General features: G+C 63.2%; 220 protein-coding genes, 6 tRNA genes, 1 other RNA gene and 3 pseudogenes (2 of these 230 only partly in view). 125 read left to right on the top strand and 105 right to left on the bottom strand.

The features are described from left to right. On the top strand, window positions 1-2,516 hold the 3' portion of the coding sequence (locus U8326_RS10830) for a Mur ligase family protein (protein WP_324740274.1). It extends 778 nt beyond the left edge of the window; 2,516 of the gene's 3,294 nt are visible here — the last part of the coding sequence; its start codon lies beyond the left edge, outside the window; the stop codon is at window positions 2,514-2,516. 14 nt (window positions 2,517-2,530) lie between these two features. Beyond that, window positions 2,531-3,025, top strand: coding sequence for a hypothetical protein (locus tag U8326_RS10825; RefSeq protein ID WP_324740273.1), 495 nt, complete (start codon window positions 2,531-2,533; stop codon window positions 3,023-3,025). Window positions 3,026-3,134: 109 nt separating this feature from the next. Here U8326_RS10825 and U8326_RS10820 read toward each other — a convergent pair. Continuing rightward, window positions 3,135-3,500: pseudogene (locus U8326_RS10820) on the bottom strand (transposase); the annotation flags it as partial. 50 nt (window positions 3,501-3,550) lie between these two features. On the opposite strand from U8326_RS10820, the gene U8326_RS10815 reads away from it, so the two are divergent. Beyond that, on the top strand, window positions 3,551-4,396 hold the full coding sequence (locus U8326_RS10815) for a recombinase family protein (RefSeq protein WP_324740271.1): 846 nt from the start codon (window positions 3,551-3,553) through the stop codon (window positions 4,394-4,396). A gap of 200 nt (window positions 4,397-4,596) precedes the next feature. On the opposite strand, the gene U8326_RS10810 is transcribed toward U8326_RS10815, so the two are convergent. Both U8326_RS10810 and U8326_RS10805 read right to left on the bottom strand, forming a co-directional pair. Beyond that, window positions 4,597-4,683, bottom strand: a tRNA-Leu gene (locus tag U8326_RS10810). Between the two features lie 138 nt (window positions 4,684-4,821). Then, a complete protein-coding gene (locus U8326_RS10805; RefSeq protein WP_324740269.1) occupies window positions 4,822-5,706 on the bottom strand; it encodes an MJ0042-type zinc finger domain-containing protein in 885 nt (294 codons plus the stop codon). Window positions 5,707-5,929: 223 nt separating this feature from the next. On the opposite strand from U8326_RS10805, the gene ftsE reads away from it, so the two are divergent. From ftsE to U8326_RS10785, 4 genes are read left to right on the top strand one after another with little or no spacing between them, the layout of a single operon-like run. Beyond that, window positions 5,930-6,655: a cell division ATP-binding protein FtsE gene (gene ftsE, locus U8326_RS10800; RefSeq protein WP_324740268.1), complete on the top strand. Its 726-nt coding sequence runs from the start codon at window positions 5,930-5,932 to the stop codon at window positions 6,653-6,655. A 26-nt stretch (window positions 6,656-6,681) separates the two neighbouring features. Beyond that, window positions 6,682-7,596, top strand: coding sequence for a cell division protein (locus U8326_RS10795; RefSeq protein ID WP_324740267.1), 915 nt, complete (start codon window positions 6,682-6,684; stop codon window positions 7,594-7,596). After that, window positions 7,593-8,123, top strand: coding sequence for a YdcF family protein (locus U8326_RS10790; protein WP_324740265.1), 531 nt, complete (start codon window positions 7,593-7,595; stop codon window positions 8,121-8,123). The genes U8326_RS10795 and U8326_RS10790 overlap by 4 nt, the downstream gene beginning before the upstream one ends. Before the next feature lie 9 nt (window positions 8,124-8,132). Further along, window positions 8,133-8,843, top strand: coding sequence for a lysophospholipid acyltransferase family protein (locus tag U8326_RS10785; protein ID WP_324740264.1), 711 nt, complete (start codon window positions 8,133-8,135; stop codon window positions 8,841-8,843). On the opposite strand, the gene U8326_RS10780 is transcribed toward U8326_RS10785, so the two are convergent. After that, on the bottom strand, window positions 8,834-9,742 hold the full coding sequence (locus U8326_RS10780; protein WP_324740263.1) for a prephenate/arogenate dehydrogenase family protein: 909 nt from the start codon (window positions 9,740-9,742) through the stop codon (window positions 8,834-8,836). The genes U8326_RS10785 and U8326_RS10780 overlap by 10 nt on opposite strands. After that, entirely contained in the window at window positions 9,739-10,857 is a 1,119-nt protein-coding gene (hisC, locus tag U8326_RS10775) for a histidinol-phosphate transaminase (protein WP_324740262.1), read from the bottom strand. The genes U8326_RS10780 and hisC overlap by 4 nt, the downstream gene beginning before the upstream one ends. A gap of 86 nt (window positions 10,858-10,943) precedes the next feature. Here hisC and metX point away from each other — a divergent pair, with 86 nt between their 5' ends. Genes metX through metW form a run of 3 tightly spaced genes read left to right on the top strand, consistent with a single transcriptional unit; the run spans window position 10,944 to window position 13,065 of the window. Beyond that, entirely contained in the window at window positions 10,944-12,050 is a 1,107-nt protein-coding gene (gene metX, locus U8326_RS10770; RefSeq protein WP_324740260.1) for a homoserine O-acetyltransferase MetX, read from the top strand. Next, complete coding sequence (locus tag U8326_RS10765) at window positions 12,047-12,478, top strand: GNAT family N-acetyltransferase (RefSeq protein WP_324740259.1); 432 nt, start codon at window positions 12,047-12,049, stop codon at window positions 12,476-12,478. The genes metX and U8326_RS10765 overlap by 4 nt, the downstream gene beginning before the upstream one ends. Next, window positions 12,475-13,065 carry a methionine biosynthesis protein MetW gene (metW, locus tag U8326_RS10760; protein WP_324740258.1) on the top strand — a complete coding sequence of 197 codons (591 nt, stop codon included), beginning with the start codon at window positions 12,475-12,477 and terminating at the stop codon, window positions 13,063-13,065. Before U8326_RS10765 ends, metW begins: the two co-directional genes overlap by 4 nt. On the opposite strand, the gene mobA is transcribed toward metW, so the two are convergent. Continuing rightward, on the bottom strand, window positions 13,062-13,589 hold the full coding sequence (mobA, locus tag U8326_RS10755; protein WP_324740257.1) for a molybdenum cofactor guanylyltransferase: 528 nt from the start codon (window positions 13,587-13,589) through the stop codon (window positions 13,062-13,064). The genes metW and mobA overlap by 4 nt on opposite strands. A 65-nt stretch (window positions 13,590-13,654) precedes the next feature. Here mobA and U8326_RS10750 point away from each other — a divergent pair, with 65 nt between their 5' ends. From U8326_RS10750 to U8326_RS10735, 4 genes are all read left to right on the top strand, one after another. Then, on the top strand, window positions 13,655-14,041 hold the full coding sequence (locus U8326_RS10750; RefSeq protein WP_324740256.1) for a hypothetical protein: 387 nt from the start codon (window positions 13,655-13,657) through the stop codon (window positions 14,039-14,041). A 151-nt stretch (window positions 14,042-14,192) separates the two neighbouring features. Next, entirely contained in the window at window positions 14,193-14,864 is a 672-nt protein-coding gene (locus U8326_RS10745; RefSeq protein ID WP_324743586.1) for a glutathione S-transferase family protein, read from the top strand. 90 nt (window positions 14,865-14,954) lie between these two features. After that, window positions 14,955-15,353, top strand: a complete 399-nt coding sequence (gene msrB, locus U8326_RS10740) for a peptide-methionine (R)-S-oxide reductase MsrB (RefSeq protein WP_324740254.1) — start codon at window positions 14,955-14,957, stop codon at window positions 15,351-15,353. A 106-nt stretch (window positions 15,354-15,459) separates the two neighbouring features. Then, window positions 15,460-17,589 (top strand): transglycosylase domain-containing protein, encoded by a 2,130-nt coding sequence (locus U8326_RS10735; RefSeq protein ID WP_416385475.1) that lies wholly within the window; start codon window positions 15,460-15,462, stop codon window positions 17,587-17,589. 171 nt (window positions 17,590-17,760) lie between these two features. Here the strand turns inward: U8326_RS10735 and U8326_RS10730 are convergent, their stop codons facing one another. The 3 genes from U8326_RS10730 to hflK form a co-directional block, all read right to left on the bottom strand. Then, window positions 17,761-19,263, bottom strand: a complete 1,503-nt coding sequence (locus tag U8326_RS10730; RefSeq protein ID WP_324743584.1) for a Do family serine endopeptidase — start codon at window positions 19,261-19,263, stop codon at window positions 17,761-17,763. Window positions 19,264-19,360: 97 nt separating this feature from the next. Beyond that, the gene (locus U8326_RS10725; RefSeq protein ID WP_324740253.1) at window positions 19,361-20,206 is read right to left on the bottom strand and encodes a protease modulator HflC; all 846 of its coding nucleotides are present in this window, start codon (window positions 20,204-20,206) and stop codon (window positions 19,361-19,363) included. A gap of 4 nt (window positions 20,207-20,210) precedes the next feature. Beyond that, window positions 20,211-21,386 (bottom strand): protease modulator HflK, encoded by a 1,176-nt coding sequence (hflK, locus tag U8326_RS10720; protein WP_324740252.1) that lies wholly within the window; start codon window positions 21,384-21,386, stop codon window positions 20,211-20,213. A 72-nt stretch (window positions 21,387-21,458) separates the two neighbouring features. Here hflK and U8326_RS10715 point away from each other — a divergent pair, with 72 nt between their 5' ends. From U8326_RS10715 to hemH, 3 genes are read left to right on the top strand one after another with little or no spacing between them, the layout of a single operon-like run. Beyond that, a complete protein-coding gene (locus U8326_RS10715; RefSeq protein ID WP_324740250.1) occupies window positions 21,459-22,415 on the top strand; it encodes an Mrp/NBP35 family ATP-binding protein in 957 nt (318 codons plus the stop codon). A gap of 10 nt (window positions 22,416-22,425) precedes the next feature. Next, window positions 22,426-24,717: a molybdopterin cofactor-binding domain-containing protein gene (locus tag U8326_RS10710; protein WP_324740249.1), complete on the top strand. Its 2,292-nt coding sequence runs from the start codon at window positions 22,426-22,428 to the stop codon at window positions 24,715-24,717. Further along, window positions 24,714-25,724, top strand: a complete 1,011-nt coding sequence (gene hemH / locus U8326_RS10705; RefSeq protein ID WP_324740248.1) for a ferrochelatase — start codon at window positions 24,714-24,716, stop codon at window positions 25,722-25,724. Before U8326_RS10710 ends, hemH begins: the two co-directional genes overlap by 4 nt. A 120-nt stretch (window positions 25,725-25,844) precedes the next feature. Here the strand turns inward: hemH and U8326_RS10700 are convergent, their stop codons facing one another. Beyond that, window positions 25,845-26,012, bottom strand: coding sequence for a DUF1674 domain-containing protein (locus tag U8326_RS10700; RefSeq protein ID WP_324740247.1), 168 nt, complete (start codon window positions 26,010-26,012; stop codon window positions 25,845-25,847). A 126-nt stretch (window positions 26,013-26,138) separates the two neighbouring features. Here U8326_RS10700 and U8326_RS10695 point away from each other — a divergent pair, with 126 nt between their 5' ends. Further along, window positions 26,139-27,374, top strand: a complete 1,236-nt coding sequence (locus U8326_RS10695; RefSeq protein ID WP_324740246.1) for an RsmB/NOP family class I SAM-dependent RNA methyltransferase — start codon at window positions 26,139-26,141, stop codon at window positions 27,372-27,374. A 15-nt stretch (window positions 27,375-27,389) separates the two neighbouring features. Here the strand turns inward: U8326_RS10695 and msrA are convergent, their stop codons facing one another. Further along, on the bottom strand, window positions 27,390-27,941 hold the full coding sequence (gene msrA / locus U8326_RS10690; RefSeq protein ID WP_324740245.1) for a peptide-methionine (S)-S-oxide reductase MsrA: 552 nt from the start codon (window positions 27,939-27,941) through the stop codon (window positions 27,390-27,392). A gap of 112 nt (window positions 27,942-28,053) precedes the next feature. Between msrA and U8326_RS10685 the strand changes: the two genes are divergently transcribed. From U8326_RS10685 to U8326_RS10670, 4 genes are all read left to right on the top strand, one after another. Beyond that, the gene (locus U8326_RS10685; RefSeq protein WP_324740243.1) at window positions 28,054-28,905 is read left to right on the top strand and encodes a methyltransferase; all 852 of its coding nucleotides are present in this window, start codon (window positions 28,054-28,056) and stop codon (window positions 28,903-28,905) included. A gap of 13 nt (window positions 28,906-28,918) precedes the next feature. Further along, window positions 28,919-29,770, top strand: coding sequence for an N-carbamoylputrescine amidase (aguB, locus tag U8326_RS10680; RefSeq protein ID WP_324740241.1), 852 nt, complete (start codon window positions 28,919-28,921; stop codon window positions 29,768-29,770). Beyond that, window positions 29,767-30,282 carry a 2-amino-4-hydroxy-6-hydroxymethyldihydropteridine diphosphokinase gene (folK, locus tag U8326_RS10675; RefSeq protein ID WP_324743583.1) on the top strand — a complete coding sequence of 172 codons (516 nt, stop codon included), beginning with the start codon at window positions 29,767-29,769 and terminating at the stop codon, window positions 30,280-30,282. Before aguB ends, folK begins: the two co-directional genes overlap by 4 nt. Further along, window positions 30,273-30,348, top strand: a tRNA-Lys gene (locus U8326_RS10670). The genes folK and U8326_RS10670 overlap by 10 nt, the downstream gene beginning before the upstream one ends. A 108-nt stretch (window positions 30,349-30,456) precedes the next feature. Here U8326_RS10670 and U8326_RS10665 read toward each other — a convergent pair. Then, window positions 30,457-31,848: a three-Cys-motif partner protein TcmP gene (locus tag U8326_RS10665; RefSeq protein ID WP_324740240.1), complete on the bottom strand. Its 1,392-nt coding sequence runs from the start codon at window positions 31,846-31,848 to the stop codon at window positions 30,457-30,459. A 176-nt stretch (window positions 31,849-32,024) separates the two neighbouring features. Between U8326_RS10665 and U8326_RS10660 the strand changes: the two genes are divergently transcribed. Then, the gene (locus U8326_RS10660) at window positions 32,025-32,759 is read left to right on the top strand and encodes a phage Gp37/Gp68 family protein (RefSeq protein WP_324740239.1); all 735 of its coding nucleotides are present in this window, start codon (window positions 32,025-32,027) and stop codon (window positions 32,757-32,759) included. A 12-nt stretch (window positions 32,760-32,771) separates the two neighbouring features. Here U8326_RS10660 and U8326_RS10655 read toward each other — a convergent pair whose 3' ends face one another. The 5 genes from U8326_RS10655 to U8326_RS16435 all read right to left on the bottom strand — a co-directional run bounded on the left by U8326_RS10655 (window position 32,772) and on the right by U8326_RS16435 (window position 42,229). Continuing rightward, window positions 32,772-35,486, bottom strand: a complete 2,715-nt coding sequence (locus U8326_RS10655) for a DEAD/DEAH box helicase (RefSeq protein ID WP_324740238.1) — start codon at window positions 35,484-35,486, stop codon at window positions 32,772-32,774. Continuing rightward, entirely contained in the window at window positions 35,483-37,126 is a 1,644-nt protein-coding gene (locus U8326_RS10650) for a site-specific DNA-methyltransferase (RefSeq protein ID WP_324740237.1), read from the bottom strand. The genes U8326_RS10655 and U8326_RS10650 overlap by 4 nt, the downstream gene beginning before the upstream one ends. Further along, window positions 37,119-38,951: an AIPR family protein gene (locus U8326_RS10645; protein WP_324740236.1), complete on the bottom strand. Its 1,833-nt coding sequence runs from the start codon at window positions 38,949-38,951 to the stop codon at window positions 37,119-37,121. Before U8326_RS10645 ends, U8326_RS10650 begins: the two co-directional genes overlap by 8 nt. Next, on the bottom strand, window positions 38,951-41,815 hold the full coding sequence (locus U8326_RS10640) for an SNF2-related protein (protein WP_324740235.1): 2,865 nt from the start codon (window positions 41,813-41,815) through the stop codon (window positions 38,951-38,953). Before U8326_RS10640 ends, U8326_RS10645 begins: the two co-directional genes overlap by 1 nt. 150 nt (window positions 41,816-41,965) lie before the next feature. Continuing rightward, on the bottom strand, window positions 41,966-42,229 hold the full coding sequence (locus tag U8326_RS16435) for a DUF5818 domain-containing protein (RefSeq protein ID WP_416385474.1): 264 nt from the start codon (window positions 42,227-42,229) through the stop codon (window positions 41,966-41,968). Window positions 42,230-42,313: 84 nt separating this feature from the next. On the opposite strand from U8326_RS16435, the gene U8326_RS10635 reads away from it, so the two are divergent. From U8326_RS10635 to U8326_RS10620, 4 genes are all read left to right on the top strand, one after another. Further along, window positions 42,314-42,571, top strand: coding sequence for a helix-turn-helix transcriptional regulator (locus U8326_RS10635; RefSeq protein WP_324740234.1), 258 nt, complete (start codon window positions 42,314-42,316; stop codon window positions 42,569-42,571). 142 nt (window positions 42,572-42,713) lie between these two features. Continuing rightward, window positions 42,714-43,337, top strand: a complete 624-nt coding sequence (locus U8326_RS10630; RefSeq protein WP_324740233.1) for a hypothetical protein — start codon at window positions 42,714-42,716, stop codon at window positions 43,335-43,337. A gap of 198 nt (window positions 43,338-43,535) precedes the next feature. Then, window positions 43,536-43,763, top strand: coding sequence for a hypothetical protein (locus tag U8326_RS10625; protein WP_324740232.1), 228 nt, complete (start codon window positions 43,536-43,538; stop codon window positions 43,761-43,763). A gap of 62 nt (window positions 43,764-43,825) precedes the next feature. After that, window positions 43,826-44,095 (top strand): hypothetical protein, encoded by a 270-nt coding sequence (locus U8326_RS10620; protein ID WP_324740231.1) that lies wholly within the window; start codon window positions 43,826-43,828, stop codon window positions 44,093-44,095. A gap of 23 nt (window positions 44,096-44,118) precedes the next feature. Here U8326_RS10620 and U8326_RS10615 read toward each other — a convergent pair whose 3' ends face one another. The 8 genes from U8326_RS10615 to U8326_RS10580 all read right to left on the bottom strand — a co-directional run bounded on the left by U8326_RS10615 (window position 44,119) and on the right by U8326_RS10580 (window position 49,894). Next, a complete protein-coding gene (locus tag U8326_RS10615; RefSeq protein WP_324740230.1) occupies window positions 44,119-45,846 on the bottom strand; it encodes an AAA family ATPase in 1,728 nt (575 codons plus the stop codon). Further along, window positions 45,833-45,988 carry a hypothetical protein gene (locus tag U8326_RS10610; RefSeq protein WP_324740229.1) on the bottom strand — a complete coding sequence of 52 codons (156 nt, stop codon included), beginning with the start codon at window positions 45,986-45,988 and terminating at the stop codon, window positions 45,833-45,835. The genes U8326_RS10615 and U8326_RS10610 overlap by 14 nt, the downstream gene beginning before the upstream one ends. Further along, entirely contained in the window at window positions 45,985-46,266 is a 282-nt protein-coding gene (locus U8326_RS10605; protein WP_324740228.1) for a hypothetical protein, read from the bottom strand. The genes U8326_RS10610 and U8326_RS10605 overlap by 4 nt, the downstream gene beginning before the upstream one ends. Then, complete coding sequence (locus U8326_RS10600; protein ID WP_324740227.1) at window positions 46,263-46,472, bottom strand: helix-turn-helix transcriptional regulator; 210 nt, start codon at window positions 46,470-46,472, stop codon at window positions 46,263-46,265. Before U8326_RS10600 ends, U8326_RS10605 begins: the two co-directional genes overlap by 4 nt. A gap of 117 nt (window positions 46,473-46,589) precedes the next feature. Next, window positions 46,590-47,231: a hypothetical protein gene (locus tag U8326_RS10595; protein WP_324740226.1), complete on the bottom strand. Its 642-nt coding sequence runs from the start codon at window positions 47,229-47,231 to the stop codon at window positions 46,590-46,592. Beyond that, window positions 47,194-48,360 carry a tyrosine-type recombinase/integrase gene (locus U8326_RS10590; RefSeq protein WP_324740225.1) on the bottom strand — a complete coding sequence of 389 codons (1,167 nt, stop codon included), beginning with the start codon at window positions 48,358-48,360 and terminating at the stop codon, window positions 47,194-47,196. Before U8326_RS10590 ends, U8326_RS10595 begins: the two co-directional genes overlap by 38 nt. A gap of 107 nt (window positions 48,361-48,467) precedes the next feature. After that, on the bottom strand, window positions 48,468-48,671 hold the full coding sequence (locus U8326_RS10585) for a helix-turn-helix transcriptional regulator (RefSeq protein WP_324740224.1): 204 nt from the start codon (window positions 48,669-48,671) through the stop codon (window positions 48,468-48,470). Between the two features lie 119 nt (window positions 48,672-48,790). After that, a complete protein-coding gene (locus U8326_RS10580) occupies window positions 48,791-49,894 on the bottom strand; it encodes a Fic family protein (RefSeq protein WP_324740222.1) in 1,104 nt (367 codons plus the stop codon). Window positions 49,895-50,826: 932 nt separating this feature from the next. Here U8326_RS10580 and U8326_RS10575 point away from each other — a divergent pair. Continuing rightward, complete coding sequence (locus U8326_RS10575) at window positions 50,827-51,141, top strand: AraC family transcriptional regulator (RefSeq protein WP_324740220.1); 315 nt, start codon at window positions 50,827-50,829, stop codon at window positions 51,139-51,141. A gap of 30 nt (window positions 51,142-51,171) precedes the next feature. Here the strand turns inward: U8326_RS10575 and U8326_RS10570 are convergent, their stop codons facing one another. Continuing rightward, window positions 51,172-51,858 (bottom strand): DUF1826 domain-containing protein, encoded by a 687-nt coding sequence (locus tag U8326_RS10570; RefSeq protein WP_324740219.1) that lies wholly within the window; start codon window positions 51,856-51,858, stop codon window positions 51,172-51,174. 104 nt (window positions 51,859-51,962) lie between these two features. Then, on the bottom strand, window positions 51,963-52,367 hold the full coding sequence (locus tag U8326_RS10565; RefSeq protein ID WP_324740217.1) for a MerC domain-containing protein: 405 nt from the start codon (window positions 52,365-52,367) through the stop codon (window positions 51,963-51,965). Between the two features lie 80 nt (window positions 52,368-52,447). On the opposite strand from U8326_RS10565, the gene U8326_RS10560 reads away from it, so the two are divergent. Beyond that, a complete protein-coding gene (locus tag U8326_RS10560; protein ID WP_324740216.1) occupies window positions 52,448-54,496 on the top strand; it encodes a TonB-dependent receptor domain-containing protein in 2,049 nt (682 codons plus the stop codon). Window positions 54,497-54,769: 273 nt separating this feature from the next. After that, complete coding sequence (locus U8326_RS10555) at window positions 54,770-56,164, top strand: hypothetical protein (RefSeq protein WP_324740215.1); 1,395 nt, start codon at window positions 54,770-54,772, stop codon at window positions 56,162-56,164. Between the two features lie 24 nt (window positions 56,165-56,188). On the opposite strand, the gene U8326_RS10550 is transcribed toward U8326_RS10555, so the two are convergent. The 3 genes from U8326_RS10550 to U8326_RS10540 are packed head-to-tail and all read right to left on the bottom strand — an operon-like array spanning window position 56,189 to window position 60,440. Further along, on the bottom strand, window positions 56,189-57,340 hold the full coding sequence (locus U8326_RS10550; RefSeq protein WP_324743582.1) for an efflux RND transporter periplasmic adaptor subunit: 1,152 nt from the start codon (window positions 57,338-57,340) through the stop codon (window positions 56,189-56,191). Beyond that, a complete protein-coding gene (locus U8326_RS10545; protein ID WP_324740214.1) occupies window positions 57,340-59,703 on the bottom strand; it encodes an ABC transporter permease in 2,364 nt (787 codons plus the stop codon). Before U8326_RS10545 ends, U8326_RS10550 begins: the two co-directional genes overlap by 1 nt. Further along, window positions 59,700-60,440, bottom strand: coding sequence for an ABC transporter ATP-binding protein (locus U8326_RS10540; protein WP_324740213.1), 741 nt, complete (start codon window positions 60,438-60,440; stop codon window positions 59,700-59,702). Before U8326_RS10540 ends, U8326_RS10545 begins: the two co-directional genes overlap by 4 nt. A 312-nt stretch (window positions 60,441-60,752) precedes the next feature. Here U8326_RS10540 and U8326_RS10535 point away from each other — a divergent pair, with 312 nt between their 5' ends. Continuing rightward, on the top strand, window positions 60,753-61,787 hold the full coding sequence (locus tag U8326_RS10535; protein WP_416385473.1) for a S66 peptidase family protein: 1,035 nt from the start codon (window positions 60,753-60,755) through the stop codon (window positions 61,785-61,787). 83 nt (window positions 61,788-61,870) lie between these two features. Next, window positions 61,871-62,062, top strand: a complete 192-nt coding sequence (locus tag U8326_RS10530; RefSeq protein WP_324740212.1) for a hypothetical protein — start codon at window positions 61,871-61,873, stop codon at window positions 62,060-62,062. Between the two features lie 10 nt (window positions 62,063-62,072). On the opposite strand, the gene U8326_RS10525 is transcribed toward U8326_RS10530, so the two are convergent. Further along, window positions 62,073-62,789 (bottom strand): arylesterase, encoded by a 717-nt coding sequence (locus tag U8326_RS10525; protein WP_324740211.1) that lies wholly within the window; start codon window positions 62,787-62,789, stop codon window positions 62,073-62,075. On the opposite strand from U8326_RS10525, the gene U8326_RS10520 reads away from it, so the two are divergent. After that, window positions 62,788-63,489 (top strand): ABC transporter ATP-binding protein, encoded by a 702-nt coding sequence (locus U8326_RS10520; protein ID WP_324740210.1) that lies wholly within the window; start codon window positions 62,788-62,790, stop codon window positions 63,487-63,489. The genes U8326_RS10525 and U8326_RS10520 overlap by 2 nt on opposite strands. Next, window positions 63,486-66,011, top strand: coding sequence for an ABC transporter permease (locus tag U8326_RS10515; RefSeq protein ID WP_324740209.1), 2,526 nt, complete (start codon window positions 63,486-63,488; stop codon window positions 66,009-66,011). Before U8326_RS10520 ends, U8326_RS10515 begins: the two co-directional genes overlap by 4 nt. 9 nt (window positions 66,012-66,020) lie before the next feature. On the opposite strand, the gene U8326_RS10510 is transcribed toward U8326_RS10515, so the two are convergent. Next, window positions 66,021-67,025 (bottom strand): zinc-dependent alcohol dehydrogenase family protein, encoded by a 1,005-nt coding sequence (locus tag U8326_RS10510; RefSeq protein ID WP_416385472.1) that lies wholly within the window; start codon window positions 67,023-67,025, stop codon window positions 66,021-66,023. 151 nt (window positions 67,026-67,176) lie between these two features. On the opposite strand from U8326_RS10510, the gene U8326_RS10505 reads away from it, so the two are divergent. The 10 genes from U8326_RS10505 (at window position 67,177) to U8326_RS10460 (ending at window position 84,347) form a co-directional block, all read left to right on the top strand. Beyond that, entirely contained in the window at window positions 67,177-68,328 is a 1,152-nt protein-coding gene (locus U8326_RS10505) for an acyl-CoA dehydrogenase family protein (protein WP_324740207.1), read from the top strand. 61 nt (window positions 68,329-68,389) lie between these two features. After that, complete coding sequence (locus tag U8326_RS10500; protein ID WP_416385471.1) at window positions 68,390-70,783, top strand: heavy metal translocating P-type ATPase; 2,394 nt, start codon at window positions 68,390-68,392, stop codon at window positions 70,781-70,783. Window positions 70,784-70,887: 104 nt separating this feature from the next. Next, window positions 70,888-71,154: a hypothetical protein gene (locus U8326_RS10495; protein WP_324740206.1), complete on the top strand. Its 267-nt coding sequence runs from the start codon at window positions 70,888-70,890 to the stop codon at window positions 71,152-71,154. Between the two features lie 54 nt (window positions 71,155-71,208). Then, window positions 71,209-73,248 carry a hydantoinase/oxoprolinase family protein gene (locus U8326_RS10490; RefSeq protein ID WP_324740205.1) on the top strand — a complete coding sequence of 680 codons (2,040 nt, stop codon included), beginning with the start codon at window positions 71,209-71,211 and terminating at the stop codon, window positions 73,246-73,248. Further along, the gene (locus tag U8326_RS10485; RefSeq protein WP_324740204.1) at window positions 73,245-75,308 is read left to right on the top strand and encodes a hydantoinase B/oxoprolinase family protein; all 2,064 of its coding nucleotides are present in this window, start codon (window positions 73,245-73,247) and stop codon (window positions 75,306-75,308) included. The genes U8326_RS10490 and U8326_RS10485 overlap by 4 nt, the downstream gene beginning before the upstream one ends. A gap of 10 nt (window positions 75,309-75,318) precedes the next feature. Then, on the top strand, window positions 75,319-76,338 hold the full coding sequence (locus U8326_RS10480) for a LysR family transcriptional regulator (protein ID WP_324740203.1): 1,020 nt from the start codon (window positions 75,319-75,321) through the stop codon (window positions 76,336-76,338). Between the two features lie 179 nt (window positions 76,339-76,517). After that, the gene (locus tag U8326_RS10475) at window positions 76,518-77,591 is read left to right on the top strand and encodes an LLM class flavin-dependent oxidoreductase (RefSeq protein ID WP_324740202.1); all 1,074 of its coding nucleotides are present in this window, start codon (window positions 76,518-76,520) and stop codon (window positions 77,589-77,591) included. 35 nt (window positions 77,592-77,626) lie between these two features. After that, window positions 77,627-79,723, top strand: a complete 2,097-nt coding sequence (locus U8326_RS10470; protein WP_324740201.1) for a hydantoinase/oxoprolinase family protein — start codon at window positions 77,627-77,629, stop codon at window positions 79,721-79,723. Window positions 79,724-79,739: 16 nt separating this feature from the next. After that, window positions 79,740-81,947 carry a hydantoinase B/oxoprolinase family protein gene (locus U8326_RS10465; RefSeq protein ID WP_324740200.1) on the top strand — a complete coding sequence of 736 codons (2,208 nt, stop codon included), beginning with the start codon at window positions 79,740-79,742 and terminating at the stop codon, window positions 81,945-81,947. Between the two features lie 72 nt (window positions 81,948-82,019). Further along, on the top strand, window positions 82,020-84,347 hold the full coding sequence (locus tag U8326_RS10460) for a TonB-dependent receptor (protein ID WP_324740199.1): 2,328 nt from the start codon (window positions 82,020-82,022) through the stop codon (window positions 84,345-84,347). 81 nt (window positions 84,348-84,428) lie between these two features. Here U8326_RS10460 and dmeF read toward each other — a convergent pair whose 3' ends face one another. The 3 genes from dmeF to U8326_RS10445 form a co-directional block, all read right to left on the bottom strand. After that, window positions 84,429-85,358, bottom strand: coding sequence for a CDF family Co(II)/Ni(II) efflux transporter DmeF (gene dmeF / locus U8326_RS10455; RefSeq protein WP_324740198.1), 930 nt, complete (start codon window positions 85,356-85,358; stop codon window positions 84,429-84,431). Between the two features lie 8 nt (window positions 85,359-85,366). Further along, window positions 85,367-85,642 carry a metal/formaldehyde-sensitive transcriptional repressor gene (locus tag U8326_RS10450; protein ID WP_324740197.1) on the bottom strand — a complete coding sequence of 92 codons (276 nt, stop codon included), beginning with the start codon at window positions 85,640-85,642 and terminating at the stop codon, window positions 85,367-85,369. Window positions 85,643-85,734: 92 nt separating this feature from the next. Then, on the bottom strand, window positions 85,735-86,391 hold the full coding sequence (locus tag U8326_RS10445; protein WP_324740196.1) for a cation transporter: 657 nt from the start codon (window positions 86,389-86,391) through the stop codon (window positions 85,735-85,737). A 65-nt stretch (window positions 86,392-86,456) separates the two neighbouring features. On the opposite strand from U8326_RS10445, the gene U8326_RS10440 reads away from it, so the two are divergent. The 3 genes from U8326_RS10440 to U8326_RS10430 all read left to right on the top strand — a co-directional run bounded on the left by U8326_RS10440 (window position 86,457) and on the right by U8326_RS10430 (window position 88,591). Beyond that, window positions 86,457-86,885 carry a helix-turn-helix domain-containing protein gene (locus U8326_RS10440; protein WP_324740195.1) on the top strand — a complete coding sequence of 143 codons (429 nt, stop codon included), beginning with the start codon at window positions 86,457-86,459 and terminating at the stop codon, window positions 86,883-86,885. A gap of 157 nt (window positions 86,886-87,042) precedes the next feature. Beyond that, complete coding sequence (locus U8326_RS10435) at window positions 87,043-87,450, top strand: PRC-barrel domain containing protein (RefSeq protein WP_324740194.1); 408 nt, start codon at window positions 87,043-87,045, stop codon at window positions 87,448-87,450. Window positions 87,451-88,015: 565 nt separating this feature from the next. After that, a complete protein-coding gene (locus tag U8326_RS10430; protein WP_324740193.1) occupies window positions 88,016-88,591 on the top strand; it encodes a hypothetical protein in 576 nt (191 codons plus the stop codon). On the opposite strand, the gene U8326_RS10425 is transcribed toward U8326_RS10430, so the two are convergent. Genes U8326_RS10425 through U8326_RS10415 form a run of 3 tightly spaced genes read right to left on the bottom strand, consistent with a single transcriptional unit; the run spans window position 88,581 to window position 92,765 of the window. After that, complete coding sequence (locus tag U8326_RS10425) at window positions 88,581-89,693, bottom strand: alpha-hydroxy acid oxidase (RefSeq protein ID WP_324740191.1); 1,113 nt, start codon at window positions 89,691-89,693, stop codon at window positions 88,581-88,583. The two genes, U8326_RS10430 and U8326_RS10425, sit on opposite strands and share 11 nt — an antisense overlap. Continuing rightward, window positions 89,690-90,370: a Fe2+-dependent dioxygenase gene (locus tag U8326_RS10420; protein WP_324740190.1), complete on the bottom strand. Its 681-nt coding sequence runs from the start codon at window positions 90,368-90,370 to the stop codon at window positions 89,690-89,692. The genes U8326_RS10425 and U8326_RS10420 overlap by 4 nt, the downstream gene beginning before the upstream one ends. 58 nt (window positions 90,371-90,428) lie before the next feature. Then, window positions 90,429-92,765 carry a TonB-dependent receptor gene (locus U8326_RS10415; protein WP_324743578.1) on the bottom strand — a complete coding sequence of 779 codons (2,337 nt, stop codon included), beginning with the start codon at window positions 92,763-92,765 and terminating at the stop codon, window positions 90,429-90,431. Between the two features lie 119 nt (window positions 92,766-92,884). Between U8326_RS10415 and U8326_RS10410 the strand changes: the two genes are divergently transcribed. The 4 genes from U8326_RS10410 to U8326_RS10395 all read left to right on the top strand — a co-directional run bounded on the left by U8326_RS10410 (window position 92,885) and on the right by U8326_RS10395 (window position 97,345). Then, window positions 92,885-93,661: a response regulator transcription factor gene (locus U8326_RS10410; protein ID WP_324740189.1), complete on the top strand. Its 777-nt coding sequence runs from the start codon at window positions 92,885-92,887 to the stop codon at window positions 93,659-93,661. Beyond that, window positions 93,658-94,992, top strand: a complete 1,335-nt coding sequence (locus U8326_RS10405; RefSeq protein ID WP_324740188.1) for an ATP-binding protein — start codon at window positions 93,658-93,660, stop codon at window positions 94,990-94,992. Before U8326_RS10410 ends, U8326_RS10405 begins: the two co-directional genes overlap by 4 nt. A 161-nt stretch (window positions 94,993-95,153) precedes the next feature. After that, window positions 95,154-96,200 carry a rod shape-determining protein gene (locus tag U8326_RS10400; RefSeq protein ID WP_324740187.1) on the top strand — a complete coding sequence of 349 codons (1,047 nt, stop codon included), beginning with the start codon at window positions 95,154-95,156 and terminating at the stop codon, window positions 96,198-96,200. A gap of 110 nt (window positions 96,201-96,310) precedes the next feature. After that, window positions 96,311-97,345, top strand: coding sequence for a D-alanine--D-alanine ligase family protein (locus U8326_RS10395; RefSeq protein WP_324740186.1), 1,035 nt, complete (start codon window positions 96,311-96,313; stop codon window positions 97,343-97,345). On the opposite strand, the gene U8326_RS10390 is transcribed toward U8326_RS10395, so the two are convergent. Further along, window positions 97,328-98,368, bottom strand: a complete 1,041-nt coding sequence (locus U8326_RS10390; protein WP_324740185.1) for a hypothetical protein — start codon at window positions 98,366-98,368, stop codon at window positions 97,328-97,330. The two genes, U8326_RS10395 and U8326_RS10390, sit on opposite strands and share 18 nt — an antisense overlap. Before the next feature lie 5 nt (window positions 98,369-98,373). Further along, window positions 98,374-100,167, bottom strand: coding sequence for a hypothetical protein (locus U8326_RS10385; protein WP_324740184.1), 1,794 nt, complete (start codon window positions 100,165-100,167; stop codon window positions 98,374-98,376). A gap of 410 nt (window positions 100,168-100,577) precedes the next feature. Between U8326_RS10385 and U8326_RS10380 the strand changes: the two genes are divergently transcribed. Beyond that, on the top strand, window positions 100,578-100,733 hold the full coding sequence (locus tag U8326_RS10380) for a hypothetical protein (protein WP_324740183.1): 156 nt from the start codon (window positions 100,578-100,580) through the stop codon (window positions 100,731-100,733). Between the two features lie 178 nt (window positions 100,734-100,911). Here U8326_RS10380 and U8326_RS10375 read toward each other — a convergent pair whose 3' ends face one another. The 5 genes from U8326_RS10375 to U8326_RS10355 all read right to left on the bottom strand — a co-directional run bounded on the left by U8326_RS10375 (window position 100,912) and on the right by U8326_RS10355 (window position 108,354). Then, complete coding sequence (locus U8326_RS10375) at window positions 100,912-101,757, bottom strand: oxidoreductase (protein ID WP_324740182.1); 846 nt, start codon at window positions 101,755-101,757, stop codon at window positions 100,912-100,914. 218 nt (window positions 101,758-101,975) lie between these two features. Continuing rightward, complete coding sequence (locus U8326_RS10370) at window positions 101,976-102,917, bottom strand: hypothetical protein (RefSeq protein ID WP_324740181.1); 942 nt, start codon at window positions 102,915-102,917, stop codon at window positions 101,976-101,978. Beyond that, complete coding sequence (locus U8326_RS10365) at window positions 102,914-104,281, bottom strand: glycosyltransferase (protein ID WP_324740180.1); 1,368 nt, start codon at window positions 104,279-104,281, stop codon at window positions 102,914-102,916. Before U8326_RS10365 ends, U8326_RS10370 begins: the two co-directional genes overlap by 4 nt. Before the next feature lie 396 nt (window positions 104,282-104,677). Then, a complete protein-coding gene (locus tag U8326_RS10360; RefSeq protein ID WP_324740179.1) occupies window positions 104,678-107,137 on the bottom strand; it encodes a TonB-dependent receptor in 2,460 nt (819 codons plus the stop codon). A gap of 164 nt (window positions 107,138-107,301) precedes the next feature. Next, window positions 107,302-108,354, bottom strand: a complete 1,053-nt coding sequence (locus U8326_RS10355; RefSeq protein WP_324740178.1) for a LysR family transcriptional regulator — start codon at window positions 108,352-108,354, stop codon at window positions 107,302-107,304. 375 nt (window positions 108,355-108,729) lie between these two features. Here U8326_RS10355 and U8326_RS10350 point away from each other — a divergent pair, with 375 nt between their 5' ends. Then, complete coding sequence (locus U8326_RS10350) at window positions 108,730-109,527, top strand: class II aldolase/adducin family protein (RefSeq protein WP_324740176.1); 798 nt, start codon at window positions 108,730-108,732, stop codon at window positions 109,525-109,527. A gap of 4 nt (window positions 109,528-109,531) precedes the next feature. Next, entirely contained in the window at window positions 109,532-110,569 is a 1,038-nt protein-coding gene (locus U8326_RS10345) for a TauD/TfdA family dioxygenase (RefSeq protein WP_324740174.1), read from the top strand. Between the two features lie 29 nt (window positions 110,570-110,598). On the opposite strand, the gene U8326_RS10340 is transcribed toward U8326_RS10345, so the two are convergent. Further along, window positions 110,599-111,063, bottom strand: a complete 465-nt coding sequence (locus U8326_RS10340) for a VOC family protein (RefSeq protein ID WP_324740172.1) — start codon at window positions 111,061-111,063, stop codon at window positions 110,599-110,601. Between the two features lie 248 nt (window positions 111,064-111,311). On the opposite strand from U8326_RS10340, the gene U8326_RS10335 reads away from it, so the two are divergent. From U8326_RS10335 to U8326_RS10325, 3 genes are all read left to right on the top strand, one after another. Continuing rightward, complete coding sequence (locus U8326_RS10335) at window positions 111,312-113,288, top strand: hypothetical protein (RefSeq protein ID WP_324740171.1); 1,977 nt, start codon at window positions 111,312-111,314, stop codon at window positions 113,286-113,288. After that, complete coding sequence (locus U8326_RS10330; protein WP_324740169.1) at window positions 113,285-114,508, top strand: chorismate-binding protein; 1,224 nt, start codon at window positions 113,285-113,287, stop codon at window positions 114,506-114,508. The genes U8326_RS10335 and U8326_RS10330 overlap by 4 nt, the downstream gene beginning before the upstream one ends. A 76-nt stretch (window positions 114,509-114,584) precedes the next feature. Then, the gene (locus U8326_RS10325; RefSeq protein WP_324740168.1) at window positions 114,585-114,836 is read left to right on the top strand and encodes a hypothetical protein; all 252 of its coding nucleotides are present in this window, start codon (window positions 114,585-114,587) and stop codon (window positions 114,834-114,836) included. Window positions 114,837-115,027: 191 nt separating this feature from the next. Here U8326_RS10325 and U8326_RS10320 read toward each other — a convergent pair whose 3' ends face one another. Continuing rightward, complete coding sequence (locus U8326_RS10320) at window positions 115,028-116,341, bottom strand: radical SAM protein (RefSeq protein WP_324740166.1); 1,314 nt, start codon at window positions 116,339-116,341, stop codon at window positions 115,028-115,030. Between the two features lie 91 nt (window positions 116,342-116,432). After that, the gene (locus U8326_RS10315; protein ID WP_324740165.1) at window positions 116,433-117,131 is read right to left on the bottom strand and encodes a Crp/Fnr family transcriptional regulator; all 699 of its coding nucleotides are present in this window, start codon (window positions 117,129-117,131) and stop codon (window positions 116,433-116,435) included. 71 nt (window positions 117,132-117,202) lie between these two features. On the opposite strand from U8326_RS10315, the gene U8326_RS10310 reads away from it, so the two are divergent. The 4 genes from U8326_RS10310 (at window position 117,203) to U8326_RS10295 (ending at window position 119,523) form a co-directional block, all read left to right on the top strand. Beyond that, entirely contained in the window at window positions 117,203-117,697 is a 495-nt protein-coding gene (locus U8326_RS10310) for a low molecular weight protein-tyrosine-phosphatase (protein ID WP_416385470.1), read from the top strand. A 38-nt stretch (window positions 117,698-117,735) separates the two neighbouring features. Further along, window positions 117,736-118,290, top strand: coding sequence for a (2Fe-2S)-binding protein (locus tag U8326_RS10305; protein WP_324740163.1), 555 nt, complete (start codon window positions 117,736-117,738; stop codon window positions 118,288-118,290). Between the two features lie 83 nt (window positions 118,291-118,373). Then, on the top strand, window positions 118,374-118,718 hold the full coding sequence (locus U8326_RS10300; RefSeq protein ID WP_324740162.1) for an arsenate reductase family protein: 345 nt from the start codon (window positions 118,374-118,376) through the stop codon (window positions 118,716-118,718). A 154-nt stretch (window positions 118,719-118,872) separates the two neighbouring features. Further along, a complete protein-coding gene (locus tag U8326_RS10295) occupies window positions 118,873-119,523 on the top strand; it encodes a class I SAM-dependent methyltransferase (protein WP_324740161.1) in 651 nt (216 codons plus the stop codon). Between the two features lie 32 nt (window positions 119,524-119,555). Here the strand turns inward: U8326_RS10295 and U8326_RS10290 are convergent, their stop codons facing one another. Next, window positions 119,556-120,374 carry a hypothetical protein gene (locus U8326_RS10290; RefSeq protein ID WP_324740160.1) on the bottom strand — a complete coding sequence of 273 codons (819 nt, stop codon included), beginning with the start codon at window positions 120,372-120,374 and terminating at the stop codon, window positions 119,556-119,558. 71 nt (window positions 120,375-120,445) lie between these two features. On the opposite strand from U8326_RS10290, the gene lipB reads away from it, so the two are divergent. Both lipB and U8326_RS10280 read left to right on the top strand, forming a co-directional pair. Continuing rightward, a complete protein-coding gene (gene lipB, locus U8326_RS10285) occupies window positions 120,446-121,123 on the top strand; it encodes a lipoyl(octanoyl) transferase LipB (RefSeq protein ID WP_324740159.1) in 678 nt (225 codons plus the stop codon). A gap of 8 nt (window positions 121,124-121,131) precedes the next feature. Continuing rightward, window positions 121,132-121,476, top strand: coding sequence for a hypothetical protein (locus U8326_RS10280; protein WP_324740158.1), 345 nt, complete (start codon window positions 121,132-121,134; stop codon window positions 121,474-121,476). Between the two features lie 51 nt (window positions 121,477-121,527). On the opposite strand, the gene nadA is transcribed toward U8326_RS10280, so the two are convergent. Genes nadA through U8326_RS10265 form a run of 3 tightly spaced genes read right to left on the bottom strand, consistent with a single transcriptional unit; the run spans window position 121,528 to window position 124,054 of the window. Continuing rightward, window positions 121,528-122,517 (bottom strand): quinolinate synthase NadA, encoded by a 990-nt coding sequence (gene nadA, locus U8326_RS10275; RefSeq protein ID WP_324740157.1) that lies wholly within the window; start codon window positions 122,515-122,517, stop codon window positions 121,528-121,530. Next, a complete protein-coding gene (locus tag U8326_RS10270; protein WP_324740155.1) occupies window positions 122,514-123,191 on the bottom strand; it encodes a DUF4230 domain-containing protein in 678 nt (225 codons plus the stop codon). Before U8326_RS10270 ends, nadA begins: the two co-directional genes overlap by 4 nt. Then, window positions 123,173-124,054 carry an MBL fold metallo-hydrolase gene (locus U8326_RS10265; RefSeq protein WP_416385469.1) on the bottom strand — a complete coding sequence of 294 codons (882 nt, stop codon included), beginning with the start codon at window positions 124,052-124,054 and terminating at the stop codon, window positions 123,173-123,175. Before U8326_RS10265 ends, U8326_RS10270 begins: the two co-directional genes overlap by 19 nt. A 75-nt stretch (window positions 124,055-124,129) precedes the next feature. On the opposite strand from U8326_RS10265, the gene glpK reads away from it, so the two are divergent. Then, window positions 124,130-125,602, top strand: coding sequence for a glycerol kinase GlpK (glpK, locus tag U8326_RS10260; RefSeq protein ID WP_324740153.1), 1,473 nt, complete (start codon window positions 124,130-124,132; stop codon window positions 125,600-125,602). 39 nt (window positions 125,603-125,641) lie between these two features. Here the strand turns inward: glpK and U8326_RS10255 are convergent, their stop codons facing one another. Together U8326_RS10255 and U8326_RS10250 are read right to left on the bottom strand one after the other, a co-directional pair. After that, window positions 125,642-126,109, bottom strand: a complete 468-nt coding sequence (locus tag U8326_RS10255; protein WP_324740152.1) for a DUF1465 family protein — start codon at window positions 126,107-126,109, stop codon at window positions 125,642-125,644. A gap of 175 nt (window positions 126,110-126,284) precedes the next feature. Beyond that, entirely contained in the window at window positions 126,285-126,482 is a 198-nt protein-coding gene (locus U8326_RS10250) for a YdcH family protein (protein WP_324740151.1), read from the bottom strand. A 185-nt stretch (window positions 126,483-126,667) separates the two neighbouring features. On the opposite strand from U8326_RS10250, the gene U8326_RS10245 reads away from it, so the two are divergent. From U8326_RS10245 to tilS, 5 genes are all read left to right on the top strand, one after another. Next, window positions 126,668-126,823 carry a YdcH family protein gene (locus U8326_RS10245; protein WP_324740150.1) on the top strand — a complete coding sequence of 52 codons (156 nt, stop codon included), beginning with the start codon at window positions 126,668-126,670 and terminating at the stop codon, window positions 126,821-126,823. 110 nt (window positions 126,824-126,933) lie between these two features. Further along, window positions 126,934-129,207: a phosphoenolpyruvate--protein phosphotransferase gene (gene ptsP, locus U8326_RS10240; RefSeq protein WP_324740149.1), complete on the top strand. Its 2,274-nt coding sequence runs from the start codon at window positions 126,934-126,936 to the stop codon at window positions 129,205-129,207. 147 nt (window positions 129,208-129,354) lie between these two features. Beyond that, window positions 129,355-130,176, top strand: a complete 822-nt coding sequence (locus tag U8326_RS10235) for a helix-turn-helix domain-containing protein (protein WP_324740148.1) — start codon at window positions 129,355-129,357, stop codon at window positions 130,174-130,176. A 119-nt stretch (window positions 130,177-130,295) separates the two neighbouring features. Beyond that, window positions 130,296-131,297 carry a tetratricopeptide repeat protein gene (locus U8326_RS10230; protein WP_324740147.1) on the top strand — a complete coding sequence of 334 codons (1,002 nt, stop codon included), beginning with the start codon at window positions 130,296-130,298 and terminating at the stop codon, window positions 131,295-131,297. Next, window positions 131,263-132,240, top strand: a complete 978-nt coding sequence (gene tilS, locus U8326_RS10225; RefSeq protein ID WP_324740145.1) for a tRNA lysidine(34) synthetase TilS — start codon at window positions 131,263-131,265, stop codon at window positions 132,238-132,240. Before U8326_RS10230 ends, tilS begins: the two co-directional genes overlap by 35 nt. A gap of 8 nt (window positions 132,241-132,248) precedes the next feature. Here tilS and U8326_RS10220 read toward each other — a convergent pair whose 3' ends face one another. The 9 genes from U8326_RS10220 to rimO all read right to left on the bottom strand — a co-directional run bounded on the left by U8326_RS10220 (window position 132,249) and on the right by rimO (window position 143,503). Then, a complete protein-coding gene (locus U8326_RS10220) occupies window positions 132,249-132,992 on the bottom strand; it encodes a L,D-transpeptidase family protein (protein ID WP_324740144.1) in 744 nt (247 codons plus the stop codon). Window positions 132,993-133,094: 102 nt separating this feature from the next. Next, window positions 133,095-135,869: a phosphoenolpyruvate carboxylase gene (locus tag U8326_RS10215; RefSeq protein ID WP_324740143.1), complete on the bottom strand. Its 2,775-nt coding sequence runs from the start codon at window positions 135,867-135,869 to the stop codon at window positions 133,095-133,097. Next, complete coding sequence (eda, locus tag U8326_RS10210; RefSeq protein ID WP_324740142.1) at window positions 135,866-136,483, bottom strand: bifunctional 4-hydroxy-2-oxoglutarate aldolase/2-dehydro-3-deoxy-phosphogluconate aldolase; 618 nt, start codon at window positions 136,481-136,483, stop codon at window positions 135,866-135,868. Before eda ends, U8326_RS10215 begins: the two co-directional genes overlap by 4 nt. Further along, window positions 136,480-137,463: a glucokinase gene (gene glk, locus U8326_RS10205; RefSeq protein WP_324740141.1), complete on the bottom strand. Its 984-nt coding sequence runs from the start codon at window positions 137,461-137,463 to the stop codon at window positions 136,480-136,482. The genes eda and glk overlap by 4 nt, the downstream gene beginning before the upstream one ends. Beyond that, window positions 137,460-139,289, bottom strand: a complete 1,830-nt coding sequence (edd, locus tag U8326_RS10200) for a phosphogluconate dehydratase (RefSeq protein ID WP_324740140.1) — start codon at window positions 139,287-139,289, stop codon at window positions 137,460-137,462. The genes glk and edd overlap by 4 nt, the downstream gene beginning before the upstream one ends. Before the next feature lie 35 nt (window positions 139,290-139,324). Next, window positions 139,325-140,764, bottom strand: coding sequence for a glucose-6-phosphate dehydrogenase (zwf, locus tag U8326_RS10195; RefSeq protein ID WP_324740139.1), 1,440 nt, complete (start codon window positions 140,762-140,764; stop codon window positions 139,325-139,327). A 111-nt stretch (window positions 140,765-140,875) separates the two neighbouring features. Next, window positions 140,876-141,673: a transglutaminase family protein gene (locus U8326_RS10190; RefSeq protein ID WP_324740138.1), complete on the bottom strand. Its 798-nt coding sequence runs from the start codon at window positions 141,671-141,673 to the stop codon at window positions 140,876-140,878. 34 nt (window positions 141,674-141,707) lie between these two features. After that, window positions 141,708-142,124 (bottom strand): secondary thiamine-phosphate synthase enzyme YjbQ, encoded by a 417-nt coding sequence (locus tag U8326_RS10185; protein ID WP_324740137.1) that lies wholly within the window; start codon window positions 142,122-142,124, stop codon window positions 141,708-141,710. Next, window positions 142,124-143,503, bottom strand: coding sequence for a 30S ribosomal protein S12 methylthiotransferase RimO (rimO, locus tag U8326_RS10180; RefSeq protein ID WP_324740136.1), 1,380 nt, complete (start codon window positions 143,501-143,503; stop codon window positions 142,124-142,126). The genes U8326_RS10185 and rimO overlap by 1 nt, the downstream gene beginning before the upstream one ends. 64 nt (window positions 143,504-143,567) lie before the next feature. On the opposite strand from rimO, the gene U8326_RS10175 reads away from it, so the two are divergent. Continuing rightward, complete coding sequence (locus tag U8326_RS10175) at window positions 143,568-143,978, top strand: DUF1761 domain-containing protein (RefSeq protein ID WP_324740135.1); 411 nt, start codon at window positions 143,568-143,570, stop codon at window positions 143,976-143,978. Between the two features lie 65 nt (window positions 143,979-144,043). Here the strand turns inward: U8326_RS10175 and U8326_RS10170 are convergent, their stop codons facing one another. The 5 genes from U8326_RS10170 to U8326_RS10150 all read right to left on the bottom strand — a co-directional run bounded on the left by U8326_RS10170 (window position 144,044) and on the right by U8326_RS10150 (window position 148,741). Beyond that, window positions 144,044-145,030, bottom strand: coding sequence for a potassium channel family protein (locus U8326_RS10170; RefSeq protein ID WP_324743577.1), 987 nt, complete (start codon window positions 145,028-145,030; stop codon window positions 144,044-144,046). 59 nt (window positions 145,031-145,089) lie between these two features. Continuing rightward, a complete protein-coding gene (locus U8326_RS10165) occupies window positions 145,090-146,403 on the bottom strand; it encodes a LysM peptidoglycan-binding domain-containing protein (RefSeq protein WP_324740134.1) in 1,314 nt (437 codons plus the stop codon). Further along, window positions 146,400-147,161 (bottom strand): 5'/3'-nucleotidase SurE, encoded by a 762-nt coding sequence (surE, locus tag U8326_RS10160; RefSeq protein ID WP_324740133.1) that lies wholly within the window; start codon window positions 147,159-147,161, stop codon window positions 146,400-146,402. The genes U8326_RS10165 and surE overlap by 4 nt, the downstream gene beginning before the upstream one ends. A gap of 26 nt (window positions 147,162-147,187) precedes the next feature. Then, a complete protein-coding gene (serS, locus tag U8326_RS10155) occupies window positions 147,188-148,459 on the bottom strand; it encodes a serine--tRNA ligase (RefSeq protein ID WP_324740132.1) in 1,272 nt (423 codons plus the stop codon). 90 nt (window positions 148,460-148,549) lie between these two features. After that, on the bottom strand, window positions 148,550-148,741 hold the full coding sequence (locus U8326_RS10150) for a DUF2892 domain-containing protein (RefSeq protein WP_324740131.1): 192 nt from the start codon (window positions 148,739-148,741) through the stop codon (window positions 148,550-148,552). 267 nt (window positions 148,742-149,008) lie between these two features. Between U8326_RS10150 and U8326_RS10145 the strand changes: the two genes are divergently transcribed. The 10 genes from U8326_RS10145 (at window position 149,009) to U8326_RS10100 (ending at window position 155,661) form a co-directional block, all read left to right on the top strand. After that, window positions 149,009-150,187, top strand: coding sequence for an integrase (locus tag U8326_RS10145; protein WP_324740130.1), 1,179 nt, complete (start codon window positions 149,009-149,011; stop codon window positions 150,185-150,187). 143 nt (window positions 150,188-150,330) lie between these two features. Beyond that, window positions 150,331-151,008: a hypothetical protein gene (locus U8326_RS10140; protein WP_324740129.1), complete on the top strand. Its 678-nt coding sequence runs from the start codon at window positions 150,331-150,333 to the stop codon at window positions 151,006-151,008. 196 nt (window positions 151,009-151,204) lie between these two features. After that, the gene (locus U8326_RS10135) at window positions 151,205-151,387 is read left to right on the top strand and encodes a helix-turn-helix domain-containing protein (RefSeq protein WP_324740128.1); all 183 of its coding nucleotides are present in this window, start codon (window positions 151,205-151,207) and stop codon (window positions 151,385-151,387) included. Window positions 151,388-151,390: 3 nt separating this feature from the next. Beyond that, window positions 151,391-151,654: a hypothetical protein gene (locus U8326_RS10130; protein ID WP_324740127.1), complete on the top strand. Its 264-nt coding sequence runs from the start codon at window positions 151,391-151,393 to the stop codon at window positions 151,652-151,654. Next, entirely contained in the window at window positions 151,651-152,052 is a 402-nt protein-coding gene (locus U8326_RS10125) for a hypothetical protein (protein ID WP_324740126.1), read from the top strand. The genes U8326_RS10130 and U8326_RS10125 overlap by 4 nt, the downstream gene beginning before the upstream one ends. Beyond that, window positions 152,042-152,893, top strand: a complete 852-nt coding sequence (locus U8326_RS10120) for a toprim domain-containing protein (protein ID WP_324740125.1) — start codon at window positions 152,042-152,044, stop codon at window positions 152,891-152,893. The genes U8326_RS10125 and U8326_RS10120 overlap by 11 nt, the downstream gene beginning before the upstream one ends. Further along, window positions 152,893-154,671 (top strand): DUF927 domain-containing protein, encoded by a 1,779-nt coding sequence (locus tag U8326_RS10115; protein WP_324740124.1) that lies wholly within the window; start codon window positions 152,893-152,895, stop codon window positions 154,669-154,671. The genes U8326_RS10120 and U8326_RS10115 overlap by 1 nt, the downstream gene beginning before the upstream one ends. After that, entirely contained in the window at window positions 154,664-155,254 is a 591-nt protein-coding gene (locus U8326_RS10110) for a hypothetical protein (protein ID WP_324740123.1), read from the top strand. Before U8326_RS10115 ends, U8326_RS10110 begins: the two co-directional genes overlap by 8 nt. 113 nt (window positions 155,255-155,367) lie before the next feature. Continuing rightward, window positions 155,368-155,550: a helix-turn-helix domain-containing protein gene (locus U8326_RS10105; protein WP_324740122.1), complete on the top strand. Its 183-nt coding sequence runs from the start codon at window positions 155,368-155,370 to the stop codon at window positions 155,548-155,550. Window positions 155,551-155,587: 37 nt separating this feature from the next. Continuing rightward, window positions 155,588-155,661 (top strand) — tRNA-Gly (locus U8326_RS10100). 697 nt (window positions 155,662-156,358) lie between these two features. Here U8326_RS10100 and U8326_RS10095 read toward each other — a convergent pair. From U8326_RS10095 to U8326_RS10075, 5 genes are all read right to left on the bottom strand, one after another. Continuing rightward, entirely contained in the window at window positions 156,359-156,709 is a 351-nt protein-coding gene (locus tag U8326_RS10095; protein ID WP_324740121.1) for a DUF3060 domain-containing protein, read from the bottom strand. 188 nt (window positions 156,710-156,897) lie between these two features. Then, window positions 156,898-157,320, bottom strand: coding sequence for a hypothetical protein (locus tag U8326_RS10090; protein ID WP_324740119.1), 423 nt, complete (start codon window positions 157,318-157,320; stop codon window positions 156,898-156,900). Window position 157,321: 1 nt separating this feature from the next. Then, window positions 157,322-157,690: a hypothetical protein gene (locus U8326_RS10085; protein WP_324740117.1), complete on the bottom strand. Its 369-nt coding sequence runs from the start codon at window positions 157,688-157,690 to the stop codon at window positions 157,322-157,324. After that, entirely contained in the window at window positions 157,687-158,070 is a 384-nt protein-coding gene (locus tag U8326_RS10080; protein ID WP_324740115.1) for a hypothetical protein, read from the bottom strand. The genes U8326_RS10085 and U8326_RS10080 overlap by 4 nt, the downstream gene beginning before the upstream one ends. Continuing rightward, window positions 158,067-158,444 carry a hypothetical protein gene (locus U8326_RS10075; protein ID WP_324740113.1) on the bottom strand — a complete coding sequence of 126 codons (378 nt, stop codon included), beginning with the start codon at window positions 158,442-158,444 and terminating at the stop codon, window positions 158,067-158,069. Before U8326_RS10075 ends, U8326_RS10080 begins: the two co-directional genes overlap by 4 nt. 150 nt (window positions 158,445-158,594) lie before the next feature. On the opposite strand from U8326_RS10075, the gene U8326_RS16430 reads away from it, so the two are divergent. The 12 genes from U8326_RS16430 to U8326_RS16425 all read left to right on the top strand — a co-directional run bounded on the left by U8326_RS16430 (window position 158,595) and on the right by U8326_RS16425 (window position 166,407). Next, the gene (locus U8326_RS16430; protein WP_416385468.1) at window positions 158,595-158,813 is read left to right on the top strand and encodes a helix-turn-helix domain-containing protein; all 219 of its coding nucleotides are present in this window, start codon (window positions 158,595-158,597) and stop codon (window positions 158,811-158,813) included. Window positions 158,814-158,860: 47 nt separating this feature from the next. Next, on the top strand, window positions 158,861-159,226 hold the full coding sequence (locus tag U8326_RS10070) for a hypothetical protein (RefSeq protein ID WP_324740111.1): 366 nt from the start codon (window positions 158,861-158,863) through the stop codon (window positions 159,224-159,226). A 37-nt stretch (window positions 159,227-159,263) separates the two neighbouring features. Beyond that, window positions 159,264-159,701, top strand: a complete 438-nt coding sequence (locus U8326_RS10065; protein ID WP_324740109.1) for a hypothetical protein — start codon at window positions 159,264-159,266, stop codon at window positions 159,699-159,701. Between the two features lie 492 nt (window positions 159,702-160,193). Next, window positions 160,194-160,412 (top strand): hypothetical protein, encoded by a 219-nt coding sequence (locus U8326_RS10060; protein WP_324740108.1) that lies wholly within the window; start codon window positions 160,194-160,196, stop codon window positions 160,410-160,412. After that, window positions 160,409-161,461, top strand: a complete 1,053-nt coding sequence (gene rhuM / locus U8326_RS10055) for a RhuM family protein (RefSeq protein ID WP_324740107.1) — start codon at window positions 160,409-160,411, stop codon at window positions 161,459-161,461. The genes U8326_RS10060 and rhuM overlap by 4 nt, the downstream gene beginning before the upstream one ends. Window positions 161,462-161,904: 443 nt before the next feature. Further along, on the top strand, window positions 161,905-162,276 hold the full coding sequence (locus U8326_RS10050) for a hypothetical protein (RefSeq protein ID WP_324740106.1): 372 nt from the start codon (window positions 161,905-161,907) through the stop codon (window positions 162,274-162,276). Window positions 162,277-162,582: 306 nt separating this feature from the next. Further along, complete coding sequence (locus U8326_RS10045; RefSeq protein ID WP_324740105.1) at window positions 162,583-162,852, top strand: hypothetical protein; 270 nt, start codon at window positions 162,583-162,585, stop codon at window positions 162,850-162,852. Window positions 162,853-162,861: 9 nt separating this feature from the next. Further along, window positions 162,862-163,302 carry a hypothetical protein gene (locus U8326_RS10040; RefSeq protein ID WP_324740104.1) on the top strand — a complete coding sequence of 147 codons (441 nt, stop codon included), beginning with the start codon at window positions 162,862-162,864 and terminating at the stop codon, window positions 163,300-163,302. Continuing rightward, window positions 163,292-164,194 (top strand): hypothetical protein, encoded by a 903-nt coding sequence (locus U8326_RS10035; RefSeq protein WP_324740102.1) that lies wholly within the window; start codon window positions 163,292-163,294, stop codon window positions 164,192-164,194. Before U8326_RS10040 ends, U8326_RS10035 begins: the two co-directional genes overlap by 11 nt. Continuing rightward, a complete protein-coding gene (locus U8326_RS10030) occupies window positions 164,191-165,384 on the top strand; it encodes a hypothetical protein (protein WP_324740100.1) in 1,194 nt (397 codons plus the stop codon). The genes U8326_RS10035 and U8326_RS10030 overlap by 4 nt, the downstream gene beginning before the upstream one ends. A 308-nt stretch (window positions 165,385-165,692) precedes the next feature. Beyond that, window positions 165,693-166,193, top strand: coding sequence for a hypothetical protein (locus U8326_RS10025; RefSeq protein ID WP_324740098.1), 501 nt, complete (start codon window positions 165,693-165,695; stop codon window positions 166,191-166,193). Then, window positions 166,096-166,407, top strand: coding sequence for an HGGxSTG domain-containing protein (locus tag U8326_RS16425; protein WP_416385531.1), 312 nt, complete (start codon window positions 166,096-166,098; stop codon window positions 166,405-166,407). Before U8326_RS10025 ends, U8326_RS16425 begins: the two co-directional genes overlap by 98 nt. Here U8326_RS16425 and U8326_RS10020 read toward each other — a convergent pair. The 6 genes from U8326_RS10020 to sppA form a co-directional block, all read right to left on the bottom strand. Beyond that, a complete protein-coding gene (locus tag U8326_RS10020) occupies window positions 166,395-167,153 on the bottom strand; it encodes a hypothetical protein (protein ID WP_324740096.1) in 759 nt (252 codons plus the stop codon). The genes U8326_RS16425 and U8326_RS10020 overlap by 13 nt on opposite strands. Further along, window positions 167,153-167,653, bottom strand: coding sequence for a hypothetical protein (locus tag U8326_RS10015; RefSeq protein WP_324740094.1), 501 nt, complete (start codon window positions 167,651-167,653; stop codon window positions 167,153-167,155). Before U8326_RS10015 ends, U8326_RS10020 begins: the two co-directional genes overlap by 1 nt. Then, window positions 167,650-167,907 carry an ECs_2282 family putative zinc-binding protein gene (locus U8326_RS10010; RefSeq protein WP_324740092.1) on the bottom strand — a complete coding sequence of 86 codons (258 nt, stop codon included), beginning with the start codon at window positions 167,905-167,907 and terminating at the stop codon, window positions 167,650-167,652. Before U8326_RS10010 ends, U8326_RS10015 begins: the two co-directional genes overlap by 4 nt. Window positions 167,908-167,922: 15 nt before the next feature. Beyond that, window positions 167,923-168,726 carry a DUF4145 domain-containing protein gene (locus tag U8326_RS10005; RefSeq protein WP_324740090.1) on the bottom strand — a complete coding sequence of 268 codons (804 nt, stop codon included), beginning with the start codon at window positions 168,724-168,726 and terminating at the stop codon, window positions 167,923-167,925. A 132-nt stretch (window positions 168,727-168,858) separates the two neighbouring features. Next, a tRNA-Val gene (locus U8326_RS10000) sits at window positions 168,859-168,933 on the bottom strand. A gap of 79 nt (window positions 168,934-169,012) precedes the next feature. Next, the gene (sppA, locus tag U8326_RS09995; protein WP_324740088.1) at window positions 169,013-170,911 is read right to left on the bottom strand and encodes a signal peptide peptidase SppA; all 1,899 of its coding nucleotides are present in this window, start codon (window positions 170,909-170,911) and stop codon (window positions 169,013-169,015) included. A 135-nt stretch (window positions 170,912-171,046) separates the two neighbouring features. On the opposite strand from sppA, the gene U8326_RS09990 reads away from it, so the two are divergent. Both U8326_RS09990 and U8326_RS09985 read left to right on the top strand, forming a co-directional pair. Next, window positions 171,047-172,075, top strand: a complete 1,029-nt coding sequence (locus U8326_RS09990) for an aspartate carbamoyltransferase catalytic subunit (RefSeq protein WP_324740086.1) — start codon at window positions 171,047-171,049, stop codon at window positions 172,073-172,075. Next, window positions 172,072-173,304 carry a dihydroorotase gene (locus tag U8326_RS09985; protein ID WP_324740084.1) on the top strand — a complete coding sequence of 411 codons (1,233 nt, stop codon included), beginning with the start codon at window positions 172,072-172,074 and terminating at the stop codon, window positions 173,302-173,304. Before U8326_RS09990 ends, U8326_RS09985 begins: the two co-directional genes overlap by 4 nt. 64 nt (window positions 173,305-173,368) lie before the next feature. On the opposite strand, the gene U8326_RS09980 is transcribed toward U8326_RS09985, so the two are convergent. From U8326_RS09980 to U8326_RS09970, 3 genes are read right to left on the bottom strand one after another with little or no spacing between them, the layout of a single operon-like run. Further along, window positions 173,369-174,697, bottom strand: a complete 1,329-nt coding sequence (locus U8326_RS09980) for an SPOR domain-containing protein (protein WP_324740082.1) — start codon at window positions 174,695-174,697, stop codon at window positions 173,369-173,371. A gap of 30 nt (window positions 174,698-174,727) precedes the next feature. Then, window positions 174,728-175,378: a hypothetical protein gene (locus U8326_RS09975; RefSeq protein WP_324740080.1), complete on the bottom strand. Its 651-nt coding sequence runs from the start codon at window positions 175,376-175,378 to the stop codon at window positions 174,728-174,730. Between the two features lie 17 nt (window positions 175,379-175,395). Next, a complete protein-coding gene (locus U8326_RS09970) occupies window positions 175,396-176,115 on the bottom strand; it encodes a ParA family protein (RefSeq protein WP_324740078.1) in 720 nt (239 codons plus the stop codon). A gap of 211 nt (window positions 176,116-176,326) precedes the next feature. Here U8326_RS09970 and U8326_RS09965 point away from each other — a divergent pair, with 211 nt between their 5' ends. From U8326_RS09965 to U8326_RS09935, 7 genes are all read left to right on the top strand, one after another. Then, window positions 176,327-177,586, top strand: coding sequence for an SPOR domain-containing protein (locus U8326_RS09965; RefSeq protein ID WP_324740076.1), 1,260 nt, complete (start codon window positions 176,327-176,329; stop codon window positions 177,584-177,586). Between the two features lie 23 nt (window positions 177,587-177,609). Then, window positions 177,610-178,857 (top strand): DUF418 domain-containing protein, encoded by a 1,248-nt coding sequence (locus tag U8326_RS09960; RefSeq protein ID WP_324740074.1) that lies wholly within the window; start codon window positions 177,610-177,612, stop codon window positions 178,855-178,857. A gap of 57 nt (window positions 178,858-178,914) precedes the next feature. Beyond that, complete coding sequence (locus tag U8326_RS09955; protein WP_324740073.1) at window positions 178,915-179,091, top strand: ferredoxin; 177 nt, start codon at window positions 178,915-178,917, stop codon at window positions 179,089-179,091. A gap of 141 nt (window positions 179,092-179,232) precedes the next feature. Continuing rightward, window positions 179,233-179,715 (top strand): bacterioferritin, encoded by a 483-nt coding sequence (gene bfr, locus U8326_RS09950; RefSeq protein ID WP_324740072.1) that lies wholly within the window; start codon window positions 179,233-179,235, stop codon window positions 179,713-179,715. A 185-nt stretch (window positions 179,716-179,900) separates the two neighbouring features. Beyond that, window positions 179,901-180,146: a hypothetical protein gene (locus tag U8326_RS09945; protein ID WP_324740071.1), complete on the top strand. Its 246-nt coding sequence runs from the start codon at window positions 179,901-179,903 to the stop codon at window positions 180,144-180,146. A 5-nt stretch (window positions 180,147-180,151) separates the two neighbouring features. After that, window positions 180,152-181,483 (top strand): L,D-transpeptidase family protein, encoded by a 1,332-nt coding sequence (locus U8326_RS09940; protein ID WP_324740069.1) that lies wholly within the window; start codon window positions 180,152-180,154, stop codon window positions 181,481-181,483. Further along, window positions 181,480-182,298, top strand: a complete 819-nt coding sequence (locus U8326_RS09935; protein WP_324740067.1) for a hypothetical protein — start codon at window positions 181,480-181,482, stop codon at window positions 182,296-182,298. Before U8326_RS09940 ends, U8326_RS09935 begins: the two co-directional genes overlap by 4 nt. Window positions 182,299-182,430: 132 nt before the next feature. Here U8326_RS09935 and der read toward each other — a convergent pair whose 3' ends face one another. Next, a complete protein-coding gene (gene der / locus U8326_RS09930; RefSeq protein WP_324740065.1) occupies window positions 182,431-183,837 on the bottom strand; it encodes a ribosome biogenesis GTPase Der in 1,407 nt (468 codons plus the stop codon). 116 nt (window positions 183,838-183,953) lie between these two features. On the opposite strand from der, the gene U8326_RS09925 reads away from it, so the two are divergent. Then, window positions 183,954-184,574: a CHAP domain-containing protein gene (locus tag U8326_RS09925; protein ID WP_324740063.1), complete on the top strand. Its 621-nt coding sequence runs from the start codon at window positions 183,954-183,956 to the stop codon at window positions 184,572-184,574. Window positions 184,575-184,595: 21 nt separating this feature from the next. On the opposite strand, the gene U8326_RS09920 is transcribed toward U8326_RS09925, so the two are convergent. Together U8326_RS09920 and U8326_RS09915 are read right to left on the bottom strand one after the other, a co-directional pair. Beyond that, window positions 184,596-184,892 (bottom strand): DUF3297 family protein, encoded by a 297-nt coding sequence (locus U8326_RS09920; protein WP_324740061.1) that lies wholly within the window; start codon window positions 184,890-184,892, stop codon window positions 184,596-184,598. 44 nt (window positions 184,893-184,936) lie between these two features. Continuing rightward, window positions 184,937-185,185 carry a hypothetical protein gene (locus U8326_RS09915; protein ID WP_324740060.1) on the bottom strand — a complete coding sequence of 83 codons (249 nt, stop codon included), beginning with the start codon at window positions 185,183-185,185 and terminating at the stop codon, window positions 184,937-184,939. Window positions 185,186-185,322: 137 nt separating this feature from the next. Here U8326_RS09915 and U8326_RS09910 point away from each other — a divergent pair. The 7 genes from U8326_RS09910 (at window position 185,323) to clpX (ending at window position 191,952) form a co-directional block, all read left to right on the top strand. Continuing rightward, window positions 185,323-185,407 (top strand) — tRNA-Leu (locus U8326_RS09910). 53 nt (window positions 185,408-185,460) lie between these two features. After that, window positions 185,461-187,158, top strand: a complete 1,698-nt coding sequence (tig, locus tag U8326_RS09905; RefSeq protein ID WP_324740059.1) for a trigger factor — start codon at window positions 185,461-185,463, stop codon at window positions 187,156-187,158. A 150-nt stretch (window positions 187,159-187,308) separates the two neighbouring features. Then, window positions 187,309-187,668 (top strand): hypothetical protein, encoded by a 360-nt coding sequence (locus U8326_RS09900; protein WP_324740057.1) that lies wholly within the window; start codon window positions 187,309-187,311, stop codon window positions 187,666-187,668. 54 nt (window positions 187,669-187,722) lie between these two features. After that, window positions 187,723-188,031 (top strand): hypothetical protein, encoded by a 309-nt coding sequence (locus tag U8326_RS09895; RefSeq protein WP_324740056.1) that lies wholly within the window; start codon window positions 187,723-187,725, stop codon window positions 188,029-188,031. A 29-nt stretch (window positions 188,032-188,060) separates the two neighbouring features. Next, on the top strand, window positions 188,061-189,725 hold the full coding sequence (gene ybaL, locus U8326_RS09890) for a YbaL family putative K(+) efflux transporter (protein ID WP_324740054.1): 1,665 nt from the start codon (window positions 188,061-188,063) through the stop codon (window positions 189,723-189,725). 109 nt (window positions 189,726-189,834) lie between these two features. Continuing rightward, the gene (locus U8326_RS09885; protein WP_324740053.1) at window positions 189,835-190,545 is read left to right on the top strand and encodes an ATP-dependent Clp protease proteolytic subunit; all 711 of its coding nucleotides are present in this window, start codon (window positions 189,835-189,837) and stop codon (window positions 190,543-190,545) included. A 141-nt stretch (window positions 190,546-190,686) separates the two neighbouring features. After that, window positions 190,687-191,952, top strand: a complete 1,266-nt coding sequence (gene clpX / locus U8326_RS09880; RefSeq protein ID WP_324740052.1) for an ATP-dependent Clp protease ATP-binding subunit ClpX — start codon at window positions 190,687-190,689, stop codon at window positions 191,950-191,952. A gap of 105 nt (window positions 191,953-192,057) precedes the next feature. Here clpX and U8326_RS09875 read toward each other — a convergent pair whose 3' ends face one another. Beyond that, window positions 192,058-192,687 (bottom strand): hypothetical protein, encoded by a 630-nt coding sequence (locus U8326_RS09875; RefSeq protein WP_324740050.1) that lies wholly within the window; start codon window positions 192,685-192,687, stop codon window positions 192,058-192,060. 216 nt (window positions 192,688-192,903) lie between these two features. Between U8326_RS09875 and U8326_RS09870 the strand changes: the two genes are divergently transcribed. Next, window positions 192,904-192,972, top strand: a tRNA-Gly gene (locus U8326_RS09870). Between the two features lie 141 nt (window positions 192,973-193,113). Next, a complete protein-coding gene (locus U8326_RS09865; protein ID WP_324740048.1) occupies window positions 193,114-193,350 on the top strand; it encodes an Arm DNA-binding domain-containing protein in 237 nt (78 codons plus the stop codon). Here U8326_RS09865 and U8326_RS09860 read toward each other — a convergent pair. Further along, window positions 193,347-194,168, bottom strand: a complete 822-nt coding sequence (locus U8326_RS09860) for an SDR family oxidoreductase (RefSeq protein ID WP_324740046.1) — start codon at window positions 194,166-194,168, stop codon at window positions 193,347-193,349. The genes U8326_RS09865 and U8326_RS09860 overlap by 4 nt on opposite strands. A gap of 214 nt (window positions 194,169-194,382) precedes the next feature. Next, complete coding sequence (locus U8326_RS09855; RefSeq protein ID WP_324740044.1) at window positions 194,383-195,447, bottom strand: alpha/beta hydrolase; 1,065 nt, start codon at window positions 195,445-195,447, stop codon at window positions 194,383-194,385. A gap of 363 nt (window positions 195,448-195,810) precedes the next feature. Between U8326_RS09855 and U8326_RS09850 the strand changes: the two genes are divergently transcribed. Next, window positions 195,811-196,506, top strand: a complete 696-nt coding sequence (locus U8326_RS09850) for a hypothetical protein (protein ID WP_324740042.1) — start codon at window positions 195,811-195,813, stop codon at window positions 196,504-196,506. 747 nt (window positions 196,507-197,253) lie between these two features. On the opposite strand, the gene U8326_RS09845 is transcribed toward U8326_RS09850, so the two are convergent. From U8326_RS09845 to U8326_RS09835, 3 genes and pseudogenes are all read right to left on the bottom strand, one after another. Further along, window positions 197,254-197,358 (bottom strand): aldehyde dehydrogenase family protein, encoded by a 105-nt coding sequence (locus U8326_RS09845; protein ID WP_324740040.1) that lies wholly within the window; start codon window positions 197,356-197,358, stop codon window positions 197,254-197,256. Between the two features lie 83 nt (window positions 197,359-197,441). Beyond that, window positions 197,442-198,602, bottom strand: a pseudogene (locus tag U8326_RS09840) (aldehyde dehydrogenase family protein); the annotation flags it as partial. A gap of 213 nt (window positions 198,603-198,815) precedes the next feature. Beyond that, window positions 198,816-200,312, bottom strand: a complete 1,497-nt coding sequence (locus U8326_RS09835) for a PLP-dependent aminotransferase family protein (RefSeq protein WP_324740038.1) — start codon at window positions 200,310-200,312, stop codon at window positions 198,816-198,818. A gap of 172 nt (window positions 200,313-200,484) precedes the next feature. On the opposite strand from U8326_RS09835, the gene U8326_RS09830 reads away from it, so the two are divergent. From U8326_RS09830 to U8326_RS09810, 5 genes are all read left to right on the top strand, one after another. Beyond that, on the top strand, window positions 200,485-201,000 hold the full coding sequence (locus U8326_RS09830; RefSeq protein WP_324740036.1) for an antibiotic biosynthesis monooxygenase family protein: 516 nt from the start codon (window positions 200,485-200,487) through the stop codon (window positions 200,998-201,000). Between the two features lie 257 nt (window positions 201,001-201,257). Next, a complete protein-coding gene (locus U8326_RS09825; protein ID WP_324740034.1) occupies window positions 201,258-202,106 on the top strand; it encodes a cupin domain-containing protein in 849 nt (282 codons plus the stop codon). A gap of 135 nt (window positions 202,107-202,241) precedes the next feature. After that, window positions 202,242-203,903: an acyl-CoA synthetase gene (locus tag U8326_RS09820; protein ID WP_324740032.1), complete on the top strand. Its 1,662-nt coding sequence runs from the start codon at window positions 202,242-202,244 to the stop codon at window positions 203,901-203,903. Between the two features lie 203 nt (window positions 203,904-204,106). Then, on the top strand, window positions 204,107-206,689 hold the full coding sequence (locus U8326_RS09815) for a TonB-dependent receptor (protein ID WP_324740030.1): 2,583 nt from the start codon (window positions 204,107-204,109) through the stop codon (window positions 206,687-206,689). Between the two features lie 97 nt (window positions 206,690-206,786). Next, window positions 206,787-207,899: an S-(hydroxymethyl)glutathione dehydrogenase/class III alcohol dehydrogenase gene (locus U8326_RS09810; protein ID WP_324740028.1), complete on the top strand. Its 1,113-nt coding sequence runs from the start codon at window positions 206,787-206,789 to the stop codon at window positions 207,897-207,899. 404 nt (window positions 207,900-208,303) lie between these two features. On the opposite strand, the gene U8326_RS09805 is transcribed toward U8326_RS09810, so the two are convergent. The 4 genes from U8326_RS09805 to U8326_RS09790 form a co-directional block, all read right to left on the bottom strand. After that, window positions 208,304-209,290, bottom strand: a complete 987-nt coding sequence (locus tag U8326_RS09805; RefSeq protein ID WP_324740026.1) for a cation diffusion facilitator family transporter — start codon at window positions 209,288-209,290, stop codon at window positions 208,304-208,306. A 3-nt stretch (window positions 209,291-209,293) separates the two neighbouring features. Then, on the bottom strand, window positions 209,294-209,965 hold the full coding sequence (gene mtgA / locus U8326_RS09800) for a monofunctional biosynthetic peptidoglycan transglycosylase (protein WP_324740024.1): 672 nt from the start codon (window positions 209,963-209,965) through the stop codon (window positions 209,294-209,296). Window positions 209,966-210,136: 171 nt separating this feature from the next. After that, window positions 210,137-211,027 carry an RNA polymerase sigma factor RpoH gene (gene rpoH, locus U8326_RS09795; protein WP_416385530.1) on the bottom strand — a complete coding sequence of 297 codons (891 nt, stop codon included), beginning with the start codon at window positions 211,025-211,027 and terminating at the stop codon, window positions 210,137-210,139. Between the two features lie 115 nt (window positions 211,028-211,142). After that, the gene (locus U8326_RS09790) at window positions 211,143-212,105 is read right to left on the bottom strand and encodes an RluA family pseudouridine synthase (protein ID WP_324740021.1); all 963 of its coding nucleotides are present in this window, start codon (window positions 212,103-212,105) and stop codon (window positions 211,143-211,145) included. A gap of 94 nt (window positions 212,106-212,199) precedes the next feature. Between U8326_RS09790 and U8326_RS09785 the strand changes: the two are divergent. From U8326_RS09785 to rnpB, 5 genes and pseudogenes are all read left to right on the top strand, one after another. After that, a pseudogene (locus U8326_RS09785) lies at window positions 212,200-212,409 on the top strand (GIY-YIG nuclease family protein); the annotation flags it as partial. A gap of 18 nt (window positions 212,410-212,427) precedes the next feature. Further along, window positions 212,428-212,910 (top strand): Mov34/MPN/PAD-1 family protein, encoded by a 483-nt coding sequence (locus tag U8326_RS09780; protein WP_416385529.1) that lies wholly within the window; start codon window positions 212,428-212,430, stop codon window positions 212,908-212,910. Between the two features lie 131 nt (window positions 212,911-213,041). Then, window positions 213,042-213,683, top strand: coding sequence for a histidine phosphotransferase family protein (locus U8326_RS09775; RefSeq protein WP_324740019.1), 642 nt, complete (start codon window positions 213,042-213,044; stop codon window positions 213,681-213,683). Between the two features lie 12 nt (window positions 213,684-213,695). Then, entirely contained in the window at window positions 213,696-214,397 is a 702-nt protein-coding gene (locus tag U8326_RS09770; RefSeq protein WP_324740017.1) for an N-acetylmuramoyl-L-alanine amidase, read from the top strand. Between the two features lie 6 nt (window positions 214,398-214,403). Next, window positions 214,404-214,851: RNase P RNA component class A (gene rnpB / locus U8326_RS09765), an RNA gene on the top strand. A gap of 82 nt (window positions 214,852-214,933) precedes the next feature. On the opposite strand, the gene U8326_RS09760 is transcribed toward rnpB, so the two are convergent. Further along, window positions 214,934-215,446, bottom strand: a complete 513-nt coding sequence (locus tag U8326_RS09760) for a DUF177 domain-containing protein (RefSeq protein ID WP_324740015.1) — start codon at window positions 215,444-215,446, stop codon at window positions 214,934-214,936. Next, window positions 215,443-215,958: a ubiquinol-cytochrome C chaperone family protein gene (locus U8326_RS09755; protein ID WP_324740013.1), complete on the bottom strand. Its 516-nt coding sequence runs from the start codon at window positions 215,956-215,958 to the stop codon at window positions 215,443-215,445. Before U8326_RS09755 ends, U8326_RS09760 begins: the two co-directional genes overlap by 4 nt. Before the next feature lie 158 nt (window positions 215,959-216,116). Here U8326_RS09755 and U8326_RS09750 point away from each other — a divergent pair, with 158 nt between their 5' ends. From U8326_RS09750 to hslU, 3 genes are all read left to right on the top strand, one after another. Continuing rightward, window positions 216,117-216,575: an outer membrane protein assembly factor BamE gene (locus U8326_RS09750; RefSeq protein ID WP_324740011.1), complete on the top strand. Its 459-nt coding sequence runs from the start codon at window positions 216,117-216,119 to the stop codon at window positions 216,573-216,575. 72 nt (window positions 216,576-216,647) lie between these two features. Continuing rightward, on the top strand, window positions 216,648-217,205 hold the full coding sequence (hslV, locus tag U8326_RS09745; protein ID WP_324740009.1) for an ATP-dependent protease subunit HslV: 558 nt from the start codon (window positions 216,648-216,650) through the stop codon (window positions 217,203-217,205). Window positions 217,206-217,210: 5 nt separating this feature from the next. Further along, window positions 217,211-218,512 (top strand): ATP-dependent protease ATPase subunit HslU, encoded by a 1,302-nt coding sequence (gene hslU / locus U8326_RS09740; RefSeq protein ID WP_324740007.1) that lies wholly within the window; start codon window positions 217,211-217,213, stop codon window positions 218,510-218,512. A 12-nt stretch (window positions 218,513-218,524) separates the two neighbouring features. Here hslU and U8326_RS09735 read toward each other — a convergent pair whose 3' ends face one another. The 8 genes from U8326_RS09735 to U8326_RS09700 all read right to left on the bottom strand — a co-directional run. Then, complete coding sequence (locus tag U8326_RS09735) at window positions 218,525-219,262, bottom strand: enoyl-CoA hydratase/isomerase family protein (protein WP_324740006.1); 738 nt, start codon at window positions 219,260-219,262, stop codon at window positions 218,525-218,527. A gap of 5 nt (window positions 219,263-219,267) precedes the next feature. After that, entirely contained in the window at window positions 219,268-220,107 is an 840-nt protein-coding gene (fghA, locus tag U8326_RS09730) for an S-formylglutathione hydrolase (protein ID WP_324740005.1), read from the bottom strand. A gap of 9 nt (window positions 220,108-220,116) precedes the next feature. After that, complete coding sequence (locus U8326_RS09725) at window positions 220,117-220,497, bottom strand: VOC family protein (protein ID WP_324740004.1); 381 nt, start codon at window positions 220,495-220,497, stop codon at window positions 220,117-220,119. Window positions 220,498-220,520: 23 nt separating this feature from the next. After that, window positions 220,521-221,633 (bottom strand): S-(hydroxymethyl)glutathione dehydrogenase/class III alcohol dehydrogenase, encoded by a 1,113-nt coding sequence (locus U8326_RS09720; protein ID WP_324740003.1) that lies wholly within the window; start codon window positions 221,631-221,633, stop codon window positions 220,521-220,523. Window positions 221,634-221,707: 74 nt separating this feature from the next. Beyond that, entirely contained in the window at window positions 221,708-223,537 is a 1,830-nt protein-coding gene (locus U8326_RS09715; RefSeq protein WP_324743574.1) for an ABC transporter ATP-binding protein/permease, read from the bottom strand. A gap of 70 nt (window positions 223,538-223,607) precedes the next feature. Continuing rightward, a complete protein-coding gene (locus U8326_RS09710; protein ID WP_324740002.1) occupies window positions 223,608-224,759 on the bottom strand; it encodes a hypothetical protein in 1,152 nt (383 codons plus the stop codon). A gap of 16 nt (window positions 224,760-224,775) precedes the next feature. Beyond that, window positions 224,776-226,302 (bottom strand): oligosaccharide flippase family protein, encoded by a 1,527-nt coding sequence (locus tag U8326_RS09705; RefSeq protein ID WP_324740001.1) that lies wholly within the window; start codon window positions 226,300-226,302, stop codon window positions 224,776-224,778. A 7-nt stretch (window positions 226,303-226,309) separates the two neighbouring features. Next, a protein-coding gene (locus U8326_RS09700) for a glycosyltransferase family 2 protein (protein ID WP_324740000.1) crosses the window boundary here: on the bottom strand, window positions 226,310-226,667 show its final stretch. 635 nt of this gene lie beyond the right edge of the window; 358 of the gene's 993 nt are visible here — the last part of the coding sequence; its start codon lies beyond the right edge, outside the window; it ends in the stop codon at window positions 226,310-226,312.

Raw genomic sequence — 226,667 nt, 5'->3', positions numbered from 1 at the left:
AACGTTACTATCAGTTCGGTATCGATAATTTCCGCGACTATCTGGATTTCGTTCTCAAGCGGATCACCACATTCCCCACGCTGTTGGAACTGATGATGGCGGCGCGGAAGATGCTGGAGCGGTTGCACGCGGAGCCGGATCTGTCGCATCTGGTGGGCGGCGTGGACCTTCCCCGCTTCTACAAGGCGCTGCACCATCGGGCGCATTATCTGCTCAATGGTCATTTCTGGCCTGAGCTGGCGATGTTCTTTGCCGCGCCATCCAAGATCGAGGGCAGTTTCTTCATCCGTCATCACAGCTTCCGGGTGCGGATCGATGACGTCGAACATTACCTGTCCGGCCTCATCGCCTACCGTGAGCATCTGCTTGCGCAGGGTTCCGATGGACGCGCTCCCGAGCTGGGTTCTGCCGAGGACACGGCAATCCACTGGACCGCGACCCATGTGGCACGGGCAACGGGAGGGCGGTGGACTTCCCGCCTCGCCAAGGATTGGCGGGCAAGCGGCCTGTGCATCTTCCCCCCCACGATGACGCCGGGTGACATGGTGGCTGTGCGGCTGAGCGCGGACGAAAAAGGGGTGGCGCCGGAAAGCCTTTCCCGCCTGCCAAGCCAGCCGCGCGCGCTAATAACAAGTAATCCCGGCGGCCTTTCTCTGGACGGGATTCCGGTCCTGGCGGTGGACAATGTGGGCGAGGCGATCCTCGCGCTCGGGAAATATGCCAGACAGCGAATGAGCGGCAGGCTGCTGGGTGTTACCGGCAGCGCGGGCAAAACCACCACCGTCGCTATGCTTGCCCATGCGCTTCAACCGTTCGGCCCTGTCGGGCAGACTCGGCACAACGCCAATCTGCCTTTTGGCATCGCATGGAACTTGGCGTCGATTCCATGGGACACGCCTCATATCGTACTGGAACTGGCAATAGGGCGCATGGGTTTCAACGCGCGTATGGCGCGCCCGGATGTGGCGATTTTCACGAATATTCTGCCTGCGCATCTCGAATACCATCGCAATGTGCAGACCATAGCTGAGCGCAAGAGCGCCATCTTTCGGGGAATGGAGCCAGGGGGCATCGCTGTATTGAATCGTGAAATGGCCGAGTGGGAAACCGTCCGGATGGCGGCCAGGGCCTGCGATCTGACCGTGCTCAATTATGGCCGATCGGCAGATTGCGAATACCGCCTGCTTGATTACGATCCCGCCTCTCGCACGATCTCTGCCAGGATCGGATCGCATGATCGGAGCTATCGGATCGGCGCTGAGGGCGAGCACATGGCTCTTAACAGCCTCGCTGTTTTGGCGGCCACATCTGCGCTGGGACTCGATCCGGAGCCGGTAATGGAAAAATTGGCCGGTTTTCGATCCCTTCCGGGGCGCGGTGAAGAATTGCCAGTCGACGTAAGCGGGCGGCGCATAACGCTCATCGACGATGCATATAATGCCAATCCAGGTTCCATGGCCGCCGCGCTCGCGCGTCTGGGGGATAAGGTGGGCAAGGGCCGACGCGTCGCCGTTCTCGGCGAAATGCTGGAACTGGGCGATGGGGCAGCCGCCTACCATACCGATCTGGCACCTCTGATAGAACGGCACCGCATCGATCGAGTTCATGCCGTGGGCGCTCTTTACAAGCATTTCTGGGGATCGTTGCCTGCATCTAGCCGGGGGGCGAGAGTCGATTCATCCCATATGTTGCAGCCCGTGTTACGGGATGAGTTGCGCGAAGGAGACACGCTGCTCGTAAAAGGGTCGCACGGGGCGCGGCTATACGAACTGGTCGACTGGCTGAAGGATGGGGCGCCAGCGCTTGGCAGGCATCTCGGTGCCATGCTGTATGACGTTGATACCGGGCGAACCCTGAAACTTCATGGCGAGGGGAAGGTGTACCCTCCCGCCTCGCTGACCAAGCTGCTCACCTTGGGATTGATCGATGAGCGTTTGCGCGAGAGCGGAGAAAGCGCGGAGAACGAAATCCGGATTTCGCCGCGTGCCGCGGACGTAAACAGTCACTGGGGCTTCAAGGCCGGTGATCGGGTCCGGATCGAAACTCTGATGCGCGCGGCCATGACGGTAAGCGCGAATGAGGCGGCCAATGCCTTGGCGGAATGGCACAGTGGTTCTCTGGAAGCGTTCACCGATTGTCTGAATCGGCGCGGGGCCGAATTGGGCATGACCGACACCTGCTTCTCGTCGCCGAGCGGCCTGGGCCGCGGGCAGAAGATCACTGTAAGGGATGCTTTGACTCTTGCTCGCCATATTCAGGATGAGCATCCGAATATTGCCCGTTTGGCGACCGCACGACGCTTTGAATGGAACGGCAAGGGGCAGAACAACACCAACACGCTCCTGAGTGAAATCCCCGGAGCCGATGGTCTCAAAACCGGCAGATTGGGGCCGTGTTTCAACCTCATATTTTCAGTGGCGTGGCCTGAGGGGCGGCGTCTCGCAATAGTGCTCGGCGCGCGATCACGGATCGAACGCGACGCCGCGATTAAGGCTTTACTCGGACGGGAATCATAACAGGCGCATAGTTAATGTCAGAATTGACTCACAATATCAGTAACGCCAAGCCAACTTCATTGCCTGCCGTGCGGCGTAGGGTGGAAAGCTTCGTTCGATCCGCTCAGGAAAGTTCGATCGAGGAGCAGCAATTGGTGGAAGGGGCGAGGCAGCTGCTTCGCGCGCGACTTAAAACGGTGAAGCGTCTCCCGAAGTGCCTCCCCCGCGAATCCGCGTGGGACATGATGCTGATCCTGTTGATCAATGGCGCGGAAGGCGGGATCCTTTATATCAAGCAGTTGATACTCGCTTCAGGTGAAGCTCCTGCAACCGCCATGAGAAAGATCGACCGGCTCGAAGAAGGCAATATGCTGGAAAGGGTGCCTGATGAACTGGATCATCGCCGCGTGATAGTTAAATTGACAGAGCGGGGGCGTGAGGCCATGATTCTGATGTTGAAGGATATTTTTTCCTCCAATGTCGAGCCCGATATTAGACCCGTTCCCTATAGTCCGATAAGTAACGGATGATAACCTAATGCGATAAGGAGTTCTGATTGTCCGTCGTCAGAACATTTGGCGCAGATCGCGGCGTAAATTAGGGAAGTTTATGCCTCGTCAGGGGGGTGGATATTAGGTGCAGGACGCGGTTCTTGAGGGTCTGATGCCAGCGTTCGATTTGGGGATGCATCGGGGTGCCGCGGACATGGCTCATGCCTTTGGCGCCGATCCGCTCGACCAGTTCCTGGGCGATGTAACTCGGGCCATTATCGCTGAGGAGCCTCGGCTTGTGCACGACCATGGCCGACGAACAGCCCGAAGCTTCGAGGGCCAGTTCCAGCGTGTCGGTGATGTCCCCGGCGCGCATGGTGGTGCAAAGGTTCCACGCGACGACGTAGCGTGAGAAGTCGTCGAGCACGGTCGACCGATACACCCAGTCCCACCCGATAATCTTGAAGTAGGTGAAGTCGGTCTGCCACACATCGTTCGACCGCGTCGTTTTATCGGGACCGATTACCAATGGCATAAGGCCTGCGCTCAACTCCAACAAGCGGCTTGATCGGATCGTCCATCATCCCAGACAAGCTTCATTTAAACCATCGCCTTGCGAATGAGATATCCACGCCGCGTAAGTTCGGCAATGAGATGATCATCAGGGGCCATTTTTTACCGATGGCGAGCATACACCCGCAAGTCGACCGAGGACGGGCTGGAGCAGGAGTTAACAGCCTCGATGCCCAGCGTGAGGCATGTGAGGCCTATATCCTGAGCCAACGGCACGAAGGCTGGTCGCTGGTTCCCAGCCATTATGATGATGGCGGTTACTCGGGCGGTAACACGGAACGTCCCCGGGATCGACGAGGCGGGCCAACTGCGTACAATGTTTGCTACCGCGCATTTGCTCACGATCCAGCTTCGCGAGGTATCAAATGCAGAACCCGCACTGCGCCCCTGGTTGGATCGTTGCAGGTACAAAGAGATCACATCGTCATAAAGCTTAGGCCCGATGCTCTCGGTATCGAGACAGATGCCCCATGGAACTGGTGCATCCCCCTTCCGCCGCGCAAGCCCTTCCGCGAAGCGAAACTCAGGATCGATGCCGATACCAATGAGTTGAGTCCGGATGCAGACCTGCTCAAGCTGTTGGCAGACGCCATGGCCGCGCAGCAGCTGGTATTTGCATCACCTGAGCTCAGCCTCAATCAACTGGGCAAGCGCGAAGGACGACGGTGCCGAACCCAGCTGGCCCGGCTGTTGCGCATCGCATGGCTCAGCCCGAGAATCGTTGAAGCCATCGCTGATGGCTCCCAGCCCAGGATGCTAACCCGCAAAAGTCTGCTGACGGGCAGCATCCCAACCAGCTGGTCCGAGCAGGAACGGCAGTTCGGGTTCGCTGCATGAGCGCGGAATAATCTCGTAACCAGAGGTGAAGCCGGGTTCTTCGCAGTGGAGAATCCGGCGATTTTATTGCTTCTGAGCGGCGTCTGAAACGCGTCTTTGGCTTCACTCAGAAACTGATGCGCGCGCAAAGCCCGCAGAACTGTGCCACTTTCCCCGAGGGGTAAGTTAAGTTCCTGTAATTGAATTATTTTTTCACTGACTGGTGCGGTCGAGAAGACTCGAACTTCCACGGGCTTTCGCCCACAACGACCTCAACGTTGCGCGTCTACCAGTTCCGCCACGACCGCAAAATCGACAAGGACCGGGTCGGTCCCTGCGGGGTAGGAGCGCGCCCTTAGCAAGTAGATTTGCCCCCTGCAAGCGCCCATCGGCGGGTTTGAACGATCGGTTCGATTATGGCGCGATCCGGGCAGGGAAAGCGCTGCCTATTCGGGCTTCCAGCCGATTTCCGCGAACTTCGCCGAGCGCGGGACGTCGGTCACCGCCTCGTTGATGGAAACGCTTTCGCCCGGGGCAAGGCTGCGCCTGGGCGGAGCGACTTCCCAGCTGTAGACGATACGGTCGCGCGCATCGCGCAGCACGATCAGGATCGATGGCACGTCATGGGCGGTCTTCCCCACATTGGTCACGGTGCCGCTTGCTCCGAAAAATTCGGTGCCGTTGGGAAGGGTCCGCCGGTCCTGCCTTTCGGCGGGGAAATCGAGCACCAGATCCGGCTGGGCCTGCGCGAAGGTGGGGCGGCTGACCGGCACCCAATCCGGCAGGCCCCAATAGCTGGCCGCCCCCACCAGGCCGACCGCGACAGCGGCGAAGACCGCAGCGGCGATCGTGAGCATTTTCAGCCTGTTCCGCCGGGGACGGAACGGCGGCTCATGATCGAAATGAGAATAATCATCCTCGTAATCGGCGGGCGCGGCTGGGGGCGTATCCGCGTCCTCGCCCAGCGGCCTGGCGGCGAAGCTGGGAGGCGCGGCCACCGTGTCATCCGCTTCCGGCGCCGGATCGACGGTTTCCTCAACGGCGCCGCCGGGTTTTTCCTGCGCGGTCCCGGCGGTCTCATTATCTGGCGATGCCGCGAAATTTTCGGTGAAGGCGGGGCGGGGCGGGGCCGCTTGTTCCGCATGGCCGGGCTGCGCGCTGGCTTCGGCGAAGGCCGGCGGCTGGGGAGCCGTTGGCGGTGGCGTGATTTCAGGGCCTTCCTGGAACCAGCTGTGCCGGCATTTGGCACAGCGGACCGTGCGGCCTTCCACCCCGATGGCGCTGTCGGGAACGACATATCGCGTAGCACAGGCGGGGCAGGCGATTATCATGCGTAGTTCTTAAGCATGAGTGAGGGAACGCAACAAGGTCGCAGCGCCTTCACCCGGCCCATATAAGCCCTTTATCCACATCGCTTCCATTGCCTCATCCGCGCAATCCTTGCCTGGCTTCCTGTGCAGCGATGGTTTTCAATTGGTGCAACAGCGCTTATAGCCCGCCGGAAATGTCCCTGCGACACGTAGCCTCCCTGCCCACGAGCCCGGTCCGGCCGCGATGAGTGCCGAAGAGGGCCATATCGTGCGCTTCGACAATGTCGGCTTGCGTTACGGCACCGGCAAGGAAGTGCTCGGCGACATTTCCTTCACGCTTTATCCGGGCAGCTTCTATTTCCTGACCGGCGCGAGCGGCGCGGGCAAGACATCGCTGCTGCGATTGCTTTATCTCGCGCAACGTCCCTCGCGCGGCGTGATCAGCATGTTCGGGACCGATGTGATCACCCTGCCACGCGCACGGCTCCCCGGCTTCCGCCGCAGGCTGGGCGTGGTGTTTCAGGATTTCCGGCTCGTTCCGCATCTTTCCGCCTATGACAATATCGCCCTGCCGCTGCGGGTGGCCGGGGTTCCCGACGAGGATCTGCATCAGCCGGTGTCGGATATGCTGGACTGGGTCGGCCTGGTCGATCGGGCGGACGCCAGGCCCGCCACGCTTTCAGGTGGAGAGCAGCAGCGGGTGGCCATCGCGCGGGCGGTGATCGGCCGGCCCGATATGCTGATTGCCGACGAACCTACGGGCAACGTCGACCCGGAGATGGCGGTCAAGCTGTTGCGGCTGTTCGAGGCGCTCAATCGGCTGGGCACGACCGTGGTGGTCGCCACGCACGATCTGCACTTGCTCAAGAAAGTGCCGGATTCCCTGATCATGCGGCTCGACAAGGGGCGCCTGAACGATCCCACCGGCGCGCTCCGCTATCCGCCTCGCCGCCCGGTCATGCCTGCATGAGCCAGGCGCCTGCATTCCTGCGGGGGGTGACCACCCGACTTTCGGGGCTGGCTGGCAAGAGCGGCCGCCAGCTTCTGCCTCAGGCTCGCCTCGCGGGGCCGATGCTCTGGGTGATCGCGATCATGATCGCCCTGACCGTGGTCGCCGCGGCCGGCGGGCTGGCTCTCGCCAATGTGGCTGGCCAGGCTCGTGGCGAATTGTCCGGCGCGGTAACCGTGCAGATCGTGGAGGCGGGCGCCGAAGCGCGCGAAGCCCAGGCGCAGGCTGCCCTGGCGCAGCTTCAGCGCATGCCGGGCGTGGCGGAGGTCGCGCGCGTGCCGGATGAGGAAATCGGCGCCTTGCTGGCTCCCTGGCTCGGCGAGGCCAACCTTGGCGGCACGGGAGACGCTGCCATCGCAGTCCCTGCGCTGATCGATCTGCGCCTGAACGGAGCGGCGGACAAAAAGGCGATCGAGGCATTGCGCGGAGCGCTGGCCAAAGTGGCGCCTGCCGCGCGGGTCGATGCCCAGGCCGATTGGCTCAAGCCTGTCTTTTCCGCGATCCATTCGCTACAGTGGCTCGCGGCCTCTCTGATCCTCCTGCTTGCGGCAGCCACCGTCGCCGCTGTCTGGCTGGCCGCCAGGTCCGCGTTGGGCACCAATCGTGAAACGATCGAGATCGTGCATCATCTGGGCGGGACGGATGCCCAGATCGCGCGCATCTTCCAGCGTTCGGTGGCAGTTGACGCCGCCCTTGGCTCCACCGCCGGACTGGCGCTGGGATTGATCGCCGTGCTCATGATGGGCAGCCGCTTTGCCGCGCTCGGGTCCGGCATGGTCGCGGGCGGGGGCCTTCGCTGGCAGGATTGGCTGCTGATCGCCGCGATCCCGCTGGTCGGGACAGTGCTGGCGGCATTGACCGCTCGCTTCACCGTCATGGCGGCCTTGAGGCGCATGCTATGATCCGGCGCATCCTCGCAGGGGCCGTGATCTTCTGGCTGCTCGGTTTCGTCCTGTTCTCGGTGGCGTTGCCTCAACCGGTCGACGAGGGCAAAACCGATGCCGTGGTGGTTCCGACCGGATCGGGTGGGCGAATTGCAAGAGGGCTCGAAATTCTGCGCAGGACGCAGGCCCGGAAGATGCTGGTGACCGGCGTCGATCCGGAGGTGAAGCCGAAGGAGTTCGCGGCCCAGTTCGGCGTGGAGCCGCAACTGATGCAATGTTGCGTCACCTTGGGTGCGGAAGCGGCCGATACGCGTGGCAATGCCTTGGAGGCGGCGGATTGGGCCAAGCGGGAAAAATTGCGCTCTCTGCGCCTGGTGACCAGCGATTGGCATATGCGCCGTGCCGCATTGGAATTGAGGCGCGAGCTTCCGGATGACATCGAGCTGATCAAGGATGCGGTTGCCACCCAGCCGACGCTGCGCACCCTGTTTCTCGAATATAACAAGCTGCTTGCCAGCTTTCTGGCCCCCATTGCGCTGCGATAAGGCTTCGCGATGATGGCCGTGCTGCGCAGTCTCGCCTTCTACGCCGTCTTCTATGGCGCCAGCGTATTGTTCGTGCTCGTCGCAGTTTTGGTCGCTATGCTGTTTCCACATGCCGGGCGAGCAGTGCCTGAGCGATGGTCCGCCTTCCATCGCGTCTGCGCCCGTCATATTCTCGGCATCGATATCCGCATCGTGGGGGAGCGGCCTTCACAACCCGTCCTCTATGCCTTGAAGCATGAAAGCTTTTTCGAGGCCATCGATCTGCCCACCCTGATCGATCGGCCGGTGATTTTCGCCAAGGAAGAACTGTTCCGGATACTGGGCTGGGGCCGGGCCGCGCTGGCCTATGGCGTGGTGCCCGTGCGACGCGACAAGGGAGCGGCCGCCTTGCGCGACATGGTGACCGCGGCGCGATCATTCGCGCGAAGCGGGCGCCCGTTGGCGATCTTTCCGGAAGGCACGCGGGTGCCGCATGGAGCGGCTGCACCGATCCGTTCGGGCTTTGCGGGCCTGTACAAGCTGCTCGGCCTGCCGGTCGTGCCCATCGCCGTGGACAGCGGCCCGCCCTATCATCGCCGATGGAAGCGGACGGGCACCATCACCTATCGTTTCGGGGAGCCGATTCCTCCGGGCCTGCCGCGCCAGGAGATCGAGGCCCGCGTCCTTGCCGGGATCAACGCCTTGAACGATGGCCAAAGCGCGGGAGGCGCTCAGCCATGATCGCCGCGCCCGAAGTCGGGCCGCGCATCATCCTGCTTCTGTTCGATGATCGACCGGCGGATTGCGCGGGTTCGCGTAAACAGGTCGAACAGAGCGTCGCCATTGCCTGATCTGATGGCGCGCTGCATCGCGGTCAGATCCTCGGTGAAGCGGCCCAGCATTTCCAGCACCGCTTCGCGGTTGTTGAGGAATACGTCGCGCCACATCACCGGGTCGGAGGCCGCGATGCGCGTGAAGTCGCGGAAGCCGCCGGCCGAATATTTGATTACCTCGCCCCGGGTCACATCCTCCAGATCGGAGGCCGTTCCGACGATCGTGTAGGCGATCAGGTGCGGGATATGGCTGGTAACCGCGAGCACGAGATCGTGATGCTCCGCCGTCATGACCTCGACCATGGCGCCGAGCGCGGTCCAGAATTCCGAAAGCGCCGCGACCTGCTCCGGATCGGCTCCATCCGGAGGAGTCAGGATGCACCAGCGATTGTGGAACAGCGTGGCGAAGCCCGCATCCGGGCCGCTATGCTCGGTGCCGGCCACGGGATGCGCGGGGATGATCGGCTGGCCGGGCAGCGCCCTGGCCAGGGCGGCGCTCACGCTCTGCTTGGAAGAGCCGACGTCGCTGACCAGCGCCCCGGGCTCCAGCGCTCCGGATAGTTCGTTCGCAGCGTGCTCTATCGCACCCACAGGGACACAGAGGATGACCAGATCGGCACCACGCGCGGCCTCAGCGGCACTTTCGCAGATCTCCTGCGCGAGCTTGCGTTCGGCCGCGCGGAGACGGACTTGCGGATCGCTGTCATAGCCGGCGGTCTTCACTCCGGGCAGGTGCTGGCGGATGGCCAGCCCGATCGAACCGCCCAGCAAGCCCAGGCCGATGATGGCGACCTTGCCGAAGGTCATCTCGCGGTCGCTCCGGCCATGGCCTGAGTCATTTCGCGCAGCGTCGCCGTGATTTCGTCCATCTGCTCCGCCGTGCCGATAGTGATCCGCAGGCCTTGCGGCAGACCCTGGCCTGGCAGCCATCGCGTCGCATATCCTGTCCGGGCCAGCCCTTCCTGCGCGGCCTCGGCGGTGAGAGCGCCTTCGAACAGGATCAGCACGAAATTGGCCTGGCTCGGGACCGGACGCAAACCGTGATTGCCGATCTGTTCGAGGGCGGCAACGAAACGGGCCCGCTCCGCCCGGTTATGCTCGCGCGAATGGCGGACGAAATCCTGGTCTGCCAGAGCGGCCAGCGCCGCGGCCTGCCCGGTGCTGGACACATTGAACGGGCCGCGGATGCGGTTGAGCGTCGCGATCAGCCCCGGCGCGCCGGTCGCCCAGCCGATCCGTTCGCCGGCAAGACCATAGATCTTGGAAAAGGTGCGCGTGACCAGCACATTGCCGTGCGCGGCCGCCAGCGCGAGGCCGCCGTCATCGTCTTCCGGTGCCAGATATTCGGCATAGGCCTGATCCAGCACGAACAGCACGTCGGAGGGCAGGGCGGCGTGCAGGCGGGCGATCTCGCCCCTGGGCAGGAAGCTGCCGGTCGGATTGTTGGGGTTGGCGATGAACACGACCCGGGTCTTTTCGTTGACCAGCGCCAGCAGGGCATCGACATCGGTTCCGTAATCGCGGTCGGGCGCGATCACCGGGGTCGCGCCGCAGCGCCGCGCGGCGATGTCGTAGACCGAGAAGCCGTAGCGGACGTAGATCACTTCATCGCCGGGGCCGGCATAGCCCTGCGCGGCGAGGTTCAGCAGCTCGTCCGAGCCGGTGCCGCACACGATCCGGGCCGGGTCGATCCCGTGGAGGTCGCCGAGGGCCTCGCGCAATGCGCGCGAATCCGGATCGGGGTAGCGGGCGGGCGGCACCGCGCCGCGCATCGCGGCCAGCGCAGCCGGGCTGGTGCCGAGCGGATTCTCGTTGGCGGACAGCTTTATCAGTTCCCGGCCGTCATCGGCGCGCGACTTGCCGGGCACATAGGCGTGGATGGCTTCGATCCACGGCTTGGCGATGGGGAGCTTCTTATTCACGCGCGGGCGCATAGCCGAGCTTTGCCGTGATTGACAGCCCGGTCATTGACAGTGCGGCGGGCGTCCCCCAATTCGCTGAACCAGATATGGCTACAACTCTTGCCTCCACCAGCCCTAACATCCGGCTGCCGGAACCGCTTCCGCTCGACAGCGGGCAGGTGCTCGAATGCGTGGACATAGCGTTCGAGACCTATGGGGAGCTTTCCGCCGACCGGTCGAATGCGATCCTGATCTGTCACGCGCTGACCATGGATCAATATGTGGCCAACCCGCATCCGATCACCGGCAAGCCGGGCTGGTGGTCGCAATCGGTCGGGCCGGGGAAGGTGATCGATACGGATCGCTTCCATGTGATCTGCGCCAATGTGATCGGCAGCTGCATGGGCTCGTCCGGCCCGATGAGCCTTGCCCCCGATGGCGCGCCCTATGGGATGCGGTTTCCCGTCATCACCATTCGCGACATGGTGCGCGGGCTGGTGCGGCTGCTCGATACGCTCGGCATCGAACGTCTGCACACCGTGATCGGCGGCTCGATGGGCGGGATGCAGGCCCTGAGCCTTGCCGCCAATTTTCCCGAAAGGACGGAGCGCGTCCTGGCGATCGCCACGACCGCGCGCCACTCCGCGCAGAACATCGCCTTCCATGAAGTCGGGCGGCAGGCGATCATGGCCGATCCGAACTGGCAGGACGGCAATTACTACGGCACCGGCAAGCCGCCCGATGCCGGGCTGGCCGTGGCCCGCATGGCGGCGCACATCACCTATCTTTCCGAAGCGGGCCTGACCGAGAAGTTCGGGCGGCGGCTGCAGGATCGTTCGGCAAAGAGCTTCGGCTTCGACGCGGATTTCCAGGTCGAGAGCTATCTGCGCTATCAGGGCCTTTCATTCACCAACCGGTTCGATGCGAATTCCTATCTCTACATCACCCGGGCGATGGATTACTTCGATCTGGCGGAGGAACACGGCGGGCGGCTGGCGGATGCCTTCGCGGGCGGGAGCGCCCGGTTCTGCGTGGTCAGCTTCGATACGGACTGGCTCTATCCCACCGCCGAATCCCGCAATATCGTCCATGCGCTGAATGCGGCGGGCGCGCCGGTCAGCTTCGTCGAACTGTCCGCGCCCTATGGGCACGACAGCTTCCTGCTCGACGTTCCGGCCCTTGACCGGGTGATCCGGGGATTCCTCGATCAATGAGCGGCGTGGAACTCAGCGAAGACCGGGCGCGGATCGACGTGGCGCGGGTGCTTGGGTGGCTGCGGGCCAGTTATTGGGGGGCGAGCATGGATCGCGCAACGCTGGAGCGGGCGGTCGCGAACTCGCTTTGCGTCGGCGCTTATCGGGATGGCCGGCAGATCGGCTTCGCCCGCGCGGTGACGGATCGCGCCACCATGGCCTGGCTGACCGACGTCGTGGTTGACGAGACTGCCCGTGGACAGGGCATTGGAAGGACAATGGCGGGTTTTCTGCTGGAACATCCGGAATTGAGCGGACTGCGGCGGTGGGGGCTGGCCACGCGCGATGCGCATGGCGTCTATGCCCCGCTGGGCTTCGTTCCGCTGGAAAGGCCGGAGCACTACATGGAACGGCTGGACCCGGCGCACAAGGCGGCGCTGGCGGGATGAGCGCGCTTCGTCCCGATCTGGCGGTGATCGCCGACAATGTCATGCCCGGCTCGCGCGTGCTCGATGTCGGCTGCGGCGATGGCGTGCTGATGGCCGCGCTGCGCGACGAGAAGGGCGTGGATGCGCGCGGCATGGAGATCGACCCCGAAAAGGTGGAGCAATGCGTCAGCCGGGGCCTTTCCGTCATTCAGGGCGACGCGAACAGCGACCTCGCCTTCTATCCGGACGATGCCTTCGATTACGCGATCCTGAGCCACACCCTGCAAACCACGCAACGCCCGGATATCATGCTGGACGAATTGCTGCGGATCGGGCGGCAGGCCTTCGTCAGCTTTCCCAATTTCGCGCATTGGCGGGTGCGCCTGGCATTGCTGTGGAACGGGCGGATGCCGGTGACCCGCAACCTGCCGCAGAACTGGTACGATACCCCCAATATCCATCATCTGACAGTGGAGGATTTCCGGAGCCTGCTGGCCGAGAAGGGGGTCCGCGTCCAGCGCAGCTGGTTCCTCGCCAATGATGGGCTGATCGGCGCGACCGGCGCCAACTGGCGCGCGCAGAACGCGGTGTTCCAGCTTTCGCGCTAATCTTTGCGCTGCCCGATCGCGGCAAGATCGGCCGGCGTGTTCACATTGCCTGGCGGTTGGGCCAGCTCGACGCAGCGCGCGCCGATGCTCTGGGCAAAGACATGCAGCGAGTGCTTTCCGTTCCCGCTCAGAATCCGCTCCAGCACCGGCGCGGCCCCGGTTGGCCACAGGCCGATGATGGGCTGGCTGGCCACGCAGGCCGGGGCCGGATCGAGCAGGAGCGGCAGGTCTTCCGGTAGATCCACGGAATCCACGCCGCAGCTCAGGACCGCCTCAAATCCGGCATCCCGCGCGTGATGAAGGCCCGCCGCCAGTCCCGCCAGCGGGCCCATGCCGGGGCGGGGCCAGTCCGGTATGCAGGGGGCGGGGCCGGTTTCCCGCCCGGCGATGATAACCTGCTCGCACCAGCCGGAAAGGTTCTCTATCGCTCGCGAGATCAGGGTTTGCCCGTTCAGTTCCGCGAGCGCCTTGTCGCTTCCGAAGCGGCTCGATCGTCCGCCGGCCAGGACCAGTCCCAGAATCATGCGCGCCTCATCGCGGGTGGAGTATTGTATGGCCGGGGTTCATCGAAGCGGACTATAGGCAGGCCATGACGAACCGCATCCTTTTTCTCGGCCTGCTGCTCTTCGCCGGAGCCGCTCCGGCCGCCGCCGCCGAGGCGACGCCCCCTCTCGACGAGGCGCGGGCAAGGCTCACGCCGGAACATCGCATGCTGCTCCGCTGTTCCGCCGCCTTCGCGGTCAATTCGCAGCAGATCGCACAGGGCCCCGCCGATCCCGCCCTGCCGCCGTCGCTGGCGGAGAGCGGGAAGGAATATTTCGTCAGGGCCGGGGCGCAGCTGATGGACGAGGCGGGAGTGACCCGGGAAGAGATCGTCGCGCTGCTGAAGGAAGAGGCCGCCCGCCTGGCCGAGCCGGTGGCATTGGCGGCCGCGATGCCGGGCTGCGTGGCATCGCTGGAGGCGTCCGGCCTGTAGAGTGATTTGGAAGCAGGTGGAATCACTGGCCGGCTCGGAAATCCCGGAACGAGGTAGGGCGCGGGCGAGGCTTCAAGGGCCGGTTTTTCACCGATAATTTGTTGCATGACCGGTGGACGTCTCGGCGCGGTTGCGGCATGAAGCGGCCTCGATGTGGCAGCTTTACCAGTTCCCCTTGTGCCCATTCAGCCGCAAGGTCCGTCTGCTCCTTGGTGAAAAGGGGGTAGGGTACGAATTGTGGCGGGAAAATCCGTGGGAAGGGCGCGACGAGTTCTTCCAGCTGAACCCGGCCGGGCGCACGCCTGTTCTCCATGACCCGGAAAAAGGGATCACCCTGGTCGATAGCCGGGCGATCTGTGAATATTTCGAGGAAACGGTGGAGCGCAGCCCGATGATCAACGGGACCGCGGCCAATCGTGCCGAGATCCGCCGTCTCGTGGCCCTGTTCGACGAGAATTTCTTCGCCGATGTCACTGCGCCTCTGCTCGAGGAACGGATGAAGAAGCGGCTGGTCTATCGCGCCCCGCCGGATTCGCGCCTGCTGCGCGATGCGATGCGGATGGCCAATGAACATATAGATTACATGGATTATCTGATCGACACCCGCCCGTGGCTGGCGGGCGCGCAGATGAGCCTTGCCGATCTGGCCGCGGCGGCCCAGCTTTCCGTCGCGGATTATCTCGGCGGCATCGACTGGAGCGGCCATGAACAGACCCGCGGCTGGTATTCCGTGTTCAAGAGCAGGCCCAGCTTCCGCCCGCTGTTGAGCGAGCGGATGGATGTGATCCAGCCGCCAGCCCATTATTCCGATGTCAACGCCTGAACGGGCCGCTATTGACGGCTCTTGCGAGGCGGATGGGCCGTCCCATATCTGCAAACGGCGGCCAGTAAGGACCAAGAAGGACGGTGACCCATGTCTGACAAGGTGGAATTGAACGACGCCCAGTGGCGCGAGCGGCTGACGCCGGAACAGTATCGCATTCTGCGGGAGGCGGGGACGGAGCGCGCCTTCACCGGCGAGTATGAGAAGAACAAGTCGCAAGGCGAATATCGCTGCGCCGGTTGCGGCCAGCTGCTGTTCACCTCCGACACCAAATATGACAGCGGTTCGGGCTGGCCCAGCTATTACCGGCCCGTCAGCGGCGATGCGGTGGAAGAGCATTCCGACCTCTCGCATGGAATGGTGCGCACAGAAGTGCGGTGTTCGCGCTGCGAAGGCCATCTCGGCCATGTCTTTCCGGATGGCCCGCGCCCCACGGGCCTGCGCTATTGCATCAACAGCGCCGCCCTCGATTTCGAGCCAAAGGAGTAGATCGGGCCTGATGAGTGGCGGTCATCGTTAACGCTGCGTTACAACTTGATTGTGCAGGCGGGGATATTGGCCGGTGTGGCCGGCCATGTGGGATTGAACGCGCAAGATGAATAGAGTGCGGGGCGCTGGCGGCTCGGACGGGCCGAAGAAACCGGGGGTGGTGCGGCGCTGGATGCGCCGGCTGTTCCTGTGGGGCGTTGCATTCGGCGTATTGATCCTGCTGGTTGTCGGCATCGCCGTCGCCATGGCGTCGCGTTCCTTGCCGAGCTTCAATGAATTGATGGAAAGCGAGGTCGGCCAGACCATCGTGGTGCGGGCGCGGGACGGGTCCGAGATCGTGACCCTGGGGCCCAGTCCGGGTGACTGGCTTGCCTCCGGCGACATCCCCAAGGTGATGAAGGATGCGATGATTTCGGTGGAGGACCGCCGTTTCCGTTCGCATTTCGGGATCGATCCGATCGGTCTGGCCCGCGCGGTGTGGGTCGCGTTCCATGATGACCGGCGCATCGCTGCGACATCCACCATCAGCCAGCAGCTTGCCCGCAACGTGTTCCTGAACAACAGCCGGACGATCGACCGCAAGCTGCGCGAAGCGGTGCTGGCCATGGCGCTGGAGGTCAAGTTCAGCAAGGAGCAGATCCTCGAGCTTTATCTCAACAAGGTGTATTTCGGCGGCGGCGCTTACGGGATCGACGCGGCCAGCCGGAAATTCTTCAGCCATTCGGCCCGCAACCTGACCGTGGCCGAGGCGGCGATCATCGCCGGGCTGGTGAAGGCGCCGTCGCGCTATTCGCCCACAGCGGATGTCCAGGCGGCGGTGAAGCGGGCCAATGTCGTGCTGGCGATCATGCGCCAGAACGGCGTGCTGGCCGCGTCGGAAGCCGCTGCGGTGGATGTCTCCGCCGTAAGATTGAAACAGGACGAGGGCCAGAATTCGATCCGCTACTTCACCGATTGGGCGCTGCCGCAGCTCGATCTCCTGCTGCCCGAAACCTTCGAGCCGCTGGAAGTGTGGACGACGCTGGATGTCGGGATGCAGCGCGCGGCCACCGCCGCGATCAAGGCGAATACCCCGCGCGATGCGCAGGGCGCGCTGGTCAGCCTCGATCGCGATGGCGCGGTGCTGGCGATGGTGGGCGGCACGGATTACGTCTCGTCCAATTACAACCGGGCGGTCAATGCGACGCGCCAGCCCGGCTCCGCATGGAAATTGTTCGTCTATCTGGCGGCGCTGGAGGCGGGCTATATCCCGGATGACCGGGTGGTCGACGAACCTGTCACCATCAATGGCTGGAGCCCGCGCAATTCCGGAGGCGGCTATGCCGGGCCGATCGACGTGCGCACCGCATTCGCCTATTCCAAGAACACGGTCGCGGCGCAGCTGGGCAACGAAGTCGGGTTCGGGACGGTTGCGTCCATGGCGCGCCGCTTCGGCATCACCACCCCGATCAACACCCTTCCCTCGATGGTGCTGGGCACCTCGGACGTTCGCGTCATCGACATGACCCGGGCCTTCGCCGCGGTTTCGGCGCGCGGCACGGCGATCGAGCCTTTCGGCATCGTCAAGGTGACCACGGCCGATGGGGAACTGCTCTATTCCCACAAGCCGACGCGCGCGCAGCAGCTCGTTCCCGATTATGTGGCGGCGGGGATCGTCGACATGCTGCAGACCGCCGTGAATATCGGCACCGGCAAGGCCGCCCAGATCGGCCGCCCGGTGGCGGGCAAGACCGGCACCACCAGCTCGAACAAGGATGGCTGGTTCCTGGGCTTTTCCAGCGGCATCACCACCGGCGTGTGGATGGGCCGCGACGATGCCAAGGCGGTCCCCGGCCTGCAGGGCGGGGCCGCTCCGGCGCGGGCCTTCGCCGCCTATATGCGCTATGCGGTCGCCAAGCGTCCGGTCGAGAAATTCGATACCGATCTCAAGCTGCCCGAATGGCAGCTGGAGCCTGACGACGAAGCCCTGTTCGGCGAGCCGGGCGATTACTACTATGTGGACGAGCAGGGCAATCTGGTGGACCCCAACCGCCGTTCGGATGTTCCCGCGCGCCCATTCCCGCCGGAAGGCGAGCCATCGCCCTCGGGTCAGCAGAACCAGCCGCCGCCCGCGGCCAGCGGCGATTTTCTGGATCGCGCCATCGGCGCGTCTCCCGAGCCATCCGCGCGCGCCCCGGACACCGCGGGCGACGTGACGGTGCGCAGCGGATCGCGCCCGCAGGTTTCCCCGCCGTGAGGCGCTGAAGCCTCAGCCCAGCACGTTTCCTGACAGTCGATTGCGGAAAATATGGTTCGCGGCGGCGCCCGTCCACCATGGGCGCCGCCAGCGATCTTGTTTGCCGAACCTGCCTAGACTCGTTCGGTGATTTCCGAGCCGGCAAGCGATTCCACTTGCTTGGAAATCACTCTAGCGCAAGCGGATCGGCACATAGGTTGCGGGGCGCCCGCGCCGCTGGATCTGCAGCAGCACCGCCTCGCGCCCGCTCGATTTCGCAGTGCTGACCGCCGTTTCCAGATCGGTCGGCTGCGTGAGCGCCTTGTAATTGGCGCTCAGGATGATGTCGCCGCGTTGCAGCCCCTTGGTTCCGGCATCGGAGTTCGGATCGACCCCGGCGATGACCACACCCTGGGTATTGTCCGCCGCGCCGAGCTGGCGGGCGATCTGCGGGGTGAGCCTGATGACCTGAATGCCGAGCGCCTTCTCCACCACGCCGCTGCCGGGGGTGGCTTGATCGCCGTCCAGCCCGCCCTGGGCGTCAGGGTCGAACATCTGCTGCTGGGCCAGCTCTTCCTCGCTCGGGCGCTTGCCGACAGTGGCGGTCACCGTCTGGCGCTTGCCGTCGCGGATCAGGTCTATCGCAATGCGCTTGCCGGGCTGGATATTGGCCACGAGGAAGGAGAGGGTCTGGTCCGGAGTCACATCCTGGCCATCGACCCGCAGGATCACGTCCCCAGCCTTGAGGCCGGCCTTTTCGGCTGCCTGGCCCGGCTCCACCGCCTGGACGAATTCGCCGCGATTATGCGGGATTCCGAGCGAATCGGCGAGATCCTCGTTGATCGGCTGGATGCGGATGCCGAGATAGCCCCGCTCGATCGCTTCACCCTTCATCAGCTTGGTCACGATGGGCTGCGCGATTTCGGCCGGGATGGCGAAGCCGATCCCCACGCTTCCGCCCGAGGGCGAGAAGATGGCGTTGTTGATGCCGATGACATTGCCTTCCATGTCGAACATCGGGCCGCCCGAGTTGCCGCGATTGATCGAGGCATCGGTCTGGATGTAGCGATCATAGGCGCCGCCGGAGCCGGTGTTGCGGTAGACCGCCGATACGATACCCGCCGTCACGGTGCCGCCGAGGCCGAACGGATTGCCGATGGCGATCACCCAGTCGCCCACCCGGGCCTGCGAGGAATCGCCGAATTTCACGAAAGGAAAGGGCTTGGGGCGGGCAATCTTCAGCACCGCGAGATCGGATGCGGCATCGCGGCCGATCAGCTTGGCCGGATATTCCGTGCCGTCCGGCATGGTGACGGTGATGGTTTCGACCTGGCCCTGGCCCTCGGCGGTGATGACGTGATTGTTGGTGACCACATAACCATCGGCGGAAATGATGAAGCCCGAGCCCAGCGACTGCGCCTCGCGAGTCTGCGGGGCCGTGGGCATTCCGAAGAACTGGGCCAGCGGATTATTGGGCACCTGCAGGCGCTGGCGGGTGGAAATATTCACCACCGCCGGCTGCAATTGCTGGGTCAGGTCGGCGAAGCTTGACGGCGCGCCTGCTCTCGGCACGACCGATTCCATCTGCTTTTCATCGTTCTGGGCAACCTGCGCACCGGCCGGCACCCCCGTGACAAGCGAGATTGTCGCGCCGCCGATCAGCAGCGCGGCCGATATTCCATAGGCGTATCGCACGGGCTTCACGTCCTCTCGTTCCTTTCAGTTGCGGGGACATCGCCCCGGCTCAGCTGCGCCGATTCACGCCTTGCGGCCTGAACGGAAATTGAATGGTTCACCTTCCACCGCGGAACTGACGCAGATATTCATTGTCTGGTGAAAGTATGATGTTGCTGCTTCCCTGGCCGCTCCGGAATGTCGCGTCATAGCTCTGCATGGCGCGATAGAAGTCGTAGAATTCCGGGTCCTTGCCAAAGCTGTTGGCGTAGATGCGCGCGGCTTCGGCTTCCGCTTCGGCGCGAAGGATCTGCGCATCCTTCAAGCCTTGCGCGCGAATGGTCGCGGCTTCCTGGTCCCGCGCCGTCTGCATCCGGGTGAACGCCGATTCGAGTGGAGTGCCGTCGGGCAGGTCGGTCCGCTTGATCCTGACGTCGAGCACCTGCGCGCCATATTCGCGCGCCTGACGATCGAGGCCCTTGCGGATATTGGTCATGGCGGAGCCGCGTTCCGCCGTCAGAAGCGCGGCAAACCCCCGGCGCCCCAGCTCCTGACGGAGAACCGAGGCCAGGATCGGCTGCAACTGCTCGGCGACCTTTTCCTCGGTCCCTGCCGTTTCCACCATCCTGATCGGATCGATGATCCGGAATCTTGCATAGGCGTCCACCTGGAGGCGCTGCTGGTCGTTGGACAGCACCTGCTGCCGTTCCATGTTGACCGCCAGGATGCGGCGGTCCACCCGCTGCACCTGTTCCAGGAACGGAATGCGCAGCACGATGCCCGCGCCGGTCTTGCCGAATGGCTGGTCGGGGCGAAAACGGTTGACCACGCGCACGGGATCGCCGGTGCGGACTATCACCGCCTGTTGCGTTTCCGGCACCACGATAACGCTGGAGAACAACGCCACCACCAGCGCGATCAGCGCGACGATCGAAAATTTATGGTTTTCCCAGAGTTTTTCCATCGTCTCAGTTCCCCGCCTGCTGCTGCGGCTGCTGCTCGGTCGCGCGTCGCTTGATTTCGGGCAAGGGCAGGTAGGGAGTCACGCCCGGGGCTTCCACTATCGTCTTGTCGGTCTGGCTCAGAACCCGTTCCATAGTTTCGTAATACATCCGTCGGCGTGTCACCTGCGGCGCGAGACGATATTCCTCATAGACCTTGTCGAAGGCGGCGGCATCGCCCTGCGCGCGGGCAAGCAATTGCTGCGCCCATGCTTCCGCCCGGTTTCTTTCGCTTTGCGCGTCCTGCTGGGCGGCCGATACGCCCTTGAAGGCTTCGACCACGCGCTCGGGCGGGTCGGTCTTCTTGATCTCGATGCCCTGCACGGCGATGCCGGAGCCATAGGCGTTCAGTACCGCCTGCATCCTGTCGCGCACGCGCTGTTCGATGTCTCCACGGCCAGCGCCGGACAGCACGCGATCCAGAGTTTCTTCGGCGACCGAGGCGCGCATCGCCGCTTCGGCCACTTCGCGCACCGTTTCCTCGGGCTGCGCCAGCTGGAACTTGTATTGCTTGAGGTCCTTGATGTTCCAGCGGATGAGATAGCTGAGATCGACCAGGTTCTGGTCGCCGGTCAGCATCAGCTTCTCGGCCTCGCCCTCGGGAATGGTTTCGCGCCGGATGGAGGTGACGTCGGTGACGTCGACGTTCTGGATCGGCCACGGCAGGGTCAGCGAAATGCCGGGCGTGATCGTGCGGGAATATTTCCCGAAGGTGGTGACCGTCCCTTCTTCCTTGGGTTCGACCTGATGGATCATCGTCACGCCGAACCACACCAGCACGATGCCGCCCAGGATGAACGGGAACCAGCTCCCGCCGCCGGGGCGTTCGGGCAGCCGGAAATTCGGACCGCCCGGCCCGCCGGTCTGCCTGCGCGGCCCTTCCGGGCCGCGCGCGCGGAAGATGTCCTCGATGCTGGCCGAACGGCGCGGTTCGTCGCTGCTGCCGGGCGGGAGCCATGGATTGCGCGGCCCTTTGGGCGGAGGGGGAGGATTTTCTCCGGTCTGCCCCGTGCCATCCCGAGCGCCTTCGGGATCATCCCCGCCGCCGCCCTGCTTCCCATCATCGCCTTTGCCGCCCCAAGGGCTGCGCTTGCCGGCCATTGCCAGTGCTATGCGTTCGAAAAACCCGCCGATACGTTCCATGACACTCTTTATAGGGATCGAGCGGCACAAAAACAGTGCCTCGGCTGCGAATTTCGCTAGGGAGGCTTTGTGATGGACCAACAGGTACTGAAATCGAACCTTCCGGATAATATCAGTGCGCGTCTCCAGGCGCTGAGTTTCAACGATGGCGCGGCCACTCTCGTGCTGGATGCGGGGGGGCTGGATGCTGCTGCGCGGGCTGCTCTGGAGCTTGCGGTCCATGCTGCATTGGAAGGTCTGGAAGGGGTTCGCGAGGTGCGGGTCGCGCTGATGGGTGAAAAGCCCCGGCGGCGCATCGTGGCGATCGGTTCGGGCAAGGGCGGCGTGGGCAAGTCCACCCTGACCGCCAATCTCGCGGTGGCGCTGGCGCGCATGGGCTTCAGGGTCGGCGTCGTCGATGCCGACATCTACGGACCTTCCCAGCCCAAATTGCTGGCCAGCGAGGGAATCCGGGCCGGGGCGGCGGAAAAGCAGCTGCTGCCGGTCGACGGGCCGGAGGGGGTGAAGGTGCTGTCGATGGGCCATCTGGTCGATCCGGGCAAGGCCATCGCCTGGCGCGGGCCGATGGCGGCCGGGGCGCTGGGCCAGCTGATGGAGGCGGGTTGGGGCGACACGGAATTGCTGCTGGTCGACCTTCCCCCGGGCACCGGAGACGTGCAGCTTACCATGATCCAGCGGCACCGCCCCGATGGCGCGGTGATCGTTTCCACTCCGCAGGACCTTGCGCTGATCGATGCGAAACGGGCGATCCAGCTGTTCGATCAGGTCGGGGTGCCGGTGATCGGCCTGGTCGAGAACATGGCGGGATATATCTGCCCCCATTGCGGCAAGGGCAGCGATCCGTTCGGATCGGGCGGCGCGGAATCCGCCGCTGCCGAACTCGGCGTGCCGTTTCTCGGCCGCATCCCGCTGGCGATGGAAATACGGGAGGCCAGCGATGCCGGAACGCCGCCCGCCGCGTCCGCCGCGCCGGAAGGCGCATCCTTCCACGCGATAGCCGGCGGGCTGGCAGGCTGGCTGAGGGGCTGAGGCCGGCGCGATGGAACTGACCCGCCGCGGATTGCTGATCGGAGCCGCCGTGGGTGGCGGCCTGCTGGTGGCGTTCGGTCTGCGGTCCCCGCATTATGCGCCGCCGCTGGAGCCGGGGAAGGGCGAATATGCCTTCGGCGCCTGGATCAAGATCGGGACGGATGGCGTCGTCACCGTCGCCGTTCCGCAGCTCGAGATGGGGCAGGGCGTCACCACCGTTTTGCCGCAAGTGGTTGCGATGGAACTGGGGGCGGATTGGCGGCAGGTCGCCGTGGAGCCGGCGCCGGTCAGCGGCGTGTATGCCAATATTCCCCTCTCGGCGCGCTGGGCGCCGCTATGGCTGCCGGTGATTTCCGGCCTGGGCGATGAGCCGGACGATTGGCTGGCCCGCCGTTTCGCGCAGGCGCGCCGTTTCATCGCGACCGCCGATGGCATGTCGCTGGCCGCCTATGAGCAGCCCTGCCGGGAAGCGGCGGCCAATGCCCGCGCCCTGCTGGCCATGGCCGCGGCGGACCGCTGGAACGTCGCATGGGAGGAATGCCAGGCCCAGGGCGGCTTCATCCGCCACGGCGAAAAGCGCGCGAGCTTCGCGGAACTGGCGGCAAAAGCCGCGGACTATTCCCCGCCCGATCCGCCCCCGCTCCTCTCGGAAGCGCCGGCCGAGAAGCCCGGTGCCTTCGTATCCGAGGCGGCGGGGCCGATAGACGCCGAAACTCCGCTGGACTTCCCCAGGCTGGATCTGCCCGCGAAGGTGGATGGCACCTATCTTTTCGCCGGGGATGTGCGCCTGCCCGACATGGTGTTCGCGGCCATCCGCCATGGGCCTCTCGCGCAGGCTGAATTGACCGGCTTCGACAAGGCGGCCGTGGCGGGCATGCCTGGCCTTGTGGGCATCGTGCGCGGCAAGCGCTGGCTGGCGGCGGTCGCCACCAACTGGTGGGCGGCGGAGAAGGCGGCATCGGCCATGGTGCCCGAGTTTCGTGTAACCGGCGTGGTTTCCACCGCGCGGATCGAGGAGCGGCTGGATCGCGCGGTGCGTAGCGCAGATCCCCACCGGATCGTCACGCGTGGCGATGGCGGGGCGGAGATGGAAAAGCCCGACGTTGCAATCCGCTACGATATAGCGCCCGCATTCCACGGCACCCTCGAAACGGCCAGCGCCACCGCCCGCTTTCAGGATGGACGGCTGGAACTGTGGCTGGCGAGCCAGGCCCCGGAGCAGGCCCGCCGCGCCGCTGCGGCCGCGCTGGAGATCGATGAAGCCGACGTCGTGCTCTATCCCATGCCCGCGGGCGGCAGTTTCGACCGGCGGCTGGAGCACGATCATGCCATCGAGGCCGCGCTGATCGCAAGGGAAGTGGGCAAGCCGGTCCAGCTGATCTGGTCGCGCTGGCAGGAGCATCTGGCCTCCCGCCCCAGAGCGCCCGCTGCGGCAGTCCTTTCGGCGCAGACTGCCCGGGATGGCGCGATCCGGACCTTCCGCGCGCGGTTTGCCGTTCCCGCGACAGGCCGCGAATTCGGCTATCGGCTGTTCGACAACGCCACGGCCTGGTCCGCCGTGGAGAGCAGCGCCGGCAAGGCCGATCCCATGGCGGTGGAGGGGGCCGATCCGTCTTACTCTATCCCCAACGTGGCGATCGACCATGTGCCGGTGGACATCGGCCTGCCGACCGGGCGGATGCGGGCGAATGCCCACGGCTACACGGCCTTCTGCGTGGAGAGCTTCATTGATGAGGTGGCCTATCGCAACAAGCGCGAGCCCTTGTCGTTCCGGATGGAAATGCTCGGCGGCGATCTGCGCCTGGCGGCCTGCCTGCAGCGCGCGGCCCGGCTGGCGCAATGGGATGGCGGCAAGGAGCAAAGCGGGCAGGGGCTGGCCTGCCATCGCATGGGTGGCGTGGAGCAGGGCGGCTGCATCGCGGCCATCGCCACGGCGAACCGGGCCGAGGGCGGCGTGCGGGTGGAGCGGATCGTGGCGGTGGCGGATATCGGCCGGATCGTGAATCTCGACATCGCCCACCAGCAGATCGAAGGCGGGCTGGTATTCGGGCTTGGCCTCGCCCTGGGCGCCAGCCCGATCTACGAGAAGGGATTGCCCGACAAGGTCCGGCTCGGCAGCCTTGCCCTTCCTGCACTGGCGGATTGCCCGCAGATCGACGTGCAGTTCATCCCAAGCGAGGCCGATCCGTTCGACCCCGGTGAACTCGGCGTCGCGGTTGCCGCCCCTGCGATCGCCAATGCGCTGTTTTCCGCGACCGGCCTGCGCCTGCGCCGCCTGCCGCTGCTGTCGGAGGGGTTATGACCCGGCCTTCGGATCATCCCCCTCTCCCCACCGGCCGGGTGGGCGTGCTGCTTGTCAATCTCGGCACCCCTGACGCGCCGCAGCCCGGCGCGGTGCGCCGCTATCTCAAGGAATTTCTGTCCGACCCGCGCGTGGTGGAAATTCCCGCCTTGCTTTGGCAACCGATCCTGCGCGGCGTGATACTGAATGTTCGTCCGAGGAAATCCGCCCATGCCTATCGGCAGGTCTGGACCGACAAGGGTTCGCCGCTCGCCGCGATTACCGCCGAGCAGGCCGAAAGGCTGCAGGCCCGTCTGGGTAAGGATGTCACGGTCCGCTGGGCAATGCGCTATGGCAATCCGCCGATAGATGCCGGAATCAAGGGGCTTATGGCGGCGGGATGCGACCGTATCCTGTTCGCGCCGCTTTACCCGCAATACAGCGCGGCGACCACGGCAACGGCGGTGGATGCCGCCGCCGAGGCGCTGGGGGCCATGCGCTGGCAGCCGGCCATGCGGACCCTGCCGCCCTATCACGACGATCCTGCCTATATCGCCGCGCTGGCCGCCGATCTCGCCGCGCAGATCGACGCGCTGGATTTCCGGCCCGAGGTGCTGGTGCTGAGCTTCCATGGAATGCCGGAACGGACGCTGCATCTGGGCGATCCCTACCACTGCCATTGCCGCAAGACCGCGCGTCTGCTGGGCGATGCGCTGGCTCGCCCCGATCTTCGGATCGAGGTGTCGTTCCAGTCCCGCTTCGGCCGGGCGAAGTGGCTGGAACCGGCGACGGACGCGGTGCTGGTTCAGGAAGCGCAGGCGGGCACCCGGCGGCTGGCGGTGGCCGCTCCGGGCTTCTCGGCCGATTGCCTGGAAACGCTGGAAGAGCTGGCGATCCGCGGGGCGGAGCAGTTCCGCGAGGCGGGCGGGGAACGCTTCGCCGCGCTCGCCTGCCTCAACGCAAGCGAACCCGGAATCGACATGCTGGAAACGCTGGTCCGGCGCGAATTGTCCGGCTGGATCGCCTGACCGCCGTTCGGCCGATCAATGCTCCGGGCGCCCGCGCAGAGGTGGGCCAGAAAAGCACACAGAGGCACCCGGAAGCAGCAGAACGATGGTCGACCGTGACACACGGGCGGCCATGCGCGCTCAGAAATCGATCGCGATTCCGTCCTTCACCCAGTCGCCATAGCGGGTCGGGGAAAGGCCGTCCGGATCGGCCGTCTTCTTCGCCGGTTCCGGCCTGGGCGCCGGAGCGTCGCTCCAATAGGCGGGCTTCTTGAAGGAGCCGGGACGGCGGGTCGCATGCTGGGTCATGCCGCGCATGATGATGCGGCTGGAGCATAAAGGCAAGCCGCTGCGTGGAGGGCGGCTGCCTGCCGCCTCGGGAAAAGCGGCGCCTGCTGCTTCACGCCGGGGCTTCGACCCTCTAGGGGGAAGGCGATGACCGACATTCCCGGCCTTGCCGCGCGCCGCGCCGCGCTGAAGATGCTCGACGCCGTGCTGCGCCGGGGCGAGACGCTGGATCAGGCGGCAGGTGGGGCGATGCAGCATCTGCGGGAGGGGCCCGACCGGGCGCTGGCTCGCGCCATCGCGGCGGAGGTGCTGCGCTGGCTGGCGGATCTCGATGCGCTGATCGACAGCGCCACTCGTCAGCGCTTGCCCGATGACGCCAAGCCGCGCGCGGTGCTGCGCCTGATGCTGGCGCAATGGCTGCGGCTGGGAACTCCGCCCCACGCGGTGGTGGCGACCGGCCTGCCCCTGCTGGCGGGCGGCCCGCGCCGCCTGGCCCATGGCGTCTTTTCGACCCTGGTGAAGCGCAAGGCACATCTGCCGGACGCGCCGACCCTGCCTGCGGAGGTGGTGGCGCGCTGGGGCGGGCAGGCTGCCGCCATTGCCGCCGCCCTGGCCGATCCGCCGCCGCTGGACCTGACCCTGCGCGACCCCTCTGCGACCCGCGAGTGGGCCGGGCGGCTGGGCGCGATCTCGCTCGCGCCAGGGCATCTGCGCTTGCCGCGTGGAGCGGCGGTGGAAAGCCTGCCGGGCTTTGCGGAAGGGGCGTGGTGGGTGCAGGATCTGGCCGCGAGCCTGCCCGCTCGCCTGCTGGGTGCGGGCGATGGTAGGCGCGTGCTGGACCTTTGCGCCGCGCCGGGCGGGAAGACGCTGCAGCTGGCGGCGGCGGAATGGCGGGTGACGGCGCTGGATGCCAGCGCCAAGCGGCTCGAACGCCTGCGCCGGAACCTTGCCCGCACCGGGCTGTCCGCCGAGATCGTTACCGCCGATGCGCTGGCATGGGAACCGGCGGAAGGCTTCGATGCGATCCTGCTGGACGCGCCTTGCACCGCCACCGGCACCTGCCGCCGCCATCCCGATGTGCTGCACCGCATCGGCCCGCGCCAGATCGCGGAGATGACCGAGCTGCAGGCGCGCCTGATTGAACGGGCATCGGGCTGGCTGAAATCCGGCGGGCGGCTGGTCTATGCCGTCTGCTCGCTGGAGCGCGAGGAAGGTGAGGAACAGGCGGCGCGCATCGCGCTCCCGGCCGATCCGATCATGCCTGATGAGTTGCCGGCCGGTCTGGCGCCCACCCCGCAAGGCCATGTCCGCACCGCACCTTCCCAGCTGGCGGAAGCGGGCGGGCTGGACGGGTTCTTTATTGCCCGGTGGCGCGCCGGATAGGTCGGGATCAGGCTCCTACAGGTTCTGACCCTGGCTCTTCACCCTGGCGGCGAAGCTCTTGCGCAGCTTCATCAGCTTGGGCGGGATCACGGCCAGGCAATAGGGATTGCGCTGCCCTTCGCCGTCCCAGTACTCCTGATGGTAATCTTCCGCCGGATACCATTCCGCCGGGCCTTCGATAGTCGTCACCACATTGCCGCCATGTTCCTCGTTGGCGCGGGCGATCGCCGCCTCCGCTTCGGCGCGCTGCTCCTCGCCGAGCGGGAAGATGGCGGAACGGTACTGGGTGCCGATGTCGTTGCCCTGCCGGTTGAGCTGCGTCGGATCATGCGTCGCCATGAAAACGTCCAGCACCTCCGCATAGGAAATGACCGCCGGATCGAATTCGACCTTGATCGCCTCGGCATGGCCGGTCGCGCCGGAGCACACCGCGCGATAGCTGGGGTTGGGCACGCTGCCGCCGATATAGCCGCTTTCGACCGCGCTCACCCCGATCACGTCGCGGAACACCGCTTCGGTGCACCAGAAGCAGCCGCCCGCGATGATTGCCGTTTGCCTGGAGTTCATGTCACCTTCCTTATCCGCTGCCGGGCAAAATAGGACGGCAAGACCGACTTGTCATCGTTTGAACCGCTTCTACTGTTATGCCAAGCCAGCCATACCTAGTGGGAGAATCGAAATGCGCCGCCGCCTGCTCGTCATTGCCGCCACCCTGGGCTTCGTCACCTCGCCGCTGCCCGCCGAAGCGGCCCCGGAATCCAAGGATGCCGGCATCTGCGAAGCGTGCGCAACCGCGCTCGATCTCACGCTCGACAATGCGCGGCGCGCGGAGGACCGGGCGCGGGACGAATATCGCCATCCTGCCGAAACCCTGGCTTTCTTCCGGGTGGAACCGGGCATGACCGTGGTGGACTATATGCCTGTGCCGGGTTGGTATACGCGCATTCTGGCGCCCTACCTGGGCGACAAGGGCCGCTATATCGGCCTCAATCCCGATGTCAGCACGGCCACTGACGCGCAGAAGGAATATTTCGTCAATCTTGCAGGCACTTTCCCTGCCAAGGCCGCGGAATGGACCGGCCTCCCGGCGGACCGGATCGCGGCCTACAATACCGACAGCTTGCCGGAAGAGCTGAAGGGCACGGTCGACCGGGTGCTGATTTTCCGCGAAATGCACAATCTGCACCGCTTCGGCTGGCTTCACCGCGAACTCACCGCGATGCGCGGCCTGCTCAAGGATGGCGGGATGCTGGGCATTGTCCAGCATCGGGCAAAGGCCGATGCGACGGCGGCCTATACCGATGGCAACAAGGGCTATCTGCGCGAAAAGGACGTGATCGCGCTGGTCGAGGCGCATGGTTTCGAACTGGTCGGCAAGAGTGAGGTCAATGCCAATCCGCGCGATACGGCGGATTATCCGGTAGGGGTGTGGACCCTGCCGCCGGTGTTGGCCACCAAGGCGGATGAAGCTCGCTATCGTGCGATCGGCGAAAGCGACCGGATGACGCTTCTGTTCCGCAAGCGTCCCTGATATTCGGCGCGCCATGGCCCAGATCACCGTAGCAGCCCTGCAGCTTGCCTTGGCAAGCGAGGATGAGCGCGAGAATATCGCCGCCGTTTCCGCGCTTGTGGAAGAGGCGGCGGGGAAGGGCGCGCGGATCGTGCTGCCGCCGGAGCTGTTTTCCGGCCCCTATTTCTGCAAGCGGGAGGATGAGGTGCTGTTCGCGCTGGCCCGGCCCACGGCGGAGCATCCTTCCGTCATCGCGATGCGGGCGCTGGCGGCCAAGCTGCGGATCGCGATCCCGACCAGCTTCTTCGAGCGGGACGGGCACCACTACTACAACACGCTGGCGATGATCGACGAAGGCGGCGAGATCCTCGGCACCTATCGCAAGAGCCATATTCCGGACGGGCCGGGCTATGAGGAAAAGTATTATTTCCGCCCGGGCAATGATGGCTTCAAGGTGTGGGACGTGGCCGGAACGCGGATCGGCGTGGGCATCTGCTGGGACCAGTGGTATCCCGAATGCGCCCGGGTGATGGCGCTGATGGGCGCGGAGCTGCTGTTCTATCCCACCGCGATCGGCTCCGAACCCTATGACCCCGATCTGGATACCAGCCGCATGTGGCGGCGCGCGATGCTCGGCCATGCGGTGAGCAATTGCATGCCGGTGATCGCGGCCAACCGGATCGGCGTGGAAGATGGGCAGCGCTTCTATGGCCACAGCTTCATCAGCGACGAATGGGGGGATTTCCTGGCCGAGTTCGGGGCGGGGGAAAGCGGGGTGCTGCTGGCGACGCTGGATCTGGCCCGCGCGGCCACCCATCGCGCCGGCATGGGCTTCTTCCGCGATCGCCGTCCGCAACTCTATCGCCGGATCAGCGAGGACATCTGACCCACCGCTATCTCATCGCGCTCGGCTCCAATGTCCGGCACCATCGCTTCGGCCCCCCGCCACGCGTGCTGGCGGCGGCTCTGGCCCGGCTCGGGAAGAAGGATGTCGCGATCGAGGCGGTCGCGCCGGTGATGCGCAGCGCTCCGCTTGGCCCTTCGCTGCGGCGCTATGCCAATGGCGCGGCGCTGGTGCGCACGAAGCGCGCGCCGCCGGAATTGCTGGCGCTGCTCAAGCGGACGGAGCGGAAATTCGGCCGGCGCGCGGGTGGGCGGCGCTGGGGCTCGCGCGTGCTCGATCTCGACATCGTGCTGTGGGATGGCGGCGCATTCGCCGGGCCGGGATTGACCATTCCCCATCCCGCATTCCGCACGCGCGAGTTCGTGCTGCGCCCCGCCCGGGCGATCGCGCCCCGCTGGAAAGATCCGCTGACGGGCCTGACGATCCGGCAATTGCATGCGCGCTTGACCCGTCCGGTTCCGCTGCCTAGGGCAGCGGCGTGGTGGGGCCCTTAGCTCAGTCGGTAGAGCAACTGACTTTTAATCAGTAGGTCGCTGGTTCGAACCCAGCAGGGCTCACCACCTTTTCAATGACTTACGAGTGATTGAGGTGATGCACAACGTCCCAATGGGCCGTTGGGGTACCAATGGGGTATCAGCTGATGGAATGCTCAGCGATGAGCGATTTTCTCAAGCAGCCTCGTCGCGCAACAGCGAAAACATGGGTATTTGACGAGTGAACTGGATGCGGTCGTCCCAAGAATAGCGACTAGCACGCTCACGCACCGTGCTACCGATCACCTTGCCTGTGCTATCCTTCTTATCAGCAAGAATGACGATCTCTCCCGCATCACGCAGTTCAGCGAGCTGGCTATCAACAATCTTGGAAACCACCGGAGTATCGTTGGCGCGCAAGGCAAATAGGTCTCGTTTAGTCACCGCTGCGCCACCAATCGTTGCCGTATGAAGCAGCCTCGGTATTTGTTCTAGCAACAGCTTCTTCGATCGGGCCTCAGCATTGTCGTCGAACGTGTAGTCCATCATGCCTTGCCGCATATCAACACCAGGGTCGAAGCCAAGCGCATCCAAGCCAGGCCCACCGAAATGCTCCATTGTGTTCTGTATACCCCAAAACACGTTCCCCATTTCTTCACGCGCCTGATGGTGCTTCGATAAATGTAGCAGCCAGTAATCTCTGTGTGATTCGGGGGGATGGATAAAGAACGGCGTGTAGAAGGCTGCTCCAGTGTGTCCTTGGATGTGCTGATAAAGCGTGTTTTGGATGATCCGTTTCCAGCCCTTGTTGTTTTTCATAGCAATGAGTTCACGGGCATCTTCACGGTTTAGATCGATGTTAGCGAGCGCGCGGATGCTAGAGTTTTTCTCACACAGTAGGTTGGCCAGCGCATCAACCATGAAGGTCAAGACGATCTCGGGATTGGTTAACTCACCCATGATCTTTCTAACCGTGGCGAGCTTAACGTCGCTCCAACCATATTGATCGAGGAAAAATAGCGAGCGATGGGCGCGACCTTTCTTACGAATTGAGTCGATCACATTTGGGGCGGCTTCTTCAAAAGTTGATTTGACGAGCCGGATATCCTTGCCCAGCCTATCACCGAAACCACGCTTGATGAGTAGATCGCGCAAATAGGCGAGGTGCTCCGCGTTCTCATCGATGAACACAAAGTCTGCTGCGATCGTAAATCCTCGTGCGCGCGCTTCTTCAAGGGCACTTTGAGCCTGCTCTACAGCATGCAACATACGTAGAGGTGACCCATCCACTTCGGCTCCATCCAGCCGATATCTCCCCCCGCCGCAGAAGCCATCTACAATGGTCAGATTAAGGCGAGTTTGGACATGGCTCTTCGTCAAAGTGTCGATGTAAATTCTGACGTACCGCTCGAATATTTCGTGCTTCGCCACGCTGTGGACTCCGAGTACCGGCGGTTCAGCACCGATCTTCCAATGATATCCCGTCTCGCTCTGGCCGGCAGTGGTGGCAGATTTCGGCTTGGCGAGTTCATACAGCCCCGGCAAGGGAAGCAGATCTAATATATCGGTCGATTTTTTCTTCGCCATTCACAGTTCCACCGTTTTATCGCACGATAAACAAACCGCTTCACATAGTGTTCTATTCATCGCGATCGTCAAGGCCGTTACCTTGACACAGGACGGCTTGAGCCTGAGCGCGAAAGGCAAAGGTTGCCACATGATTCGCACCGTGGCAATGTTCCAGTGATGTTCTGGGGAGTGTAATGGCAGACGGCAGCGCTATCGAATGGACGGATGCAACTTGGAATCCGATAACGGGCTGCACGAAGATCACCCGTGGATGCGACAATTGCTACGCAGCCCGATTTTCCGAGCGCTTCCGAGGAGTGCCGGGCCATCCATTCGAGAACGGGTTTGACCTAACGCTTAGACCGGAACGCCTTGCGCAACCAAGGTCGTGGCGTCGCCCGCGCATGATTTTTGTCAATTCCATGAGTGACCTGTTTCACAAGGAAGTACCGCGACCGTTCATAGATCAGGTCTTCGACACGATGGAGGAAGCCGATTGGCACGTCTTTCAGGTGCTGACCAAGCGTAGCTCTCTAATGCGCAACTACCTCCGCCGCCGCTATCTTGACCGCTCACCCCCATCCCATATGTGGTTCGGCGTCTCTGTCGAGAATGCGTCGGCTCGATCGAGGATCGAGCATCTCCGCCAAGCTCCCGCTGCCGTGCGTTTTTTGTCAGTCGAACCCCTTATCGGAGCGGTGGGCGAACTACAGCTTGATGGCATTCACTGGGTAATCGCCGGTGGCGAGAGTGGCCCGGGAGCAAGACCCATGAACATCGAATGGGCTCGCCAAGTCCGCGACGAATGCGAGCGGCAAAAGGTCGCCTTCTTCTTCAAGCAATGGGGTGGATTTCGTCCAAAATCGGGAGGACGAGAGCTTGATGGCCGGGAGTGGAACGAGATGCCGCTTACGTTTAAGGCTGCATAAGCGTAGCCTGCATTAGGAAATGCTCTTCTCCACGCATTCATAGGTATCAACCAGAAACTTCAAGCTCATATTATCTGCAATTTGGTCATGCGGAATAAGCGCATAACGCCAAGGCTTTCCGCCACTCTGCCGAGCATGTTCGCTTGCCCACTTGCACCACTGAACTGCCACATCGCGCTTCGCGAGCACATCCGCATCGTTCATCTGGGTGGCCATCTTCGGCTCAAGCATCAAAATCTCGTCCGCTGTCTCAGCAACGAAATCGGGACGATATTCCAGATGGTCGCTGCCCTTGCGGTAGAACATTTGGAACTGACCTTTTGCGGGCCGCAACCACTTTTCCGCTTCGCGTTCCAAGATGACGGCGAGCTTGCGTTCTGAGTCGGAATCAAACCGCGCGACATTGGTCAGGCATTTTTTGAAGCCGCCAAAAAGATATCGAGCCATGTTGCTCTTATCGGCTGGTGGGCTGCGATAATCGAGAGGCTCCCCGCGCTCGGCGGAATGGGCACTCTGCTTGATCTCGGTGAAGCCGCTCGTCACCACGTGGTGATATTCAACCGTGTCGTCCATCCAAAAATGATCGAGCATCTGAGCATGAACGGCTCGCGCGATATTGGGCTGCTCCAACTGCAACAAGCGTAGCGTGTCCTCTGCCGAGAGGTAGGAATGGAAATGCCGCACGACTTGACCCGCCAGATCGTAAAGCAGGTCGGCATTGTCGTCATAGGACACATCGGGGAAATCGATCAGGCCGCTAACGACATAGTCCTCCGGACGCTTCTCGAGAAAATTCCCTTGCGACATACCGATGGAATGGCCCTCGTTTCGCCCCAGATACTGCGCCCAGAGCGTTTCCTCGGGCGCGGCATAAGTCATGCCGCTGAGGTCGAGCGTGAACGGCCTGAACCCCGCTTTGACTTCCCCCTTAGGCGACACCGAAATGCGCGGAATGTTGATCGTGCGGTCAACCACGAGCGCGGCCGTTTTGGCAATCACCTTGGCGAAATCTGGTGGCGGCGGCGCCACACCTTCCAGTTCCATTTGCTGCGGTCGGTACTGGCTCTGGACCTCCCGCACGAGCTGAGCCTGCACTTCAGGCCGCGAGATGTAGCTGATGTCAGGAACTGTCCCCGGTGAACGTGACAGCTTGCGTATCGCTTCATAGGCGAGTTGCGCGACCTTTTCGGCCTCAGGATTGTCGAAGGCTCGCGCCGGTGGCGGCCCCGCGTATTTCGAGCCTTCCTCGCTCTGCACCGTTGTGATGCCGAGGCTCCCCAAGATCGTCGGTGCGGCCACTACTGTGACCGTCCTGCGTTCCAAGACCTCATCGTCCAACACCAGCGCTTTCAGCCGGATCGGAGAGTTAGGATTGTTCGCCTCGTCCACGATCTCCTGAAAACGGTCGTGCGCGACGATATTGAGCCGATCGACGGCAGCCACGCCGGTGCGCTTCCCATATGGCAGACGCAGGCCGCGCCCAATGCTCTGCTCGATCAGCGTCCGGGCATTGGCGGCGCGCAAGGGAACGATGGTATAGAGGTTGGTGACGTCCCAACCCTCTTTCAGCATGTTGACGTGGATGACGATCTCGACCGGATTGTCGGCCTGTTCGACGGTCAGCAGCTTTTCGACCGTCTCCTCTTCCTTCACGCTGGAATCGACCTGAATGACCTTATCGGCATAGCGCGCCTTGAAGAACGCTTCCGATTGGATCAGCCGCATAAGCTCGGCCGCATGGGTCGTATCGCGGGCGATAACGAGGACGAAGGGCTTGACGATCTTCACGCCGTTTTCACGCGCGTAAGTTTCGAGCTCGACCTTGACACTTTCGTGTAGGCGGATGCCGTCCTCCAGCTTCATTTGCTGGATCGCTTCGGCAGACTTACCTGCCGCGATAAAGTTTTTCCGGGTAACAACGGCTGGGTCTTTGACGAATCCGTCATCCATCGCGCGGGCAAGCGGATAGTCGAACACGACGTTGCGGAATGCCACCGGCCCCTTGCTGCCCTCGACAAACGGCGTGGCCGTCAGTTCCAGCCCAAGCACCGGCTTCAACTCGTTAATCGCCCGCATTCCTGCCGTGGCGCGGTAACGGTGCGATTCATCCATCAGCATCACAAGGTCATGCTGCTTGGACAGATAATCGAAATAGCTATCCCCCAACTCCTCTTTGAACGACCGGATACGCATCTGCTTGCCGCCGCGCACCTCGGACGTGATCTTGGAAATGTTGAAAATGTTGATCTTGCAGCGGAGCACATCATCAAGCAGCGCGCCCCGGCTGTCATAGTTATCGCCAGTAATGACCTCAGGTGTCAGTACCGCAAATTCGTTGATCCCCTTGAACACATATTTAGCCGTGTTCGCGGTGAAATCCTGAATGAGTTTCTGATATATCGTAAGGTTGGGTGCGAGCACGAAAAAGTTATTGATGCCGTGGGCAATGTGTAGATAGGCAATGAAAGCACCCATCAAACGAGTTTTGCCGACGCCTGTTGCCAGCGCGAAACAGAGCGAGGGAAACTCCCGCTCGAAGTCGGTGACGCCGGGATATTCACTTCGAATAATGTCGAGCGCAGTGGCCAAATCGGTATTGCCACGCGGCGGCACTATCTCAGTAATCCGGTCGAGGATCGCCAGACTATCCCGTTGCGGCGCGCGCAGGCTGAGACGACCCGAAATCGCGTTGACATGGCGCTGATTGGAGGACGACGGCTTGCTCATATGTCGCCCTCCCCATCAAACAAGCCGCCTTGTGCGGACGTTGGCGGCACGGGGTCAGCCTCGGCCATAGGGAGGTTCGCGACATTCAGCGAATAATCGTCATGGCCCCATTCGCACTTGCTGCGAATGTGATTGGGAATCTTACGCAGCGTTAGATTGGTGAAGTGGTCCGCATTGCCGCGCCATGCCGCGCAAAGCACAAGGAGCGAACGTCCGTCGCCGACATCATCGGAAAGCGCCGCCAACTCCTCCGGCCCAAGCGTCTGAGTAGTGACATATAGGAAGTCCGTTTCCGACGAATATCCCTGCTGCCACCAGACATCCGAGCTGGGCGCATAGGTGAAGCCCTCCAGCTTGCACAAAGCCTGCGCCAGCATCGCCGCGTCGTACCGCTTCGAAATAACTTCGCGCCCCCACTTGTCTGTTTCGAGTAGCGACGGGCCTAGATCGTAGTAGCGGAAACCCCCGCCGCCCTGCCATTCGACCACCTTGCTTATGCCACCCTGATCGCTGCCCTCGATCACCTTCTGCAGGCGCGGTACGATGTGCGTGGCACAATGATCGCCCAACTCAACCATGACCCAGCGCCGACCCATTTTGTGAGCGACAGCGCCAGTGGTCCCAGAGCCAGCGAAAGAATCGAGCACAAGATCACCCGGACTAGTCGCAATATCCAGAATTCGCTTTAGTAACCTTTCGGGCTTTGGTGTCCCAAACCATTCCTCCTTCGTCCATTCTGGAAAGAGCTTCTTCTGCTCAAACTTTGCCTGCCTATTGTGACCCGTCTCGTCCAAATTGGTCCACAGCGTAGACGGCGGTAAGCCCTTTTGCTCCCACAGGTAGGTTCTCCGACGAATTGCCTTGCCATTCGGCGTAAACCGAATTTCGCCGGTTTTAATTTTCTCGGAAAGAGTCTCTTTAGACCAGCGCCATCCGTTAGCCGGAGGCTTGATTTTATGACCCTGAGGAGAAATCAAGTCGAAAATAAGGTTCTCTCGATATGCAGGCGAACCTAGCGGATTTCCATCGAACCACGGCCCACGCGGATCGTTATCGGTGTTTTTGAAATGGCCATATTGTTCATCATTCCCCCGCGTTTTATTGGTGAGCCAATCAGGTTTTTTTGAGTAAACCAGTATATGGTTGTGATCGGTGGAAAACTGCTTAGCATCGTTGTTGCTATTGTCTGATGACTGCCAAACGACGTTTGTTACGAAGTTAACCCTTCCAAAAATCTCATCGCACATAACTTTTAGGTAGTGCACCTCGTTGTCGTCGATGGTGATCCACAACGAACCGTCGTCGGACAACAAACGCCGAATTATTTCCAGCCGATCTCGCATCAGCCCAAGCCAGATCGAATGTTCCAGCCCATCTTCATAATGGGTGAAGGCACTGCCAGTGTTGTAGGGCGGATCAATAAACACGCACTTCACCTCACCGGCGTAGTCCGCTTCCAGCGCCTTGAGCGCGAGCAGATTATCGCCGTGGATCAGCACATTGTCGAAGATGTCATTTTCCGTGACGCGCGCCGCCGCATGATAGCTCTTCGCCGGGTCCTCAATCAGGATGCGCGGTTCCAGCCGAGGCCGGTTTTCCTTGCCTACCCAAGTCAGTTCAAGTTTCTGTTTCTTAGACATTATCACCCTGTGGCGCAGCCATTGCGGGCGGCGCTTGATTTAGCGGATTCCAGATTTCCGCTCTTAACGCGGCGAAGAGGGTTTGGCAGTCGCCTTGTGTCTTGAAGACCGATTGAAAATCGCGAGCCGACTGGAGAACCTGCTGCCCGCCCACATTAGTATAGACCGCGAAACCTTTCCCCACTGCGATCGCGAGCAACTTTTCGGCATAATCGGGCACGGCGGCGGCGATGGCGGCAGCTTCATTATCGGTTAGCCCCAACGCTTCGCCATCCTGTGGTTTCAGCCGGATATATATAGCTGCCAGGACAATCCATCGGGCATGCGTGTAGAACGACTTCGTGGCCCCGCTGCTGGCTCGTGCGCTTTCCGCCATGCCCAGCAACACTATACGCTGTGCCTGTACGGCCCGCCACGCGGATCGCGCCGAAAGCCCCTGCGGAAAAACGCGCTCGTGGCGGCTCGGGCATAGGAGATCATCTGGATAGACGACGTCGAGCGACAGGAGCGAGGTTCGGTTTGCTGCAACGCGAGTTACAAGGTCGCAATCGCCTGTGTTAGCCAGACAGGCGCAAGCCGTCAGGGCTTCGTCAATAGTGAAGTTCGTTGTGTCGTTGGCGGGCGTGTCTTCGTCGAGCCGATAATGATAATCGATCCCATGCGGTTGCAACGTCGCCGCAATCTGACCGTGCAGAGGGTAGGCTGCGGCAAAGTCCTTGAGCACCACGGTGTTCTGGAAATTCGCCGTCCGTGAAATCCGGTCAGCAAAAGCTCGGTCGTCCTCGCACTTCTCAAGTGAAACAATCTTGATGAAAGCAAAGCCCTGGGGAGGAGCCTCAGCGGCTGGCACAGCAACGCATTTGGCGATCGACCCCAAAGTCTGCGCCCCATTGATGATCGCGAATCCCTTTGCCGTGATCCGCTTCCTTTCAGCATTGGCACGGTCAAGGTTGTGCAGCTCCAGCCGATCACAATAGGCGGTGAGGCCGTTATTGAGATAGTGGAACACGCCCGCCTCTTCGGTGAGCGTCTTCTGGATGTCCTCGTTGACGTCGGTGCTACCCTTGAACCCTCGGATGTTGGCGCGCACCAATCGTGCGCCATATTCATCGTGGAGCACCTTCAGCCGCTCGAGCGGGATAAGGCCGTAAATGGTTTCATAAGGCGTCGTGACGTAACCGGGCCGTATGATTTCGAGCTCGACGGTTTCAATACCCGGAGCGGCGTCACCACCACTAACCCAGTCGTTCAGTGTGGTCAGGTTGACAGCTTGAAACGCGAAATAACCATCGGCTTGATCCAGCGAAAATTTGACGCGGAGTGCTTCAAAAAGGTGCTTGCGGTCTTCGGAAATAAACGAGAGCCCGGAATAACAAAGGACCGACCGAACCTGCGTCGATGGGTTTTTTAACGCTGCTTCGAGCTGCGGGAGCAGGGCAACAATCTTGGCATTCTGTGCGAAGGCGTCGAAACGTGCTTCGAGCAGGTTTTCGATACCAATCTTGAATTTTGTCACCTCTCCAAGGTCAGGCTCGCCTGATCCGGCGTGAATATATTTTGATTGCGTAAGCCAAAGCGTGTTGGTGACGGGCGAAAAATAAATGCCGTCGATACCGCCATCGCCGCCACCATCGACGATGCCGTTTGTAGCGTCTTCAATCGACGCACCGCCCAGCTTGTGAAGCGCATAAGCCGATAGCGCACGGCTCAGAAAATTCTTTTCTCGCTGGTCCGCGTCACCAACGGTGCCGGGAGGAACATGCCCGTCAAATAGCTCGTGTAGCTTCGGCGGGAGAGCCAATATCTCAACGGGGCGCATCGCCATCAGACCACGCTCCAGCGGATCGTGAACAGGTCTTCCGCTACGACATTTTGCTCAAGCCGACCTTCGATGCTGGCAATTAGCTCGGATCGTTGTTCGTCAATCTTGTCCTGCGCATCGAACAATGACCGCCGCTTGCTATTGCGCTCGGTTTCCAGCGCCTTGACGGCCTTTTGCCCCGCGAGCTTCTCTTCCAAAGTTAGGGCAGCAGTGGCCGCGCGGCGCGCCTCCTTGATCTGGCGGTCAATCTCCTTGATTTCCCGTTCCAGCCCAACTTTCAGATCGTCGGCCCAACCGTCCAGCTTGTCGGCCTCTTCCTCGAAAAAGCGGGCGTTACGTTCAGAAATAATTCGCCGGATGCGTGTTTGCTGGTCGGTGGTGGACTGCGAGAGTGTCTCGGTAACGTGCACGGGCAACGCGACCTGCGCACCGACATGGCCGCCGATCGTCATCATGCGGCTTGTTGCTTCGTCCGAAAGCACGGTTCCGTTGTCGGCAATGCCCGCAAGCAGCAGGTAATCCTCACTCTGCCCTAGCGCCTCCACCGTAAAGAGCTTCGCTTGCAGCCATCCCGACTGCCCCTTGAGAGGCTCGATTTGCGATACGCGACCTTCATGGTTGGTGAGGTCGAATTTCAGTTCCACAACGTCGAGTTCACGGCCGCGGGCGCGCGCAACGATCGCATCCCCGAGCGGATGATTGACGCGAAACAGATGCGCCTCACCCGTTCGCCGCGGCAACTCATACAAACCGGTGGGGATGGCAGCACCATTTACCCAATCGGGCAGCGCATTCAGGCGGAAACTGGAACCATCTATAAATTGCGCATGCCCATCCAATTCTTGCTGCGCGAGCTTCATCAGGTTTTGCTCGAACTGGTTCAGATACACCTTGGTGTCGGCATCGCGAATTTTGAGCTTGTCGCGCACTTCATCATCGAAGTTTTCCATCAGCTTACGCCGGGCGGACGTCATCTGCTCGTTGATTTCAAGGCTCAACTCACGTTGCAGGCTGTCAAAGGCGACCTTGATTTCATCCTTTGTTCGGCAGCGCTGATAAATTTCAGCAATGCGTTTTTCGAAGTCGACCCCGGACTCGATCGCACCCAGAACCTCATCGCTTGCCCCGAACACTCCCTCGAAAAGCTGAAATTTCTCCGAGAGTAACTCGAATACGCGCTGATCCGCTTCGTTCTTCTGGTTCAGGAAATTGACGACGACCACATCATGCTTCTGGCCATAGCGATGACAACGCCCGATGCGTTGCTCGATACGCTGCGGATTCCAAGGGAGATCGTAGTTCACGACCATCGAACAGAATTGCAGATTGATGCCTTCCGCCCCTGCTTCGGTCGCGATCATGATGCGCCCTTCGTCACGGAAATAATCCACGAGCGCGGATCGCATGTCAGCCGTTTTGGAGTTGGTTATCCGATCCGATCCGGCGTGCCGATCCAACCAAGTGCGGTAAATCTGCTGTGATTCAGGGTCCGTATTCGATCCGTTGAACAGGACGATTCCGTCCGCGTAAGGGCTATCGGCCAGCAAGCGGAGAAGGTAGGATTGTGTCTTTCGTGACTCCGTAAAGATGATCGCCTTTTCTTCCGCGCCTAACTCTTTCGCCTTCGCGAAACCGACCTCAAGTGCCTTAAGCAAAGCAACGCCCTTGGCGTTCTGGGTTATCGAGGTTGCAAGCTCAGCGAACCTTTGAAGATCCGTGATTTCTGAGGCCAGCGCGTTTTGCTCAGCTTCGGACATCGGCTCAACCTCATCGTCGGGCCATTCCTCGGCTGTCTCATCGAGTGCCTCATAATCCTCGTCCAGTTCATCCACCAGCGATGTGACCGGTTGGCTATGATCGAGCTTCTTTTGCAGGCGCGTTGACATCGAGGTAAGTGCCCCCGCAATCGCGAACGTCGAAGACGCTAGCAGCTTGCGAAGAACGAGAGTCATGAGCGAACGCTGACTAGGCGGAAGTGCTTGCAGGTTCGGCCTGTCTAGATAGCCTGTGACCAGATCATATAGGCGGTCTTCCGCCTCACTAGGGTCGAACTCCTCCAAGATCGCGTGTCGCTTTGTGTAAGGCACATATGCGGTCACCTGCCGCCGTAAGGTGCGATGACAAATCGGCTTAAGCCGCTCGCGCAGCACCTCGAAGGCTCGTTCCTGCGACAGATTAGCGAACTGCTCGCGAAAGCTCTTGAGATCGCCGAACGTGTGTTCGTCGATAAAGCTGACGAGGCCATACAGTTCGAGCAACGAATTCTGTAATGGCGTCGCGGTTAGCAATAGCTTGTGCCGGTCGGCCAGCGCAACCTTGAGCGTGTTGGCTATGATATTGGACGGCTTGTAGACGTTCCGAAGCCTATGCGCTTCGTCCATCACGACCAAGTCCCAAGGCGTGGCCTTGACATCTAGCTCCTTGTTCCGCGCGAACTGGTAGGAGCAAATCATTATTCTGTCGGAATGATCGAACGGCCTCAGGTCGCCGGATTTCACTGCGGCGTTGAAGGACTTCGACTCAATGATCGAACATGGAAGAAAAAACTTCTCGCTGAGTTCCTGATGCCATTGCTTGCGAAGGTTCGACGGTGCGACGATCAGGATTCGGCGCTTCCCTTCAGCCCAGCGCTGGGAGATGACGAGGCCTGCCTCAATCGTTTTCCCGAGCCCCACTTCATCGGCCAATAGCGCGCCACGTGAAAGTGGAGACGAGAAAGCGAAGAGCGCCGCATCCACCTGATGCGGGTTCATATCAACCTGCGCACCAGCGACCGCAATCGCTAGCTTTTCAGCGCTGTCCGCCGATCGCCGCCTGACAAGGTCAGTCGCCAGATATTTCGCATGGTATTCAGTGAGCCCCGCCATCCCAGATGGTTAGCCTCTGGCGCTACGAGGGTAAAGTAGCCCGAAAGCTAAAATGTTCGATAAACGTTCCGACTTTGGGAAGGAACCGCACCTCCCCAAGCAAGGCGAGGATTTAGCAGAGGTCCAGCGAGGAGGTCTGCCCCATCGATCCTATCGCTTCCGCCAGCGATTGAACCACCGAGTCCAACTCTGGTTAGGCGGCCAATCCTCGCCATCCCTCTTGATCCTTACGACCTCCAGCCGGTTGAAGCCGGTTCGAACACCTTCGATCGTCACGGGACAATCAAGGTATCGCGTGAGGCCGCGGCTTGGTTCGAGTTCCCATTCCCCGCCCTCGTGGACGGCAATGAAGAACCGATAGCTCGGACGGCGTTCGATGATGCCGCGCACTGTGTGAAGCGTGCCTAGCGGCATGAGGTTGTCCGTCGATGCATTGTCACCTCTCTGTAGTCGATCAGTGACATCGATAAGAAAGTGGCGGCGGTCTGGCAAAGTGAATTGTCACCGATTGTCTGTAGACTGATTGACTACATCACGGTCCATGTCGCAGCGATGGATATCCGGGAACGCCTTGCGAGGAATCTGCGCCTGCTACGGTGGGAGAAAGGTTGGTCGCAGGAAGCGTTTGCGGACGAGGCAGGCTTGCACCGCACCTATATCAGCGACCTTGAGCGCGGGGCGCGGAACCCGACGATTACCGTAGTGGACAAGCTCGCTAACGCCTTGAGCGTGACGCCGGGGCGGCTGCTCGATTAAGCGTCCAGCCTACCCCACGCCACAGTATTTCGCTGAAAACCTTCCTCTAGAGACACATAGCCGCCGTCCGGAGACCCGGAGGCTGGGCCTGAGATGTAGCGTCTTTGGATGTATGATGCCGTCCGAGATGAAGGAGGCTTTCATGGGCGGCATTGGATCAGGCGCGCGGCCTTCAACGCATATCGGAAATGTCGAGGATACACTGGCGCTCGATATTCGCGCTTTGCGGCGGCTGGGCGTCGTTCGTGCCGGTGAATGCACATGCGACACCGTGCACTGGTCGATCGGCGGTCTCAGCCTGTCCAGTGCGCGCCTTCGTATCGATCTCAGCGACATTGAACGCGGCGGCGTCATGGCGATCAGCGCCGATATGCCCGGTGGCACCATCAAACAGCACGTCGCTATCGAAATGTTGCCATCACCATTCGGCGGCCATCGCTGCTACTTCATCTGCCCGTTCACCGCTCGGCGCTGCGAAGTGATCTACTATGCTGGAGGCCGGTTCGGCTCACGCGAGGCGCAACGGCTAAGCTATGCGGTGCAAGGGATGAATGAATGTTCCCGTGCACGCCGCAAAGCCGCCAAGCTACGCAGCCGCCTGTCTGGGGCGGGGAGTGAGCCGCGCCCGCGCGGACGTAATCGGATCGATATGGTGCGACGACTCCGGCAGGCGGAGTTAGAAGCGAAGACACTATATCTCGATCGGCTGCGCAATCTTGCTAATCGGTCTGGTGCCCGACGGATGCCCAGCGACAAACACCGATAAGTCCGAGATGCGGAATTCCGCGATCCGCACCCACGCGATGGCCTCATTTCTAATCAGTGGGTCGGGCAAGTATCGCGGGAATGGTTCACTCGGAGCATTTCCGAATGTTCTTCGCAATCAATGGGTCGCGCGGGAATTTTCCTGACACGGCGCATTCCGTGATCTTAATGGGGTGATGGTCAACGAAAGGAGGCCATCATGTCCGACGACCAACCGCTCGACCGGTCGCATCTGTTATCCCATGCGCAGGCGCTATTCCCCGGTGCGGCGATCGATGTAATCCATACGCCCGACGAGATCATCCATATCGATGTGGACGGGCATCGCTACACGTTCGAGATCGGGAGCGATGATGACGAATATGTCTTCACTGACGGAAAAGCGTTCTTCTCGATCCCGCTCATGGAAATCGACTGGGATTCCTAGGATTTCTCCTGACACGGCTTCCGAACCCATCTTAATGGAAATGTCGGTCCCAACCAAAGGAGATGACCGACATGACCACGAGCCCAACCACGAAACCCGCCACCGCGAGCCCGGCAATCGAAACCACGTCCTCCACGATCACGCTCGATCAACTCGCGCGCGAATTGAAGATTTCACCCCGCGACGCCCGTATGCTGCTGCGCCTTGCGGCCAAACAGACACGGCAATATCCAAACCTCGGCAAAGATCATGTCGCCCGCCAACCGTGGCAGTGGGCGGCAGGGTCAAAGGCGCTGGATGAAGCGCGAAAGGCCCTTACCGCCGATCGTTAAGCGAAAAACTGGCCAGAACTCCCCTATGGGATAATATTGGCCAGTTTCCAGCGTTGCCCGACCTTGATGACGCCCAACGACTTGGCAGCACGCCGCACGGTGCGAGCCGAATGTGAGCGTTTTTCACCGTCGGCAATGACCTCCGCGATCCGGCGTTCGCCTTTGGTCAGCGCCGTTTCGAGGAATTCAATCGCCGCCTTGATTTCGGTATCGGGCCGTCCAACCTTCTCGCTGGATTTGAGGAAGTCCTCCGGCCCGAGTTCGCATTCGCCCTGCCATTCGACTTTCGGGATGATCCGCTTGCTCCGGTCGCCATCGACCAGCGCATAGATTTGCGACGGCCCACGTTCGGACAGGTTGTGCTTGATATGGACCATGACCCGGAGATCGTCATTCTCTGGGTGCTGGCCGATCAGCACCGCCGATCGCGCGGCCGCCGTGATGTCGACCGACCCGAGACCGCGAAAGATCGCCTTGTCCTTCTCCCCCTTGGTCAAGTGCCGCAGAGCGATCACCGTGACGTTGGTCGCTTTCGCGAGTTCAGCCAGCCGCGCCATGAAAGGGCGGGTTTCGTTCGCCTTGTTCATGTCGATGCCGCCCTGCATGTAAGCCAGCAGCGGGTCGAGGATCAGCAATTCCGCCTTTTGCGCGACGATATGCTTTTCAATCCAGCCCAACGCCTCTTCCTCCAGCCGGAAAAACTTCTTGGAGAAGGTGATGCGGGACAGGTCAGCATTCATCCGCATGAGCCGCCGCACCAACGTCGTTTCCGGGTCATCCTCCGCACTCATGAAGAGGACGTTGCCCGCTCTCGGCTTTTTCTGCCCCGGCAGTCCCCGCCCGCTGGATACGGCCGCCGCCAGCTCGCAAAACAGAAAGGTCTTGCCGACGTTCGGATCGCCTTCGAGCAGGTTGATCGCCCCGCGCACGAAATAGGGTTCCCAGAGGAAATCGACGTCACGCGGCGTCACATTCGCCATGGTCTCGAACAGTTCATCGTCGGCTGGATCGTAGCGCATGACGCTGGATGCGATTCGTTCGATATCCTTGTCTGGCAGCGGCGGATTGCAATGTGCTTCATTCACCGCATGGAGTGCGGTGGTGATTACCTCGTCATCGAACCCCTGCCGTCTGAATGACCCGGCTAAGCTGGTCAGGCGGTTATCGCGCGAACCTTTGCGGATAACGCCGCCGCTCGCCTGCGTCTTCTTCGGCTTGAGCGATCTGCTCCGCGCCAGAATGGCATTGAGCACCCGCCCCGGCAGCTTGGCGATAGGTGCTGCCGGTTCATCCGACCGATAACGCCCACCTTCGGGATGTGCGGACTCCGGGAGCAACACATAACCGGACGCAATGATGTCCAGCTTAGGCTCCAAGCCGATCTTGCTTCCCCTGATCCGCCCAGCGTGGCGGAAATAGAGATGCCGTCCATTGCGGGTGATCGTTTCGCGCGTGGGAGGCAACGGCCCGAACCGTTTCAGCGCCGCCTCTCCTTCCGGTCCATCCACGTCAATAATGAGGACCGGCGATGCCTTCGCCACAGCCCCAAGGTTGATCGACGGATCTTCGCTCAGCCATTGCCTGACTATCAAGGCTTCCTCGGTCGCGCTATCCGCCCCGCTGGCGCAAAAGCGCGTGTCAGGCACCTTGGAGCGGGGTTGCAGCGCGACGACACGCATGGATGCTTTCAGGGCGGCCTGCGCCGCCCCGAATTTACGTTTGGCCAGAGGCGTGAGCTCAATTTTGCTCATCGTCGGCCTCCTCAGCTTCGCCAGCCTTCTCGCTTGTGTCGCCAGCTTCTTCGGCTTCGACCGCGATCCGATAGGTCACATGTTGCCCGCGATTGTCCGGGTCTGGCGCGTGAAGATAGAGATATCCAAGGAATCGCGTCATGCGTCGCCTCCCTCGGAATCATCACGAACCGCTCCTACACGCTTCGCCTCCATCTGAACCAAATCCATGATGCGGGTTATGGCCCCGGTGGTCCCCAACCATTGCTGGATGTCCTCAAACGGAAGGTTGGTCTCAAACCCCATCCGTTTTTCTGCTTTCTCGATCTCGGTTCCACAGCATCGACACGTGGAGATTACTTCGAAGTCGATGTGCACCACATTGTTGATAAGCGGCTCACCGAAGCCGATCTTTTCACCTCTGTAATCGAAGATCATCATGCCGCCTCCCGCGCCGCTGCAAGCGCTTCGATATGGGCATGAATTTCGGAGGCCAGCCAAGCGACCGAATGCGCTCCGATGCGGATGCGTTTCGGAAACCTGCCCGCCGCCTCAAGCCGGAGCATGGTGGTGTTGGAGAGCTTAATACCAAGGCGCGACAAGTCGCCGCGTACCAGAAGTATCTTGTTGTTATTTAAGGCCGTCATGAGATTTTCCTTCCATTGTCGTCATCGACGGCAACGAAATATTCCCAGACGGCGAAGAGATTCTACAGAGCCGATGGCACAGAGAAACGGCGTTTCCGTTCCAATGTGCACAGGCACCTATGACGGCAGCGAAATCTCCCCGCAAATCAACCGATCGAGGTTCTCTTCGACGCCGGTGATCTTGCGAAAGATCAGCCGGAACGCGTCCACATAGACCCCGACGCGGCGGCGTAGTTCGGGGTCATAGACGCCTCTGTTGGGGTTCACGGACGGGCAATGCTCGCGCAGCAGGCGCGCGACCGATGCAAACACCTCCGCCCTCAATTCCTGACTGTGCCCGGCATCGTCTGACTGCTGCCCGCGAAGCTGATCCCTGAGCTTGGTCGCCTGTTGCAACAGGTCGGCAAGTTCGCGCGCCATAGTCGTGTTGTCACGAAATACTGGGATCGACAGCGGATAGGGCCATGTCGAGAACATCGGGCGCATATCCTCACCAATCGCTGCTTGCACGCGTTCACATGGGTTGATGACGTTCACATCCAGCCAATCCGCGCGCTTGGTCAACGATAGATTGAATGGCGCGTCCGGCAAGTCGCAGGGCAGCGTCGAGATCACTTCCCGATAATGTGCGCAAAGGTCGATCAGGCCGATCTGGAAGGCTGCTATGGCCGTATCGCCGGTTATGCCGAGGATGTCCGCCAATTCGGCCATGGTTTGAGCATCAAACAGGCTCTGCGCTTCCGCCTTGAAGTTCCTCAAGAAATTCCCCCCATCTGTTCAGAGCATCCCGCTTTTCAGGATCATAGCCGTAGCGATTATAGACCGCCACCACGCCCGAAATCGTGCCCGATACGTGGTTCAAGACCTTCTCGACGACTTGCAGCGCGATGCCCATGCGGGCCATTTCCGATGCAGCCGTGCGGCGAAGGTCATGGAGGCGCCAATTTGCGGTCTTGGACTTGGCCTGAATGCGCAGGACCATCTTGGTGATCCCACTGATCGGGGAATAGCCCGTTGTCGTGAACACAAGGTCCGAGCCTTCGAATCGGGGGATGTCCTTGAGGATAGCCAAGGCGAACGGCGACAACGGCACTTCATGCGCCTTGCCATTCTTCGATCGGGCAGCGGGCAGTTCCCAGACGTTCCGCTCCCAATCTATTTCCGACCACCGCATATTGGCAACTTCGCTACGCCGTTGGGCTGTTGCCAAAAGCAACAGGGTGTAGGGACCAAAAGGGAAAGGTTCGGTCCGGCATCCGCCGATCAGCCGCGTGATTTCATCGCGCGTCAACACCCGATCCCGTGACTGCTCACGCATGGGTGCGCGAACGCCCAAGAGCGGACTGGTTTCGATCATCCCGCGTTCGAGGAACCAGTTGAACATCTTGCGGCTGTAAGAGACGATTCGATTGGCTTGATATTGCGCGCCACGCGCAATGGCGGCATCGGCGGCTTCGAGAATGTCGGCGCGCGTCATAAGGGGCAGATCGCGTTCACCGAAGCGGGTCACGAGTTCGCGCGTCAAAACACGTTCGGTTTCCCGCCATGACCGATTGCGCGGCTTGGCATATTGCTCGATGAATGCATCCACGCCTTCGCGCAGGTTCATGTTCTTGCGACGGCGAACAGCCTGCGGATCGACCCCTTCCAGAATCTCCCGATATGCTGCCCGCGCCTTATCGCGGGCTTCGGCGAGACTGATGATTGGATAGCGGCCGATCGTCAGGCGTCGTTGCTTCCGGCCATAGCGATAGCTCGCTGTGAAGGTTTTCGTACCGTTCGCGTTCACCCGCACGGAAAGGCCGGGGCAATGTGCATCATGCACCGAGTAGCGTTTTCCGGTCGGCTTCAGTGCTTCTAAGGTCTTGTTTGTTAGAGCTTTTGTCATCTGCCATCCTTTCGAATGGCAGTTCAATAATCACCTGATTGACCAAATCTCAAAGAAAATCCTAGGTTGCGGATGACCTGAGACGGAAAAGTGCAGGCCGTATCGACCTAGCGATCTTCATTGCCGCCACTATCCTCGAACAACCGCGCTGCAAATTCGTCGATCTCCGCTCGGTTCCAGACGACAGTTCTCGGAGTCAGATAGCGCCGCTTCGGGAGTTGGCCCTTCGCCTCCAAGCGCAACATCGTTGTATTCGAGATATTGATGCCCCGTTTCTTCAAATCGGCGCGAGTAAGGAAAATGCTGTCCATATCATCTGCTCCATCGTTTGCGATGGCAGCTCAATAATCACCCGGTCAGCGAAATCTCAAAGGAAATCCTAGGTGTAGCTCAACCCAAGACGGGAATTTCGCTTGGCCTGGATTATCGTTCATCCAAGACGAGGTAGTAGCGAGTTCGATTTCCTTTCGCCTTCACGGCGAAGAGCCCGAAGCCTCACAAGTTCGGCCAAATCGCGCGTTGCCGTCGCAGTCGTGGCATCGGTAATCGTCCGATAATTCTTGGCGCTGAGGCCGCCCCTGAAGCCATCGGGGCCTTCGGCGAACATGCGGAGCAATGCCTTCTCCTGCCGTTCGTTGATGTGGCCGCTAAGCCGATCGAGCATCCGCGTCTGGGCGATGAGGAACCGAACGCGCGTCAGGGTGCGTTGCTGCGCTTCGAGCGCGATGTCAGCGAACCATGCTAGCCATTCGTCAATCTGGTTGGTTGTGCTGGCGCGATGCAGATGCTCGTAATAGTCCTTGCGGTGCCGGTGAATGGTTTCGGCCAGTGCGGTGAGGCTCGGCTGCTCGATGGTTTGCGCCAGTGCCTTTTCGGCGATCGCTCGACCAATACGCCCATTGCCGTCTTCGAACGGGTGAATCGATTCGAACCGGATGTGGGCGATACCCGAACGCGTGAGTACAGGGAGCGGATTCGCGCCTCCCGGAGCCGTACCATTGAACCATGCGATGAAGGCGGCCATTTCTTTCGGAACGCGGCTAGACGGCGGCGCTTCATAATGGACGCGGGGCGCGTGCAGCGCACCGGATATGATTTGCATCGGTTGGGGATTGGAACGGTAACATCCAACGTTCGCAAGATCGCGCCTGCCGGTCATCAACATTCCGTGCCAATCAAATAATGCCTGATCGGTCAGCGGCTCGGAGAATGTCCGCCAAACGTCAGCCATCAGCTCAGCCGCCCCGGCTTCGGCTGGGTTCGCACGCCTATGATCGGCTTTGAGGCCGAGATGCTTGGCAATGGACGATTGGACACTCGCGCGGTCGAGAATTTCCCCTTCGATTGCGGAGCTGTCCACCGTCTCTTGAGTTATAAGATCAACCGTCAGCGCCTGTTTCTGCTCGCCATTCACATGAAGCAGCGCGCCGACGATAACGCCTGACCCTCGTATGAATCGCTCCTCTGCCGCCCGCAGACGCGCAGGATCATAGGTGAAGTTCGGCCAGTCGGGTTGTTGCCAGTTCCACCGCATGATCGATAACGCGCTCCTTTATCGATCATGATAGTGGCAAATTATGATTTATAAAATGACAATTTATCGATCACGATACTGAACCCGCTTTCGCCCTGACAAGGCTCCCTCTCCCACGTTATGTTGCATCACCGGGGGGTGCTTTGGATCGACCTCCTCGCGGTCAAGTCGCACCAAGTGCCGCGCGACATTTTCCAGATTTGCAGTCTCAATCGAACGCATGTCGCGGGCATCAGGAGGGTAACAGAGGCACCTTGCTTGAATGATGGACCGTGACATGCGCTGATCCGGAATGCATTGCCCAAGAGTCGAAAATTCATTGACCAAGCGAGCGGAATGAGGCAAAATGAATTGGAGTAAACTACTGAAAAATCACACTTTTAATCAGTAGGTCGCTGGTTCGAATCCAGCAGAACTCACCATTAATTAATAGCTTGCCGCATTATTAAGGGGCCATGGCTCCTCTGTCGGCTCTGCGGTTGCATAACGCATTGCGCCTTGCCGCTCATAGCGTGGGGTCTATCCGTCAGGCCGATTGCGCGACGGAGCCGATCAGCAGCTCGTCAGGCCGCCCCTTATCGCATTCCCATCATCGGATTTGTCAGACGCCCTTGGCGGCGGGGCTTCAGCGCCGGTATGCCCGCCAATGCCGTGGTTGCGCTATCTATCGACCGGGATCAGGCGCCGTGTCGCGACTGCGCGGGGCGCTGGCGGCCCCGATTTTCCGAGCGACAACAAGAGGAAGAGTCATACTATTCGAGAATGGCCCGCGTAGCTTAATTTATCTGGTAAATATTGTAGTAACCTATAAATGATTGTAAATCCTTTGAAACTTGCTAGATTTTCTTCGGTTTTCTTTTGAAGAAGTAGAATAATTCTATGGAGCAAACACAGCCTTTGCCAAGGTTGCGGGATCGCAGCACGAACTCGCCATGCCCGACGACCCCCGTCTGCTGCGGGTCTGCGGTTCCCTTCTGGAGCGGCCATCCGATCCACGCGATATAGATGAGTGGGCCAGGATCGCCGGGATGGGGCGAAGAACCTTCACCCGCGCATTCCGGCGGGAGACGGGCATCGGCTTCGCCATGTGGCGTCAGCAGGCGCGATTGATGGAAGCCATGGCGCTGCTGTCGTCGGGGACGCCCATCGCCCAGGTCGCCTTCGAAGTAGGATATGACAGCCCGAGCAGCTTCAGCGCGATGTTCCGGCGCGCCTTCGGTGTTTCTCCCAGCCAGTATCTCCGATGAAGCCGGAGCCGGCTGCCTCAATGCCCGGCTTCACATGCATGATCTTCCCGATCCGATCCGCATTTCATCCTGGGCCGGAGCGGGGTCGATCACCAGCACCAGCCGTTGCTCTCCCGAATCTCCTATCGGCGGCGAGCGATGCAGGATCGTCGGGTTCTCCTGCCAGAGACGTCCCTTGAACATTGCGACCGAGCCTGTCGCCACCTGCTCGATCCCCGGCCCATCCGGCGCAAGCGCGCCTTCGGCCGATTCCGCTTCGATCCACTGCGTTCCCCGGCCGAGATAGGTGGTGATGGTCCTGACCTTCACATAATCGGCGTGGAACTTCCGGCAGGAGTCGGTTTCCACCACCTCCAGCCTGATCCTTGCGTGGCGGTCGTCCGTGATTGCCGCGTGCTGGCGCGCGAGCATGGCGATATCGGCCCTGAGCGCGGGCATATCGGGATAGCCCGCTTGCTCCATGGCCCCGGCCAGCGCTGCTTCCAGCGCGCCGCTCTCGCTTGCGAAAATCATGTCGTCGACATCATCCAATATGAGGCTTGCCAGTTCGCGGGCCACGTCGCCGGCAAGTCTGCGCCGCCAGATCGCCAGTGCCGTATGCCGATGGTGAATCTGGCGAAGCGCGGTAGGGCAGGAAGCAAGCACTGCCGTCGCTGCTCCGGCGAGCGAGTGCGCCTCCTTGCCCGCGGCCCGTTTCCGCAATTGGGTCAATACCATGATCCTGCCTTATTCAATCCGAATGAGATATGTTATATCATAACTTTAGAAGTGGCTCATGCAAGCTCGGGATGCGAGCCTTTCCACCTTGCGACACGGTCCGATCAGGCCGCATGGCTTCTGAGCCGCCAGTTCATTGCGTGGCCTGCGATCAGAAGCAGGCTCCCTGCGATGGTGAACCACAATTCGCCGCCTTCTCCGACCCCTGGAAGCAGGGCGATGGCAAGACATGCTGCGCCGGCAAGGCCCAGGATGGCGGGGCGGCGCATGCGATGTTTGCGGTAGCCAAGCCAGAATGCCCCCAGCGCGGCGGGAACGACCAGCGCCAGAGCGGCATAATGGAAGGCATCCGACCGGGCGAAAAGACCGAGGGCGCCGGGAAGGAGCAGCAGCAGGATCGGAAGCGCCAGGCAATGCATCAGGCAGAGCAGCGATACGGACACCGCCGCTCCCTCGATGACATTGGCCGGGCGCTGGCCGGAGCTGCGTTGTAAATCATTGTCGGGCATGTGGGTTCAGAATCCTGCTTGAGTTATGATATAACGTCACCTAACAGACCCTCTGTCTCAAGCAGAATAAGGTGCTCTCCGTGAAAATTCGTGTCCTTCTCCTCTCCGCAGCCTCGATTCCGGCAATGGCGCCGCAGGTGGCATTGGCTTCCGCCCAGGCCGGCAGCACCGCAGATCGCGACATCGTGGTGACGGCCTCGGCGCTCGAACAGAAGGCGGACGAGACCGCGACGCCGGTCATCACTCTCTCGGGCGAGGATTTGGTGCATCGGCGCCAGGCAACGCTGGGCGACACGCTTGCCGGGCAGCCCGGCATCAATTTCGACAATTTCGGCGGCGGGGCCAGCCGGCCCGTGATTCGCGGCCAGACCGCGCCGCGCGTCCAGTCGCTTTCCGATGGCTCTCATATCCAGGACGCTTCGGCGATCTCGCCCGACCATGCCGTCACCACCGAGCCGCTTCTGCTGCGCGGGATCGAAGTGGTGCGCGGGCCTGCCACTCTGCTTTACGGCGGGGGCGCCATCGGCGGCGCGATCAACCTGCTCGACGACAAGGTGCCGACCGCGATTCCCGAAGGGGGCGTCTCGGGCGCGGTGGAAGGCCGCCTCGGCACCGCGGACGACGAACGCTCGCTGGTCGGCGGATTGACCGCCGGGATCGGGCCATTCGCCTTCCGGGTCGAGGGCGTCCATCGCAGGTCGGACGATTACCGGGTGCCGAAGCGGTTCGGAGACAAGCATGTCGATGGTTCCTACAACGACACCTCCACTGTCAGCGTCGGCGGCTCCTGGGTCGGCCCGGACGGCTATTTCGGCGCGGCCTACACGCGCCAGCGCAGCGAATATGGGCTGCCTGGCCACAGCCACGAATATGAGGACTGCCACCCCCATGGCAGCAGCCTGCACTGCGGCGGACACGGGCATGACGAGGAGGATCATGACCACGATCACGACCATGAACATGAGCATGAGGAAGTGCCCTTCGTGAAGCTCAGGAGCGAGCGCTTCGACATCCGGGGCGAGTATCGCGATTTGCTGCCGGGCTTCGAGAAGATGCGCTTCCGCATGTCCTTCACCGACTATGAGCATGACGAGATCGAGGAGGACGAGGTCGCCACGACCTTCAGGAACAAGGCGCACGATCTCCGCTTCGAGCTGACCCACAAGCCGATTGGCGGCTTGCGCGGGGTGTTCGGCGTTCAGCATTCCAACAGCGAGTTCAGCGCGGTCGGCGAGAAAGCCTTCCTGCCCGAAAGCGAGACCGCCAATACGGCGCTCTTCCTGATGGAGACGCTGCAGGCGGGGCCTGTCCGGTTCGAGCTGGCCGCCCGCCACGAATGGCAGAGGATCGAGACGACGCTCGACCGGAAGATCAACCATCGTCCTTTCTCGATTTCAGGCGCGGCGGTGTGGGATATCGATGGCGACTATTCGCTGGCGTTGTCGCTCGCCCGCTCGCAGCGCGCGCCCAATGTGCAGGAACTCTATGCCCGCGGCGTCCACCTCGCGACCAACACCTACGAGCTTGGCACGGCGACGCTCGGCAAGGAAACGGCCAAGTCGATCGACCTCACCTTCCGCAAGACGGCGGGGGCCACGACCTTCACCATCGGGGCCTATCATCAGGATTTCGACGATTACATCTTCGCCGACACGCTCGACCAGTTCGAGGACTTCCGCCTGATCCGCTACACGGCGGCCGATGCCAAATTCACCGGCATCGACGGCGAGATCCGGCACCAGTTCACGCCCGATTTCGCCGTGTCGGCGTTCGGCGATTATGTCCGCGCCAGGTTCAAGAGCGGGCTGGGCAATTTGCCGCGCATTCCGGCTGCCCGGCTCGGCGTGCGCGTGGACGGCAAATGGGGGCCGCTGTCGGCCGACGTCGAATATTATCACGTCTTCGAGCAGGACAGGATCGCGGCCTTCGAGACCCGCACCTCGGGCTATGACATGCTCAACGCGACGCTGGCCTACAAGCTCGAACTTGGCCCCAGCGCCAATGTCGAGCTTTTCCTGCGCGGCACCAATCTGGCCAATGAGCTGGCCTTCAACCATGCCTCGTTCATCAAGAACGCATCGCCCCTGCGCGGCCGCAACTTCGTGTTCGGATTGCGCGCGGGCTTTTGATGGGGTGGGGCGTCCGCTGGGCGGACGCCTCAGGCGCGGAGAGGCAGGCCGGGGTCTTCTGCTCCTCCGCGCCACTTTGGATCGTGCCCGACTGCGCGCGCGATCGGGATCGCAGTTCCTTCACGCCCTGTCCGGTGGCATGGTGGACGATGTCCGCATGTCCGCCTGCGCCTGTCCCGGTCGAGCGAAGCGATGCCGATGTCCGCGACGGCAGCCATTCGTTCACCTTTCATCGGCAGTGTCGGCGGGCCATCTGGTAAGAAGGAGATGTCGATGCCGGCGGCTTATCGATCGCGATTCATCCTGGGCCTGGCAATGGCGGCGGCAGTCGGCTTCGCGGGGCCAGGCGAGGCTTCCGCTGCCGAAGAAACGCCGGACCTGTCGCCATCCGACCGCGACAATCGGTATCCCTTTTACATGCCGATGGAGGGTCTGCGCGTGCCGGCGATCACCCTGTTCATCAAATGCGAGGCATCGCGCGCCGCCGGGCAGGAAGTGTATGAAGGGCGCGATGCCGCTTCGCTCTATGGACGGGCCGAAGGCGGATATGAGTTTATCTATGAAGCCGTCGATGGCGCTGGCCGCCCCTGCGTATATCCGTTTTCCCCGTGGTTGCCCCAGATCGCGGGCTCTCTGCAGGGCACGCAATATATTCTGCGTTCTTCCATTCCCGGGCGGCGGGTTACGTTCCGCACTGGTGGCCAATGGGCGACCATAAACCTGCGCATGTTCGAAATCGGGGCGCAGAGAATCCATTTCGAAATGCGTGATATCGAGCTGGATTTCCCGGGCGCCGTCGAAGCCAAGGGCGCGCTCCATCTCGAGGTGGACGGCACGACGCGGCCCGGACTGTTTTCGGCCGTTGTCCGCCGCTCGAAAATTTTCGGCGGCAAGAACGCCGTGTTCGCGCCCGGCGGCGAAACGATGCTCTACATCGAGGACAGCGAGATCGCCGGAAATGTCGGCACAAATGTCGATCAGGAGCACGGGACTTACATCAATGGCACGCTGGTATCCCATTTCCGCAATTCCAGCTGGCGCGGCCAGCTTGCGTGGAAAAACATCGCGAGCGGGCATCAGCTCAAGGACAAGGCCTATCTTCGCGTCTACGAGAATGTGACGGTTTCGAACCTTCCGAATAGCCAGCCGCCTTCGGCAATGCCGCTGATAGATATTTCCGCCTTCGGCTTTACCTGGTCGAACAACCTCAGATTGAAGCGCTTCGCACCGGCGCAAGACCCGCGAGACACGCTTGTCGATTTGCGCACCGAGATCATCTACGGGCCGCGCGAGCATTATCCCTGGAACCTGCTGGTCAGCCCGAACTGGCGGATGCCCGCATCGCCCCTGTCCGTGCTGGATCAGGTCTATCTCTCGGTATTCCAGAACACGTCGGTCGAGAGCTTTCGGACCGAGCCTTATGTATTCGCGCTCAGGCCGCAGGGAACCGGCCTTGAGCCGGGCAGCACGGTGGTCCGGGGGAATGAGCGCACCACGCTGGCCCAGCAACGCATGGTGTCGCTGGCGTTCAACACGACCGGGCGAATTGGGCGTGCCTATTCGCAGGAAGGCTGGACCTTTACCGATCCCAGGCTTCCGGCGGATGCGAATTGGGTGCTCGACCGTGACGCTTTCATCCGCCACGCGCTAGGCCTGATAGGCCGGTAAGCGGGGCCGAGACGATAAGCCTGCTCAGCGCGCCTTTATCCGTGCGCCGCCGGTCAGCGCGTTGCCGGGATTGAGGATCACCTCGTCTCCTTCCGCAAGGCCTTTGGTCACTTCGCCGAAGGTGTCGTTCATCTGGCCGATGGCAAGGGCGCGCTCTTCCGCCCGCCCGCCTTTCACGACGAAGACGCGCCAGCCGCCGTCACCCCCGCGGAACAGCGCGCCGATCGGCACGCGCAGCGCGTCCGGCCGGCGCCACCGGATGATGGTCGCATCGACCTGGTAGCCATGGCCCAATCGGGCGGCCTCTTTCGCCGCATTCTCGTCGAAATGGACGATGACATTGACCCGCTGTTCCTCGATCCCGAGCGCGGAAATCTTGAGCTTGCCGAAAGGCTCGATCTGTTCGACCCGGCCGATCAGCGGGGCAGGGCCGCCCCATTGGGTGATCTCGACCCGGTCGCCTGGCTTAATCCGCACCGCCTCGCGCGAAAGCAGGTCGACCACGACTTCGATCTTCTGCGGATCGCCGATCGTCATGATCGGCGCGCCTTCGGCAATCACGCCTTCGCTTTCGGTGATGACCGAGAGCACGGAGCCGCTGGCCGGCGCGCGCACCGGCACGGGCGTGCCAGCCGATCCGACCGGCTGGCCGAGCATCGCGCGAATGCGCGCGGTTTCGGCCCGGCTCTGGGCGAGCGCGGCCTCGCCGGTCGCAACGCGGGTGCGTGCCGCCTCGAGCTGCGCCCTGGGAAGAAATCCCCGCCGGGCGAGTTCCTCGGCCCGGGCGCGGTCGCTTCTGGCCTGGGCGAGCGTGGCCTGCGCGCTGCTTGCGGCTGCCTGGGCGGCGGCGAGGGCGCCGCGCAGTTCCTGCGCGCTGCGCGGATCAAGCGGGGTGGAGGGACGGCCGGTGATATGCGTTATCAGCGCGCCGCGCGTCACCTCGTCGCCTGCCTCAAGCTCGATGCGCGAGAGGTAGCCGGTGACCGGCGCGGACACGATATAATAGTCCTCGGCTCGCGTCACACCGTCGTCGGTAACTCCCACCGCCATGGCGCCGCGCGTTACCCTGGCGGTGTCTACGGGCACCGAAGCGGGCCAGAAGGCGTACACAAGGCCGAGCAGCAGCATCGCTGCTCCAGCCATGGCCCATCGCCAGCGTTTCACCTTGTCCCACATCACTCGCGCGCCTTCAGTACTCTCACCATGTCCAGCCGCAATACCCTGAGCGCGACCGTGAAGGCCGTCGCCAGCGCTGCTGCGAGCACGATCAATATCGAATAGCCGTAGGTCGCGCGGGAAGGCGCGAAAGGCAGGCGGAAAAGATCGGAGCTGAACATCGCGGTCATCAGTTGCGCCATCCAGTAGCCGATGAGGCAGCCGAAGGGCACCGCCGCGGCGACGAGCAAGGCCAGCTCGCCCAGGAGGACGATGCCGACCTCGCTGCGATGATAGCCGAGCACCCGCAGCGTCGCGAGTTCGTGCGCGCGCTCGGAAAACAGGATTCGCGCGCTGTTGTAGACCACGCCGACCGTGATCGCCGAGGCGAAGGAGATGTAGAAGAACATCATCGTGAAGAGATTCTCGTCGAGCATCTCCTCGAACAGCTCCAGCGCCGCGTCCCGCTCCGTCACGCCGAGCACGACCGGCATCTGCTTGAGCCGGGCGAGGATGTCCCTGCGCGCATCGGGGTCGATTTTCAGCAAGGCCGCGCCGACCGGCGCCGCGTCGCGGGCGAGGGCTTCCAGCGTCGCCTCCGCGGCATAGGCGCGTGCGCCGATGAACTCGTCGACGATGCTGACCACGGGCTGCATCATCCGGGTGCGGCGCCCTCCGAGCATTTCGACATGGACGCTGTCCCCCGCGCGCACTCCCAGCTGGTCGGCAAGCTGGCGGCTCAGCATCAGCCCCGCCGGCGGCAGGGCGATCTCGTTTCCGTCGCTATCGATCCGGGCGGAAAGCAGGGAATCCGGGCCGGAGCTTTCGATCGCGGTGCGTTCCACCCGGTTCCCGTGGCTCATCTTCACCGCGATGGCGCGCGTCGCCTCGACACGCTGCACGCCCGGGATCTGGGCCAGCGCGAAGATCGCGTCCTCGTTGCGCGGCTCGGTGAAACTCACCGTGAGATCCTGGCGCTGGGAGCGGAAGAAATAGGAATTTAGCATCGTCCGGCTCGCGTCCAGGAACTGCATGGTGGCGAAGAGCAGCGCCATCGAGAGGGCGACGCCGAAGGAAGTGACCGCCGAGCGCCCCGGCCAGCGGGCGATATGGCGCACGATCATGTGGCCGATGGCGGAAAAGCCGGCCTTGTGCCCAAGCCGCTCCACCATTCCGGCGCGGTAGGCGGGCGGCGCGGGCGGCGACATGGCGATGGCGGGAGTGAGCCTGATCGCCGCGCGCATCCCGCCGAGCGCGCCCAGGCCCGCCGCCCCGATCGCGAGTGCGGCGGCGCCCAGGACAATGCCGGAAGAAAGGCGGTAATAGAGAAAGGGAAAACGGTAATATTCGGCATAGAGCTGGGTCATCGCCCTGCCTATCCAGATGCCGGCGAGGGAGCCGAGCATGGTTGCCAGCAGCGCGACTGCGACCGCGAACTTGAGATAATGCCAGCCGATCGCCCAGTCCGAATAGCCGAAGGCCTTGATAAGCCCGATCTGCGTGCGTTCGGTGCGGATCATCCGCCCCAGCACGATATAGACGAGGAAGGTGGAGACCAGCAGGAATACCGGCGGGATCACCTTCGTCATCGCGTCGAGCTGCATCAGCTCGTTTTCCAGGAAGGCGTGGCTGAGATGATCCTCCCGCCCGTAGGCCCCGGTGCCCCCATAGGGAGCGAGCAGGGAATCGATCCGGCGGATGACATCCCCTTCCGAAGCGCCGCGTTCCAGGGTGAGGGCGAGCGTATTGATCGCCTCGGTCCGGTCCGTCGCCGCTTCCAGCGCCTCTTCGCCCATCCAGAACACGCCGAAGCGGGAATTGTCGGGGATGAGATCGCCCGGCGCGAGCGCGTAGATATAATCCGGCGCGAGGCCGATGCCGACGATGGTCAGCCGCTGCTTCTTCCCATAGATCAGCGCATCCATGCTGGCGCCGATCGCCAGAGCGTTGGCCTCGGCGAAGGCTTCGTCCGCGACCACCTCGCTGGGCTGGCCCGGATGGGGCATGCGCCCCTGCCGCAAGGTCAGGCGGTTGAGCCGCGAATGGCCATGCTCGTTCACCGAATTGATCAGGGCGCGCATCGGTTCGACGCGATCGGGAAAATCGAGCGTGGCGAATTGCTGGATCGAGCCTTCGGCGCGCCTGACGCCGGGAATTTCAGCCACCCGCGCGACGATGCCGCGCGGGGCGCGGGTCATGCTGGCGAAGACATCGGCGAAATCGTTGCGCGCATAATAGGCGTCGCGGGTCTCGGTGAGCGAGCGATGGACGCTCGTCGAAAGGATGAAGGTCGCGGTCGCCGCCGCGAGCACCAGCGCGATGGCCAGCGCCTGGCCGCGCATGTGCCACAGATCGCGCACCAGCTTGAGATCGAGCGCCTTCACCAGGTGATCTCCGCCGGTTCGATCGGGCGGTCGTTCTCGTATTCCCGCGCGATCCGCCCGTCGAGGAAATGGAGCACCCGGTGCGCCATGGCGGCGATCCCGGCGTTGTGGGTGATGATGAGGACCGTGGTGCCGAGTTCCCGGTTGGCCTGGGCCAGCGTTTCCAGCACGCGGATTCCGGTGGAGCTGTCGAGCGCGCCGGTCGGCTCATCGCAAAGCAGCACGCCCGGCCGCTTGGCGATGGCGCGGGCCACCGCCACGCGCTGCTGCTCGCCGCCGGAGAGCTGCGCCGGGTAATGGTCGCGCCGCTCGGCAAGCCCGACCAGCGCGAGCGCTTCCCCGGCGTCCATCGGAGCTTCGGCGATGTCGGTGACGAGGCGGACATTCTCCTCGGCGGTCAGGCTGGGGATCAGGTTGTAAAACTGGAAGATGAAGCCGACATTCGCGCGCCGGAAGCGGGTCAGCCCTTCCTCGTCCAGCGCGGTCAGCTCGATATTCCGATAGAACAGGGTGCCTTCCGTCGGCCGGTCGAGCCCGCCGATGATGTTGAGCAGGGTGGACTTGCCGCTGCCGGAAGGGCCGAGCAGCACGAGGATCTCGCCGGCGGGGATCGTGAGATCGACCCCGCGCAATGCGTGGACCTCGGTCTCTCCCGTGCGATAGACCTTGCTCAGGCCGGAACCCCGGAAGGCTGCGGGCTTCGTTTCGCCTTCGGGATGGGTGGATGTTCCGCTCATCGGCGGCCCGCAGTGTATCCCGTGGGACGACCCCCGGCAATGATGCGCTTCCGTGCCGCCGCCATTCCCGCCCGATCCGCTGTGCAGCACATGTCTTGCCCCATCCGTTTCTTCGCGAGACCGGCGGCGAAATGCCCCGCGCTCCCGCAAATATGGAATGAGCACAGGCGAGAAGCTGTTTCCTTGCCCAGGATCAAGGGGCAAAGGCAAGGTTTTCCGTGCCAGCGGGCATCCGTCGGATGTTGGCGGCTATGCTCGGGCGGCGCTCTATTTTCGGTCGCGGCCCGGCATGATTGAAGATAGGTTCGGATCATGATCAGCCGACGAACCGCCATCGCAAGCCTGGGCTCCACTGCGTTGCTTCTGGCGATGGCGCCCGGTTCCGCCATCGCGTCCCGGCCCGGAATGCCGCGCCGGCTGCGGGCGGGCGACACCGTCGGCCTTGTCGCGCCCGCGGGCTTCGTCGCCGACCGGTTCGGTCTGGAACAGATCACGGAGACGATCCGGGCCATGGGGCTGGTGCCGAAGCCATCGCCGCATCTGCTCGACCGCTACGGCTATCTCGCGGGGGAGGACAAGCTGCGCGCCGCCGAGGTCACCCGCATGTTCGAGGACAAGGAGGTGCAGGCGATCTTCGCGGTGCGCGGCGGCTGGGGTTGCGCCCGCATCCTGCCCCATCTCGATTTCGACCTGATCCGCGCCAATCCGAAACTGCTGATCGGTTCCAGTGACATTACCGCGCTGCATATGGCGCTGGCCGCGCGCACAACCTGTCCGGGCATCCAGGGACCGAACGTGGCCCATTCATGGAGCGATGCGGCCTGGCGGTCGTTCCGGGGCTTGGTCTTCGACGCCGCGACGCCGACCTACCGCAATCCGGCCGCGGGGGAGGACCGGCTGGTCCAGTCGCAATTCCGCATCCGGACGTTCCGGCCCGGCACGGCGCGGGGGCCGCTGCTGGGCGGCAATCTGTCGGTTCTCTCGGCGCTGGTCGGGACGCCCTATCTGCCTGATTTCGAGGGGGCGATCCTGTTCCTGGAAGATGTCAACGAAGCCGAGTACCGTATCGACCGCATGCTTACCCAGCTTGCGCTGAGCGGCATTCTCGGGCGCGTCGCGGGCGTGGTCTTCGGGCAATGCACGAATTGCACGAACCCCGGCGCGTCTTTCAGCAATTTTACGGTCTATGAGGTGCTGGAGCAGCACCTTGCGCCGCTGGGGGTGCCCGCCTTCCAGGGCGCGATGATCGGGCATATTTCCCACCAGATCAGCATTCCGGTCGGGGTGCGGGCCGAGATCGATGCGGCGGCGGGAACGATCCGCATTCTGGAACCTGCGGTGAGTTGAAGGCTTCTCTCGGCGGCCCCTGCATCACCGGGGCTGCCGGAAACCGGGCGCGCTCCCTCTACGGATCGCCGTAGAGGGAGCGCATGAGGCTCCCCCTCATTGGCCTCAGAAGCGTGCGTTCACGCTCACCCAGTAGCTCCGGGCTTGGGCTGGCCATCGCCCGGAAGGCCGTCGCGAGTTTCGATGGCGATCTGGTCCTGGGCGATAGCGCGATGGGCGGGCTTGCCGCGGCAATCGAGATACCGGCGGCTCGGCGGGCCGCGGACGGGCAATGACTTGCCCCGTTCAATCCGCCAGATCGGCGGCCACCAGCGGCAGGACCCGCGTGACGATGGCATCCACGCCCTTGGCGTTCGGATGCATGCCGTCGGGCAGAAGCAGGTCGCGATGCCCCACCACGCCGTCGAGGAAGAACGGGTAGAGCGGCACCCCGTATTTCTTCGCGAGATCGGGATAGATCGAATTGAAGGCCGCTGCATAATCCGCGCCCATATTGGGGGCGGCGAGCATGCCGGTCAGCATCGCCGGAATCCCGCGTTTCCTGAGTTCGGCCAGAATAGCGTCGAGATTGGCGCGGGTCGCATCCGGGCTGAGTCCGCGCAGCATGTCGTTCGCGCCCAGGCCGACGATTATCAGGTCGGGCTTGCGGTCGAGGCCGTCCAGAGTGAAGGCGAGCCGCTGCAGCCCTGCCGCGCTGGTGTCGCCGGATACGCCGGCATTGAAGACCCGCGCCTTGCTTCCCTGTGCTGCCAGCCCGCGTTCCAGCGCGGGCGCGAAGCCTTGATCGGGCGCGAGATCGTAGCCCGCGAACAGGCTGTCCCCGAATACGACGACGAGCCTGGCATCGGCGGCTGGGGTTGATGCGGTGGCGGTCGCGCTGGCTCGGTTCGGCGCATCGGCCCGTTCGGGCGTAGACGGCGAGCAGCCTATAGCCAGTTGGACAATGAGCAATGACGCACCATATTGCCAAAACCTTCCCGTCAAGGAGCGTCCTTTCTTCATGCATGCGCCAATCGACCCGACCAATATCGCGATTCACGCACGCAATGTCACCCTCTCGCTTGGAACCCGCGACGCGCCGGTCGAGATATTGAAGGGTATCGATCTGGACATCGCGCGGGGCGAGAGCATCGCCATTCTCGGCGCCTCGGGTTCGGGCAAGTCCTCGCTGATGGCGGTTCTCTCGGGGCTGGAACGCGCCAGCGGTGGCACTGTCGTCATCGGCGGGATCGATTTCGGGTCGTTGAACGAGGATGCGCTGGCGCGCGCGCGCCGGGGCCGGATCGGGATCGTTCTGCAATCCTTCCATCTGCTGCCCACCATGACCGCGCTCGAGAATGTCGCGGTCCCGCTGGAACTTGCCGGCGATGCCGACGCTTTCGCGCGGGCGGCGGAGGAACTGGCGGCGGTGGGGCTGGGCCACAGGCTCGATCACTATCCCGCCCAGCTTTCCGGCGGCGAGCAGCAGCGCGTGGCGATTGCGCGCGCCGTAGCTCCTCGTCCCGGCATTCTCTTCGCCGACGAGCCGACCGGAAATCTCGACGCGGCGACCGGGGCGGCGGTGATCGACCTGCTCTTCGCGCGCCAGCGGGCGGCGGGCGCGACCTTGCTCATCATCACCCACGATCCCTCGCTTGCCGAACGCTGCGGCCGCATCGTCGAGATGCGGGACGGCCGGATCGTAGCCGGGCGCGCCTCTTGAACGGCCTCGCCTGGCGCGAGAGCTGGCGGATCGCGCGTCGCGATCTCCATGCCGGTTTTCGCGGGCTTCGGCTGCTTTTCATCTGCCTGTTCCTGGGCGTGGCGACGCTTGCCGCAATCGGCAGCCTGACCGCGTCGATCACGGATGAGCTTGCCGCGCGGGGCCAGACGCTGCTCGGCGGAGATCTGGAAATCTCCATGACGCAGCGGGAAGCCGGCGCGGACGACAAGGCGGCGTTTCGCCGGCTCGGCACCATGAGCGAAACGATCCGGATGCGGGCGATGGCCCAGCGCGCCGATGGCGGGGCGGGGAACGCTCCTCTGGCCGTCCTCACCGAATTGAAAGGCGTCGACGCAGCCTATCCGCTTTACGGCACGCTGGCGCTTCGCAATGGCCGCTATGCCGCGCCGCTGCCGCCCGATCATGTCCTGATCGGCGACGCGCTCGCCGAACGCCTGGGCGTCGCGCGGGGCGGCCAGCTGCGCTACGGCAATGCCATCTTCACTATTGCCGATGTGATCGCGGACGAGCCGGATCGCGTGGGCGAGGGCTTTACCCTCGGGCCGGTCGCGCTGGTCTCCATCGAGGGAATGCGCCGCACCGGACTGCTCCAGCCGGGAAGCCTGTTCGAGAGCAAATACCGCATCCGGACCGCGCCCGGGGCCGATATTGATGACCTTCGCGAGGGGCTCGAGAAAAGCTACGCCTCGGCGGGCTGGGAGTTCAAGGATCGCGACCGTGCCGCGCCCGGCGCGAACCGGTTCTTTGAACGCATGGGCCAGTTCCTCTCGCTGATCGGACTGGCGGCACTGGTGATCGCGGGGATCGGCGTCAGCAACGGCGTCTCCTCCTATCTCGCGCTCAAGCGCGCCAGCATCGCCACCTTCAAGGTGCTCGGGGCAAGCTCAGGGGACATCGCGCGCATTTACCTGCTGCAGGTCGGGGCGGTCGCTGCGCTGGCGATCAGTGCGGGATTGGTCGCGGGGGCGCTTCTCCCATCCGCCATCGTGACGTTCGCTGGCGACATGCTGCCGGTGCGCCCCGGTTTCCACCTCCATCCGCTGCCGCTTGCCACCAGCGCGGCCTATGGCCTGCTGATCGCGCTGATATTCACTCTGCCCCCGCTGGCCCGCGCCCGCACCCAGCCCGCCGCGGCGATTTTCCGCGCGCTCGTCGATCCTGACCGCTGGATCGACCGCGGCAGCATGATGATTGTGGGGGCGGCCGTTGCCGCATTGATCGCACTGGCCTTGCTCACTGCGCGCGAACCGCTCTTTTCGGCTGCGGTGCTGGGCGCGACCGCCGCCGTGTTGGTCGTGCTCCTGTCGATCGGCCTGGCCGTGAGCCGGCTGGCCCGGCGTGCGCCGCGCCTGCGCCACCCGCTCTGGCGCCTTGCCATCGCCAATCTTCACCGGCCCGGCGCGCAGACCTCGGCGCTGGTGATCGCGCTTGGCCTTGCGCTCACCCTGTTCGTCACCCTTGCGGGCATCCAGACCAGCCTCAACGCCGAAATCAGCCGCACGGTGCCCAAGACGGCGCCCAGCCTTTTCGTCCTCGACATTCCCGCCGCCGAGGAGGATCGCTTCCGCGCCCTGGTTGCGGGCGAGGCGCGCGATCCGCAGATCAATATCGTTCCGGCCTTGCGCGGCACGATCGTCGCCTATGCCGGGCAGCGCGTGGCCGATCTGGCGGAGATTCCTGAGGGCGCATGGTTCCTGCGCGGCGAGCGGGGCGTGACTTACAGCGCGCGCTTGCCGGAGGGGAGCGATCTCGTCGCCGGCCGGTGGTGGCCGCAGGATTACAGCGGGCCGCCGCTCATCTCGCTCGATGAAGAAGCCGCCAGAACCCTGGGCATAGGGGTGGGCGACACCCTTACCGTCAATGTGCTCGGCCGCGAGATAGAGGCCTCGATCGCCTCGCTGCGCAAGGTCAACTGGGACACCATGGGCTTCAACTATGTGCTCGTTTTTTCCCCCAACACCCTCGCCGCGGCACCCCATAGCCTGGCGGCGACCGTCACCGCTCCTGCTGGGCGCGATGGCGCCGTGACGCGCGCTCTGCTGGGTGCGTTTCCCGGCGTTTCGGTGATCGCGGTAAAGGATGTGATAGGCCAGATCAGCGGCCTGCTCGAGCAGATGTCGAGCGCGATCCTGGCCGCCGCCTCCATTGCGATCCTCGCGGGGATCGCGGTGCTGATCGGCGCGATCTCGGCCTCGCGCCAGGCGCGCAGCTACGACAGCGTGATGCTCAAGACCCTGGGCGCGACCCGGCTTCAGGTGCTCGGAGCGCAGGCGCTGGAATATGCGCTGGTTGCCGGGACGCTCGCTCTCGTATCCTTCGCGCTCGGCACCGTGGCCGCCTGGTATGTGATCGTGCATGTGTTCGATTTCGGCTGGGCGCCCGATTGGGCCGCGATGCTCGGCACGCTCGCGGGCGGTGCGCTGCTCACCCTCGGCATTGGTATCGCCGGATCGATTCCGCTGATGTCCGTCCGGCCAGCCCGCGCGCTTCGCCAACTCTAGCGGATATTCTTACGGCACGAGGACAGCGGCGCCCTGCAGCCTGCCCTCGCGGAGCGCCGCCAGAGCGTGGTTCGCCTCGGCAAGCGGAAACGGCACCGTATGGCTTTTCAGCTTGCCGACGATGTCCGGCGTCAGGAAGGTCAATCCGTCCTCGCGGGTCAGATTGGCGACCGACAGGATGTGGCGCTCGCCCCACAGATCCGCATAGGGGAAGGAGGGAATGTCGCTCATGTGGATTCCCGCGCAGACCACGCGTCCGCCCTTGCGAACCGCTTTCAGCGCGGTGGGAACGAGGGCGCCCACCGGCGCGAAGATGATGGCGGCGTCGAGCGGCTCCTCCGGTTGGGCCGTGCTCGGCCCCGCCCAGGAGCAGCCCAGCGCGCGGGCGAATTGCTGCGCGTCCGCGTCACCCTCGCGCGTGAACGCCAGCACGTCCCGGCCTTCCGCCACGGCAAGTTGCGCAAGGATATGCGCGGCGGCGCCGAAGCCGTATAGCCCGATCCGCTGGCCCGGCCCGGCCATGCGATAGGCGCGCCAGCCGATCAGCCCGGCGCAAAGCAGCGGAGCGGCCTCGAGGTCGGACAGCCCCTCGGGCAGGGCGAAGCAGAAGCGGGCATCGGCCACCGCATGGGTGGCGTAGCCGCCGTCCCGGCTGGCTCCGGTGAATTGCGGCGTCTCGCAGAGATTTTCCCGGCCTTCCTTGCAGTAGCGGCAATGTCCGCAGGTATGGCCGAGCCAGGGGATGCCCACTCTCTGGCCAGGGGCGAAGCCGATGGCGTCCCGTCCTGCTGCCAGAACCGTTCCGACGATCTCATGGCCGGGAACGATCGGGTAAGACGCCGGGATTTCGCCGTCCACCACATGCAGATCCGTGCGGCATACCCCGCAGGCCAGCACCTTGACCAATATCTCGCCGGGTCCCGGGGCAGGCAAGGGCCCCCGCTCGCCGCGAAGGAGACGGCCGGGGCCGTCGCAAACCATGGCGTAGGCGCTGTCGCTATCAGGCTCGGTCATGCTCGTTCATCTCACCAGGCGAGAGAAACGCCTCTTACGGTTCCGGCCACAGGGCGAAAAAGAGGGCGACGAATTGGGTTGGCCACCCTAGGAAGCGTCGTGGAAATTGATGCATTTTCTAAATGAACAGACCTATCTGGAAAGACGATATATGCCAATCCCAGCGGAGCGACTGTGCTACGATGAAGATCACGATCTTTTCCGTAATAGCGTCCGGCGCTTCTTTGAAAGACATTTGATCCCCAACCTGGATCGGTGGGAGGAAGAGCGTCAGGTCGATCGCGCGTTCTGGAATCTGGCGGGCGAAGCGGGCCTGCTTTGCCCGACCGTGCCGGAGGCATATGGCGGCCCTGGGCTTGATTTCCGCTACAATGCCGTAGTCACCGAAGAGCTGGCCTATACGGGTTCTTCAGCCAGCCTGCCTTTGCAGTCGGATATCATCGCGGACTATTTCGTTCGATTTGGGACGGAAGAGCAGAAAAAGGCCTATCTTCCGGGAATGGTGAGCGGCGAACTGGTCGCGGCCATAGCAATGACCGAGCCGGGCGCTGGTTCGGATCTCAAGGCGATCGGGACGACGGCGCGCCGCGATGGCGGCGATTATGTGATCAATGGATCGAAGACATACATCAGCAGTGGCCAGCATTGCGATTTCGTCATCGTCGCGGCCAAGACCGATCCGGAAGCGGGTGCCAGGGGGATCAGCCTGCTGATCGTCGATGCGGATGCGAAAGGTTTTGCCAAGGGCCGCAAGCTGGACAAGATCGGCCAGCATTCCGCCGATACGTCGGAGCTGTTTTTCGACGATGTCCGGGTCCCGGCATCGAATGTGCTGGGAGAGATCGGGGAAGGCTTCGTCCAGATCATGGAGCTTCTCCCCCAGGAGAGGCTTTCCCAGGCGATCATGGGGCAGGCCGGGGCGCAGCGGGCGTTCGATGAGACCATCGCCTTCACGACGACACGGAAGGCGTTTGGGCAGACGATATTCGATTTCCAGAATACGCGCTTCGTCATGGCGGATTACAGCGCGCAATTGCAGGTCGGCTGGTCGCATCTCGACCGCTGCATCGTCCTTCAGTCGGAAGGCGGATTGAGCACGGCCTCGGCCTCGGCCGCGAAGCTCTGGCACACCGAGATGCAATGGAAACTGGTGGATGCATGCCTGCAGTTCCACGGCGGAGCGGGTTACATGAATGAATATCCGATCGCGCGGATGTGGCGCGATGCGCGGGTCCAGCGCATTTATGGCGGAACATCCGAAATACTTCGGGAAGTGGTCGCGCGTTCACTTGGCCAGGCATGATTGCCGCGGGTCTGCGGTGAAAAGCCTTTGAGGAACGGCGTGGAACGGGCATCGTCACGAGATGCAGGATCGCGCCGATCATGAAGGACATGCCCACCGCACGGACGCCGCCGCCCACGGGCTGATGAAGGACCCGGTGTGCGGCATGGCGGTCGACCCCGCGACGGCCGCGCATCGGACCCGGCATGAAGGCGTGACCCATGTGTTCTGCTCGGCGGGATGCAAGGCGAAATTCGAGGCCGATCCCGCCCGCTATCTGGCGGCAGCGCTAGCCCATGGCGATGCCCACGGCCACTCTCACCATGGCGGCGGCTCCAGCCCGGCGGCGCCTGCGCCGGAGGGAACGATCTGGACTTGCCCGATGCATCCCGAGATCCGCCGAGACAGGCCGGGAAGCTGCCCGATCTGCGGCATGGCATTGGAGCCGCTGGTGGCGAGCGCCGATGCCGGACCCAGCCCCGAGCTTGCCGATATGACGCGGCGCTTCCGGGTCGGCCTTGCGCTGGCCCTGCCGGTGTTCCTGCTGGAAATGGGGTCGCATCTGATTCCGGCGCTGCACCATCTCGTGCCGGTGCGAATATCGATCTGGGTCCAGTTCCTGCTGGCGACGCCGGTGGTGTTGTGGGCCGGCTGGCCGTTCTTCGAGCGCGGCTGGGCCTCGCTGGTCAACCGCAGCCTCAACATGTTCACGCTGATCGCCATGGGAACGGGAGTCGCCTGGCTCTACAGCGTCGTGGCGGCTCTGGCGCCCGGCATCTTCCCCTCCGCCTTCCGCGCGGCCGACGGAACGGTCGCGGTCTATTTCGAGGCCGCCGCCGTCATCACCGTGCTGGTCCTGCTCGGCCAGCTGTTGGAATTGCGCGCCCGTGAGCAGACTTCCGGCGCTATCCGGGCGCTGCTCGATCTCGCGCCGAAGACGGCGCGACGGATCGGCGGCGATGGCGCGGAGGAAGACGTTCCGGTCGAGGCTGTGCAGATCGGCGACCGCTTGCGGGTGCGCCCCGGCGAGACGGTGCCGGTTGACGGCACGGTCGAGGATGGCCGCTCCTCGCTCGATGAATCGATGGTCACGGGCGAATCCATGCCGGTGACGCGCGCGCCGGGCGATGCCGTGGTTGGCGGCACTCTCAACCGGAGCGGCGCGTTGATTATCCGTGCCGTGAAGGTCGGCCGCGACACGATGCTGTCGCGCATCGTGCAGATGGTCGCCGATGCCCAGCGCTCGCGCGCGCCGATCCAGCGCATGGCGGACCGGGTTTCCGGCTGGTTCGTGCCTATCGTGATCCTGATCGCGCTGCTGGCCTTCCTCGCCTGGGGCTTGTGGGGGCCGGAACCTCGCTTCGCGCACGGCCTGATCGCCGCCGTCTCGGTGCTCATCATCGCCTGCCCCTGCGCGCTGGGGCTGGCCACGCCGATGTCGATCATGGTCGGTATCGGCAAGGGCGCGGGCGCGGGAGTGCTGATAAAGAATGCCGAGGCGCTGGAGCGGATGGAGAAGGTGGACACGCTGGTCGTGGACAAGACCGGGACCCTGACCGAAGGCAAGCCCGCCGTGACGCGGATCGTGGCCGCCGGGGGCTTTGCCGAAGATGAGATCCTGCGGCTCGCCGCCGGGGTGGAGAAAGCCTCCGAGCATCCGCTGGCGCTCGCGGTCGTCGCGGCGGCCGAGGCGCGGGGCATCGCCGTTCCGCCGGTCGCGGAGTTCGATTCCCCGACCGGCAAGGGCGCGCTCGGCAGGGTCGAGGGCAAGGCGGTCGTGCTGGGCAACGCAGCGTTTCTCAGGGAATGCGGCATCGACGCTGCGGCCTTGTCCGATCAAGCCGACACTCTGCGGCATGATGGCGCGACGGCGATCTATGTGGGGGTCGCGGGCCAGGCGGCCGGGATTTTCGCCATCGCCGATCCGGTCAAGGCAACGACGGGTGATGCGCTGAAGGCCCTGCATGCGGACGGCATCCGCATCGTCATGCTGACCGGCGACAACCGCACCACGGCGGAAGCCGTGGCCCGGCAACTCGGTATCGACGAGGTCGAGGCCGATGTGTTGCCGGATCAGAAAAGTGCCGTGGTCGCGCGCCTCAAGTCCGAAGGGCGAGTGGTGGCGATGGCGGGCGACGGCGTGAACGACGCGCCGGCGCTGGCCGCCGCCGATGTGGGCATCGCCATGGGCACCGGCACGGACGTCGCCATCGAAAGCGCGGGCGTGACGCTGCTGAAGGGCGATCTGACCGGCATCGTCAAGGCGCGCCGCCTGTCCGAAGCGACGATGCGGAACATCCGCCAGAATCTCGTCTTCGCCTTCATCTACAACGCGGCCGGGGTTCCGGTCGCGGCGGGCATTCTCTATCCCGTGTTCGGGCTGCTGCTCTCGCCGATCATCGCCGCCGCCGCCATGGCCCTGTCCTCGGTCAGCGTCATCGGCAATTCGCTCCGGTTGAGGGCGGTGGACCTTTGACGATACCGGCCGGGCGATTGGCGATTTGCCCTGACCCGGACCTTGTGGCATTTTCCCGGCGCAGGAAGGCACGATTTTTCATAGATCAACAGACTGAGCAAAGCATGGATGCGAACAAGGCCGACGGCGCTGGCGACATCCGACAGCAGCGCGCCGAGCTTACCGAGGCGGATCTTACAGCGGCGGGGATCGATCTCGTCCGGGATTATCCCGGGCAATCCCTGGCCGATCTCCGGCAATATCCGGTCCTGTCCGAAGGCGGATGGTTCATCGTCATAAAGAATCAGAAGACGCTACAGGAAATTTCGCGGCGCCCCTGGCGCTTGCTGGGGCCGGTCGAACTGCTTTCGAACAGCCTGGACCTCGATTGAAATGACCCGGCAATCGCTTCCCGCAGCGCGGGGTCCGGCCCTGGGGCGGCGGTCATGCTGATCGGGGTCGACGTCGGCGGGACCTTTACGGATGTGGTATCCATCGGCGAGTTCGGCATCAGGACGATCAAGATCACGACCGACAGCCGCAATACCGAGCTGGGAGTGATCGCCGGCGCCCGGGAGATAGGGGTGGAGCAGGCGCACGCCTTCAACCACGCCAGCACCCATGGCCTGAACGCGGTGATTACCCGCCGCCTGCCGAAGATCGCGTTCCTAACCTCCATGGGGCATCGGGACATACTCGACGCGGGCCGCACCTGGCGTCCGGTCGCCGACCTTACCAATCCGCACTGGCGCCGCCATTTCGGGGATGCGGCAATGCCTCTGGTGCCACGCTATCTGCGCCGGGGGGTGGTCGAGCGGATCACCACGGAAGGCGAGGTGCTGATCCCTCTGGACGAGCGGCAGGCCCGGGAGCAGATCGCCGTGCTTAGGGAATGCGGGGTCGCGGGCGTCGCGATCTGCCTGCTCAACAGCTATGTGAACCGCGTTCACGAGGAACGTCTGAGCGAGATCGTGCGCGAGGAAATGGGCGATATTCCCTGCTCCATTTCCAGTGAGGTATCCCCGCTGGCGAAGGAATATGATCGCGCCTCGACCACGGTGATCGATGTCTTCATGCATCTGATCTATAGCGACTATACGCAGCGGCTGGACGAGGGCCTGCGCGCGCTGGGGTTCCGGGGCAAGCTCAATTACGCCAATTGCGCCGCCCAGCTGCTCTCGTCAGAGGTGGCGATGGAGCGGCCCTATCAGATCGTCTTCGCCGGGCCTGCCGCCGGGGCGGTGGCCAGCACCCATTTCGGAAAGATGGTGGCCAAGGGCAATCTCCTGTGCGCGGACATCGGGGGAACCTCCTGCGACATCAGCCTGGTCAGCGACTTCCGCCCCTATGTGAACACCACCTTCGAGCTGGAACACGATCTGGTGGTGAACGCCTTGTCGGTCGAGGTTTCCAGCATCGGCGCGGGCGGCGGCAGCCTGGTGTCTATCAGCAATGCCGGGGAGCTGCAGGTCGGCCCCGGCAGCGCCGGTTCGGAACCCGGCCCCGCGTGCTACGGCAAGGGGGGGACGGACCCCACCATGACCGACACCTGCCTGCTGATGGGGATCATCGATCCTGACAATTTCGCGGGCGGGCGGGTCAGGCTCGACAAGGGCCAGTCGAAACGGGCTTTCGAAAGGCTGGACACCAGCCTGCCGTTCGAGGACCGGGTCCGCTTCGCCTTCCATGTGGGGCTCAACAATATCGCCGAAGGCCTGACCAACGTGACCATCCAGCATGGGATCGACCCGCGCGATTTCAGCATCATCGCGTTCGGCGCCGCCGGGCCGATGCTGCTGCCCTCGGTGCTGGACAAGCTGCACGCGGCCGAAGTGATCGTCCCGCCCCATCCCGGGCTTTTCTCCGCGCTGGGGCTGGTCAGTTCGGAGCAGACCTACAGCGACAGCCGCAGCGCCTATCGCACCCTGGCGCCGGAAGTCGCGCCGGAGATCGACGAGGTCTTCCGGGAAATGGAAGCGAATTTGCGGGAGCGCCTGAAGGACAGCCATCCCGACCCGATCTTCATCCGCGCCTTCGATGGCCGCCTGCTCGGCCAGAGCTGGGAAACGCCGTTCATCCCCATTCCGCCCGGAAAGATCAGCCCGGAAACGGTGCTGGAGATGATCGAGAACTTCCACAGCGGCTATGAGTTGCGGGCGGGCAATCGGTTTCCCGGCATTCCGGTGCAGAGCGTGACCTACAGGGTGGAAACGGTGATGCCCACGGCGAAGGTCGATTACCCCCGGCTGGAACGGCGTTCCGAGGGCGCTCCCGCCCCCGACCGCGTGATAACCTTGCATTATCTCGCCCCGGAACCGATCCAGGCGGGCGAATATCGCCGGACCGACCTTCGCTTCGGAGACGAGATCCTGGGGCCGGCGGTGATCCGGGAGGAAAGCGCGACCACCTTCATCCTCAGCGGCCAGATCCTGTCGGTGGGCGAGTTCGGCGAATTGTATATCCGGCGGGCGGACAATCTGTGGTGAGGCTCGGCAGCAGGGACAGCGCGCGCGCTTCTTCTCCGGCCCGGCCGCTGCCGGCGGGGGAGGCATATGGAAGGCCGGATGCCTCCGCACCCGCATCCGGCCCGACCGGGGCGGATGCCCGCCCGATCCGCGAGCTTACCGAGAGCGAATTCTTCGAACGCTACAATACGGATCGGTTCACCGCATCGATTCTGGCGAACCGGATGCAATATATCGTGAAGCACATGAGCACGGTGCTGCTCACCACGTCCTTCTCGATGATCCTGCGGGAATGGTACGATTTCGCCGCGACCATTTCCGGCCCGCCGCAGCTCAACTATCCGATGAGCACCGGATCGGACAGCCTCTCCATCTTCATGTTCACCATGGCCGACGGGGTGCGCAACATCGTGGAGGAATTCGGGCCGGAGAACATCCGGCCCGGCGATGTCCTGATAGCCAACGACCCCTATCGCATCGGGCTGCATGTGAACGACGTCTGCTTCATCCGCCCGGTCTTCTATCGCGGCGAGCTTGTCTCCTTCGTCACCATCAGGGCGCACCAGCTCGATATGGGCGGGATCGTCGCCGGCGGTTTCAGCGGCTCCAAGCACAATGTCTATGAAACCGGCCTCGTGATCCCGCCGATCCTGCTTTATCGCGACGATCAGCCGCAGCGCCCGACCTTCAACCTGATCTTCGACAACGCCCGCTTCGGCGACCTGCTGCTGCCGGACATGAAATCCCTCTACCAGAGCCTGCTGCTGGGCGAACGCCTGCTGATGGAGAGCATCGATCGTTACGAGATCGACGCGTTCCTCGGGGCGATCCGCTATTGCTGCGACGTGTCGGGCGACGCGATGCGCGCGGCCATTCGCGAGAAGATCCCCGATGGCGTGTATGAAGGCGAGGATGCGCTGGATTGCGACGGGGATAGCGAAGATCGGGAATGCCGCCTGAAAGTGAAGATCACCAAGGTCGACGACCGGATGGAATTCGACTTCAGCGGCACCTCGCGGCAGGCGGCCACCAGCATCAATTGCGGCCCGCTCGACGTGAAGGCGGCGGTCGGCGTGGCGCTCAAGATGGCGATCGAGCAGAAGACGCCGCTTTCGTCCGGTTGCTTCCGCACCATCGACATCGTGCTTCCGCCGGGAACCTTCGTCAGCGCGACCCCGCCGCTCGGCCCGATCTTCATGTATTGGGAAGCGTCGTTCGTGGTGGTCTCGGCGATCTATCGCGCGCTTGCCGATGCACTGGGCGAGGATGCGGTCGGGCCGGATTTCGGCTCGATGATGGTCCATAACGGCAGCGGCCAGTGGCCGGACGGCACGCCCTGGCTCTCGGTATCGACCTGCGGGGGCGAGCATGGCCCGTGGGGCGCGACCAGGGCCGGAGACGGCGACAGCTACACCGTCAATCACACCGGCAACAATCTCGATCCCGCGACGGAAGCGATCGAGGGGAGCATTCCGGTGGTGGTGATGCGCAAGGAATATGTCACCGACAGCGGCGGGCCGGGCAGGCATCGCGGCGGCGCGGCGGTGATGCGCGACACGCTGTGGCTGGCCGAAGGCGGCCACAATCTCACTTCCCTTCATGCCAAGACCCCCGCCGGGATCGGGGTGAACGGCGGCGGCGACGGCACCTCGCAGGCCTGCTGGCTGTTCCCCGCGCAAGCCGCGGACCTCAAGCGGAGCGCCGCCGACCTGATCGCGAACGAAGACGCGATCTATGCCCGCTCGGAACCCATCGCGGGAATGCTCGACCCGGACAGCAAGCAGCTCGACCCCCACGGCCGGTATTTCTATTTCGGCTCCCGCCCCGTCTGGCAGCTCGGCAGGGGATGCGCATTGCGCTTCCGCACCGGCGGCGGGGGCGGCTGGGGCGATCCGCTGGAACGCGATCCGGAAATGGTCAGGCGCGACGTGCGCGACGAATATGTCAGCATCGCAGGCGCCCGGCGCGACTATGGGGTGATTATCCGGGGCGATCCGGTGAGGCACCCCGAAAAGCTCGAGATCGACCTTGCCGCCACCCAGGCCTTGCGCTGGGAAATGAAAGCCGCGCGGGGCGGTTAGGGGAACGGCTTTGGAAACGCTCGAGGGCATGCGCCTGTTGCTCAAGGTGGTGGAATGCGGCAGCCTTTCGGCGGCCGGCCGCGCCTCTGGCCAGTCCCCGGCGTCGGTTTCCCGCAAGATCGCGCAGCTGGAGGACGAGATCGGGGCGAAGCTGTTCAACCGGACCAGCCGCAGCCTGTCCCTCACCCATATCGGGGAGGTCTATTACGAGCATGTCGCCCGGATCGTGGGCGAGATCGACAATCTGAACATCGCCATCTCGGAGCAGCAATCCGTCCCGCGCGGGACTTTGAACGTGCGCACGCAGGCCAGCATCGCCACCAGGTTCCTGGCGGACGCCTTGCCTTCCTTCCTCGAACGCTACCCCGATATCGTGCTGCAACTGTCCCTGGGCGAGTTCGCGCCGGATCTGGACAACAATCGCATCGACGTGGATGTCAGGGTCGGAATGCCGGACAATCCGGACCTGATGATCCGCAAGCTCTCGCCCGGGGTGGAGCGCATTCTCTACGCCAGCCCCGAATATCTGGCGAAGCATCGCAAGCTGTCCGGCCCGCAGGACCTGCTGAACCACAATTGCCTTTCCCTGCAGATCGCCTCGGCGGAGGAGCAGAGCTGCTGGTTCTATCGGACCCCAGCCGGGATCAAGGAACTGAGAGTCTCGGGCAACCTGATCGTCAACGATGCCGCGATTCTTCACGAGGCGGTGATTTCCGGCATCGGCATCGGCCTGCTGCCCGCCTGGATGGCGGCGGACGATCTCGCCACGGGGCGGGCGGTCCGCATCCTGCCCAATGTCGAGATGACCCAGACCGTGTTCGATTTCGGGCTTTACGCGGTGTTCCGGAAATCCGATCTGATCCTTCCCAAAGTCCGGGTGTTCGTGGACTTCCTGGTCGAAACCCTGCGCCGCAAGGATGCGGAGATTTCCCGCATCGCGATGAAGGCCCGCAGGCAGAGCGCGGAGACGGACCGGCGGGCGCCGGATGCCCTGCGCTGGATTCATCCCAAAGGGATCGGGTCGCGCTGATTTCGCGATATTTTCCAAGCTAATTCAATATCCTGCAATCATCTTTTCGGATTTTGAAAAGATGTTGCTCGGTCTTTGCGTCTTTTCACATAGATGCGCTGTCTCCTACTCTTCCGGACCAGAGAAGAACGACAGATTGGTCGAGGCCCGAGGGCACCCCCGGGCCGGAGAGGTGCAGGATGAAATTCGCCTACATGCCCGATACCCATTTCGGTGTGTACGATCAGGCCCCGCCGTCGCCGCGGGAAGCCGCCGATGCTTTCGAGCAGATCGTGGAAGAGGCGGTGCTGGCCGAGGAGCTGGGCTTCGACGGCGTGTTCCTGCCGGAGCGCCATGCCCGGGGCGAAACCTTCGTTCCTTCGCCCCTGCTGGCGGCCACCGCGATTGCCGCGCGCACCTCCCGCATCCGCATCGCCACCACCGTCCTGCTGCCGACCCTCTACAATCCGATGCATCTGGCCGAGCAGGTGGCGTTGGTGGACAATCTGTCGCGTGGCCGCTTCACGCTGGGCGTCGGGGTCGGCTACCATCAGGATTATCACCGCTATTTCGGCATCCCCTGGGAGCAGCGCGGCAAGCGTTTCGACGAGATCCTGGATGTGCTTCACCTGGCCTTCGCCGGGGAGCGCTTCAGCTATCAGGGCGAATTCTACCAGTTCGACGATGTCCAGCTGACCCCGCGCACCTATCAGCGGCCCGGCGTGCCCATCTGGATAGGAACCCACAGCAAGGGCAAGCCGCTGGAGCGCGCGCTCCGGCATGATGGCTGGGTGCTGTGGACCCAGCCCGATTGGGACGAGAACGAGCAGTGGATCGCGCAGACGCGCGCCCGCGCCGCGGCGGGCAAGGGCGACTGGACGGTGGTGCTCAACCAGGATGGCTGGATCGGCGACGATCCGGCGGCCACGCGGGCGCGCCATGCGCCCCGCTGGCTGCGGGAGGCCAGCTTCTACGACGAGCATGATTTCGACGGCGAGATCAGCCCCGATGGTGACACCAGCAAGGCCGACGAGGCGGAACTGGCGATCCGGGATTTCGAAAGCCGCCAGTGGCATTTCGGAACGCCCGAAAGCTGGATCGCGCGGGTTCGGGAGATGGAGCGCCGGTTCAAGCCGGACTGGCTGAATTTCCGGCTCCGCACCCCGAACATGGGCAATGGCCCGCCTTACCCGAGCGGAGAGGAAGCGAAGGAAGCGATCCGCCGGTTTGGCACCGAAGTGCTCCCCGCATTGCGCGGCGGAAAAGCCGCGTGACCGGCACGGACGATCGAGAAGGAGAGAGCGACCAGATGGCATTGGATAGTGTGGAAGGCGAATATGCGATCGGAGTGGATGTGGGCGGCACGCATACCGACCTCATCATGGCCACCCCGAAAGAGCTGGTGCGCAGCAAGGCCTTCACGACCCACGGCAATTACAGCGAGGGCATCCTTCGCGCCATAGGGCTGGCGGCCGCCCAGATCGACCGGACGACGGAAGATGTGCTGTCGCGCTGCAGCGCCTTCGTCAACGGTTCGACCATCGTCACCAATGCCATCACCGAATTGCGCGGCGCGAAGGTCGGGGTGCTGATTACGCGCGGCTTTCGCGACACCTTCCGTCTGGCGGGCGGCGCCCGGACCCAGGATTATGACGATCACCTGCAGGTTCCCCCGCCCGAAGTGGTGGAGCGCGATTGCGTCGTCGAGATCACCGAGCGGGTGGAAAGCGCCGGCCGGATCATCGTTCCGCTCGACGACGAGGAAGTGCGGGCCGGGATTCGCACCCTGAAGGCCAATGGCGCGGAAGCCATCGCCGTATGCTTCCTGTGGTCGTTCCAGAACCCGGCCAACGAATTGCGCGTGGGGCAGATCCTGCGCGAGGAATTTCCCGGCACCTTCTTCACCCTGTCGCATGCGACCCACCCGGTGATCGGCGAGTTTCCGCGCTTCATGACCGCGGTGTTCAACTGCCTCTCGCACCGCGCCACCACGCGCTACATAGACGGGCTGAAGGCGGAACTGGGCAAGGCCGGGTTCAAGGGCGCGATGACCTTCTTCCAGGGCATCGGCGGCTCGATCGGGATCGACGCGGTCGAGGAAACGCCGATCACCCTGATGCAGTCCGGCCCGGCCGGGGGCGTGATGGGCGCGCGCCAGATCGCGGAAAAGCTGGGCATCCGCAATGTGCTGGTCGGCGACATGGGCGGCACCAGCTTCGACACCGCCGTGCTCGCCAATCTCACCCCGACCGTCGCGCGGGAAGCGTCCTTCGGGGCCTATCGCACCGGGATCAATATCCTGGACATCGTGTCGGTCGGCGCGGGCGGCGGCAGCATCGCCTGGCTCGACGGGCGCGGCGTTCCCCAGGTCGGCCCGCACAGCGCCGGATCGGAACCGGGACCGGCCTGCTACGCCAGGGGCGGGACGCGCCCCACGGTGACGGACGCCAATGTCATCCTCGGCCTGATCGACCCCAACAATTACCTGAAAGGCGCGCATAGGCTGGATGTGGAGGCCGCCCGCAAGGCCGTGGAAACCCATATCGGCGCGCCGCTGGGCTGGTCGGTGGAGCGCGCCGCCGCCGCCATCTACGATCTCGCGGTGATCGAGATGGCCAATGCGCTGCGCATGGTCAGCGTGGAGCGCGGCTATCATCCGCGCGATTTCACCTTCTTCTCCTATGGCGGAGGGCTGGGCCTGTTCGCGGTGGAAATCTGCCGGCGGCTCGGTTGCCCTACCATCGTGGTGCCAGACAATTGCTCTGCGTTCTCGGCCTATGGCGTGCTGACCGCCGATTATGTCCGCCAATACAACCGCACGGTCAACTGGATGCTGGATGACCCTTCGCAGGTCGATCAGGTCAACGCCGCGCTGGAGGACATGCTGGCCCAGGCGCGCCTCGACGCGCAGAGCGAGAACATCGACATCGCCGCGCTGGAGATCGAGCGGGCGGGCGAATTCCGCTTCCTCGGGCAGGTCCACGAGGTGAGCCAGCCTCTGTCGGACCGGCCCTTCACCGAAGAGGATGCTCCGGCGCTCGCCGCCGCCTTCCCGGATGTCTATGAGCGCAGCTATGGGGAGGGCACCGCCTGGAAGGGTTCTTCCGTGGTGCTGGTCAATCTCTCGATCAAGGCCGTGTTCCGCCGCGAGAAGCCCGCCGGGCGGGAGCAGGAGCCGGTCCAGTCGGCCGCTTCGCCGGAACCCGTCTCGATCCGCCGGATCTACCAGCCCTTCCTGCGCGAGGCGGCGGATGTTCCGGTCTATGCCGAAGCGGCCCTGCCGCCGGGCACGGAGATCGCCGGCCCCTGCATCGTCGATGTCGGCGACACCACCATTTACGTGCCGAGCGGGGCCGTTTGCTCCCGCGACCGCCATTTCAACTTCAACCTCTCGCTGAGCGCCTGAGCCGAGGAGGAAGCGCATGGACATGATAACCTCGAACCAGTTCGACATCATCGATGTCGAGGTGCATCAGAAATCGATCCGGAACATCGCCAGCGAAATGGCGGTGACGCTGATGCGCACGTCCGGCTCCCCCGTGGTGACGGACGCCAAGGATTTCAGCACCTCGATCCTGGACGACAAGGTGGAGCAGCTGACCTTCGCCGGGCACGTCACTTTCCACGTTTCCACCTCGGTGGCGGGCGTGGAGGCGGTGCTGCGCAACAACCGGCTGGAGGACATCCGCCCCGGCGACGGCTTCATCTGCAACGATCCGCACAGTTCCGGCGCGATCCATCAGGGCGATGTCGGCATCGTCATGCCCTTCTTCGCGAATGGCGGGATCGTCGGCTGGGGCTACGTCAATGCGCATCTGCTGGACGTCGGCGGGTCGGCGGTGTCCGGCTTTGCCGCGGGCGCGTTCGACAATTATTCCGAGGCTCTGGCCTTTCCGGCGGTGCGGGTGATCCGCGACGGCCGGATCGACGAGCAGTGGCAGCGCTTCATCGGCAACAATGTCCGGATGGCGGGCACCGTCATCAATGACATTCGCAGCATGATCGCCGCCAACAACGTGGGAAGCCGGCGGATCGAAGCGCTGGTCGACGAGATGGGGATGGAGCGCTTCCGCCGCCTCAACGAGGAAGGCAAGAACCTCTCCGAGCGCGCGATGCGCGACATGATCGCGAAACTTCCGGACGGGACCTACGAAAGCGTCGACTGGGTCGAATATGACGGCCGGGGCTTCGAGGGGCTTTACGAGCTGCGCGTGCGCCTGATCGTGCAGGGCGACGAGATGACCCTGCAGTATCGCGGCGGCCCACAGGTCAACTGCTTCATCAACGGCGCGTGGCCGGCGGTGGTCGGCCAGTCCTGGACCACGCTGCTGGCGCAGCTTGCCTACGACATTCCGGTCAATGCCGGGATCTGGCGGCCGGTGCGGTTCGATCTCGGGCCGGCCGGCACCATCGTCAACTCGGTCGTCCCCGCGCCGGTCACGATGGCGCATATCCAGACGGGGATGCGGATCAACAAGCTGCTGGCCGATGTCATTTCGCAGGCCTGCGCGCTCAGCAGCGATCCCGGGATAGCCTCGCGCGTGGCCAGCCAGTCGGCGCAGGACCAGACCTATTTCACCGCCTTCGGCATTGATCGCCGCAACGGGCAGCCCACCGTGGCTTTCCCGATGTCGGTGGGCATGTCGACCGGCGGCCCGGCGCAGACCAACAGCGACGGCATGGAAGTCTATGCGGCGCAATGCATGTCCGGCTGCGACATGCCGGACGTCGAACTGGAGGAAACCAGCCAGCCGGGGATGATCCTGTGGCGGCGCATCGCGCGCGATACCGGCGGGCCGGGCGTGAGCCGGGGCGGGCTGGGCGTCGATACGGCGATGGCCATCACCCACTGCGAGCAGATGAACGGCGGCGCCTATACCAACACCGCGCTGATCCCGCCGCGCGGCGCGGTCGGCGGCTTTCCGGGCGCGGCCGGCGCGTGGAAGATGTGGCGCGACACCAACCTGCTGCGGCTGATGGACGAGCAGGTCTTCCCGGACGCCGGCAACATCGAAGGGGACCAGCCGCGCACCACCGCCACGGTCACCGAGTTCCAGATCAACCGGGGCGACATCTACGACGTTATCCATGGCGGCGGCGGGGGGCTGGGCGATCCGCTGCGGCGCGACCCGTCCCTGGTCGCGCGCGATGTCGCGAACGATTTCGTGTCCCCGGGTGTCGCCCGGGACATCTATGGGGTCGTTCTGGACCCGCTCGGTGCCGTTGACTACGAGGCGACGAAGACCCGCCGCGCGGAGATCCGCGCCGCCCGGATCGGCAAGCAGCCTTCGCGCGAAATCTCTGAAAACGCTCCGCTTTTCTCGCCGCTCAGGATCGAGGGCGGGGATTGGCGCTGCACCCAATGCGATGAAGCGCTCGGCTCCGCCACGCAGAACTGGCGCGATCATGCGATCGTGGCGGAAACCGAGATTTCCGAACGATTCCAGGAACTCCGCTCCCAGGTAAGGCCGCGCCAGGATGGCGACCCGGTGGTGATGCGCGAGCATTACTGCCCCGGCTGCGCGTCCTCCCTGTCGGTCGATATTGCGCTCGCCGGCAGCGGTCCGGCTCCGCAGAGCCGGCCGGGGGTGATCGACCCGTTCCCGGAGAGCCTGATTCTGAACAGCTGATAAGAAATATCATTTTAAAACAAAATATTACTTAATTCAATATCCATAGGGATCACAAGGAGGGTGAAAGAAATGAAACGGCGTCCATCGATAGCTATGGCTCTATGCGGAAGCTCCCTGATCTGTCTCGCGGCTGCCCCCGCGATGGCCCAGGATGAAAGCACCGGCATCCAGGAAATCATCGTGACGGCCCAGAAGCGGCAGGAATCGCTCAACAAGGTGGGCCTCACCGTGAATGTCCTGTCCGGCGACGCGCTGAAGGAACGGCAGATCGCGAGCATCCAGGATCTGACGGCGGCGGTTCCTTCGATGTCTTATGCCGATACGCCGACCTCCGCGCCGATCATCTCGCTGCGCGGGATCGGTTTCTACGACACCACGCTTTCCGCCACGCCCGCAGTCAGCCTGTATATGAACCAGGTGCCGCTGGCCTATCCGATCATGGCCGGGCACGGCATTTTCGATCTCCAGCGGGTCGAGGTGCTGAAGGGCCCGCAGGGCATTCTGTTCGGGCAGAATTCGACCGGCGGCGCCATCAACTACGTCCCCGCCGGCCCGACTGACACGCTTTCCGCCGGAGCGCGGGTCACCGTGGGCAACTACAATCTGGTTTCGGAAGAGGCCTATCTTTCCGGCCCGCTGTCGGACACGCTGGGTTTCCGCCTTTCACAGCGGATCGAACACGCATCGGGCTGGCAGAAAAGCCTGTCGCGCCCCGACGGGCCGGACAGCCGCAACGGGAAGAAACGGGTATATGAAGGCCGCTTCCTGCTGGACTTCGAGCCGAGCGACACGGCCAAGTTTCAGCTCAACCTGAACGGCTGGCTGGACAAGGGCGAATCGCAGGCCGCCCAGCTGATCGGCTTCAATGTCCAGATCCCCGGTTTCGGCGATCCGGGCGTTCTGGCATCGCCCCTTGCCCCCCGCAAGAACGAGGCCGCCGACTGGGTTGCGGGCCTGCCCAAGCGCGACAACAGCTTCTGGCAAATCTCCCTGCGCGGAGACATCGAGCTGTTCAGCGACGTGACGCTCACTTCGGTGACGGCCTATTCGCGGCTGAAGCAGAACGAACGGACCGACTGGGATGGCACGGCCTTTGACGAACAGCTGTACAACCCTGAAAAGGGCAGCATCAAAAGCTTTTTCCAGGAACTTCGCCTGAGCAACGGGGCCAGCAACCGGCTGCGCTGGATGGTCGGCGGAAACTATTCGGATGACAAGATCGCCCAGTCGAGTTTCTACCGCTGGAACGTCGCCTCCACTGCCAATGCGTTTGGAGTGCATGGTCAGAATATCTTCTATGTGGATCAAAAGACCAAGTCCAAGGCTGCCTTCGCGAACCTGGAATATGACGTCGTGCCACAGATCACGGTAAAGGGCGGCATCCGCTATACCGAGAGCAAGCTGTCCACCAACAACTGCGGTGCCGATATCACGCCGCCGTATAACGTTGGGGAAATATTCTACGGTGCCGGCAATTATACGCCCGGAGCTTGCTATCCGATCAATGATCTTGGGGTAACCTTTGCCGGCGTGGCGCCTGGCACGCCTGGCCGCTTCTTCGACAGCGAGAAGGAAGACAATGTCTCGTGGAAGCTGGGGCTGGACTGGAAGCCCGCCGATGGAACGCTGGTCTATGTGAACGTGGCCAAGGGCTACAAGAGCGGCGGTTTCCCGTCGATCGGCGCCTCGGTGTGGAGCCAGTTCCTCAAGCTCAAGCAGGAATCGGTGCTCGACTATGAAATCGGCACCAAGCTGTCGCTGCTCGACCGGCGCCTGCAGGTCAATGCCGCGGCGTTCTATTACGATTATCGCAACAAGCAGCTGCGCGCCCGCAACATTGATCCCGTCTGGGGCAATCTGGACGTGGTGCAGAACATCCCCAAATCCACGGTCAAGGGGGCCGAACTGGAAATCACGGCGGTTCCGGTCGAAGGGCTGACGCTGATGGCGGCCGGTTCCTACACCAAGGGCGAAATCGACAGGTTCACCGGCATCAACGCCGGTGGCATCCAGGCCGATTTCGCGGGCACGCCAATGCCCTATTCCCCGAAGTGGAACCTCTCTTTCGACGGGCAATACAAATTCCCGGTTGCCGAAACGCTGGACGGTTTCCTGGGCGGCACCGTCACCTACCGCTCGAAGACGATTTCGGTGGTGGGCGGCGAGCAAAATCCGCCCGATGCCGTGCCGAACACCTTCCCGCTGTTCGGCATCGATTCCTATACCCTGGTCAATGCCCGGGCCGGGCTGGAAGGCGAGCACTGGCGCTTCGAGGTCTGGGGCAAGAACATCTTCAACAAATATTACTGGAACACCGCTTACCCCGCGTTCGACACCATCGTGCGCTATACCGGGATGCCGGCGACTTACGGGGTGACTCTCAGCCTGACCCTGTAAGGGTGATCGGGCGGCGCGACAGGGGGCAGGGCGCACCTGCCCCCTTATCGGCCAGTCATCGGGTGGAACGGGCCTTCGCCCTCAACGCACTTCAATCGTGAGATGCTCTATTTCATGCACCGGCTTCAGGCGCTGCCTGATAGTCTCGTGATCCGCGCCGATTGCGCTCACGATCGCGGCATGGGCGCCCGGGCCTACCCGCCATACGTGCAAATCCGTGATCCTGGCATCGCCCGGTCCTTCGACCTGCTGCTTGATCTCGTCTTCCAGTGCCGGATCGGTGGCGTCCAGCAGCACGGCGGAGGTGTCGCGCATGAGCGCGAATGACCAGCTGGCGATGACAATGGCGCCGACGATACCCATTACCGGGTCGAGCCATATCCAGCCCAGATAGCGGCCGCCCAGCAAGGCGGCGATCGCCAGAACGGAGGTCAGCGTATCGGCCAGCACATGCATGTAGGCGGAGCGCAGATTGTTGTCGTGCTCGTGAGGATGCCCATGATCGGTGGGGTGATCGTGACCGTGGCCGTGATCGTGCCCATCCCCATGCCCATGTCCGCCCAGAAGCAAGACGCTGACGATGTTCACCAGCAGGCCGATAATCGCGATGGCCGTCGCTTCCGTGAACGCCACGGCACGCGGATCGAGAAGCCGGGCAAAGGACTCGACCGCGATGCCCATCGCAACGAGGCCCAGCACCAGAGCGGAGGCAAATCCGGCGAGATCGCCGATCTTGCCGGTGCCGAAGCTGTAGCGCCGCCCATGGGCGTGGCGCTTTGCGTAGGCATAGGCCGCGGCCGCTATCCCCAGGGCGCCGGCATGGGTCGCCATGTGGAACCCATCCGCCAGAAGGGCCATGGAATTGAAGGCTATGCCGGCAACGATCTCGCCCGCCATCATGGCGGCCGTCAGCAGCACGACCCACAATGTGCGGCGCGCGTTCCGGTCATGCCGCGCGCCCAGAAACACATGATCGTGGGTAAGGGTCTGAATTTCACTATCGAGCGACATTGCCGTCTCTACTTCGCATAGCGGCGGATGGTCGCGAGAAGTTCGTCCGCGCCCTGTGCCCGCTCTTCACTCGTGAGGCCGGGATTCAGCACATGCTCGCGCATATGATCTTCGACCAGCTCATCCATCAGACCCAGCACCGCGCCGCGAACCCCGGCCACCTGGTGCAATATGGCGGCGCAGCCTGCCTCTTCGGTGATCGCGCGCTCTATGGCGGCAATCTGGCCGGCGATGCGCCGGACTCTCGCGAGAAGCTGCTCCTTGTTCGATTTCGTATGTGCCATAGGATACCCCCCTATCCTATATAGGCGCGTTTCGCAATGCGGCCAAATCGGACGTTCCATCTTGCAACCCATTGCGGGCGATCAGGAGGTTATCAGGTCGGCTTGATTGTCGATGGCGCGGTCATGCTTTGTGCGACCTCTCGCAATTCGCCACGGGCCTGCCGGACAATCTGCCATCCGCCGCTGACGCCAAGACCCGCGAGGATAGCGGCCACGGCGATGTCGGGCCAGCCCGTCCCCGTTCCGAACACCCCGACCGCGGCGGCGACAACGGCGATATTGCCGATCGCGTCGTTGCGGGAGCAGATCCAGACCGAGCGGCGATTGGCGTCGCCATCGCGGTGCCGCCAGAGCATGACGGCGCAAGCCAGATTGGCGATCAGCGCTATCACGCCGATCACGCCCATCGTCTCGGCCTGGGGCAGGGTTCCCGCCAGCGCCATCCATACCGTGCTGCCCAGCACCCACAGGCCCAGCACCAGCAGCGACGCGCCCTTGAGCAGCGCCGCCCGCGCCCGCCATCGCAAGGCCAGGCCGGCAACGCCGAGGCTGATCGCGTAATTCGCGCTGTCGCCCAGGAAATCGAGCGCGTCGGCCTTCAGTGCCGCGGATTGCGCGGCGACGCCCGCGATGATCTCCACCGCGAACATGCCGGCATTGATGACGAGAGCGATCCACAGCACGCGTCTCCACGATGTGTCGGAAGTCGAAGGAGGAACTTCGCATCCCCCACAGCATCCACCCGCCATTTGCCACCTCGAATCTTGCAATCCGATCCCTATATGCACCCTGTAGCAACTACAGGGTCAAGCCCATGGCATTCACAATCGGCGAACTCGGCAAGGCGACCGGGACCAAGGTCGAAACCGTGCGCTATTACGAGCGGATCGGCCTGATCCCGAAACCGCCGCGCACCGATGGCAACTATCGCAGCTATGGCCGGCCGGAACTGGAGCGCCTTTCCTTCATCCGGCGCGCGCGGGGTCTCGGCTTCTCGCTCGATCAGGTGCGCGCCCTGCTCGACTTGTCCGATGATCGCGACCGGGATTGCGCGATGGTGGACATGGTGGCGAGGCAGCATCTGAACGAGGTCGAGCGGAAGATCGCGGACCTGACCGCGCTACAACGCGAACTGGCCGCGCTGCTGCAATCCTGCAGCGGTGGCTCGGTGGCGGATTGCAGGATCATCGAAGCCCTGGGACCGGCGCCCATATCGCCCGCGGCGGCCGGACAGGCGACATGATCGCCGGCGACGGCAAATGACTGAAAAGCTGCGTGCAAGATGTGCGGGCGGCGCTCGCGATCGGGCAGGAGGCCGCTGCCCTAGGAACGAGTTTCTGCCTCATCAATTTCAATCAAGTGGCGCTCGAATACGCCACGGCTGAATAAGGCTAGTTCCGATGACCAAATTATTCCTCGCGTTGGCTTGTTCGACTGCCCTGCTTGCAGGGTGCGATAATTCCCGGGACCGCGCGGAAGACAAGCTGGAAGCGGACGCGGAAGCCAGCGCGGTTGCCGCTGGACCGACGATTGCGGCGCTCGGTCTGACGGAAATGCAGATCCTCAATGCCGACCTCCTTGGGGCCAATGGAATTGATCTGGGAGATGTGGAAGCCGTCCTGAAGGGACCGGACGGCAAGGTGGACCGCCTGCTTGTCGAAGTCGAAGACAGCAATCCGGACAAATTCGTTGCCGTGCCGGTCGCCGGCCTGGCCGTCATCAGGCAAGGCGACGACATCGATCTGTCCTCGGAAATGACCAAGGCCGAGCTTATGGCTCTTCCGGCCGAGCCAATCCCCCGGCCGTAACGTTCCATTCCCTGGAGCTTCATTTCACGGATGTGGCGGGGCACCCGCCTGAGCCGATGCCTGATCTGTAGAAGCACCTGTGCAGAAAGGGCTTGAGCCTTTCCTACATGCCTCCTCTCTGCCACATCAGGGGGTGGCTCTTTCGCACCGTCTATCCTTGATGCACCGCCGTGTCGCGCAGTGGAGTTTTCCGCATGCGGACCGTGTATGCGGCTGCCTTTTTCGGCGCCGATCGGTCCGGTAATTTTCTTTCCCTGAACAGTGTCAACCCTGTCAACCTTGGTGCCTCTTGCGGCAGGCTCTTGAGTGATTTCGAAGCAAGTGGAATCACTTGCTGACACGGAAATCACGGAAAACGGGTAAATTCCAGACTTACTCCGATTCAACCGGAACCGGAGTAAGTCTGGGCGGCTGGCCAGCGCCTCGATCAACGAAGGCAAGCCATGCCCGCGATGGCCGGCGCCCGGAAATATCGGCGTTCGATGATCTGGATCAACGCTCGGATAGGGGATGTCGGGTAATCCCGGCGGGAACTCGACAGTTGGCCGAAAACAGATTCCCCGCAATGACCTTCACGGCATTTCTTTCCGCCGTTCTGGCGCTTCTGCTCGCGCCCGGACCTACCAATACGCTCATCGGACTTGCCGGAGCGAAGGCCGGGGCAAGCGGCGTGTTGCGCCTGCTGCCGGCAGAACTGCTCGGTTATCTGACGACGATCCTGGCATTCGCATATCTGGGCGCGGAAATGCTGGGGCGTTGGCCTCAGGCGGCCGGAGTGCTCAAACTTGCCGCGGCCCTGTGGGTCATGTTCCTTGCGATCCAGGTATGGAGACGGCGCAACGATGCCGGCGCGCGCAGCGAAGTGACTGTGCCGAAGGTCTATCTGACCACCCTGCTGAATCCCAAGGCGCTGATTGTTGGCCTCGTTCTCCTGCCCCCGCTCGAGGACCCCGGGTTTCCTGCGAAACTCGGGCTGTTCTGCGTCGCGGTGGTGGGGGTGGCGCTGCTATGGGGCACGGCTGGCGCATTGATGCGAAACAGGGGACGCGATGGCCGCCGTCTCGATATGCTTCAGCGGATCGCATCGGTCTGGCTTGGGATCGTTTCGCTGACGCTGATTACAAGCGCGCTCAGGGTGTGATGCCACGCCCCTGGGCCGCCAGCGCCGAGCGGTCTATGGATGCAATGTCGCGAAAGCCGGACAGCGCCATGGCAAGCTCAAGCTCGGCGCGCAGGATGCGGATGACATGGGCCACCCCCGGGGCGCCCGCCGCCGCCAGGCCATAGACATAGGGCCGGCCGATGAGAACGGCGCTGGCGCCGAAGGCAAGCGCACGCAGTATATCGCTGCCACGCCGGATGCCGCCGTCCAGCAGGACCGGCACTGCGGCGGCCACCGCTTCGACGATCCCGGGGAGCAGCTCGATTGTCGCGGGCAACCCGTCGAGGGAGCGCCCGCCATGGTTCGATACGATGATCCCGTCCATGCCGGCCGCGATGGCTCTGCGGGCGTCCTCCGGATCGGTGATGCCCTTGAGCAGGATCGGAAGCCGGGTCAGCCCGCGCAGCCATTCGATATCCGCCCAGGCGGGCGCGTTTTCCAGCAGCGGCGCGCCGAACAGCAGCATTTCGGGCGAGGGGGGCGGCAGCATCCGCATGCCATGCAGATTCACGGCGCTGACCCCGTCCGGCAGGGCGAAGCCGGCGCGCTGTTCCCGATTGCGAAGGCCGTTGACAGGGGCGTCCACCGTCACCACCAGCGCGCGATAGCCGGCGGCCTCCGCTCGCCGGACGAGATCGACGGTAAAGTCCCGGTCGGGCTGGATGTAGAGCTGGAACCACAGCGGCGCCCGGGCATGAGCGGCAATGTCCTCGATCGGCGTGCTGGCCTGGGTGCTGGCCACCATGGCGGTGTCCAGGGCCCCGGCCGCGATCACTGTGGCAAGTTCGCCGTCGGGATGGGCGAGCTTCTGGAAGGCCACGGGTGCCAGCAGGATCGGCGCGGTCAGATCCATGCCGAGGAGCGAGACGCGCGTGGTCGCGCCCGAAAGGTCGCGCAGCACCCGCTGGCGCAGCGGGAGCCGGGCAAAAGCGGCGATATTCTCGCGCAGGGTCCATTCATCGCCCGCGCCGCCCGAGATATAGGCCCAGGCCCCCTCGGTCATCCGCTCGCGCGCCAGAGGTTCATAATCGCCGAGCGCGGCCACAAAGGAAGGGATGGCTTCGAGCGGCGGCTTGGTCATGTGACCGCCCATTCGCGCAGCAGATTGTGATAGAGGCCGGTCAGCCGCACGATCTCGGGATTGTCCGGATCGCGCGATGCCAGGGCTTGGATGGAATGGTCCAGATCGAGCAGCATCGCGCGGCGCGTCTGCTCGCGCACCAGGCTCTGAATCCAGAAGAAGGCCGCATAGCGGCTTCCGCTCGTCACGGGCGTCACCTCGTGCAGCGTGTTGGCCGGATAGAGCAGCATGGAGCCCGCCGGAAGCTTGATGCGCTCTAGCGCCCGGCCGAAGTCCGCGACAAGCTCGCCCCCTTCATAGCTGTCGGGATCGCTCAGGAAGAGCGTCGCCGAGAGATCGCTGCGGACCCGCTCTTGCGAACCCGGAACGCTGAACACGGCGCTGTCGATATGACGGCCATAGGCGCCTTGCCCGGAATAGAGATTGAAGCGCGGCGGCAGCACCTTGAGCGGAAGCGCCGCGGCGATGAACTGCGGCGTGGCCGAGAGCCGGCCAAGAATGGCGTTGCCCAACTCGATCCCGAGCGGGTCGTTGTCGGCCAGCTGCCGATTGGCCTTGGCGCGGGAAGCGACATGACCGGCCGTGCCCGCGCCCTCGGCCCAACTGGCCTCCGACAGGCGAGCACGGATTCCGGCGGCCTCTTCCGAGGACAGCACCGCCGGTATTTCGATCATCATGTGCGCTTCCTCTCTGCGTCACCGTCAGCCAGGGCCGACGGCGACGCAGGAGATGCCGTCAGAACCGAAAGCCCGCACTCACCAGCCATGTGCGCGGCGCGCCCAGCGTCGCGCGGCTGCCGTTCCAGTTGGTCGACAAAGCATATTTCTTGTTGGCGATATTGTCGACATTCAGGCGGACGTCGATGTTTTCGGTGACATCGTAGGACAGGAGCGCGTTGAACACCGTGAAGCTGGGCAGCTTGCCGTAACGTCCATTGGGAATGATCCGCAATGCATCGTCCGGCCGTCCCAGATAGCGCGACCCGGTATGCTGAACGCCCGCGCCGACCGTCAGGCCGAACGGCAGTTCGTAGCTGGTCCACATTGTTGCCGAGAAGTTGGGCGTGAAGGCCAGCCGATCCCCGTTTGTGCTGGTGAATGCGCCATAGTCGCCGGACCCGCTGGCTCCGGCCCGGCGGGCATCGTCGAGCGCTTGGCTGATCTTGCGCTTGCTGTCCATGATCAGCATACCCCCGAAGATATTCCAGGCTGGGGTGATCTGTCCCGTGGCGCTAAGCTCGATCCCTTCCACGACCTGCTTGTGATAGCCTTGCAGGCTGTCCGCCGTCTCGCCTGCCAGGCGGCCGACGACAGGCACGTTGCGCTTCTCGGTGCGGAACAGCGCGGCCGTGGTCGACAGGGCGCCGTCGAAGAAGTCCCACTTCAAGCCGATCTCGTAATTATGCGACCGGACCTGTTTGGCGTCGGGGACAAATCCCGGGAAGGCGTTGTCGCCGGTGCGCGAGATGTCGGGATTCGAGAGATAGGAGCCGGGCGGAAGAGTCGAGGTGCCGAAAGAGGCGTAGAAGCTGCCCGCCTCGACCGGCTTGAACACCAGGCCGACCTTTCCGCTGAATGAAAATTTGTCGCGCTTGAAACTGTCGGCGGCGCCGGTGGGCAACCCGGCGGCGGTCAGGCTGTCGATTTCGACCTCGTAGTTTTCGCCCCGGATGCCGCCGGTGATCTGGAACTGTTCGCTGAACTCGATCGTGTCGTAGAGGTAGAAGGACAGCGTATCGACCTTCACCCGCGCTGTTTGGGTCGCATTGAAAGGCGCCGCGCCCACGCGAATGGGATCGGGATCGAACAGGCTGGTCGATCCGGGCGCGGGAACGGCGGCGCCGAGGCGATCGGCATTGGACTTCTCGCTGGTGAATTCGACGCCGAGCGCAAGATTGTGCGAAATACCGCCGGTGTCGAACTTCGCCGAGAGGTTGGTGATGTTGCTGATGCTCTTGTTGACGCGATCATAGAACACCGTGCCGGTGGGAACGCTGAGCGTCGCGGGAGTGAAGCCGGTCGGATTGGTGAAGCGCGAAGCCCGCTTGATCCGGGACCAGCGGGTCTGGTTGCTGATCGTCACGGCGCTCGACAGGTCATATTCGAGCCTACCCAGGATGGAGTCCGCGGTGGTGTCGTCGAAATCGCTGGCAAGGCCATAGAAGCCGTCGCGCGGTGCCCCTTCGGTCAGCGGATTGTAGGCCGCGGACGCATCGAACGACTTCTTGCGGATGGTTGCGCCGGGCACGCCCCAGTCGGGCCGGTCGTCGCGTTCCAGATGCTCCCACGAGAGGATGGCCCGCAGGCTGGTGCCCAGCCCGACCGCGACCGACGGCGCTACGCCCCAGAACTTGTTCCTGGCCAGGTCGCGCCCGGGCACGCCGCTGTCTTCGACCACGGCGTTGAGGCGGACCGCGGCCGTGCCGCCGATCGGCTGGTTGATGTCGATCGTGCCGCGCTTGCGCGACTTGCTGTCATACTGATCGAAGCCGAAGCTGATGTCGCCCGAGACGAACCCGTCGAGCGTCGGCTTCTTGGTGTTGATGTTGACATAGCCAGCCGCGCTGCCCCGGCCATTGTCGGCGGCGGCGCCTTTCACCACTTCCACGGATTCGACGTTGAAGATGTCGCGCGCATAGCTGCCGGAGTCCCGGCTGTTGTCGATGAACACGTTGCCGCTGGAATCGAAACCGCGCAGCGTGAAATTGTTGGTCGAGGTGGCGAAGCCGTTCTCGCCGGCATCGAAGCTGATGCCCGGCGTATTGCGCAGCACATCGGCCAGGGTGCGCGCGGCGCGGTCGCGGATAACCTCCTGCGGAATGACGCTGATCGTCTGCGGCGTGTTGAGCAACGGCGCCGTGCTCTTGTCGGAGGCGGTTTCCGTCCGGTTATAGCTTTCGTCGATGGCCGTGTCGGTGACGGTCACGCCCCCCAGCCGTTGTTCGGGCTCGGACCGATCCTGAGCGAGCACCGGCGAGGTGCTGGCCATAAGGCCGATGCAGCCAAGCGCCAGCATGGCGCTGGGCGAACTGGCAAGTCCCTCGGGCTTGCTTCTTCCGGTTTCCTTGATCATATCCCTCACTTTACGCTACCCCCTGGTAATGCTAATCACTCGCAATCGTGTCATCCTAGGGGGAGATCGCGCCGCCATTGTCAATTGATGGTGCGCGACAGCAACAATTCAAAATTCCGATGCAACAATCCTGCAATAAATCCCTGGATGAGGTCGGCCCGGCTGGCGAAACGAGAGGGCCGCCGCTGCCCTCGCTGCTGATCGTCGACGACGATCCCGGAATGCGAACGGCCCTGATCAAGATCCTGCGCGCGAATGGCTATCATTGTCTGACCGCCGTGGACGGCAACGCCATGTGGGAGGTCATCGGCAGAAACAGCTTCGATCTCATTCTGCTGGATGTGATGATGCCGGGCGTCAGCGGGTTCGACCTGTGCCGGCAATTGCGGTTTCAGGACGGCAATCAGGTGCCGATCATCATCATCAGCGCGCGGGGCGAGGAAGCCGACCTGGTGACGGGGCTGGAGCTTGGCGCCGACGATTACATCGCAAAGCCCTTCAGCACCCGCGAACTGCTGGCCCGCATCCGGGCTGTGCTTCGTCGCCCTCCCCTGGTGGTAGATCCCGCACCGCGCCGGTCGGAACTCCTGCGGTTTGCCGGCTGGACGCTTGACCTTCGGCAACGGCAGCTGTTCGCCGGTTCGGGGGCCCGTGTTGAGCTGTCGGGTGCGGAATATGATTTGCTGGTGGCGCTGCTCGAGCATCCGCAAGTGGTGATCGGTCGGGACAATCTGCTGGAAATGTCGCGCGCGCGCCTCGGCAATGCCTCCGACCGGACCGTGGATGTCCATATCTGCCGGCTGCGCCGCAAGCTCGGCGATGAGGCGGATCGCACCTTGATCCGGACGGTGCGGGGCGCCGGCTATATCTTCACCCAGCCGGTCGAACGGGTTTGAGCTGGCCTCTTCGCTGGATAGATGGGCTGCGTGGACGGATCGCCGCGGCGCTCCTTGCCGCGCTGTTCGTCCAGTTCGTGGGCGGCGAGATCATCTTCAAGCAGCTCGAAACCGATCGGATGCAGCGTAATCGGGCCGAACGATTGGCCGAGCGCCTCGTCATGGCCGAAGAACTGATCGCCACCAATCCCGATAATGCGACGATCGCATTGATGCACAAGCTGTGGCGAAACAGGTTGACCGTCACCAGAACGGCTGCGGCCCCCGCGCTGCTTCCTTCCGATCCGCAGGACGAACTGGAAGAAATCCACGCGCGTATCGCGGCCGCTCTGCCCGGCATTGCCACCGATTCCCTCCGGCTGGTCAGGATCGGCAATACGCTGGAAGGGGCGATGCGGGCCAGGGACGGAAGCTGGCTCCACTTCCGCTCGGAAGGGCATTTCAAGGGCAACCCGATGATGCTCCACTATACGGCCTCGGTGCTTCTGCTGCTGGGCTGCGTGGTGCTGATCGCGCTGCTGTTCGGCCGGATGATCGCCCGGCCGCTTCATCAGATCGTCGAAGCCGCGGAAACCGTCCGGCGGGACGAGCCGGTCTCGGTCACGGTAGAAGGGCCGCGCGAGGTCCGGCAAGTGGCGAGCGCCTTCGAGGCGATGCAGGCGCGCCTGCTCGCCCATGTCCGCGAACGCGTCCAGTCGCTGGCGGCCATGTCGCACGACCTGCGCACTCCGCTTGCCCGCCTTCAGCTGAACGCTTCGCTGGTGGAGGATCAGGAGACGCGGGCGGCGATCGAGCAGGATGTGGCGGAGATGGGCGCGTTCGTCACATCGATCCTCGACTATCTGCGCGGTGACGATCCCGAGCCCGAGCAGCTTGCCGACATATCGTCGATCATCCTCACCGTGATCGACGAGGCGCGCGATCTCGGAGCCAATGTCACCTTCAGCGGGCCGGAACGGATGGAGCGCGTCACCCGCCCCCTGAAGCTCAAGCGCCTGATTCGCAACATCGTTCAGAACGCGGTACGCCACGGAGGCAATGCCCGGGTGAAGCTGGAGATCGAGCATCAGAGCATCGCCATCATAGTCGAGGATGACGGGCCGGGCATCCCGGAAGACAAGTGGGATGCCGTATTCGAACCTTTCGTGCGGATCGAATCCTCAAGGAACAGGCAGACCGGCGGCGCCGGTCTCGGCCTTGCGATTGCAAGGCAGCTGGCGGGCCGTCTGGGCGGGTCGATCGGCCTGGGCAATCTCGACAGCGGCGGGCTTCGGGTCGCCATTCGACTGCCTGACGAGGATCGTTCCCCTCCCGGGCTTGTCGGCGGCTGAGCGGCTTGCCCGCGCGGAGCGCGATTCAGCAAGTTGTCGGAACATCACCACATTTCGTCGTGCAAGCCGCGCCTTGCCCGGCGAGTTCACCTGACAGTCAGGAACGGCAAGGGATCGGCGGGATCGTCACCCCAATTTCGGGGCAGGGACGGGTCACAGACATGTCATTCATGAGCTTCCTCTCGGTCGGCTCCGCCGACCTTGCCATCGATTTGGGCACGGCGAACACAGTCGTCTATCTGCGGGGGCATGGCATAGTGCTGGCGGAGCCGTCGGTGGTGACGATGGAAACGGTCGACGGCAGGCGCCGGGTTCGCGCGGTGGGGGATGACGCCAAGCTGATGATGGGCAAGACGCCGGTCAATGTGCAGACGATCCGCCCGCTGAGAAACGGCGTGATCGCCGATCTCGATGTCGCCGAACAGATGATAAAGCACTTCATCCGCAAGGCTCATGCCAATCTGGGCGGGCGGCTGCGGGGCAATCCCGAAATCGTCCTGTGCGTGCCTTCGGGTTCCACGCAGGTGGAGCGGCGCGCGATCCGCGAAGTCGCCTCCAATGCGGGCGCGCGCAAGGTCTGGCTGATCGCGGAGCCGATGGCGGCGGCGATCGGGGCGGACATGCCGGTGACGCAGCCGGTCGGCTCGATGGTGGTCGATATCGGCGGCGGCTCCACCGAGGTCGGCATCATATCGGTCGGCGGACTCAGCATGAGCATGTCGGCCAGGGTAGGGGGCGACCGGATGGACGAGGCGATAACCTCCTACGTCCGCCGGTATCACGACCTGCTGATCGGAGAGGCGACGGCGGAGAGGATCAAGAAGGAATTCGGGCGGGCGCTGCCCGAGGAAGGAAGCGCGGCGACGCCGATCCTGATCAAGGGGCGTCACATCATTCGCGGCGTCCCCACCGAAATCACCATCACCCAGGCGGAGCTTTGCGAAGCGTTGAGCGAACCCATCACGCTGATTCTGGAAGCGGTCCGCAAGGCGCTGGAGATCACCGCGCCGGAAATCGCGGCCGACATCATCGATGGCGGAATAATCATGACGGGGGGCGGGGCGCTGCTGTCCCAGATCGACGTTCTGCTCTCGCGCGAGACGGGCCTGCCGGTCAGCATCGCGGAAGATCCGCTCAACTGCGTCGCGCTCGGCGCCGGGCGGGCGCTGGAGGATGCCGGCTATCGCGGCGTCCTGCATGTGATGTAAGCTGCTTCCGCATTGCTGGAAATGAGGTTCCGTTCGGCGAGCGGAACCGCCGGTGCATGATTTTCATCGGTCGTATGGTCCTGCGCCGGGAAAAAGTGCATCAGCGGGCCATGGCAAGGCAAAACATTGCGATAGTCACCGGGGGAGACACGCTCGAGGCCGCGAGTTCGGCGGCGAGCGCGCGCAATGTTCATGAGCATCTCGATCCCGCGCGGTTCAACCGCTTCCTGATCTCGGTCGAGAACTGGAAATGGCGGCTTGTGCAGGCGGATGGGATGGATGCCGCCCAACTCGCCGATGCGAGGATCGATCTCGCCGACTTCACGCTTGCCGTGGGAGCGGATCGAATTCGGTTCGACGCGGCATTCATCGCGATCCACGGGGCGCCCGCCGAGACAGGGCATCTGCAGGCTTATTTCGAGCTGGTCGGGCTGCCCTATACCGGGTCGGGCATCCTCGCCTCCGCGCTCGCGATGGACAAGCAATCCTGCAAGCATTTCCTCGCCCATGCGTTGGGCATCCCGACCCCTGTGCATCGCTATGTCACAGATGGCGAAGAGGCATTCGATCCGGCCGCGCCGGGCATCGCCTTCCCCTGCATCGTCAAGCCGAACTCCTATGGGTCCGGCATGGGGGTCGCGCTGGTGGCGGATCGGCAGGCGCTTGAGAGAGCTGTGAAACGCATCCACGCGCTGGGTCAGGACATATTGATCGAGCAATTCATCTGCGGGCGGGAATTTACCGTCGGCGCGCTGATGCTGGACGGAAAGATCGAGATACTGCCGATTGCCGAAGTGTTTCGCCCCGATCATTCGGCCGCGCTGCACGAGGTGGGAGAGGTGGTCTTTACCGACAGGCAGTCCGCCGAACTGGGGCTGGACCCCGATCTGCCGGATGGCTGCAAGGAGCGGCTTTGCGATTTGACCGCAAGGATCGGGCGGGCCATGAATTGCCGGAGCTTCTACCGCGTGGATTATATGCTGGACCGGGATGGTGGCGTCTATTTTCTCGAATTGAACACGATCCCCGGAATGACGCCGAGAAGCGTGTTCACCCGGCAGATGGAACGCGCCGGCATCGGGCAGGCGGATATTTACAACCGGATCGTTCAGGACATGCTGGCGCGATCAGTCGCCGGCGGGTGACGGCTCCCGGAACGCGAAGGGGAGATCGCGATCTCCCAGCAGGATCTGCGGCAGTTCCGCATACTGGAATTCCGGCGGGGTGGCGGACGGGGTCAGGCTGTTCACGAAATTGAGGAGGTTCCCCGCATCATTGGACGCGGCGATCGTGTAGAAATTGCCGCTGTTCCAGATGATGACCGCCGTGGAGAAGAGTTCGCTGAGGGAGCCGGTTAATTCCTCGAGCGTGACGAGTTGCCTGTCCATATTGTGGACGATGGTCTGCTTCTTTTCCTCGATCTTCTCGCGCGAGAAAAATCTCGCCTTGAACTCGTCGTCCTTCTGCCTCTCGCGCCGTGCGAATTCTTCCGCGTCCGGAAGCCAGAATTTCTCGAGAAGGACGAATATGCCGTCGCTGCGAAGATTTTGGGCCGCGATCTGGATCGGGGCGAGCCGCGACTTTCCATACATCTGGAAAGTGGTGTCTTCGATTACGAAGTCGAACCCGTCCTTGAAGTCATGAATGCCGCGTTCCGGCAGGGATGCCGCCGATACGTCGAAAAACGGGCCGAGAAAGAAATGCGCGCTGCCCGGCGGCCGGCCATGGTGGAATGCAGCTTCATTTTCCCTGTTGGGGCTGCAGGTCAGTGTCCTGATCCTGCCTTGGGAAATATCCGTGAGCGACCGGGCGGTGACGCCCGAAGCATCCCCGAGCGTGTAGACATCGAGCGGGCGCTGCCGCGTTTCGTCGATCCACCGGCCATATCGCAGCAAGGCAGCCCCGAACCTGCATTGTTCCTCGAGCACATAGGGCAGGGATGCGATGAAATGCTGGTTGAACGTGCCGGCGTGCCGTTCGCGGATCTTCGCATATTGCAGGCTCAGGCCATCGTGGCGCAGTAGCTCAGGGTCCAGTATGATCGGAAAGTCCGGCGCGCCCTTGCGGCCGGTGGCAAGATCCGAAAACTCGCCCAGCATATGGGTAAGCCGGGGGGATTGCCGCGCCGAGGCGATATAGGCCGCGATCTCGGTTTCGGATATTGCCATGCCGGTCAGTCCCGGAGCGAAGGCTGGGGCAGGCGCAGCCCGACTATCTGTTTCAACTCTTCGGGCGCGGCGAGCGGAATGGATTCCCCGCTATGGCGGCGCAGCACATCCAGCCAGACAGGATCGACTTTCCCGTCATCGGCCATCGTCACATCGACGCGATCCATCGGCATCCCGAGGCTGGCCAGTTCCTCCGGTGTGCAAATGACGACAATGCGCGAGACGGCTGCATTGGTGAGCAATGACCGCGTGGCGTTCACGGGATTGCGCGCATTGATGAGCAATCGGACCGGACCTACGCCGGCGCTGTTTCCACAGCGCCAGCCCAGCCCGGGCTGGGCAAGAAGCTCGCTGCTATAGTGTTCGGCTTCAGGCTGCGATGCTATAATCAGCATGGAGGGTATCCTGGCCGGTTTCGGGCCGAGGATGATGTCGCCGATGCCGCCCACATCGCGATCGTCCACCAGATGCCCGCGCAGGGAAGGGTAGAGGTTTATTTCGAGGAACTTGCCGATCTCCTGATAGGAGCGGGAAATATCCGGGGTGAGATAGTCGAAACCCACCACCTTGAGGCAGAGAGTTTCCGCCAATGCCTCGACGATGAACTTGATATCGGGATGAACGAGATGCGACACATCGGTGTTCGCCGCGCCGGTTCCCTGCAGCGGGATGCTTCTCAACCTTATTTTCGTGCCTGCCTCGGGCACGGAATCCCGGCTGTAGCCCTGCTTTGCGAGAGCGGAATCGAAGTCCGCGTCGAACGGGACAGGTCCGAGGTAGCTGCCCGGCGTTGCGGTGGCCGTGCGGGAATCGTTGAAAGCCCGGCCAAGCGCGAGAATGGTGCTTCGGCCATCGCCGGTTACCTGAGCCGGATCGCGCCGCGTCGCCGCAACGAATTTGCCGCGAACGACGAGAAGGCGGTGGACGTCGCCTTCCACATGGGATTCAATCATGACCGGAGCGGAGGAAACAGCTCTGGCGCCGGCAAAGGCTTGCGTCAGTTCCTCCATATCCCGGATGTTCACCGAAACGCCCCGGGCCTGCCCGCGGTCGATCGGCTTCACGACGCAAGGCCAGCCAATTTTTTCAGCGGCCGTGCCAAGGTCATTCACGCCCATTACCAGCATATGCGTGCTGACCGGCGCGCCCATGGAATGGAGGTAGGCTTTGCTCAGGACCTTGTCGCCGGCAATCCTTTCCCCGATGGCGGAATCTTCTTCCGAACTGCTTTCGAAAAATCGAGCGGAACGGCAGCCCCACCCGAATTGCCATATCTTCAATTTCCGGAAGAAGGGGAGCCAGGGCAAATCCCTTGCCCGGGCGGCTTCCATCAGGATCTTGGCCTGGTAGTCCGGGTGAAGTACGCGGCATTTCCCCCAGAATTTCCCCATTATCCGGTCCGCCTGTTCGCGGTTCAATGGACCACGGCCCGCTGCCACGAAGAATTTCGCGGCGAGGTTGAGGCATTCCTGAGTCAGGTCCGGATCGTGAAAACCCAGCCACAGGGCAATCCCGTCATCCGTCTGCCTGGCTCCGCCGGAATGGATAAATCCGCGAACCTCGTTCAGCGCCGCGAGCGACCATTCCACCAGATAGCGGGCCACGAAGAGTTCCATGCTTTCTTCGGGCCGGCGCGGCGTTCCGCGCCACCATGCCCCAAAGCTATCGGCCATGCGGGCCGCATGGATTTCGAGATCGGGGTTGCCCGCCCGATCGATGCGGAAGTCGAAGGCGATGACCGGATCGCCGGCATGGGGATTGGGGCCGAAATACCGCCGGGCATCTGCAAAGCTAATCATCTGTTTCGTCCGAATATTCGGGTTCAGCCCGGAGTCTGCACTGTGGAGTGGAATGGATGCGCTCCCAGGCGGCAAAATCAAGTAACCTCATGAGTGTCGATCTTTTTCTCCACCACTTTGCATGTTGTCCGCGCCAATGCGTATGATGGGCGCTGCGTCTTCTGCCTTGGGCCTTCTCGCCCCCGCGCATGGCGGAAACAAAATCTTGGGCGGCGGAAAAAAACTGTTACGCGATAAAACTCAATTCGTTTGATAGAGAATAGCCGTCCGGTGAGGGTGGTTTCCTCTCCCTCCGCCTTCACCGGACCGCGGCTTTTGATAGATGACAGCTTGCTCCGCGTCACCAACGGCTAAAGCGCACGAAACCTACGCGACAACGCCGGCTTCGTGTCTTCCACAGGAGAATACGAATGAGTTGGAACATCAACCGCTCCAGCTTCAGCCCGGCGCAAGGCCGCAATATCCCGCCGCTGCCGCATCCGTCATGGATCCATGGCAGCCGGTCGAACGATGAAGGGCCGCGCGCCCTCACCGCACAACAGTTCTGGGAGCGGCTGGGTATCTGACTATCTGACGATCCAGCCGCTTGGCGGAACGCTTGCCGACCGTTCCGCCTGTCCAGTTTTTGTCGGCAACTTGCTCAATTGCCTTCTCTTCCAACCTGAAAGCCGGCCCTTCCGGGGGCCGGCTTCTTTTTTTTGCTTTTTGCTGCGGTTGCTCGGCATTGCCCGGCCTTCGCCCGGTTCAGCTTTCGCGGAAGTCCGTAGGGAGGCCAGCCTCGCGCCACTGGACGAGTTCGGCCCTTTCCTTCTCGATTTCTTCCGAGATCATGTCGTTGGACATCTGGCCGAGGACGAGCTGGCGGGGCGGGTTCGGCGCGTCCACCGCGTCGACGATCGCGCGGGCGCACAACACCGGATCGCCGCTTTGCTGGCCGTTCATGTCGCGGCTGAAACGAATCCCGACGCCCACGGTGGCGTCGTAGTCATCCGCCCAGGATTCGCCTGTCACCAATGACCGGCCCGAGAAATCCGTGCGGATCGGGCCAGGCTGAATTGAAGTCACTCCGATCCCCAGCGGCTCCACCTCGGCGCGCAGCGACATGGACAGCCCTTCCACCGCGAACTTGCTGGCGGAATAATATCCGCTGCAGGGCATGGCCACACGCCCCACCATCGAGGAGATGTTGACGATCCAGCCGCGGCGGCGGGCGCGCATTCCGGGCAACACGGCGCGCGTGGTGTTCGCGAGGCCGAAGAAGTTCACTTCGAACATGCGGCGGACCGCCTGCTCGTCGGCTTCCTCCACGCTATGGAGATAGCCGTAGCCCGCATTGTTGACGAGCACGTCGATGCTGCCGAAGTGATCTTCCGCCGCCTCGATCGCGGCGGAAATCTGTTCGGGAACGGTCACGTCCAGGGGCAGCGCGATGGCATTGCCCCCGCTCTGCGCGACGATTCCGTCGAGATCGCCCGGGTTCCTGGCGGTGGCCACCACGCGTCCGCCCTTTTCCAGGACTGCCTGCGCGATATCCCGTCCCAGGCCGGAGGATGCCCCGGTGACCAACCAAATCTGTTCGCTGCGCTTCACTGTCATTCTCCCGCCATGCCGATTGCAGTCCGCTTTCCAGAGCCAGCCGCCTACGCCGTCCGAAAGGAGATCCGGTTTCCGGGCATGAAGCGGTGCTGCGTCTGATTCTGCTTGTGATCTTATTGGCGCAGCGAGGAGCAATCAACGCAATGCCAAAAAAGATTCGGGATCGGATGATTCTATGTCATTCAGAGCCTCGGACCGCCTAGATACTGCCCCTAGAAGCCGAAGGAAATCCCGAGCCGGCCCATGACATAATCGTAATCCAGGCCGCCGGAGATCGAATTGTTGGTGTATTGGACTTCGAGGAATCCATTCACGGCGCGCGCCCTTGCCGGGCTTTCGACCTTGAGGCTGGCGAAGCGGGCCTCCTGCCACTTTGCCCCGGTGGCGTGCTGCGCGCCATACCCGCCCGCCACCTGATACATCCAGCCCGCATCGTCGAAGCGACGGAGTTGAAGCACCGGCAGCACCTGAACGTAGTCGCGCGGCGAGAAGTAGTCGAATTCGTTGGGCGCGGTGGAATGATAATAGCGCGCCCGCAATTGCGCGCTGAGGCCCCATTCCGGCTCGATCACGTGAATATAGCTGCCGCGCAGATGCAGGCGTTCGTTCTTGCCGGTGAATTTCTGCACCCCGGCCATGGCCGTCACCACGTTGCGGTCATCCAGCGGCAGGTCGAAATTGGCGCCGAGGAAGGTGTAGTAGATGCCTTTCCGCAGGCCCTGCGGAGTCTCGATGATCTCGCGCTCCACGAAATAGCTCTGCTTCCAGTCCGCGCTGCGGATATTGGCGGAACCCAGCACGGTATGCCCATCGGTGCCGATCCGCGCCTGCCACAGCCACTTGTCGGAGATCGTGTCGGCGAGGTCGAGATAGGCCCGTTCCTCGCCCTTCGTTTCCTGGCCCAACGGCTTGAACCAGGCTTTCTCGAAGGCGACACCCATGAATTTGTCGCGCCCCGAGAAGTTCAGGAGCGCCCGGCCCATCACCTTGAGCACGTCGGTATCTTCCGCATCCGCGCTGGCGAAGATTTCGACGCCCGCGCCGGGGCGCAGGCCGCCGATATGTTCCGGCGGCGCGATTTCCTGCGCGGACGCATGGCTGACGGAAAGCATGCCACATGCCAGCGCTGCCAGATGGCGAAGACGGCGGATCATTTCGTGCCCCATTTCTTGCGCTGGCCGGTCAATTCGGAAAGGTAGCCCCACAGGCAGATGGGCTGCATGACGAGCGCATAGATCACCACGTAGAACAGCAGGCCCAGCAGGTTGCGCCTGATCCTGAGGCCCTGGTTTCGGAACATCCTGCGCTGGATGAAGAAGATCACCGCGTTCCATATGACGGCCAGCGGCAGCAGCAGCAGGGTCAGCGGGCCGGCGATCCAGTAATAGCCGAGCAGGGCGGCGATAAGCCCCGGGATGAAGATGAAGGTGAAGGTCAGGTCCAGGGGGAGGAACAGCATGTTCCACCAGATGAATAGCGTGGTCAGCCGCCGCTTGAACAGCAGGCCCTTGTGCTGCTCCAGCGCTTCCACCATGCCGCGCGCCCAGCGCTTTCGCTGACGGTAGAATTGCCGGAAGGTGGCGGGGGCATCGGTGAACACGATGGCGTCTTCCGCATATCCCACGCGATAGCCGCGCTCCAGCATGGCCCAGGTCATCACGATATCCTCGCCCACCGTGTTCGGCCATCTTCCCACCATCTCGAGCGCATCCTTGCGATACAGCGAGAAGGCCCCCTGGGCGACGAGCGTGCCGTGATACATGCTCTGCATCCGCTTCACGGCGGCGATGCCGTGGAAATAGTCCCATTCCTGTGCGCGGGTTATCAGGTTCTCGCGGCTGTTGCGGACCAGCACGGCGCCGGCCACCGCCATCGTGCCGGGCGGGTCGGAAAGATAGCGCTCCACGATTTCCCGCAGGCTGTCCGAACGCAGCCGGCTGTCACCGTCGATCGTGCAGATCAGCCCGTGGCGGGAGGCGGCCAGGCCGCTGTTGAGCGCGGCCGCCTTGCCGCGGTTATGCTCGAAATCCAGCAGGCGGATCTCGATATTCGGCGCGCGGGTCAATCGCGCGATGGCTTCCCGCACGCGCGCTCCCGTCCGGTCGGTGGAGCCGTCGTTGATCACCAGCGCTTCGACCGGCCCCTGGTATTTCAACTGCGCAATGCTCTCCAGGGTGGCGGCTATGCCGGTCTCTTCATTATAGGCTGCTATCAGGAGACTGACGCCGGGATAGCTTTCGGGCAACCGCCTTGGCGGCCTGCGGTCCAGCAGCAGCGACGTTGCCAGGAAGGCGTTCATGAAGCCCGGCACGAATGCGATGAAGGTCAAGGCCCAGAGCGCGAAGATCGGATGCGTCAGCTTCCCCAGATCATGCATCCAGGCGCTCGCCACGGAGACGCTGAACAGGGTCCACAACAGCGCGGCCAGAAGCGCAAGCGCATATTTCCACCGGATGGAGAAATAGATGGGCCGCTTATGGGAGAGATTTCCCGCAGGGAGTTGGACTGGTGCGTTCATGCCATTACCCGCCTTCTCGAATGCTCAAGAGGGGCGCGCTCAAACCTGAGTGCTTGCGAGGGCACCAAATGTATGAAATTCAATTATAAAATATGATGTGTAATGCATCCGTCAAACCGGCGGAACTCGTATATGCCATACTGTATTTTTCACGGAAAAATCCGTGCCCCTCGCCCCAATTATTAAATCAGTTTAATGAGAAAATAAGGTGCTCGAAAAAAGTAATTTATAATCTGATTTACATATTGAGTCGGGTTATCTGCCTCATTTGCACTCATTGCCAGTTCGGCCTTCGCGGTGTCATGTTTTGAGACAAATGGGATGGCATCGTTTCAGAAAGAGCGAAGGGGGCAGACGCTGTCGCGCCGCCCCCTTCTTTCGCATCTTGCTTCGGCTTCAGTTGAACTTGAAGCCGAAGGTCACGCCGTAAGTGGCGGGCATGCCGGCAAAGCGCGCCTGCGAGTCATTCGACGGGATGACCGTGGTCCAGTAATATTTGTCGAAGATGTTCTTGCCCCACAGCATCACCTTCCACGCGCCATCGGCCGCTTCATAGCCGATGCGCGCATCGACCGTGGCGTAACCCTTGATGTTGAAGACATTGTCGACAATGTCGGGGCGGGTGAACGAGGTTGCCGAATAGGGGAACGGAATGCGGTTGGCGCCGATCGTGGCGTCGGAGTGCGACCGGGCGTTCACGCTCACGCCGGCGAAGGCCGCGCCGCCCGATTCCATCTGGTGACGATAATCGACATTGACCACGCCCGACCATTTCGGAGTGAAGGGCAGCGGATCGCCGGTGAAATCGTCAACCTTGGCGTAGATGTTGTTGTTCTTCGGGTCCGCCGGGCTCTCGGTCACCTTGGAATTGAGGTAGGTCACCGCGGCATTGATGGTCAGGCCATCGACCGGGCGGGCGGTGATGTCCGCTTCGGCACCGTAGATGCGCGATTTAGGCACGTTGATGAGCGCATCGAGCCCGCCGAACGTCGTATCGAGCAGCTTGCCGCGGATCTGCTTGTCCTTGTAATCGTAATAGAACGCGGCTGCGTTGAGCTGCAGCTTGCGGTCCGCAAGCGTCGCCTTGAAGCCGCCTTCATAGGCAGTCACCGATTCCTGCGTCACCGGCAGCATGCCCAGATAGCTTGCGACGGAAAGGCTGGGGAAGCTGCCCGCCTTGTAGCCGCGCGACACGTTGGCATAGAGCAGGAAGTCCGGATTGACCTTGTAGTCCACGCCGAACCGCCAGGAGACGTTGTCTTCCTTGAGCTTGCTCGTGATCGGCGGGCCATTGGTGAAGTCGGCCGCGAAGGTGAAGCAGGTGCCATTGATGCCCGCGCCGCCGAACAGGGTTTCGACCCGCCCGGTCGGGGTGGTGTAGGAGCAGATGCTGGAATCGATGGTGCTGTTGGTGTAGCGCGCCGCGCCCTTCAGCGTGAGCTGGTCGCTGACATCGAATTCCAGATTGCCGAAGACCGCATAGTTCTTGATGTCCTGGCGGTTGGTCACGCCGCTGGCGTTGATCCAATTCAGGCCGGGGGCGAAGTTCGAATTGTCGAAATAGCGCAGCACCTGGTCTTCATAGGTGGTGCTGTCTTCGTAATTGGCGCCCACCAGCCAGCGCAGGCGGGATGCGCTGTCGTTCGCCAGCCGCAGTTCCTGGTTGAAGGTTTCGATGAAGCCATTGTTCTTGTCGAGATCGAAGGTGACGAGCGCATTGCCGTCCTGATCCACATTCTGCTTCTGATCGAAATCGGTGTAGGATGTGAGCGAGGTGAGAGTGATGCCTGCGCCAAGCTCGATATCGGCGCGAAGCGCGAGCTGCCACAAGCGCCGGTCCGACCTCGGATCGAAATTGACCAGCTGGCCGGTGCCCTGAACATAGCCGCCCTGGCCATTGCCGGGCGCCCCGCCGAAGGCTTCCGGGGTGAGGATCGCGCCGGTGCCCGGATCGACGGCATAGGATGTCCAATCCGCCGCCCGCGCATTGTTCGGCGCGAACGGGGACGCAATGATGCGCGCGGTCGCTTCCGCGCCGTCGATCGGGTTCTGCGGATTCACGCCAACGAGCTGCTGCGCCTGCGGTTGCGACTTGTCGATCCAGCCATTCGCGTTGAACTGGAACTTGATGCTGTCGGACGGCTCGAATTCAAGCAGAAGACGCCCGGCCACATAGGATTTGTGGCCGTTGGTGTCGCCGGGGCGCGTGATGCTCTTCTGCCAGTCATCCGAATTGAGGCCGTTGACGGCGACGCGCATCCCCAGGCTGTCGGTGAGCGGACCGCTGATGAAGGCATTGCCTTCGATCGTGTTGAAGCGGCCGTAGCTGATGTCGCCGCCGGCCTGCCAGGTGTCGGTCGGCTTGGCGGCGATGTAGTTGATCGCGCCGCCGGTGGAGTTCTGGCCGAACAAGGTTCCCTGCGGGCCTTTCAGCACTTCCACCCGTTCCAGGTCGAAAGCGGCATGGCTGGCGAGGATCGGGAAGGGCAGGGGCGTCTGGTCGAGATAGACGCTGACGGCCGGGTAGACGCCCAGGGAGCTTTCCTGGAAGCCGATCCCGCGCAGCGTGAAGATCGGGGTGTTGGTGGTGCTGGACGAGAAGGCGAGGCCCGGAACGATCGAGGCGATGTCTTCCAGCGAAGTGATCTTGCGATCCTTGAGCGCTTCGCCGCTGATGGCCGTAATGGTCAGGCCCACATCGTTGAGGTTCTGTTCGCGCTTGTTGGCGGTGACGACGATTTCATTGCCGGATGCGCCGCCCGCTTCCTGGGCATGGGCCGCCGTGAACGCGGCGGAACCCGCGATCGCGAGCAGAGCCGCGCTGTGACGGAATCCTGCCTTTGCCGATAAAACCATTCAATCCCTCCCTGATGACGCCCGGCATCGTTGCATTTGATGCCTCATTGGTGCGACCATTTTTATGGTTGGCCAGCGAGCCGGTCAAGCGGTGTAATGGCTTTCACAACGGGTTTCCCCGCCCTGTGGCGAGGATGCCACAGGCCCATGCCCGCAATCCCTGCTCAAATCGCCTGGGTGTTTGTCGCGAAGTCGAAAAGGACGCGATTGGTTTCCTCGCAATGCGCGCGAATGATCGCTTCGGCGGCTTTCCCGTCGCCCGCTCTCATCGCCGCGACCGCATCGCGGCGGGCGATTTCGCCTTCCCTCGCGAAAGGCCAGGTCTGCATCTGGGTCAGCATTTCCTCGATGATGTCCGCCATTGCGTCGACCAGCACGGCGAGGAGCCGGTTGCCGGATGCCCGCGCGGAGATCCTGTAGAACTCCGTGGACGCCCGGACCGTGGCCACCTGCTCGCGAGTCCGCCGTATGTGTTCGAGCTGCTGGACGTTCCGGTCCAGCTGCAGGAAATCCTCTTCGCTCCCGCGTTCGGCCGCAAGCCGGACAGCCTGCCCGAATATCGATGCGCGCAGCTCGAGCAGGTCATGCAGCGGCAGGCGGCCAAGGATCAGCATGTTGCGGATGGCATAGGCGATTCCATCCGAGCCGATCTCCCGGATGAAGGCTCCGCCCCGCGCGCCTCGCTCCAGCCGCAGGACTCCGGACATTTCGAGGCTTCGGATGGCTTCCCTCACGGTCTGCCTGGCAACGCCCAGCGAGGCCGACAGATCCCGCTCGGCGGGCAGCTTGTCGCCGGACGAGAACGTCTTCTTGCGGATGTTCTGCAGGATATAGGATTGCACGATGTCCTGCCGCCGGACGAGGCTGTCCAGCGCTGCAAGAGGCGCGGCATTCTCCCCGGCAATCTCCGCGCCGGCTGCATCCGCGAGCGGTTCCGGCTGGACGGCGCGGGCGGCCCCCTGGCTTCTTGCCGCCTGCTCGGCCAGTTCCGCATTGCGGACGATCCCGGCGCAGCGGGTGTAGAACTGCTGCCCCGTCTTGGTCAGGCGGAAATGACGGGGGCCGCGTTCCAGCAGGGTGACGCCCAGCTCCGCCTCGAGCGCGGCGATCCGCCGGGACAGCGTCGACTTCTGGATGCCTATCTTGCGGGCCGCCGCCGCCAGACCTCCACAATCCGCTATCTCGGCAAAATAACGGCAGTCGTTGAGATCGAGCATGCATTCTGGCTAAGAGGGAGCGCCGCCCAATTCAACAACAAGCTGTCCCGGATGGGCTGGCCGCGCCCGAAAGGCCTTGTTCGGATTGCGGAAAAAAGAAGGCCCAGCCAGATGGCCGGGCCTGGAAGTTTTGGGAGAGGATGCCTGTAAAGGCAGTTTCGCGTTGCCCTGAGCGCACTCTTCTCACAAGCGTGAAAACCTCACGCCGCGTTGCACATTTTGCAACACGGGCGGAAAACCGCGGAAATCCGAGATTCCATCGGCTTGAAATTCCCTGCCTCTTTCATCCGAAAGTGACGATTGACAGGATCGGCGGCGCGTGCGCTAAACTGGGCATACAAGAACAACAGGCAGATCGGGCAGAGGAGCGGAGCAATGTCTCAGCCTCACAACATCCTTGCGGCGCATCGCCCGGCATCGATGCGCGAGCGTGTGAGCGAGGAAGAATGGGCGGCGCGCGTCGAACTCGCCGCGCTTTATCGCATTCTGCATCATTTCGGCATGACCGACCTGATCGCCAACCACATCACCATGCGCGTGCCGGACGGATCGGGCCATATCCTGATTAACGCTTATGGCCTCACCTATGACGAGGTGACGGCGTCCAATCTCTACAAGATCACGATCGACGGCGATGTCGTGCTCAAGCCGGATGTGGAACTCGGCCTCAACCCCACCGGCTATACCATTCATGGAGCGGTTCACCGCGCGCGGGAGGATGCGCATGTGGTGATCCACACGCACAGCGCGGCCGGAACCGGCGTGTCGGGAATGAAATGCGGGCTGCTGCCGCTGTCGCAGCATGCCGCGCTGGTCGAACGGGTAGTGGGCTACCACGATTACGAAGGCGTCGCGCTCAACTTCGAGGAGCGGGAACGGCTGGTCGCCAATCTCGGCAGCGGCAACTTGCTGATTCTGCGTAACCACGGGTTGCTGGCATGCGGGCGCACTTGCGGAGAGGCGTTCCTCTATCTCTACCGGTTGGAAATGGCCTGCAAGATACAGGTGGCGGCTCTCGCGGGCGGGCTGGACAACGGCCTGGCGATGTCGGGCGCGGCGCTGGAGAACACTCGCAACATCGCCATCGCCAATCCGGGGCTGGTGGGCGGCGACCTGCAATGGAAAGCGCTGTTGCGCCGCATGGATCGGATCGATCCGTCCTACAAGGAGTAAGCACATGACGCTGGCAGACGCAGCGATGCAATCCGTGACAGGCGATCTTCCCGACGATCGCGTGACATGCTGGACTCTCGGGGAAGGGCAGCCGCCGCTTTTCGTCGAAGCGAAGGAAGGCGCCTTCGCCACGCTGGAGGATGCGGTGGCCTGGGTGAACGGGCATCGCCACCGGCTCGACGAGCTGATCGCCCGTCACGGGGGCGTGGTGCTGCGCGGGTTTCCGGTCGTGACGTCCGAGGATTTCGGGCAGGTCGGCGCCTGTTTCCCGCCCTATACCGGCGGCTATCAGGGCGGTGCGGCCGCGCGCCGGGCGGTCGCCAATGGCGTGTATGAAGCCACGCAGCGCACCGGCGACCAGCGCATCCCGATCCATCAGGAAATGTTCTATCTGCGGGACTATCCCCGCCGGATCGCTTTCTTTGCGAAGAAGGTGGCGGAGGAAGGGGGCGAAACGATCATCGCCGATATGCGCAAGGTCACGAGCGAGATGCCGGCATCCATCCGCGGCAAGCTGGAAAAGCTGGGGATCGAGAATGTCCGCAATTTCGCCGCGAAGACGGGCAGCACGCAGGAGACGCGCCTGATGGACAAGCGCGGTTGGGATTTCGCCTTTTACACGGAGTCGGAAAAGGAAGTGGAGGAGATCTGCGCCCGCCGCCATATGCGCCCGCATTGGCACGAGGACGGCAGCCTGACCGTATTCAATCTGGAAGATGCCTTCGTGACCCATCCGGGCACAAATGAGCGAGTCTATCGCGGCGGGGTGCATATCGCGCATTTCTATCGCGGATCTTACGACAATACGGGCCAGGCCGCCGAGTTGCGGCAGCAGCAGAAATTTCCGTCCGGCGCCTATCTTGGCGATGGCGGCGAATTGCCGCCCGAAGAGGATGCGCAGTTCCAGCAACTTGTCGACAGATTTACCTATTCATGGCCGTGGCATGATGGCGACATTATGATTCTGGATAATTTGCTGACCGGCCATGGCCGCAATCCGTTCAGCGGAACACGGGCCACCGAGGTTACGCTGCTGGATTGAGCCTGGCAGGGCCGCAGCCCTGCCGCATCTCATGCGTCGGCCCTGTTCCAGGCGACGAGTTCCACGATGTTGCCGTCGGGGTCGCGCGCATAAACGAAATCGGCGCGGCCTACCCCCGGAATGGGGCCGGTATCCACGATCTGGCCCTGCAACTGGCCGCCCGCGGCCAGCATCCTGTCGAGAGTTTCCTGCACATCGTCCACCACGAAGCAGACATGCATCAGGCCAGGGCGATCGACCTTTCCGGGCACGGACGGGTCCGAACCTTCGACCTTGAATATTTCCAGGCCCGGCCCGGCCTCTCCATGGCCGGGCAGCCTGAGCATGAAGCCGGTGATATGCGCGCCGTCGAGGCCGGTGCCGCGCTCGATCCAGTCGCCCTGGAGATTGCGCGGCGGCCCGCTGAGGACGCAGCCGAATACATCGACGTAGAAGGCCGCGAGCCTTTCCGGATCGTGGGAAACGATATTCGTATGATGAAATGTTGCGCCCATCCTCGTCCCTTTCTTTTTGCCTTCGCGCGACCTGGCCCCATGCCAAGGGCTTGTCGCGCGGGCTGTCTATGTGTCTCTTACCTTCTCGCAGAAACGCGGCTTGTGCAATATCGGGCCTATGAAGATTGAGGCCGGCGCAGGCCCGCCGCCTTGCCTGTTCAAAGGGGGTGGGTTCGGGTTGACGTGCATCGGGGCAGGGTCCACTCCAACCATGTCAAAACTGCTTACGGTGTCGCACCCCGGTAATCATGATTAACGATAAGCCTGCTTTGCCGAATGCCGGAACCGTACGAATCCACTTGCGCGGAGATATTCCCGGGCCGGCTTACGGGGTCCTGCAATCCACTCTGCTGGCCGAGATAGAAGTGCCGGTCGAAGGCGTGGATTTCCAGGATGAAGACTGGGATCGCGTCGACCGGCTCATCGGCCCGTATTTGTCTCGCGCCGCCGAGCGGGACGAAGCGCCATTCCCTGACAATCTGGCCGACAGGATACTGGATCTTGCCGTTTCCTGCTTGCGCAATGCGGGCCTGCCGATTTTCTGCGAGGCGCGGCTCATCGATTGTCTGCATGGGCAAGATCGCTTCACCCTTCGGGCCGCTTTCCCTTCGCTTGCCGGAAATGGGAAGAATATTCTCAATGCCCTGGTCTGGGCTGTCTCGACGATCTGGCGGGCCTTGCAATCGGGTTCCACCGGCAATCTGGAAAACGCCGAGAGGGCTACGGCAACCAGGCATGGCGAACTGGTGGAAAAGCTGGGAAAGCTGAAGCTCGGCGGCACGAATACGCTGCGTTTTCTGGAGGCGGCCCATGCCGCCGATATTCCCGTGCCCGCCCTGTCCGACATCTATTGCCAGTTCGGATGGGGGAAGAACCAATTGCTCGCCAAGAGCAGCATATTGAGCACGACCCATACCCTGCCGGTTGCGATCGCGCGCGATAAATTCTCCACTTCGCAGATGCTGCGCCGCGGGGGGATTCCAGCTTCCGTCCACGATTTGGCGGATTCCTTGGAACATGCGCGCAAGATTGCGGCAAGGCTCGGCTATCCGGTGGTGGTCAAGCCCATGAACCTGGATGGAGGTCTGGGGGTGTTCGCCGGGCTGCGCGACGAGCGGCAATTGGCGGATGCGTGGAACGAGGCGAGCACGCATGGCCGCAAGATCCTCGTCGAGAAGCACTGCGAAGGGGAAGATTTCCGCCTGATCGTCATCGATGGCGCTTTGCGATGGGCGGTGGGCAGGCAGCCTGCCGGCGTGACCGGGGACGGCAGGCACAGCATTGCCGAACTGGTCGAAATCTCGAACCGCGATCCGCGCCGCGGCTATCATGCGACGGCATCATTGCGGCCCCTGACCCTGGGCGATGAAGCGCTGGGGCTGCTGGATGAGCAGGAATGCACGCTCGACAGCATCCTCGAGGCGGGGCGTTTCGTGAGATTGCGGCGCGCGTCCAATCTTTCGTCGGGAGGCCTGCCGGTGGTCGTGACCGACGCTGTGCATCCTGACAATCGCGCTCTGGTCGAGCGGGCGGTCGATCTGATCGGCCTCGATGTCGCCGGAGTGGACATGATTATTCCCGACATAGCGAAATCCTGGCGCGAAGTCGGCGGCACCATCATCGAGATCAATGCCCAGCCTCAATTGATCGCGGCTTCGCAAACCCATCTCTATGGCGACATCCTTCGCGCGCGGATAAACGGCAATGGCCGCATCCCGACAGCGCTTCTCCTTACCGGCAAGGACAGCGGCCTGATCGCACGGCTCCTCGAGCGCCTGGCCGGGCCAGACTTCGCGGGAGTCGGCCTGGCCGCGCGGGGGGAGGCCTATCTCGGCGGTCGTTCCATCGGCATGAGCGGCCTTTCGCCATTCCATGCCGGGCAAGCGCTGCTCATGCATCGCGATGTCGAGGCCTTGCTGGTGGCGGCGGACGACACTTCGCTGCTCAAATCGGGCCTGCCGTTCGATCGGTTCGATATGCTGGTGATCGCCGGGCCATTGCCTGACACGGACGATGGCGAGCGGGATGATCTCGAACAGCTGATCGATCTCGTGGCGGAGCATTGCGCTGGCGATATCGTGATGACAGATGACGCCCCGGTGGAAAGGCTTTCGCAGCATCGCAAGCTCCAGAAGCGGACCTCGCGGCAGATGGATACGGAAAAGCTGGTGTCCCGCCTGCTCGCGCATGCGGCCGGGGGCAAGGCAGATCGCGTGATCCGATGAGCGTTCTTCCGCACGCATTGAACCTGTTCGGGGTCGACCGGCCCACGCAGCAGGGCGGCCAGTATATCTTTCACCTGCCCCGCAGGGCAAAGGCGCATGTCGGATTGGGATGTCATCGCCGGGTCGCCTATGGCCGGGATGGCTTCGTCGTGTCAGCGAACGGCGGCTCCGCCAGCATCCCCTGCGCGGGCGATCCGCTGAACCAGATGCGGAGCCTGCTCGATCCGGGCTTCCCCAGTTTCTGGATGATCAGCCCCGACCTGGGGCGGGCGGTCCATGACCCGGATCTGCCCTTGATATTGTGCGTGCAGCCCGAATTGGAAGTTTCTATCGAAGGGTTCGGGAGCCATTGCGGGCTGGAAGGCGCGCTTGCGGCCGAACCCGCGGAGGGTTGGCAATGCCAGCCGGACGAGGAATTTCTCGAACGCCTCGCCCGGGGGATTGCGATCCTGCAGGATTATCCCGACGGGAAGATGATCCTCACCCGATCCTATCAACGCGAAACCGGATCGCGTGACCCCTTGTCGCTCTTCGCCATTTTCGCGGGTTCCGAGCCGACTTCGGCCTGCAATCATTATTTTCAGGTCGATGCCGGAGTGGCATCGCTTGGCTGCAGCCCGGAAAATGTATTCGAGGTGCATGAAGGGCGCCTGTCCTTCGATGTGGTGGCGGCAACGCGCGGCAAGTCGGACGATCCCGTCACCGATGCGCGCTGGCGCGAAGCTTTGCGCAACGATCCCAAGGAACGCCGGGAGCATCTGATGGCGTTCGATCGCTACAAGGCCCGCATCGAAAATCTCGTCGAGCCGGGAAGCCTGAACATCGAATTCCAGCTCGAGATCCTCGAACTGGGCAACGTAAGGCACTTGTATTCCCGCGCATCCGGAGCATTGCGGGAGGATTGGGACTGGATGCGCATCCTCTCCGATTCCTTTCCCGCGCTCGTTTCCTACCCCGATGCGCTGCAGCCGCTGGCGGACACGCAGCAAGATCCCCTGCGCTATTACGGCGGGATACTGGGAAGAGTCTCCGCGGATGGAAAGGATGCCGCCTTCTACCTGAACCTCAGGGCGGCGCTGGCCAAGCATGGCACGCTTTACACGCAGGGCGGCGTGGGGGTCATCGCCCAGTCGGAGCCGGACAAGGAACTGCTCGAGGTCAGGAACAAGCTGCGCGGCCTTTTCAAGGCAGTTGCCGAGTGGGAAGGCAGACCGGCCTGAGGGGCCGCCATCGCGCCGATCAAGGCCAGGAACTTCGATTTGCGGCGACTCGGAAAAGGGTAGTAAACTGCCCCGGATGGATCGCCGCAGCACTTCGCAGGCCAGCATCTGGTCCTATTCCCCAGCCAGTTCCAACGACTGGCTGGCTTCCGCCGCGTTGGCCCCGGTTTCATTCAATCTCGCGGTCTGGGATTACTGGGCGGAATTTTCCGAACTCTGGTGGAAGAACGTCTTCACCTCCAGATATCACCATGGACATCCGGATCATTGCCAGCTGGAAGTGCCCGATCCGATCGAGGAAGAAGGCGAGCACGATCTGTTCGCCTGACGTGCCGGGGCTGCCGTTTCTCCGTTAATCGCCTTCCTGGCCATATCCCCGCCACCGATCCCCGCCAGATGGATCGAGGCAGGTGCAGCGCCGGGCCGACGAGCTCCCGGCGCTGCCTGCATCGGGAGTCCATCGGACCCCGGGCAGCAGGTAAATCCAGACCCTCCGCGCTCTCGTCATCCGCGTTGGAATTACACGGCGGAACTGAAGCGGGATGGCGATCCCGCGCGATAGGGGTCGAATTGCGAGGCTATGGCGCGAGCATAGGCAAGTCCGGCGGGCGGGATGACGAGCTTGCCCTCTTCGGCCACAAGCAGGCCCTTTTCGATGAAGGGGGCGATGCCCGGATAGACTTCGGTCAGAATGGCCCGATCCACGCGGGCTTGCCCGTGGCATAGCAGGCGTTCGATGATCCGCCCGCGCAGGCGATCCCCGGCCAGGCGGAACACGCCTTTCGAAACCGGAAGCTGGTCTTGCGACAGCATCATCCGGTAACGGCCCGAATTCTTTTCGTTCTGGACGATCAGTTGCGGAAAGCTCGAAATGGCGGATGCGCCGAGGCCGATGGTCACCGGGGCGTCGTCATCGGTGAAGCCCTGGAAATTGCGGTGCAGCCGCCCGCTCAGCGAGGCTTGCGCCAGCGCATCGCCCGGCAGGGCGAAGTGGTCGAAGCCCACCGGCTGATACCCCTGATCCACGAACATCCGGTATCCGCGCTCCGCCATCCTGAACCGCTCATATTGGCCCGGCAGCGCCGACGCATCGATCCGCCGCTGTCTGGGGATCAGGTGGGGCACATGGGCGTAGCCGAACAGCGCGACGCGATCCGCGCCCATGGCGACCGTGGTTTCTATCGTGTGGACGAGATCGTCCATGATCTGGCCGGGCAGGCCATACATCAGGTCGAAATTGAGCGATGCGATGCCGACCTTGCGCAGCAGGGCCACGCTGCGCGCGATGTCCTTCATCGGCTGCTCGCGCCCGATGGCCGCCTGCAGATGCGGCGCGAAGGTCTGAACGCCGAGGCTCGCGCGGGTCGCGCCGATTCCGCCCATCACGGCGCCCCAGCTCTCGTTGAGGGTGCGGGGGTCCAGCTCGATCGAAATGACGGGATCGGTCAGGCGGAAATGCAGCGTCAGCGTATCCATGAGCCTGACGAAGTCGGTCGGGGCGATGGCGTTGGGGCTGCCCCCTCCGAATGCGACATGCCGGATCGATGCGCTGCGCGGCAGCCGCGAACCGATCATGACGATTTCGTGGTAGAGCGAGTCGAGATAGCTCGCCAGCCTTTGCCGCCTGTTGGCGGCGCCGGTGTTGCAGCCGCAATACCAGCAGATGCTTTCGCAGAAGGGGATATGCACATAGAGCGAAATCTCGCCCCGCGCCTGTTCCAGGGCGGCGAACACGTCGGAGGGGCAGACCCCGTCGGCAAATTCGGCGGCGGTCGGGAAGCTGGTATAGCGCGGGACCGGCTTTGCCAGCAGCTCGGGGAAATAAGGCCACATGACGCCGCTTAGACGGCAAGCGCCGGCGGCATTCATTGAACTGGATCAAGAATCGCCCGCGGCGAATCCTGTCGGGGCCAAGGTTCTGACCCTAGCCAGCGCGTTCCAGCAGGGTTTCCGGATCGAGAATGACGACCGCGCGGCGCGAGGGCAGGTCGATGATGCCCTCCGCCTTCAGCTTGGTCAGCTGGCGGCTGACCGTCTCGATGGTCAATCCCAGCACATCGGCGATCTGCTGGCGCGAGAAGGGCAGCTCGAATTGCTGTTGCTGCGTGGCCGGCACATGCCCGCAACCCTGCGGCATCATCCGCTCCGCGATTTCGAGCAGGAAGCTGGCGATCCGTTCGCTCGCGTTCTTGCGGCCCAGCAGCAGCATCCAGCGCCGGGTTCGATCAAGCTCCGCCAGGGTCCGTTCGAGAAGCTTGTGCTCCAGCTTCGGGTGCGAATGGGCGAAAGCGTCGAAATCGGCGCGGGAAAAGACGCAGACCTTCGCCTCGGTCAGCGCGGTCACGCTATGGGCCGTGGTGGAGCCGAACGGCCTGCCGATGAAATCCGACGGATATACGACGCCGACAATCTGTTCCCGCCCATCTTCCGTGCCGGTGGACAGCTTCAGCAGCCCTTCGATGACATTGGCGACAAGGATGGAATCCTCGCCTTCCCACAGCAGGGACTGGCCCGGCTGGAGCGTGCGGCGCCGTCCGATCGTGCTCAGAGCGCCGATCTCCGACGCGTCCAGCGCTGCGCATATGGCGCTATTGCGTACAACGCAGGTGTCGCAGAAGCTCATTCTTCCGCGCCTATCAAACAGCAGGTCCGCCAGCAATGGCAATTGCGCGCGCCCGGTATTATGATCCCCTCGTGAACGATCCGCAGCAACCCGCCGTCCTTTTCGTCTGCCTGGGCAATATATGCCGCTCTCCGCTGGCGCAGGCCGCGTTCGAGCATGCGGCCGAAAAGGCGCGATTTCCGGCTTTCGCGGATTCCGCGGGCACGGGAGACTGGCATATCGGCCGCCCGCCCGATCCGCGTGCGCAAGCGGTCGCGCGCCGCCACGGCATCGATATCGCAAGCTATCGCGCGCGCCAGATCGAAGCGGCCGACTATTATCGCTTCAGCCATATTTTCGCGCTCGATCACGCCAATCTGAAAGACATCCTGGAGCGTATGCCGGCAGACGGCACGGCGCGGGTCAGGCTGCTGCTCGATATGGTGGATGGCCGGGCCGGGCAGCCGGTGGCCGACCCCTATTTCGGCGAAGAAGCGGGCTTCGACATTACCTGGCGGGATGTGACCGATGCGGCGCAGGCCCTGATCCGGCAACTCGCCCGCCGGGAAGATGGGGCGGGGAAATAACCGCTTTGCGATCCGGCGATTTGGAATAGATAGACGCGATGTCCCGCATGACGGTCAATGGTCGCCCGGTCCGCTTCGCGCTCGACCCCGACACGCCCCTGCTCTGGGCCTTGCGCGACGCGGCCAATCTGACCGGGACCAAATATGGCTGCGGAACCGGCGACTGCGGGGCCTGCATGGTGATGGTGGACGGGGAAGCGCTGCGTTCGTGCCTGATCACCATCGCCGAGGCCGAGGGCCGCTTCGTCACCACGATCGAAGGGATTTCGAGAGATCGGTCGCACCCGGTCCAGCAGGCGCTGGTGGCCGAGCAGGCCATTCAATGCGGCTTCTGCACGCCGGGCATCGTGATGAGCGCGGCGACATTGCTGCGCTCCAATCCCGCCCCTTCGGATGAGGAAATCAAGGCGGCGATTCCCAACCTTTGCCGCTGCGGTGTCTATCCCCGGCTGGTCCGGGCGGTGCAGCGCGCGGGGCGGGTGATGCGGCGCCTGGAGACGATCAGTGCCGCTCCTGCGCCCGGCATCAGCGCGGAAGATGCGGCAAGGGCTGTTCCGGCCATGAATCCTGCTAAGGAATCCGAAACAGATTGAGTGCGATCTTGGCGCATGGCGTCTCGACCGCTAGGTCCTGACCCCAGGCGGGCAATGACCTGCGAAAAGAGAGGAATGCAGTGGTGAAGGCGACGATCTGGCACAATCCCAATTGCAGCAAATCCAGGCAGACCCTGGCCATTCTCGAGGAAACGCCCGGCCTCGAAATAGAAGTGGTCCAGTATCTCCGCGATCCGCCCTCTACCGAAAAGCTCGCCCAGTTGTATCGCGATGCCGACATGCCCGCGCGGGAGGGTTTGCGCCTTGCCGGGACGGATGCGGAGCAGCGCGGGCTGACCGAGGCCGATGACGCGGCGGTGATCGCGGCAATGGCCGAAGACCCGAAACTGATCGAGCGGCCGCTGGTGGAGACGGCGAAGGGGGTGCGCCTGTGCCGGCCCCCGGAAAAGGTGCGGGAAATCCTGTGACAGCCTCAGCCCGCCGGTGTCCGCGATTGCTGCGCGCATTTCCTTGCGCTAGATTCGCCGCGTCCGGCTTGCAATCACCCGGCTATTTTGCAAACGCCCGCGCGGCGGATCGGCCCTCTCTTTCGGGCCGTGTTGAAAAGGGACCCCCATCTGCATGACCGGAAGCGAGCTTTCCTTCGAACGGCGCAGCGCGCGGTGGAAACGCGGCCTGCAGCGCGTGCTGGGGCCTTGGGGCGTCTTTTTCGAAGGATTCCTCAAGCACCCGGTCATGGTCGGTTCGATCATCCCGTCGTCGCGCTTCACCATCGCCAAGATGCTGGCGCCGGTGGATTGGAACGAGTGCAGGCTGTTCGTGGAATACGGCCCCGGCGTGGGCACGTTCTGCAGGCCGGTGCTGGAGCGGCTGCGGCGCGACGCGACCTTGATCGTGATCGACACGAACCCGCTCTATATCGATTATCTTCGGCGCACGATCGGCGACAGCCGCTTCATTCCGGTGCTCGGTTCAGCCGCCGATGTCGAGGAAATCATTCGTGCGCATGGTTTCGACCATGCCGATTACGTGCTGTCCGGGCTGCCCTTTTCCACCCTGCCGGAAGGGGTGGGGCCGGCGATCGCCGCTGCCACCCACCGGGTCCTGAGGCCCGGCGGGGCGTTTCTGGTCTATCAGTTCAATGCGAAGGCCCGGGATTTCATGGCGCGGCACTTCACCCGGATCGATCAGGGCTATGAGCCGCTCAACATTCTCCCCTGCCGCCTGTTCTGGGGCTGGAAGGAAGCGGACGAAACCGCCGCAGAGGCCTGATCGCTTCTGTCGGCCGGGTTTATTCGCCAGATCTACTCGAAAGTCTGGCTGATGGCTTCCGGCGAAGGGCCGGACAGCTGGCGATGCGCCGAAGCGATGATCGCGACGAAATAGACCACCATCAAAGCCCCAGCGAAGCCGGACAGCACGCCATTGGCGATCTGGCTCACGATCCCGGCGCCGAGCGCGATCATCGAGATCAGGCCGACGATCATCGAAATCACGATCATGATTACGACGAAGGCCAGGAACACCAGGAAATAGAAGCCGAAAAGACGCAGGCTGTTGCCCCTGGTCAGGTTCCATGATCGGCTCAGGGCGCGGATCGGATTGCGCAACCCGTCGATCACGATGACCGGCGCGGTGAGCGATGTCTTGGTCATGACATAGACCAGGCCGACAAAGCCCAAGGGAAACAGGATGGCGGCCAGCGCGACCGAGCCGGAAGCGGTGGCGGCGCCGACGATAACGACGAAGCCCAGCGCAACCGCAACGCCGAGCAGCAATTGCGCGGCGAAATAGGGCAGAAAGCTGACGGCTCCGGCCTTGAGCGCTTCGCCCACCGTCGGGCGGCGCCGGTCGGTCAGCAACGCAAGCAGGGCGAGAACCCCTATCGCCTGGGCTATGCCGACAACGATGAGCCAGGGCGCGGCCTCGGCATAATAGGTGCCGACCATGTTCATGGCCTGCGCTTCATCCATCGTGCCCGTCGCTTCCGGCATGGGCGCGAACAGGGCCATGGCGAAGCTGGGGAGGAAAAAGAACACCCCGGCGATGATGGCCAATACTTGCGCATTGACCGAAACCATGCCGCTCGCCTCTCGCCACGCCAGGTTCATGTCGAATTTCACGGGTGTTTCCTCATGCCTCGGCTGACTTCGGGCTTGATAAGCACTCCCGATGGTTCCACGCAAGCGGCGTAATGGATGCATTGGGACACATTGCGGGATCGGACGGTATCGAATGGCGGCTGAGTGCCGCTTCGGTGCCCTACCGTGCCGCTCTGGCGGAAATGGAGGAACGCAACCGCGCCGTATCGGATGGGCAGGGGCGGGAACTGATCTGGCTGCTGGAGCATCCGCCCGTCTATACCGCCGGAACCAGCGCCGCCGCGGCGGAATTGCTCGATCCGCGGTTTGAAGTGGTGGAGACGGGGCGGGGCGGGCGCTACACCTATCACGGCCCGGGCCAACGCGTGGGATATGTGGTGCTGGACCTGTCGAAACGGGCGCGGGACGTGCGCCATTTCGTCCATTCCCTCGAAGGATGGGTAATCGATACGCTGGGCGATTTCGGCATCGAGGCATGGCGCGCGCCGGGGCGGATCGGGATCTGGACCGGAGATGCCGATGGGCGCGAAGCGAAGATCGGGGCGATCGGGGTGCGCGTGCGGCGCTGGGTGACGATGCACGGTTTCGCGGTCAACCTCGCTCCGGATCTTGGGCATTTTTCCGGCATCGTTCCTTGTGGTATCGCGGAGTATGGCGTGACCAGCCTCGAAAGATTGGGGGTTGCGGTTACGCCGGAAGATTGGGATCGGGCGTTGATCGCGCGCGCTGGCGGCTTCCTCGCCGCGCTGGAAACGCCACCTGAGGAGTGAAGTCCAAGATGAACCGTTGCCTGCCTCTGGCGCTTCTGGCCACTGTCCTGCTTTCCGCCTGCGGCGGCGGAAAGAATGGAGATGGAGACGGCGGGGCTTCCGGCCAGGTGGCGGAAGGCACGATCAGCGACGCCATGCTGCCGCTCGACACCGTGCGTTCTCAGGCGCCCCTGGCCGCGCCGGAAGCAACAGCGAGCGGAACGCCGGGCGCGAAGAGCACGGGCGCCGCCTCGGGCGGTTCGGACAATGCCGCGGCGGCCGAGGCCGACGAGGATGACGCCCCGGCCACTCCTGCTCCTGAAAGGGAAGCGCCTCCCGCCGATCCGATCGGCGCGGCTATCTCAGGCGAATAGATTCGGCCCGAGCGAGGCCTGGGGAGGCAAGACTCTCCAGGCAGGGGAGCCTTACGACCTCGCGCCCAGATCGCCCTTGCCGATCGTGCCGCTGGCCATCTCCAGCATCCGGTCGAGGCTTTTCTTCGCCGCCAGCCGCAGGTTCTCCTCGATCTCGATGCGGGGCTGCAGATCCCTCAGCGCGGTGTAGAGCTTTTCCATCGTGTTGAGCGCCATGTAGGGGCAGATGTTGCAATTGCAGTTGCCGTCCGCCCCGGGCGCGCCGATGAAGGTCTTTTCCGGAATAGCCTTTTCCATCTGGTGGATGATGTGCGGCTCCGTCGCCACGATCAGCGTGTCGCCGGGGAAAGTCTTGGCGAACTGGAGGATGCCGCTGGTCGATCCGACATAATCGGCATGGTCGATGATGGTCGGGGGGCATTCCGGGTGCGCCGCGACGGGGGCGTCGGGGTGCTCCGCCTTCAGCTTGAGCAGCTCGGTTTCGCTGAACGCCTCGTGGACGATGCACACGCCCGGCCAGAGCAGCATTTCCCGGTTGAACTTGCGCGACAGATAGCCGCCCAGATGCCGGTCTGGCCCGAAGATGATCTTCTGCTCTTCCGGAATCTGGGACAGGATCGTTTCCGCGCTGGACGAGGTCACGATGACGTCGGACAGCGCCTTAACCTCGGTCGAGCAGTTGATGTAGGTGAGCGCGATATGATCAGGATGCGCTTCCCGGAACGCCTTGAATTTCTCGGGCGGGCAGGAATCCTCAAGGCTGCACCCCGCTTCGAGGTCCGGCAGGACCACGATCTTGTCGGGCGAGAGGATCTTGGCGGTGTCGGCCATGAACTTCACCCCGCAGAAGGCGATCACCTCGGCATCGGTGTCCGCCGCCTTGCGGGACAGTTCGAGGGAGTCGCCCACGAAATCGGCCAGATCCTGAATCTCCGGCTTCTGATAGTAATGCGCCAGGATCACGGCCTTGCGCTCCTGGCGGAGCCGGTCGATTTCCGCGCGCAGCTCGGTGCCCGTCGGGACTTTGGTTTCAACGCTCATTGTGCGGTCTGTTCCTCTCCGTCGAAACGGACATTGACGGTGACATCCCCGAAGCCGGCCACTTCCAGCGGGATCGCCAGATTCTGGCGAATCGCATCCTTGGCTGCCGTTCGGGCGAGATTGACGAGTATGGGATTCGCCGCCTGCTCCATTGCCTGCGTTTCCGCAAGCCGCGTATTGCTGCGGGTCAGCTTGTCCTGCGCATCGCGGGTGATCCAGATGCCCTCGCGCAGATATTGCGCCCGGGCTTCGTCCAGATTGGGCTTGCCGATGGAAATGGACGGTAGCAGAACCGACAGGGTGCGGCTCTGGTCGTTCCAGCTTAACCGATCGCGATTCATCTGCGACAGATCGAGCGTGTAATCGACGCGCGCCGGGATGACGGCGACCTGACGGGACTGGATCGCGCCGAACAGACGGCTGTCCTCGGATGCGACCACCGGCGCGAGCTGCGCGGAGAACACCGTCAGCCGGTTCTGCTTCTCGAATGCGACAAGGCTGGTGCCGAGCGGATCGCCATTATTGCTGTCCGGCCCCAGCGCCTTCCACGCCAGCCCGATCGCCAGAGCGAAGGTGACGATGAACAGAAGCCACGGCAATGCCGAAGCGCGGGCCAGGCGGCTTCGGACCGTGCTGCTTGCCGATTCGGACGGTTTCAGCTCGCTATCTGCCATACTTCCCCCGAGCGTTCGACTTGCCCCCGCCGTTCCAGGTCGATGAGATGGGCCAGCACGGACATGCCGGCCGCCGGGAACAGGTGCGGATCGGTGCCCTTGTACATTTGCGGAACCATGTCGGGAATATTCTGCGGGCCTTTTTCAAGCTGGCGGAGCACTTGCCGCTCGCGCTGGCGGCGGTGGCCGATCATCCCCCGGACAAGCTGCTTCGGCTTGTCCACCGCAGGACCGTGCGCGGGATAATAGACCCGGTCTTCCCGCTCATGCAGCAGGTATAACGAATCCATATAGGCGGCCATGTCCCCATCGGGCGGGATGACCACGCTGGTCGACCAGCTCATCACATGGTCGCCGGTGAACAGGGCGCCGGTTTCCTCGAGCGAAAAGCAGAGGTGATTGGAGGTATGGCCCGGCGTCGCGACTGCCACCAGCGTCCAATCCGGGCCACTGAGACGTTCGCCGTCAGCCAGGATACGGTCAGGGGCATAGTCCGTATCGAAGGGTGCATCCTGGCGCGGGCCTTCGGTCGATAGCGCCAGCGGGGCGCAGCCGATGATCGGCGCGCCGGTGTGCTGCCTGAGCGGAGCCGCGGCGGGTGAGTGATCGCGATGGGTATGCGTGCAGCAGATCGCCATCACCGAGGCATCGCCGATCGCCTGGATCAGTGCATCCAGATGCGCCGGCTCATCCGGCCCGGGGTCGATCACCGCGATCCTGTCGCCTTCGCCGATGAGATAGGTCTGCGTGCCGGTATAGGTGAATGGCGAAGGATTGGGAGCAAGGACGCGGCGAACCAGCGGCTCGAGCCGTTCGGCCGTTCCGGTCGGCCAGGGTTTGGGCGGTCCTTCCATGGCTGGCATATGGGGGCTAGTTGCCGCTAAGTCGAGGGTAAGCCGGTTCGGTTTCAACGGGCCGCGCTTGAAAAGGGAGAAGGCATGCCGGGCGATCTCATTCTCGTTCTCGATGAAGGAACCACTTCCACCCGGGCCATGATCTTCACCGCCGCCGGGCTTCAGCTTGCCGTCGCGCAGCGGGAATTGATCCAGCATTATCCTGCCCCGGGGCATGTCGAACACGACCCGGCGGAAATCTGGGACAAGACGCTCGGCGTGGCGCAGGATGCGGTGCGCCAGGCAGGGGGCGCCGAACGGATCGCCGCCATAGGCATAACCAATCAGCGCGAAACGGTCGTGGCCTGGGACAAGGCTGGCGGGCAGCCGTTGTCCCGCGCGCTGGTCTGGCAGGATCGCCGCACTGCGGCCCAGTGCGGGCAATTGCGCGCGGCGGGCCATGAGGATGCGGTGCGGGAGAAGACCGGGCTGCTGCTGGACCCTTATTTTTCGGCCACCAAGATGCGCTGGCTGATCGACAATGAGCCGCAGGTGGCCGCGGCGGCGGCAAAGGGCACGCTTGCCTTCGGTACGATCGAAAGCTGGCTGCTCTACAATCTGACAGGCGGCGCCCACCTGTCGGATGCCAGCAATGCCAGCCGGACCTTGCTGCTGCCGCTCGAGGGGGCATCATGGGATGCGGGGCTGTGCGATCTGTTCGGCGTGCCGTCGCGCGCCTTGCCGGAAGTATGCGACAATGCCGGGCCGATCGCGTCCACCAGCCCCGACCTGTTCGGCCGGGCGATACCGATCTGCGGCCTGGCCGGGGATCAGCAATCCGCCACCATCGGGCAGGCCTGTCTCAACCCCGGCGATTGCAAGGCGACCTATGGCACCGGCGCCTTCGTGCTTTCGAATATGGGAAGCACGGTTCCCCGGTCGGCCAACCGCCTGCTTGGCACGGTGCTTCGCCAGCTTGGCGGGCAGCGCCATTATGCGCTGGAAGGTTCCGTCTTTGTCGCGGGCAGCCTGATCCAGTGGCTGCGCGATACTTTGGGCATCATTTCCAGCGCGGATGAAACCGCGCGGCTCGCGGCCTCGATTCCGGATTCAGGCGGCGTTACGATTGTCCCGGCCTTGTCCGGCCTAGGTGCGCCACATTGGCGCCCCGAGGCGCGGGGAGCCATCGCGGGGCTCAGCTTCAACAGCGGCAAGGCGCAGATCGCCCGCGCCGCTCTCGAGGCGATGTCCCATCAGACTCATGATCTGGCTCGCGCTTTCGAGGCCGACGATGCGGGCTGGACCAGCTTGCGGATCGATGGCGGCATGAGCGCGAACGACTGGATGGCGCAGGATCTGGCGGATATTCTGCGCCTGCCGGTCGAGCGCCCGGATTATGTGGAAACCACCGCGCTGGGCGCCGCGGTGCTGGCCGCGCTGGGCGTGGGGCTTTATCCCGATCTCGAAAGCGCCGCGCGATCGATGCGGGGGCCGGCCCGGATTTTCGAGCCGATGATGGAGGATGGCGACCGGAGGGAGCGTCTGACGCGCTGGCAGGCTGCCATCGCTTCCGTCTAGGTTCGGTTGTATAGCCGTTGTGTGCCTTGTTGCGCCGTTTCAGATGCGGCTGACGGCTTGCCCCAGCCGGTCGCGCAGGCGATGGATGGCGCCGGGATGGGCGGAAAAGCCATCGCGCCAGGCGTTGTCGAGCCGCGCTATGCGGGCATGAAAGCGCTGGGTCCGGCCGATAAGCTCGCGCAGGGCCGGGTCGAGCAGCGCATAATTCTCGGCGTCGATTGCCGCCTTGTCCCTTGGCAGCCGTCCATGCCGCCGCAGCTGAAATTCGCTTAGCTCGCCATTGAAGTAGGCGCGCTGGTTGAGCAGCCATGCGATCGTGTGCATCATCCGCGTGGTTGCGCGCAGCGCTTCACAGGAAAGCGCGATCCGGGCCAGATCTTCATCTTCCGCCAGCCTGCTGATCCTGCCCGACATATCGAAAGCGTCGCGCACATTGTCGGCAAGCACCATCGCCTCGCTGTAAAGCGTTTCGATGATATGCGGGTTTATGTTCGCTGGCCCTGTCATGCGCGAACCCATGGCTAATCCAGCAGGGGCGGCAAAGCCAGAGAGCGGAGCGAATTGTCCCAATGCAAATTCGCCTTGTCCCGCTGCGGAACTGAATTTCGCGGCGCTGCCTGCCTGCGCGGCGAGGAAGCAACGGCGCGCACCAGGCACTGCGGGCAGCCCGCCGCCGGCCGCGTCAGGCGATGATATCCGGAATGAGATAATCTTCCAGAATGGCGATCTGGTCCTTCAGCAGGAGCTTGCGCTTCTTGAGTTGAGCGATCTGAAGCTGGTCGGAGCTGCCGGAGGCGGAGAGGGCTTCGATCGCTGCGTCGAGATCGCGATGTTCGATGCGTAAGGCCTCCAGTCGCTTGCGCATCTCCTGTTCGGTCACCGGCAAAGCTCCCCGCAATTCGTGATCGGACCATTCGTCTCGCGCCCGTGGTCGCTTATCGAAAGCTCGACGGATCGGCTTCGCAAAATAGGCAGAATATGTTTCAATGACAATCACGCGACTCCGGTTTGCCGGAGCATCGCGGTCCGCGCCGACAGGCGCACGCTAGAGGAAGGAGATAGCCTATGGAATCGCCTCACGTCAGCGCATTGCAGCTCAAGCATCAAGGCCTGGAACAGAAGATCCGGGCGGAGATGAGCCGCCCTTCGCCGGATGAGGGCGCGATCCAGTTCCTCAAGAAGCAGAAGTTGCGGATCAAGGAGGAGCTGTCCCAGCTCTGATCGCATACCGCGCCCGCCCGCCTCGCGCGGGCTGGCGCTCCTGCCTCGCCGGAATCAATTAGACGCGACCATGCGTTCCCAAATGGCGCGATCTGTTATACTCGCAGAGTATGACCGCTGCCACCAATGCTGCCCGCACGATCCTCATCCGTCTGCATGACGTGATGGCTTCCCGCTTGCATGCGCAGGCGAAATTGAATCAGGTCGTTGAGATAATTGGCGAAAGCCTCAACAGCGAAGTCTGTTCGATCTACTTGCTGCGCGAAGGCATGCTGGAACTGTTCGCGACCCGGGGCCTGAACCAGAGCGCGGTTCACGTCACGCGGATGGCGGTTGGCGAGGGCCTGACCGGCACGATCGCCGAAAATGTGGAGACGCTCAATCTCGCGGAGGCGGCCGCTCACCCGGACTTCCAGTATCGGCCCGAAACCGGCGAAGAGAAGTTCCATTCCTTTGCCGGCGTGCCGATCGTCCGGCGGGAACGCGCGGTCGGCGTTCTATGCGTGCAGCATGTCGACCCCCGGCGCTACGAGGAGATCGAGATCGAGGCGCTGCAGACGGTGGCCATGGTTCTGGCGGAACTGATCTCCAATGCCGACCTGATCGACGAGGAGGATCTCGACAGCAGCAATCCGGCGCTGAGCGGGCCGCAGATCATCAGGGGCCTGTCGTTGGTGAAGGGCCTGGCGAGCGGCGTGGCGGTCTATCACCAGCCCAGGGTGACTATCGAGCAGGTGGTCGCGGAAGATGTCGAGGCGGAGCGGCAACGGGTCTATCTCGCTTTCGACAAGATGCGCGAACAGATCGACCGCATGGCGAGCCAGGCGGAGTTCGGCGTCGGTGGCGAGCATGAGGAGGTGCTCAAGACATACAAGATGTTCGCCTATGACGAAGGCTGGACGCGGCGCATCAACGAGGCGATCGATTCCGGCCTGACGGCGGAAGCGGCGATCGAGCGGGTGCAGCAGCGCACGCGCATGCGCATGCGCCAGATCGACGATCAGCTGCTTGCCGAGCGGATGCACGATCTTGAAGATCTGGCCAACCGGCTGCTGAGAATCGTTTCCGGCCAGCTCGGCACTGCGGCGACCAAGGGCCTGCGCGGCGATGCGGTCCTGATTGCGCGAAACCTCGGCCCGGCCGAACTGCTCGAATATGACAAGCGGCGCCTGAAGGGCGTGATCCTCGAGGAAGGGTCGCTCACGGCCCATGTCGTGATCGTGGCTCGCGCGATGGGCGTGCCGGTGCTGGGGCGTGTGCGGGGGTTGCGCGGCCTTGTGCGGGAAGGCGACGAGATATTGCTCGACGGGGATACCGGCACCGCGACCGCGCGCCCGACAGTGGCCATGCAGGAGGCGTTCGAAGCGCGGTTCGCCCGCAACAAGGAACGGCAGGCCGCCTATGCGAGACTGCGCGATGTCAGCCCGATCAGCCGCGACGGCAAGCGCATCAAGGTCATGATGAACGCAGGCCTGCGCGACGATATGCCGATGCTCAATCTGACCGGCGCGGATGGGATCGGGCTGTTCCGGACGGAATTCCAGTTCCTCGTCGCCGCCGCCTTGCCCGCACGGGAACGGCAGACCCGGCTCTATCGCGATGTGCTGGATGCAGCGGGCGACCGGCCTGTGGTGTTCCGCACCGTCGATGTCGGCGGCGACAAGGCGCTGCCTTACCTGCGCGAGAGCAACAATGAAGGCGACGAAAATCCGGCCATGGGCTGGCGCGCCCTGCGTCTCGCGCTGGAGCGGGAAGGATTGCTCAAGGCGCAGGCCCGCGCCTTGATGGAAGCCGCCGCCGGGCGCACGCTCCATGTTATGTTCCCGCTGGTTTCCGAGCCATGGGAGTTCGATGCCGCGCGGCAAGTGTTCGAAGGGCAGCGCACCTATCTCAAGGGCCAGAAGAAACCCCTGCCCGAAGCGATCTATTACGGGGCGATGCTGGAAGTGCCGGCGCTGGCGGAAGTCCTCGACGTGCTCATCCCCAAGCTGTCGTTCCTTTCCATCGGCACCAACGATCTGACCCAGTTCCTGTTCGCGGCGGACCGCGCCAATCCCAAGCTGGCCGAAAGATATGACTGGGTGAGCCCATCCATCCTGCGGTTCCTGCGCCGTGTCCTGGACAACACCAAGGGCAGCGGAGTCGACGTGGGCGTGTGCGGGGAAATGGGGGGGCGGCGGCTCGAGGCGCTGGCGCTGCTGGGCGTCGGGTTTCGGCGCCTGTCCATCACTCCGGCGGCCGTGGGGCCGATCAAGGAACTGATCTGCAAGGTCGATATATCGGAAATCCGGGCAGCCATGGAGAACTGGCTGCACAATCCCCCTGTCTCCCTGCGCGCCGAGTTGAAGGCATGGGCGGATGAGAGAGGCATTGAAACCGATTGAATAACAATCAGTCTTCGTCGCAACTGGCAACCGGCCGGTCGCGGGACTATGCTGGTAAATGCGGCCTCGCTTGACTTGTGATGCAAGTCAATTTTGTGTGAGTCTCGATTTGGTCCGGTGACGCCATGCTGGGGGGCGAGGGAAAGAATGGTCATACAAGAACAGGAAAATCCAGGTCCTGACGGCGGTTCGGGCGTCGACGCGGGTTTGCGTCAGGCGCGTCTGGACAAGGGCCTGAGCCTTGCGGACGTTTCCGCCGCGCTGAGAATTTCCGAGCGTCATCTGAAAATGATCGAGGATGGCCAGTTCGCGGACCTGCCCGCGCGCACCTATGCGGTGGGTTTTACTCGCAGCTATGCGCGTCTGGTGGGATTGAACGAAGCCGAGGCGGTTGCGGCAGTGCGCAATACCCTCGATTCCACGCAGGCCGACCGCTTCCGCCGAATGGGCAGCACGTTCGAGCCGGGCGATCCGGCCCGCGTTCCTTCCGCGCAGCTTGGATGGATCTCCGCATTGGCGGTATTGCTCCTGCTGGTGGGCGGCTTCATGTTCTATCGCAGCTTCTTTTCGCCCGCGGAGACACTCCCTCCCCTTCGGGAGGAAACCGAAGCTCCCGCTCCGGCGGGCGTTCCGCAGCCCGCGCCCGCGCAGCCGGCGGTATCCGGCCCGGTGGTCTTCACTGCGTTGGAAGACGAGGTCTGGGTGAAATTCTACGATGCGCAGGGCAAGCAGCTCATGCAGAAGCAAATGGCGAAGGGTGAAACCTATACGGTGCCGGCGGACGCGCAGGGGCCGCTGTTGTGGACGGGGCGGCCGGATGCCTTGTCGATAAGCGTTGGCGGGCGCCCGATCCCCCGCCTGAGCGAGAAAGAGGGCATCGTTAAGGATGTTCCCGTCACTGCGGAAGCGTTGCTGGCGCGCCCGCCCCGGCCGCAGCAGACCGCCGCCGCCGCTTCGCCCACAGCTTAAACTGCCCGCGCGCTCGACAGGCTTCGCCTGCTTCGGCAAAAGCGGGGCATTAATCTGCGGTTTGGCGTCGCGCCGCCAAGGTGCAGCTTGATCGGGTATTTTGGACAGGAGCAGATCGGATGATCGGGAAACGCGCGCGCATTTTTGCGGTTACTGCGAGTTTTGGGGCAATCCTGGCGGGAAGCGTGCCGGTTCCGGCCATCGCGCAGGTGGACGACGCACGGGTCCGCAAGATAGAGGCCGAAATACGGGCATTGCAGCGCAAGGTGTTTCCGGGCGGGGACAGCCGCTTCTTCGAGACTCCGGCGACCGGCGCATCCGCCGCCGCGGGGCAGGACAAGACCCTGCCGCCCGCGACCACGGCGGTGACGGATATTCTTGCTCGGCTCGATGCGCTGGAAGGCCAACTTGCCCGGCTCACATCCCAGGTGGAAACCAATACCAACGCGATCGCCGCGCTGAACAGGGTCGTCACGCAGCTGCATCCCGATGCGGCTGCGGCGCTTGCCCCCGCCAGCCCTGTCGCTCCGGCGGCAGGATCGCCGGTTGCCGTTCCCGTCGCGCCTTCGGTCACGGCCCCGGCGGCGCCGCTGGCCGCTGCCACGCCGTCTCCCGCGCCAGCCCCGGCCGCTGCCGCGGCGACGCCCGCTCCAGCACCGGCCCCCAAGCCCGCCGCGCCGAGCGCGCAGCGCCTGGCGGCGGTGCAGGCGATCGCCAAGCCCAGCACCAACGATCCGGGGGACGACGAATATACTTACGGGTTCCGCCTGTGGGAGGCGAAATTCTATCCGGAAGCGCAGCAGCAATTGCGCCTCTATGTCGACAAATATCCCAGTCATTCGCGGATCAGCTATGGCCGCAACCTGCTCGGCCGCGCCTATCTGGACGAGGGCAAGCCGGCCGAAGCCGCCCCCTGGTTCCTCAAGAATTACCAGGCGAACAAGCAGGGGGATCGGGCAGGGGATAGCCTGCTGTATCTCGCTGAATCCATGATCGCCCAGAAAGACACCTCAAGGGCCTGCATCGCGCTGGCCGAATTCGGAGATACCTATCCGGCGCTTGCGACCGGAAGGTTGCGGGAACAGTATGAAGCAAACCGTCGTAAGGTCACCTGCAAGTGAGAGCTTCCCCCATCCGCTGATCGCTCGCTTCGCGGGCGATCTGGCGCGGCTGTGGCCGGAGGGCGGAAAGCTGGGGCTCGCCGTATCGGGCGGCCCTGACAGCCTCGCCCTGCTGCTGCTTGCCGAAGCGGTGATGCCGGGCGAGGTCGAGATCGCCACCGTCGATCACGGGCTGCGGACGGAAAGCGGCTCCGAAGCGGCGATGGTGGCGGAACTATGCGCCGGGCACGGAATCCCGCATGAAATTCTGGCGGTGAAGGTCGCGCCCGGCAATCTGCAGGATTCGGCACGGCAGGCGCGTTATACGGCGCTCAGGGAATGGGCGGTTCGCAAGGGCGTCTCGGCGATTGCCACTGCCCATCATGCCGATGACCAGGCGGAAACCCTGCTGATGCGCCTCAATCGGGCCAGCGGCGTTGCGGGGCTTGCCGGGGTGCGCGCGCGTGGCGCCATTCCGGGATCGCAATTGCCGGTTCTGCGGCCTCTGCTGGGATGGCGTCGCGCCGAACTGGCCGAGATTGTGTCCGCTGCGGGGCTGGAAGCGGTCCGGGACCCGAGCAACGAGGACCCGCGCTTCGACCGGGCGCGCATGCGCCAGGCCCTGCAAGGGTGCGACTGGCTGGATATCGGCGCACTGGCCACCAGCGCCAGTCACATCGCCGATGCCGAGGTCGTGCTGCAGTGGGCGGCCCAGCGCGAATGGCAGGAACGGGTGCGGATCGATGAGGACGCGATCCGCTATCGCCCCACCGCACCGGGCGCCGTGATGCTGCGGGTATTGGGCCGGGCCATCGCCATGCTCGGCGGGGAAGCCCGGCTCGGCAATGTGGCCCGGCTGCTCAATCGCCTGCTGGCCGGCAAGGACGGCACGCTGGGCGGGGTGGTGGCGCGTTGCGACGGGGGCGAATGGGTGCTGCGCAAGGAGCCGCCCCGCCGGGTCTGAGCATAGGCTCAACTGGCAGCGAGATTATCTCCGACACCGATCATCTTGCCACGGCTGATCAGAATCTCGTCACCCAGCTTGGCTATGGCAAAAAGCTTGGCGGCAAAGGCGTTCGGCGTGCCGATGCAGCCATGGCTCGCATAGCCGTTCTCCACCTCGGCGCCATGGATGCTGATACCATCCCAGGTCAGCCGCATCATATAGGGCATCTCCGCGCCATAGATGTTGGAAACATGATCCTTGCGCTTCTGCAGGATCGGGAATTTGCCCAGCGGCGTGGGATAGTCGTCCGTGCCCAGCAGCACCGCCGCGGCGCCGATCTCGTGGCCATCGCGGAAGACCGAGATCACGCGGGCGTCCAGATCCACGGTGACGACGATCTTCCCGGTCGCGGGAGCGGCGCTTTCGTCCCAATGCCACTCGCCATATTTGATCGGGCCCTGGATCGGCAGGATGCTCTTGATGACAAGGGGTTCGGCAATGGCGGGCGGGGCGCCGGCATCATTCGCCACCAAGGCACTGGGGGAGGCATCGGAGGCATCGGACGGCGTCTCTCCTGCCTGAACCCCGTTCGCCCCGGCCAGATCCTGATCGGCCATGGCCAGAACCGGCTCGCTTTCCGGGCGAGGCGATTGCGCGGAGGTGCGCTCGCCGCCCTTCTGCTCGAGGATATGGCCGGTCACCGCGGCCGAACCGAAGAACAGCAGCACTGCGCCAGTCACTGCGCCGATCACTTTCCAGACGATATTCATGGCTGCACTATGCCGGTTAATGCGATTCGGTTCCAGTCGTGCCTTTGCCTGCGTCTCACCACGAGACGCGCGAGATCCAAAGGTTAACAGAACGGGCGAAGATCAGCCGTGCGCGCCGAACTCATTGGCAATGGCGGTGCCGATCCGCAGGCTCAGGCGATAGGCCCGTTCGATCGGCTCGATATAGTCGCGCTGGATCTGGCCGTAACCCTCGTCCGCGTCGTCCGGGTAATCGGTGCTCTCGTCCAGGGTGAAGTCCCCGATCTTGGGAAAGCTGGTGGGAAACGCGCGCCGCAGCTGCCCCAGTGCTTCATCGATGCGCAGGGTGAACACCATTTCGAGCACGTCGTCGCGGCTGATGTCATTGGCGCGGCTGAAAGCCGGGACGGAGACGGCCCGCAGGAACATGAACTGGAACAGGGCGAGGCGGACCGCCTGCAACACGCCGATGGCCCGGCGCACATGCTCCCGGTCGGGCAGGGGGTTCTCGTCCGGCAGATGCTCGAGCAGGCGATGCAGCTTGAGCGCATCCACCCGCAGGCGCGATGCGAGCCTGCGGTAAACGCCGTTCCGGTCGTCCTTGGTGAGATATTCGGCTAGGACCTGGCACGCGCCGGACAAGTGCAGCTCCGTGCCGCGATAGGGGCGGCTGGCCCAATAGGCGGAATTGAACAGCTCGCCATAGGCGGCCACCGTCTTGATGCTGGCCAGGGCATTGGCGGCGCGCACCAGCCGCACCAGCTGGCGTCCGCGCTCGCTTTCGCGCAGCAATGCGGCAAGCTCTTCGTAATTGCCGTCCGCTGCCGTGCCGAAACCGGCGATGATGTTCACCGGATAGCCGAGCTGCTGGAGGATCGCATTGTGTGGGATGGCGCGGATCTGCCGCAGGCTCATCTCGCGGTCGGCGGCCAGGTCGGATTGGCGGCGCGACTTGCGGCTGCCGGTCTCGTTGAGCAGGCCCAGGCCGAAGGCGGTGACCGCCCGGGCATAGGTCCGGCTTTCGAGATGCTTGCGCTGATGGTCACGGATCGCCCGATAGAAATCGAGGCTGATGTCGGTGCGGCGGTAGAAGGGGTCGGTCGGCGCGTCTGGGTCCGTCCCGGCGGGGTCCGCTTCGGCAATGCGGGTGAGGGTCGCCAGCGCGAGTTCCGGCGTATCGAAGAACATATAGCCATCGCCGCCCTGGAAGCTGACTTCCGGCTCCAGCCTGATCCCCGCGCGCACGAAGCGCCGCCGCGCCCAGGGTGAAAGCGGCCAGCCGAGGCGATCCTCGAAGGAATCGGGGTGGGCGCCGCGCCCCATGCTCTCGCCATGGGTATTGAAGACGAGTGCGGCGACATCGGTGAGTTCATTGGCGACCATCGCTTCGGCGAGTCGGCCTTGCAGCCGTTCGATGGCGAGGGCGGCCGGAATCTGGCCAACAAAGCGGCCCGCATCGGAAAAGCCGGTCTGGATTGCGATGCGCCCCCTCCGCCGCGCATAGGCGCGATAGGCTTCCTCCGCCAGCAGCGCGTCGAGAAAGCGGCCGCCATGCTCCAGCGCGCTTTCGGTTTCGAACAAGGGCGAGACGTCCACCTTGTTGTCGATCCCGAAAAGCCGGGCGAAGTAGAGCGCGGCCAGCACGGTCGTCGGCTGCTCGCATTCGGCGATCAACATGCGGATCGGCGCGTCCGCGTCGATATGGTGCAGGATTTGCGCCATGGCGAGGAACTGCCGGATCGCCGTGCTGCTTTCGATCGCCAGCGCGCCGAAATTCGCGCGCAAGGGCCTGACCGCGGCGATCAGCTGGCGCAGCTTGCCCAGCGAGGAACGGCTCGCGAGATCGAGCGTGTCGTCCGGATCGATCCGCCGGCGGATGGCATTGTGCAACTGGCTGGAATTGACCCGGAAATGAATCCAGCCCGCGCCCAGGCCGTCCGCGCGCATCGCGGCGGCGAGCGTCTTGAGCGCGATGGCGGGTTCGTCCGGTGCGTGGCGGGCTTCCTCCTCCAGCTGTCGGATCAGCGGAGCGAGCGACAGCAGCTTGTCGGGGTGGTCCTCGGTCAGCCGGTTGGCCGCGGCGGACAGCGCGGCAGGCTCGCTCAGATCCCCGGCGAAGTCAGCCGCCCGTTCCTGCGACCAGCGATGCGCGCCGCGCAGCCCGGGCAGCAGCGGATGACCGGGATCGATCCGCTCCAGCGACAGGACATAGCGGCCAAGCCGTTCCTCCTTCTCCGCCAGCCGGAAGCCGATGCTGGTGTGCCAGGCGATGTCGGTGCGGCCGTCCATGTCGTAGCCGACCCAGCTTGCGAAGCGGAACGGAAGGGGCTCGAGTTCACGCCACTTGTCGGGCCAGAGCCGCTGCGCGTTTTCCAGCAGGCGAGTGACGATCGCGTCGCGGGCCTCCGCGCCATGGCGAATGGCCCGCAAGGCCCGGTCATGTTCATACTCCAGCGTGATGGACGGGCGCTCGGGGCTGGCCACGCATACGCTGTTGTCGATCGGGCCTTCCTGCGAGGCGCTGAGGGCAATCGCCTCCGTCTGGGCCGGGGACAACAGGAAGGTCGGATGGGCGGTGAACACTGCGTGGATTTGCGGGCTTTCCCAGCGCGCGCGGTAGGTTTCGAAATCGCTCCCTGCCAGTTCGTCCAGCCTTTGCAGATTGCTGTGCGGCGAGGTCGGGGCGACCAGCCGGCGGAGCCGTTCCGCGCGGCTGTGCAATGCGTCGCATTCAATCTCCGCGACCAGCCCTTCAATGGCATCGAGATCGAGGCCGCCCGATTCCAGCTCGCGCGAGAGATCGAGCGAGAGCTGGAACACCGGGTTGAACAGCGGCGTTTCCTGCGTGAGTTGATGCAGGACCTGCAGCCGTTCGTGGAGCTGGGCGACGTTTTTCATGCGCGCAGTTCGCTCGCCTTGCGCGCGGCCCGTTCGATGGCGGCGAGGTCCGGCGGTCCGGGGGGGACGATCCAGCTTCCGCCGACGCAGAGCACGAAGTCTTCGGCAAGCCATTCGGCCGCGCTGTCCTGCCTGATTCCCCCCGTGGGGCAGAACCGGCATTGCCCGAAAGGCCCGGCGAGCGCCTTGAGCGCGGGCAGTCCGCCGGAAGGGATGGCGGGGAAGAACTTGAAATGGGCGAGGCCCAGATCGAGGCCGCGCATGATGTCGCTGGCTGTCGACACTCCGGGCAGGAAAGGCAGGCCGTGGCTGGTGACGACCCGGGTGAGATTTTCGGTGAGGCCGGGGGAGACGATGAACTCGCTGCCCGCTTTCAATGCGGCTTCGCATTCATCCGCGTTCGTCACTGTCCCGGCGCCGACGATGGCGCCGGGCACCTGCTTCATCTCCCGGATCGCCTCGAGCGCGGCAGGCGTGCGCAGGGTGACTTCGAGCACCCGCAGGCCGCCCGATACCAGCGCTTCGGCGATTGGCCGGGCATGACCGGCATCCTCGATCACCAGCACCGGGATGACCGGCGCGGCGAGCATGATGTCCTGGATCGGCGGGATCATGCGGTTTCTCCTGAAAACTGGCGCTGAAAGGCGGCCGCCGCGCCGAACAGGCCGGGCTGTGGATGGGTCAGGAGCTTTACCGGGATATTCGCCATCATTCCTTCGTATCGGCCCTTGAAGCGGAAGCGCTCCGCGAAGCCCGAGCGCGGCAGCAGATCGCGCAGCCGATAGCCAAGCCCGCCTGCGATCACCACGGCGCCGGCGCCATGGGCCAGCGCATAATCGCCCGCGACGCTGCCGAGCGAAAGACAAAAGCGGTCTATCGCGGCTTTCGCCAGCCCATTGTCCTGGCTCAGGCCCGTTTCCCACAAGGTCCGGTCGTCCTGTTCCGGGGCTGCAACGCCCGTGGCGGCGGCCAGCGCCTGATAGATCTCGACGAGGCCGGGGCCGGATACGACCCGCTCCACCGATACGCGGTCATGCCGGGTCCTCAGCCGGGCAAGGATGGCGTCGTCCAGTGCGTCGACCGGGCCGAACTCGATATGGGCGCCTTCGGTGGCCTGCACATGGTAGCTGCCTGTGCCGTCGCGCCAGAAATGGGCGATGCCCAGCCCGGTGCCGGGACCAATCACGCTGATCGTGCCGGAGGCGGGCAGCGGCCGGTCCGGCCCGCTGATGTGGAGGAAGTCGCTGTCCGGCGCCTGTGCGGCGGCATGGGCGACTGCCCCGAAATCATTGAGCATGCTGATCCTGCCCAGCCCGAGCCGATCCTTGAGCCGGGCGGTATCGACCACCCAGCTGTTGTTGGTCATCCGCACGATGCCGCCCGTGACCGGTCCGGCGATCGCTATCGCGGCGGCTTGGGGAAGCGTGCATCCGCAGCGCCGTTCGAACTCCCGCCAGGCCTGCTCCAGGCAATCGTAATCGCTGGTCCGGAGCGTTTGTGGCTCCTCCAGCGCGATCGCCCCATCCGCCCCGACCTCGGCAAGGGCGAAGCGGGCATGAGTCCCTCCAATGTCGAGAGCGACGAGCCCGGTCACAGCCCGGCCACTGCCAGCATGGCCGAGGCGCCCTGTTCGGCACCATCCGCGTCGGCGCGAAACATCGCGAAGAGCTCGCGGCCCGTGCCCCATGCGGGCGCGGGCGGAGCGCAGGGCGCGCGCGCCGCCAGATCCGCATCGGTCGCAAGCAGGCCCCGTTCCGCGCACAGCCTGATCGTGTCGCCATCGCGCAGGAGCGCCAGCGGCCCCCACTTCCCGTCCTTCGTGGCCAGGGCCTCAGGGGTTACGTGGATCGCGGCGGGCACCTTGCCGGATGCGCCCGACATGCGCCCGTCCGTCACCAATGCGACCCGATGCCCCCGGTCCTGCAGCACGCCGAGGGGCGGCGTGAGCTTGTGGAGTTCGGGCATGCCATTGGCACGGGGCCCCTGAAAGCGCACCACCACCACGACATCCTTGTCGAGTTCTCCGGTGGAGAAGGCGTGGACGACATCCTCCTGCCGGTCGAACACCCGGCAGGGCGCCTCGATGGTCCAGCGTTCCTTTTCCACCGCGCTGGTCTTGAAGGTGGCGCGGCCGAGATTGCCCTGCACCAGCCGCATTCCGCCATCGGGCAGGAAAGGGTGGGCAACGGGACGAAGCATGGTGTCGTCGCCGCTTTCGCCGGCCGGGCGCCAGGCAAGGGCGCCGCCTTCCAGCACCGGCGTTTCGGCATAGGCCGACAGGTTGCTGCCGGCCACCGTCCGAATATCGCGATGGGCAAGCCCGGCATCGAGCAGTTCGCCGATGACATAGGCCATCCCCCCGGCGGCATGGAAATGGTTCACGTCGCCCGATCCATTGGGATAGACCCGCGCGATCAGTGGCACTGCTGCGGAAAGTTCGTCCAGATCCTGCCAGTCGAGAACGATCCCGGCGGCGCGGGCGATGGCGGGCAGGTGGATCGCATGGTTGGTGGAGCCGCCTGTGGCCAGCAGGCCCACCGCCGCATTGACGATGGCTTTTTCATCGACGCAGCGGGCGAGCGGGCGATGATCGTTCCCTTCCCCGGCAATGGCGGCCAGCCTGCGGGTCGCGGCGCGGGTAAGCGCGTTGCGCAGGGGCGTGCCGGGCTGGACGAAGGCGGCCCCCGGCATATGCAGCCCCATCAGTTCCATCATCATCTGGTTGGAGTTCGCGGTGCCGTAGAAGGTGCAGGTGCCGGGCGAATGATAGCTGGCGCTTTCGCTTTCCAGCAGCTCGGCGCGGGTCGCCTTGCCTTCGGCGTAGAGCTGGCGGACCTTCTGCTTTTCCTTGTTGTCGATGCCGGACGGCATCGGGCCGGAAGGCACGAAGATCGCGGGCAAATGGCCGAAACGCAGCGCCCCGATCAGCAGGCCCGGCACGATCTTGTCGCAGATGCCGAGCAGTGCGGCGCCGTCATACATCGCATGGCTCAGGGCAACGGCGGTGGAAAGGGCGATGACGTCGCGGCTGAACAGGGACAGTTCCATGCCGTCCTGCCCCTGGGTCACACCATCGCACATAGCAGGCGTGCCGCCCGCGACCTGCGCGGTGGCACCCGCTTCCCGCGCATAGAGCTTCATCTGCGCCGGATAGGTCCCATAGGGCTGATGCGCGGAAAGCATGTCGTTATAGGCGGTGACGATAGCGAGGTTGGGGCCGCGCCCTCCGGCGATGGCGGGCTTGTCCTCCAGCGCGGCGGCGAAGCCATGGGCCAGATTGGAGCAGGCCAGGCTGTCGCGGCCGGGCTGGTGCTCCGCCGCGCGCTCCATCAGATCGAGATAGCGCCGCCGGGAATCCGCCGACCGTTCGACGATCCGCTGCGTGACCCGCGCGATCGTGGGGTGAAGATGCTCGCTCATGCGCGGTTGCTCGTGCCCGGATTATTCATGCCCGCCTACTCATGCCACGTGACCCCGTCGCGCTCGGTCAGGGCGATGGCGGCGCTCGGGCCCCAGCTTCCGGCGGTGTAGGGGCGCGGCTCCAGCGCGTCCTTGTCCCATCCGGCGCGGATCGCATCGATCCATTCCCATTGGGCCTCCACCTCGTCGCGGCGGACGAACAGGGTCTGGTCGCCTTCGATCAGGTCCAGCAGCAGCCGTTCATAGGCAATCCGCCGGTGCGTGCCGGTGAACGCATCGGGCATGGCGATGTCCAGCGGCACTTCGCGCAGGCCGATCCCGTCGCGGTCCAGCCCGGGCACCTTGGCCATCAGCGACAGGGTGACATTCTCCTCGGGCTGGATGCCGATCAGCAGGCGGTTGGGCTTGGTCCGGGCACCGTTGCCCGCGAAGATCGAATGCGGGATGCAGCGGAACTGGACGACGATCTCCGTCACCCGCCTGGGCAGGCGCTTGCCCGTCCTCAGGTAAAAGGGCACGCCCTTCCACCGCCAATTGTCGAGATGCGCCTTGAGCGCCACGAATGTCTCGGTGGCGCTGTCCCGGCCAAGCTCCTCGTCATAGCCCGGCACGGCCTTTCCGCCGATCGCCCCGGCGCGATATTGCCCCGTCACGCTTTCGCCCGCTGAAATCGGGCGCAGCGCGCGCAGCACCTTCACCTTCTCGTCGCGGATCGCGGTGGAATCGTAATGGACCGGCGGCTCCATCGCCACCAGCGCGAGAAGCTGGAGCATGTGGTTCTGCACCATGTCGCGCAATGCGCCGGCGCCATCGTAGAAATCCGCCCGGCTTTCGAGGCCGACCGTCTCCGCAACGGTGATCTGGACATGATCGATATAGGCGGCGTTCCACAGCGGCTCGAACATCAGGTTGGCGAAGCGCAGCGCCAGCAGGTTCTGGACAGTCTCCTTGCCGAGATAATGATCGATCCGGAATATGCGCTGCTCGGGGAAGGCCCCGGCCACCGCGTCATTGATCTTGCGGCTGCTGGCAAGATCGTTGCCGAGCGGCTTTTCCAGGCCGATCCGCACATGCTCGCCGGCGAGGCCGCTGGCCGCCAGCCCGGCGATGGTCGGCTCGAACAGGCTGGGGGCGGTGGACAGGAATATCGCCAGCCCGTTTTCCGGTTCGCCCACCTTCCGCGCCAGCCGGTCGAACCCGGCCGCGGTCGAGGCATCGAGCGGCTGGTAGCTCAGCCGGTTGAGAAAGGTGGCGATCCCGCTCTTGCGGCCTTCCGGCAGGTATTTTTCCAGCGCCGCGCGGGCAAAGTTGCGATACCTGGCATCGTCATATTCCGAGCGGGCCGTCCCCACGATGGTCAGCTTCGGATCGATCAACTCGTCCGCATCCAGCGCGCATAGCGAGGGCAGCAGCATGCGCTGCGCCAGATCGCCGGTCGCCCCGAACACCAGCAGACGGTCCGCCGTGAAACTCATGCGCGGATACTCCGCTGTGATCCGTTCATTGTCACCCCTTAATGTCCCCTTGTTAACGCAGTTTGTGCGCCGCAACAAAGAAATGGAGCGCACAAGGCGGAAAAGCGGGTTTCACGTTTGCAGCCGGACCGCGATCTCCTTGTCGGTGAGGAAGGATGGTCCGAAACTGGCAAGGAAGCTGACGTCCGCCGCATCCCGGCCGACGCCGATCTTCACGGTTGCGGCGGGATCGGCCATGCCGGTCGCATCGACGATGTGCCAGCTTCCGCCTTCACCGCCCGGATCGGCCAGGAACACCTCGGCCACGGCGTGGAAGTCCTGCGGTTCCACGCCCGGCGCGAAGACGCTGGCGTAGCGGGCGGGAATGCCGGAAGCGCGGGCGAGCGTCACCATCACATGCGCGAAGTCGCGGCAGATGCCCCGCAATTCCACGAAGGAATCGAGGGCCGTGGTGTTGGCATCGCTGGCGCCCGGCTCGTACCGGAATTTCCGGGCGATCCAGTCGCATATCGCCGCGATGCGACGCCCGCCCGCGACCTTGCCGAATTCCGCCTCCACGAATGACTGGAAACGCCGGGCGGGGCAGTAGCAGGAATCCAGCAGATATTTGACGGTTTCGCCTGGCAGGAGATGCGCGGGAAGGCTGTCCAGAGCGGCCAAATCGGCGATCACGCGGTCTATTTCCACGCTGGCGGAGTAATCCACCGCGAGCGGGCCTTGCCCGCGCAGCCAGATCCGTTCTCCGATCCCGTCCTCGGCGGGCACCCGCGCGCAATGCTGCGCCGGGGGAAGGAGAGTATTCGCCGAGAGGATCGTCTGTTCCGGGATGGCCGCCGCCTCGAACTGCAGCAACACGTCGCCCGGGCCGTCGAGGGTGAAGGCGAAGCGGCAGGCAATGTCGATCGGCATGAATCCCTAACGGCGAGGCTGGCCGTAAGTTTCGTCAATCGCCGAAAATATGCAGGGCGACCTCGCGGCGATGCGGGCTGGCGCGGTGCTCGGCCAGGTAGATGCCCTGCCAGGTCCCCAGCAGCATCCTGCCGCCGGCAACGGGAATCGACAGGTTCACTCCGGTCAGCGTGGCCTTGAGATGCGCCGGCATGTCATCCGGCCCTTCGTCGTCATGCTCGTAATGCAGGCCTTCGGGCGCCACGCTGTCGAGCCAGCGGAGCAGGTCCCGCCGCACGGCGGGCGCGGCATTTTCATTGATGAGCAGCGAAGCCGAGGTGTGGCGGCACAGCAGCGTGAGCAGACCCTCGCGCATGCCGGTCGCATCCAGCCAGCGCGCGACGTCATCGGTGATGTCGAGCAATCCCCGCCCTGTGGTGGAAACGGCGAGGATCGTGCTCGCCTGGCGCATCACCCTGCAATCACGCCGAACAGATCATGCGCGTCGGCATCTTCGATCCGCACGGTCACGATGTCGCCCGGCTTCACCTCGGACGCAACATCGCGCAGGAAGACATTGCCGTCGATCTCCGGGGCATCGGCCTGGGAGCGGCCGGTCGCGCCGATGTCGCCGTCCTCGTCCGGTTCGCCGACCTCGTCGATGATGACCGGCAGCAGCCGCCCGACCTTGGCGGCCAGCTTTGCGGTGCTGATCCGCTCGGTCACTTCCATCAGCCGGGCGTAGCGTTCTTCCTTCACCTCCTCCGGCACCGGATCGGGCAGGGCATTGGCCGGGGCGCCCTCGACCGGCTCGAAACGGAAGCCACCCACCCGGTCGAGCCGGGCTTCCTCCAGCCATTCCAGCAGATAGCGGAAATCCTCCTCGGTTTCGCCGGGAAAGCCGACCACGAAGGAGGAACGGATCGCGATCTCGGGGCAGATTTCGCGCCATGTCCGCAGCCGTTCCAGCACCCTGGCCTCGTTCGCCGGGCGCTTCATCGCCTTCAGCACATTGGGGCTGGCATGCTGGAAAGGAATGTCGAGATAGGGCGTCAGCAGCCCTTCCGCCATCAGCGGGATCACCGCGTCGACATGCGGGTAGGGATAGACGTAATGCAGCCGGACCCAGGGCGCCCGCCCTTCCGGCGTGCGCAGTGCGCCCAGTTCGCGGGCCAGGTCGGTCATATGCGCGCGTACTTCGCGGCCCGAAGCGCCTCGGGGCCACTGGCGCGGCTCGTGGCGGATGTCGACGCCATAGGCGCTGGTGTCCTGGCTGATGACCAGCAATTCCTTCGTCCCGGCGGCCACCAGCTTTTCGGCTTCGAGCAGCACCGCGTCGATCCGGCGGCTGGCCAGCTTCCCGCGCAATTGCGGAATGATGCAGAAGGCGCAGCTGTGGTTGCAGCCTTCGGAAATCTTCAGATAGCTGTAGTGGCGCGGCGTCAGCTTGATGTCGCTCTGCGGGACGAGATCGACGAACGGCCCTTGCGATGGCGGCGCCGCGTCATGCACCGCTTCCACCACGCTTTCGTATTGATGGGCGCCGGTGATCGCCAGGACATCGGGGAAGCGGGCGCGGATCGCCTCCGCCTCGTTGCCCATGCAGCCGGTCACGATCACCCGGCCGTTCTCGGCGATCGCTTCCCCGATCGCAGCCAGGCTTTCTTCCTTGGCGCTGTCGAGAAAACCGCAGGTATTGACCAGCACGACGTCCGCGCCCGCATAGTCCGGGCTCATGGCATAGCCATCGGCGCGGAGCCGGGTCAGGATGCGTTCGCTGTCGACCAGCGCCTTGGGGCAGCCCAGGCTCACCATGCCGACACGACGCGCTTGTGGAATTGTCGTGGCCATTTCGCGGCGCGCCCTACACCTGTTGCGCGCTTAACGCTACAGTCGCGGCGAACGGAGATGAACAATGGGACCCGTGAACTGGACAGGGGTGGTCATTGCCGCGATCGTGGCTGGCCTGGTGGCGCTGGGCTGGTATGGCCCTCTCTTCGGGCGGGCGAAGCTCGCGGAGGTCGGGCCGGGCCGCCTGGCCGGGCGCAGGCGGCCGGGGGCGACTTTCCTGACCACGGCGATCCTGCTGTTCCTGACCGCCGCCATGATGGGCCATATGTTCGCCCGCGTCGGGCCAGACACGCTGGATGCCAAGCCGTGGCTCTATTTCATGATGTCGGGCGGCCTCGCCCTGTTCTTCGTGATCCCGGCGCTCTGGCTCAGCTATGCCCATCAGCGCATTTCCACCCGGCTCGCGGGGATCGACGCAGGCTACTGGCTGTTCGCCTATCTCGCGATGGGGCTGGTATTCTGGGTGGGCGGATAAGCCTTCCTGCCTGTTTTCCGTGATTTCCGGGTCGGCAAGCGGATTCCACTTGCCGCGAAATCGCTCTAAAGGTCGCCGTTCTCGGGGGTGGGGATCACCTCCACCACCACATCGCCGGCGCGAAGCTCGGACGCTTCGATGTCCGAATAGCTGAACGGCTGCCCGTCGCGGTAAATGCGCAGGCCCAGCCCGCCGCTCGCCAGCTGCTTGATCGACCGGCCGACTTCTTGCGCCGCGACCGGCCTTTCGACCAGCTGGACCTTGCCGCTGACCGAGGCAAGATCGGTCAGGTAATCCGCCACATGCGTGCCTTCGGCCGAGCCTGCGAGAAGAAGGCCGGTGAAATGCACCGGATTGATCACATTGTTGGCCCCGGCCTGATGGGCGAGCAGCTCGTTGTCGGTGGCGCGCACCACCACGCTGATCGGCACATCCGGGGCCAGATGCCGGACGGTCAGCACGATCAGGATCGATGTGTCGTCCCGCCCGGCGGACACCAGCACGCTCTTGGCCTGCCCGATCTGCACGGCCATCAGGGTATCGTCGCGGGTCGCGTCTCCCGCCATGATGTTGCATCCGAGCGCTTCCGCTTCCGACAGGCGGCGTTCCAGCGGATCGATCACCACGATGCAGCTCGGCTCGGTCCCGCGGTCGATCAGTTCCCTCACCGCCTCCGATCCGCTGATGCCGAAGCCGAGCACCACGATATGGCCGGAAAGCTGTTTCTGGATGCGGGCCATGCGCCATTTCTCCCAACTGCGCTTGATGATGAAATTATAGGCGGTGCCCACGAAAATGAAGATCACGGCAAAGCGGATCGGCGTCACCACCGCCGCCTCGATCAGCCGTGAGCGGTCGCTGACCGGGGCGATGTCCCCGAAGCCGGTGGTGGTGACGGAGATCATGGTGAAATAGACGACGTCGAGGAAACTGATGACCCCGTCATGATGGTCCACCAGCCCCTCGCGGTCGGACCAGTGAAGCAGCACGACGAGGAAGATCAGCGCCAGCGCGGCGGACAGGCGGATGCCCACGTCCGCCCAGATCGGCATCCGGACCGCGCGGCGGAGCGGCTGGAAACTCCAGCGGCGGCGGAAGAGCCGCCAGTCCCTCACGGGGCGCTGGAACCTGCGATAAGCCTGGAAGGATCGAGCGGCATGTTGTCCTTGCGTATCTCGAAGTGCAGGGCGGGGCGATGGGCCGCGCCGGTCCGGCCGGCCTTGCCGACCACGTCCCCGGCGGCGACCCGGTCGCCCACCTTTACGCTGACAGAGGAGAGGTGGCCATAGGCGCTGTGCCAGCCGTTGCCATGCTCCAGCACCACCAGCGTCCCGTAGAGCTTCGGTTCGTCCCCGGCGAACACGACCTTGCCGGCCGATGCGGCCTTGACCGGAGCGCCTGCCTCGGCGGCAAGGTCGATCCCGTTATGGCTGTCCGCATTGCCCGGCGCGGTGAAGCCGAGCAGGGTCTGCCCCCTCAGCGGCCATTGGAAGGCTGGCGTGGTGCTGGCGGGCGCGGCAGGCTTGGGCGCGACCGCGACCGGGGAAGCGGCGGGGGCTGGGACGGTGGCCTTGGTGATGGTGGGGATCACCAGCTTCTGCCCGGTGCGCAGGGATGCATCTTCATCCAGCCCATTGGCGAGCGCGATCGACTTCCACGCCACGCCATAGCGATAGGCGATGTCGAAGCCGGTTTCCCCGCTTGCGACCACATGGGCGCGCTGGCGCGGGATGATGAGGGTCTGTCCGGCCTGCACGCTATAAGGCTCGGCCAGCCCATTCGCCTCCGCGATCAGGCCCATCGGCACGCCCGCGCGGTTGGCGATGCCGCCCAGCGTTTCGCCGGGCCGCACCACATGCTGGGTTTCGGTGGCTTCGCTGGCGGTGGCGGCGGGCTGGGCCGGGGCCGGGGCGGTCTTGACTGGCGTCGCCGGCTTGGCCTGCGTGGCTTTCGCGCTTGCATCCGGCTTGGCGGAGCTTGCCGTCGAAGGCATCCTGCCGCCGGGAATGACCAGCTTCTGCCCCGCGCGCAGCGCATAGGGTTCCTTGAGATCGTTGGCCTTGGCCAGTGCCGAGGGGGAGACGCCCGCGCGATTGGCGATGCCGTTCAGCGTCTCGCCGGATTTGACGACATAGCTTTCCCCGCTCGCCTTCTGGCCCGTCGCGGCTTTCGCCTTGTCCGTCTTGACGTCATCTTTCTTCCCGGCCGCCTTGCCCGGAATGGTCAGGGCCTGGCCGACGCGCAGGGCATAGGGCGGCTTGAGGCCGTTGGCCTTCGCCAGATCGTCCGGCTTCACCCCGGCGCGATTGGCGATGCCGTTCAGCGTCTCGCCCTGCTGCACCTCATGCTTTCGTTCCTGCGCCGTAGCCGGGCCTGCCGCGGCGAGCGCGAGGGCGAGGCAGGTCAGAAGGTAGGGCCTGGTCATGCATATCTCCCCGAAAGCATCGCAAGCGACGGATCATGTGTATAGTCGAGCTGGAGCGGCGTTACCGACACGAAGCCATCGGCGATCGCTTCCAGATCGGTGGAATGCCCCGGCGTATGCTCGATCCCGTGCAGGCCGAACCAGTAATAATGGAAGCCGCGCGGGTCCGTCCCCTTGACCACGGTTCCGCGCCCGTAATCGTGGAAACCCTGGCGCACCACGCGGATGCCGCGCACGGATTCCCCCGGCAGGGGCGGGAAATTGATGTTGACCAGCGTACGCTCCGCGAAGGGCGCGTCTATGATCGGGGCGATTGCCCTGGCTCCCCATTGCTCGGCTGCGGAAAAGGAAACTTCCTCGGCCGCGTCGGCCCGGGCATAGACCTGGCTCAGCGCGATCGAGCGGATTCCGGCCAAGGCCCCTTCCAGCGCGGCGGAAACGGTGCCGGAATAGGTGACGTCGTCGCCCAGATTGGCGCCGCGATTGACGCCTGACAGGATCACGTCGGGCTTGCGGTCCATCACCACGCGCAGGGCCAGGTTCACGGAATCCGTCGGCGTCCCCCTTACGGAGAAGCGCTTCTCGCCATGCCGATGCAGCCGCACCGGCTGGTGCAGCGACAGCGAATGGCCCGCGCCGGACTGCTCCTCGGCCGGAGCGCAGATCCAGATATCGTCGCTGAACTGGCGGGCGATCCCCTCCAGCACGGCCATGCCGGGGGCATGTATCCCGTCGTCATTCGTCAGCAGGATGCGCATCGGGCCCCCCTTTCCCGGCCAGACGATCAGCTAAGCCTTGTGATACCGCCCATGTAATGATGCAAGGGCCCCGGTATGTCGACCGACCCGTCCTCGTTCTGGTAATTTTCGAGGATCGCCACCAGCGTTCGCCCTACCGCAAGGCCGGAGCCGTTGAGAGTATGGACGAATTCCGTGCCCTTGGCGTCTTCCGGGCGATAGCGCGCATTCATGCGCCGCGCCTGATAATCGCCGCACCACGAGATGCTCGAAATCTCGCGCCAGGCGCCCTGACCCGGCAGCCAGACTTCCAGATCGAAGGTCTTCTTCGCGGTCGCGCCCATGTCGCCCGCGCACAGCAGCATCCTGCGATAGGGCAGGCCCAGCACCTCGAGGATGCCTTCCGCCGATCGCACCATGTGCTCGTGCTCGGCCTGCCAGTCATCCGGGCGGCAGATGCTGATCAGTTCCACCTTCTCGAACTGGTGCTGGCGGATGAAACCGCGCGTATCCTTGCCGGCCGCGCCCGCTTCCGACCGGAAGCACGGGGTCAGCGCGGTCATGCGGATCGGCTGCGAAAGATCGTCGATGATCCGGTCGCGCACGGCATTGGTCAGGCTCACTTCGGCGGTCGGGATCAGCCAGCGCCCGTCCGTGGTGCGAAACAGATCCTCGGCGAATTTGGGCAACTGCCCGGTGCCGAACACCGCCTCGTCGCGCACCAGCAGGGGCGGGGCGCATTCGACATAGCCGTTCGCGCCGCTCTGCCGGTCGAGCATGAATTGCCCGAGTGCGCGCTGCAGCCGGGCCATCTGGCCGCGCAGGAAGGTGAAGCGGGCGCCGGAGATTTCCGCGCCGGTTTCGAAATCGAGGCCGAGCGCGGGGCCGAGATCGGCATGTTCCTTCGGCTGGAAGGCGAACTCCCGCTGCTCGCCCCATTGCGCGACCTCGACATTGGCGCTCTCGTCCTCGCCCGGCGGGACGTCCTCGGCCGGGAGGTTCGGGAGGCGCGCCAGCAGATCGTTCAATTGCGCGCCCAGCTCGCGCTCGCCGGTTTCCAGCTCCGGCAGGGTCTGCTTCAGCCCGGCGACTTCCGCCTTGAGCGCTTCCGCCCTGTCCTTGTCGCCCTGGGCCATGGCCTGGCCGATCTGCTTCGATGCATCGTTGCGGCGGCCCTGCGCCTCCTGCATCCGGGTCGTTACCTCGCGGCGCGCGCGGTCCAGCTCTAGGATCGCGGCGGCGGACGGCTCCACCCCGCGACGGGCAAGGGCGGCGTCGAAGGCGTCGGGATTGTCGCGGATCAGGCGGATGTCGTGCATGGGGCGGGGCTATGGAGTCTTTGCCCGTGCCCGGTCAAGCGTCACCTGACGCGCTCTGCACAGCGGCGGCCTGCACGATCCGGGATCGGCCTATCTGCGGCGGCAGGTGCTGATGCCGAAAGGGATATAAGCCGGGCAACGGCGCGTGAGCCCTGTCGTCAGCGGGATCAGTCCGAGCCAGCCCCATGCGGTTTTCGGCCCGACGAACACCAGCGCGATCAGGACCAGCCCGGCGACGATGCGCAAGATCCGGTCCGCGTTGCCTACATTCACCCTAAGCATTGGCCATCTCCTCTCCCGCCCTCATTGGCGGCTGGAGAATGGCGCTGCCTTGATCCGTGCAATCCCGGAATGATGCGGAGGGGAATGGTGGGCGCGGCAAGGATTGAACTTGCGACCCCACCTGTGTGAAGGGTGGGAAACTGCACATTCTGAGACTTATTGAAACACAGAAGTGATGATTTTATGGGGTTTTGTTGTTCCCCTATGTTGCAATTTGTCTCCCTATGTGTTCGACACAAATTCGACACGCACCAGCGGGATGGCAAGATGGCAGATCTGAGCAAGGTTTCCGAACGGGATAGGTTGAAGCCAAGGCCAGGGAAGGCTCCGCATTGGCAACGGCTTCGTGCCGGGTGTTTTCTGGGTTTTCGCCCTGCCATCGGTGGCGGTGTGGGAACATGGGTTGCCCGCGTTCATGACGCCGACGCCGACAAATATCGCGTCAGGTCACTGGGCGACTTCGGGACACTATCGGGAAGCGAACGGTTTGCCGCTGCGAAAAAGGAGGCGGAAGCATGGGCCGAACTGGTGGAAACGGGGGGCGTGCGGGAGGAAAAGATTGAGACCGTTGCCGACGCTGCCCGAGCCTATCTCAAGAATAAGGCGGACGCGAACGGGATCGCCGCTGGTGTGTTTCGCCGCCATGTGTTCGATGACCCGATTGCCAAGGTGAAGCTCGACAAGCTGCGGCGGCACCATTTGACGGCATGGCGCAAACGGCTGGAAGATGCCCCCGCGCTAATGAGCCGGAACAAGGGTGGCGTGACGCGCTCGAAAAAGCGGGCGGCTTCCACCGTCAATCGCGACATGGTGCCACTGCGGGCGGCTCTGGCGGCTCTGTTGCCCCCCGGCGCACCCGGAACGGATGCAGCGTGGCAAGAGGCCCTGAAACCTGTGAAGGGGGCTAGCGGGCACCGGACGCTCTATCTGGACCGTGACGAGCGCAGGAAGCTGCTGGCTCATGCCGAGGGCGATGTTGCGCCGTTCCTTCACGCGCTATGTCTGTTGCCATTGAGGCCCGGAACGCACGCGGGGCGTGTGGCTGGCGACTTCGACAAGCGGACGCGAACACTGGTTATTGGGCGGGAGACCAAGACAGGGAAGGCCCGCAAGATTACCGTGCCGCAAGCGACGGCGGATTTTCTGGACGGAGAGGCAAAGGGCAAGCTGCCAGTCGCGCCATTGTTCCGGCAGGCCAGCGGAAAACCTTGGGATAAAGACGCATGGAAGGGGCCTATCAAAGAGGCTGCTTTGGCGGCGGGGTTGCCAAGCGGGACTTGCGCCTACACGCTCCGCCATAGCGTGATTACCGATCTTGTGACAGGCGGATTGCCTATACTCACCGTCGCGCAAATTTCCGGAACAAGCGTGGCGATGATCGAAAAGCACTACGGGCACCTTGTCGGCAACGGTGCGGAGGAGGCGTTGTCGCGGCTGGTGCTGTGACAATTGAGGGGATTGCTTACGCTGCGCCTGGCAAAACGAATATGTGCCCATTATTAAATCTGGTGGGGGATAGGCAGGCCAGCCGACAAGCGCGCATCCCACGTGCTTCCCCGCTACCCTTCGGGAACCGCTAGGGAGGCGGTATGGATGACAGTAACCTCACTGCCGCATTGCAGGCCAATCCTTCAGAGTGGGATTTGGTTGGCCCGACTGCCGAGGCCGATATTCGCCGCGCGATAGCTCGTTACGGAGATGCCGCCGTTAAAGCGGCGGTGAAGAACCTCACCAAACCGAAGCGAGGGCGCAAACAGGAAAGAGATTGGCCTGAACTACGTGAATACATAGAAAAGGATGCGAGGGAGTGGCTCGCTGGGGGCGATCCTTTTAAGACACGCACAAATTACTCTATCGCACAGGACTTTGCCGCGAAGAATCCAGGGCATGGCGCTGTTTCGACGCACAAGCGGATCGAACGGAAACTCGCCAAGAAGCCATATGATCGGCGCTGGTTTGTGCTTGTCACTGCTATGCATTTGAGCCGCGACAGCCTCCCCCATGCGCAACATATCCGTGCGCTAGAAGAGCTGGCGCAATTGAACGCCAGCGCAGGGATTTGGCAAGAGGCCCTGGAATTAGCTCAGTCGGATATTGCGGACTATCAAGCAAAAACGGGCGGACCTCCTCAGGCCAGTCTATCCATGAAGGAGATCCAGTCTGGCGCGCGCAATGCATTGCTGGCGGCTGTGCGCCCCCTCAACCGCCAGGGTGGGCTCTTTGGTTTTTTACCTCCGCTGTCCGCATTGAGCGGCCAAGCCGAATAGGGAGGAAATTCCGGTTAATTTTGTCGGGCGGGAATTGCGTCAAATTAAGTCAACTTCCCGAACGTCCCGCCGCGTCATAACTGGTGAGCCGTCCCGAAACACAGGGGGCGGCCATGGCACAAAGAGCACTAACTACCTGAGCGCTTTTTGTGGTGTAGATGGACTGCCGCCCTCGCAACAGAGAAAGGTCGGCAACATGGAAGCACAGCCCCGCGATCCGCTGGTTTACAGCATCAAGCAAGCTGGAACCGTATCAACCCTATCGAGGGCGGCGCTCTATCGTCTTATCCGTTCTGGGGAGTTGAAAGTCCACAAGGTGGGCAGGCGCACCCTCATTCCCGCTGACAGCCTTCATGCGCTGATTGCGGGGGAAGCGTGATCCATGTCGGTTCTGGAAAGGGGTCCGCTCCCTGAAAAGCGAAAGAGCCGTGAGGTGCTTTCCCCACGGCTCTATCCATTGGTCGAAAAGGTGCTGGCAGGCATTAACATCGACGATTTCAATATAGAGCAGACGCGCCGTTTCGGCAACGCCTTGCTTCGTGCCCGCGATCTGTGGTCCGATCAATACCGTGGCGGTCGCCGGTATTCTGACCGGGAAACCGCGCAGGTAACTGGCCTGGTTCGTCGGACTGGGGGTGCGAAATGAGCGCCCTCGATCCGCGCGATATTGAGCGCTTCGGAAAAATCCTCGGCCTGCTTTCCAGCAATCACGATGGCGAGCGGGCCGCAGCCGCATGGAAAGCCAGCCAGTTCCTCGAAACCAGGCAATTGGGCTGGGGTGATGTCACCGAGATGCTGAAATCCCCGCCCGTCATCATTCGCCCGCAGGTAATCAATCCGTCACCAGCCGATGCGCCACGCGCGCACCAGATGGATGCACGGCGTTGCCTGTCTTCCACGATCCGCTGGAAAGAGCACGAATCCAGGTTTCTTCAACAGATGGCCGCGCAGCAGCGCAAGCCGACCGAGAAGCAACAGGATTGGCTGGATGCCCTGTCAGATCGGGTGACGCGCTTCTATCGGGAGAACGCCTGTGACTTCTGATCCTGTTGCGGCGTTCCTGGACGCCATGGAAGCGGCTGGCGTTGTGCCGGTGGAGCCCATCGCTGACCGGCTGGGGCCTGATCGCATTTACTTCCGTTGCGATTGCGACAGCAAGAAAGGGCGTAAGACCGGCTGGGCCAAGCTCTATCTCGATGAGCACCCAGCCGGATCGTTCGGCAATTACAAGCTCGGCATCGTCCAGACATGGCGGCTGTCGAACGACCGTTCCTTGACCCGGAAGGAGCGCGCCGAAATCGAGAAGGCGCGCCGTGAGGCAGCGGCAAAGCGGAAGGAAGAGCAGGAAGCGCAATGGCGCAATGTCTCGGAAGCTTGTGCCGCGGATTGGGAACGCTCCAGGCCGGTCAATCCTGAACACCCTTACCTGGTGTCGAAAGGAATCGTCGGTGAAGGCCTGCGCCAGTTCGGTCCGCGCCTGCTGGTTCCCATGTTCGACGCCGATGGGCGGCTGTGGAACATTCAGAGCATCGGCCCGGATGGCGGGAAGCTCTACACCAAGGGCGGACGTGCAACCGGCCTGCTGATGGTTCTGGGTGAGCCCATGGACCGTCTCGTCATTGCAGAGGGGTATGGCACCGCTGCGGTCATCAAGCGGGCAACCGCCCTGCCTGTCGTCGTTGCGTTCACCGCCGCTAATCTGGTGACGGTGGCCAAGGCCATGCGGGACAGGTTCCCTGATGCCGAAATCGTGATTGCGGCCGATGATGATGCGCATCTCCTCAGCCATCCCACCATCCAAAGAAATATCGGCGTCGATGCCGCCCAGGCCGCTGCACGTGCGGTCGGTGGGCGCGTCGCGCTTCCGCCCCGGAGGGCAGCATAATGAAAGAAGCAGCAACAGCCCGCGATTACGCGGATGTCGGCGCTGACATGGGCGACGAGGCAATTGCTGAAAGCCTTGGCAGGGCCATGCCGGAACCCCGGTTTCCAGCAGGATTCAAGATGACGGCAAAGGGCCTGCTCCTCGATTCTGACGATGGCCCCCGCCATATCGCAGGTGCATTCGATGTAATCGCCCAGACACGGGACCGGCACAGTCAGGCATGGGGTGTATTGCTCCAGTGGCGGGACGACGACGGCGAACCGCACCGCCTGTCGATTGGCCGAGCCCTTCTCGCTGGGGATGGTCGCGAAGTGCGCCACATGCTCCTTGACGGGGGACTTTATGTCTCGCCTGTCTCCAAGGATCGCAATGCACTGCAAACATTCTTGTCGATGGTCAGGATCGACCGTCGCGCACGGGCGGTTTCGCGGGTGGGCTGGCAGGATGGCAGCTATGCCTTGCCTGATCGCACCATTGAAGATGGCTCGGGGGATCTGGTCGTTTACCAGGGCACGGCGGCACTCGACCATGAGTTTCGCCGCCAAGGCACCCTTGAGGGGTGGCAGGACATGGCGCGGCTGGCGGTTGGCAACACTCGCCTCGTCATTGCGCTGTGTGCGGCGTTCGTCGGCCCCTTGCTGGCTGCTACCGGATCGGAAGGGGGCGGGCTGCACTTGCGCGGGCCATCATCCATCGGCAAATCCACTTCGTTGCTCGCAGCGGCAAGCGTATGGGGTTCACCGACATTCGTTCGCCAGTGGCGCGCCACGGCCAACGGGCTTGAGGGCGTGGCCGAACAGGCAAATGACTGCCTGCTGATCCTGGATGAGCTGGCCCAGCTTGACCCGCGCGAAGCGGGTAGCGTCGCCTATCTTCTCGCCAATGGAACCGGGAAATCCCGCGCCTCGCAATCGGGGGAAGCTCGTGCGGCAAAGCGCTGGCTAACCTTCTTCCTGTCGTCAGGGGAAATCAGCCTTGCCGAGCACGCTCGATCCGATGGCCGGGGGCGGCGCTCACCAACGGGGCAGGAAGTCCGCATTTTCGACATCGAAGCGGATGCAGGAAAGGGCTTGGGCCTGTTCGACACGCTGCATGATCTTCCGAATGGCGATGCATTGGCCCGCGCCATCAAAGATCAGGCAGCGCAGCATTACGGGATCGCGGGGCCTGAGTTCGTTCAGCGCTTGCTCGGCAATCTCGACGATACGGCTGCACGTATCAGGATCGGCATTGACTGGTTCGCGGCAAAGTATCAGCCAGTCGGTGCGACCGGGCAAGTTGCTCGTGCCTGTCGTCGGCTTGGCCTGATCGCTATGGCCGGAGAGATCGCGACCGAACTCGGCATACTGCCGTGGGAGCGCTTGGAAGCGGTTTCTGCTGCGGCCAATATCTTCGCTGGGTGGCTTGAAGCCCGTGGCGGCGCTGGCGCGGCAGAGGACAAAACGGCGATTGAGCAGGTTGCCGAGTTTATCAGCACGCACGGTAATTCCCGGTTCCAGCCGATGGACGGCGGGGACAGCACGGTCATCCACAACCGCGCTGGCTTCAAGCGTGAAACCGGCTTGGGCACGATGGAATACCTGATCCCGGCTGCGACCTGGCGCAATGAAGTTTGCCGGGGCCTCAATCCCAAGTCGGTTGCCGCGCTTCTGATTGAGCGAGGCCATTTGATCCCGGATAGCAACGGCAAAGCATCCCGCAGCGAGACTGCGCCGGGCATGGGCAAGGCCCGCTTCTATGTCGTCAGTCAGTCGATTTTCGGAGGCGACGATGCTTGATTGGCTTGATGCTATTCCGAATTTGGGTGTTCTAGGTGTTCCGGGTGTGCAGCCGCAGAAATCCGCCAGTTTTCATGGAACACCCGGTGTTCTTGAAGGTGTTCCCGGTGTTCTGGAGCACCTCGACGGAACACCGGGAACACCTTGCGGAACACCTCACTCCAGCAATAACAATTTGAAAAATAAAGAGGAACACCGAGAACACCCGGAACACCTAAAAACGAGCAATCCCGTTGGTGTTCTGCGTGATTGGCACGACCGGCTTTCTGGCCTGGATATGGCGGTTCCACCTGCCGGTGTGTCTGCTGGATGGTGGGCGCGGACAGTTTCGGATGCCCATTGGATCTACGAGAACTTCGCATCTCGTGCCGTCCGGGATGGATGGTCAGCCCATGATCTGTTCGGGGTGCTTCCCTCCAAGCCCGCATGGGGCGGGATCGTGGATCGGCTGCGCGGCGCGCGCGATCTGGAGATAACCGACTGCCGGGCATTCTGGACGCATGCTGGACATCCCGGCCAGTTCAACAAGGGGGCAGCGGCAATGCTGCTATCATCGGGCCTTGTGCTGCTCTGGGATATGTAAACAAGGAGGCATCTCGCGCCGTCATAGTTCGGCAGCGTAGCCAGCGTATATCGCAAAGCGAGGTTCCCAAGCTCCTTATCGCGGCATTTAGCGGGCGCAGCGGAGTACGATGAATGAGTGACATGCTGCCATCCGGTAAATTGGCCTACAGCGTAAGAGAGGCGTGCGAAGCCACAAGCTTGGGCCGCAGCAGCATTTACAAGTTGATCGCAAACGGAAAACTTGAAACGCGCAAGGTCGGTAATCGCACCCTCATAATGGCGGCCAGCCTCAATGCTCTGATTAATGGCAGTTGACGAATCTGCGGAGATGGTGGCAAGCGGACTGTGCCGAGCGGGTATAGCTTAGTGGTAAAGCTCCAGCCTTCCAAGCTGGCTATGCGGGTTCGATTCCCGCTACCCGCTCCAGCCGCCTGCCCCCCCCTAGAGACATTCAGCAGCAATAGGCTGTCTTCGCATTCGCTTACTGAACGCGCGTTTGAGCTTCCGCAACGGAGCCGCCAGAGCATGCCGTTGATGATCGAGCGTTCTGCTTGGGCGGACGACCTCGGCCACGGTTCTCAGGCTCTATGGGTAACAAGCTCTTCAGAACGCGCCATTCCGCCTCGGTGAGATCGCCCCGGCTCAAACCTGCCTCCAAAAAGCAGCCTTGAATCAATGCCGTTGGTCCGCGTCAACTGCATTCAGCGTTGCCGTTGTTGCAGTCCGCCAGCTTCAGTGTAGCCTTCTCAAGATGAAACTATCCATGGTAGGTCTGTATCGGGCGTTTTCCGCCATTCTGGCATACGCGTGGTCAGCAGTGGCTGCGATAGAGATCAACCAACTTGCGGGCTGGCAATATGATGGCGACCTTGGTTGGTGGCTCGTGACAGCCTATTCAGCACCCGCGTTGGCACTCACTTCACCTCTGTCGCTGCTCGTTGACGACGCAAACGCCCGCGTTTCTATCGCCTTGGTTCTATTGAGCGTGATAACTGTGATATACTGCATACACATCGCGGTATCGCGCCGACACTTTATGCCATCGGGATAGCAGCTGGGCATAACGGTCATGCAAACGCTTGGCCGAAGCGGTTTTTCCTGAATCAAAATTTGTCCACGCCGCCTAGCGTCCCTGAGATATCCGATTGCCTGCGCCCGTCACCCTTACTTGAGCCTTGCTCCCGTCAGGGGTAGTCCACACCACGGTATTGCTCGCTCCCGTGATCTGGATGACGCCTTTAGGCGCCAATGAAACTCTCACTCGATTACCAGCACCTTCGATAACCAGCTGAGTGCAATTGCCGGTAATAGTCATTGTGTTGCTCGCACCAGTGATGTTCGCCGTTCCGCCGTCGCAATCCATCTCTGAGATTTCTCCTGCACCGGTGAAATTCGCTTGAGCCACGACGGGAGCAGAGACGGAGATAGAGGCAATGGCGAGGACATGGGCAAAACGCATGGGAATCTCCAGCATAGATGAAGCGAGAGCCTAGCGGGACACGCGGGCCTTAGGGAACGAGCATCCTAATCACTTTGGCGTGGAACGGGGGCTTCTTGTCGCCCCGTTCGGTTCGCTCTGCCTAAAAGAAAAACCCCCGCCGAAGCGGGGGTAGGCGATGAGATGCGTGACCGCCGACGAATTTCGTCGCTGGTCAAACGGCCTCAGCCGGGTTCTTCATCGTGCGGTTGGTCATCAATACCGTAGTCAGGATCGCTAATGGCGCAGCCTGGACCGTAATCCTGCCACCGCACGCGAAGATCGGTATTGATCCCATCCTCGTCGCACTGGCCGGAAGGATCGTCTTCTTCGGCGTCATCCACGTCACCGCCCGCGCCATCATCGCTTCCATAGATCCGGTCATCTCCAGCCGGGCAGGAATCGTTATCGCTGACAAGGCAGCCAGGGCCGCCTAGCTGGGCATTTGGCGAAGAGAGCGCGAAATCATCCTCCAGATCGGTCGCATCTTCCTGGTCGGGTTCACCATCCATGGCATCCAGGACGGCAACGAGAACCTCGACCGCGCTGGCTATCGTGTTCCGGTCGAATGTCGAGAAGACCTCTCCGATGTTCACATGCTCGCTCATGTCACCCCTCCCTCATTTGAAGGGCACGGAGAGCCTTGATCGCTGAGAGAAGCTGTCGAGCATCGAAATCCAGACTTTCCCCTCGTGCGAGAAGCGCGTCCGGATCACGAGCCATCAGCTCGTTCATCTCGTCCGCATAATGAAACATATGCCGCATGGCGTTCCACAACTTAACTTCGATCCCCGCCAGCGACACAACGTCGAGGTTGAGAATATCGGCATCGGCGGCACCGATGGTATCCCAGAGCGCCTGTGCCTCAGGAGTATATTCGCCGTCATCGTCCTGGGTTTCGAACAAGACTTCGTGGGCTTGCATGGCTGTAACCTTGCGGTACCATGCATCGATGATTTCAGCATCGGGACGTGTCATAACTGCGCCTCCATGCCTTGGAGAGAACGGATCGCGGCCAGAATAATCCGGCCGTTGCCATCCAGTGATTCATCGAGCGCGAGGACCGCGTTTATGTCGTCGCTGATTACGGTCGTTTCGGTTTCTCGATAGCCATCGATATGGACAAGTGCGATCAGGAGTTTGGCGCTGACACCAGCCGGGGTCTTCGCAGGACTCTCCACGATGAGCTTTTCCGCTCCGTGGATCTTGTCCCAAAGAGTTTTTTCCTCTTCGGTGTATCCATGCTCATCCTCTACGCGATCTTCCTCTGCATCAGGAAGGGCGCGATAGGCCAGCAAAGCCTTGCGCCACTCGTCGAACGCGACAAGGATAGCGCTGTCGGTCGGGCACGGGTTCATGACCGTTCCTCCCGATCTGCCTGGGAGACATGGTCATAATGGTGCCGGGCCAATGCAATGAGTGTAGCGACGCCGTGAAGCGCTTGATGCTTAATCTCATCATTGAAGGTTATCAGGGATATCTCGACCTTCGAAAGGTCGCGATACTCATGTGCATCCCGATAGGTGCCTGCTAGAATTGTAAGCAAGGCGTGGGCTTCGGCCAATCGGCTATGAACGCCGTCTCCATGAAACCAGAACGGCGTAGCACCATTGATCTCGAGCGCTTTTAAGGATTTGGGGCTCCACTTGTCCTGATTTGACTCGTGGCGTGCTTCGTCCGCCTGCGCGGCATTGACCCCGGCCACGCCGGGTGTAGGGCTTTGGTCAGCCATGATCGATCTCCATGTGATCGGTTGCGGTCAGGGCCGGTGTGAGGCTGCAACCTCGCATCGGTCCGCCTTGGCATGCCGCCAAGACTGATATAGTTTGTATCAGGGTTAATGAGGTTGCGTCAAGCTTCGTCCTGATATAAATTGTATCTTATGGATGTTAGGCAATGTAAGATGGCGCGCGCAGCGTTATCCTGGAGTGCGAAAGACCTTGCCGAAGCTGCGGGATTAACTCGTGTTACGGTTGCTCGGTTTGAATCGAGCCAGCCAATAGACCAGAAAAGCCTCTCCGCAATGAAGGTTGCGCTTGAGGCTGCCGGTGCTCATTTCAGCCACCGTGGGGGCCGCGTGGGCGTCTCGGTTCCTGAATAATTGACGGCAGGTTCTCCTCAGGCGTAATCCAGTGCAGGGGAGTGCCCATGCTGGAACTGTATGTCGATCAGATCTATAAGGTCGGCCACGGTCTTTTGATCGCGGCAATTGCCTATAAAGCTTACAAGCTCGCCTCTGATGCTGCCAAGAGGTACGGGCGATTCCCGGTGCTCTGGAAGGGTGCGGCTTGGTGCTTTGGCATCGCTTTGGTTGCGGCGTTGCTTTTGGGCCAGCCGTCATGTGACGGTGCGGGAGATCGCATATTTGGGAGTTGCGAGCATCTTGAGAGTGGTTTCTCGCCGACCTTAGAGCAGCGCGGCGCAAGGTTCTTGTATTTCTTCTTGTTGCTATGTCTTCCCGCCGCTTACGGCTCACTGACAGCCAGAGTGCGTGTGCATAGGGACTCATTATAATCCGGCCGTTTTCTAATGGACAATAACGGGTCCCCACATGCTGCTTCCAGACCATCTCAAAAGAAACGCGAATGAGCTTGCTGCCATCAAGGCCATTGCCGAAAGTGGGGATGATCCGCCCGTACTGATGGTGAACATCAACACCTATACCGCCGAAGCGGGTTATCCTGATGGCGATCTCCATCATCAATACATCACGGGCCTGGAAAAACTGCTGAAAAGAGTGGGGGCCACTATCCTCTGGAGACTTCCCGTCCTGGGGCAGCCCGTGGGTGAGCAGCAGCAAACAGACGAAATTCTCGGAGTTTGGTATCCGAGCCACAAAGCATTTCTTGATCTGCCCAAAACAGCCGGTGCGGATGAGAATTACCGCCTCAGAAGGTTATGCGTTCAAGAAGCGGTGATCCACCGCTGTGACGGCAACGCAAACATGAATGGGGCAGTAGGATCGAATGAGGAGCCTTGTAGCGTATGACCGCAGTGGCCGAGAGCGGGCGGTCCATTCTACAAGGCTTGTTGGACATAGGGTCGTCCCGGAACTGGTAGCTGCTTTCCGTCTTGAGAGCGCGTTAAGGCTTCTCCGCATAAGAGGGTGGTGATGGAGATTACCTTCCTTCTCGGCATCGCAGCTCTTTGGCTGGTTCCGCAGGGACTAGCCTTTTGGCTGTTCGAAGGCCGTTGGCGAGCCGCCGCATGGCTGTCTGGTGGTGCGATGCTTCTGGCAATCGCTGTCGGTATCCTAGGCGGGTTGGCTGGCTCCAATCTAGCCCCGATCTGGATAGTCCTTGCCCTGCCGGTTTGCACGGTTTGGATTGTCGGCCTTTGGATCACATACGGGCTTACGAGGCTTTGCCGCGCGAGATGATCGGCCTATGGATCGCAGCGAATGAATCAAGCGCTAGCCAGGCTGAGGCAATGCTACGGATTCTGCGGCTGGTGGTGGCGATGAGAATAGGAATTCGGTACCATGACCTGGAACTATCGCCTGATCCGGCATGATGAGCACATAGCTCTACATGAGGTTTTCTATGATAGCAGCGGCAAGATCACTAGCTGGACGGCCGATGCGATATCATTTGTCGCCGATCTTGATGAAGGTGCCGAAGGTGTCATCGGCTCGCTGGAAATGGCACTTGCCGATGCGCGGAAATACCCTGTGCTGATTGCTAGTGAGTTGCCCAAATGACCAACAATGAACCCGTTGTGCTCCAAGAAGACGAGGTTACGGGCGATCGCTTCCTTGTTTATAGCACTGACAAGGGCCTACGCCTTGACATTCGCTATGAGGGCGAAACCTTATGGATGACGCAGGCGCAGATTGCCGAGCTTTTCGGCGTGGATCGCTCTGTCATCACCAAACATATCGCCAATGTGTATGCCGAAGGCGAGCTTGAGGCTGAGGCAACTAGTGCGAAAATTGCACAAGTTCGCCAGGAGGGCATGCGCCGGGTTGAACGGCAGATTGAGCACTACACGCTCGATATGGTGATCTCTGTCGGTTATCGAGTCTCGTCGGCACAGGCGACCCTCTTCCGGCGGTGGGCGACTGACAAGCTGGTGCAGTTCGCGACCAAAGGCTTCGTCATCGACTCGGTGCGCTTGAAACAGCCAGAGAATGCTGATCGCCTCGCCGAGCTGCGCGAAATCATTCGGGACATTCGTTCCGATGAGGCGAATGTCTATCGTGAACTCCGCCGCATCTGCGCAATGTGCCAAGACTATGATGGCGATTCCGAAAAGTGGCGCGGTTTCTACAAAACCACACAGGCGAAGATCGTTTATGCCGTTACCTCACATACGCCGGCTGAACTGATCAAATCTCGCGCAGATGCAACGCAGCCGGATATGGGCCTGACCACTTGGCCGAACGACAATATCCGCAAGGGCGATGTGACGGTTTCGAAAAACTACTTCGGCGAGTCGGAGGTCAAGGAACTCAATCGCCTCACCACGATCTTGCTCGATATCTTCGAGGATCAGGCCGACATCGGCCGCCTCGTGATGATGGATGACGCCAAGCGTCTGCTGGATGATCAGCTTAAGTCTCTTGGCCGTGTCGTACTCACCCATGGCGGGAATGTTCTGAAAAAGGACGCCGATCGGCACGCTGAACGCCAATACGAGATTTACAACGCAAAGCGAAAGGCCGAGCGTCAGCTAGAGGCTGACAGAGCCATGGCGGCGCTAAAGGAACAGAACAAAGCGCTACCCAAGGCCAAGCGCCCAAAAAAATAGTGCTACCGCTCTACCTGGACCTTGTATAAACAGAATATTCTCCATAAACTAACAAGATTCACTCTAATATATCTTCTAATTTATGTCTGATTACTTGGACAAACTTGGGAATCTTACTTCTCTTTGAGGTGGGGCGACTCACAAGGAGAAGTGCTATGCCATCTAAAAACTTTGTGCCGAAAATTGACTCAGCTCGCGCCTTGGCAATGTATGATGCTGGGGCCAGCGATAACACCATCGCTGATGCTTTTGGAGTAACGCCGAGTGGAGTGTGTTATTGGCGAAGGCGACACGGGCTACGACGCGTCGCCTGTAATGACAATCGGCTGACCCCTTCACAAATCAGGCAGGCGAAGAACATGCTTCGCAGCGGGGCAACCCGAAAGCAAATTGCGGCTTATCTCGGTATTTCCACTTGGACTGTTAGGCAGATGCGCCGTGACATGGACAAGAAGGGACTTCGCCCCTCTGGCGTCAGCGGCCAATCCCTACGCAAAGCTGTCATTAGGGAGGAAAATCTCCCTCGCCGGATCGAAAAGGCAATCGGTCTGCACGTCCCCCGGGACATACGGATGGACGCTGTCAACGAAATGTACCTACAACTCTTGGATGGTAAGTTGCCGCTTACAGAGATAGAGAGCTCCGCTGCAAGATTTCGATCCAGGGCATTCGAGATGGCTGGCTTTAATCGATCGACGCGTAGCTTGGACGAGGCCAATGATAACGGTTTATCCCTCACGGAAACGCTCGCCGATCCCAACTCCCTCGAACCCTTTGAAGAGGTGCTAAAACGCAGGTTCGCTGAGGGCGAGTAAAGCCCTCGCCTTCTCTTAACTTCAACTAGCCCCGCTTCGGTGGGGTTTTTGTTTGCCTTACATGCTTGGTTTGCGCTGTTGAGGATTGGCATATCGCAGCGACATTCCCTTGCGATTCCAATAGGTTTGTGTTACAGCCACTGCACTCAACGCCGTGATGGCAGTGGAGGTGAAAATGCAAGATGTGCACGTATCCTTTCGTGCGAATGGCCGATTGATCGCTGCGCTTTCAGAGCGCGCGCGGAATGCCGGATGTAGCGTTTCTGAATATCTCCGTTCCGTAGTTCGCGAGAAGGTTGGGCTGTGATGCTCGCATTCCTCTCGGGTCCTTCCGTTGACGCAAGGCTGCGGGCGGCAACTGACCGTCAGGCGCAATTCCACTCCGCTGCGGAACTGACGCGTCAGTTCTCGGAGATGACGGGTGTGGATCGTCGCGTGGTCTTTGGCCGACTGACCACCATCGATCTGAATCTGCTGGCACTGCTGGGTTCGCCGCAAGGCTGGACGGCAATAGCGGCTTTCATGGCCTGCGAACTTGGGATTTCCGCTCCCGATCTGGTTCCAACGGTGCATTGAGGGGCGACAATGGCAGGCAGATCGAACGTGTTCGCCAGATTACGGGAAGCAGCGCAAGGCGACTTGCACGCGCAACGCGCACTGGTGGCGCGAACGATGGAGATTGCTTCCACCAGCGATGAGCAGATTGCGTTTTGGGCTTTGAACGAAGGTTTGGTCATCGCCCGGATGGCGGCATTGCATGGCGGCTTCTCCGATGTGGTGGCTGTAATTTCCATGCTGGACCGGGCAGCGGGGATCGCTGTGAGGCATGGAGAGGATGATATTCGCTCCTTTCTCGCAGGGGAATGCGTTGCCTGGATAAACTATCTCGCGGATCGTGGTGACGAGAATGCAGCCACGCGCCTGGTTGAGATCGGCGGGGAGGAGAGCCCTGCCACGATGCTGTTCGCACAGCATTTCCATGAACTGATGACGCTTGGCGAGAAGGATGCCGATAATGCTGTTTAAGCGATTGAAGGGCCGCGGCCTGCTTGCAACCAACAATCCCAAAAACCTGTTCGCACAGGGCGAAGGTCAGGGTGTTGCCAACCCTATCTACCTTCCCCCGGCTCAGGAAATGCCATCTACCGATATACGTGATCCAAATTCCGGCAAGCGCCCGTCTGAACTGGTTGGCGCCCCCATGATCCAGGGTGCGCCGGAAAACTCCGCTCCCCGACAGCCGACGCCTCGTGAAGTGTTCGATTACGAAGGTGCCCGGAAGCAACTGGAAGCGAATAACAAGGCTGCATCCTGGGCGGATCGGTTCGCTCGCGCTGCTGCCTTCATGAATGACGATTGGGGCAGGGCTGCGGAAATCACGGGTCGCATGGCCAGCCGCGCTCGGGACACTGACAATACGATCGAGAAGTGGCGGCGGGAAGATTGGGTAGATCAGCGCCAGGCCGATCTGGATGCCTCACGTCCGACGACGATAGGCCGCGCCCGGATCGTCTACGATCCCATTACCGGAGAGGCCAAGGAAGTTTACCGGGGTCCCGAAGATTTCGAGCTATATGCCAAGCATCTCGGGATTCAGCCGGGGACGGATGAGTATTTCCGGGCCGTTGAGGATTACGTCCTCAAATCCAGCGGACCATCTGCGCATAGCCGCGATCTGGAACTGGATGACCATCGCACCGGCAACGATATAGAACTGGAGGGCGTTCGTCAGGGCCATCGCACATCGCTCGAAGGTATTCGGCAGGGCAACCGGGAGAAGCTCCGCAAGATGCCATTGCCGCCGCGCGCAACCCTGGCTGGTGCGCCGCGCAAGGGCAGTAGCGTGCCGACTGCCATCGATCCCCGGACAGGCCGCAGGATAGAACTGCGCAACGGCCAGTGGGTGCCGGCCAAGTGAGCCTGCCGCCGCTGCCCCCTGGGTTCGTCCTCGACAGCGATCCGCCTCGCAAGAAGCGCAAGGAAGAGGACTTGCCGCAGCTTCCTGAGGGTTTCGTTCTCGATGCTCCAGCACCGAAAGCATCGCGGCAGGACGCGATCCCTTCACTGGGGAACATCACCAACGCTATCGATGGTGACACCTTGGGTCTTGCCTCTGGTGGGCGCGTGCGCATGTGGGGGATGCCCAACGTGCTGGCCGGTCCAGCGCGCGCGCTTGATCCAGTCCAGCGCCAGCGCAACACGCTGGGTGAAGAGTTTATGAGCGGTATCCCCGGCCTTTCAGACAATCTCCTGCCCAAGCGGGATATCTGGGGCAGGCCCATCACATCCGAAGGGACTCCCGGGCCTGATGTGCTGTCGCCTTTTCGGCAGAGTACTGAAAAGAACGATCCGGTTAACAATGAGATGCTTGCCATCGGCGCTCGCAACGGACTGCCGAGCAATTACTATTCCATCCAGGGCGTTCGTCATCAATGGACGCCAGAGCAATACGACGCGCTACAGGAGATCGCAGGCCCCGCAGCTTATTCAAGCGTGATGGACCTTATCAGCAGCCCTGAATGGTCCACGCTGGACGCCAGCAAAAAGCGCAAAGCAGTGGACAAGGCATTCAAGAGCGCCCGCGAAACCGCCCGTGCTATTGTGCTGGGGACATCGGAAAGGACCCAGGAAGAGCAGGCCACCATTTCGGATGCCCCTCGTCTGGGCGATCCCATTGCAGGCGCACCCCTTAAGAGAGACTTGCCCCCGCTTCCGCCCGGTTTCGTATTGGAAGGCGATGCAGGCGGGATGAATATCTATGCCGACATCCAGAGCGCCATTCCCGGCATTCGGATCACATCCGGGTATCGTGATGAGGCCTATCAGGCCGATATGCGCCGTCGTGGGTATCGGCCCGCACAGAATAGCGGGCACCTTTCAGGATCCTCACTCGATCTACTTCCGCCACCGGGCAAGTCGATGTCCTGGCTCAAGCGCGAGGTTCGCAAGTTCCACCCCGACGCTCGAATGCTGGATGAGGGCGACCATCTGCACACCACATTCCCAGGATACTACGGAGCGCCCCCGCTTGGTGGAGCGAAGGGTGCAGGGCTGAGGAACCCACTGCAAGGCATGCCGCCACCGCCACCGGGATTCGTGCTGGACTGATTATGGCACCCCCGCATTCGAAATCTGATGGACCTATTCCGCAGAATGGTCTGGTGTGCGATGACGATGTCACGGCTCGTCCGCCGAGCCGAAATCGTATCCGGACAGAACCCTCTGCTGAAATTCGAGCATGGTCGATTGCGGCCGAAAAGCGCGCACGGTCTCGCCCTATCCCGCCAAATGTTATCCTGGAATCTGCAGGGAAAGATGAAGAAGTTTGGACTTCGCCTCACAGCGACGAGAACACATGGCTGCTCCAGCTTGCGGATGCTCTAGGGACACGATCGCAGGCTGTCATAACTACGTTCATGACGCAGCTTGAAGCACTTTGCTCTCGCGACATCTGGGATGACGAAGCCAGGCAATGGCGGTTGGACGAGAACCAGTTTTCTGCCGCACTTGCCTTGATAAACAGCATCAGGCCGCGCAATGAGATGGAAGCCTGCCTCGCAGCGCAGATGGTAGCGGTGCACATGATGCAGATGCAAACATCTGCACGAGCCCTGAAGCACAAGCACGATATCAAGACCGCAGCCACGGCCAGTAAGCTCGCCCGTACCTTCACGATGCAGATCGAAGCTCTGCAAGCGCTAAAAGGCAAGCGGCGCTCCACCAAGCAGAATATCGTCGTTACGAAGGAGACACACCAGCATGTCCATTATCACGACCACAGGGGGGCAGAAGAAACAGGCCGACAATCCCACGGACGGAATGCCGAAGCTCCTGACGAACGCAAAGCTGTGCGGAGCCAGGAACCGGGCGGGAAAGTCGTGTCGTTGTCCAGCCGTGCGGGGAAAAGCCCGGTGTAGGATGCATGGGGGCCGAAATCCCGGGGCACCGCGCGGCAAGCGTAATGGCATGTGGAAGCATGGTGGATCTACGAGAGAAGCGCTGGCTCTGCGTCGTGCCGCCACGCGCCCCTGCCTGCGATGCCGCAAGCCCTTCGAGAGCGAGGGCAACCATCATCGGCTGTGCGGGGCGTGCTCGAATAGGGCGGCGGAGACCAGTCCCTATGCGGTGTGATCGTCCTCTCCGGCTCCGGCCGCCGCAACAGCGTCGATGACTCCCCGCACGAAGCGGAAGGAGCATTCGAGGATCGAATTGGCCGCGTCGGGCAAACCATCGTCGAGCCCGGAGACCAGCAGGTTGACGACAATGAGGTAATCGCCCTTCGGCAACCGCTCCTGCCCCCGGTAAAACTCGTGCGCGTCTGCGGCAGCAAAGGCGTCCGCCGGGAGATCGAAAACCTTGTGACCGTTTCCGGGCACCACTAGCTGAATCGCTGCGGCCTTGCCATCGGCGGGCCGAAACCCCCAATGCTTCCCATCGTTGGAAATCTGCCTTGCGGCTTCGATGTGATGGCGCTCGACTGGGTGGGCCTGTCGCGCATTGGCGAGGACGCCCAGCATTGCGTCGCCCAGCGCATCTTTCGTCTTGCCGCAGGCCTCGTTGAAATCGTCGTCCGTGAGCCCGAGGGGGTAGTGGAGCCACCTAAGCCGGTCGTGCCCGTTCGCCTTGGCAATCGCGGCGGCGACGTGATCGAGCGCGGAGATTGCATTGGTCGCGCTGTCGGCAAGGACCGGCTTGGCGGCAACCAGCCGCCCTCGGTCGAGATGGAGGCAGTTGAACCACTCCCCGGTGTCCCCGTCCTGCCCCTCGGTGAATCCCCATAGCTTGTCCGGTCCCGCCAACTCGTTGAGCTCGCGATAATGTCGTTGGGCTCGGGCGAGGCAGGCCTTCGCGTCGTCTAGGTTGGGCTTCGCGCACATCAGAATGAGGGCGTGACCTCCTTCTCGTGATTCTCGCCTGAGTCGTCGTCCCACACCAGCTTGACGTGAGCTCGGGATGGGCCGCTGAGATGTTGTATCGCGGCGACTTCCACCCATTGGTGCTGTTCGAGGATCGGCACTGGAAACTTCTGCCGGATGACGTTCTGGGCAAGGACCGACTCACCCTCTTGAAGGTCGATTAGCCGCACGTTCCGCGCTGTCCCTTGGCCCCGATTGAATACCTTGAGCCGCCAGATGCTGCTGCCCAGCCTGCGCTGACCCACCGTGATGAGGTTGGCGGACAGGTCCGCGCGTTTGCTGTCTTGCCCCGCTTGGGTCTCGCGTTCGATGAGCAGCCGGTTGAGCTGTTCGGTGGTCGCGGCAAGCTCGTCCTGTCGCTTGTCGGACCTGTGATTCTTATAGAGCGAGATGCCCGCCAGAAGCAGCGCCAGCCACGCCGCGCCCGCACTGGCGGCACTTGCCCAATCGCCCGGACTCATTTGAGCTTGAAGTGCTTCGAGCTGGAGAAGGCTTTGCGAAGCTCGTCTTGCGCCCACTGGCCGACATCGGCGGCCATCTTGCCCACCTCGTTGTCGATGAGTTCGCCGTTCTCGCGCATCAGCTCCTCGCGGGTGAACGAGCGGTTGCATCCCACGCAACGGAACGGACCCACATCGGTCTCGCGCTCGAATTGCGTCCGGCCGCAAGTGGAGCATTGCATCGACACTGACTTTGAGAATTTGTCGCCCGCCATCGCCCCCTCCTGTTATTATCCGATCTTGCCGTCCCGCTTAGCGATCGCGTCCCGCGCGCCTTGCGGGAGACCATCGAACATCTCCGCTATCCGCTTGGGCTGTGAGATCATCGCATCGGCAATGATATTGACGAGATCGAAGAGCTTTTCTGCTGTGCCAACATCGTCGCGCAAATCGACCTGCCCGGGGTGGACTGCATTGTTGCCAATTACTCGAACAACATCGAGGGCTTGCTGAATCCGAACGTCGAGGCCCTTCTCCACCAGAGCAGCGATATCGCTGTCGATGTTCTTACCATTACCCCCCACTTCCTTGCATAGCTTTTGAATGGCGAGGCGAAGCAGGGCTGACGCACCTCTAGGTGACAGTCGCAAAATTCGGCCCGCTTCGTCAAAGTCGAGGCGGACATCTTCCGGGAGATCGGGATTGGGTAAGGGGGCGTCGCCTCGCACAGGGAACACGAGCGCAGACTGAACCCAAATGGCGACCTTGTCGCAGTTGAAGCAGCGAGAGAGGTCCGCGTTATAGAGGTCCCAATGAACGTAGGAGCCCTGCTTATTCCGTTCGACGAATGGCGTGCCCGCAATCACGCGTTCTGCCCAACGCTGCATCTTCCTGCGTTCTTCGAGGTCCTCGATTGAATCGATGAACTCGCGGTTTAATGTGTCCTCGGAAATCCGGAGGGGAAGCTCGTCCTTCTCCTTTGGGTCGGCCTTTAGGCTGAACCAACTCTGTTTCGCTAATGCACCGCAGTGCGGACAATTAAAGGCCGTCTCTGTGATCGAGGGCGGAACATACTTCGGAACCGGGCTGGACATTGCCCAATTATGCGCCCCCGGCTCTTTCCCGCAATAGCGATAGTGGGGCGGGCTGTGTATAGCTCGATCTACCCGGCTCTACCCCCCGAAGAAAATTGGAGGGCCATAAAACCAGCTAAGTATCTGATTTTATGGTGGGCGCGGCAAGGATTGAACTTGCGACCCCACCCGTGTGAAGGGTGTGCTCTACCACTGAGCTACGCGCCCGCCCGCATCGCTGCCGGCAGGGGCGCGCCTTTGCCACGCGTCTGCGCGAAAGACAAGCCCGGTGTGCGCTGGGTGCCCTTCAATGCGCGTTGGGTGCCCCTATCCACCTCGCGAGGGTGAAAAGCGGGCCGAAATCCGCCTGCCCGCCCGCCGGGGCCGATGCTTGGCGTTGCGGGCATTCGAGGCAATAGGCCTGTGCGCCCTGGGCGCTGAGCAGCAGGCGCGCGTTCTTCGCAAGGGCCTGTCCGAATCCGGCCTGGCGCGCGGTCAGCAGCGCAATGAAATCATGGGCCGGGGCGGCTTGTTCGCTGTCCTTGCGGAGCATTTCCTGCAGCAGGGAGCGATAGGGATCGGTCTTGCTGCCGAGATATTTCGCATGCCATCCGCCATCCTTCAGCCCCGCCTTCCCGGCCGCCCAGGCCAGCGCGTCATCGAGGCCGCCATATTGGTCGACCAGGCCGATCTGCCGCGCGGTCCCGCCATCCCAGACGCGCCCTTGCGCGATCTCGTTGACCTGAGCCGGTGTCTTGCCGCGCGATTTCGCGACAATGGTGAGGAAGCGGGCATAGCCGTTCTCGATCGCGGCCTGCGCCATCGCCTGGGTTTCGGGATTGAGGCCGCCCAGCAGGTCGGGCTGGCCGGACAGCGGCGTGGTGCGGACGCCGTCGCTGGTGATCCCCCACTTGGCCAGCGTATCTTCGAAGGTAGGCACCACCGCGAATATGCCGATCGAGCCGGTGATGGTCCCGGGTTCCGCGAAGATCCGGTCCGCCGGGGTGGACACCCAGTATCCCCCGCTGGCCGCGACATTGGCCATCGAGACGACGATAGGTATCCTGCGCGCCTTGTGGCGGAGAATCGCGCGGCGGATTTCCTCGGAGGCCATGACCGATCCACCGGGCGAATCCACCCGCACGACCAGCGCGGCCAGATCGTCCGTCAAGGCCTCGTCCAGCAATTCGGCGATCCGGTCTCCGCCGGCGGTGCCGGGGCCGGCGTCGCCATCCACGATCTCGCCCGCCACCGTTATCACTCCGATGGCCTTGCCGGGCTTGGGCGGCTTTACCGCCGCCAGCCAGGCGTCCAGCGAGGTATGCGCATAGGCGCCGGGGCTGTTGTCCCAGCTGTCCGCGCCGGCGAGCCGGGCGACCCGGTTGCCGAAGGCCGCCTTGTCCCCCAGCCGGTCGACCAGACCCGCGGCGAGGGCGGCCCTGGCCGCGTCTCCCCGGCTGGCCGTCAGCCATTGCACCGGATCGCGCGTGACCTTTGCCAGATCGGCCTTGGGACGGGCCTTCTTCACATCCGCCTGCCATTCCTGCCACATCGCCTGATAGAGCGAGGCCGCGTTTTCCCGCGCTTCGGGCGACATGTCGTTGCGCAGAAACGGCTCGACCGCCGATTTGTAGGTGCCGACCCGGAAGACATGCGCCTTTACCTGCAGCATCTGTAGCAGCCCCCCGAAATAGGGGCGTTGCCCGCCCGGTCCGGTGATGACCGCGCCGCCCATCGGATCGACCCATACCTCGCTGGCATGGGCGGCCAGCATCATGCCATCGTCGACATAGGCATTGGCGAAGGCCAGCACCGGCTTCTTCGCGGCCCGCGCCCGGTCCAGCGCTGCGCCGATCTCCGCCAGATGGACCTGCCCGCCGCCCAGGAAGCGGGAGAGATCGAGCACGATCACCTTGATCCGCTTGTCCTGCGCGGCGGCATCTATCGCGCGCACCAGGTCGCGCGCGGGATATTCCCCGGGGGGAAAGGTGTCGGACAGCAGAAGCTGCAAAGGATCAATGTCCGCCGCTTCCTCGACGACCGAGCCGTCGAGGTCGAGCAGCAGGGCGCCCTCCCGCACCATTCCGGGACTGGGCCGCATGGTCAGCGCGCCATAGAGCAGCGCGAAGAAGAGGAGCAGGAAAAGCAGGGAAAGGCCGTCCTTGATCCCCACCAGCAGCCGCCACACCTTGCCCGCGAAACTCATGACCGGAGGGTTCCTTGCGCGATAGTCGTCATGGCCGCCTTTCTAGGGCGGGGTGTGGGGATACGCCACCGGAAAGCTGCGCCTCGGCAAAAGCGCTTGAGTGCCGCTGCGCGCTCCACTAAGGGCTTGGCTTTAATGACATCCGAACGACCATCCGACCCGGGCCGCTATCCTGCAGGCGGGCTGGCCTTCCCGCATCGCGGGCTATTGGGCATCGGCGAACTCCAGACCCATGAAATCCTGTTCCTGCTGGATGAAGCGGAGCAATGGGTGGAGTTCAATCGCCAATCCGCCAAACATGCCGGGATGCTGGGCGGGCTGACCATCATCAACGCCTTCTTCGAAAACTCCACCCGCACGCTGCTCAGCTTCGAGATCGCGGGCAAGCGGCTGGGTGCCGATGTGGTGAACATGCATGCCGCAACCTCGAGCGTGAAGAAGGGGGAAACCCTGATCGACACGGCGGTCACGCTCAATGCCATGCGCGCGGATGCGATCGTCATACGCCATGCCAGCTCGGGTGCGGTCGCGCTGATCGCGGATCAGGTCGATTGCCCGGTAATCAATGCGGGCGACGGCAGCCACGAACATCCCACCCAGGCCCTGCTGGATGCGCTGACCTTGCGCCATGCGCTGCGCGAGCGCGGCCGGGAGGAGTTCAATGGCCTGGTGGTGACGATCTGCGGCGACATCCTGCACAGCCGGGTCGCGCGCTCCAACATATTGTGTTTGACCGCGCTGGGGGCGCAGGTGCGCGTATGCGCTCCGCCCGCCCTGATGCCGGCCGCGGTGGAGGAGATGGGGGCGAGGCCCTATACCGATTTCGATGCCGCGCTGGACGGGGCCGAGGCCGTGATGATGCTGCGCTTGCAGAATGAGCGGATGGACGGCCAGTTCATCCCGTCCCCGCGCGAATACCGCTATCTCTACGGGCTGACGGCGGAGCGGCTCGCCCGCGCCGGGCCGGATGCGCTGGTCATGCATCCGGGGCCGATGAATCGCGGTGTGGAGATCGACAGCGACGTGGCGGACCTGCCGGGGCGCAGCCTTATCACGCGGCAGGTCGAGATGGGCGTCGCGATCCGCATGGCCTGCCTCGAAGTGCTCACCCGAAGGGCGCGGGGCGTCCCCGGCTGGGCACCCGACCAAGGGCAGCTGGCATGAAGCAGCAGCGGCCCATCATCATCACCGGCGGCCGTCTGGTATGCCCGGACGGCGTGCGCGAAGGATCGGTCCGCCTGGTCGACGGGCGGATTGCCGCAGTCGGCGATTGCACGGCGGAACCGGGTGACGAACTGGTCGATGCCGGCGGCAAGCTGGTCACGCCCGGGCTGGTCGATCTGGGGGTTTTCGCGGTGGACAAGCCCGCCTTCCATTTCGGCGGCATTACCCGCGCGGCGCTGATGCCTGACCAGTCGCCGCCGCTGGACCATCCGGCGCGCGTCCGTTTCCTGGCCTACAGCGGCAAGCCGGATCTGTGGGTTCACCCCCTGGCCGCGGCGACGCGGGGGCTGCAGGGCAAGGAATTGGCGGAACTCGCGCTGATGCGCGATGCCGGCGCCCGGGGCATCGCGACCGGGCGGCGCTGGATCGAAGATAGCGGCGTGATGCTCCGCCTGCTGCGCTATGCGGCGATGCTGGACATGGTGGTTGTCACCCATGCCGAGGATGCCTCGCTGGTGGGCGGTGCAGTGGCCACAGCAGGCTATATGGCGACCCGGCTCGGCCTTGCCGCCGCGCCGGCCGAGGCGGAAGCGCTGGCGGTCGCGCGCGACATCGCGCTGGCCGAAATGGCAGGTGCGCGCCTGCATTTCCGGCAAGTGACCACACGCTCCGCGCTTGATCTGGTGCGCGCCGCGAAAAAACGCGGGGTCGCGGTCACCGCAGGGGTGACGCCCGCCCATTTCATGCTGTCCGATCTCGCCATCGCGAATTTCCGGACCTTCGCGCGGCTTTCACCGCCCTTGCGGGAAGAAGCGGATCGCAAGGCGGTTCTGGAAGCCATCGCGGATGGGACGATCGATGTCGTGGCTTCAGGCCATGATCCGCGCGGCCCGGAGGACAAGCGGCTGCCGTTCGCCGATGCGGAACCGGGCATGGCCGGGGCGGAAACCCTGCTGGCGATGCTGCTCTCGCTGGTGCGCGACGGCGTTATCCAGCTGGCCGACGTGTTCCGCCTCGCGGCGCGGACCCCGGCCGCGCTGCTCGGGGTCGATGCGGGCGAGCTGGCCCGGGGCGCGCAGGCGGATATCGCGATCGTCGATCCGGACCGGCCGTGGATCATCAGTTCCGACAGGATGGCGGCCAGCGCCGGAAACACGCCGTTCGACCGCCAGCCCGCGCAGGGGCGCGTCGTCACGCTCTACAAGGGCGGGGTGCGGGTCGGCCAGTAGCGCCAATGGACCAGAAAAGGAAAGGGGCGGCGGTTTCCACGGCCGCCCCCACTCTCAATGAATATCAGTTGAGTGCGCCGGGCAGCGGGCTGCCCATGTGGTAGGAAATGCATCCCCCGCCGCGCTGTTTCACAGTGTTGCAAAGGCTGCGGGCTTCCGTCTGGGCGAAGCCGGTGGCGGATACCCGCCAGTAGTTCCTGCCATTGACCACCGCGCGCGTGATCTTCATCGGATGGTTCCCAAGGCCGGAATAGCGCTTGCCGAATACGCCGACTGCGCGGCGGGCGCCATCTTCCGAAGTGAAGGAACCCAACTGCACGAGATGCTTGCCGGTGCCCGGCTTAGGGGCCACGACCGCCTTCTGGCGCGGCTTGATGCCGACACGCTCCGGAATCGCCTGCACGGCTGGCGAGGATACGAAGCGCACGCTGTCCGCGATCACCGCGGCCGGGGTCGCGCCAGCGGGAGCGGCAATCGCGTCCGTCGCCACGGCGGCCTCGAAATTCTGCGGCTGGCTCCGGACCGGCGCTTCATAGCGGGCAAGCTCGACCGGCTCCGGCGCGGTCGTGGTGGCGGTTAGCGGCGGCAATTCGCCGCTTGCCTCGGTCCGGGCCGGTGTGGCCGGGCGGCTGCTCGCGGCTTCGGCGGCAAGCTGTTCCACCGTCGGCGTGTTGCCGAGCGCCAATGCGGCGGGCTGGCCAGGATCGGCCCGCCCCGCCGGCACGTCGAGCAAGGTCGCGATGCGCTGCTGGAAGGCCAGCGGGCTTGCGGTTTCGGCCCATTCGCCGATGCGATCGTTGATCTGGTCGGCGGGAACATCCTGCGACGCCATCACGCGCGCTTCGCGCCAGCGCCCCGCCAGCGCATAGGAATAGGCGAGATTCTGACGAATCTTCGATGTATTCTCACCCCCGCGCAGAGCGCTTTCGAGGATATGGATGCCGCGTTCCGGCTGCCCGGCCAGCGCATAGGCGAGGCCAAGGTCGCCGGGGGCGATCTCGTCGCGCGTTTCGTCGAGCACGGCCAGCGCATCCCTGAAATTGCCCGATCCGATATTGGCGAGAGCCAGGCTCAGCGCGGTGCGCGGCCCGGTATCGCCCAGCGCGATCGCATCGTTGAACGACGCGGCCGCGGACTGGAACCGGCCGTCGTTGAGATAGGCGCTGCCCAGCGCGGCGCGGTGGGCAGCGTTATGCGGATCGGCCATCACCGAACGTTCCGCCGTGGCGACCGCCTTGCCGGTCTTGCTCTTGGCAAGCGCCCGTTCCGCCTTGGTCGCGGATGCATCCGCCCGGACGCCGCCGGGCGTGGTGCAGCCCGCCAGTGCGGCGGTGGCCAAGGCGGTGGTAACGGCAAGGCCGAGAAGCCTGGTGCGGTTCGGATCACGGTTCATGACAAGTGCCCCCTGTAATTCCCCTGCGGCTCAGCGCCGTTTGACCTGAGCGGCCAGCGCTTCGAGTTCCGGCATCTCGTCGAGCAGCGCGTCGAGCGCTTCCGTGACGAGTTGCTGGGCGCTGAGGTTGCGGATGGTGCTGGCCAGGCGGAGCTTCAGATGCCGCTCGCCATCCAGCCGCAGTGTGAAGGCCGCCCGGCGGCCTTCCGCCAGCGCCGAACGGCGCGAACGGCCCGGCTTCTTCGCCGGAACATGCGATCCGTTGAGCACCTTGCTCGCAGGTTCGATGGCCGGCGCCTGTTCCATCCCTTCGATCCGGGCGGAGATTTCCTCGCGCTGCAGGATGACCTGAGGCTTGCCGGGCGCCTCGACCGACCCGGCTTCCTCAGCGATCTGCCGGGCGTTCTCGGCCAGCTGGGCCGCTGCTTCCCGATCTCCCGCCGCGGTTTCGGCGCTTACTTCCGGCGATTTCGGCGCCGGGGTCAAAGGCAGGATATCCGCGGCATGGCGCGGTTCGTCCGATTCGCCCATGTCGTTCCAGCCGAGGTCTTCGAGGGCGATCGCGGCCTGCGTTTCGATCCGCGGGAAATGTTGCATCTGGGGCCGCATGGCGGGGCGCGCCGCACCCTTCCGGGCGAGGAGGCTTCCGCTCAGCGAGGCAAGTGGCTTCGGTTCGCTCATGGTTCGCAACCCCCTGCTCAGGACTGGGCGATGCGGCGGCCGAAACCCGCAGCAGGGCGATGGGCTCCGGGCATCATCTGCATGGCGCCCGGCGCGGCGAAGATGGTCCGGCGGAAATTGCGTTCGAGGCGGTCCGACATATAGTTCCAGAGCGCTTCGATTTCCTTTGACGAGCGGCCGTTCGGGTCCACTTCCATCACCGTGCGCCCGTCGATCATCGAGGCGGCATAGTCGGTGCGATGGTGCAGCGTGACCGGAGCGACGGTGCCGTGCTGGGAAAGGGCGACGGCGGCTTCCGATGTGATCTTGGCCTTGGGCGTCGCTCCATTGACGACGAAGATCAGGGGCTTGCCCGCGCGTTCGCACAAATCGACGGTGGCGCCCACCGCGCGCAGGTCGTGCGGCGAGGGGCGGGTCGGCACCACGATCAGTTCCGCGACCGAGATCACCGACTGGATCGCCATGGTGATCGCCGGTGGGGTGTCGATCACCGCCAGGCGGAAGCCCTGCTGCCGCAGGGTGGCCAGGTCGCCGGCGAGGCGCGCGACGGTGGTCTGCGCGAAAGCGGGATATTCCGCCTCGCGCTCGTTCCACCAGTCCGCAAGCGAGCCTTGCGGGTCGATGTCGATCAATACGACCGGGCCCGCCCCGGCCCGTTGAGCCTGAACGGCCAGATGGCCGGAGAGGGTGGTCTTGCCCGATCCCCCTTTTTGCGAAGCCAAAGCCAAAACGCGCAAGGCTGGTTCCCCCTGAATCAAACATTTCGCCGGACAAAGGTCCGCCAATCCAGCCACGGGATCGCAGATCGCCCCTAATTTTGAGTTAACGACGCTTCCGCAAACGCCGGGGTTCCGCGGATCTGGCTGGGGGAGAGCCATGCAGAAACGTTTTGCTAACGGCCCGTTCACTATGGCATCCCACCGAAAGGCCATGAACGGAGGCAAGGACATGAGGTTCGGTCACGGATTATCGCTGCTGGCGGCGGTTTCTGCGTTGGCACTGGCCGGGCCGGTCCATGCGGATGTGAAAGCGGGCGTCGATGCGTGGAGCGCGGGGGATTACGCCACGGCCGTGAAGGAGTGGCGGGAGCCGGCCGCCAAGGGCGATCCCGACGCGCAGTTCAATCTCGCCCAGGCCTATCGTCTCGGTCGCGGCGTGGCGCAGGACGAAGCCAAGGCGCGCGAGCTTTACGCGGCGGCGGCCAAAAGCGGCCATATCGAAGCGGGCGATCACTACGGTCTGATGCTGTTCCAGGCGGGCCGCAGGGAAGAGGCGCTGCCTTATGTGCAGGCGGCGGCCGGGCGGGGCGATCCGCGTGCGCAATATCTGCTCGGCATCGCCTATTTCAACGGGGATTTCTTCGAGCAGGACTGGGTCCGGGCCTATGCGCTGATGACGCTCGCCCATTCCGCCGGGCTGCCCCAGGCCGTGCCTGCGATGGCGCAGATGGACGAGTTCATCCCGCTTGCGCAGCGGCAGGAAGGAGCCGGGCTGGCCGCGACCTTGAAGAAGGATGCCGAAGCCGCGCGCGCCAGCCAGCTTGCCGCGGCCGATCTCGGCGGCCCCGCTGTGGCGGCGGCGGCACCCGCCGTAACGCCCCCTGCGGCAACGCCCCCCGCCGCAACATCCAGAGTGCCGCGCCCGGTGGAAACCATGTCTCCCGCGCCGTCCACCGCTTCCGAGCCCGACGGCGTAGCCAGGGCCAGGATCGCGGTGGCGGAGGCGGTCAACGCCACCGGCGCGGAAAGTCCGGCCACGGCCGGAGCGGATTACGCGCGGCCGGCGACCGAGCCTGCAAAGCCCGCAGCCGCGCCGCAGCCGCCGGTCCCAACCCCAACTCCTGCACCCGCGAAACCGGCCCCGAAACCAGACGTTGCAGCCAAGGAACCCGCCGCGCCCAAGCCACCCATTGCGGCGAAGCCTGCCGTTCCGTCGCCTTCGGCATCCCCCGTTTCCACGGCGGCAGCGGCCAAGCCGGCGTCCGGCCCGTGGCGGCTCCAGCTTGGCGCTTTCTCCGTACCCGGCAATGCGGACAAGATGTGGAAGCAGGTTTCGGGCCGTCCCGAACTGTCCGGCAAGACCAGGGCCGTAACCACGTCCGGGCGCCTGACCCTGCTCGCCGCCGGAGGGTTTACCAGCCAGGCCGACGCCAATGCCGCCTGCGCTTCTCTCAAGCGTGCCGGGCATAGCTGCCTTGTGACTCGCTGAACGGCGAGCGGCCCGGCCCTGAAGTGACCGAACCGAACCCGGCCCCGCGGCAAGCGGGTCGCATCGTTACGCTGGATTTCATTCGCGGCGTGGCGGTGCTCGGCATATTGTTCGCGAACATCGTCGCTTTCAGCCAGCCGATGCAGGCCTATTACTGGCCAGTCGCCATGCAGCCGCCGATGAGCCGGGCGGACGAGGCCGTCTGGCTCGCGCAATATCTGCTTGTCGACGGCAAGATGCGGGGCCTGTTCAGCCTGCTGTTCGGGGCCGGAATGGTGCTGTTCGTGGACAGGCAGGGCGCGCGGCTGCAATTGCGGCGGCTGTTCTGGCTCGCCTTGTTCGGATTGGCGCATTATTTCCTGCTGTTTCGCGGCGACATCCTGTTCACCTATGCCTTTTGCGGCCTGTTCGCCCTGGTCGCGGTGCGGCTCGACGCATTGCGGCAACTGACGCTCGGGCTTGCGCTCTACGTGCTGGGCGGGTTGTGGATCAGCCTCATGTATATGCCGCAATTGGCCATCGAGGATGCGGCGCTCGCCAAGTGCCCCGGCAATGTCCAGTGCGTGCTGACCGAGGAGGACCGGGCCTATTGGTCCGCGGTCGATGCGCAGGTCGAGGAGGCGCGCCGGGAAAGCGAAGTGATGCGAGGCGGCTTTGCCGGCATCGTCGCCTATAATGTGCGGGAGCATGGCTGGGAGGCGGTGGATGGCGCGAGCCTCGCCCTGCTCGAGACGCTGCCGCTGATGCTGATCGGCATGGGCCTGATGCGGGCGGGCTTCTTCCAGCGCATCCCGCCAGGGCGCCGCTTGCTGGGTTGGGGGCTGGGGGGAATCGCCGCCGGGATAGTCCTCACCCTGCCGCTTGCGCTGTGGGTCGCGGGGGCGGGGCATCCCTTCTACCGCAGCGGTTTCGCCTTTCTCGGCCCGGCGCAATTGACGCGGCTTCCGATGATCCTGGGGCTTGCGGCCTGTCTCGTCTGGCTTGCCCCGCGCCTTGCCGGGGGATGGCTGGAGGGCAGGCTGGCGGCCGCCGGCCGCATGGCGTTCAGCAATTACCTCGGGATGTCGCTGCTGATGGCCTTCCTGTTCCAGGGCTGGGGCCTCGGCCGATTCGGCACGCTGGACCGGATCGACATGCTCCAGCCGGTGCTCGGCGGGTGGATACTCATGCTGGCCTGGTCGAAACCCTGGCTCGGCCGGTTTCGCTATGGCCCGCTGGAATGGCTGTGGCGTTGCCTGACCTATGGGCGGTGGTTTCCCCTGCGCCGATAGGTCTTGCTACTGCAATCTATTCGCATTAGATTGGGAGGCGAATCCGGGAGAAGACGCGTGTATATCTGCATTTGCAATGCCGTTCGTGAGACAGAATTCCGCAATTGCGCCCGCCGTGTCTCCGGCTGCGCGGAGACTGTCCTGAACGCACTGGGCAAGCAGCCGCAATGCGGGCAATGCCTGTGCGAGGCGGAGGAAATCCTCAACGAGGAGCGGGAGTGCGTGGCCGCTTAATCGCGAAGCGATTTCAATATTCTGACCGCGACTGATAGACGTTCGCAACACGCGGAAATTCAACGATTTTTTGCCAGGCAGCCTTGCCTATTCCTGTCTCTGCGGGCATAATCCGCCCATGCAATGCCGGAGACAGAAGAGATGAAGGGCGACCCGCAGGTTATCGACTACCTGAACAAGGCGCTGACCAATGAGTTGACCGCGATCAACCAGTATTGGTTACATTACAGGACCTTGCACCATTGGGGCGTGCGCAAGCTCGCCGAGTATGAGCGGCACGAGTCCATCGACGAGATGAAACATGCGGACACGCTGGCCGAGCGTGTGCTGTTCCTTGATGGGTTGCCCAATTTCCAGGCGATCAATCGCCTGAAAGTCGGGGAAACGGTGGAGGAGATCCTCAAGGCCGATCTCGCTCTGGAGATGGAAGCGATTCCGCTGCTGCGCGATGCGATCCAGTATTGCGAGCAAGTGCGCGATTACATCAGCCGGGAAATTTTCGAGCGGATTCTGGAAAGCGAGGAGGAGCATGTCGATTTCCTCGAAACCCAGTTCGAGATGATCGAGCGGATGGGCTTGCAGAACTACGTCCAGTTGCAGAGCGAGGCTTCGGGAGAGGATTGACTCTCCCTTTCCGCGCCCGCCTGGCTTGGGGGACGCGGCCTGGCTCGCCTGCGGCACCGTTCGGCCCATGCCGGCGGCGGGCCGTGCCCCGAACATCGCCTGGCGCGTTAACCGTTCCAGCGTCGTCGCAGCCGGGCGATCCCCGGCCTTCCGCTATCATGCGCGGCGCGGCTGGAGGTAATCATATGCAGATCAAGACACTATTCCTGACCGCCGCGGGCGGCCTGGCATTGGCAGGCTGCGCTGCGAAGGAAGAGGTGGCGGCAGCGCCACCGCCGCCGGGTTCCGTCCCCGGCTCGACCGCCGCCGACCGTGATGGAGACGGGATCGTCGACGGTTACTACACGTCCGACGGCGTCTATCACCCCTATTACACGCCTCCCCCACCGCCTCCGCCGCCTGCCCCGAGCGGCACGGGAGAGCGAGGCTGATAGCATTGCCTGGCAAGAAAGGGGCCGCTCATAGCCTGGTCTATGGCGGCCTCTTCGCTCTCGCTTCCCTGGGATGGGCCGGACCGGCACTGGCGGCGGATGCCCCGGCCGGAACCGCCAATCCCGCTTCCGCGCCCGACGCCGCGATAGCCGCCCAACTGCGGGAACGGACCTCCGGCGCGCTGCGCAAGTTCTACGCGGGGCGGGACTATCGCCCGCTGTGGATCAGCCGGGGGAAGGTCGGCCCGGAAGCGCAGACGCTGCTCTCCTATCTGGAAAGCGCAAGGCTCGATGGCCTCAAGCCTTCGCGCTATCCGGTCGAGAAATTGCGCGAACGGCTGGCGGCAGCTCGGGGCGGCGGAGCCGAGGCGCTGGCCCGCGCGGAAATCGACCTGTCCGATGCCTTCGCCAGATATGTGCGCGACATGCGCAAGCCCGGCAAGGTGCGCATGGAATATGCCGAGCGCGGGCTGAAGCCCGGCAAGCTGGGCGTGGAAACGGTGCTGCGCGCCGCCGCCCTGCCGAAATCCCTTGGCGACTACATGGCTTCGATGGGCTGGATGAGCACCCATTACGTCACCATCCGCAAGCTGCTCAGGCAAAGCGCGGACCGGGGCGACAGCGCCGAGCTGCAGCGCAGGATCCGGCTCAATCTGGAACGGGCGCGGCTGCTTCCCTCGCCTGCGGTGCGTCATATCGTGGTCGACGCGGCCTCCGCCCGGCTCTGGTATTACCAGGCCGGCAAGGAGCAAGGCTCGATGAAGGTGGTGGTCGGCACGAACGAAACGCGGACCCCGATGATGGCGGGGGCGCTGAATTACGCGATCCTCAATCCCTACTGGAACATTCCGGATTACCTCGTGCGCGACAATATCGCGCCCAAGGTGCTGGCCGGGCGGACCTTCAAATCGCTGAACATGGAAGTGCTGTCGGACTGGAGCGCATCGGCGAAGAAGGTCGATCCCGCCACGGTGGACTGGCACGCGATCGCCGCCGGGAAGCAACTGGTGCGGGTGCGCGAGCTGCCCGGCCCGAAGAACTCGATGGGCAAGGTGAAATTCGTCTTCCCCAATGACGAGGGCATCTATCTGCATGATACGCCGAACAGGGATCTGTTCGCCAGGGCAGACCGGCACCTCAGCAATGGCTGCATCCGGCTGGAAAGGGCCGCGGAGCTGGGTAAGTGGCTGATGGGCAAGCCGGTCGCCACCAAATCCAAGCAGCCCGAGCAGGCCATTGCGCTGACGGTGCCGGTGCCGGTCTATCTCACCTATCTGACAGTCGCCCCGTCGAAGAAGGGCGTGGAGGTGCTGGACGACGTCTACGGCATGGATTGAGGGCTGGCTGGGCGCTGTCGGGAAGTGTCCTTCAATGGCCGGAATTGCCAATTGTCAGTGCCGGGCCGACACGTTACCAAACGGTGATGGGAGACAAAACCGATACCGGGCTGATCAAGCTGATGGCGTGGTCGGGCGTGTTGCTGGTCATCAGCCTTGGCTCCAGTTACGGGCTGATGGGGTTTCTGCCACCGCCATCGCCGAATCTGACTCCGGACGCCCTGAAAGCGGTTTTTGTCGAGCGCTCGACGCGCATCCTTTTCGGCACCGCGATCGAATGCCTTGGATTCACGTTCTATCTGACGTGGGCGTGTTCGATCATTATGGTCATGCGCAAGATGGAATCGGGCCTTCCGGTTCTCAGTCTGACCTCGCTGGCAAACGCTGGCGGCGGCTACGTGCTGTTCCTGATGATGCCGTTCACCTGGGCCGCTTTGGCTTATCGTGCGCCCGGTCTCGACGCCTGGTTCGTTCAGTTCATGAATGATTGGGCCTGGTTCGTGTTCATATTGAGCTGGCCGCCCTTCGCGATCTTCATGATCATGATTGCCATCGCCATTTTCCGGGACCGCAATGCAAGCCCGCTGATGCCCCGCTGGATCGCATATTATAATCTGTGGTGCGCTCTCACCATCAGTCCGGCCTTGCTGATCGAGTTCTTCAAGACGGGACCCTTCACCTATGCGGGGGCGATCGACTTCTGGATGATATTCGCGGTGTTCTTCGGCTGGATGGTCGTGATGACCGTGGCGACCGTCAAAGCCTGCGACCGGATACGTGCCATGGAAGACACGCCGGGCGGCGTGCTCGCGTAACCCAAGGCCCGGGGAGAGGGACCTAAGCCTTCATCGTCATTTCCGCGAAAGCGGGATCGTTGTGGGCAGCGGGGCACGTCGCTTCGCGGAGAGTGTGGATGCGCAGGGTGCATTTATCCACGCACCTCGGCGTCACTCCTTCGCGTAGGGGTTCTTTGCGCTGCGCAGGGTCAGCCGGACCGGAACCGCATCAAAGCCGAGGTCGCGCCGGATGCCGTTCACCAGATAGCGGCGGTAGCTTTCGGGCAGCAGGTCCAGCCGCGATCCGAAGATCACAAAGCTGGGCGGCCGGGTCTTGACCTGGGTGATGTAGCGCAGCTTGATCCGCTTGCCGCCGGGCGCGGGCGGCGGATTGGCGGCGAGCGCATCGTCGAACCAGCGATTGAGGCCGGACGTCGGCACCCGGCGCGACCAGGCTTCCCTGATCTCGAAGGCCGCGCCCAGCATGGTGTCCAGCCCCTTGCCGGTGCGCGCGGAGATGGCAAACAGCGGCACACCGCGAATCTGGGCCAGCCCGTCCTCCAGCGCCTGCCGGACGCCGTTGAACAAGGCCGAGGCGTTTTCGGCCACATCCCACTTGTTGATCGCGATCATCAGCGCGCGGCCTTCCTCCAGCACCATGGAGGCGATCTTGAGGTCCTGATGCTCCAGCCCCTTGGTTGCATCGAGCAGCAGCACCACCACTTCCGCGAAATCGATGGCCCGGCGCGCGTCCGCCACCGAGAGCTTTTCCAGCTTCTCCGTGACCCGCGCCTTCTTGCGCATGCCCGCCGTGTCGATCAGGCGGATGTCGCGCCGCTCGCCGGTTTTCGGATCGGTCCATTGCCAGTCGATCGCGATCGAATCGCGCGTGATCCCGGCTTCCGGCCCGGTCAGCAGCCGGTCTTCGCCTAATAGCTGGTTGATGAGGGTGGACTTGCCCGCATTGGGCCTGCCGACGATGGCGAGCTTGAGCGGGCCGGACGGCACTTCCTCGTCCTCCGCAAGCTCGCCGCCGGGCAGGTCGTCGTCCTCGTCGTGTTCTCCGATCACGGGTAGCAAGGCCTCGAACAGGTCGCCCAGCCCTTCGCCATGCTCGGCGGAAAGCGGCACCGGATCGCCCAGGCCCAGCGCATAGGCTTCCAGCACGCCCGGCTCGCCCGCGCGGCCTTCCGCCTTGTTGGCGATGACGATCACCGGCAGCGCCTGCTCGCGCAGCCAGCGGCCGATTTCCTCGTCCAGCGGGGTGATTCCGGCGCGCGCGTCGATCACGAACAGCGCGACATCGGCACCCTTGACCGACACTTCGGTCTGCGCCCGCATCCGGCCGGGCAGGGTTTCCGGGTCCTCGTCTTCCCAGCCCGCCGTGTCCACGATCTGGAAGTCCAGCCCGAGCAGGCTCGCTTCGCCGAAGCGGCGGTCGCGGGTGACGCCGGGCTGGTCGTCCACCAGCGCCAGCTTCTTGCCGACCAGCCGGTTGAACAGCGTGGACTTGCCCACATTGGGGCGGCCGATGATGATTACCTGCGGCAGCTTGTTATGGGCGTGGGGCGTCGACATGATCCGCCAGCCCTGACCCGTCCGGCAAAATTTGGCAAGCATCCGGCAAATTATTGCCGGCTTGTTTACCAAATCTTGCAGGCCCGGAATAACTTTGCCGTGCCATTTACCATCCCATGACGGGACGATTTTTCCTTGCCGCCGGCCTTGCCCTGGCTGTTGCTTCGACCTCCGCTTCCGCCGCGGCGGTGGTGACGGATGACAGGGATCAGTTCCCGGATTCCGGGATTCAGGACGGCAAGCCCTATCTGCAATGCGTTCCCTATGCGCGGCAGGTGTCGGGCATCCAGATCTATGGCGACGCCTGGACCTGGTGGGGCCAGGCCGAAGGCCGCTACAAGCGGGGCAGCAAGCCGCGGGTCGGCGCGGTGATGGCGTTCCAGCCCTATCGCAACATGCAGCTCGGCCATGTCGCGGCGGTCAGCCGGGTGGTCGATTCGCGCACCGTGCTGCTGCGCCATGCCAACTGGTCGCCGATCGACGGCCGCCGGGGGCAGATCGAGGACAATGTCCGCGCGGTGGACGTTTCGCCCGAAAACGACTGGAGCATGGTGCGCGTCTGGTATGCGCCGATTCAGGGGATGGGCACCACGGCGTGGCCGGTGCGGGGCTTCATCTATGGCGACAAGTCGAAGCCCGCTGCCGCGGAAACCCGGCTTGTCCGCACCAATGAAGCCGGAAAGAAAGCGAAATCGGGCAAGGACCCGATCGGCGCGATCATCGCTGCGCGGCTGTGATGCCGGGCAGGGCAGGCCGTTTCAGCCTGCCTTTGCAACCGGGGCGTCGTCGCCCAGATCCTCGAACCAGGCTTCGACCGGCCCATTGAGCTTGAGCAGCAGGGGCTGGCCCTTGCGGTCCACGGTCTTGCCCGCCTGGACCTTCACCCAGCCTTCGGAAATGCAATATTCCTCGATATTGTTGCGGACCGTGCCCTTGAACTTGATCCCGATCCCGCGCTGCAGCTTGTCGGCGTCGAAATACGGGCTCAACGGGCTGATGGCCAGGCGGTCGGGCGGCAAATCGGGGCCGCCGGTCTGTTCGGTGCTGTCGTTCATCCGCGCCCCTTATAATCGTGGCGCCCGCTGCGCAATGGCCCGCTTCAATCCGGCGCGGGCCTGATTTCGGGCGGGGAAGGCGGGGAATCGATCGAATCCGGGTCGGGCTGCCTGATCTCGTCGGGGTTTTCGCCCTGCTCGATCCGGTCGCCGCCGGGCACCTTCACCGTGTCGCCGTCCGGCTGCTTTATGGTGTCTCCATCGGGTTCGGTGTCCGGGGCGGCAGGGGGCGGGCGCGTCGCCGGGGCTTGCGGCCCGGCCTTTCCATCCCTGGGCGTGGCATGTCGGGGCATCTGCAAGTTCCTTTTTCGGCTTATCCCATGGGAACGCGAAAGCGGCCCGCCCTGTTCCGCTTGCCCTTTGCCTTGTCGGTCGATAAGGGCGCTTCCCTGTTTTGCAGGTATCCGGCCTGTAAGGGCTTCGTAGGGCCGCGGGCGTGGCGGAACTGGTAGACGCGCTGGATTTAGGTTCCAGTATCGCAAGATGTGGGGGTTCGAGTCCCTTCGCCCGCACCAGTCCCCTCTCGGAGGTTCCTACGTATCGGAATTTGGGAAGGCTTTGGTAAGTCATGCAGATCGTCGAAAAGACAAATGAAGGTTTGAAGCGCGCCTATGTGCTGACCATTTCCGCGGGCGACATCGCCGCGCGGGTGGATACCGAGGTGAAGCGGATCGCGCCGCAGGTGCGGATGCCGGGCTTCCGCCCGGGCAAGGTGCCTGCCAATCTGGTGAAGAAGATGCACGGCCCGGCCCTGCATTCCGAGGCGCTGAACACCACGCTGCGCGAATCGGTGGACGAGCTGGTGCGCGAAAAGGCGCTGCGCCCCGCGCTCCAGCCCAGGATCGAGCTGGGCGAAGGCTATGAGGAAGGCAAGGATGCCGAACTCACCGTCGAGCTGGAAGTGCTGCCCGAGATCGAGGCGCCCACCATCGACGGGCTCAAGCTGGAAAGGCTGACCGTGCCGGTCAGCGATGCCCAGGTAGATGAAGCGCTGGCCAATCTCGCCCAGAATCAGAAGAGCTTCAAGGATGCTCCGAAGACCAGGAAGGCGGCCGAAGGCGACCAGGTGGTGGTCGATTTCCTCGGCAAGCTGGATGGCGAGCCGTTCGACGGCGGCGCTGCCGAGAATCAGGCGATCGAACTGGGCGCGGGCCGCCTGATCCCTGGTTTCGAGGACCAGCTCGTCGGCCTCAAGGCCGGTGAGGAGAAGGTCATCACCGTGACTTTCCCCGAGGATTATCCGGCGGAAAACCTCAAGGGCAAACCCGCGACCTTCGACATCAAGGTCCATGCGGTGAAGGTTCCCACCGAAACCAAGGTGGACGATGAATTCGCCACCTCGCTTGGCCTCGACAGCCTCGACAAGCTCAAGGACATCCTGCGCGGCCAGCTGGAACAGGAAACCGCCGGCTTGACCCGCACCCAGATGAAGCGCGCGCTGCTCGACCAGCTTGCCGCCGGGCACGATTTCCCGGTGCCGCCGTCGATGGTCGATGCCGAATTCGATCAGATCTGGGCGCAGCTCCAGCAGGAGGCGGCCAAGGAGGAAGATCCCGAGGCGGCCCTGAAGGAAATCGAGGCGGAGAAGGACGAATACCGTTCGATCGCCGAGCGCCGCGTCCGGCTCGGCCTGCTGCTGTCGGAGATCGGCCAGGCCAATGGCGTGGAAGTGACCCAGCAGGAAATGCAGATGCTGGTGGCGCAGGCCGCCCAGCGCTATCGCCCGGAAGACCGCCAGCGCTTCGTGGAGTTCGTCCAGTCGAACGCGATGGCCGCGGCCCAGCTGCGCGCGCCGCTGTATGAGGACAAGGTCGTCGACTTCCTGTTCGACAAGGCCGAAGTGACCGAGCGCGAAGTGACTCGCGAAGAGCTGGAAGCCGCGATCGAAGCGGGCGAGACCGAGGCGGAAGCGAAGCCCGAAACGAAGAAGAAGGCTCCCGCCAAAAAGGCAGCCCCGAAGAAGGCGGAAGCCAAGGCGGATGCGGATGCGGAAAAGCCCGCTCCGAAGAAGGCCGCTACCGCCAAGGAAAAGGCGGAACCGGCTGAAAAGCCCGCCGCCAAAAAGACGCCTGCGGCCAAGGAAGCGGCCGAGCCCGCTCAAAAGCCCGCGGCAAGGAAGGCCGCTCCGAAGAAGGCCGAAGCCGAGCAGGAAGCCGCCAAGCCCGCCAAGGCTCCGGCCAAGAAGGCTGCTCCGGCCAAGGCCGACGCGGCTGAAAAGCCTGCCGCCAGGAAGGCTCCGGCGAAAAAGGCTCCGGCCAAGAAGTAATCGGGATTTCCGGCCCGGCGTGAACCTCATGCCGGGCCGCGATCTTCCCGCCGCCCGGAATCGGCCGCGGCCGCCGGCGCACGCAGTCATGGCGGCACGCCGCGCGATTTAAGGCTTTGGAGATGATCCGGCCTGGGTTAGCGTCGCACCATGGATATTGATCGCAAATTCGGCAGGATCGCGCGCCATGCGGTGGCGGCGGTGCTGCTGTTGCTGATCGCCGTTCATGCGATGGTGCCGGCCGCCCCGCCGCTGGAGCGCACCAGCGGTTCCGCTTTCAGCTCCACCACTGTCGATGTTTCCCTGCTTGGCGGGCGGATGCTCGAAGGCATCAAGCGCGTGGTCGGCCTCGTGCCGGTTCCGCTGGCCGCGATCGCGCATCCGGTTTATCGGCGTGCGGCGCAAGCGCCTGTCGCGCAGCGTCCCTTCGCATGGCCGGATGCCATCGGCCCGCCCTGGCATTCGATCGCTTCTTCTCCTCTCGCGCCGAGGGCGCCCCCTGCCGCGTGATTGTCGCGGGCCGCGCTGCCGCGCGGTCCTTGTTCAATCGAATGAGGCAGACCCATGAAGACAGACAGACAGGAACTCCCAGGCAGAGACGAGCGGCGCGCGATGATCGAATGGCTGATCGGGCGCTATCCCGCCCTTGAAGCCGACGAACTGGCCGAAGTGCTCCGCTATCTCAGGAAAGAGGCCAGCGCGCAGGATGTCGCGCTGATCGCCTCGAACGAGCGCATATACGGCCCTTACCGCCAGCTTGCCCGCGATCATCGGCTTGACCGGCCCGGTATCGTCGGGTGGATCGCCACCGCCGCGATGGTCGTCGCGATAATCGCATGTTTCATTCTTGCCCTGTTGGAGATCATTCCATGAATTCAGCGCGCCGGCCGCAATAAACGCCCATGCCCCATCACACTCCTCTCATCGGGACGATCGTAGCGGGTTTGGTCTTTGCTTTTGCGGCCGGTGCGCTGGCTCACAGGCTCAGGATACCGCCCATCGCGGGCTATCTGCTCGCGGGCGTCATCATCGGGCCGTTCACGCCCGGCTTTGTCGCCGATGCCGGGCTGGCCAACGAATTGTCGGAACTCGGCGTCATCCTGCTGATGTTCGGCGTCGGCCTCCATTTCTCCCTCAAGGATCTGCTTTCGGTTCGCGGCATCGCGGTGCCGGGGGCGATCGCGCAGATCCTGGTCGCGACCCTGCTCGGCTCGCTGATGGGCTGGGCGATGGGCTGGCCGCTGCTGGCCAGCGTCATGTTCGGGCTGGCCCTCTCGGTCGCGAGCACCGTGGTCCTGCTGCGGGCGCTGCAGTCCCGCAATCTGGTGCAGACCGAGCGCGGTCGGATCGCGGTTGGCTGGCTGATCGTGGAAGACCTCGTGATGGTGCTGACGCTGGTGCTGCTGCCGGCGGTCGTCGCCATCCAGAACAATCCCGATGGCACCGGCATGGCCGAATTGTTTCGCTCGGCTGGGGCCATCGCGCTCAAGGTGACGGGTTTCTTCGTGGTCATGCTGGTGGTGGGCAAGCGGCTCATTCCCTCGCTGCTGCACTGGACCGCCCATACCGGCTCGCGCGAGCTGTTCCGCCTTGCCGTGCTGTCCATCGCGCTTGGCGTCGCATTCGGCGCGGCGGTGGTGTTCGACGTCTCCTTCGCGCTGGGTGCCTTCTTCGCCGGGATGATCCTGGGCGAGACGCAGCTCAGCCGCCGCGCGGCCGAGGAAACCCTGCCGCTGCGCGATGCCTTCGCCGTGCTGTTCTTCGTTTCGGTGGGAATGCTGTTCGATCCGGGGGTGCTGCTCAAGCAGCCCCTGCCGCTGCTGGGCACGGTCGCGATCATTCTCGTCGGCAAGTCGGTGGCGGCATACGGCATCGTCCGGTTCTTCGGCTATCCCCGCCAGACCGCCCTGACCGTCTCCGTCAGCCTTGCCCAGATCGGCGAGTTCTCCTTCATCCTGGCGGGGCTGGGCGTGGGGCTGGGCGTCCTGACCGACGATGCGCGCGATCTCGTGCTTGCCGGGGCGATTCTCTCGATCCTGGTCAATCCGCTGCTGTTCGCCCTGATCGTGAAGGGGGGCAGGGCTTCCAGCAACGCGGAGCCTACCTCGCCCAGGCAGAAGGAGACAGCGCCGGAACCGCCGCCGCCGCTTCCCCCCGCGCGGATGGTGCTGGTCGGCTTCGGCCGGGTCGGCCAGCTGATCGCCCGCCAGGCGCTGGAGCGGGGCGACACGCTGACCGTGATCGAGGATCAGGGGGATATGGCGGAACTGGCGAAGAAAGCGGGCTTCACCGTGATCGTGGACGACGCCGCGGCCCATGGCGTGCTGGAAAAGGCGCGGATAGACGCGGCCACGACGCTGCTGATCGCGATCCCGGAAGGGCTGGAGGCCGGAGTAATTACGGTGCGGGCGCGGCAGATCAATCCCTCGCTGCGGATCATCGCGCGGGCGCATTCGGACGAGGAGGTCGAGCATCTGGCCCGCCACGGCGCGGATCATGTCGTCATGGGAGAGCGCGAGATCGCCCTGCGCATGGCCGCGCTGGCGGCCTCTCCGGGCGGAAAATAGGCGTTTCGCGGGCAGGGGCTGGGCAGGCGCGGCGCGAAAAGAGGTTAACCCCCTTGAACATCTCGGCCCGGGGCGCGACATAGGCGGTCGCAACCACAAGAGGATTTCCATGATCGATCTGTTTGGCGGCAGCTCCGCCTCCGCTTTCGGCACCCAGGGGCAATTCACAACCGATCCGGTCACTGGCGCGCTGGTGCCGGTCGTCGTGGAGCAGACCAGCCGGGGCGAGCGCAGCTTCGACATCTTCAGCCGCCTGCTGCGCGAACGCATCGTGTTCGTGACCGGGCAGGTGGAAGACGGCATGGCCTCGCTGATCGTGGCGCAGCTTCTGTTCCTCGAAAGCGAGAACCCGTCCAAGCCGATCAGCATGTATATCAATTCGCCCGGCGGCGTGGTGACGGCCGGCATGGCGATCCACGACACCATGCAATACATCAAGCCGCGGGTTTCCACGGTGTGCATCGGCCAGGCCGCATCCATGGGCAGCTTCCTGCTGGCCGCGGGCGAGCCGGGGATGCGGATCGCGCTGCCCAATGCGCGGATCATGGTCCACCAGCCGTCCGGCGGCGCGCGGGGCATGGCCTCGGACATCGAGATCCAGGCGCGGGAAATCCTGCGCATCCGCCAGCGGATGAACGATCTCTACGTGAAATATACCGGCCAGTCGCTGACCGAGATCGAGAAGACGCTGGATCGCGATACCTTCCTCGAAGCGGACGAAGCGCTGAAATTCGGCATCGTCGACAAGGTGTTCGAATCGCGGCCGGATACGGATGCGGTCGGTGAGGAAAGCGGCTCCGGCGGCGCGCCGGAAGCCTGACGCGGGGCGCGGGTTGGAAATTCCTAACCTTCCTGCTTCAGCTAAGGGCAAGTCGCCCGTGTTATTGATGACGAGTTGATAATTGGATTCGTCGGGTTAAACTCGGCGAATCCCCCCAAAATGGGGTTTGCAGGACAGAATATGACGAAACTCAGCGGATCGGACTCCAAGAGCACACTTTATTGCAGCTTCTGCGGCAAGTCGCAGCATGAGGTGCGCAAGCTCATCGCGGGTCCGACGGTTTTCATCTGCGACGAATGCGTCGAGCTTTGCAACGACATCATTCGCGAGGAAACCAAGGCCGGGATCGCGGGCAAGAAGGATGGCGGCGTTCCCACTCCGCACGAGATCTTCGACACGCTCAACGATTACGTGATCGGCCAGGATCGCGCCAAGCGCGTGCTTTCCGTCGCGGTGCACAACCACTACAAGCGGCTCAAGCACTCCGGCAAGGCGGGCGATGTGGAGCTTGCCAAGTCCAACATCCTGCTGGTCGGCCCGACCGGCAGCGGCAAGACCCTGCTGGCGCAGACCTTGGCGCGCACCTTCGACGTGCCGTTCACCATGGCCGACGCCACCACCCTGACCGAGGCGGGCTATGTCGGCGAGGATGTGGAGAACATCATCCTCAAGCTGCTGCAGGCGAGCGACTACAATGTCGAGAAGGCGCAGCAGGGCATCGTCTATATCGACGAGATCGACAAGATCACCCGCAAGGCGGAAAATCCCTCCATCACCCGCGACGTGTCGGGCGAAGGCGTGCAGCAGGCGCTGCTCAAGCTGATGGAAGGCACCACGGCCAGCGTTCCGCCGCAGGGCGGGCGCAAGCATCCGCAGCAGGAATTCCTGCAGGTGGACACGACCAATATTCTGTTCATCTGCGGCGGCGCCTTCGCGGGCCTCGAAAAGATCATCGCCGACCGGCTGCAGAAGCGTTCGATCGGCTTCGGCGCGCATGTCGCCGATCCGGACAAGCGCCGGGTGGGCGAGCTGCTGCAGAAGGCGGAACCGGAAGACCTGCTGAAATTCGGCCTGATTCCCGAATTCGTCGGCCGTCTGCCCGTCATCGCCACGCTCAACGATCTCGACGTGGCGGCGCTGGTCCAGATCCTGACCGAGCCGAAGAATGCGCTGGCCAAGCAGTATCGCAAGCTGTTCGAGCTGGAGGACGTGGACCTGACCTTCACCGACGAGGCGCTGGAAACCATTGCCCAGAAGGCGATCGCCCGGAAGACGGGCGCGCGCGGCCTGCGCTCCATCGTCGAATTGATCCTGCTCGACACCATGTTCGATCTCCCCGATCTCGAGGATGTGAGCGAGATCGTGATCGACAAGGACGTGGTGGAAGGCCGCAAGGAGCCGGTGCGCGTGCTCGGCGGCGAGAAGAAGAAGGAAGAGGCGGCCTAACCGGCTGGCTTCCTCAGCTCAGCAATTATCCGGCCCGGCGCGCAGCGATGCGTTCCGGGCCGTTTTCGTAACAGGGGCTTTTCGCAACAGGGACTATCGGAAAGCTCAGGCGCAGCCTTCCACATAGGCCAGCACCGGCATGGCGCCGACGTGGATCAGGCTGACCTTGCCGTCCTTGCCGATCTCGAAGCGCAACGCCGGATCGCCGCTGGCCGCATTGGGCGCGGTCAGATATTTCGCCGGCTTGTCCTCGTATTTGTGGGGTTCCTCGCGGAAGCCGGCGAACCACTTCTTCACGTCCTGCTCGGTGGAGCCGACGCCGGTCCCTTCGACCAGCTTCACGTCCGAACGCTGGCCCACCGTGATGCGCTGCACCTTGCCGCCTTCGACGATCGCATAGACGCCGGGATAGTCCGGCGAACTGACCGTGCGGCATTCGTCGCCGGTCTGCGCGCCGCGCTCCGCCCAGGAACCACCCTTGGGCACGGGCTGGCCGATCCGCAACTCGCCAAGCCCTTCCAGTCCGAGAACCCTGGCCGAAGCCGGGGTAGCCTGGGCCTGCGTTGGCTCCGCTTGAGTGGCGCCGGAAGGCACGGTTCCGCCCTGCTCCACCGCATCGCCGGATGTTTCGCCTTCCGGCTCCTTCGCGCCTTGCGAGCAGGCGCCAAGAACGAGGGCCAGGGAAAGGGCGGTGAGAAATGCCTGTTGTCGCATGGTGTCGGAACGCTGGCTCATCCGTCGAGTTCCTTGCGCCCGCTCGCGGCCAAAAGCGGACTTTCGCTGCAGATGGCCATTCCCGGCCGCACGATCTTGTATCAGCCTGACCGCAAAAGGAAAGCTGAAGCCCGCTGGCCCTGCAATCGCACTCTCGCAAGGGCGGAAAGCCTCTGCGCCCCCATTAATGGCGGTTGACGAATTTACGGAGATGGTGGCAAGCGGACTGTGCCGAGCGGGTATAGCTTAGTGGTAAAGCTCCAGCCTTCCAAGCTGGCTATGCGGGTTCGATTCCCGCTACCTCCATTAAAGTCTATAGAACGGCAGAAATCTGCGTGTAATGCGGATTTTTGCTTCCGAGTCGTGTCCATGAGTTCCGGTGAAAGCCAGTGTAATTTGGGGGCATTTACGGGGCCTGGCAAAAGCGGCAAAGGAAAATGCCCCCAAATGACTCTCACGGACAGAACGATCAAAGCGGCGAAGCCAAAGGAAAAGCCGTACAAGCTTAGCGACTCCAAAGGGCTCTATTTCGAGATCAGCCCGGCTGGTGGAAAGCTTTGGCGACTTAAGTATCGTATCGACGGTAGGGAGAAGAGGCTGTCCTTCGGCGCATATCCTGAAGTTAGTCTTGCAGATGCACGTGAGCAGAGAGATGAGGCCCGTTCGCTCCTCGTTAAAGATTAAATCGGCATACACTGAAGCGTGATACCGCCATCGAGCTTAATAACATTGCCGGTAATGTTGGCGCCGCCTGGGCCGGCAAGGAACGTGATCAGTTGCCCAAAATCGCCTGGCGTCTGTTCGCATCCCATCGGTGTGTTTTTGACGACATAGTCGAGAAAAATATCCCTTGGCGCCATGCCTTTAAACTCGGGCTTTCCTTCCGCCATCATTGCCGCAAGCCGCTCCCAGCCCGCAGTCCAGACCATGCCTGGACAAATGGCGTTGACGCGGATCTTGCTCGCCCCCAATTCGAGGGCCAAGCTCTTGGTCAAGCTAATTACCCCGGCCTTGGCGGCGGCATATGCGGGGATTCCTGGCATGGCGAGCACACCCGCGATCGAGGAGAAGTTGATGATGGAGCCCCCGCCGCGCGCCTGAATATGTGGAATGGCCGCTTTGCAGCCCGCAAAAGTGGTGCGCAGATTGCTCTGAAGTTGGAAGTCCCAACCTCGTTGCGTGACGTTGGAAAAGGGAGCGCCCGTTCCCATGTCCTCAGGGTCCGTCCCGGCACCGCCTGCGGTGTTGACCATAATGTCGAGACCGCCCAGTCTTTCCACAACCTCCGCCGTTGCTGCCGTCATTTGCGCTTCTTCGGAGGAATCGGCGCCTATGCCGATCGATCCGTTTCCTAATTCCGTCGCCGTTTTCTCGGATAGCGCTTGATCAAGGTCCAAAATCGCTACGGTGGCACCTTCAGCAATAAGACACCGTGCAATGCCTACCCCAATACGCCCAACACCCCCGGTGACGATTGCCACCTTTCCATTTAGATATCCCATTTTATTTCAACCTTCTATTTATGAACAAAAGAAAGATCCGAAGACTTTAAGGCAGTTAAAGCACAACCCATCCGACTTCTTGGTGCCGGACTCTACTCAAGATCGGTGACACTTCAAGGGAGCGTGTCAGGGCGTTGCTTCCCCGGGTGCATTTGCCCCGGCAGAGAGCCGGTATGCATTTGATGCACAGCATACCGGCTCAACCCAGCAATATTTAAAGCGGTTTCCAATCTGGCTTAGGTAATGTCGGCCAGATTTTCGCTTCGGCGATCAGCCATTGCGCCAAAGCACTGTTTACCTTTGTGGGCTCCTGAGGCGCACTCCAATGGCCCGTCGGAATCGAAACGGCGGTGAGGTTAGCAATTTTCTCTCGCATCTCCTTGCCCAATGGCGGGTTGCGAACGGTATCGCACCAGGCATCGTACTCTGCGGAGAAGTACAGGACGGGCATGTCGAGCCTGCCGCCATTGACCGCGCGCTTTGTATATTCTGCATTGGCCTGGCTATTCATATAAAGCGAGTCAGGACCAAAAAATCCGTTTCTGGTGTATGCTTCGACATACTGGGCGAGAACTTTCTCGCTGACGATATCATTATCGCGTTCAGATGGTGGCGGCGGCGCGTCATTGCCAAACCAGCCACCGCGTGCGCGAACTCCGGCGGTGATGGTCGGCTTGGAGATATCCTCGGGATCTGGTTTCCTGAGGAATAACGTAAAGAACGCCTCAACATTTTCGTCGAATATCTTGCGCGCGCGATCGAAATTTTCTTCATAGAAAAGCATGTAGTCCCAAGGACCGTTGGGATGCTCCTCCTCGTCATAAATCTTGCGATCGATAACACTGATAAGATGTTCGATGCCCATTTCAACCATACGGTATGGCACGTTGAGGCTGACAAGCCCATGGAAGCGCTCTGGGTAATGAGCCCCGAGGCTCCAGACTACGACACTGCCCCAATCATGGCCAATCCAGACTACCTTCTCAGCGCCCAGAGCATCTTGAAATTCTAAGAGCTGCTTATTGATATTCTCCATGGAATAGGCTTCGTGGGTGTCGTGTACGTCTGATCGGCCGAAACCAGGCAGATCGATCGCGATGGTGCGGAAACCCAATTGACCAAAAACAGGCAATTGCTTGCGGAACAATAAAGCAAGCGAAGGCCACCCGTGAACGAAAATCAGGATAGGACCGTCTGCTGGACCGCTTTCCAGATAGGAAAGACCCCCACGCGGCAACCTTTGATATTTCTCCCGAATTTCTCCGTCACGATTTTCCATCTAGGCATTCTCCTGTCCCATAGTGATATTTGTCGGCTCAGCGAGCCTCAGGCAGATAGCATATAACCTGCCAGCCAGACTGAACACCCTTCAAACTGAAGGCTTGCTTCTCTCATCAAGATGGAGCTAGCTGTCCCTGCCCTTGAGGAAAGAGCGAGGGTGGGGCGTCAGAACCTCGGAACACTGTCGCCGGTCGAGATATACTCGGCCGGGTGGCCGTCACGCATGTCCAGGGTCCGCCTAAAGGTGGCGGCGCCCTGTGACAGTGCAGGGTTCTGAACACCCGGCTCGCCCGGTGCCCCTTAATTCAGTTTGTGAGGGGCACATGCAGACTTACTGGTAATATTATTCGCGCTCGGGTTGTTGACTGCAATCATTGGCGGGATTGCTGGGCTCATTGAGCCATCGACCTTTCGCTTTGGTCAGCAGGAAACCCCTAGCCGGAGGCGGATAGCGGCAATTTCGTTTGCTGTGTTCATTGTATCCCTTGTGGGCGGGGGGATCGCTGCACCAAAGCCCACGCCAGAGGAGAGGGCGCGCCCGGAACAAGCGGCGAAAGCGGAGGCCGAGGCGGAACGAAAGGAAAAGGAACAAGCTGCACAAGCCAAGGCGAAAAAACAAAAGACACGGGAGAACGAAATATCTGCCCTTTGGAGTAAAATTGTCGATGCCGAGAAAGATTGCTCAAGGCGGGCTGATATCGTCTCTAAGTTGAATTGGAACGATCATTACGCCGCTTATCGCCCGGTTCAAGAGGCACGGGAGGCTTGCAGGAAGTCGTATTGGGCAATGCAAAAAGTTAAGCCATCCAAGAGTTTGAGCAGGTCGGAAAGAGATGCATTTGATGAAGCGATAGAGGTTTGCGCTGATGCCAATCTGGTGCCAAATGTCCTTTGCTCCATCCTGACGGTGCTTAACGGAGACATGCGCCCTTCTGCCGTGCAAGGGATTCGGGATGCTGGCGAGTTAGCACAGGCAACTGTGGCGCAATGCGTCGTCAGCTTTCTTAAGGCCGCTGAAGGTGCTGGAGTTTCAGTGGAGCAGGTTATTCTGAAATAAGCACCACCCGCCGTCCGTCTTTTCAGTCAAAGCTATCACCGCTACTCCTTCACCACATTGAGGCACAGGTGGTGGAGTGGGCTTACTCCGGTCCGGACCTGATAGCGGAGGTGTCCAATCCGGGTGGTACGGTGCTGAACCACTATGTGCCTGGGCCGGGGATTGATGAGGTTATGGTGTGCTGCGAGGGTTCGGGGACGACGAACCGGCGCTGGCTGCAGGTGGACGAGCGCGGCGGGGAGCGACAGTGCGGGCGCCATCGTGCAGATCAACACCTATGACGAATACGGCATTCCGGGCAGTTCCAATCTGGGCCGGTTCATCTGGACCAATCCGATTGGGAATAAGGATACGGCTCATAAAAATCGCGGAGTTTCGGCAGATTCCGAGCGGACGGATCAGGATATTGCTAGGACTTTGACTTGTTACCCTCGCCTTATCAATGCCTCTGATGGAGCCGAACAACAGCGACAAGACGACCATCGTCGAAGCACGGCAAGCCGACTGCTGATGCGATTGGCTAAGGTGGCTCGGATTCCCATTGGGACCCAGCAACATACTCGCAAGTCATTTAATGGCCCTGGGCCCACTAGCACTACTTAGTCAGGTTTTGCGTGTTAGGAGCTCGGAGGTCACATCCTCAATGTAAGCCTTGGTGGCGATCGTGCAGATGATTAGATGGCTTGCCTGAACACTAGCAAGCTCGGCTATGAATTGGCGGGATTGCAGGAAGCCGTAGATTGAACTTCAGACTTTCGCCTCATTAATCACATGGACCTGCGTGAATTCGTGCAGGCCCTCTTGGGCGAACTCAACGCCGAGACCAGATTGCTTGGCGCCGCCAAACGGCATGGTCGGTCCGAAATCGAGATGCTTGTCCATACCGTGCCCGCTTCCATGCGCGTCGCGAGATCATGCGCCGTCTCGCGGTCGTTCGACCAGATGGAGCCGCCCAACCCCATGTCCGAGGAGTTGGCGCGCGCCAGCGCATCCTCTGGATCGTCATAGCGGATCACTGGCAGAACAGGGCCGAACTGTTCTTCGTCGACGAGTCGCGTGCCATCTGCGATATCGCGCACTATGGTCGGCCGAATGAAATAGCCCGGCCGGTCGGGTATCTCTCCGCCGGCGATAATGGTCCCATCCGCGCGCGCCTCTTCGATCAGTGCTCTCACCTTCTCATATTGCGCCTTGTTCTGCAGCGGCCCGATCTGGGCGCCTTGCTTCAGGCCGTCATCGACCACCGCCTCTTCGGCCAGACGCGCAAGTTCCGCGCAGAGCGCGTCATAGATGTCGGCATGGGCATAGACTCGCTTGATTGCAACGCACACCTGCCCCGCGTTGAGGAATGCACTGCCGAAGATGCCCGGCGCCACCTTGGCCGGATCCGCGTCCGGAAGCACAATCGCGGCGTCATTGCCGCCCAGTTCCAGCGTGAGGCGCTTGATCGAGGCGGCCGCGCTGGCCATCACCTTGCGGCCCGTCTCGGTGGAGCCGGTAAAGCTGATCTTCGCGATGCCGGGATGCGCCGTGAGCCGGCCGCCGAGATCATTCTGGTCGGTGACGATGTTGACCACCCCTGCTGGAAATATCCCGGCCATCAATTCACCCAGGCGCAGGGTGGATAGCGGCGTCGTGGGCGCGGGCTTCACCACCAGCGTATTGCCGGCCAGCAGCGCGAAGGGCAGCTTGAAGGCGATGAGCAGGACCGGGAAATTCCAGGGGATGATCGCGCCTACGACGCCGAGCGGGCGCCGATGGACCTCGACGCGCCGGTTGTCACTGTCCTCAAGGAGTTCGACAGGCAGGTCATGGCCGGCCATTTGCCGGATGAAAGCGGCGCTATAGGCGATCTCGGCGCTTGCCTCGTCAAGCGGCTTGCCCTGCTCCTGCGTCAACAGCCCCGCCAGTTCCTCGGTATGCACATCGATGCCGTCGGCAAGCCTGAGAATCATTGCGCGCCGCTCCGCTACAGGCGTCCGTGCCCAGGCTGGAAAGGCCGCCTTCGCAGCCGCAACAGCCGCGTCAAGTTGCTCGGCGGATGCGCGGGGACAAGATGCCAACACCTCCTCGGTTGCCGGGTTGATAACATCCATGACGGCTGCACCGTCGACCAGCCTGCCATCGATCAGCAGCTTATATTCAGCCATTGCATCCTCCCACGTGCTTGTCCCCGGTCGCCTGGACGTTTTCGCCAAGGCAGCGACTGGCCCAGGAGCGCTCCTGGTATCGCGGGACGCTAAAGGCAGAACTGTCGCGCACCTAGGGCCATGGAAGCGCTTCTTGATGGTGCCAGTCGGGCTGCCCCATCAGGCATTGCAGGCGAGAAGATCGGCCACTCGGGCGAACGCTTCGCGGATATTATCCTGGCTGAGGCCGGTATAGCCAAGCACCAGCGATCGTTCGCGAAAACGCCCGGGCTTCCCATATTCATGCACGGCCGCCCCGGAGAAAGGATAGAGGCCGACGCCGCAGTTTTTCCCCAGACTGTGCATCTCGCTGGCGCTCGGCAGGTTCGGGGGAAGGGTCCACATCATATGCATCCCGCATTCCTGCCCTAGAAGCACACCGCCCGGAAAATATCTTTCGACCGATTCGATGACGGCGTCGCGCGCGCCCATATAGGAGCGGCGGATACGTCGCAGATGACGCAGGAAAGCGCCCTCCTTCAGGAAATCGGCCATCACCGCCTGTTCGAGCCAGGGCGCGCCATTATCGGTCAGCGCCTTCACGATCCTCGCTTGGTCGAGAAGATGCCGCGGCAGCACCGCATAGCCGATCCGCAGGCCCGCGCCGATGGATTTGGAGAAGGTGCCGAGATAAATGACATGGCCGTTGCGATCGAGCCCGGCGAGCGCGGTTAGCGGCGGCCCATCATAGCGGAAGTCGCTGTCATAGTCGTCCTCGATAATGTAGCTGCCCGTCTGATAGGCCCAGTCCAACAGAAGCAGGCGTCGGTCGAGACTGAGCGTGCAGCCGGTCGGAAACTGGTGTGACGGGGTCACATAGACGAGGTTGCCCATAAAACCTTCGAGTTGCGAGACGATGATGCCTTGCTCGTCGACATCGATTGGCCGGATGCTGGCCCCATAGCTGCCGAAGAGATAAGCGGCGCCTTGGTAACAGGGATTTTCGACCGCGACGCTCGCCTTGGACGTATCGGCGAGGAATATTCGCGCCAGGAGATTGAGCGCGCCCTGGATGCCTGACGTGATGATGATCTGATCGGCCCCGGGGCTGATGCCACGGGTTTCATTGAGATGCCCGGCAATGGCTTCACGCAGTGCCTGAAGACCTGTGGGATCGCCATATTCGGTCTGCACACCATGGGCATAGGCCAGATGCTTTGCCACCGTGCGCTGCCAGAAGCTGGTCGGGAAGCTGTCAGGATGGGGTCGCCCGACAAAGAAATCGAATTGCGGCCGGGAACGCTTTTCATGCCAGAGATGCGGCGAACGGCCGGTGAAGCTGGGATTCTTGCCGAGGCGAAGCCTCTTGCGGACAGGCTGCGCCGTGACATGGCCGTTGCGCAGCAGCACGGTTGCATCCGGCAATCTGTCATTGACGAATATGCCGGCCTTGGCGCGCGAGGTGATATAGTCCTCGGCGGCAAGCCGCTCATAGGCGAGGACCACGGTATTGCGGGCGATGCCTAACTGCTCGGACATGCCGCGCGTCGAAGGCAGGCGTTTGCCGGCGGGCAGGCTTCCCTTCAGGATCTGGTCGCGCAACTCCTCGTAGAGCTGAACCTGCAAGGATCGCTCGTCATTACGGTCAATGGTGATGATGAGGTTCATCGACATCATTCAGCGTGTCTCTCAAGAGCCTGGGCTTATCCTACCGCCTTGCCGGCCAAGCGAAAGGGCGCTCGCCATCTGGCACCATAAGGTTTCCCGGTTCTGGTCCTACCAGACAGCCATGCCATACTTAAGCCTGCGGCCACAGCTTGCAGGGCTGGACTCATCGAGGGGAATAAAAATGTCCGTCTACCTCAGCATGCAGCGCGTGCGTTTTTCGAGCCCCGACGGCTACGAAAAGTTCAAGGTCATCTTTGCCGATACCCGCAACCATCTCATGAAGATGCCGGGTTTCCTGCACCTGACCTGGTGGGTGCATCCAGAGGATCCCGGCTGGTTCAACGAAGTCAGCTTCTGGATCGATCGCGCATCGCTCAAGGACTGGCACATGAACGTCTATCACAAATATGCGAAGGAATGGGCGGCGCGCGGCGCCATCATGGAAGACATCATCACCAATTTCGAGCTGACCAACACCCGGTTGTTGCGCGTCTGCCCATGCTGCGGCTTGGTCGAGGACAAGGCGTTCGAGCTTAAGGAAGAGCAGAAGGCGCTGGCCGAACCCTGCCCCCAGTGCGAATTCCACTTCCCGGTGATGCCCAATACGCAGAGCAGCTTCGCCGTTTTCAAGGACGTACCCAAACTGCCGGCAGAGCCGGAGCAAGCTCCGGGGCAGGAACTACCGCCCGCAGCCTGATTGTTCGGCATGGAGACGACGCTTCCGGGCAATAGCTGCAAGAGCATGCGGAGCGTTCCAATATCATGGCGGGTTCCGCAAGAGGAACACGGCGCAAGCCATGAACCTGGTCCCGACGGCCGGCTATCTGGCACCATCGAAAATAGCCGTCATGGAGCTAGTGAACGGGTCAGTTTTATCACACCATCCACGCAGCCTGCCGAATAGCCTTCCAGTGCCACGAGAAGGGCGGGACAGGGAACAGAGGAGATCTAGGGATGACGTCAGACGTTCTTTCACGCCCCGCCGTGCATGGCGGCGTTCAGAATGAGCCAAATGAAAAATGGCTGCCCTTCGAGTGGATCGAGCCGCGTTTCGGCGCGCAGGTCCATGGCGAATATGTGGTGATCCGGCGGGAAGGCGTATCGGGATCGCTGTCCGCGGGTTTCTGGCGGACCGGACCCACGGCGCCGGGGGCAGCCCCGGACGGTTCGCATACCATCCTCTACTCTTCGCCGCTGGGCGACGAAACCGCCTGCGTGATCGACGGATCAGCCGTACTCACCGTCGTTTCCACCGGCAAGCGCTATGAGGTCGGCCCGGGTTCGATCATCAGCTCGCCCAAGGGCCTGGAAGTCCAGTGGGACATTCAGGGGCCTTCCTTCAAGAAATATTGGTGCATCTGGAACGGCAGCGAACCGACCGCCAATCCGCCGCAGGACCTGCTGATCACGCATGTCAGCGACAATCCCGGGGAATGGCAGGACTATCATTTCACCGAGCCGGCGGAAGGTCCGCTGGTCGCCGGCGAACTCTATTTCATTCGCGCCGGCGGCTCGACCGGCACGATGCTGAGCGGCGTATGGCGCTCGGGCAAGGGCATCGCCGGGAGCGATGTGGACGCGAAGGGCACGCTGACGACACCCTATACCGGCGTGCTGGGCGACGAAACCATCCTCCTGCTTGAAGGCGAGGTCGAGGTTGTGGAGACCGAAAGCGGGAAGAGCCACAACTTCAAGGCGGGCGACGTGATCGGCCTGTCTTCGGGCATGCATATCACCTGGAAGTCGAAGGGGCCGTTCTCGAAGAAGCTCTGGGTCATCACCCGCGACGTCCTGCCCGAGTAAGTGTCCTACTTTGCGGAGCGGCCGCTGTCCGACAAGCGCCGCTTCGCACTCCACTACCCGGCGGGCTGCTCTGCCAGTGCATTGTAATCAGGCGTATCGCCCCAAGCGGTGAGCGCGGAGAGGAAAATTGAGGGCATGACCGGCAAACCAGCATCGGCGCTTCCTTTGTCTTATACGGAGGCGGTCGAAAATTTCCGTATGGAAACCCAATATGCGCAGTTCGCCGGCGACTTTGATGCCGGCGTGAATGCGTGCGTGGAGTGTTGCGACCGCTACGCGGGCAACGGCCGCACCGCGCTTGTCTGGGTGTCTGCCGATGGACGGCGGGAAGATTACAGCTTTGCGCAGATGCGCGATCTTTCCGCACAGGTTGCGAATATGCTTGTCGCGCATGGAGTCGGTCCCGGTGACGTCGTGGCCGGTCTGTTGCCGCGCACGGTCGAGCTTGTCGCGACTATATTGGGCGCTTGGCGGGCGGGCGCGGTCTATCAACCGCTTTTTACGGCCTTTGGCCCCAAGGCCATCGAGCATCGTCTGAGGATCAGTGAGGCCAGGCTTATTGTCACCGATGGCGCCAATCGCGCCAAGCTCAACGGCATCGCCGATTGCCCACGGATTGCGACCATCGTCGCGCCGGGCGAGAGCCTGCCCGAAGGCGATCTGGACTTCCATGCCGAACTGGCAGTCAACCGCCGCGATTTCACTCCGGTCATGCGCAGGGGCGAAGACCTCTTCCTGATGATGTCCACTTCTGGCACCACCGGCCCGGCCAAGGGTGTCGGCGTGCCACTGCGCGGCCTTGTGGCGATCGGCGCCTATATGCGCTGGGCGGTGGACCTGAGGGCCGAAGACCAGTTCTGGAACATCGCCGATCCGGGTTGGGCCTATGGCCTATATTATGGCATCGCCGGGCCGCTTCTGTTGGGCCATTCGACGACGCTCTATGAGGGTGGCTTCTCGGTCGAGGCGGCCTATGACCTGATCGGCTGGCTCGGCATCACCAATCTCGCAGGCGCCCCCACTGCCTATCGGATGCTGATGGCGGCGGGGCCGGAGGCGGCCGCCAGGATCAAGGGCAAGCTGCGCGTGGTCAGCAGCGCCGGCGAACCGCTCAACCCGGAGGTCATTCGCTGGTTCGCCAGCCAACTCGCCGTCCCGATCCACGATCATTATGGCCAGACCGAAACAGGCATGGTGGTAAACAATCATCACGGGCTGGTCCATCCCATGCGCATGGGATCGGCAGGCCTCGCCATGCCGGGATACCGTGTCGCCGTGATCGACGAGGCGGACAGGGAACTGGGCGCCAATCGGCCCGGCACGCTTGCGATCGACATCGCCAACTCGCCGCTACTCTGGTTCGACGGTTATTGGCGACAGGACACCCCGACGATCGCAGGCGGCTATTACAGAACCGGCGACACGGTCGAACTGGAAAGCGACGGCAGCATCAGTTTTATCGGCCGCGCCGACGATGTCATCACCTCCTCGGGTTATCGGATAGGTCCCTTCGATGTCGAAAGCGCGTTGGTCGAGCATCCTGCGGTCATGGAAACTGCGGTGATCGGTGTGCCCGACCCCGACCGCACTGAACTGGTCAAGGCATTCGTGGTCCTGAACAAGGGGTATGAGGCCACTCTCGAACTCGCCGAGGCGCTCAAGCTGCATGTGAAGACCCGTCTATCGGCCCATGCCTATCCCCGGCATGTCGCGTTCGTGGATGAACTGCCCAAAACACCGAGCGGAAAGATCCAGCGCTTCATGCTGCGTGCGATGGAATGCAACCAGGCGGTTTGAACGGGCTGGCTAGCCAATCTGGCACCATCAAAAAGCGGTAAACAGGCACTAAGAAGAGTATCAGATTTCCGGCACTTTGGACCTTGACACTGGAACTGAGGGTATCGGGCAATAGCCCGCCATCTCCCTCGGTGGCCGGCGTTCAGGTGAAACTCGGCCACACAAATGCACCCAGATGTAGTGGCCCGACGAGGGAGGTCCGTATGAAAAAGGTTGGAGCCATCAGTATTGTCGCGGTTGCGGCATGTCTTTCCGCGCCGGCGCTTGCACAGGAGGCCGGTGCGCAGCCGGTCCAGTCGGGCGGTCTGGAAGAGATCGTCGTCACCGCGACCAAGCGATCGGAAAATCTCCAAGACGTGCCCGTCGCGGTTTCGGCCATTTCCTCCTCGGCGCTGACCGCCAAGGGCGTGTTCGACACATCCGACCTCAACGCCTCGATGCCCAATCTCCAGGTGTCGTCGGCCTATGGTTCGCAGCAACCCAATTTCACGTTGCGGGGCGTCGGTGTCGGCACCGAACTCAGCGCCAGCGCCGCATCGCCGGTCGGCGTCTATGTCGACGAGGTTTACCAGACGTTCCGCGCGAGCCAGGGGCAGCAGCTCTACGATCTGGAGCAGGTCGAGGTCGTGCGCGGCCCTCAGGGCACCCTTTATGGCCGCAACACGACCGGCGGCGCGATCAACTTCATCACCCGCAAGCCCGACCTCGAGGGCGCCAACGGCTATCTGACCGTTGGCTATGGCAATTACGATCGCAAGAGCGCCGAAGGCGCGATCGAACTGACGCCTGTCGAAGGCCAGCTCGGTATCCGCATCGCCGGCACATATGTCAAATCCGATCCCTATATCCGCAATCTGATGCCCGCTGGCCTCAATACCACCGCCGCCGGCGGTGCGTCCGGCATCAACTTCGCCACCGGCCACGATCCCAACGGCGACGAAAGCTACGGCATTCGCGGAACCATCCGCATAGCGCCGAGCGATGCTCTCGATATCAGCGTGAAAGGCTATGCCGCCAAGACGACCGGCGGCGTGGCCGCCTCGCTCGGCGCGGGGCCGTCGATAGCCAATGCTGCCGTAATCGATTACGAGAACCCCAATTTCATTCTCGGGCCGGCATTCCAGTTGCTGGGCGACAATGGCACCGGACTGCTGCCCAGCACTTACAGCCGGGCGGGTTTGTCCGATACCCAGATCGAGCAGGACACGGTCGGACGCGCCGTCACTCGCGCGGAGGGCGTGGTGCTGACGATCAAGGCCGAACTGGCCGACCAGCTCAACTTGACCTCCATCACTGGCTATGACTCGGGCCGCTATCTCCAGACCCAGACCGATTGCGACAGCGGTCCACTCCGCCTGTGTTCCAACGGCTACCAGTCCAATTTCAAGGCGTTCAACCAGGATCTCCGCTTCGACTATGGCAGCGGTCCGTTCAAGGTCATTGCCGGCGCCTATTATGGTTGGGACAGCGTCACCTCCGACAATGATATCGACATCTTCAATTTGCTGAGCGACGTGCGCGCCGCGGTTGGCCTGCCCGCCACATGGTTCAATCCGGCCGGCGGCTTCAGCGGAACCGTGCTGTCGGTCGGTTCCATTCCGACCGGCATTCGAGGCCAGCAGCATTTCAAGCAGAATCGTGAAAGCTGGGCGGTCTATGGCGAAGGCAGCTATGAGATTACCCCCACCCTCAAATTCACCGCGGGCGTGCGCTACACCACCGATACCACCGACTATAAGGATGGCCTGACCACCTATTTTGACGATGCCGGCAATCCCCGCATGCTGGCGGTGTCGGCCTATGGCGCGCCCTATTTCCTTGCGCCGATCCACGACGAGGCAGGCAATGTGGTCATTCCGGCCACAGCCGATCCAAATCCTGGTGGCGTCAACAAGCGCGGCAAGACCAGCCGCGTCTCCGGCCGTGCGATCCTCGACTGGAAGCCTGTCGACGGGATCATGCTCTATGGCAGCTACAGCCGCGGCTATCGCGCGGGCACCTTCAACGGCCTCGCTTATATCAGCTCGCCGCAGGTCTATTTCGTCAAGCCCGAGGAAGTGAACGCCTTCGAGGTCGGCTTCAAGACCCGTTTTCTCGACAACCGGCTGCAAATCAACGGCAGCTTCTTCTATTATGACTACAAGAATCAACAGAGCCAGGTCGTCGACCAGAGCGTGACGGCCAACATCATCACGCTCGACGGGACGATGAAGGGCCTCGAACTCGATGTTGAGTTCGCCGCCACCAATCGCCTGACGCTGAGTGCCTCGCTCGGCTTGCTCGACAGCAAATATAAGGGCTATGATCAGGCGGCATGTGCCGCGCTGAACCTGAGCGGCCTCTTCCCCGCGCAGGACGGCTCCTGCGTTCAGTCGGGCGCCGGTAGCGTCAGTGTTGGCGGCAATCCCTTTCCCTACGCGCCCAAGACCTCGATCAACCTGGGCTTCGACTGGGACGCTGCGGATATCGGCGACGGCAAGCTCAAGGTCCATGGCGACACCGCCTATACTGGACGCTTCTATTATGACTCGTTCAAGGACTATAGCCGCGGCGTTCTTCAGAACCTCGCCACTGGTCCTTATACGCAGGGGGAAGGCGACTATTGGGTGTTCAACGGCCGCATCAGCTACGTGACCGATCGTTATACCTTCTCGGTCTGGGGCAAGAACCTGTCGAACAAGCTCTACTTCCCGGCAGGCTATCCCAATGAAGGCATCACTGGCGCGGGCTATCTGGTCCGGGCACTGCCCCGAACCTACGGTGTCGAAGGCACATTCCGGTTCTGATCACGGCAAGGGGGCCGGGTCCTGCGGCCCCCTGTCTCTTCCCGATCACGCACTCGGTGCGATCGCATGGAACTTGCAATAATGTTGGAGTTCGACCTTGAAGACCCGCGGCGCCGTTGCATTCGAAGCGAAGAAGCCGCTCGAGATCGTCGAACTGGATCTGGAAGGGCCGAAGGCGGGCGAGGTGCTGGTGGAGATCATGGCGACGGGCATCTGCCACACCGACGCCTACACGCTGGACGGCTTCGATTCGGAAGGAATCTTCCCCTCGATCCTCGGCCATGAAGGCGCGGGCATCGTGCGCGAGGTGGGCGCGGGCGTGACCAGCGTGGCGCCGGGCGACCATGTCATCCCGCTCTACACTCCGGAATGCCGGCAGTGTAAGTCCTGCCTTTCCGGCAAGACCAACCTGTGCACCGCGATCCGCGCCACCCAGGGCAAGGGGCTGATGCCGGACGGCACCACGCGCTTTTCATACAAGGGGCAGCCGATCTATCATTACATGGGCTGCTCGACCTTCTCCAACTTCACCGTGCTGCCGGAAATCGCGGTGGCGAAGATCCGGGAGGACGCGCCGTTCCAGACCAGCTGCTATGTCGGCTGCGGCGTGACCACCGGGGTCGGGGCTGTGGTCAACACCGCCAAGGTCCAGGTCGGGGAGAAGGTCGTCGTCTTCGGCCTGGGCGGCATCGGGCTGAATGTGATCCAGGGTGCGAAGATGGTGGGCGCGGATGTGATCGTCGGCGTCGATCTCAACCCCGACCGGGAGGAATGGGGCCGCAAGTTCGGCATGACTCACTTCATCAACGGCGCGGGCAAGAGCCGCGACGACGTGATCGCCGAAGTGCTGCAACTGACCGACGGCGGCGCGGACTACAGCTTCGACGCCACCGGCAACACCGAGGTGATGCGCACCGCGCTGGAATGCTGCCACCGCGGCTGGGGCGAATCGATCATCATCGGCGTGGCCGAAGCGGGCAAGGAGATCAGCACCCGCCCGTTCCAGCTGGTCACCGGCCGGGTGTGGAAGGGCACCGCGTTCGGCGGGGCCAAGGGCCGCACCGATGTGCCGAAGATCGTGGACTGGTACATGAACGGCAAGATCCAGATCGACCCGATGATTACCCATGTCCTGACGCTGGAAGAGATCAACAAGGGCTTCGACCTGATGCATGCGGGTGAATCCATCCGCAGCGTGGTCCTGTTCTAAAGAGCCTTGAATTGGACCAGTTCTTCGATTGCGTTTCGAAAAACTCAATGCATTGAAACATCAAGACAATATGGTATTTTTGAGGAGGTTATTCGATTTTTCACCTTTGACCCTTTCCCGCATAAAAAATGGAAACCTTTATTGCGATATATTCGCAATAAAAGAAGAAACAGTCAGAGACAGAGAAATCGAATAACCCCCCAAAATCACGGAAAACAGGCATCCCGGAACCGTGTCAACAGTGTCAACTTCGGCGCTGGCGCATGCCCTGAGCGGCCCGGCGCGCGGCCCCGTGCACGGCCTCTTGGCCGAAAGCCATCCCGCGTTCCATGCCCGCAAGCAGGCGGGGTGAGGATAGCGGTAACGCGGGTTTGCTGCCGTGCGGAGCCGGAGTCAGTCGGAGATCAGACCACCGCTTCGCTGCCCAGCACGCAATCCTGCTCGCCCGCCTCGATCTGGATCGTCGGATGGCCGATATGGAAGCGGCGCTCCAGTTCATGCGCGATCTCGTGCAGGAAGGCGTCGCCCGGATGGCCGCCGGGCATCACCAGATGGGCGGTGAGCGCGTTTTCCGTGGTGCTCATCGGCCAGATATGGAGATCGTGCACCGCGCCGACGCCGGGCAGTGCCGCCAGCCAGCCGCGCACCTCGTCCTGGTCGATGCCGTCGGGCACCCCCAGCAGGCCCATCTTCACGCTGTCCTTCAGCAGGCCCCAGGTGCCCCAGGCGATGATCCCCACGATGATGAGGCTGGTCGCCGGGTCGATCCAGGCCTTGCCGGTCAGCAGGATCAGCAGCCCGGCCACGACCACGCCGACCGAGATCAGCGCGTCGGCCACCATGTGCAGGAAGGCGCCGCGGATGTTGATGTCCTGCTTGCGGCCGCCCATGAACAGCAGCGCGGTCGCCGTGTTGATGACGACGCCGATCCCGGCGACCACGATCATGGTCATGCCTTCCACCGGCGCGGGCTCGAAGAAGCGCCGCAGCGTCTCGATCAGGATCGCGCCCACCGCCACCAGCAGCAGCCCCGCATTGACGAGCGCGGCAAGGATGGAGCTGGACTTGAAGCCATAGGTGAAGCGGGCGGTAGGGGGCCGCGCGGTCATCACGCTGGCGCCCCATGCGACCAGCAGGCTCAGCACATCGGACAGGTTGTGGCCCGCGTCGGCCACCAGCGCCATCGAGCCGGAGAGCAGGCCATAGACTGCCTCGACCACGACGAAGACGGTGTTGAGCGCCACGCCGATGGCGAAGGCGCGGCCATAATTCGCGGGCGCGTGGGCATGGCCATGATGGTGGTGGCCGTGCGAGTGCCCGTGCGAATGGCCCTGACCGTGCCCGTGGCCATGATCGTCATCGACGTGATCGTGGGAATGCGTAGCGCCCATGCGCTACTCATAGACGCAGGCGTCCAGCCCGTCACGCCGGACGATGCCGATGCGGGCCTGGATGCTGTTGCCGTAGCGCCGGGTGAAGCCGGAAGGGCTGACGGCCTCGCGCTCCTTGGGCAGGGGCAGCACCGCCGCGATCCGCGCGGCCTCGCTCCGGGTCAGGCGCGCCGCCGAATGGTTGAAATAACGCTGCGCCCCGGCCTCCACGCCATAGGTGCCGATCCCGGTTTCCGCGACATTGAGGTAGACTTCCATGATCCGCCGCTTGCCCCACACGCTTTCGATCAGCATCGTGAACCAGGCTTCCAGCCCCTTGCGGAAATAGCCGCCGCCCTGCCACAGGAACACGTTCTTGGCGGTCTGCTGGCTGATGGTGGAGCCGCCCCGGATGCGGCCGCCCTGTGCGTTGCGCTCTATCGCCCGTTCGATCGCCTCGCGGTCGAACCCGTCATGGCCGCAGAACTTGCCGTCCTCTCCGGCAATGGCGGCGGACACCATGTTGCGGTCGATGCGGGACAGCGGCGTCCAGTCCTTCGAGAAGCCGTTCCCGTCCATCAGCATGGTGGCCGTCACCGGCACCGGGACGAAGCGATAGAGCACCACCAGCCCGATGCTGAGCACCAGGAAGGCGAGGATGGCGTTAATGAAAAAGCGGACGAGGCGGCTGGCCATGCCCTTGCTTTAGCGGCGAAGACGCCAAGAGGGAATCCTCCTTTGCCGGGCACATGCCCGGGGGAAAAATCCATTCCCGCCATCGCCCGGCGGCCCGCCGCGAAGCGGCGCAACGAAAAGGGCCGGCACCCCGAGGATACCGGCCCGATATTGCTTGCGGGACAGCGCCGGTCAGGCGGGCAGCAGCCTTTCCGAAGCGATCCGCTGCATCGCCTTCTGCAGCTTCTCGAACGCGCGCACCTCGATCTGACGGATACGCTCCCGGCTCACGTCGTAGACCTGGCTCAGTTCCTCCAGGGTCTGCGGCTCGTCCGTCAGGCGCCGTTCGATCAGGATATGGCGCTCCCGCTCGTTCAGGCTGTCCATCGCTTCTGCCAGCATGTCGTGGCGGAGCTGGGCTTCCTCGGCCTCGGCGACCGTCTCGTCCTGCAAGGGGCGGTCGTCGGTCAGCCAATCCTGCCACTGGCCGGAGCCTTCCTCGTCGCTGCGCATGGAGACATTGAGCGAGGCGTCGCCGCCCATCAGCATCCGGCGGTTCATGCTGACCACTTCATGTTCCGGCACGCCCAGATCCTCGGCGATCTTCCTGACATCGTCGGGATGCAGGTCGGTGTCGTCATAAGCGTCGAGGTTCTTCTTCATCCGGCGCAGGTTGAAGAACAGCTTCTTCTGGGCGGCGGTGGTGCCCATCTTGACCAGCGACCAGCTGCGCAGGATGAATTCCTGGATGGATGCCTTGATCCACCACATCGCATAGGTCGCGAGGCGGAAGCCGCGATCCGGCTCGAACTTCTTGACGCCCTGCATCAGGCCGACATTGCCTTCCGAGATCAGGTCGGACACCGGCAGGCCATAGCCGCGATAGCCCATGGCGATCTTCGCCACGAGCCGCAGGTGGCTGGTCACCAGCTGCTTGGCCGCTTCCGGGTCCTCATGTTCCTGGAACCGCTTGGCGAGCATGTATTCCTGCTCCGCCGTCAGCATCGGGAACTTCTTGATCTCGGCCAGATAGCGGTTGAGGCTCTGCTCGCCGCTCAGGGCCGGGACGCTTGCAGTCTTGATGGTCTTCTCAGTCACTTCGATCCCTCACCTTCTCGCGTCGGCCGCACTCGCGGACCCCGTCCGGGCATCCGGCATTCGCGGCCACATAGGTTTCATGGAACTGGGTTCACTTGTATCATAAACGCGCGATTTTTTCCAGTAGTTCCCGCATATCGGACGGCATTTCACTGCTGAAACGAATTGTTTCCCCGCTGATAGGATGGATGAATCCGAGGACAGCCGCGTGAAGCGCCTGGCGGGTGAAGCCAAGGCCGGAAAGGACCGGCCTGAGTCGCGGATTTGCACACCCATAGAGTGGGTCGCCCAATAGCGAATGTCCGATTGACGACATATGAACACGCACCTGATGGGTGCGGCCGGTTTCCAGCCGGCATTCGACCAGCGCGGCGCCGGATGCGCCATGGCCGAACGATTCCAGCACCTTGTAGTGAGTCACCGCATGTTTGCCACGATTGTCGCCATCCTCGAGCAGGGCCATCTTCTTGCGATTGGTGGCCGAACGGCCGATTCGGCCGCGAATCGTGCCGGCGGCGGACGCCGGAACCCCGTTCACGATGGCCAGATAGGCGCGCTCGATCGAATGGTCCGCGAATTGCCTCGCCAGCCCTTCATGCGCGGCGTCGCTTTTCGCCGCGACCAGCAGGCCGGAGGTATCCTTGTCGATCCGGTGGACGATGCCGGGGCGGGCGACCCCGCCGATGCCGGAAAGCCCGCCGCCGCAGTGGTGCAGCAGGGCATTGACCAATGTGCCGTCGGGATTGCCCGCGGCGGGATGCACCACCAGCCCGGCGGGCTTGTCGACCACGATCAGGTCGGCATCCTCGTAAACCACGGCGAGGGGAATGTCCTGCGCCCGCGCTTCGGCCGGAATGACGGGCGGCACGGCGATGGCATAGGCCGTGCCTGCCGCCGGCTTGAGCGATGCTTGGCTGGCGGGCTTGCCGTCCAGCGCGATGCGGCCTTCGCCCAGCAGCGCCTTGATCCGCTCGCGGGACAGGCCGGTCGCCTCGGCCAGCGCCTTGTCGAGCCGTTGCCCGCCTTCGGCCAGAATGCCGCGAATGACTTCCCTGTCCCCCATGGCTATGAAGATGGGGATGAATCTGGAGATGGCAACCGATGTATCCGTTCGCCCTGAGCTTGTCGAAGGGCAGTCCTTCGATTAGCCCATTTGCATGTCGTTTTGGGCTTACATGCTCCATTGCCGTGGCGGAGTGTTTTATACCGGTCACACCGATGATCTCGAACGCCGGTTGGGGGAGCATCAGAGCGGACATATGACCGGCTTTACGCGTGGATTGCTTCCGGTCGAATTAGTGTGGTCCCAGGAATTCCCGACCCGAATGGAAGCGCTGGAAGCCGAAAGGCAGATCAAGGGATGGTCCCGCAAGAAGAAACTAGCCTTGATCAGAGGAGACTGGGACGGGATTTCGCGCCTGGCGAAAAGCAAGAGCTGCCCTTCGACAAGCTCAGGGCGAACGGAAATCCATATTTCGCCAACTGTGCTGACTGATCTTTTGAGTGAAGCTGCTCGCGTAGCTCCAGAGGAGGCGTGCGGCCTGCTGATGGGCCATGAGCGGGACGGGAGATTGCGTATCGCGCGCGCCGTGGCCGCCCCGAATGTGGCGGCCGAGCCGGAGCGCCGTTTCGAGATCGATCCGCGCGTCCTGATCGATGCACAGCGCGCCGCACGCGAAGGCGGGGCGCAGGTCGTGGGCTATTACCATTCCCACCCCGCCGGCGCGGCCCGGCCATCCGCCACGGATCGCGAGATGGCGGCGCATGACGGGCGGGTCTGGGCGGTGGTGGCGGGTGGCGAGGTGCGATTCTGGCGGGATGCCGCCAATCGTTTCGAACCGCTTTCCTACAGGCTCGTAGATGGTTAAGGCGGCGCCATGGGCATCCATCATGCAGCGGCGGTTCCACCTCGTTCCCCTGCGGAACCGGAGCATCGGGATTTTGCCCTGGACAGTGTCAACCTTGTCAACTTTGGCAGGAAACCGGGCGTAAACTGAATATGACCACATCTTCCATCGATCTTGCCAGCTTGCTGTGCTCGCGCTTGTGCCATGACCTGCTGAGCCCGGTCGGCGCTCTGTCCAACGGGCTTGAGCTACTGACGGAGGAAAAAAACCCGGAAATGCGCCAGCGCTGCTTCGAGCTGCTGGAGCAGAGCGCCCGGATTTCGGCGGACAAGCTCAAGTTCTTCCGTCTTGCCTTCGGCGCCGCCGGCGGTTTCGGCGAGTTCGTTCCCACCGAGGAGCCGCGCGCGCTGATCGACGCGCTGGTCGCGGGGAACGACCGGATCGCGGTGAACTGGGGCCTCGCGGCGGAAGCGCTGCCCAAGCCGGCGGTGAAGGTGCTGCTCAATCTCGCCCAGATCGGCATGGATGCGCTGGTGCGCGGCGGAACGCTCGACATCGGGGCAGAACTGCATGGCGGCGCATGCGAGATCGTGGTGCGCGCGGCCGGGCCGAAGATCGCGTTCGATCCCGCGATCGGGCAGGCGCTGGATGGTTCGATGCCGACGCAGGAATTGTCCAGCCGCACCGCCGCCGCCCATATGATTCACCTGCTGGCGAGCCAATCCGGCGGGGGCATCCAGTATGCGCTCACCCCCGAAGCGCTAGTGATGGGCGCGGTGCTGCCGCAGGGCTGACGGAGCCGGGCGATGGACGAGCTGGTGCATCGCGAGACGCCGTCCCCCAACTGGAACGAACGCGCCCTGCCGATTTCGATGGTGGTGCTGCATTACACCGGGATGCGCACCGCCGCCGAGGCGCTGGAGCGGATGTGCGATCCGGCGGCCGAGGTTTCCGCCCATTACATGATCGACGAGGACGGCACCGTCCATCGCCTGGTCGACGAGGCGAAGCGCGCCTGGCATGCGGGCAAGTCCTACTGGCGCGGCGTGACCGACGTGAACTCCGCAAGCATCGGCATCGAGCTGGTCAATCCGGGGCATGAATGGGGATACCGCCCCTTCACCGGGGCGCAGATGGATTCCCTGATCCCGCTGCTGGGCGCTATCGTGAAGCGCCACGATATTCCGCGCGCCAATGTGGTGGGCCATTCCGACATCGCCCCGGCGCGCAAGGAGGACCCGGGCGAATTGTTCGAGTGGGAACGGCTGGCCCGCGTTCGCCTCGCCTTGCCCGTGCCCTGCATCGCGCTGGGCGCGCCGTTTCCCAATGACGGGGCCTTCCTGCTGGGGCTGGAACGGTTCGGATACGACGTTTCCAACGGCCGCGCGGCGGTGGCGGCATTCCAGCGGCGGTGGCGTCCAGCGCGGATCGACGGCGAGATCGACGGGGAGCTTGGCGCGATATTGTTCAAGCTGCTCTTGGAACGGGATCGCGGCCACGCTAGATAGGCCGCGCCAGGGGGCCGGGCGGCCGCGCCCTTCGACAGGCTCGGATGAGCGGGTCGGAGGTCGAGGAAAGTCCGGGCTCCACGAAACGAGGGTGGCGGGTAACGCCCGCCGGGCGAGGCTTTTCGGGGCCGGACCCAGGGAAAGTGCCACAGAGAGCAGACCGCCGATGGCCCACGATCTCCGGATTGCGGGCACAGGCAAGGGTGAAAGGGTGCGGCAAGGGCGCACCGCGCGACTGGCAACAGGAGCGGCATGGCAAACCCCACCCGGAGCAAGACCGAATAGGGGCGGCGCGCCCGCGCAAGCGGGCAGGTTGGTTTCGAACCGGGCCGCCCGGGTTGGTTGCTGGAGCGGCATGGCGACATGCCGCCGAGATGAATGGTCGCCATCGCGCGCTACGTCCGCAAGGAAACGAGCCGCGATACAGAACCCGGCTTACAGGCCCCCTGGCGTATTTTCCTGTGGTGTGGGCAATGGCATGGCGGCGAGCGTTCCGGGTGGCGGGAAGCAGCGTGCCTCGAGGCGGGTCTGGCCCTTCAGTCGCGCTTCTTCAGGGCGGCGAGGGCGGCGAAGGGGCCGCTCGCGGCTTCGTCCAGCAGGCCCTTTTCCTTGCGGACCCGATCCGCATCCGGGCCGGTGGCGAAGGGATCGATCGCCAGGACCAGGCTTTGCGCGATGGCTTCGCCCAGGTCGAACTGGGTTCCGGAATATTCGATCTCGTCGCAATCCTCTTCGGAAAGCTCCACTTCCTCGTCCGGCTGACGCGACGCCTCGGGCACGAAGCGCAGGGCGACCGGCTCGTCGATATGGACCGGCAGGTCTTCCCCGGATACCGCGCAGCTCTGGACGATGTCGGCGCGCATCCGCCCGGCCGCGCCGATCACGGTCCCTTCCACGGAGAGGGAGAGATCGGCTTCCAGCTTCGCGATCGACACGAGGCCGAACCGCCGGGCCAGCGCTTCGCGTTCCCGCGCGTCGGCTTCGATCCGGCGGGCGCCGTCGCCGATCCGCTCGCGATCGACCGGGCGGGAGAATTCGGGCTGGCTCACCGTGCGATGTTCCCCGCGAGAAGCTCTTGCGGATCGGTCGCGGCGATGTCCTGCGCCAGTTTGCGCAATGCGGCGGCAAGGGCGGCGGAATCGGACGGTTCCAGCAGGCTGATATTGCGCGACACGGCTTCGGAAAGCACGCCATCGCCTTGCTCCAGCCCCTCGCGATAGGCGCCGAGCCGCCCGCCCAGCACGGACATCTGGCGGCCGATATGCTTGCCCACCACCACATCGCCCACGCCCGCTTCGCGCAGCTGGCCGTCCATGTCCTCCACGAACAGCTCCGTCAGATAGACCGAAGGCGCCACCAGATCGGGGTCCGATTCCATCCGCACCAGCACCATGGAAAGCACGGCGGTAATCATGTCGAAGCGGCCCGCGACCGTGTCGGCCACCCGGTGCCGGGCATACCATTCCTTCTCGCGCGCGATTTCCACGACACGGTGCCAAAGCGGGCGAAGCGCATCGCGAGGATTGGGCCGGGGACGGAAAAGGCGTGACAATACCGACATAGGGAAGGACCGGAGGCTCCTGCATTCAGCGGCAATTAAACCTGCCGCGTCCACGCGCCATTGCACAGACCGGCAATGGTGCTTAAGGCTCACGCCGATATAGGGGCGATGGCTGCCAAGGCAATCGCCCATGACGGGACAAAGCGGAGATGCAGCGAATGACAGCGATGAAGCTGATGGGGTCCGGGGCGCTGCTCGCGCTGGCCGTATTGGCGGGCGGTTGCCAGGCGATCAAGGACAAGCGCGGCTATCTCGCGGAAGATGTGCTCCTGCAATCGGTCCAGCCCGGCCTCGATAACATGAAATCGGTGGAAGCCACGCTGGGCCGTCCGACCTTCGCCAGCCAGTATGGCCAGCAGAGCTGGTATTATGTGTCGAGCACGACGAGTCGCAGGCCCTTCAGTTCTCCCAAGATCAAGGAGCATTCGGTCTTCACCGTCAATTTCGATTCGGCGGGCAAGGTGATCTCCACCGAAACTTCGGGGATGGAACGGCTCGCCAGGCTCAGCCCGGATGGGAAGAAGACCCCGACGCTGGGCAGGGAGCGTTCCTTCTTCGAGGATCTGTTCGGGAATATCGGCGCGGTGGGCGCGGGCGCGGCCCCCGGCGGCAGCTGATGCCCGCTTGATCCCCGCCTGCTTGAACCCCCCCTGCTTGAACCAGCGCTTTGGCCCTCCCATATCGCCGGCATGAATGACAGCAGGGCAAGCCACGGCCTGATCGAGTGGCACGGCACCACCATCATCGGCGTCAAGAAGGGCGGCAAGACCGTCATCGCCGGCGATGGCCAGGTTTCCATGGGCAATACGGTGATGAAGCCCAATGCCCGCAAGGTCCGGCGGATCGGCGAGGGCAAGGTGATCGCCGGGTTCGCCGGGGCCACGGCGGACGCCTTCACCCTGTTCGAGCGGCTGGAGCGCAAGCTGGAGCAATATAGCGGCCAGCTCATGCGCGCCGCGGTGGAACTCGCCAAGGACTGGCGGACCGACAAATATCTCCGCAATCTGGAAGCGCTGATGATCGTCGCCGATGCGGAGACGATGCTGGTGCTGACCGGCAATGGCGATGTGCTGGAGCCGGAAGCGGGGATCGCCGCGATCGGATCGGGCGGGAATTACGCCCTGGCCGCCGCGCGCGCCGTTTCGGACTATGAAGAGGATGCGGAAACCATCGCGCGCCGCGCCATGGCCGTCGCCGCCGACATCTGTGTGTTCACCAATGACCGCGTGACGGTCGAAACCATTTGAGCCTCATGAACGACAATCTGACTCCCAAGGCGATCGTCGCCGCGCTGGACGAGCACATCATCGGCCAGGCCGAAGCCAAGCGCGCGGTGGCGGTGGCCCTGCGCAACCGCTGGCGCCGCCAGCGCCTGTCCCCCGAATTGCGCGATGAGGTGACGCCCAAGAACATCCTGATGATCGGGCCGACCGGCTGCGGCAAGACCGAGATCAGCCGCCGCCTGGCGAAGCTGGCCGAAGCGCCCTTCGTGAAGGTGGAGGCGACCAAGTTCACCGAGGTCGGCTATGTCGGCCGCGATGTCGAGCAGATCGCGCGCGATCTGGCCGAAGAAGCGATCCGGCTGGAAAAGGACCGCCGCCGCGATGCGGTTCGCGAGGCGGCCTCGCACGCGGCGATGGAACGGCTGCTCAATGCCCTGTGCGGCGAGAGCGCGTCCGAAGCCACCCGCGAGAGCTTCCGCCAGCGCATTGTCCAGAACGCGATGAACGATGTCGAGGTCGAGGTGGAGGTCGAGGACACGCCGTCCATGCCGATGGAGATACCCGGCCTCGGCGGCGGGGTGGGCATGATCAACCTGTCCGACATGATGGGCAAGGCGTTCGGCCGCGCGCCGACCAAGCGGCGCAAGCTCAAGGTGCCGGATGCGTGGGACAAGCTGGTCGACGAGGAATCCGAGAAGCGCATGGATCAGGACGACGTGGCCCGGGTCGCGCTGCAGAATGCGGAAACCAATGGCATCGTCTTTCTGGACGAGATCGACAAGATCGCGGTTTCCGACGTGCGCGGCGGGTCGGTCAGCCGGGAAGGGGTGCAGCGCGATCTGCTGCCGCTGATCGAAGGCACCACGGTTTCCACCAAATACGGGCCGATGAAGACGGACCATGTGCTGTTCATCGCCAGCGGCGCGTTCCACGTCGCCAAGCCGTCCGACATGCTGCCGGAACTGCAGGGCCGCCTGCCGATCCGGGTGGAGCTGCAGGCGCTCACCCGGGATGATTTCGTGGCGATCCTTTCGGATACCCGCGCCAATCTGGTCCAGCAATACAAGGCTCTGATCGAGACGGAGGGCGTGACGCTCGATTTCACGGATGACGCGATCCGCGAGATCGCCTCCATCGCCGCGCAGGTGAATGAGACGGTCGAGAATATCGGCGCCCGGCGCCTGCAGACCGTGATGGAGAAGCTGCTGGAGGAAGTGAGCTTCGATGCGGAGGACCGGCGCGGCGCGACCGTGACGGTGGATGAAGCCTATGTCCGCGAGAAGCTGGCCGGGCTGGCCAGCGATAGCGACCTCAGCCGCTACATCCTCTGATCCGCGGCGCGGCTACCGGCTCTTGCCGTAGCGGATGAAGCTGGCGGCGGCTTCGGCGGTGTCGCAGCATTGCAGGAAATGGCGATTGGCCGCAGCGTCGCTTGCCGCCGCCGGCCCGGCCGGAGCGAAGTAGCGCTTGACCGCTGGGGCGGATTCGGGGGGCAGGGCGGCCAGCTTTTGCGCCAGTTCATGCGCCGCCGCGATGGGGTCGTCCGCCAGTTCGTCCGCGAGCCCCGCCTCGACCGCCTGTTGTCCGTCGAGGATGTCGATCCCCCAGCACAGCCGCCGCGCCCGCGCCTGCCCGGCGCGCAGCACGACGGAATCGATGCCCCAGGCCGGGAACAGGCCGATCGGCACTTCCGGCAGCGACCACTTGGCATCGGGCGCGGTGACGACGATGTCGCAGGAGGTGGCAAGGGTGAAGCCGCCGCCTATCGCGAAGCCGGTCACGGCGGCGATCACCGGGGTTTCCAGATTCCAGATCAGCCGGGCGAGGCGGCCGGATTCGGCCTCGAACGCCTCGCGCCCGGCGGCGTCCATCGCGGCCAGTTCCGAAAGGTCGCTTCCGGCGCAAAACCCCCGGCCGGAGCCGGACAGGACGATCGCGCGTATTCGAGCATCGCCTTCAAGCTGCTGAAGGCACTCGCCCAGTTCCGCCACGAGAAGGGCCGACATCGCATTGCGCTGATCCGGCCGGTCGAGGCTGAGCCTTGCGACCGGGCCGGCGGTTTCGAGGGCAAGCGTTTCCATGCCCCTCAGCGCTTGAGCCGTTCCGCGTGCCAGGCGACGTGGTCCACCATGAAGCTGGAGATGAAGTAATAGGAGTGGTCGTAGCCGTCCTGCATCCGGATGGTCGCGGGAATGCCCGCCTGATCGCAGGCATCGGCCAGCAGCGCGGTCTTGAGCTGTTCTTCCAGAAAATTGTCCGCCGTGCCCTGGTCGACCAGCAGGTCAGGCAGGCGCGCGCCGTCCTCGATCAGCGCGCAGGCGTCATATTCGCGCCAGGCCGCGCGATCCGGCCCGATATAGCCGGTCAGCGCCTTGATGCCCCAGGGGCAGTTCAGCGGGCTGACGATGGGCGCGAAGGCGCTGGTGGAACGGAAGCGGCCGGGGTTGCGCAGGCTGATGGTAAGCGCCCCGTGCCCGCCCATCGAATGGCCGGTGATGCCCTGCCGCGCCATGTCCGCCGGGAAACTTGCGGCGATCAGCTCGGGCAATTCCCGCTCGATATAGCCGCGCATCCGGAAGCTGGTTGCCCACGGTTCCTGCGTGGCGTCCACATAGAAGCCCGCGCCCTTGCCGAAATCGTAAGCCTCGTCATCCGGCACCTCGTTTCCGCGCGGAGAGGTGTCCGGCGCGACGAAGATGATGCCATGCTCGGCGCAGGTCCGGCGATACTCGCCCTTCTCGGTGACATTGGCGTGGGTGCAGGTGAGTCCGGAAAGATACCACAGCACCGGCAGCCGCGAGCCCGGCGCATGGTCGGGCACGAAGACCGAGAAGGTCATCGGCGTGCCGGTCACGGCGGAGGAGTGGGTGTAAACGCCCTGCTCCCCGCCGTGGCTGCGGTTCGTGCTGATTGTCTCGATTGTCACCGGATGCCTTCAGGCCACGCGGTGCAGCGCGCAGAGCTTGTTGCCGTCCGGGTCGCGCAGATAGGCGAGATAGAGCGTGCCGAAGCCGCCTTCGCGGATGCCCGGCGGATCTTCGATCGACTTGCCGCCATTGGCCACGCCCGCATCGTGCCAGGCCTTGGCCTGCTCGGGGTTCGACATGGCAAAGCCGATCGTGCCGCCGTTGGCATGGGTCGCGGAATTGCCGTCGATGGGCTTGGTCACCAGGAAGATGCCGTCATTATGCATATAGATGAGTCGGCCCTTGTCGTCCTCAATCCCGGCATTGGCGCCCAGCGCGCCGAACACTGCGTCGTAGAATTTTCTCGACCGGCTCAAGTCATTGGAACCGACCATCATATGGGAATACATTGCACTCTCTCCTCGGTTGAAATTCAGTAGACCACGACGCTGCGGATGCTCTCACCCGCATGCATCAAGTCGAAGCCCTTGTTGATCTCTTCCAGCGTCAGGACATGGGTAATCATCGGGTCGATCTGGATCTTGCCGTTCATGTACCAGTCCACGATCTTCGGCACATCGGTGCGGCCCTTGGCCCCGCCGAACGCGGTGCCCTTCCACACCCGGCCGGTGACCAGCTGGAACGGGCGGGTGCTGATCTCCTTGCCCGCTTCGGCCACGCCGATGATGATCGATTCGCCCCAGCCGCGGTGGCAGCATTCCAGCGCGGTGCGCATCACTTCGGTGTTGCCGGTGGCGTCGAAGCTGTAGTCCGCGCCGCCGTCGGTCAGTTGCAGCACTTCGGCGATCACGTCGTCGCGGCTCTTGCCCGCGCCGTTGATGAAGTGAGTCATGCCGAACTTGCGGCCCCATTCCTCCCGGTCGGGGTTGAGATCGACGCCGACGATCACATCCGCGCCCACCATCTTCGCACCCTGGATCACATTCAGCCCGATGCCGCCCAGGCCGAAGACGACGACCTTCTCCCCGACCTGGACCTTGGCGGTGTTGACCACGGCCCCGACCCCGGTGGTCACGCCGCAGCCGACATAGCAGCTGGTCTGGAACGGCGCGTCCTCCCGGATCTTCGCCACCGCGATTTCCGGCAGCACGGTGAAGTTGGAGAAGGTCGAGCAGCCCATGTAATGATAGATCGGCTGCCCCTTGTAGGAAAAGCGCGTGGTGCCGTCCGGCATCAGCCCCTTGCCCTGGGTCGCGCGGATCGCGGTGCACAGGTTGGTCTTGCCGGAAAGGCAGGACTTACATTGCCGGCATTCCGGAGTGTAGAGCGGGATCACATGGTCGCCCGGCGCCACGCTGGTCACGCCCGCGCCCACCTCGCGCACGATGCCCGCGCCTTCATGGCCGAGGATCGAGGGGAAGATTCCTTCCGAATCGAAGCCGTCCAGCGTGTAGGCGTCGGTGTGGCAGATTCCCGTCGCCATGATCTCCACCAGTACCTCGCCCGCCTTCGGCCCTTCCAGATCCAGTTCGACGATCTCGAGCGGCTTCTTCGCTTCGAATGCAACGGCGGCGCGGGTCTTCATGCTTCAATATCTCCGGATCGGGATCAGGGGCGTGATGGTCTTTTAGCCGTAGCGGCGGTGCGGGCAAGCCTTGCTCAGGCCGCCGTCTCATGCATCGCTTCGGCATCCGGCTGTTCGCTGGCCTGGCGTGTCCACATTTCGGCATAGAGGCCGTCATGGCGCAGCAGTTCGCCATGGGTTCCGCTTTCCGCCAGGCGCCCCTTGTCCAGCACCAGAATGCGGTCGGCGTCGGCAATGGTCGAGAGGCGGTGGGCGATGGAGATGCTGGTCCGGTCCTTCGAGACTCGATGGAGCGTGGCGAGAATTTCCTGCTCGGTTCTGGTGTCGAGCGCGCTGGTCGCTTCGTCCAGCAGCAGGATCGCGGGATTCTTCACCAGCGTGCGAGCAATCGCGATGCGTTGCTTTTCCCCGCCCGACAATTTGAGCCCGCGCTCCCCAACCTGCGTGGAAAAGCCATCCGGCAGGCTCTGGATGAAAGGCAGGATCGCGGCACCCCGGGCGGCGGCGATGACGTCTTCCTCGCTCGCACCGTCACGGCCATAGGCGATGTTGTAGCCGATCGTGTCGTTGAACAGCACGCTGTCCTGCGGGACAATGCCGATCGCCGCCCGCAAGCTGGCCTGCGTGACTTGGGCAATGTCCTGCCCATCGATCAGGATGCGGCCGGACCACGGATCGTAGAAGCGGAACAGCAGGCGGCCGATAGTCGACTTGCCCGCGCCCGAGGGGCCGACGATGGCGACATGGGTGCCAGCCGGGACCTCGAAGCTCAGCCCGTGCAATATCGTCCGGTCCGGCTCATAGCCGAACACTACATCGTCGAAGACAACGGCCGGGCGCCTTATCAGCAGCGCCGGCGCGCCCGGCGCATCGGCAATCTCGATCTGGGTGTCGATCAGCCGGAACATTTCGGTCATGTCGATCAGCCCTTGGCGGACGGTGCGGTAGACCATGCCGAGCATGTCCAGCGGCCGGAACAGCTGGATCAGGTAGGTGTTGACGAAGACGAGGTCGCCCACGGTCAGCCTGCCCTGGGACCAGCCCCATACCGTATAGCCCATCGCGCCCGCCATCAGCAGATTGACGATCAGCGCCTGCACGACATTGAGCAGGCCGAGGCTGTTCTCGCTCTTGACGGCGGCCTCGGCATAGGCGCGGGCCGCCTGCCCATAGCGTTCCTCCTCGCGCCGTTCGGCTCCGAAATATTTGACGGTTTCGTAATTCAGCAGAGAATCGACGGCGTGGGACAGCGCCTGCCCGTCCAGCTCGTTCATCCGGACCCGCAGCGCGGTGCGCCATTCGGTGATCCAGCGGGTGGCCAGGGCATAGGCGACCACCGCCACGCCAGTCGCCAGGACAAGGCCCCAGCCGAACTGCAGGTAGAAGATCACCGCGACCGCGATCAGCTCCACGACGGTCGGGGCAATATTGAACAGCAGGAAGTAGAGCATGACGTCGATGCTCTTGGTTCCGCGTTCGATCACCTTGGTCACTTCGCCGGTGCGGCGGGCGAGATGGAAGCGCAGGCTGAGGCTGTGCAACCGGGCGAACACGTCTTCCGCCAGCGCGCGCGCGGCATCCTGGCCGACCCGCTCGAACACCATGTTGCGCAGATTGTCGAAAGCGACCGAAGTGAAGCGGCCCAGCGCGTAGGCGAGCACCAGCGCCAGCGCGACCATCATCGCCTCGTTGCTGGCGGTGGTCATCGTGTCGACCGCCCGCTTGTAGGCGAAGGGCAGGGCGAGCATCACGGCCTTGCCCGCCAGCACCAGCATGATGGCTCCGATTATTCGCTGCTTGAGAGCGGGATTTCCTTCGGGCCAGAGATAGGGGAAGAAGCGCCGCAAGGCGCGCCAGCCGTCTTCGCCGCCGGCATTCTTTCCGTCTGTCGTATCGGGGGACATCCCTGCCATTTAGGGATGCGGGCGCCAAACCGGAAGGTGGGATGTGCGCGCCATTGGAAGCGGCGGCCGGTCAGGCCGCCAGCAATCCGGCCCGGATCAGGCTGTCTGCCAGCGCCTTGTCCTGCTGGAAGCGGTCGCTGTCGAAGGCGGCCTCTTCCCAGCGGTCGTATTTCCAGTTGTTCGAAATGCCCTTGATGTGACGATATTCGAATTCCCCGGACAATGTGCGATTGTATTTCGAGCCGAACAGATTGTGGACGGACCAGCTCTCGCGTTTCGCCCGGCGCGGATCGGGCACGATGCACCATTTTGGCGGGCATATTTCCTGCTCCCGCCGGTCGCGGAAGGTGAAGTCCGCATGGCGGCAATCCCTGGCGGAAACCGGCCTTGGCCCCGCGGTGCAGATCCATGCGCCCGGAAACTTGATGAAGCGCGCGCGCGATTCTTCGGTCGCCGCGAAGATCGACCTGCCGCAGCTCGACAGCACCAGCTCGTCGATGTCGGCGTTCAGCACGCTGCGCGCTTCCAGCAGGAAGCGGAAACGCGCGTGCTGGAGCGAGCCGGTCTGGCAGAAATCGGAATCCCACGGCGTTTCCTGCCCGTTGACCGCGCCCGCCAGCCCGCCTTGCGGCCCGTATTTGAACGGCCAGTGGACGACGTGAATTGCGATTGCGGGAAATGCGCTGCGCAATTCGCCCTGCAATTCTTCCGCGGAGTAATCGGTGGAGGCGTTGTCGTAGATCAATACCCCGTCGGCCTTATGCTCGGCCACGTAGAAGCCGATCCAGTCCACGATCCAGCGGATCGCGTTGTTCCTGGAAAGGGTGTGGATCACCCGGCAGCCCGCGAACAGGTGCGAGAGATTGGGCTGGACCTCGAGGTCGAAACGGCCGAGCGGGTTGTCGAGCAGGATGCGGTCGCTTTCCTCGCGAAGCCAGATCTCGCCCCGCTTGTCGCGTCCGACATGCTCGGCCCTGCGCCATGGCCAGCGGAACTTGCCGCGCAGCGCCGGGCTTTGCTTCAGCGGATCGAGCAGGTTGAAGAAGGGCGGGCCTTGAAACACGATATGCCGGCCCACGCGATACACGTCATAGAACAGGGTATCCCAGTCATATTGCTCGGCATAGGCCGTGTTGCGCAGTTCGGGCGGGCGCGGGGAATCGCGCCGGATATGGGATTCGGGAGCAATGGCGCAGGGTGAAAGGGCGGCGATCGCGGTCATCTGTTCCGGTAATCTTTCAACGGGGCGCGGTGGCGGGGAGGCGCAGGAAGCGGCCGAGCGGCAGGGTGGCGGCAATGGCCAGGAACTCGTTCAGCGCCGGATGGCGCAGCAGGATCAGCGCGCCGAACCAGGTGAATGCCCCGGCGATGACCGATGCGGCCAGCGCGCCGAAGCCGATCTGCGACGGGGATGCCCACAGCAGATATGTCAGCGCGAGCGGGATCAGCGCGCTTGCTGTCGCCAGCCCGCTTTTCGCATAGATCCGCAGCAGGGCGCGCGCATCGAACTGCACCACGCCATGCATGAAGCGGACGTAGATGCACAGCCACAGCACGCCGTAGACCAGCCGGGAAGCGGCCGCTCCCTCCACGCCCCACAGGCAACCGATCGCCAGCAGGATGATCGAGAGCGCGGTATCCAGCAGGTTGAGCGCGATCAGCCGGTTGAGCTTGCCGACGACGATCGGCAATTCGCTGACCAGCGGCAGGGCAATCAGCATGATCTCGGTCACCGCGATCATGGCCAGCAGCGGCGCGGTCTCGATCCAGACCTCACCGTAGAGAATGCGGATGATCGGTTCGGATGCCAGCGCGAGGCCGGCCATGCCCGGCCAGATCACCGCCGAGTAGCCCGCGCATACCCGCAGATAAGCCGGGCCGAGCGGCTCTCCCCGGTCGCGAATGCGGGCAAAGGCCGGAAAGAAGACGCTTCCGATAGCGCCCGAGATCAAGGTGCGGAACTGATCCGACAGGCTGACCGCCCGGCTGTAGAGGCCCACCGCGAACAGGCCCAGCAGCTTGCCGACGATGAGGTCCGGGGTGCGGGTGCCGAGCGCGCCGGTCACATAGAGCACGCTGGTCCGCGCGCCGAAATTGATCACTTGCCCCAGGCCGTCGAGCCGGAGCGGCAAGGGCAGGCAAGGGCGCAGCGCCTGGGCGATCAATCCCCGCGCGAGCGAGGCGGCGATCATCGCCCAGGCCAGCGCGAAGGAGGAATAGCCCGCCGCCGCCAGGGCAACGGCCACCCCGCCTTGCGCGACCGCGCCGCCGACATTCACGGCGAAGTGGCCGCGGAACTGCATGGTGCGGGCCATCAGGGCCAGGGGCACTACCGAAAGCGGGACGAAGAGATAGCTGCCGGCGACCACGAGGAGAATCGGCGCCAGCGCCGGCTGGCCATAGAGCTTTGCCATCGGCCAGCTCGTGATGGCGATGATCGAGGCGATGATGAGGGAGAAGAGGAAGGCGACCGAGCTGCATCGCGCGATTTCCTCGCGGTTCAGCACCGGCAGGCCGGAAATATAGCGCGACAGGCCGAAGTCCTGCAGCACGGCCACCAGCAGCGCTGCGGCCAGGCTGATGGAGAACAGGCCCACTTCGGCCGGGGTCAGGAAATAGCGCGATATGATGACGGAAGCCGCGAACTGGACCCCGAAGGATATGTATTGGCCCGCCATCGCCCATACGGCCGCGCCGCGCACGCTCATCGCCGCCGGTTCCCGCTCGACCGGTTCAGGGGTTTCGGTGGGGGTCGCGCGAGTCACCCGTTTCTCAATTCGTCGCCAGGGTGGTTGCCAGCGCGATTGCCCTGGCGGGTTCGCCGAAGCGCAGGAGGCGGGCGACCGTGCGCCACATTCCATCGCGCGATCCGCCTTCCCGAATATGCTGGAGCACGATGTCGAACCCTTCATCGCGCAGGCCGCTGCGCGAATAGAGGATGCCGGGGGCCACCCGGGATCGCACCCATCGCGACACGCCTTCCCGGCCGAACAGCCGGTCCAGCTCTTCGAGCGGAGGAAGCTCTCGCAGGTGTTCGGTCGGATCGGGCCTGCCCGCCTGCCGTTCCTTGAAAGCCAGCAGCGCCACGGCCGCGCCGATCTGCTGCTCGGTCGCATAGCGGCTGGAAACC

The organism is Tsuneonella sp. CC-YZS046 (assembly GCF_035581365.1).
Taxonomy (GTDB): domain Bacteria; phylum Pseudomonadota; class Alphaproteobacteria; order Sphingomonadales; family Sphingomonadaceae; genus JAWKXU01.
Note: the sequence above shows the minus strand (reverse complement) of the source record. Positions and strands in the feature narration are given on the sequence as shown.

Coding starts and splice junctions, on each gene's coding strand:
- U8326_RS10450 (WP_324740197.1), bottom strand. CDS start 85,642: ATGGCACATACGAAATCGAACAAGGAGCAGCTTCTCGCGAGAGTCCGG.
- metX (WP_324740260.1), top strand. CDS start 10,944: ATGGCTACAACTCTTGCCTCCACCAGCCCTAACATCCGGCTGCCGGAA.
- zwf (WP_324740139.1), bottom strand. CDS start 140,764: ATGAGTTTCACGGCGGACCGTCTGCTGGTGTTCGGGGCGACCGGCGAT.
- U8326_RS10735 (WP_416385475.1), top strand. CDS start 15,460: ATGAATAGAGTGCGGGGCGCTGGCGGCTCGGACGGGCCGAAGAAACCG.
- U8326_RS09755 (WP_324740013.1), bottom strand. CDS start 215,958: ATGTCGGTATTGTCACGCCTTTTCCGTCCCCGGCCCAATCCTCGCGAT.
- tig (WP_324740059.1), top strand. CDS start 185,461: ATGCAGATCGTCGAAAAGACAAATGAAGGTTTGAAGCGCGCCTATGTG.
- U8326_RS09965 (WP_324740076.1), top strand. CDS start 176,327: ATGAGGTTCGGTCACGGATTATCGCTGCTGGCGGCGGTTTCTGCGTTG.
- U8326_RS09865 (WP_324740048.1), top strand. CDS start 193,114: ATGACTCTCACGGACAGAACGATCAAAGCGGCGAAGCCAAAGGAAAAG.
- ybaL (WP_324740054.1), top strand. CDS start 188,061: ATGCCCCATCACACTCCTCTCATCGGGACGATCGTAGCGGGTTTGGTC.
- sppA (WP_324740088.1), bottom strand. CDS start 170,911: ATGAGTTTCGCGGGCAAGGTGTGGCGGCTGCTGGTGGGGATCAAGGAC.
- U8326_RS10150 (WP_324740131.1), bottom strand. CDS start 148,741: ATGCTTAGGGTGAATGTAGGCAACGCGGACCGGATCTTGCGCATCGTC.
- tilS (WP_324740145.1), top strand. CDS start 131,263: ATGAAGCAAACCGTCGTAAGGTCACCTGCAAGTGAGAGCTTCCCCCAT.
- glpK (WP_324740153.1), top strand. CDS start 124,130: ATGCCGGGCGATCTCATTCTCGTTCTCGATGAAGGAACCACTTCCACC.
- U8326_RS10475 (WP_324740202.1), top strand. CDS start 76,518: ATGAAATTCGCCTACATGCCCGATACCCATTTCGGTGTGTACGATCAG.
- U8326_RS09885 (WP_324740053.1), top strand. CDS start 189,835: ATGATCGATCTGTTTGGCGGCAGCTCCGCCTCCGCTTTCGGCACCCAG.
- U8326_RS10625 (WP_324740232.1), top strand. CDS start 43,536: ATGTCCGACGACCAACCGCTCGACCGGTCGCATCTGTTATCCCATGCG.
- U8326_RS09715 (WP_324743574.1), bottom strand. CDS start 223,537: ATGTCCCCCGATACGACAGACGGAAAGAATGCCGGCGGCGAAGACGGC.
- U8326_RS09750 (WP_324740011.1), top strand. CDS start 216,117: ATGACAGCGATGAAGCTGATGGGGTCCGGGGCGCTGCTCGCGCTGGCC.
- U8326_RS09790 (WP_324740021.1), bottom strand. CDS start 212,105: ATGGGGGACAGGGAAGTCATTCGCGGCATTCTGGCCGAAGGCGGGCAA.
- U8326_RS10040 (WP_324740104.1), top strand. CDS start 162,862: ATGGCAGGCAGATCGAACGTGTTCGCCAGATTACGGGAAGCAGCGCAA.
- U8326_RS10325 (WP_324740168.1), top strand. CDS start 114,585: ATGGATCGCCGCAGCACTTCGCAGGCCAGCATCTGGTCCTATTCCCCA.
- U8326_RS10095 (WP_324740121.1), bottom strand. CDS start 156,709: ATGCTGGAGATTCCCATGCGTTTTGCCCATGTCCTCGCCATTGCCTCT.
- U8326_RS09900 (WP_324740057.1), top strand. CDS start 187,309: ATGGATATTGATCGCAAATTCGGCAGGATCGCGCGCCATGCGGTGGCG.
- U8326_RS10105 (WP_324740122.1), top strand. CDS start 155,368: ATGAGTGACATGCTGCCATCCGGTAAATTGGCCTACAGCGTAAGAGAG.
- U8326_RS10370 (WP_324740181.1), bottom strand. CDS start 102,917: ATGATCCGCCGTCTTCGCCATCTGGCAGCGCTGGCATGTGGCATGCTT.
- U8326_RS10255 (WP_324740152.1), bottom strand. CDS start 126,109: ATGACAGGGCCAGCGAACATAAACCCGCATATCATCGAAACGCTTTAC.
- U8326_RS10020 (WP_324740096.1), bottom strand. CDS start 167,153: ATGTGCGCGAAGCCCAACCTAGACGACGCGAAGGCCTGCCTCGCCCGA.
- U8326_RS10140 (WP_324740129.1), top strand. CDS start 150,331: ATGGATGACAGTAACCTCACTGCCGCATTGCAGGCCAATCCTTCAGAG.
- U8326_RS09725 (WP_324740004.1), bottom strand. CDS start 220,497: ATGTATTCCCATATGATGGTCGGTTCCAATGACTTGAGCCGGTCGAGA.
- U8326_RS10175 (WP_324740135.1), top strand. CDS start 143,568: ATGGGACCCGTGAACTGGACAGGGGTGGTCATTGCCGCGATCGTGGCT.
- U8326_RS10510 (WP_416385472.1), bottom strand. CDS start 67,025: ATGACCGAGCCTGATAGCGACAGCGCCTACGCCATGGTTTGCGACGGC.
- U8326_RS10090 (WP_324740119.1), bottom strand. CDS start 157,320: ATGAGCGAGCATGTGAACATCGGAGAGGTCTTCTCGACATTCGACCGG.
- U8326_RS10655 (WP_324740238.1), bottom strand. CDS start 35,486: ATGAGCAAGCCGTCGTCCTCCAATCAGCGCCATGTCAACGCGATTTCG.
- U8326_RS09855 (WP_324740044.1), bottom strand. CDS start 195,447: ATGGAAAATCGTGACGGAGAAATTCGGGAGAAATATCAAAGGTTGCCG.
- U8326_RS09990 (WP_324740086.1), top strand. CDS start 171,047: ATGACATCCGAACGACCATCCGACCCGGGCCGCTATCCTGCAGGCGGG.
- clpX (WP_324740052.1), top strand. CDS start 190,687: ATGACGAAACTCAGCGGATCGGACTCCAAGAGCACACTTTATTGCAGC.
- U8326_RS10585 (WP_324740224.1), bottom strand. CDS start 48,671: ATGGACAGCATTTTCCTTACTCGCGCCGATTTGAAGAAACGGGGCATC.
- U8326_RS10495 (WP_324740206.1), top strand. CDS start 70,888: ATGGATGCGAACAAGGCCGACGGCGCTGGCGACATCCGACAGCAGCGC.
- rhuM (WP_324740107.1), top strand. CDS start 160,409: ATGACCAACAATGAACCCGTTGTGCTCCAAGAAGACGAGGTTACGGGC.
- U8326_RS10660 (WP_324740239.1), top strand. CDS start 32,025: ATGGCAGACGGCAGCGCTATCGAATGGACGGATGCAACTTGGAATCCG.
- U8326_RS10565 (WP_324740217.1), bottom strand. CDS start 52,367: ATGCCCGACAATGATTTACAACGCAGCTCCGGCCAGCGCCCGGCCAAT.
- U8326_RS10750 (WP_324740256.1), top strand. CDS start 13,655: ATGACGAACCGCATCCTTTTTCTCGGCCTGCTGCTCTTCGCCGGAGCC.
- hslU (WP_324740007.1), top strand. CDS start 217,211: ATGAACGACAATCTGACTCCCAAGGCGATCGTCGCCGCGCTGGACGAG.
- U8326_RS10010 (WP_324740092.1), bottom strand. CDS start 167,907: ATGGCGGGCGACAAATTCTCAAAGTCAGTGTCGATGCAATGCTCCACT.
- U8326_RS09920 (WP_324740061.1), bottom strand. CDS start 184,892: ATGAACGACAGCACCGAACAGACCGGCGGCCCCGATTTGCCGCCCGAC.
- U8326_RS10470 (WP_324740201.1), top strand. CDS start 77,627: ATGGCATTGGATAGTGTGGAAGGCGAATATGCGATCGGAGTGGATGTG.
- U8326_RS10080 (WP_324740115.1), bottom strand. CDS start 158,070: ATGAACCCGTGCCCGACCGACAGCGCTATCCTTGTCGCGTTCGACGAG.
- U8326_RS10610 (WP_324740229.1), bottom strand. CDS start 45,988: ATGACGCGATTCCTTGGATATCTCTATCTTCACGCGCCAGACCCGGAC.
- hslV (WP_324740009.1), top strand. CDS start 216,648: ATGAATGACAGCAGGGCAAGCCACGGCCTGATCGAGTGGCACGGCACC.
- U8326_RS10780 (WP_324740263.1), bottom strand. CDS start 9,742: ATGACCTTCGGCAAGGTCGCCATCATCGGCCTGGGCTTGCTGGGCGGT.
- U8326_RS09915 (WP_324740060.1), bottom strand. CDS start 185,185: ATGCCCCGACATGCCACGCCCAGGGATGGAAAGGCCGGGCCGCAAGCC.
- U8326_RS10575 (WP_324740220.1), top strand. CDS start 50,827: ATGCCCGACGACCCCCGTCTGCTGCGGGTCTGCGGTTCCCTTCTGGAG.
- U8326_RS10410 (WP_324740189.1), top strand. CDS start 92,885: ATGCAACAATCCTGCAATAAATCCCTGGATGAGGTCGGCCCGGCTGGC.
- U8326_RS10465 (WP_324740200.1), top strand. CDS start 79,740: ATGGACATGATAACCTCGAACCAGTTCGACATCATCGATGTCGAGGTG.
- U8326_RS10790 (WP_324740265.1), top strand. CDS start 7,593: ATGATCCGGCGCATCCTCGCAGGGGCCGTGATCTTCTGGCTGCTCGGT.
- mtgA (WP_324740024.1), bottom strand. CDS start 209,965: ATGGCCAGCCGCCTCGTCCGCTTTTTCATTAACGCCATCCTCGCCTTC.
- U8326_RS10540 (WP_324740213.1), bottom strand. CDS start 60,440: ATGAGCGGAACATCCACCCATCCCGAAGGCGAAACGAAGCCCGCAGCC.
- U8326_RS10230 (WP_324740147.1), top strand. CDS start 130,296: ATGATCGGGAAACGCGCGCGCATTTTTGCGGTTACTGCGAGTTTTGGG.
- U8326_RS10245 (WP_324740150.1), top strand. CDS start 126,668: ATGGAATCGCCTCACGTCAGCGCATTGCAGCTCAAGCATCAAGGCCTG.
- U8326_RS10265 (WP_416385469.1), bottom strand. CDS start 124,054: ATGCCAGCCATGGAAGGACCGCCCAAACCCTGGCCGACCGGAACGGCC.
- U8326_RS09925 (WP_324740063.1), top strand. CDS start 183,954: ATGACGGGACGATTTTTCCTTGCCGCCGGCCTTGCCCTGGCTGTTGCT.
- U8326_RS10345 (WP_324740174.1), top strand. CDS start 109,532: ATGACGCTGGCAGACGCAGCGATGCAATCCGTGACAGGCGATCTTCCC.
- U8326_RS10530 (WP_324740212.1), top strand. CDS start 61,871: ATGAGGCTCCCCCTCATTGGCCTCAGAAGCGTGCGTTCACGCTCACCC.
- U8326_RS10035 (WP_324740102.1), top strand. CDS start 163,292: ATGCTGTTTAAGCGATTGAAGGGCCGCGGCCTGCTTGCAACCAACAAT.
- U8326_RS10025 (WP_324740098.1), top strand. CDS start 165,693: ATGACGCAGCTTGAAGCACTTTGCTCTCGCGACATCTGGGATGACGAA.
- U8326_RS09830 (WP_324740036.1), top strand. CDS start 200,485: ATGTCCGTCTACCTCAGCATGCAGCGCGTGCGTTTTTCGAGCCCCGAC.
- U8326_RS10440 (WP_324740195.1), top strand. CDS start 86,457: ATGGCATTCACAATCGGCGAACTCGGCAAGGCGACCGGGACCAAGGTC.
- U8326_RS10335 (WP_324740171.1), top strand. CDS start 111,312: ATGATTAACGATAAGCCTGCTTTGCCGAATGCCGGAACCGTACGAATC.
- U8326_RS10580 (WP_324740222.1), bottom strand. CDS start 49,894: ATGCGGTGGAACTGGCAACAACCCGACTGGCCGAACTTCACCTATGAT.
- U8326_RS10430 (WP_324740193.1), top strand. CDS start 88,016: ATGACCTTCACGGCATTTCTTTCCGCCGTTCTGGCGCTTCTGCTCGCG.
- U8326_RS10270 (WP_324740155.1), bottom strand. CDS start 123,191: ATGGCAGATAGCGAGCTGAAACCGTCCGAATCGGCAAGCAGCACGGTC.
- dmeF (WP_324740198.1), bottom strand. CDS start 85,358: ATGTCGCTCGATAGTGAAATTCAGACCCTTACCCACGATCATGTGTTT.
- U8326_RS10445 (WP_324740196.1), bottom strand. CDS start 86,391: ATGGCGGGTGGATGCTGTGGGGGATGCGAAGTTCCTCCTTCGACTTCC.
- U8326_RS10360 (WP_324740179.1), bottom strand. CDS start 107,137: ATGGTTTTATCGGCAAAGGCAGGATTCCGTCACAGCGCGGCTCTGCTC.
- U8326_RS10395 (WP_324740186.1), top strand. CDS start 96,311: ATGGCAAGGCAAAACATTGCGATAGTCACCGGGGGAGACACGCTCGAG.
- U8326_RS09845 (WP_324740040.1), bottom strand. CDS start 197,358: ATGCCGTTTGGCGGCGCCAAGCAATCTGGTCTCGGCGTTGAGTTCGCC.
- U8326_RS10165 (WP_324740134.1), bottom strand. CDS start 146,403: ATGACCAGGCCCTACCTTCTGACCTGCCTCGCCCTCGCGCTCGCCGCG.
- U8326_RS09835 (WP_324740038.1), bottom strand. CDS start 200,312: ATGATGTCGATGAACCTCATCATCACCATTGACCGTAATGACGAGCGA.
- U8326_RS10340 (WP_324740172.1), bottom strand. CDS start 111,063: ATGGGCGCAACATTTCATCATACGAATATCGTTTCCCACGATCCGGAA.
- U8326_RS10500 (WP_416385471.1), top strand. CDS start 68,390: ATGCAGGATCGCGCCGATCATGAAGGACATGCCCACCGCACGGACGCC.
- U8326_RS10215 (WP_324740143.1), bottom strand. CDS start 135,869: ATGAAAAACGTCGCCCAGCTCCACGAACGGCTGCAGGTCCTGCATCAA.
- U8326_RS10220 (WP_324740144.1), bottom strand. CDS start 132,992: ATGAATATCGTCTGGAAAGTGATCGGCGCAGTGACTGGCGCAGTGCTG.
- U8326_RS10295 (WP_324740161.1), top strand. CDS start 118,873: ATGACCGGAAGCGAGCTTTCCTTCGAACGGCGCAGCGCGCGGTGGAAA.
- U8326_RS10685 (WP_324740243.1), top strand. CDS start 28,054: ATGCGCCGCCGCCTGCTCGTCATTGCCGCCACCCTGGGCTTCGTCACC.
- U8326_RS10665 (WP_324740240.1), bottom strand. CDS start 31,848: ATGGCGAAGAAAAAATCGACCGATATATTAGATCTGCTTCCCTTGCCG.
- U8326_RS09860 (WP_324740046.1), bottom strand. CDS start 194,168: ATGGGATATCTAAATGGAAAGGTGGCAATCGTCACCGGGGGTGTTGGG.
- U8326_RS10130 (WP_324740127.1), top strand. CDS start 151,391: ATGTCGGTTCTGGAAAGGGGTCCGCTCCCTGAAAAGCGAAAGAGCCGT.
- U8326_RS10320 (WP_324740166.1), bottom strand. CDS start 116,341: ATGTGGCCTTATTTCCCCGAGCTGCTGGCAAAGCCGGTCCCGCGCTAT.
- nadA (WP_324740157.1), bottom strand. CDS start 122,517: ATGAGCGTTGAAACCAAAGTCCCGACGGGCACCGAGCTGCGCGCGGAA.
- U8326_RS10415 (WP_324743578.1), bottom strand. CDS start 92,765: ATGATCAAGGAAACCGGAAGAAGCAAGCCCGAGGGACTTGCCAGTTCG.
- U8326_RS10525 (WP_324740211.1), bottom strand. CDS start 62,789: ATGAAGAAAGGACGCTCCTTGACGGGAAGGTTTTGGCAATATGGTGCG.
- bfr (WP_324740072.1), top strand. CDS start 179,233: ATGAAGGGCGACCCGCAGGTTATCGACTACCTGAACAAGGCGCTGACC.
- U8326_RS10785 (WP_324740264.1), top strand. CDS start 8,133: ATGATGGCCGTGCTGCGCAGTCTCGCCTTCTACGCCGTCTTCTATGGC.
- U8326_RS10420 (WP_324740190.1), bottom strand. CDS start 90,370: ATGATGATCGAAATACCGGCGGTGCTGTCCTCGGAAGAGGCCGCCGGA.
- U8326_RS10015 (WP_324740094.1), bottom strand. CDS start 167,653: ATGAGTCCGGGCGATTGGGCAAGTGCCGCCAGTGCGGGCGCGGCGTGG.
- msrA (WP_324740245.1), bottom strand. CDS start 27,941: ATGAACTCCAGGCAAACGGCAATCATCGCGGGCGGCTGCTTCTGGTGC.
- U8326_RS10305 (WP_324740163.1), top strand. CDS start 117,736: ATGTCCCGCATGACGGTCAATGGTCGCCCGGTCCGCTTCGCGCTCGAC.
- U8326_RS09775 (WP_324740019.1), top strand. CDS start 213,042: ATGACCACATCTTCCATCGATCTTGCCAGCTTGCTGTGCTCGCGCTTG.
- U8326_RS10460 (WP_324740199.1), top strand. CDS start 82,020: ATGAAACGGCGTCCATCGATAGCTATGGCTCTATGCGGAAGCTCCCTG.
- U8326_RS09980 (WP_324740082.1), bottom strand. CDS start 174,697: ATGAACCGTGATCCGAACCGCACCAGGCTTCTCGGCCTTGCCGTTACC.
- U8326_RS09985 (WP_324740084.1), top strand. CDS start 172,072: ATGAAGCAGCAGCGGCCCATCATCATCACCGGCGGCCGTCTGGTATGC.
- U8326_RS10135 (WP_324740128.1), top strand. CDS start 151,205: ATGGAAGCACAGCCCCGCGATCCGCTGGTTTACAGCATCAAGCAAGCT.
- U8326_RS10715 (WP_324740250.1), top strand. CDS start 21,459: ATGGACCAACAGGTACTGAAATCGAACCTTCCGGATAATATCAGTGCG.
- U8326_RS10745 (WP_324743586.1), top strand. CDS start 14,193: ATGTGGCAGCTTTACCAGTTCCCCTTGTGCCCATTCAGCCGCAAGGTC.
- U8326_RS10620 (WP_324740231.1), top strand. CDS start 43,826: ATGACCGACATGACCACGAGCCCAACCACGAAACCCGCCACCGCGAGC.
- U8326_RS16425 (WP_416385531.1), top strand. CDS start 166,096: ATGCCGAAGCTCCTGACGAACGCAAAGCTGTGCGGAGCCAGGAACCGG.
- U8326_RS10050 (WP_324740106.1), top strand. CDS start 161,905: ATGGACAAGAAGGGACTTCGCCCCTCTGGCGTCAGCGGCCAATCCCTA.
- U8326_RS10380 (WP_324740183.1), top strand. CDS start 100,578: ATGAGTTGGAACATCAACCGCTCCAGCTTCAGCCCGGCGCAAGGCCGC.
- U8326_RS10005 (WP_324740090.1), bottom strand. CDS start 168,726: ATGTCCAGCCCGGTTCCGAAGTATGTTCCGCCCTCGATCACAGAGACG.
- U8326_RS10065 (WP_324740109.1), top strand. CDS start 159,264: ATGCTGCTTCCAGACCATCTCAAAAGAAACGCGAATGAGCTTGCTGCC.
- U8326_RS10185 (WP_324740137.1), bottom strand. CDS start 142,124: ATGCGCCAGGCGAGCACGATCCTCGCCGTTTCCACCACAGGGCGGGGA.
- U8326_RS10115 (WP_324740124.1), top strand. CDS start 152,893: ATGAAAGAAGCAGCAACAGCCCGCGATTACGCGGATGTCGGCGCTGAC.
- U8326_RS10805 (WP_324740269.1), bottom strand. CDS start 5,706: ATGATAATCGCCTGCCCCGCCTGTGCTACGCGATATGTCGTTCCCGAC.
- aguB (WP_324740241.1), top strand. CDS start 28,919: ATGGCCCAGATCACCGTAGCAGCCCTGCAGCTTGCCTTGGCAAGCGAG.
- U8326_RS10765 (WP_324740259.1), top strand. CDS start 12,047: ATGAGCGGCGTGGAACTCAGCGAAGACCGGGCGCGGATCGACGTGGCG.
- surE (WP_324740133.1), bottom strand. CDS start 147,161: ATGCGCATCCTGCTGACGAATGACGACGGGATACATGCCCCCGGCATG.
- U8326_RS10330 (WP_324740169.1), top strand. CDS start 113,285: ATGAGCGTTCTTCCGCACGCATTGAACCTGTTCGGGGTCGACCGGCCC.
- der (WP_324740065.1), bottom strand. CDS start 183,837: ATGTCGACGCCCCACGCCCATAACAAGCTGCCGCAGGTAATCATCATC.
- U8326_RS10145 (WP_324740130.1), top strand. CDS start 149,009: ATGGCAGATCTGAGCAAGGTTTCCGAACGGGATAGGTTGAAGCCAAGG.
- U8326_RS10650 (WP_324740237.1), bottom strand. CDS start 37,126: ATGTCTAAGAAACAGAAACTTGAACTGACTTGGGTAGGCAAGGAAAAC.
- U8326_RS16435 (WP_416385474.1), bottom strand. CDS start 42,229: ATGCCGCTAGGCACGCTTCACACAGTGCGCGGCATCATCGAACGCCGT.
- mobA (WP_324740257.1), bottom strand. CDS start 13,589: ATGATTCTGGGACTGGTCCTGGCCGGCGGACGATCGAGCCGCTTCGGA.
- U8326_RS10045 (WP_324740105.1), top strand. CDS start 162,583: ATGCTCGCATTCCTCTCGGGTCCTTCCGTTGACGCAAGGCTGCGGGCG.
- msrB (WP_324740254.1), top strand. CDS start 14,955: ATGTCTGACAAGGTGGAATTGAACGACGCCCAGTGGCGCGAGCGGCTG.
- U8326_RS09895 (WP_324740056.1), top strand. CDS start 187,723: ATGAAGACAGACAGACAGGAACTCCCAGGCAGAGACGAGCGGCGCGCG.
- U8326_RS09825 (WP_324740034.1), top strand. CDS start 201,258: ATGACGTCAGACGTTCTTTCACGCCCCGCCGTGCATGGCGGCGTTCAG.
- U8326_RS10085 (WP_324740117.1), bottom strand. CDS start 157,690: ATGACACGTCCCGATGCTGAAATCATCGATGCATGGTACCGCAAGGTT.
- U8326_RS10425 (WP_324740191.1), bottom strand. CDS start 89,693: ATGACCAAGCCGCCGCTCGAAGCCATCCCTTCCTTTGTGGCCGCGCTC.
- ptsP (WP_324740149.1), top strand. CDS start 126,934: ATGACCGCTGCCACCAATGCTGCCCGCACGATCCTCATCCGTCTGCAT.
- U8326_RS10570 (WP_324740219.1), bottom strand. CDS start 51,858: ATGGTATTGACCCAATTGCGGAAACGGGCCGCGGGCAAGGAGGCGCAC.
- U8326_RS09770 (WP_324740017.1), top strand. CDS start 213,696: ATGGACGAGCTGGTGCATCGCGAGACGCCGTCCCCCAACTGGAACGAA.
- U8326_RS10390 (WP_324740185.1), bottom strand. CDS start 98,368: ATGGCAATATCCGAAACCGAGATCGCGGCCTATATCGCCTCGGCGCGG.
- U8326_RS10630 (WP_324740233.1), top strand. CDS start 42,714: ATGGGCGGCATTGGATCAGGCGCGCGGCCTTCAACGCATATCGGAAAT.
- U8326_RS10550 (WP_324743582.1), bottom strand. CDS start 57,340: ATGTGGGACAAGGTGAAACGCTGGCGATGGGCCATGGCTGGAGCAGCG.
- U8326_RS10190 (WP_324740138.1), bottom strand. CDS start 141,673: ATGCCGATCGACATTGCCTGCCGCTTCGCCTTCACCCTCGACGGCCCG.
- U8326_RS10645 (WP_324740236.1), bottom strand. CDS start 38,951: ATGGCGATGCGCCCCGTTGAGATATTGGCTCTCCCGCCGAAGCTACAC.
- U8326_RS10125 (WP_324740126.1), top strand. CDS start 151,651: ATGAGCGCCCTCGATCCGCGCGATATTGAGCGCTTCGGAAAAATCCTC.
- U8326_RS10695 (WP_324740246.1), top strand. CDS start 26,139: ATGACCGACATTCCCGGCCTTGCCGCGCGCCGCGCCGCGCTGAAGATG.
- U8326_RS10710 (WP_324740249.1), top strand. CDS start 22,426: ATGGAACTGACCCGCCGCGGATTGCTGATCGGAGCCGCCGTGGGTGGC.
- U8326_RS10070 (WP_324740111.1), top strand. CDS start 158,861: ATGCTGGAACTGTATGTCGATCAGATCTATAAGGTCGGCCACGGTCTT.
- U8326_RS10825 (WP_324740273.1), top strand. CDS start 2,531: ATGTCAGAATTGACTCACAATATCAGTAACGCCAAGCCAACTTCATTG.
- ftsE (WP_324740268.1), top strand. CDS start 5,930: ATGAGTGCCGAAGAGGGCCATATCGTGCGCTTCGACAATGTCGGCTTG.
- U8326_RS10435 (WP_324740194.1), top strand. CDS start 87,043: ATGACCAAATTATTCCTCGCGTTGGCTTGTTCGACTGCCCTGCTTGCA.
- U8326_RS10385 (WP_324740184.1), bottom strand. CDS start 100,167: ATGATTAGCTTTGCAGATGCCCGGCGGTATTTCGGCCCCAATCCCCAT.
- U8326_RS10555 (WP_324740215.1), top strand. CDS start 54,770: ATGCCGGCGGCTTATCGATCGCGATTCATCCTGGGCCTGGCAATGGCG.
- U8326_RS09815 (WP_324740030.1), top strand. CDS start 204,107: ATGAAAAAGGTTGGAGCCATCAGTATTGTCGCGGTTGCGGCATGTCTT.
- U8326_RS09975 (WP_324740080.1), bottom strand. CDS start 175,378: ATGAGCGAACCGAAGCCACTTGCCTCGCTGAGCGGAAGCCTCCTCGCC.
- edd (WP_324740140.1), bottom strand. CDS start 139,289: ATGAGCGAGCATCTTCACCCCACGATCGCGCGGGTCACGCAGCGGATC.
- U8326_RS10075 (WP_324740113.1), bottom strand. CDS start 158,444: ATGGCTGACCAAAGCCCTACACCCGGCGTGGCCGGGGTCAATGCCGCG.
- U8326_RS10490 (WP_324740205.1), top strand. CDS start 71,209: ATGCTGATCGGGGTCGACGTCGGCGGGACCTTTACGGATGTGGTATCC.
- U8326_RS10355 (WP_324740178.1), bottom strand. CDS start 108,354: ATGCTCGATCTCAACGACTGCCGTTATTTTGCCGAGATAGCGGATTGT.
- U8326_RS09735 (WP_324740006.1), bottom strand. CDS start 219,262: ATGGAAACGCTTGCCCTCGAAACCGCCGGCCCGGTCGCAAGGCTCAGC.
- U8326_RS10060 (WP_324740108.1), top strand. CDS start 160,194: ATGACCTGGAACTATCGCCTGATCCGGCATGATGAGCACATAGCTCTA.
- U8326_RS16430 (WP_416385468.1), top strand. CDS start 158,595: ATGGATGTTAGGCAATGTAAGATGGCGCGCGCAGCGTTATCCTGGAGT.
- U8326_RS10640 (WP_324740235.1), bottom strand. CDS start 41,815: ATGGCGGGGCTCACTGAATACCATGCGAAATATCTGGCGACTGACCTT.
- U8326_RS10590 (WP_324740225.1), bottom strand. CDS start 48,360: ATGACAAAAGCTCTAACAAACAAGACCTTAGAAGCACTGAAGCCGACC.
- U8326_RS09820 (WP_324740032.1), top strand. CDS start 202,242: ATGACCGGCAAACCAGCATCGGCGCTTCCTTTGTCTTATACGGAGGCG.
- U8326_RS10280 (WP_324740158.1), top strand. CDS start 121,132: ATGAACCGTTGCCTGCCTCTGGCGCTTCTGGCCACTGTCCTGCTTTCC.
- metW (WP_324740258.1), top strand. CDS start 12,475: ATGAGCGCGCTTCGTCCCGATCTGGCGGTGATCGCCGACAATGTCATG.
- U8326_RS10535 (WP_416385473.1), top strand. CDS start 60,753: ATGATCAGCCGACGAACCGCCATCGCAAGCCTGGGCTCCACTGCGTTG.
- U8326_RS09805 (WP_324740026.1), bottom strand. CDS start 209,290: ATGGGCGCTACGCATTCCCACGATCACGTCGATGACGATCATGGCCAC.
- U8326_RS10235 (WP_324740148.1), top strand. CDS start 129,355: ATGGTCATACAAGAACAGGAAAATCCAGGTCCTGACGGCGGTTCGGGC.
- U8326_RS10365 (WP_324740180.1), bottom strand. CDS start 104,281: ATGAACGCACCAGTCCAACTCCCTGCGGGAAATCTCTCCCATAAGCGG.
- U8326_RS09875 (WP_324740050.1), bottom strand. CDS start 192,687: ATGAGCCAGCGTTCCGACACCATGCGACAACAGGCATTTCTCACCGCC.
- U8326_RS10700 (WP_324740247.1), bottom strand. CDS start 26,012: ATGACCCAGCATGCGACCCGCCGTCCCGGCTCCTTCAAGAAGCCCGCC.
- U8326_RS09710 (WP_324740002.1), bottom strand. CDS start 224,759: ATGACCGCGATCGCCGCCCTTTCACCCTGCGCCATTGCTCCCGAATCC.
- U8326_RS09945 (WP_324740071.1), top strand. CDS start 179,901: ATGCAGATCAAGACACTATTCCTGACCGCCGCGGGCGGCCTGGCATTG.
- U8326_RS10400 (WP_324740187.1), top strand. CDS start 95,154: ATGTCATTCATGAGCTTCCTCTCGGTCGGCTCCGCCGACCTTGCCATC.
- U8326_RS09720 (WP_324740003.1), bottom strand. CDS start 221,633: ATGAAGACCCGCGCCGCCGTTGCATTCGAAGCGAAGAAGCCGCTCGAG.
- eda (WP_324740142.1), bottom strand. CDS start 136,483: ATGATCCCGCCGATCCAGGACATCATGCTCGCCGCGCCGGTCATCCCG.
- hflK (WP_324740252.1), bottom strand. CDS start 21,386: ATGGAACGTATCGGCGGGTTTTTCGAACGCATAGCACTGGCAATGGCC.
- rimO (WP_324740136.1), bottom strand. CDS start 143,503: ATGGCCACGACAATTCCACAAGCGCGTCGTGTCGGCATGGTGAGCCTG.
- U8326_RS10315 (WP_324740165.1), bottom strand. CDS start 117,131: ATGAGCTTCTGCGACACCTGCGTTGTACGCAATAGCGCCATATGCGCA.
- U8326_RS10520 (WP_324740210.1), top strand. CDS start 62,788: ATGCATGCGCCAATCGACCCGACCAATATCGCGATTCACGCACGCAAT.
- U8326_RS10725 (WP_324740253.1), bottom strand. CDS start 20,206: ATGGAAAAACTCTGGGAAAACCATAAATTTTCGATCGTCGCGCTGATC.
- serS (WP_324740132.1), bottom strand. CDS start 148,459: ATGCACGACATCCGCCTGATCCGCGACAATCCCGACGCCTTCGACGCC.
- U8326_RS10170 (WP_324743577.1), bottom strand. CDS start 145,030: ATGCCGATCTGGGCGGACGTGGGCATCCGCCTGTCCGCCGCGCTGGCG.
- U8326_RS10615 (WP_324740230.1), bottom strand. CDS start 45,846: ATGAGCAAAATTGAGCTCACGCCTCTGGCCAAACGTAAATTCGGGGCG.
- U8326_RS10110 (WP_324740123.1), top strand. CDS start 154,664: ATGCTTGATTGGCTTGATGCTATTCCGAATTTGGGTGTTCTAGGTGTT.
- lipB (WP_324740159.1), top strand. CDS start 120,446: ATGGATGCATTGGGACACATTGCGGGATCGGACGGTATCGAATGGCGG.
- U8326_RS10505 (WP_324740207.1), top strand. CDS start 67,177: ATGCCAATCCCAGCGGAGCGACTGTGCTACGATGAAGATCACGATCTT.
- hemH (WP_324740248.1), top strand. CDS start 24,714: ATGACCCGGCCTTCGGATCATCCCCCTCTCCCCACCGGCCGGGTGGGC.
- U8326_RS10600 (WP_324740227.1), bottom strand. CDS start 46,472: ATGACGGCCTTAAATAACAACAAGATACTTCTGGTACGCGGCGACTTG.
- U8326_RS10605 (WP_324740228.1), bottom strand. CDS start 46,266: ATGATGATCTTCGATTACAGAGGTGAAAAGATCGGCTTCGGTGAGCCG.
- U8326_RS10350 (WP_324740176.1), top strand. CDS start 108,730: ATGTCTCAGCCTCACAACATCCTTGCGGCGCATCGCCCGGCATCGATG.